Origin of the sequence: Marinobacter sp. RI1 (assembly GCF_041155085.1) — a bacterium.
Lineage (GTDB): Bacteria > Pseudomonadota > Gammaproteobacteria > Pseudomonadales > Oleiphilaceae > Marinobacter > Marinobacter nauticus.
Genome location: NZ_AP031605.1, coordinates 1,262,886 through 1,493,571, shown reverse-complemented (window position 1 = coordinate 1,493,571; position 230,686 = coordinate 1,262,886). Strand labels below are relative to the sequence as shown.

The window sequence follows — 230,686 nt, the reverse complement described above, 5'->3', positions numbered from 1 at the left end:
CCGGCTGTATGCCCTGGCAGGGCCATTGAAAACCAGCCTGACCGTAAACCAGGGCCGGCGGCATCAACCCCTCTTTGAGCAACGCCTGATCGCCATACAGATCGCCCAGAACGCTGTCCAGCAGTTCAGCTCGCTGGGCGACCGCTTTCGAAAGCCATTGCCACTCATCCGCGCCCAGAACCAGCGGCAGCAGATCGACCTCCCAGGGCCGGGTATCGCCACGGGGATCTTCGTAGACGTTGTAGGTTACCCCGTCTTCGGCAATCGCGCTGGAAACCGCCTGAGCCCTGAGATTGAGACCGGCGACCGACTCAAGGTTCAACTGTTGCAACAACGGCCGCCAATGGGGCTTTGGCCCGGAACCCAGGGAACCAAGCTCATCAAACCGATCCGGCACCGGATGGTACTGGCGGAGGATGTCCGTTACTGCGCGCTGCTTCGCCACCGTGAATTCGGGCTCCGTTAGTCAATGAGCTGGAAGCATAGCCGCTTTCCAGCCCCCTGAGCCAGTATCAAACGGTAAGTTCACACATGTTATTTGTGATACCGCAAATCCAGGGTGAACGGGAACTCCCGGTGCTCCGGCACCGGCCGCAGGGGTTGCTGGCCTGAGCTGTGTCCCATCCGGAAGAAACGCGCCATACGGCGGCCTTCAGCCTCGAACGAATTCACCGGCAGCGTCTCGAAATTCCGGCCACCGGGATGGGTCACGTGATACTCACACCCGCCCAGACTGCGTTCGTTCCAGGTGTCCACGATATCAAACACCAGCGGCCCATCCACCCCGATGGTCGGGTGCATGCACTGCGACGGCTGCCAGGCCCGGTAACGGACCCCGGCGACCGACTCGCCCACCATGCCGGTAGGCTGAAGTGGCAGAGGCACCTGATTACAGGTGATCTGGTAACGATCCGGCGCAGCACCGCGCACCCTCACCTGCAGACGCTCCAGGGAGGAATCCACATAACGGGCAGTGCCACCAATTGCACCGTGCTCACCGGTGACGTGCCAGGGCTCCAGGGCGGATCGCAGTTCAAGGGTGATGCCCTTGACCTTGTAGTCGCCGATCCGGGGGAACCGGAACTCGAAATGGGGCGCGAACCACTCGCTCTCCAGCGGGTAACCACGGGCCTTCATATCGTCGATCACATCTTCGAAATCCTGCCAGACATAGTGAGGCAGCAGGAACCGGTCGTGCAGTTCGGTGCCCCAGCGCACCAGCCCTGGCGGCTTGTAGGGTTGCTCCCAGAAGCGTGCCACCAGCGCGCGCAACAGCAGCTGCTGGGTCAGGCTCATGCGGGCATGGGGCGGCATCTCGAAGGCACGCAGCTCCAGCAAACCGTGACGCCCGCCCGGACCGTCCGGGGAATAGAGCTTGTCGATACAGAACTCGGCCCGGTGGGTGTTGCCGGTGACATCGGTGAGCAGGTCCCGGAGCAAGCGGTCCACCATCCAGGGCGCGATTTTCTTGCCCACCGGGCATAACCGCTCCATCTCCTTGAAGGCCAGCTCCATTTCGAACACGTGGTCATTGCGGGCCTCGTCAATCCTGGGGGCCTGGGAACTGGGGCCAATGAACAGGCCGGAGAACAGGTAGGACAGACTGGGATGGTTGTGCCAGTAGCTGATCAGGCTGCGCAACAGATCCGGGCGCCGCAGGAACGGAGAATCTTCGGCCGTTTGCGAACCCAGCACAAAATGGTTGCCGCCACCGGTACCGGTATGACGGCCGTCCATCATGAACTTCTCAGACGTAAGCCGGCATTCGTAGGCGTCTGCATAGAGCGTCTCGGTCTGCTCTACCAATTCGTCCCAGGTCTTGACCGGCTGCACATTCACTTCGATCACCCCCGGATCCGGGGTAATCCGGAAATGACTCAACCGTGGGTCGGAAGGTGGCTCATAGCCTTCCAGCAAGACCGGTTGTTTGAGCTCTGCGGCGGTTTTCTCGATGGCCGAGACCAGCACAAGATAGGGTTCCAGCTCCGCCAGCGGCGGCATGAAAACGCGAAGGATGCCCTCCCGGGGCTCAACACACAGGGCCGTGCGGACAATCTCGGGGGCCGACTTGCCTTTTGCCGGCGGCTTCCGCTCCGAAGACGGCTGGCCAGACTGGCTTCGGCTGTTCCATTGACGGATCTGCTCACTGGCGGGCAACGGACCACGGGGGGCAAACGGGTCCTGCTCGTGTATCCAGGGGTAATCCGCTTCTTCCACCCAGGGCTGGCTGTCCAGCGGCAGTCGGTGGCCCATGGGTGAGCCGCCCGGAATCAGATAGCAGCGCTCACTGCGCAGGAACCAGGGTCCGGTCTCCCAGGCCTTCTCCTTTTCGGAAACACGCAGTGGCAGCACGTAGCCGACGGGCTTATCCAGCCCCCGGCTGAAAATTTGCTGAAGCTGCTTCCGTTCCAGGGCATTGTCGAGCCTGGCATCGAAGGGATCGACGTTGACCGGCAGCCGTCGTTCCCGCCACAGGTAATAAAAGACATCCTCGAACCCAGGGAACAGGTGCTTTTCATCGACACCCAGTTCCCTCGCCAGGGCCCCCAAAAACCGGTGAGCATCTTCCGGGCTTGCCTTGCCTTCAGTACGCTCGTCCGCCAGCCACCGTTCATCCTGCCAGATTGGTTCACCATCCTTGCGCCAGAAACAGTTCAGGGACCACCGTGGCAGCGGCTCGCCCGGGTACCACTTGCCCTGGCCAAAGTGCACCAGCCCACCGGCTCCATACCGGTCCCGCATCCGATGGTAGAGCTCGATGGCCTTTTTCCGCTTGGTGGGGCCCATCGCCTCGGTGTTCCACTCCGGCTCATCACGGTCGTGATTGGCCACGAAGGTGGGTTCACCGCCCTGGGTCAAGCGCACATCCAGCTCGGTCAGGCGTTCGTCCACCTCATGCCCCAGATCCACAATGCGTTGCCACTGCTCCTCGGTGTAGGGTTTAGTCACCCGCGGCGCTTCCCAGATGCGCTGGACGCTCATCTGATGCTCAAATTCGACCTCGCAGTCTTCCACCATGCCGGAAATGGGCGCCGCCGAGGACGGATCCGGGCTGCAGGCCAGCGGAATATGCCCTTCACCGGCAAACAGGCCAGACGTCGGATCCAGTCCCACCCAACCGGCGCCGGGCAGGAAGACCTCGCACCAGGCGTGCAGGTCAGTGAAGTCTTCCTCCGCGCCCGAGGGACCATCCAGGGCTTTCAGGTCTGCCTTGAGCTGAATCAGGTAGCCAGAGACGAACCGCGCCGCCAGGCCCAGGTGCCGGAGAGTCTGGACCAGCAACCAGGTGGAATCCCGACAGGATCCGGACCCTTTTTTCAGGGTCTCTTCCGGCGTCTGTACGCCCGGCTCCATCCGGATCAGATAATCGATCCGGTTGGCAAGCCGCTGGTTTACGCCCACCAGGAAATCGACGCTGGGCGTTTCCTTGCGGTCTATGGTGGCCATCCACTTCCGGAATTCCGGTGTTTCCGGCAGTTTCTGCAAGTAAGGCGCCAGCTCCGCCGTCTGCCATTCCTCATAGTCGAAGGGAATGGTCTCCGCCCGGGGTTCCAGAAAGAAATCGAAAGGGTTGATCACGGCCATCTCGGCAACCAGGTCCACCGTGATTTTCAGCTCGTCGGTCTTTTCCGGAAACACCAGCCGGGCCAGATAGTTGGCCTGCGGGTCCTGTTGCCAGTTCAGGAAGTGACCTTCGGGCTCAACCTTCAGCGAGTAACTGAGAATCCGGGTGCGCGCATGTGGACAGGGTCGCAAACGAACAATCTGAGGGCCCAGGGTAATCGGGCGCTCGTAGCGATAATGGGTGGTATGACTCAGGGCAACGTGAATCGACATGGAACCTATCTCGCAGGCGAATAGTGTTGGGAGTTTCAGGCTGTCTCGTAGACAGGAAACCAGGTCTCTGCAATGTCGTCGTGAAGTTCACCGATCTCCAGCTGCAGGTTCTCCAGGAACAGGATCACGTCCTCCTTGCGGATCAACGCATCCACGTCGCCTTCACGGGTGTGACGGACCGCCTGCAGCGCCGTGCGTAGCGGAATCTCGTTCCTGGGCAGGCGACCGAGGGCACCGGCCACTTCGCTGAGACTGTGTAGCACCGAGCGCGGGAAGGGTTCGTTCTGCAACAGGAAGCGAATCACCAGAGGCCCGCTGACCTTGCGCCGCACGTTGTGGCGGTACATCTGGAAGGCACTCTGGTAGCGCAGAACGCTCGTCCACAATAGCCCGCCGTAGGTTTCCGTGCCGTCCCAGCCATCGAGGAACTGCAGAGCTCCCACTTCAATCTGACGGGTGGCCATGTCGGCCCGCTCAAGGTTGCGACCCACCCGGATGAAGTCGTAGCCCTCGTCGTGACTCATACACCCGGCCAGCAAACCATTGAGCATCTGGCAGCGGCCGACGATCTCGTTCAGGAAATCGTATCGCGCGCGTTTCCCCACCCCCTGGTCGATGTACTCCTGGATGTAACGATATAGTTCATTGATGACTTCCCAGGCGTCGGTCGGTACCTGGTCCCGGGTGGTGCGAACATTCTCCCGGGCAGCCTTGATGCAGGAGGCGATGGAGCTCGGGTTGTAACTGTCGGCCATCAGAAACTTCACACAGTTGCGCTCATCGGCCTTCTGGTGGTGCTGGTCAAACAGCGCACCCATGCCCGTCACCGCCACCAGTCCCTTCCAGGACAGCTGGGTCTCCCGGGGCATATCCAGTGCCAGGGAATTGAAAGCCATGATCATCCGGGCATTGTTCTCGGCCCGCTCAAGGTATCGGGCCATCCAGTACAGTCTTTCCGCTACACGTGACAGCACATCAATTCTCCTCGTCCACGATCCAGGTATCCTTGCTTCCACCGCCCTGGGAAGAATTCACCACCAGGGAGCCCTTGCGCATCGCCACCCGCGTGAGCCCGCCGGCGGTAACGTAGGTTCGCACGCCCTGCAGCACGAAGGGCCGCAGATCCAGGTGCCTCGGCGCCAAACCCTCGTCGCACAGCGTGGGAGCGACAGACAGACTCAACGTGGGCTGGGCGATGTAGTTGCGTGGGTTCTTCTTGATCAGACGGGCAAATTCGGTGCGCTGCTTCTTGGTGGAATGCGGCCCCACCAGCATGCCGTAACCACCGGACTCATTCGCCGGTTTGACCACCAGCTCGTCCAGGTGCTCGAGCACATACTCCTGGTCCTGCTTGTTCACACACATATAGGTGGGCACGTTCGGGATGATCGGCTCCTCATCGAGGTAATAGCGGATCATGTCCGGCACGAAGGCGTAGATCACCTTGTCATCGGCCACTCCGGCACCGGGCGCATTGGCCAGGCCAACCTTGCCATTGCGCCAGGCTCGCATCAGGCCCGGCACGCCCAGGGTAGAGTCTGCCCGAAAGACTTCCGGGTCCAGAAAGTCGTCATCAATGCGCCGGTAGATCACGTCCACGCGCTCCAGGCCTTCTACTGTGCGCATGTACACGCAATCGTCTTCACCAACGACGAGATCAGCCCCCTCCACCAGCTCGGCACCCATGCGTTGCGCCAGGAACGAGTGCTCGAAATAGGCCGAATTGAAAATCCCCGGAGTGAGTACCGCAATTCTTGGATGATCCTGGGGCCTTGGAGAAATCGACGCCAGCATGTCGAACAGCTGGTTGGTGTAGTCATCCACCGGCAGGATACTGTTGTTGTCGAACAGTTCCGGGAACACCCGCTTGGTCAGTTGGCGATTCTCCAGCATGTAGGAAACACCGGAAGGAACCCGCAGGTTGTCCTCAAGAACATATACCTTTCCGTCCTTGTCCCTCACCAGATCCGATCCGCAAATGTGGGCCCAGACCCCCAGTGGCGGCGTAAAACCACGGCACTGCTCGCGGAAGTTTTTGGAGTTGGCGAACACGTACTTGGGAATGACCTTGTCTTTGACGATATTCTGGTCGTTGTAGATATCGTTAATGAACATGTTGAGGGCCGTCAGGCGCTGGGCCAGCCCTTGTTCAATGTTTTCCCACTCCCGGAGCGAGATCACCCGGGGAATGATATCGAAAGGCCAGGCCCGGTCGATATTCTCGCCCTCGCTGTAGATGGTGAAACTGATCCCCATCTCCAGTATCGCCAGTTCGGCAGCCTGCTGGCGCGCCTGGATCTCCTCGGACCCGAGATTGCCCAGGTAGTCGGTAATCGCCGTCGCGGCTCGTCTGGGCTTCCCTTTGGCAGCGATCAGCTCATCGTAGAAGTCGTTGGGATCGTAGTTTTTCCAGTCAATCGCTTTGTTCTTTTTCATTCGGGATCCTTTCATTAACGTCCGTGAGCGATCTGGTGCACCAGACGGAGCTTCTCCACCACCGCAGGCGCCAGCACAAAGGGGTAGGCGTCGTCGTGCCCCATGCTTCGGTTCAGGCTGTTGAGCGCAAGCGTCAAAGGCAACCAATGCCTGATCAGCGCATCGAAATCACCGGTCTGGCAGGGGTCGAAGGCAGGGCCTGTTTCGCCGCTTGTTTCCTCGGGCTGCAAGGTATTCACACGCAGACCGAGCTGCCAGGCGGTTTCCAATGTATCCACCATATGCAGATAATGTGCCCAGGTCTCTGCCCAGTCCTCCCAGGCATGGCTGCTGGCATAGGCGCTGATGTATCGGCTTTGCCAGTCAGAGGACGGGCCGTATTGGTAATGCTGGTCCAGCGCTTGCCTGTAGTCCCTGGTCTCATCACCAAAAAGGTCCCGGAATTTGCCAAGCCACGGGCTACTCCGGACAAGCAGATCCCAGTAATAGTGTCCGGACTCATGGCGAAAATGCCCTAAAACAGTGCGATACGGCTCGGCCATCTGGTTGCGCATCCGCTCGCGTTCCACCGGGTCTGCTTCGGCAATGTTGATGGTAATGACGCCATTGGCATGGCCTGTCGTTACTTTTTCACGCTCGTCAAACATAGCCGGCTGATCGGCCAGAAAATCGAATGCCAGCCCAAGCTGATCTTCGTTCCGGGGTTCGCACGGGAGTCCCAGGCGCAATACGGAATACACAAGCCGCCGTTTCTCTTTTTCGAGACGACGCCAGAGGTCATTGTTCTTCTCGATGCTGAGATCCGGGATTGTGCGATTCAGGCGACAGGCAACACAGAAGGTATGCGGATCGGTTTTGGGGATCAGCCAGTTACAGGCTCGCTGATTCTGATAGTTGTCACACAACCGGTAGAGATCACCACGTGCGACCGTCGCCCAGGTGTTATCGCCTTCCGGCTCGATCGCCAGCAAATCCATGACATCCGGGGCAAAGCCCAGGTCAGCTCCGCAATGGGTACAGCGACTGTTTTCAAAATAAAGCAGGTTGGCACATCGACCGCAGTGGAACAGCTTCATTGGAAGGCATCCTTGGCCATTACCGGCACGAGCATGCCTTCAAGTATTGGCCATCCAGGCCAAAACGCAAAAATCTGCCGTTAAGCAATACCAATCTTCGAAGCGACAACCCTTGCCGTTGGCATCCTGTTCTTTGTTGCAGCGATAAGTGCGGGGATCAACACGGGCGATGGGCTTTCAGCTCACCCATCAGAAAAAGCCCCCGGAGGTCGGGGGCTTCAAGACGGGTCTTACTTGACCTTCGGGTCCAGCTCGCCAGCCGCATAACGTTCGAACATCTGTTCGAGGTTCAGCGGCTTGATCTTGCTGGCCTGGCCGGCACAGCCGAAGGCTTCGTAGCGGGCGACACAGATATCGGTCATGGCAACCATGGTGGCCTTGAGGAATTTGCGCGGGTCAAATTCCGCCGGGTTCTGAGCCATGAAGCGACGAACAGCACCGGTAGAGGCCAGGCGCAGGTCGGTGTCGATGTTGACCTTGCGCACGCCGTGCTTGATACCTTCGACGATTTCTTCCACCGGTACACCGTAGGTTTCCGGGATCTCGCCACCGAATTCGTTGATCACTTTCAGCCACTCCTGAGGTACGGAGCTGGAGCCGTGCATAACCAGGTGGGTGTCCGGGATGCGGGCGTGGATGGCTTTGATCTGGTCGATGGCCAGGATGTCACCTGTAGGCGGACGGGTGAACTTGTAGGCGCCGTGGCTGGTGCCGATGGCGATAGCCAGAGCGTCGACCTGGGTTTTCTGCACGAAGTCAGCGGCTTCTTCCGGATCGGTCAGCATCTGGCTGTGATCCAGGGTGCCTTCGGCGCCAATGCCGTCTTCTTCACCGGCCTGGCCTGTTTCGAGGGAGCCCAGGCAGCCCAGCTCACCTTCTACGGAGACACCACAGGCGTGGGCCATTTCAACGGTACGACGGGTCACGTCGACGTTGTATTCGTAGCTGGTCGGCGTTTTGCCGTCTTCACCCAGGGAGCCGTCCATCATCACGGAGCTGAAGCCAAGCTGGATGGAGCGCTGGCATACGGCCGGGCTGGTGCCGTGGTCCTGGTGCATAACCACGGGGATGTGCGGCCATTCTTCGATGGCGGCCAGGATCAGGTGGCGCAGGAAAGGCGCACCGGCGTATTTGCGGGCACCGGCGGAGGCCTGGACAATGACCGGGGAGTCGGTTTTGTCGGCCGCTTCCATGATGGCGCGCATTTGTTCGAGATTGTTTACGTTAAAGGCTGGCACACCGTAACCATGCTCGGCGGCGTGGTCCAGAAGTTGCCGCAGCGAAATCAGGGCCATGGGTTGTCTCCTTCGTTGACGTTTTGAGGTTTGAATTCTGTTCGTTTTGGATTTTGGAGTGGCGTCTTAATTACCACGCTCTTCCAGCACGGCTACTGCCGGCAGGGTTTTGCCTTCCACGAATTCGAGGAACGCGCCGCCGCCGGTGGAGATGTAGGAAATCTTGTCAGCTACGCCGTATTTGTCAACGGCAGCGACGGTGTCGCCGCCACCGGCCAGGGAGAAGGCGTCGCTTTCGGCGATGGCCTGGGCGAGTGCCTTGGTGCCGTTACCGAACTGGTCGAATTCGAACACGCCAACCGGGCCGTTCCACAGGATGGTTTTGGCGTTTTTCAGCAGTTCAGCGAACTGGCCGGCGGTTTCCGGGCCTACGTCGAGGATCATGTCTTCGTCGCTGACGTCGGAGATGTTTTTGGTCGTCGCCGTGGCGGTTTCAGCGAATTCGCTGGCGACCACCACGTCAACCGGCAGCGGGATTTCCACGCGGCTGGCGATGTCTTTGGCAGTGTCGATCAGGTCGTGTTCGCACAGGGACTTGCCTACCGGGTGGCCGGCTGCGGCCAGGAAGGTGTTGGCGATGCCGCCACCAACGATGATCTGGTCACACACTTTTTCCAGAGCGTTGAGCACGTCCAGCTTGGTGGAGACTTTCGAGCCACCAACGATGGCAACGACCGGCTTGGCTGGGTTATCCAGGGCTTTGCCGAGTGCTTCCAGCTCCGCTGCCAGCAGCGGGCCGGCGCAGGCTTCAGGGGCAAATCGGGCCACACCGTGGGTGGAGGCCTGGGCGCGGTGAGCGGTGCCGAAGGCGTCCATCACATAGATGTCGCACAGGGCGGCGTATTGCCTGGCCAGGTCCTCGTTGTCTTTCTTCTCGCCTTTGTTGAAGCGAACGTTTTCGAACAGCACTACTTCGCCGTCGGCCACTTCAACGCCGTCCAGATAATCCTTGATCAGGCGGACTTCCTGGCCCAGCAGGGTGCCCAGGTGTTCGGCAACCGGTTTCATGGAGGAGGCTTCGTCGTACACGCCTTCTTCCGGGCGGCCCAGGTGGGACATCAACATGACTTTGGCACCGGCGTCTTTGGCGGCCTTGATGGTGGGCAGCGAGGCGCGGATGCGGGCGTCACTGGATACTTTGCCGTCTTTGACCGGGACGTTCAGGTCTTCACGAATCAGAACCCGCTTGCCGGCGAGGTTCAGGTCAGTCATTTTCTTGATGGCCATAATCAGGTTCCGTAGTTATGGGTTCAAAGGTGCAAATTCTAAGCCTAAGGCTGGAGCCTGACTCCCTTCGGGATCAGCCCCCACAATATTCTTCAGGTTTTGCTCAACCAGGTTCTGCTGACATCCAGCATGCGATTGGCAAAGCCCCACTCGTTGTCAAACCAGCACAACACTTTCACCATGGTGCCACCGGTGACTCGGGTCTGCCCGCCATCGACCACGCCGGAATGGGAATCATGGTTGAAGTCAGAACTGGCCAGCAGTTCATCGGTATAGCCGAGGATACCCTTCAATGAGCCAGCGGATGCACCGCACAGCAACTGATTCACTGTGGCTATGTCGGTCGGCTCACGCACGTTAACCACCATGTCTATGGCAGAGACATTCAGCGTTGGCACGCGCATGGCGACCGAGCTGAAACGGCCTTCCATATGAGGCAACAAGCGCTCGATACCGCGGGCCAGGCCAGTGTCTACGGGCACAATATTGTGCAGGGCACTTCGGGTACGGCGCAGGTCCTGATGGTGGTAGGCATCGATGACCGGCTGGTCGTTCATGGCGGCGTGAATCGTGGTGGTACTGCCCTGCTCTACGCCAAAGGCATCGTCCAGGACCTTGATGACCGGTACCAGGCAGTTGGTGGTGCAGGAGCCCGCAGCTACGATCACGTCCTGACCGTTCAGGTCCCCGTCGTTAATGCCGAAGACCACCGTGCGGTCGACATCCGGATCGCCCGGCTGGGAAAACAGCAGGCGCTGGGCACCGGCTTCAATATGCTTTTCCGCCGTGGCCCGGTCAGAATAGGCGCCGGAGCATTCCAGCACCAGATCCACATCCAGCAGTCGCCAGGGCAGTTCCTCGGGTTCAGGGTGACGCAATACGCGGATGTGGTCGCCGTTCACAACCAGGTTATCGCCATCCACGGCCACCTCACCGTGAAACCGCCCGTGGGTGGAGTCGTATTTGGTGAGGTGGGCAATGGTGTCGATATCCGACAACTCGTTGATCGCGACCACCTGCAGATGGTCGCGATAGCCGTGTTCATAAAGGGCCCGCAACACGCACTGGCCGATGCGGCCGTACCCGTTGATGGCAATTCGAAACGGCGTTGCGTTGGTCATCAGGCGTCCAGCAGTTCGTCAGCCACTTCCAGGATGTTGTCGACAGTAAAGCCGAACTCCTTGAACAACTCACCGGCCGGCGCAGATTCACCAAAGGTGGTCATGCCAACGATGCGACCGTCCAGGCCCACGTACTTGTACCAGTAGTCCGCAATGCTCGCTTCAATGGCGATGCGGTTGGTGACTTCCAGCGGCAACACCTGCTGTTTGTACTCGGCACTCTGGGCATCGAATACGTCAGTGGACGGCATGGATACAACACGCACCGCTTTGCCCTGCTCACGCAGCTTGGCAGCAGCGTCCTGGGCCAGGCCCACTTCGCCGCCGGTGGCGATGAGAATCAGCTCCGGAGTGCCTTCGCTGTCAGACAGGATGTAACCACCTTTGGCCACATTCGCCAGCTGCTCGGCATCACGCTGCTGGTGCGGCAGTCCCTGGCGGGAGAAAACCATGGCAGTCGGGCCATCCTTACGCTCCAGGGCCGCTTTCCAGGCCACCGCAGACTCCACGGTGTCGGCCGGGCGCCAGGTGCTCATGTTCGGGGTGGTGCGCAGGCTGGCCAGCTGTTCGATAGGCTGGTGGGTCGGGCCATCTTCACCCAGACCGATGGAATCGTGGGTAAAGACAAAGATCGAGCGCTGCTTCATCAGTGCGGCCATGCGCACGGCATTACGGCAGTATTCCATGAAGATCAGGAAGGTAGCGCCGTAGGGCACGAAGCCGCCGTGCAGAGCGATACCGTTCATGATGGCCGCCATGCCGAATTCGCGCACACCGTAATATATGTAGTTACCGGAGGCGTCTTCCTTGGTCACGCCTTTACAGCCCGACCAGATAGTCAGGTTGGAACCGGCCAGGTCGGCAGAGCCACCCATCAGCTCCGGCAGCAGCGGGCCGTAGGCGTTCAGGGAATTCTGGGACGCCTTACGGGAGGCAACGGTCTCGCCCTTGTCCTGGCATTCCTGGATATAGGCCTGGGCTTTTTCGGCGAAGTCTGCCGGCAGATCACCCGCCATGCGGCGTTTGAACTCGGCGGCCAGTTCCGGCTCGGCCTTCTCATAGGCCGCAAATTTCTCTTCCCAGGCACTCTGTGCAGCCTGGCCTTTTTCTTTGGCATCCCACGCGGCGTAGATCTCGGACGGCACCTCGAACGGGCCGTGCTGCCAGCCCAGGGCTTCGCGGGTCAGAGCGATTTCATCGTCACCCAGCGGGGCACCGTGACACTCTTCCTTGCCCTGCTTGTTGGGGGAACCGAAGCCGATAATGGTCTTGCAGCAAATAATGGTGGGCTGTGCGGTGTTAGCACGGGCAGCTTCAATGGCCGCACGGATGGCATCGGAATCGTGACCATCAACATTGGGGATAACCTGCCAGCCGTAGGACTCGAAACGCTTGGGCGTGTCGTCGGTGAACCAGCCTTCTACTTCACCATCAATGGAGATGCCGTTGTCATCATAGAAGAACACCAGTTTACCCAGGCCCAGGGTGCCGGCCAGAGAGGCGACTTCGTGGGAGATACCTTCCATCAGGCAGCCGTCGCCCAGGAACGCATAGGTGTAGTGGTCAACAATGTCGTGGCCCGGACGGTTGAACTGAGCAGCCAGTGCCTTCTCTGCGAGCGCGAAGCCAACAGCATTGGCGATGCCCTGCCCCAGCGGGCCGGTGGTGGTCTCGATGCCCGGGGTATAACCGTATTCCGGATGGCCCGGTGTTTTGGAGTGCAGCTGACGGAAGTTCTTCAGGTCATCAATGCTGACGTCGTACCCGCTCAGGTGCAGCAGGGAATACTGCAGCATGGAGCCATGGCCGTTAGACAGCACGAAGCGGTCACGGTTGGCCCAATGCGGGTTGGCCGGGTTGTGGCTGAGGTAATCGTTCCACAGCACCTCGGCGATATCCGCCATACCCATGGGCGCACCCGGGTGGCCGGATTTGGCTTTCTGAACCGCATCCATGCTCAGCGCGCGAATGGCGTTGGCGAGATCTTTACGGGACGGCATTGACAATTCTCCAGTGTTTTTCAGGAAAAGACTTCAAGCTGCAAATACTGCTCAAAAAGAAGGCGCGTATTTTCGCCGATTAGGGTATGCCGGGGCAAATCCATATGTAGTGGTTTTCCGATGAAGCCGGCACAAAATCACCAAACCGACTGATTTCACAGAACTCATAAATCTATATCAAAAAATTTTGATATGGCTATTGATCGACCAACCGAACGCCCCTACACTTGCCAACCATGACCTCACTCAATGCACATGCGAACGAATTGTCCTCTGTGGACGTACTGGCCCCGATCTTCAAGGCGAGCGGCGACCCCCTGCGCCTGGAAATCCTGCGGGTGCTGCGGCGGGACACCTTCGGTGTGCTGGAGCTGAGCCAGATGTTCGACATGCGCCAGTCCGGCATGAGCCATCACCTGAAAGTGATGCACAAGGCCGGCTTGCTGGAGCCCCAGCGGGAAGGCAATGCCATTTTCTATCGTCGCCCGCTGAATCTGGACAGTGACAAACTGGCCGACCAGGCGATCCGCCAGATTTTCGAAACCGTCGACAGGGTTGCCCTGCCCCGGCACCTGAATGAAAAGATTGAAGCCATACGAGAGCAGCGGGCGGGACAGTCCCAGGCCTTTTTCTCCCGGCACTCCGAACAATTCCGGGAACAGCAGGAACTGATTGCAGCCTTTGACCTGTACGCCGAGCCTACCGCGGAACTGATTCGCAAGCGTGCGGCGAGGCAGTCATGGCGGAGCGTTCTGGAAATCGGACCGGGTGAAGGCGGGTTCCTGCCGGTACTGTCGGAGCTGTTCCAGCATGTGGTTGGCCTGGACAACAGCAAGGACATGCTGGCCAAGGCGACGCGCACCTGCATAGAGGAACACCTGAACAACGTCGACCTGATCGAAGGCGTGACCGACACCCTGCTGGCGCGGGGCGACGCCTTTGACCTGATCGTAGCCAACATGGTGCTGCACCATGTGCCCAGCCCGGCGGACATTTTTCTGGACGCCGCAGCCCTGATGAACAGTGGCGGTTGTCTGGTCGTCAGTGATCTGTGCAGTCACGACCAGGACTGGGCCAAAGAAAACTGCGGCGACCTGTGGCTGGGCTTCGAGCCGGAAGAGCTGACTTCCTGGGCGGCCGACGCCGGGCTGACCGCCGGCGAACAGCTGTTTATAGGCCTGCGCAACGGGTTCCAGGTACAGGTAAGAGAATTCTGGAAGAGTACAGAAGCGGCGTAACCAATCGCCGTCACAGGAATATCAAAAACTTTTGATATGGGTGTAGGTAGTTTTACGTATGCCCTAACAACAACCAAGGCAGCCGGTAGGTCAAACAGGACGGAGCCGGTACGAATTTGCAATCGCTCAAGAGGAGCACACCTATGTCTGACTACAACATCTTCACCTCCGAATCGGTCTCCGAAGGCCATCCGGACAAACTGGCCGACCAGATTTCCGATGCGGTACTGGACGCCATCCTGACCGACGATCCGCACGCGCGCGTGGCCTGCGAAACCATGGTCAAGACCGGCGTGGCCATCGTCGGCGGTGAAATCACCACCAGCGCCTGGGTCGATCTGGAAGACCTGGTACGCGGTGTGATCAAAGACATCGGCTACACCTCCTCTGAAGTAGGCTACGACGGCGACACCTGTGGTGTGATCAACATCATCGGCAAACAGTCCGTCGACATCGCCCAGGGCGTTGACCGCCAGAAGCCGGAAGACCAGGGCGCAGGCGACCAGGGACTGATGTTCGGCTACGCCAGCAACGAAACCGACGTGCTGATGCCGGCGCCGATCACCTTCTCCCACCGCCTGGTTCAGCGCCAGGCCGAAGCCCGCAAGAGCGGCCTGCTGCCGTGGCTGCGTCCGGACGCCAAGAGCCAGGTCACCTGCCGCTACGAGAACGGCAAGGTTGTGGGTATCGATGCTGTGGTTCTGTCTACCCAGCACGACCCCGACGTCACCCAGGCCGACCTGAAAGAAGCGGTGATGGAGCTGATCGTCAAGCACACCCTGCCGGCTGACCTGCTGCACAAAGACACCCAGTTCCACATCAACCCGACCGGCAAGTTCGTGATCGGTGGCCCGGTGGGCGACTGTGGCCTGACTGGCCGCAAAATCATCGTAGACACCTACGGCGGCATGGCCCGTCACGGTGGTGGCGCCTTTTCCGGCAAAGACCCCTCGAAGGTTGACCGTTCTGCTGCCTACGCCGGACGTTACGTCGCCAAGAACATCGTCGCCGCCGGGCTGGCCGAGAAGTGCGAGATTCAGGTGTCCTACGCCATCGGTGTAGCTCAGCCGACCTCCATTTCCCTGAACACCTTTGGCACCGGCAAGATCAGCGACGACAAGATCATCGACCTGGTTCGCGCGCACTTCGACCTGCGTCCGTACGCGATCACCAACATGCTCGACCTGCTGCACCCGATGTACCGGGCCACCGCAGCTTACGGCCACTTCGGCCGTGATCCGTACGAGATGACCGTCGGTGGCAAGACCTTCACCGCGTTCCCGTGGGAGAAAACTGACCGTGCGGCAGCCCTGAAAGACGCTGCGGGCATCTGAACAGACCATTCCGGATAACTGGGCGTATTCCATTTCACCGAATACGCCCAAACCAAACTGACAGGAGAACACCATGAGCACTCCGGCCGAAAAACTGAACGACTTCCAGGACTACAAAGTCCGCGACATCACCCTCGCCGACTGGGGCCGCAAGGAAATCAAGATCGCCGAAGGCGAAATGCCCGCCCTGATGAAACTGCGCGAGAAGTACAAAGCGGAACAGCCGCTGAAAGGCGCCAACATCATGGGCTGCATCCACATGACCATCCAGACCGCCGTGCTGATCGAAACCCTGGTCGAACTGGGCGCCAACGTACGCTGGTCCTCGTGCAACATCTTCTCCACTCAGGATCAGGCCGCAGCCGCCATCGCTGCGCAAGGGATCCCGGTGTTTGCCTGGAAAGGTGAAACTGACGAAGAATACGAGTGGTGCCTGCACAAGACCGTCGGTGCGGACGTAGACGACTGGGAGCCGAACATGATCCTGGACGACGGCGGCGACCTGACCGAGCTGCTGCACAAGGAATACCCGCAGGTGATCGCCAAGTGCCACGGCGTAACCGAAGAAACCACTACCGGCGTGCACCGCCTGCAGGAAATGCTGCGTGACGGTACCCTGAAGATCCCGGCGATTAACGTCAACGACTCGGTGACCAAATCCAAGAACGACAACAAGTACGGTTGTCGTCACAGCCTGAATGATGCCATCAAGCGTGCCACCGACCACCTGCTGTCTGGCAAGAAAGCGCTGGTCATCGGCTACGGCGACGTAGGTAAGGGTTCCGCCCTGTCCCTGCGTCAGGAAGGCATGATCGTCAAAGTCACCGAAGCAGATCCGATCTGTGCCATGCAGGCCTGCATGGACGGTTTTGAAGTTGTGTCCCCATATATTGACGGCGTGAACACCGGCACCGAGCAGGGCATCAACAAGGATCTGCTGGCCAACACCGACCTGCTGGTAACCACCACCGGTAACGTCAACGTGTGCGATGCCAACATGCTGAAAGCGCTGAAGAGCGGCGCCGTGGTATGCAACATCGGGCACTTCGATAACGAAATCGATACCGCCTACATGCGCAAGAACTGGGAGTGGGACGAGGTCAAGCCGCAGGTGCACGTGATCTACCGCGACAAGGCCAGCAACGACCACCTGATCCTGCTGTCGGAAGGCCGCCTGGTGAACCTGGGCAACGCCACCGGTCACCCGTCCCGTATCATGGACGGCTCCTTTGCCAACCAGGTGCTGGCACAGATGTATCTGTTCGAGCGCAAGTTTGCCGACCTGCCGGAAGATTCCAAGGCCAAGGGCGTTTACGTACAGGTTCTGCCCAAGCAGCTGGACGAGGAAGTGGCCCGCGCCATGGTGGAAGGCTTTGGTGGCGTGATCACCAAGATGACTCCAGACCAGGCGAAATACATCGGTGTACCGGTCGAAGGCCCGTACAAGCCGGAAAGCTACAGGTACTAATCGGACACAAACATGGAATCCCAGAAGCAATTCAAACGCCGCTTCAGTTTCGAGTTTTTCCCGCCCAAGACCGATCAGGGCAAGGAGAAGCTGCAAGCGGTGCGTAACCAGCTGGCCGAGGTGAACCCGGATTTCTTCTCGGTCACCTTCGGGGCGGGCGGTTCCACCCGGGACCGCACCATCGAGACTGTGCTGAACCTGCACCAGCAGGGCATCTCCACGGCACCGCACCTCTCCTGCGTGGGCGGTACCCGGGAAGAAATCGGCGAGCTGCTGGATGTGTATAAAGAGAACGGCATCAACCGGATCGTTGCCCTGCGCGGCGATATGCCATCGGGTATGGGCGCTTCCGGTGAACTGCGCTACGCCAACGAACTGGTGGAATTTATCCGGCAGCACAGCGGCGATCACTTCAATCTGGAAGTGGCTGCTTACCCGGAGTTTCACCCTCAGGCCCGCAACGCCGAAGAAGACCTGAAGAACTTCGCACGGAAAGTACAGGCCGGTGCCAACAGCGCCATCACCCAGTACTTCTTTAATGCTGACAGCTACTTCTACTTCATCGACCGTCTGGAGCAGATGGGCGTCACCATTCCGGTGGTACCGGGCATCATGCCCATCGTCAACTTCTCCAGCCTGGTGCGGTTCTCGGACATGTGCGGCGCGGAGATCCCGCGCTGGATCCGCAAGCAGCTGGAAGCCTACGGTGACGACACGGACAGCATCCGCAAGTTCGGTGAGGAAGTGGTCACTGAAATGTGCCAAAAACTGCTCAAGGCCGGGGCTCCAGGGTTGCACTTCTATACTCTGAACCAGGCTGAACCCAGCCTTTCCATCTGGAAGAATCTGGGCATCAGCGACCGGGAGAAAATCGCGTTCTGACACGCCTTCCCGGCCGCTGCAGAGAGGGGCTCCGGCCCCTCTTTCCTTTCATAACCGCCTGATTTCCTGCAAATCCTGTCTCCATAGTCTAAACTGTATCTGATGCATCCCCATCAACGCTCCCTGTGATGCACGGCCACAAAGAGTGCTTTCACAGACTGCCTTACCGGGCAGACGGGGCATAAAAAACAGAAAGGAGAAAGCATGAGCACGAAATGGCTGAAAACACTGGGTGCTGGCCTGGCACTGTCTGTAGCCGCAACCTCAGTCAGCGCAGAGACCCTGCGCGTGGTCACCGACCCAAGCTTCGTCCCGTTTGAAATGATGGACCAGGAAACCGGAGAAATGATCGGTTTCGATATGGAGATCATTGCCGAAGTCGCCGAACGTGCAGGCTTTGATTACGACCTCAACACCATGGACTTCAACGGCATTATCCCGGCCTTGCAAACCGGCAACGTGGATATTGCCATCGCCGGCATCACCATTACCGATGAACGCGAGGAAATCGTCGATTTCTCCGATCCTTACTACGATTCCGGTCTGCGTATCCTGGTGAGCCAGAACAACGGCGACGTTGATGAAATGTCGGACCTGGAAGGCATGAAAGTCGGCACCAAGATTGGCAGCACCAGCTATGACTTCCTGATGAAAAGCCTGGACGACAACGACGGTGTAACGCCGTACCCCGGCAGCTCGGACATGTACATGGCGCTGATGTCCGGTGCCGTTGATGCGGTTTTCTACGATGCCCCAAATGTTGGCTACTTCGCCAGCACCCGCGGCAAAGGCAAGGTCAAGACCGTCGGCCCCCTGTATGAAGGCCAGCAGTACGGTATTGCCCTGAAAAACGGCAGTAAATGGGTCGGCCCGGTTAACGAGGCCCTGGCAGAAATCAAGGAAGACGGCACCTACAAGACCATTTATGAAAAATGGTTCGGCCCCATGCCTGAAGACAAGTAACCCGCCACTCGAACCGGCCGGGGCACACAATGCCCTGGCCGATTCCTCCCAACCCAACGGAGAAACACACTGTGGAATTCCAGTTTCAGTTTGACTGGCAGGCGGCCATCAATTCCATTCCCTACCTGGCCAAGGGTATTCCCTACACCCTGATGATTTCCTTCGGTGGCCTGGCCATCGGTTTTGTTCTGGGCATCGTGTTCGGCCTGCTCAGCATCAACAAGAATTGGTTCTTGCGCTGGCCCGCCACTGCCTACATCGAGATTTTCCGCGGCACCCCCATCCTGGTACAGGTGCTGTTTATCTTCTACGGCCTGCCCGACCTGGTTGGCGGCCCGATCGACCCGCTGACAGCCGGTATTGCCGCGATCGCCCTAAACTCCGGTGCCTATATCTCCGAAGTCGTCCGTGGTGGCGTGCAGTCCATTGACAAAGGCCAGACCGAAGCCGGTCTGTCTCTGGGCCTGTCACGCTCCCAGACTTTCTGGAACATTGTCTGGCCCCAGGCCTTCCGACGCATGATTCCGCCTTTGGGCAACCAGGCCATCGTCAGCATCAAGGACACCTCACTGTTCTCGGTCATCGGCGTGGGCGAACTGGTACGCCAGGGCCAGGTGTACATTGCCAATACCTTCACCGCATTCGAGGTGTATTTTGTGGTGGCCATCATGTACCTGGCCATTACGCTGTCCCTGTCACTGATCCTGCGGCTGCTTGAGCGCCGTGGTGTCGCGTCTGCCTGAAGGAGCCCGAGCAATGACACAGATTGTAAAAATGAAGGGCATGAACAAATACTTCGGCAAATTGCATGTCCTCAAGGATATCGACCTGACCGTGGAACAGGGTGAAGTGGTGGTGATCATAGGCGCCAGTGGCTCCGGCAAATCCACCCTGATTCGCTGCGTGAATGGCCTGGAAGAATACGAATCCGGTTCGCTTGAGGTGGATAACCACCCTCTGGCCCCGAAAGGGGGGAATCAGAACAGCCTGGCGGAAATCCGCAAGGAAGTGGGCATGGTGTTCCAGCAGTTCAACCTGTTCCCGCACCTGACGGTGAAAAAGAACATCATGCTGGCGCCCATGAAGGTGAAAAGAACGGCCGAAGTGGTTGCCAACGCCACCGCCGAACGCCTGCTGGAACGTGTAGGCATCGGCAACCAGGCCGATAAATACCCCAGCCAGCTATCCGGCGGCCAGCAACAGCGGGTGGCCATCGCCCGGGCTCTGGCCATGGAACCCAGGCTGATGCTGTTCGACGAACCCACGTCAGCGCTGGACCCGGAAATGATCGGGGAAGTACTGGATGTCATGAGGGAGCTGGCCAGAGAAGGTATGACCATGATGGTCGTCACCCATGAAATGGGCTTCGCCCGCGAGGTGGCCGACCGGGTGATTTACATTCACGAAGGCCAGATTGTCGAGGAAGGCAAACCCGACGAGGTGTTCGATAACCCTCAGAATGAGCGCACCCAGGCATTCCTGTCCCGGGTACTGGCTCACTGACCCTCGCGTTTAAAGCAACTGGCGGATGACGTCATACTCACGTTCAATCTTGGCGTGGGAGTCATCCGCCAGAAACTTCGCAATCTTCCGGCCCAGAAACGGCACCTCGCACAGCACCGACAGGCTCACGTAGTTGATACAACGGTCGCCGTTGCCCAACAGCCGCATCGCGCCCTTGATCTTCGCCGGCACGCCGTCAATGCGCACCCGAAACTCGCAGTGCCACTCGTCATCGTCTTTGCGGAACCAGTGCTCTTCCTGCCGCACCCGGTTCCATTCCCGGTGAAAACCGGAAAGCACACCCGGCACCGGTGCCGAGGCGGTCATTTCCCGCTCGATCACCAGTTTGGCCGACATTTCGTCCTTTTTCAGCTCGGTCACCTTGAGATTGCGGGCACCCAGTTGCTCGTTTTTGTTGCGAATATGCGCCTCATCGAAGAAACGCTCGATCACCTGATCAAGCCCCCGCTCGTAGGGGTGCTCCAGATTGAGTTCCATGATTACCTCCGAACCTGTCTTACCCCTATTGTTGCGGTCGCCCGGCGTGGCAACATTGGCCGGGCGGGCAAGCAAACCGGGCAAGCAAGCCAGACCGATTGGTTCACATTCTGGCGCTGTTAAGCGATGGCCCGGGCAAGTATCATGTGAGGATTTTAACAAACCGAACAAACGGCCCGGGAGCTGACAGGAGACTACAATGCGCAATGCCGATCTGGTCGCACGGGATCTTAAATCCGTGTGGCACCCGTGCACCCAGATGAAAGACCACGAAACCCTGCCCCTGATCCCCATCAAACGGGGCGAAGGTGTCTGGCTGGAGGACTTTGAGGGCAACCGCTACATCGACGCCGTCAGCTCCTGGTGGGTTAACCTGTTCGGCCACGCCAATCCGCGCATCAACTCCGCCATTCAGGAACAGATCGGTCAGCTCGAACATGTGATTCTGGCCGGTTTCAGTCATGAGCCAGTGGTTAATCTGTCGGAGCGGCTGATCGAGGTAACGCCGGAAGGCCTGAACAAGTGTTTCTATGCCGACAATGGTTCCTCGGCCATCGAAGCCGCTCTGAAGATGAGTTACCACTACTGGAAAAACCACGGCAAACCGGGCAAAAAGAACTTCGTTAACCTCAGCAACAGCTACCATGGCGAAACCCTGGGCGCGCTGGCCCTGGGCGACGTGGCCCTGTACAAGGACACCTACCAGCCGCTGCTGATGGAAGTGCTGACCGCCCCCTCACCGGACGCCTACAACAAAGAGCCGGGCGAAACCGATGAAGAGTACGCCCTGCGCCAGTTCGAGGCCATGGACAAACTGCTGGCCGAGAAACACGACGAAATCTGCGCTGTGGTGGTGGAGCCGTTGATCCAGTGCGCCGGTGGCATGCGCATGCACCACCCGGTTTACCACACCAAACTGCGGGAAGCCTGCGACCGTTACGGGGTGCACCTGATCGCGGATGAAATTGCCGTCGGCTTTGGCCGCACCGGTACGCTGTTCGCCTGTGAACAGTCTGGTATCACCCCCGATTTCATGTGCCTGTCCAAAGGCCTGACCGCCGGCTACCTGCCGTTGTCCGTGGTGCTCACCACCGACAACGTCTACAACGCCTTTTACGACGACTACGAAACCATGCGCGCCTTCCTGCACAGCCACAGCTACACCGGCAACCCCATCGGCTGCGCCGTCGCCCTGGCCACGCTCGACATTTTCCGGGATGAGAACGTCATCGAAAACAACCGCCAGCTGTCCCGCTGTATGGCCGAGTCCGTTGCCCATCTGGCCGACCACCCGAACGTGGGCGACATCCGCCAGCACGGCATGACCATGGCCATTGAAATGGTTAAAGACAAAGCCAGCAAAACCCCGTTCCCCTGGCAGGAGCGCCGTGGCATCAGAGTGTATAAGCATTCACTCACCCGCCAGGCCTTGCTGCGCCCCCTGGGTAACGTGCTGTACTTCATGCCGCCCTACGTGATCACCGAAGAACAGATTCGCCATCTGGCTCAGGTGGCCACCGAAGGCATCGAAATCGCGGTCAAGGACTGAGAACCGCCGCCATGAGAATCCCACGCATCTTCACCGACAGCCCCCTGGCTGTCGGCGGCCAGTGCCAGCTGGACGACAACGCCGCCAACCATGTGGGCCGGGTCCTGCGCATGCAGGCAGGCCAGGCACTTCTGCTTTTCAACGGTGACGGTCAGGACTATCACGCCACCATTACCGAAGCCGGAAAGAAACACGTGCAGGTGGCAGTCACGGAAGCCGCTGAAAACGAAACAGAATCTTCCCTCAGAGTAGTACTGGCACAGACCCTGTCCAAGGGCGACCGCATGGACTACGCCGTACAAAAAGCGGTGGAAATGGGCGTGAGCGAAATCGTGCCACTGACTACCGAACGCTGCGACGTCAAACTCAAAGGCGACCGGGAAGACAAGCGTCTTCGCCACTGGCAACAGGTTGCCATCAGCGCCGCCGAACAGTGCGGCCGTGCCAGGGTTCCGGAAATACAGCCGGTTATGACCGTGCAACAGTGGCTGGAACACGCCCGGGCCTGTGACTTGCGCCTGGTGCTACACCATCGCACCGAACGGTCCCTGAACACCCTCGAAAAGCCCTCCAGCATCGCCCTGATGATCGGCCCCGAAGGCGGCCTGACCGCTGAAGAAATTGCCCTGGCCGAGGACAACGGTTTTCTGCCCGTTGCCCTGGGCCCCCGGGTACTGCGCACCGAAACTGCACCCGTTGCCGCCATCGCCCTGTGTCAGTGGCTCTGGGGGGATATCGGCTCCTGAGACAGGCGGGTGACTATTCATGGCGTCACGTCCTGGCATCCCAGTCATTGACAGAGCTGTCGGTGCACAACATTATCTTGTCTGACAAAAAGTGGGCGGGAATGCCACCTTGTATGGGCGCCTGCACCCAAGAAAACAATTAAGAGCCCAGGATGATAAACCTACTTACCAATCCGGAATTTTGGCAATACCTCAGCATTCCCGTGATCGCCGCCCTCATCGGCTGGAGCACCAACTGGCTCGCCATCAAAATGACCTTCTACCCTCTGGAGTTCATCGGCAAGCCACCGCTTCTGGGCTGGCAGGGCATTATTCCCTCCAAAGCCCGCAAAATGGCCGCCAAAAGCGTGGATGCCACCATTTCCAAAATCGGTACCGTCCAGGAGATCTTCGAACAGATCGACCCAAAAGTCCTGGCCGCCCACATCATCTATACCGTCGACCCCCGCATCGAGGAATATGTCGACGAACTCATGCTGCGGGAATACCCCACCTTCTGGGAAAACCTGCCCGCCTCGGCCCGCAAAATGGTCTATGACCGGGTACGCAAATCCACCCCGCAACTGGTCGACAACCTGGTTGAAGACATCTCCGACAACATTGAAGACCTGCTCGACATCAAAGGCATGGTCATCGAGCGCCTGGCCCGGGATAAAAAGCTGCTCAACCGGATATTTCTGGAGTGCGGTGACGTGGAGTTCCGCTTCATCATCAATTCCGGCCTCTACTTCGGCTTTCTGTTCGGCATTATCCAGATGGGCGTGTGGTACCTGTACCCGGCCATCTGGGTACTACCCCTGTTTGGCCTCTTGGTGGGCTGGGCCACCAACTGGATTGCGCTGAATGTGATCTTCCGGCCCCTGCATGAACACAAGGTCGGCCCTCTGCGCATCCAGGGCCTGTTCCTCAAGCGCCAGCCAGAAGTGGCGGAATCCTTCTGTCACATCGTGACCCACGAGATACTGACCGTGGGCAACATCATCAACGCCATCCTCGAAGGACCCAAAGGTGACCGCGCCCGCAACATGGTGAAAAAACACATCAAACCACTGGTGGATGAAACCGCAGGCATGGGCAAGGCCCTGACCCAGATGGCGTTCGGTCCAACGGGTTTTGCCACCCTGAAAAACCAGGTGGGCGAAAAAGCCATCGCGATATCCCAGAGTTCCTTCAACAACCCCGTGTTCGAGCGAGACCGTGCCCGGGCGGTGGAGTCCATCATGGTGGAGCGGATGAATGCCCTGTCCTCGGAAGAATTCCAGGATCTGCTGCGCCCGTGCTTCCAGGAAGACGAGATCAAACTGATCCTGGTGGGCGCCTTCCTGGGTCTGGTGGCCGGTGTGTGCCAACTGGTCTTTGTCTTTGGCGAGTCCTTTTTCTGATCGTTGTCAGGGCTGTGCAGGGTTGCATTACGCTACTATACTGGCCAGATAACCAGTCCATTCTTTATACACGCTATGCGGAGGCAAGGGATGCCGGGCTTTTTTTCCTGGATATCAGGCCTGTTCAACAGCACTCAATCCGTCCCACAGGCTGCCTCCGAAACCCGGCTTTTTAATCCTTCCAGCACCAGCCAGCCCGGCAATAGCAACGATGAAGGCGACATTGTTGGCCAACTGGAAGACCACCTGTTCACCTGGCTGCTTGATGTGGAACCCGCGCGCCTTCGTGCCGGCACAGATAGTGGCGAAAAGGAACTGGCCGAGCTCGAGCGGCGCCTGCAAATGAACGAAATGGAAGAACTACCCAGGAAGCCTGGCAGTTTACCCATGCTGATGCGAGCACTGTCCAATGAAGCCACCGAACGCAAAGAGCTAACCCGCATCATTCTGAGTGACCCGTCACTGACCGACCAGTTGCTCCAGGTGGCCAACAGCCCCTACTTCCGCCCGAGTGAACACGTCATAGAATCCGTTGACCAGGCGGTGTTCGTGCTGGGTGTGGACGGCATCCGGAACGTGATTGCTGCAGCGGTTATGCGGCCTATGATGGCGGCCCGAAACAGCCGCGAGGCACTTTTCGCCCAACGATCCTGGCGCTGGGGCCTGACCTGCGCCCGAGCGGCGGAAATGATTGCCAAGATTCACCGGGACGACACCAGCGCCCACTTCATGGTTGGCCTGCTGCCAGCATTGGCGTACATCACCATTCGCAGGGAACTGGGGCGTATCTACCGCACCAGGGGCTCCGGCAGTGAACCGGAGCCGGCGTTGCTGAGATTGGCCCTGGCCCGCTATCAGTGGGCCACTTGTCAGCTACTGGCGAATGTCTGGACTCTGCCGCCCAAATACCATGCCTGGCTGTTATCGGCAGAACGACCGGCGCCGCGGCAGGCGCACTCGGCACTGACCGACGGCCTGCTTCTGGGCACCCGGGAGGTGCTGCGCCATGCCCGCCAGAGAAACCTGTCAGAAGAGAATCTGATTCGCATTGTGCACCTGTCCCCGGAGCAACTGGGTAGGGTACGTACCGTATTGCTCAGAATGCTCCAGGAAGGCAAAAGTTCACAGGTTCGGACCTGACGCCGGTGCTTTGACAGTGTCCGCCCCGGGCGGTATATCGGCATTCAGCAGGCTGGCAAAACTGACGTCATCGCTGGTGGGCGCCAGATCGATCAACTCCCGCGGCATGGCACCGGCTGGAAGACGATCCACCACCCGGTCTTCGTCCTTGCGCACAGCCCGCAGCACACTGCCGACCGTAATCAGATCCAGTGTTCGCCCTGGAACCAGCTGATCGCCATCTCGCCCCGCCAGATTCAGCAATCCGGCGCGGATCAGCTTGTCGCTGATCTTGCGGGTGACTTCGCCGGGAATCCGCAACTGCTGCTCCAGAGACTCCTGCTGAGGCGCCGGTTCACCGCGGCTGAACGGCTTGGCCACCATCCACATCAGGGCAAGCCCTACCCGCTCCTGCAATTCCGGCGCCAGCTGGACATTCCGGCGCTTGGCTACGGCCCCCGGGTTTTGCAGATAGAAAGCCAGACTGGCGCCAAGCAGCAGGATCATCCAGTTCAGATACGTCCAGATCAGCAGAATGATACCGACCGCAAAACCGGAGTAGATGGCCGCATACTTGGCCGAGCCGGCCACGAACGAGGCAAACAGCATGCCGCCAGCCTGCCAGGAAACGCCGGCCACCAGCCCGGCGATAAACGCGTAGCGCAGCTTCACCCGGGTGTTAGGGATAAAGATGTAAACAAAGGTGAACGCGCCCACCACCAGGAAAAATGGTGTAAATCGACTGGCAAGGACAATCAACGAACCAAACGGCTCGATGGCCATAAGATTCTGAGCGATTTCTGAAGAGAATATGGTGGCGGTTACCCCGATAGCCGAAACCATCAACAAGGGGCCGACCATGATGACGCTCAGATAGTTACTGAAACGCTGCGCCATGGAGCGCATTTCCGGCACCCGCCAGATCATGTTGAACGAGCGCTCGATTTTCTGAACCAGGGAAATGACGGTGTACACCAACAAGGCCAGACCCACCGAGCCCAACACACCGACTTTCATATTATCGACAAAGCCCAGGATTCGCTCAGCCACCTCCACACCCTGTGGGCCCATCGGCTGGAAGAACTGGTACAGGAATGGCTCCATGCGCTGGTGCACACCCAGCGCTTTCAGCACGGAAAAGCTCAGGGCGAGCAACGGCACAATGCTGAGCAACGTGGTGTAAACCAGGCTCATGGCGTGCAGTGTCAGCTGACCACTGATCACATCGCGGATCAGGGCATAAGCCGAGCGCCCGGATTTATACAGCCAGGTCCAGGGCCAGGTCTGCGGTGGGTTGGAATTGGACAGTATCCAGTCTTCAGCAGCCTGCAGCCGCTCTTTCATCTGGGTGGAAGCCACGTAACATCCTGCTTGTCAGTGTTTCTTCAAGCTTATCAGGCAGCTGTCAGTAAACAACCCGGAAACCGGGTATTTGTTGTACACCCGGACAAATCCTCCTGACGGCGGGCTTCCTTCACCCGACTTCAGGTAACTGACGCCAGATTACGCGCCGTAATCTCCACAATTCGCTGCCGCGCCTCCTGGCTCGCCCAGGCCGAGTGTGGGGTCAGAATCAGATTGGGAACATTGTCTGCCAGCAGCGGGTTACCATTGCGGGGAGGTTCTTCGGTCAACACATCAAAGCCTGCACCGGCAATGTCGCCATTCCGCAAGGCGTCAGCCAAAGCCGATTCATCAACCAAGCCGCCTCTACTGGTGTTGATCAGCAGTGCCGACGACTTCATTAAACCCAGTTCCCGGGCGCCAATCATGTTGCGGGTTTCTTCTGTCAGCAGGCAGTGCAGTGATAGCACGTCAGCCTGCACCAACAGTCCATCCAGCGGAATTCGAGGGTAGCCATCCACCTCGCCAGGCTCTTGGCCGGGCCGGCAGCCGAGGACGATGTTCATGCCAAACGCCTTTGCCCGTTCCGCCACACCCTGGCCAAGATTGCCGTAGCCGACAATGCCCAGAGTTTTGCCTTCCAGCTCCATAATCGGGTAGTCCATCAGGCAGAACATATCGCTTTTGGCCCACTGGCCGTTGCGGGCACCCCGGTTGTAATCCAGCAGCCGGGTGGCCAGTGCCAGGATGAGGGCCATGGTGTGCTGGGCCACGGTGGAACGGCCATAATTGGTAACGTTCGTTACCTTGATGTCGTGGGCCCTGGCCGCCTCCAGATCGATGTTATTGAGACCGGTTGCCACCACCGCGATGGTTTTCAGTTCCGGGCAGGCTTCAAAATGTTCACGGCCCAGCACAACCTTGTTCACCAGCACCGTATCAAAGCCCTGAATCCTTTGAATCACCTGCTCGGGGTTGGTGCGCGGGTGGCAGGTCAGTCCACCGGTCATGTTTTCAATGGGGCTCAGATCCACATCCTCGCCCAGTGTTGCGGCATCCAGAAAAACGGCTTTCATACTTTTCTCCTGACTCATCGACCCCACAGATTAAGGTAGACTGAGGAAAACGATCAATCTCCGGGAGGCTACCCATGGAACACGAATTCTGGCACGAACGCTGGGCAAAAGACCAAATCGGCTTCCACGAAGGCACGGTTAATCAGTACCTGCATGACAACTGGCCCGAACTGGCAGGCAACGGCACCGACGCCGTGTTCGTTCCCCTGTGCGGCAAAGCCCATGACATGTGGTGGCTGCACGATCGCGGGCATCCGATTATCGGCGTGGAGTTAAGCGAGGTTGCCTGCAAGGACTTTTTCGAAGAAGCGCAGGAGAAAGCCAGCGTTCACCCGGGCGAACCCTTTACCACCTTCCGCCATGACGACCTGCAGATCTGGTGTGGGGATTATTTCCAGCTGGTGCCGGACGACCTCAAACACATTCGCCTGGTGTACGACCGGGCTGCCCTGATCGCCCTGCCCCCGGAGATGCGCAAGAGCTATGTCAATCATCTCACCGCTATTATTCCGGACGACACCAGAATCCTGCTGATCACGCTGGATTACGACAGTTCGGAAATGCAGGGCCCTCCGTTCAACGTTACCGACGACGAAGTGTTCAGGCTCTACGGTGAGGATTATGAGATCAACCAGGTGCTGAAACGGGACATGGCCCGTGACAACCCGTTTGCCAAACGCCGGGGCCTGAGAAACGGCGCCACAGAGAGCGTATTTACCCTCGTCAAGAAATAACCTTCGCTCATGGGCGGTAAGTCCCTCGCTTACCGCCCGAAACATAATTTAATGAACCTAATTTGACTGCTCACTGTCCAACCCCCGAACTCTGAACTAAGCTCAGATTAAGCAGGCCGGAAACCTCCGGATAACGTATACCTGCTTAACACCATCCCATTCATTCCTTAACCAGACACACCGCCGGGACAGGCGGCGAAACAGCAACGGGGACATTGCGTGAATTTATAACAGGCAAGAGTAAGCGAGGGGCCATCTATGAGCATTCTGCAGCACTTCAAAGACCGGTATGAACAGACTCAGGAGGAGGAATACTCCCTTGAGGAATACCTGGAGATCTGCAAAAAGGACCCAACGGCATACGCCACCGCCGCGGAGCGGATGTTGATTGCCATCGGCGAACCAGAACTGATCGATACCTCCCGTGACCCCCGCCTGTCACGCATCTTCTCGAACAAAGTCATCAAGCGTTACCCCGAATTTGACGAGTTTTACGGCATGGAAGATGCCGTCGAAAACATCGTTTCGTTCTTCCGCCACGCAGCCCAGGGTCTGGAGGAGAAGAAGCAGATTCTCTACCTGCTCGGCCCCGTTGGCGGCGGTAAGTCTTCCCTGGCCGAGAAACTCAAGGCCTTGATGCAGAAGGTCCCCTTCTACGCCATCAAAGGTTCTCCGGTAAACGAAAGCCCGCTAGGCCTGTTCGACCCGGCCGAGGATGGCCCGATTCTGGAAGAGGAATACGGCATTCCCGGCCGCTACCTGAAAAACATCATGTCACCCTGGGCAGTCAAACGCCTGCATGAGTTTGGCGGCGACATCAGCCAGTTCCGGGTGGTTAAACGTTACCCCTCCGTGCTGGACCAGATCGGTGTATCCAAGACCGAGCCGGGCGACGACAACAACCAGGACATCTCGGCCCTGGTGGGCAAGGTCAACATCCGCATGCTGGAAGACTATTCCCAGGATGATCCGGATGCCTACAGCTTCAGCGGCGGCCTGTGCAAAGCCAACCAGGGGCTGATGGAGTTTGTGGAAATGTTCAAGGCACCGATCAAGGTGCTGCATCCGCTACTGACGGCCACCCAGGAAGGCAACTACAACACCACCGAGGGCATGGGCTCGGTGCCCTTCGACGGCGTGATCCTGGCCCACTCCAATGAATCCGAGTGGCAGACGTTCCGCAACAACAAGCACAACGAAGCCTTCCTGGACCGGGTGTACATCGTCAAGGTGCCCTACTGTGTGCGGGTCACTGAAGAGATTGAAATCTATCGCAAGCTGCTGAAGCACAGCTCACTGTCCGGAGCGCCCTGCGCACCCGACACTCTTGATATGCTGGCCCAGTTCTCGGTGTTGTCCCGGATCAAGGAGCCGGAAAACTCCAGCATCTTCTCCAAAATGAAGGTATACGACGGCCAGAGCATCAAGGACACCGACCCCAAGGCCAAGTCCATCCAGGAGTACCGGGATGCTGCCGGGGTGATGGAAGGCATGGACGGCCTGTCTACCCGCTTTGCCTTCAAGATCCTGTCAAAAGTATTCAATTTCGACACCACCGAGATTGCCGCCAACCCAGTTCACCTGCTCTATGTGCTGGAAAAGCAGATCGAACAGGAACAGTTCCAGCCGGAGTTGCAGGAAAAATACCTGCGCTTCATCAAGGAATACCTGGCGCCCCACTACGTCCAGTTCATCGGCAAGGAAATCCAGACGGCGTATCTGGAAAGCTACAGCGAGTACGGCCAGAACCTGTTCGACCGCTATGTCACCTATGCCGACTTCTGGATTCAGGATCAGGAGTTCCGGGACCCGGAAACCGGCGAGATTCTGGACCGTTCCTCCATCAACGACGAGCTGGAGAAAATCGAGAAACCAGCGGGCATTTCCAACCCCAAAGACTTCCGCAACGAAGTGGTTAACTTTGTGCTGCGGGCCCGGGCCAACAACGGTGGCAAGAACCCGTCCTGGCTCAGCTATGAGAAGCTGCGCAGCGTGATCGAGAAGAAGATGTTCTCGAACACCGAAGACCTGTTGCCGGTGATTTCCTTCAATCCGAAGGCCAGCCAGGAAGACCAGAAGAAGCACAAACAGTTTGTGGAACGCATGGTTGACCGTGGATACACGGAGAAACAGGTTCGCTTGCTTGCCGAGTGGTACCTGCGCGTCCGGAAATCCCATTAACGGCCAGCGGGAGCAGTACCATGGGTATGACCCACATTGTTGACCGGCGCCTGAACGGCAAGAACAAGAGCGCAGTGAACCGGGAACGGTTCCTGCGCCGTTACCGCCACCACATCAAGAAGGCGGTGTCGGATGCCGTGCAAAAGCGCTCCATCACCGATATCGAACGGGGCGAGAAAGTAAGCATTCCCGCCCGGGATATTGACGAACCTATCTTCCACCATGGCCACGGTGGCCGGCGAGAGGTGGTGCACCCCGGCAATCAGGAATGGGTGGCCGGGGACACCATCCCCAAACCCGAGAGCGGCGGTGGCCAGGGCCAGGGGCAAGGCCAGGCCAGCCCGGACGGAGAAGGCATGGATGAGTTCGCCTTTCAGATTACCCAGGAAGAGTTTCTCGACTTCCTGTTCGACGATCTGGAACTGCCCAATCTGGCCCGGAAAAAACTCAAGGACACCGAAGCCTTCAGTTATGTACGCTCGGGCTTCACCACCCAGGGAGTGCCCGCCAAGCTGGATGTGGTGCGTTCCCTTCGGGGCGCCCACGCCCGGCGTCTGGGCCTGGGCGGTGCGCGCAAGAAAAAGATCCGGGACCTGGAAAAACAGCTCGAGGCGTTGAAAAGTGCACCGAACGATCTCGATCCGGCCTTCAGCCATGAAGACCAGATCAAGGTGCTGGAAGAGGAAATCGCGCGGCTGAAAGCCAACGTCAAACGCATTCCCTTCATTGACGAGATCGACCTGCGCTACAGGCAACACCTGAAGCAGCCCAAACCCGCCACCAGTGCGGTCATGTTCTGTCTGATGGATGTATCCGGTTCCATGACCCAGATGCACAAGGACATCGCCAAACGCTTCTTTATCCTGCTGTATCTGTTCCTGAAGAAGAACTACAAGAAAATCGAAGTGGTGTTTATCCGCCACCACACCAGCGCCAAGGAAGTGGACGAAGAAGAGTTCTTCTACAGCCGGGAAACCGGGGGCACCATTGTCTCCAGCGCCCTTAAACTGATGCACCGGATTGTCGAAGCCCGATACTCGCCAGCGGAATGGAACATTTATGCCGCCCAGGCGTCCGACGGCGACAACTGGAACGACGACTCACCCATCTGCGGCAAACTGCTGTCTGAGCGAATCCTGCCGCTGGTTCAGTACTACTCCTACATCGAAATCACGCCCCAGGATCACCAGATGCTCTGGTACGAATACGAGAAAATCATGGAGCAGTTTCCCCAGAGCTTCGCCATGCAGCAGATTGCCGATCCTGGCGACATTTACCCGGTCTTCCGACAGTTGTTCGAGAGGAAAGCGGCATGAGCAGCCTGATTGATCGCCCGAACGCACCGGAGAGCGAACAACCCAAGGCAGGTAAGCCCATTTCCACCAGTTCGGAATGGACCTTCGAACTGATCCAGAAATACGACGAGGAAATTGCCAAATGCGCCGCCGAGTTCGGACTGGACACTTACCCGAACCAGGTTGAAGTGATTACCGCCGAGCAGATGATGGATGCCTACAGCTCCGTCGGCATGCCAGTGGGCTATCATCACTGGTCCTTCGGCAAGCAGTTTCTGCAAACCTCCAAGGGCTATCAGCGGGGCCAGATGGGGCTGGCCTATGAGATTGTGATCAATTCCAATCCCTGTATCGCCTACCTGATGGAAGAGAACACCCTGCCCATGCAGGCCCTGGTGATTGCCCACGCCAGCTATGGCCACAACTCGTTCTTCAAGGGCAATTATCTGTTCCGCACCTGGACAGACGCCAGTGCCATCATCGATTACCTGGTGTTTGCCCGGCATTATGTGTCGGAGTGCGAGGAGCGACACGGCGTGGATGCCGTGGAAGAGATTCTCGACTCCTGCCACGCACTGATGAACTACGGCGTTGACCGCTACAAGCGCCCTGCCCCGATTTCAGCCGCCGAGGAGGCCCGCCGGCAGAAGGAGCGGGAAGAATACGAACAACGCCGCATCAACGATCTGTGGCGAACCATCCCCAAAGCAGAGGACGACGGGGACCCGATTCGCCGCAGGCCCCGATATCCGGAGGAGCCTCAGGAAAACCTGTTGTACTTCATCGAGAAAAACGCGCCGTTGCTGGAAACCTGGCAGCGGGAACTGGTGCGCATCGTGCGCAAGCTGGCCCAGTATTTCTATCCACAACGCCAGACCCAGGTAATGAACGAAGGCTGGGCCACGTTCTGGCACTACACGCTGTTGCACCGGTTGTACGACAAGGGGCTGGTGAACGATGGCTTCATGCTGGAATTTCTGCAAAGCCACTCCGCCGTGGTATACCAGCCACCCTTCAACAGCCCATGGTATTCCGGCCTGAACCCCTACACCCTGGGTTTCTCCATCTTCACCGACCTTAGACGTATCTGTGAAAACCCTACCGATGAGGACCGGGAATGGTTCCCGGACATCGCCGGTACAGACTGGCTGGAAACCCTGCATTTCGCCATGCACAACTTCAAGGACGAGAGCTTTATCCAGCAGTTTCTCTCACCGAAGGTGATGCGTGATCTGAAGCTGTTCGCCATCGAAAGCGACGATCGGGAAGATCACTACACCGTCACCGCCATTCACGATGAGCCCGGTTATCGCGCGCTGCGGGAAAAGCTGGCCCGCCAATACAACCTCAGTTACCGGGAGCCGAACATTCAGGTATGGAGTGTGGATATTCGCGGTGATCGTTCGCTAACCCTGCGACACATCCCGGTAGACCGGGTGCCGCTGGGCAACGAAACGGATGAAGTGCTGCGGCACGTGCACCGGCTATGGGGCTTTGATGTGCACCTGGAAAGCGTGGATGAAGGTACGCTGGTGGAGGAGTATCACTGCCCGCCGCGGGCCTTGGACGATGAGTGAGATGGAAAGCGCACGCTGGCCTGTAACCCTCCGAGGGGAGATCGGGCCAGGGTCAGCGTGCCGCCATACAGTTCAGCCAGCTCTTTGACGATCGCCAGACCCAGACCGGAACCGGACCGGGTTTCATCCAGCCGGGTGCCCCGTGTCAGAGCCTGCTCGATATCGGCGTCAGACAGGCCAGGGCCGTCATCCTCCACCATCAGCGCCAGACCATCCGGCAAGCCTTCTACCCGAAATTTTACCTGACTTTCCGCCCAGTTGATGGCATTTTCCAGCAGATTGCCCGCAATTTCCTGTAAATCCTGTTGTTCAAGCCGAACCGCGCCCGTATCGCCCAGGTCGCTTTCGAGGGTAACGCCACGGCGTTGCGCGAGAGTATTGAGTGCCGACAGCACCGGCTCCAGGGTTTCACCAAGATCCACACGCCCCAGGGCGGCCGGTCCGGCCGCTGAAGCCCTGGCCAGATGATGACGCACGGCGTCATCGATGCGGTTCAGTTCGGTACGGAAAGGGGTTTTCTGTGCCGGCGGCAAACGATCACTCAGGGTGGTAAGCACAGACACCGGCGTTTTGAGGGCATGGGCCAGATTGCCCGCAGCCGTGCGCCCACGCTCAATCAGTATCTGATCCCGTTCAAGCACCTGATTCATGGCTTCGGAGAGCCGCGCAAGTTCTTCGGGCAGATCACTGGTCAGTGAACGGGTCTGGCCGGACTCCATGGCCCGGAGATCCCGCTCCAGGCGCCGAAGCGGTGCCAGGCCCCAGCGGATCTGCAACCCGATCATCACCAGCAACAGCGTACCGAGCGTGGTCAGCGAAACCACCAGCAATCGGTTGAAGCGCGCAACCTGGGCATCCAGCTCCCCCTGGTCAGCCGCCACAGACACCGACAACCAGCCCTCGAACGCCGGCAACTGAACATCCCGTTCCACTATCCGAAGAAGCTGGCCACGTGGCCCCGGGGCCTGGGCCCAGTCCGGCCCCCGGCCACTGATCTGCGGCAGTCGCTGATCCCACAATGACCGGGAGGTGATCACCCGCCCGCTGTTGTCGTTCACCTGCCAGTACCAGCCGGAATACACCCGCTCGAAGCGCGGATCGCCCAGTTGCGGGCCGGGGGTCAATTCACCGGTCTGAGGGTCAGACTCAATGCCGGCAATTACCACATTCAGGAACGATAACAGGCGCTCATCAAAGGACTGGCTCAGCGTCTGGCGAAAGTTCCAGGCCAATACGGTACCGGCCAGCGGCAACACCACCAGGACCAATACCAGAGCAGACACCAGCATCCGCAGCGCCACCGGCCAGCGGCGCAGACGTGTCAGCATCAGGATGGTTCTCCGTGGCCGTTCATACGGTAGCCCTGGCCACGGATGGTCTCGATAGCCTGGGCGCCGAGTTTGCGCCGCAACCGGCTGACCTGGACATCGATAACATTGGAATCCGGCTCCTGGTCGCCGTCATAGACATGTTCGGACAACTCGGTGCGGGACACGATTCTGGGCGCGGCGTGAATCAGATGCGATAACAGCCTGAACTCCTGGGCCGTGAGTGAAACCGGCATACCAGAGCGGGTGACCTGCCCGGCGTGGGTATCCAGAGCAATGTCACCCACGGTAATCACCGGGTGGGCGTGGCCGTGGGACCGGCGCACCAGGGCCCGCAGGCGGAACAGGATTTCCGCGGTTTCAAAGGGCTTGGTGACATAGTCATCGGCACCGGCCGAAAACCCCGCGGCTTTGTCGGACCAGCGCTCCCGGGCGGTCAGAATCAGCACTGGCAGATCAATGCCCCGTTCCCGCCAACCTGCCAACCATTGGGTACCATTACCATCCGGCAGCCCCAGATCCAGCACCACCGCATCATAACGTTCGGTACTCACCAGAAAGTCAGCCGTGCGGCCGTCATCGGCCACCTCCACCAGCAGCCCGGCATCCTGCAAGGCACTGGCCAGCCCTTGTGCCAGCGCAGCATCGTCCTCCACCAGAAGAATTTTCATCAGCGTTTCATGCCCTGAATGTTCCTGCCCTCGATCTCCAGAACCTCTCCGGTCCGGGCATTGATCTCAAACTCCACTACCTGCCCTTCCGGGCCCAACAGCTCGATCTCATAGAGGATCTCACCATCATCTTTCTCGATGTCCACATCGATCACGTCTCCGCGCCAGTCACGGGCCAGGCTGTCGAGGATTTCGCTCAGGGGCTTGATACGGCCGGCTTTCACCTCGTGGTGCAGGCGCCGCCACTCATCGTCATCATCGGCACAGGCCACCTGGGCAAACGGCAACGCGCCCACCGCAAACAGAGTCAACAACAATACCCGGAACACCCGGCGGGAAAACCGGTCGGCAGGTAACAACGATGAATTTAAACGAGGTCTGGTCATGGTGTTTATGGTGACAAAAGCCAGATGAACGAATCATGAATGAGCCTATCACGATGCTGAAAGCCCTGCCCCGTTAATCTAGGCTAAAGCTGGTAGCCGAAAGGGCAGAACCGGCAGTTTTCCATACACAGAGAAGCAAGGAGAACACCATGAAAAAGACTCTGACCATCGCACTGATCAGCGGCCTTGTCGCAGCTCCCGCAGCCTTCGCCAAAGGCAGCTTTGACGATGCCGAACGCATGCTGCAGGTTGGCAGCGACTACGGGATCAGCCATTTCCAAAGCATCGAGTTTGACGACGACCATGATAATGAAATCGAGCTCGAAGGCTGGATGGGCCGGGACTGGTTCGTGGAACTGGACCTGAACGGCAACGGCGAGATCGACCGGGAGCAGCGCCGCAAGCCCAAAGGCGAAGTGTACGGTCTGGACGCTGACGACGTGCGTACTTATATGAAGGCCGCACAGCAGCAAGGCATGCACATGCTGGAAGAATTCAAGGTTGACCGTAACGGCTATATTGAAGTGGAAGGCGAAGACGACAATGGCCGGGAACTGGAAATCGACTTCCGCTCGGGCAACCCGGAACCGGTAAAGGTTGAGAGGGACGACTGAGGTTGAGCAAACCAGACAGCTCTGAAAACACAACCGGCCCGGCAAGCACCCTCCCCCCGGTGCTTGCCGGGCCCCTCCTGCGCCATACGGCGCAGGATGCCCTTACCCTCTGGCTGATCACATCCCGGCCAACAGAACTTTTCCTGCGCCTCTCCCACGACGACGCGCACCTGATCAACCGGAACCTGGCGGAGAACGAGCTTAGCCAACTGCAGGTCGGCACCCGGGCCTGGCTCAACCTGATCAGTATCACGCCGGAGAAACCACTGCCAACCGATGTCCGCCTTGAGTACGACCTGGGGCTCCAAACAGACCGTGATGCCGATACCCTGTGGATTCGGGACTGGGCGCCACACCTGTGCCCCGACGACCAGGCCCGCCCGGGCTTTATGATCAAATCCCGGCTGGACAGAATTCTGCACGGCTCCTGCCGGCGCCCTCACCACCCTTCGGCAGACGGCCTGGCTCGTGTTGACCGGGAGATACAAACGGCAACCACGCTTGAGGACACCCCGGCGCTGCTGTTATTGACCGGGGACCAGATCTACGCCGATGACGTTGCCGGCCCGATGCTGCATGCCATCCATTGCGTTATCCACCAACTGGGCCTGTTTCAGGAGCCGCTTGAGGGCGCCTCGTTGTCCCACAGCCGTGAGCTTACTTCCAAAGATCAGGCATACTACCATCGCGACAAACTGCTGCCAGAGTCGGAATTCAACGAGGATCTGACCGAGCGCTTCTTTGGTGGCGTGCGCAAACCGGTGTTCACCACGGCCAATGCGGGCAACCACCTGATCTCCTTTGCCGAAGTGGTGGCCATGTACCTGCTGGTGTGGTCACCAACGCCCTGGCAGTTTGTCACCGGTGCGGAACCGGTCACTAACTCCGATGATGTAGAACGCTATCGCAAGGAGCGGAAAACCATTGAGCGTTTCCGGGAAACACTGCCAAGCGCCGCCCGGGCACTGGCCAACCTGCCGGTTTACATGATCTTCGATGATCACGACGTTACCGACGACTGGAACCTCTCGGCGCTTTGGGAAACCACCGCCTATAAACATCCGTTTTCACGGCGAATCATTGGCAATGCCCTGCTTGGCTACCTGCTGTGTCAGGGATGGGGAAACCAGCCTCAACACTTTGCTGGCCTGTTACAGGAGTGTCGCAGTCTGTTCCAGTCAACCGACAACCAGCATGAACTCGACAAGGCCAGACAGGATGCGCTGATTGATCAGCTGCTCCACTTCGATCACTGGCATTATACGCTCGATACGCGCCCCAGACTGGTGGTGCTGGACACCCGGACACACCGCTGGCGCAACGAGATGCGCCGCAGCCACCCATCGGGCCTGATGGACTGGGAAACCCTGACCGATTTCCAACAGGCGATCATTGGTGAAGACGCTGTCGTGGTGGTGTCTCCCGCCCCCATCTTCGGGGTCAAGCTGATTGAGATCATCCAACGGATTTTTACCTGGTTCGGCAAGCCGCTTCTGGTGGATGCAGAAAACTGGATGGCCCACCGGGGAGCCGCCAGTGTGCTGCTGAACATTTTTGCGCATCCGAAAACGCCCAGGCACTTTGTCATCCTCTCAGGGGACGTGCATTACTCCTTCGCCTACGACGTCGCCCTGCGCCACAAGCGAAACAGCCCCCGTATCTGGCAAATCACCAGCAGCGGCATCAAGAACGAGTTTCCGAACGGGCTGCTGGAGTGGCTGGATCGACTGAACCGCTGGCTGTTTGCGCCCTGGTCGCCTCTGAACTGGTTCACCAAACGGCGGCGGATGAAGATCACCCCGCAACTACCAAAAGGAAGAGATGCGGGGGAACGGTTGTGGAACGCTTCGGGGATTGGCGATGTTCATCTGGATGAGCACGGAGTACCCACCATCATCCGGCAACTCAACGCGGATGGTGGTGGTACCGTTTTCCGGCCTGGCAGCGGGGAGTAATCACACGCCGACGGATGGCAAACCTGACAATGCCATGGCCAGCTCCTGCTCGTTGTACTCGTGATCGCTCAGCTCACCGGCAAAATACGAGGTATAGGCCGCCATATCGAAATGCCCGTGACCACAGAGGTTGAACAGGATCACTTCCTCCTTGCCCTCGCGCTTGCACCGCAACGCCTCGTCAATCGCGCCCTTCACGGCATGATTGGCTTCAGGGGCCGGCACGATACCTTCGTTGCGGGCAAACAGGATACCCGCCTCGAAACACTCACGCTGGGTGTAGGAAACAGCATCGAACAGTCCCAGCTCCTTGGCGTGCGACACCATGGGAGCCATTCCATGATAGCGAAGGCCGCCGGCATGGAACCCCGGCGGTGTAAAACCTGAACCCAGGGTATGCATCTTGGTCAGTGGTGTCATCTGTGCCGTGTCGCCGTAGTCATAGGCGTATTTCCCCCGGGTCAGCGTCGGGCAAGCAGAGGGTTCAACCGCGACAATCCGGGGCTTTTCTCCCCCTCTCAGCGCATGCCCCATGAACGGGAAAGCAATACCCGCGAAGTTGGAGCCTCCACCAGTGCACCCGACGATTACGTCTGGCCAACAATCGGCCATCTCCATCTGTTTCATGGACTCAAGGCCTATCACCGTTTGATGCAACAAGACATGGTTGAGCACGGAGCCCAGCGCATACTTGGTGTGCGGATCCTGAACAGCCAGTTCCACCGCCTCGGAAATCGCAATACCGAGACTGCCGGTGTGGTCGGGATTTTCCGCCAGCACTTTACGACCAAATTCCGTCATTTCTGATGGAGAAGCAACACAGTTGGCGCCATAGGTTTCCATCACCGCGCGGCGATAGGGCTTCTGGTTATAGGACACCCGGACCTGAAACACGGTCACATCAATATCGAACAGAGAGCCAGCAAAAGAGAGCGAGGTTCCCCACTGGCCAGCGCCGGTTTCGGTAGTCAGCCGCCGAATACCGGCCTCCCGGTTGAAAAAAGCCTGAGGGATCGCCGAGTTGGGCTTATGGCTACCAGCAGGACTGCCACCCTCGTACTTGTAGAAAATCTTAGCCGGGGTGCCGAGGGCTTTCTCAAGCCGGTGCGCCCGGAACATGGGCGCAGGCCGCCACATCCGATAAACATCGCGAACGGGTTCCGGAATTTCCACTTCCCGTTCCGTGGTCATTTCCTGCTCGATCAAAGACTGCGGAAACAATGGCTCCAAATCCGCAGGGCCCACCGGTTTCTTCGTGCCCGGATGCAGAACCGCCGGCAGCGGTTCCGGAAAATCCGCCTGCAGGTTATACCAGTACTTCGGCATCTGATCTTCGTCGAGCAAAAACTTGGTTTTCATGGTCGAGCGGTCCTGATGTTGTTCAAAATTTTACTCAGAATACCCATTCCAGCCCGGCATAAACAGTTCTTCCTGGACCGGGTTCAAAATAGCCGCGTTCAGCCACTGGCCGGTTGGCATTGGCGTTAATCCGAACGTTGGCGTAGTAATCCTCATCCAGCAGATTGCGTATACCGGCATACAGATTGAGCGCCTGTTCTCCGAACCGCAGAGTGTCGCCAACGCGGGCACTTATCAGCCAGTAATCACTTACTTCGGTCTGGTTGCTGTTCTCGGCGTACACCTCACCCACATACTGCCATTCAACCGCGGCAAAGCGGCCTGCCCGGCCCCGCCATTCCAGCTCCGACACCCAGAGCGTTGAGGGCAGGCCCGGGATGTCATTGCCGTCTGCCTTATTGCCTTGCTCATCGGTGAAATCGCGCAGCTCATAGTCGGCCAGGGTCAGGGCGCTGGTTAGCCGCCGGGCATAGGACAGGTCCCAGGCAAGCCCCAACTCCAGACCGTCACGGCGGGTTTTGCCGGCATTTTCGTAGTAGGTTCGGCCATCAATCTCGTAAGGCAGAATTTCATCCACTACCCGAATCGAGAACAAGGCCAGGTCATAACTGACACCGTCTCCAATAACCCCACGGATGCCCACTTCACGGTTGAGGGCCTGTTGGGGGTCAATATCGGGATTGAATCCGCCGGCACCAGATGGATTGGCAAACTCGGTAAAGGTGGGAGACTCAAAGGCCGTGCCAAGGGTAGCGTACACCTGATGCCGAGGCGCCATGCGATAACTGACTCCGGCCACACCGCTGTATTCCCGGAAAGTTCGGCTACCGGAGTTGTCGCCATCCTGTAGCCACTGATCGTCAATGGAAAGCCGTAACCTATCCCAGCGCCCACCCAGCGACAGATTCAGGCGCTCGGTCACGGCCAGGTCGCTCTGGGCGAATACGGCGGCGTTAGTGGCGTTCTGGGTCTCCTGCTGGGTCTGCGCTTCGATGACACCGGCTTCGGCCCGGTAGCGCCGCCGGTCATCTGACTGCCGATGCACGTCCACGCCCGTCACCCAGGTGAGTGGCAGCCCCGCCAGCGTCGACACCTGCTGGTACTGGGAACTTACCCCATAGAACTGGCGATCAAAGGCAACGCGATTGCTGCCGGGGAATGGCAGTTGCTGGGCGAAATCCCGCCGGCTGAAGAAGGTGTTGACCAGGAGCTCGCCGGGCAAAGCGACAGCATCACGGTACTGCAGCCCGAGGGTCTGCTGATCCACGAACTGTTGGCTGTCGAACCGTTCGGCATTGGCCGTGGCCTGCTCCGGATCCCGTTCTGCCTGGGTTTCCGACAGCCCGCCCGGGTCTTCGGCCTTGGGATTATGCAGAGCATTGAACGTGGCGATCAGCCTGCGCCCGGCCTCGATGTCGTGGGACAGCCGGGCATTGAGCAGCCCCTTCTCTGCCTCACTCTGGTCACGGTGACCCTCCACGTTCATCCAGGACAGCGTGGCAATAGCACTGGTATCGCCACGAACTCCGTTGCCCTGAATAGTGGCCTTGCGATAATCGTGACTGCCACCGTCCAGCCTGAATCTCGCCCCCTCGGGCAACTCATCTCCCTGTGCGGTGGTGATATCGATAACCCCGCCGGCGGCATTACCATATTGAACAGAGGATGGCCCGCGAATAACTTCAATGCGTTGGGCGGAATCCAGATCGATCGCATCTACCTGGGACTGGCCATCCGGAAGGGTGTAGGGAATGCCATCCACCTGAATGCGGATGCCCCGGATACCAAAGGGCGAGCGGCCACCAAACCCCCGGGTAGACAGGCGCAGGTTCTGGGCGAAGTTGTAACGGTTCTGGAAAAACAGCCCCGGTACAGTATTCAGGGATTCGTCCAGCTGTAGGCGTTGCTGGCCCTGGCGGATATCCGGCGCCTGAACCACAGAAACCGCCGCAGGCGTTTCGTACAGGTCGCGAACCAGTCTGGAAGAGGTGACTTCCAGCACCAGGCCTTCCTCAGGTTCCGATGCTTGCCCAAAAGCCAGGCTGCCAACGCTGGTCAGCGCAGGTGCCAGAAGCAGAAGCAAAATCGGTTTGTTCAAGGAGCCTCCCTACGCCAGTTACACGGGCAGCAAATCCACCAGCCAGGGCACCAGAAGCGCGGTAGCAAAGGCTGACAACGCCATCGCCAGGCCTGAAAACGCGCCCATCTGGGAGCTGACCTGAAATGCCCGGGCAGTACCAATACCATGGGCCGCCACGCCCATGGCAATGCCTTTGGCGGTGTCGTCTTTCACGCGCAACCATTGAAACAGCTTGGTGCCCAGCACTGCACCGGTAATACCGGTCAACACCACCAGCACCGCCGTCAGTGATGGCAAACCACCAATCTTCTCGGAAATACCCATGGCCACCGGTGCCGTTGCCGATTTAGGTGCCAGCGACATCTGGATTTCCAGAGAGCCCCCCAGCATTCTCGCCAGCCCAACCGAACTGCCAGCTGCAATAACCACCCCACTGATCAGCGATATGGCGACCGGCAACCAGAGTTGACGGAGCCGGCGAAACTGCTGATACAGAGGAACTGCCAGCGCCACCGTTGCCGGCCCCAGCAAAAAATGCACAAACTGGCCGCCTTCAAAGTAATCGCTGTATGAGGTGCCCGTTGCCAACAACAGGGCAATCAGCATTGCCACCGAGGTAACGACTGGATTGGCCAGCGGGTTGGAATGCGTTTTCAGATAGAGCCGGTAGGCCAGCCCGTAGGCCACCAGAGTAATGGTCAGCCCTAGCAGTGGCGACGCCGACAGGTAGACCCAGATGTCGCGCAAACCCGGTTCATTCATGCTGCCCACCTTGTTCTGAAACGGAACGGACAAACCAGCGCGTCGTCAGTTGCATAATCAACGCCGTGGCAACCATGGTGATCACCGTGCTCAGAAACAGAGCCAGGGTGATCGGCAGCCACTCATCCACTATACGCCCGAAATGCGTCATCATCCCCACGCCCGCAGGCACGAATAGCAGAGACAGATGGCTCAGTAACGCGCTGGAGGCTTCGCTCAGGGAATCCGGGGCACTACCTCGGATCATCAAGGTAACGAACAGCATGACCATGCCAAGCACCGGCCCCGGGATCGGCAGCCCGAGAAGTCGTACCAGAATCTCGCCTGTCAGTTGATAAACCAGCAGTAACGTCACACCGTTCAGAAACTTCATCAATCAGGCTTCCCCAGCTGCATGTGCCACGTTGCTTTTGGGAATCACCTTCCGGCCATACATTGCCAGCAGGAAGCCAATGGGGAACATAAGCACACCGTAAACGGCAGCGGGAATCGACATGGTGCTGGACTCCAGCAACGTGAGGGTGACCATCAAACCAATGGTGCCGTTCTTCACACCGAGCTCCACTGCCACCGCCAGGGATTCCCGTTGGGTCAGTCCGGCCACCCTGCCCGCCAGCAAGCCCAGGACAATACCGGCGACATTGAGGGCAATAGTGGAGGGGCCTGCCTGTTTGAGCAGATCCCACATCTGGTCCCGAACGCCATAGAGCAACGCCACAATCAGCACTGCCAGCACGATGCCACCAAAGATGCTGACCAGGCTCTCGGCCTTGCGCGCAAGCTCCGGTCTGCGGGTTCGCACCAGCATGCCGATGGCCACTGGCAGCAAAACAATGACCACCAGCATGACAATGGTCTTGCCCACCGGCAGCGAAATGTCCTCTTCCGTGCCCATGAAATGCTGCAGCGCCATGTTGGTAAACAGTGGCAGGGTAAGAATGGTGATCAGGCTGGCCGATACCGTCAGCACGATGGAGAGCGCAATATTGCCCCGGGCCAGAAGCACAAACAGATTGGACGTGGTGCCTCCGGGGCAGGCCGCAATGATCACCAGACCAACGGCTATGGCCGGCGACACGCCGAACAGATAGGCCAGCCCGAATGCCACCACCGGCATCAGGAGAATCTGGGCGAAAGTGCCCACAATCATGCCCTTCGGATACACCGCCACCTGGCGAAAATCCCTCAGGGTAAGCGTCATACCGATACCGATCATGATAATGAACAATGCGATCGGCAAACCTGCCGAGATCAGCGGGCTGGATTCCACAAAGCCTCCGAATATTTTTGTTATCAGTGTCTATGGCCGTAGAAATTAGCACACGAACCACGTCACCGGGAGCATGGGTTCGCGACATTATGTAACCGTGAAACCCTGCAAAAAGATTGGAGCCCAATCCCGGTTTTGATCGTGTGAACCTACCGATATCAGTATACTTGCAGGAAACAACCAAAACACAAATGACTGGCGGAGAATGACAAGGAATGAAACGTCTCGGAACCCTGGATGCCTCCTGGCTGGCGGTTGAATCTGAAGACACCCCGATGCATGTGGGTACACTTCAGATTTTCTCACTGCCTGAAGGCGCACCAGAAACCTTCCTGCGTGACATGGTCACTCGAATGAAAGAAGCCGGCGATGTGGCACCACCCTGGGGATACAAACTGGCCTGGTCCGGTTTCCTCGGGCGCGTGATCGCCCCGGCCTGGAAAGTCGATAAGGATATCGATCTGGATTATCACGTCCGGCATTCAGCCCTGCCCCGCCCCGGCGGTGAGCGCGAACTGGGTATTCTGGTATCCCGGCTGCACTCTAATCCCCTGGATTTTTCCCGGCCGCTGTGGGAATGCCACGTTATTGAAGGCCTGGAAAACAACCGGTTCGCCCTTTACACCAAAATGCACCACTCGATGATTGACGGCATCAGTGGCGTACGGCTGATGCAAAGGGTACTCACCACCGATCCGGAACGCTGCAATATGCCACCGCCCTGGACGGTACGCCCGCATCAACGCCGTGGCGCAAAAACCGACAAAGAGGCCAGCGTGCCCGCTGCGGTTTCCCAGGCCATGGACGCCCTGAAACTCCAGGCAGACATGGCCCCCAGGCTATGGCAGGCCGGCAATCGCCTGGTGCATTCGGTTCGACACCCGGAAGACGGACTGACCGCGCCCTTCACAGGCCCGGTTTCGGTGCTCAATCACCGGGTTACCGCGCAGCGACGTTTCGCCACCCAGCATTATCAACTGGACCGGCTGAAAAACCTGGCCCATGCTTCCGGCGGCTCCTTGAACGACATCGTGCTTTACCTGTGTGGCACAGCATTGCGTCGCTTTCTGGCCGAGCAGAACAATCTGCCCGACAACCCGCTGACGGCTGGTATACCGGTGAATATCCGGCCGGCAGACGACGAGGGTACGGGCACCCAGATCAGTTTCATGATTGCCTCGCTGGCCACCGACGAAGCTGACCCGTTGAACCGCCTGCAACAGATCAAAACCTCGACCCGACGGGCCAAGGAGCACCTGCAGAAACTTCCCAAAAGTGCCCTGACCCAGTACACCATGCTGCTGATGTCACCCTACATTCTGCAGTTGATGTCGGGTCTCGGGGGGCGGATGCGACCAGTCTTCAACGTGACTATCTCCAACGTGCCCGGCCCGGAAGACACGCTGTATTATGAAGGTGCCCGGCTTGAGGCCATGTATCCGGTATCGCTGATTGCTCACGGCGGCGCACTGAACATCACCTGCCTGAGCTATGCCGGATCGCTGAATTTCGGTTTTACCGGCTGCCGGGATACGCTGCCGAGCATGCAGAAACTGGCGGTTTATACCGGTGAGGCTCTGGATGAGCTGGAATCGCTGATACTGCCGCCGAAGAAGAAGCGCGCCCGAACCCGCAAGTAACCCAGGACGGGGTCAGTCGCTTTGCCAGTGACCAGCCCCGACAAAAATCATCTGCAGGAATCGGGTGGTGCGTTTTCGCACCTGGCCGATCTGATAATCGTCGTCTTCGGAAATGCTGAGCAGATCGGTCAGACTGAAGGCGACGGTGCGCACCACCAGATCACAGGTCATATCCAGATCGGCATCGCTCAGGTGCTCCATGAGCCGGAGCCGGCGTAAGTCATTGGCCAGTTCGCTGGCAAAAAACCGCATCTCGCTGCGAATCCCTTCCTGAACGGCCCGGCTCTCGCCTGCCAGCCCCTGCGCCATAAACAGAAAAAAACTGCGGTTGGCCTGGGCATGGGCCACAAAGATACCCACCGATTCCTCAATCAGCTTGTCGGCCTGCAACACGTTGGCCCTGGCCTCCCTCATCATCCGCCTGAGGACCAGCCCGAGCTCGTCCACCAGCTGCAAACCCAGGTCGTCCATGCTGCGAAAGTGACGGTAGAACGACGTTGGCACCACGCCGGCCTGCCGGGTCACTTCCCGAATACCCAGGCTGGCAAAGTGTCGCCCCTTGCCCACCAGAGTCAGCGCTGCGTTCATCAGCTTCTCTCGGGTTTCGCCGGGCCTGCGTTTCGGTCTGTCTGCCATAGTCTTCCTATCACGATAGTTGCGGTAACAAGTGTACACATCTGACGGCAGAAAAGTCCGCAAAACTTGTCATTTCGAGCCAACGAAGCGCCCCCCTGATTGTTACGGCAACCCTCACTGTGTACAGTCGTACACATAAGTGAACAAGTGTACACATCGTTACCAACGATCAGGTACAAACCTTGGAGAAAACCTATGTTGGCAAAAATGAACCAGACCCGCGCCATGCACTGGCTTGCCCGACAGCTACTGAATCGAAGCAACCCTGCCAGTTATTTTGATCCACTGGCGGAGGCCATCAATCCCATGTGGATACAAGCGTACACACCTGCACGGGTGGAGCGCATTCTGGTCGAAACTCACGACACCAAGACTTTTGTGCTCCGGCCTGCCAGCCGATGGAGTGGCTTTCATGCCGGCCAGCACGTGAACATCTGTGTAGATATTGATGGTGTGCGACGCCAACGCACCTTCAGTCTGTCCAGCTCCCCCCTGCTCTGGCAGAACGACGGCGTGGTCACACTGACCATCAAGCGCCTGCCCGGAGGGCTGGTGACCAACTGGCTGCATGATCAGTTGGAAGAAGGTGCGGTACTGGGCCTGACCGAAGCCTTTGGCGACTTTCTGATGCCAGCCATGCCCAAACCGGTGCTGTTTATTGCCGGGGGCAGCGGCATTACGCCGATTCTAAGCCTGCTGGAGACCATGGCGGCAGAGCCCTTCCGGGCACCGGTCACACTGCTCTACTTTGTTCGCACTCAGGAGGACGTGATCGCCAGTGAAAAACTGGAAGCACTGGCGGCAAGATACTCGGCACTCTCGGTCCGTATTATATGCACCCACGAAACCGACGAGCCGCGCTACCTCAACGACGCCGACCTGGATTCCGTGCCCGGTCTGAAGGCCCGCGAGGTCTATCTGTGCGGACCGGGCGGGCTGATGGATCTCGCCAATGACCTGCTTTACCAGCGCGGTCTCGGCGAAGAACAGATTCACTGTACGTTTTTCGCCCCTCCGATTTCCTCCCCTCTGGGGGATGAAACACTCGGCGGCGAGGTGAGTTTTGCCCGCGCGGACCTCAATGTGGACTCTTCCGGCGATGCCACACTGCTGGAGATCGCAGAAGCCGCGGGCCTCAAACCTCAATACGGCTGCCGTATGGGCATCTGCCACCAATGCAGTTGCCGAAAAACCAGCGGCACCGTGATCAATCGGCTGACGGGTAAAGCCTCCGGCCCCGGAGAGGAAAGCGTTCAACTCTGCATTTCCGTACCCCGTGGCCCGGTGACTCTGGAAGCCTGACACACAGAATTCGAGCGCGGCCTCATACAGCCGCAAGGAGACCTTATGATCAAACTTGACGAACAACAGCTCAACGAACTTCAGAAAGATCTGGATACCGTACGCGATGAAGTATTGGCCGATCTTGGCGAGCGGGATGCCCGCTACATTCGCAAGATCGTTCGCCTGCACCGCGCCCTTGAAGTCGGCGGCCGGGTGATGATGCCCTTCGGCTTTATTCCGCCGGTGTTTGTGGCGGCAACGGCCACCCTCGGCGTGGCCAAGATTCTGGAGAATATGGAAATTGGCCATAACGTGATGCATGGCCAGTACGACTGGATGAACGATCCCACCCTCAACTCGCAGACCTACGAGTGGGATACGGTGTGCACCAGTGAGTCCTGGCGCCGGACTCACAATTACGAGCACCACACCTACACCAACATCATCGGCAAAGACCGGGACTACGGTTATGCGGTGCTTCGCCTGAGCGACGAAGAGCCCTGGAAACCCTGGCACACGTTGCAGTTCATCAACTACATCTTGCTGAGCGTGTTCTTTCAGTGGGGTGTAGGTTTGCATGAACTGGAAACCGAGAAGCTACGTCGCCGGGAGATTTCCTGGCGCGAGAAACTGCCGTTCCTGAAAGACTTTTTTCGTAAAGGCGGCCGCCAGGCATTCAAGGATTATGTCTTCTTTCCATTGCTGACTCTGCCAGTGGCCCCGATCGTGCTGGCCGGCAACGTCGGGGCTAACCTGATCCGGAACCTCTGGGCCTCAACGGTGATTTTCTGCGGTCACTTCACTCAGGATGCAGAAACCTTTACAGAGCGGGAATGCGAAGGTGAGAGCAAGGGCCACTGGTATCTGCGCCAGCTTACCGGCTCTTCCAACTTCACGGGTGGCCGCTGGCTGCACATTCTGAGTGGACACCTGAGCTACCAGATCGAGCATCACGTGTTTCCAGATCTGCCAGCACACCGGTATCCTGAGGTTTCCGAGCGGGTGCAGGAAATCTGTCGCAAACACGGCATTCACTACAACACCGGCTCATTTATGAGCCAGTATAAAACTGTGCTGCAGAGAGTCCTGCGATATTCACTGCCGGAACGGAGGTCCGCGAACCCCGTAAACGTATAACTCTGGATACTCGATGAAGCCTGGGAGGTCTGACGCACTGCAAATACAGCAGTGCGTCAGTTCAGCAATCAAGCAATCTGGAGCAGTCGCAACAGCTGTGGTCGGTGGTGGTCCTGAATCACGTCGGCGAGCGTGTATCGATCAAGCACCTCAAGGAAGGCTTTCAGGGCTTCACCAAACATGGATTTAAGTCCGCATACCGGAGTGATCTTGCAGGCATTTTTGGAGGAAAAACATTCCACGATGCTGAGGTCCTGCTCGGTTTCGCGCACCAGGATTCCGATATTGATATCCTGCGGCGCCATATGCAGCCTCATCCCGCCCTTCTTGCCACGGATAGTCTCGATGTACCCTTTCTTGTTCAGTTGGTGAACCACTTTCATCAGATGATTCTTGGAGATGTCGTAGCTGTCGGCAATTTCCTGAATGGTCGCCAGACGATCACCCTCTGCAGCCAGATAGATCAGCACTCTGAGTGAGTAATCGGTATAACGGGTGATGTGCATTCATGACTCCAAAATGACAGAAAAACATCAGTAGGATGGCCGGCTCAGCATATAGCCGGCAACACCCAGTAAAAACAGCCCCGAGACAGCCAGTACCAGAACCGGCGATCCAAGCCAGACCAGCATGCTCCAACTCAGCCCCATCATGGCAAAGGCCAGCAACTTGGCTTTGCGTGGAATGGCACGCCGGGCGCGCCATTCTTCAATCGCCGGGCCGAACGTCGGATGGTCTTCCAACCACCGGGCAAAGGCCGGGGAGCTCTTGCTGGCGAAAAAGGCCGCGAGAATAACAAAAGGGGTTGTTGGCAAAAGCGGCAAAACCACACCCGCTGCCGCCAACCCCACACTCATATACGCAAGAATCCGGAAACCGGTTTTACCTGGCTGTGCGCCCATGGCGTGGGCCTCTTGACCGTTCATAACTGCATCTATTCTACCGTGATTCAGTGCACAGGTCTTCCCAGTTTACTGAGGAACGCCAAGCGGGCGACATACGCGATTTTCACCCCGACTGCGAAGATTAACGTTCCCATGTGGGCGAGTATCTGAACCGCGATTGGCAATCTGGCCGCTAGAGGATATGCCAAAGCAACGGTTAACAGTAATCCGAGCACACTGACCAGAACACCCGCATTAGCACGAGCGAGCCATTTCTCGTAGAGCCACATAGCGATCTCCCAGGCTTTCGATGGGTTTTAAACTGGCAACACCATTGCGATTAGTGTCGCTCCACTTTTTAACATATATTTTATTTAAATGTTATAGAGGAAGACCGATGGCTTTGCAAGGTCGCGGGAGATACTCCCCGAGGGGTATCGGAATCCGCCGCGCGCTTTGCCATACTTGCCCTAAACTCATGGTGATATTGCAACAGGACCTGGCTTCAATGCCCCAGACCCGACTGACAGACCGCTTTGGCCGCACAGTAAACTATGTTCGCCTGTCGGTGACCGACCGCTGTGACTTCCGCTGCGTGTATTGCATGGCGGAAGACATGACCTTTCTCCCGCGCCAACAGGTATTGACGCTTGAAGAGATCGCCCGGCTGGCACGGAACTTTGTTGCTCTGGGGACGGAGAAGATCCGGCTGACCGGCGGAGAGCCTCTGGTGCGCCGCGATATCCTCGAGCTGGTACGCGAAGTCGGCACTTATGGCCTCCGTGACTTCGCCATGACCACCAACGGCAGTCAGTTGCCCACCATGGCGGAATCATTGCGCAAGGCCGGTTTGCAGCGTCTCAATATCAGTCTGGATTCTCTGGACGCTGACAAATTCCGCGCCATTACCCGCACCGGTAATATCAGCCAGGTTCTGGATGGCATTGATGCTGCCCGGGACGCCGGTTTCCGTGGTATCAAGTTGAATACGGTGGTGATGAAAGGCCGCAACGACGAGGAGATTCCGGAGCTGATTGAGTTTGCCCGTCAAAAGCAGGTGGACATCAGCTTTATCGAGGAGATGCCGCTCGGGGAGATTTCAGAGCATGACCGTGGTTTGGCGCTGTGCACCAGTGAGGAGGTGCGCGACATTATCCGCAGGCACCATGAGCTGATTCCGGCAACTGAGGACTCCGGCGGTCCAGCGCGTTATTTCCGGATGCCGGACAGCGAGGTTCGCGTCGGGTTCATTTCGCCGCATTCCCACAATTTCTGTTCGACCTGCAATCGGGTTCGGGTGACGGTGGAGGGGCGGTTGCTGCTGTGCCTGGGCAATGAGCATTCGGTGGATCTTCGCCGGGTGTTGCGGGGGCATCCGGTGACGGATGACAAACTGCAGGAAGCGATCATCAAGGCCATGGATCTGAAGCCGGAGCGGCATCATTTTTCCAGCAATGGGGATGTGCAGATTCTTCGGTTTATGAATATGACTGGCGGCTGACCTTTTCTGCAAACTGATAAACGTAGCCTGCTGACTCTGGCGTTTGATCAGGTGCGGGTAGCCTTTCCAAAAAACGCTCCTTACGGCACCCCTTCGGGGTCCGGCCCACAATCACAGATTGTGGTCGCTCAGCTTTCGCATGAAGCTTCGCTTCATAAGCGCTCGGCTGAGCCCCTGTGTCGCTTCTGCTCCGCCATCCCTGGCTCCGCAAATTTTTGGAAAGCTTGCCCGCACCCACTATCTCGAACTTTGGAGACATAGTCTCCCAAGACCAGTAAACCCAGGTTAAGACCTTTCGACCTTATTTTTGTGAAACTGCCACTTTAATGCTCTGTACTGTGGCTACTGTGATCATCAGCCATTCCAGCTTCATCTGCATCGTGCATCCCAGCCATATCATCCATCCCGCTCATATCGTGCATCGTCATACCATTATTCAGATGCTCCAGCGTGACGTCGGCAAACGCCAGCACGTTGCCGCCATGCTCTGCCGCGAAGTCTGTAGCGTCGGCTTCGCTGGCGAACGAGGCCAGGGTTGGGCCCATGGCGCCGTTGAGGTTTGAGCCGACCACGTAGAAGGCCTCGCGGGCGTCGATCAGGTGGGTGTCATCCGGGCTGTCCCAGTGGCTTTCGGCCATGTTGTGGACGTAGAGGGTGTGATCCCGGTTTTCGTTTTCAGGCTGCAGGAACCAGGCGAACATGTCTTTGGTGGAGCAGAATTTCCGGATGTTCTGTTCTCGCTCGGTAAAGGCCTGGCCTTTTGGGCCCGGGAAGTTAGTGATGACCATGCCGCAGACATGGCATTCGTCGCCGGATTCAAAGTGGACCGGGTCGGGTTTTTCAACGATCTCGGGTTCATCTCCGGAGCAGCCGGCCAGGAGAGTGGCTGTGAAAGCGGCGATGAGCCATTTGGTTGCTGGGTTTGCCATGTTTGTGTGTCTCCGGTCAGGATCAGATTCGTCGGTTTTTGAACAGTAACAGTGCGCCGGCCAGGGGTATGGCGCACCAGAGGATAAGGCCCAGCCAGAGGCCCGCCGCACCGATGGGCAGGTCTGTACCCAGGCTGAGTACACCGCTGAGTTGACCGCTGTCGCCGAAGGCAACGATGTTGAGCAAGCGGTAGATGTCAGTGGGGTTGAGCATCAGCAGCCAGGGCAGCAGTTCGGGATTCAGTTTGCCTTCACTGGCCACCAGGGTACCCAGCAGCATCAGGTCGAAGATCAGTACGAAGAAAAACCAGATCGCCAGGGCCAGCCCGGCAGCAACCGGTTTCTCGCTCACCCGCACGCTCACCAGGTAGGCCAGTGCGATAAAGCCCCAGCCCAGCAAAACGGTAGAGCCCACAAAACGCCCCATGGCCACCGCCAGGGCGGCAATGGCGACATCTTCCACCAACACGGCGATGGCAATACCAGCCACACCGAAGCCTATGATGGTGGCCAGCGCCAGGGTCAGGCCGTGGCCGAGGAATTTGCCCAACAGTAACTGGCTTTTACTGAGGGGGTAGGTCATCAGCAGTAACAGGGTGCCGCCCTCCTCTTCCCCCACGATGGCGTCGTAGGCCAACAACAGTGCAATCAGCGGGATCAGGAAGATCCCCAGGCTGGCCAGGCTGGCAATGGTCGCAGGTGTGGAGGCGTAGCCCACCTGCCCGGAGGCGGCGGCACCGAACCAGGCGATGCCCAGTGCCAGGGTGGCGAACACCAGGGAGATGGCAACCAGCCAGCGATTGCGGAAGCTGTCGCTCAGTTCCTTACGGGCGATGGTCCAGATGGCGTTCATTGGCCTCCTCCCCGGTGAGCCAGGCCACCCGAGCCGATAAAGTGCACGTAGATGTCTTCGAGGCTGGGCTGATGGATGCCCAGGTCTGCCACTTCGCCGGAGGCCATCAGGGTCTTGATCAGTTCCATTTTTTCCTGGGGTCTCACGTCTACCTGCAATCGTCCGTTTTCACTTTTCATCATCAATCCGGCGCGCTGCTCGGCCTGGTCAATGGCTTTTTCCAACGCCGACAGGCTCGTGGCAGGCTGCAGAGTCAGGGTGACCGGCATGTTCGCCTGTCGCCGCAGCGACGGCAGGTCTCCAGATGCTTTCAGGGCGCCTTCGGTCAGAATCGCGGCCCGATCAATGTATGGCTCGACACCTGGCAGTACATGGGAACAGAGCACAATGCCCGCCCCCTCATCCCGAAGCTGGCGCAACAGGCGGTATAGGTCCGCCGTTGCAACCGGGTCCAGGCCGACGGTGGGTTCATCCAGCATCAACAGCCTGGGCTTTCCGAGCAGGGCCTGAGCCAGGCCAAGACGCTGGCGCATGCCTTTGGAATAGGTTTTGGTGCGGGCGTCCATGGCGTCTCCCAGGCCCACTCGCTCCAACAGTTCAGGCACCTGCTTCAGCGGTGCGCCTTTGAGGCGGGCAAAGTGGCTGAGAATCTCCCGGCCGGTCAGCTGCGGGTAGAACATCACGTTCTCCGGCAGGTAGCCGATGTGCTGGGTTACCTGGGGATCGCCAGCCGAGCCTTCCAGCACGGAAACCTTGCCCTCGGTGGGCTGCATCAGGCCCAGGATAAGCTTGATCGAGGTGGTTTTACCCGCGCCGTTGTGGCCGAACAGGCCCAGAATTTCCCCCGGCTCCAGCCGAAGATCTACCCCGTGCAGCACCGTGGCCTTGTCGTAACGGTGACTGACGTTCTCCAGTCGAAAACAGTTCATCGGATCTCCGATTGCAGGTGGTCGGGAATTCGCATCAAAGGATGGGGGTCACTCACCCCGGCAGACTTCACTACTGGGAAGGCATCCTGGACCCAACGCAGGGTATCCACCGCCGGGCTGAACATCAGTACTTTGGCCTCCGGATACTTCCACAGCAGCCGATCCACGTTGTCGTTCGGTTCATAAGGCACATCGCCGAGGCCGTCCTGATCTCGATCCCAGCCCAGGTAGTCACTCCAGTAGTTGCCTTTGCCATCCTCGGCCCAGAACTGGGTGCGAGTGGCCACGTACTTCACCTGGCGCTGGTTTTCCACAAAGGCGTTGTTGAACACCTGGTTTTCCTCGGAACCCGCAGTGAGATGAATACCGATATTGCTGTGGCCGAAATAATTGCCTTCGAAGGTGTTGTACAGCGAGTTGTAGATAAACACCGCTTTACCCTCGGCACCGGAAATGACCACTCCGGCACTCTGACCCTGGGACACTCCGGTGACCACGTTATTGCGCAACTCGGAGTTGGTGATGAAGTTCATCAGAATGCCGTAGTTCTCGTCATTCTCGGAACGATTATTGAATACCTTCAGGTACTTGCTCTGCATCAACGCATACCCGGTACGCGTACCCCGCGTGACGTTGTTTTCCAACAGGTTATGCATCGAATACATGTAATGAATGCCGTACCGGAGGTCACTCATCACATTGCCGCGAATGGTATTTCGGTTCGCGGTCTCGATATAAATGGCATCCCGGGTCTCACTGATATCGTTACCTTCAATCAGCGCACCCGTGGTGTTGAACAGGTGAATGCCATTGCCACGATCCTGGGACCGCAAGCTGGTATCACCGCGAATGTGATTCTCCCGCACGGTCACATCCGGTGTTGCATCCAGCCACACGCCGAATGCCGGGCCCTGAAGACGGTTGTTTTCCACCACCGAACCCTGCGCTTCGCGGGCCACGAAAATTCCCGCATCCAGTTCGTTCAGGTCTTTGCCCCAATTGCGAACCTGGCAACCGGAAAAGGTGATCGCCTCTGCCAGAATCTCAACCGCATTGCCCTGCCCGCCACCGTCAATCACCGTTTCCGGAGCGCAGGACACAGATACCCCGGGCACCCTGATAGCCAGTGGAGACAGAGTTTCCGGAGGAAGTTGAAACGACGAGCCCGGGGCCAGGTTATCCAGCTCTTGCTGCAGGTCCGCGTTGGCGGAGAGCGCAAACAGAGCGACTGACAGGGCCACTCCATAACGCAATAGTTGATACATCAATAGATCTCGGGATAGTGATAAGCAACCAGGGGCCCCGAAAACGGGACCCCAAGTCAGGCAACTCTCTATCAGGCCTTTTCGACGAGCATCCGCCCGCCCATCTCCATGTGGAGAGCATGACAGAACCAGTTGCAGTAGTACCAGTAAACCCCTGGCTTACCTGCCGTAAAGGTCACGGAAGCGGTCTGCTGCGGGCTGATCTCCATACTCACACCATGGTTCACCATACAGAAGCCGTGGGTCACGTCCTCAACCATATCGAGGTTGGTGATATACACAGTGACTTCATCACCCTCCTTCACCTTGAACTCGGTCATACCGTACTGAGGCGCAACGGAGGTCATGTAAACACGTACCTTGTTGCCATCACGGATGACCTTGTTGTCGGATTCCAGAGTCACACCGTCCTTCTCCGCCTGGGCACGACAGCTGGCGAAGTAGGGGTCGTTGCGCTCGTAGATCTTCTTGGTCTTGATCTGATCACGACGTACCAGGATACAGTCATGCGGCTCGGCATAGGTCGGGCCATCGTGGACCAGTTTCATTTCCTCACCGGAAATATCGATCAGCTGATCGTTCTCAGGATGGAGCGGGCCAACCGGCAGGAAACGGTCTTTCGAGAACTTGGACAGAACAACCAGCCATTTGCCATCAGCATCGCGGGATTCAGTCAGCGATGCGTGGTTGTGGCCCGGCTGATACTGCACGTCCAGCTTCTGACGGATGTAATTTACCTTGTCACCGTTGTAGTGCTTGATGGCATCGGCAATATTCCACTTGCACACCTGGCTGTCGATAAACAGCGTGGTGTAGGCATTGCCACGGCCGTCGAAGGTAGTGTGCAGGGGTCCGAGACCCAGCTCCGGCTCGGCCACGATGGTGTCGCGCAGTTCGATCTTGTCTTCGAACAGATCGTCCAGTTTATCAATGGCAATCACGGATACCGTTGGTGACAGCTTGCCGTTGGCAATGAAGTACTTGCCATCGGGAGAGGTGTTCAGACCGTGCGGGTTCTTCGGCACAGGAATATAGCGGGTGAATTCGGATTCGCCTCGGCCGTCGACAACCGGCACCTTGGAATCGCCAATGGTCTTGAAGTTGCCGGCTTTTACCGCTGCAGCAATGCGCTCCACATTGAACACAACCACCCAGTCGCGGTCGTTACGCATGGTGCCCGCAAGATCAACGGCACGCTCTGAGTTGTAACAGGTAGAAGCAGCGTACTTGCCGGTGTAGTCGGCATCGGTGTTATCCAGGTTACCGTCAACGATGACCTGCCAGGCCACATCCATGGTTTCTGCGTCGATGGCGGTGAACATGGTGTAGCTGTTGTCCAGGCTGAAATCCGTACCGTCGTTGGGCTGCGGGATGACGAACTCGGCGTTACAGAACACGTAGTTGGTCTTGGGTACTTTCTGCAGGCGCAGACCATGGATGGCCTGAACGTTCGGGATGTGGGTAATCTTGTCCGTCTTCATGATATCCAGACGGATACGGGCAACCCGGGTGTTGGCCTTGTCGTTGATAAACAGGTACTTACCATCGTAACGACCGTCAGTCATGGAAATGTGCGGGTGGTGGCAGTCGCCGTTCAGGTACTGCTGATCACCGCCCAGGATTTCCTTACTTTCATTGGTAATACCCCAACCCGTTGCGGAATCCACGTTAAATACCGGAATACGCATCAGTTCACGCATGGAGGGCACGCCAAGCACGCGCACTTCGCCCTGGTGGCCACCACTCCAGAAACCGTAGTACTCATCCAGCTCGCCCGGGGCGACGTGAGCCTTGTTGCGGGCTTCTTCAGCAGCTGCAGCCCAGGTCTCACGGGACATGACCGAGGTGCCCAGACCGGTTGCACCAGCGACACCGGCCAGCGCAGCCGCACCCATAAAGCGACGACGGCTCAGACCACCTTCGGAAACCTCCGGCGTGTCCTTGGTCAGATCATCTCTTTTTTTCATAGCATCCAACTCCGTTATTGGTTATGGCGGTTATTGCTTCTCATGACGTTACCGGGGCCTTATGGCTGGCTCCTCGGGACTACTCAGTTCACCTGCACCACCGGAATTTCCTCTGGGTGGCCGGGTGCGTTGTGACCACGGCGCTTGCCACGGCGCTTCACAATCAGCGGCGGGCACTTGTGGTCGTCGAAATAGGTCATCTGACAATCCAGGCAGTAGTGGCACTCCATGTAATTGATGTGTCCATCCGGATGGATCGCCTGGACTTCGCATTCCTTGTCGCAGAGACGGCAGGGGTTACCGCATTCCTTGCGACGTTTGAGCCAGTCAAACACCCGCAGTTTGGTGGGCAACGCCAAGGCGGCACCCAGCGGGCACAGGTAGCGGCAGTACACCTTGCGGGTGAAGATATTGACCACCAGCAACAGCACGGCGTAGGTCACAAACGGCCAGGTGCGGTCAAAATGCAGGGTAATAGCGGTCTTGAACGGCTCCACTTCAGCCATGCGCTCGGCAGTGGCCATGGACTCCAGAGAAATACCAAACAGCACCAGCAGGATGATGTACTTGATGGCCCACAGGCGCTCGTGCCAGGCAAAAGGCACGGTGTACTGCGGTACCTTGAGCTTGCGGGCGATTTCATTGATCAACTCCTGCAGGGCGCCGAACGGGCATAGCCAGCCACAGTAGACCGCCCGACCCCATAGCAGGACGATGCCAGCCACCACGGCCCAGAGCACGAACATGATCGGATCGATCAGGAAGGTTTCCCATTTGAAGCCGCTGATCAGGCTGTTCACAAACGTCAGCACATTGACGATGGAAAGCTGACCCAGGGCATACCAGCCAATGAAGAACAGGGTGTAAACCAGGAAGCCGTGGCGAATCCAGCGCATCATCTTCGGCTTCTGTACCAGCCAGTCCTGGAAGAACAGGATGAACAGCAGCACGGCGATACCCAGCCCCAACACGGTGATCTGGAACTGCTTCTGGTACCACACCTGAATCCACAGCGGCTGGTTTTCAAGCCACTCTTCGTCGGTCAGAACCGGTTCCGGGCGGGTGTAGTACTGGTCTGGCAACTGGTACTCCAGAGGGAACACCTGGAATTCACTGTCCAGCGGGCCGGTCTGGCGCTTGACAGTCAGCTCCAGCGTCCAGGGCGTGCCAGGATCGAAGTTGTACTGCTGGCGCACGATAAAGATCGCCATTTCCGAAAACTCGGGCATCCCCTCACCGTAAACGTCGCTGAGCCGATGGAAATCGAGATCCCGGAAGTTGAAGGTGTCGCCAAACTGGCGGATCTGCACCCGGTCAAAAATGCCGCCCCGTACGTAGCCAGAACCTTTAAAGGAGTATTCACCGTTGGCCATCACCGCGATGGCATGTTCCCCCTCCTGGAGCTCCGACATCAGCCACTGGTATTGGTTTTCACCCAGAAGGTTGCGGCCAATGGTCGGCGCATCCAGATAAGCAGCGTAGAGCTCGATCAGGATGTCATCGCGTTCGCCCGCGTCTGCAGTTTCGATGCCCTCGGCAGGGGTCCCCACAAAAGAGTCGTCGACCTGCCCTTTGGTCAACACCAGGCGGCGAATGGAACCGTCACCGGTCAACTCCTGCCAGGACTTCTCCTGAAACTGTTCCGAGTTCACATTGGCCATGGGCGGACGGTTGCTTTTGCCACCTTCAATCAACCCAATCTCGACCCCCACCCGGTGGGCAGTGCGCATGATGACTTCGTTAATAACCATCACGGTGACCGTAGCGCCGGACAAGCCATCCACCGCCACCTTGCGTTCGGTAGACGTGCCACCAACGGTCACCCGCTGGTCAGCTTTCAGACCGGTGTACTGGTCAGTGAACTCATGCATCTTGCTTTCGGGGATACCCACCAGCAGGATGGGTTCATCGTGATGTATGACTTTAGCGGCACGAATTTCTCCGGCGGTATCGAGTACCACCATGGCATTCAGGGGTTTGCCGGAATAGGCGGGGGTCTGGACAAAGTCCAGGGACTGGTAGGCGTAGCCTATAAGCTCCTCACCGGAATACACCTGCTGGATGGCACGGTTGCCCTCCATCGGCTGGAGTTCTGTCGCTTCCGGAAAGGCTTTTTCGATGAGCTGGCGTCCGGCCGGAGGGCTGTATTCCGATAACGGCTGGGCCCAGCTCAGCGGAGCCGCAAGTATCATCAAGATGGATAGGACACAACGGAGGACGTTTCTCACTACAACTCCCAATACCCCATGGATTACATCAAGGGTCGTTCAATTTTGAGGAAAATCAAATACCTCTTTGAGGATAGTCCTCGGCCCACCAGAGGCGCCTTGAGTTCAGTCAAGGCTAATGGCGTGGCCGGCTTTATTGAGGGGAAGGTAGTTACCCAGATGCCCCATGCGGATGCTTTCCACCATCATCGTCAGGGGTTGCTGAGCTTCATCACTGGAAGGAGCATGGCCGCCACGGCCCGACATGGCCGCGACAAAGACCATGTCCCAGTCCTGGCCTGTCGCGCGGGATTCCTCCGCCAACACATCGAAATAAGGAACCTCATCGGGGGTTTTGTCGACACAGATGACCGGCGTCAGTACGCCACCCTCGCCGCGCTCAAAAGCAGCCCGTTCTGCCGCACTGGCGTCGTCTGGTAATTCGGCTTTGCAAAAAACGAACAGAAAGCGCTGGGGCTCCGGTTCTTTCCGGCTGGCCTGAACAAGATCCTGGTAACTGCTGATCATCACTATCCCCTGGTGTTCAAGGCGGTCAAAAAAGCCGGGCCCGGAGGCCCGGAGAGGCTATTGGCTGATAGCGATCAGCCGCTGAGGGTCGGAAATAAAGAGCTTGCTGCGATTCACTCTGATCAAACCATTTGACTTGAGATCTGCCAGTATTCTGGAGAAAGTCTCGGGCTGCATGGCCAGGCGTGAAGCCACCAGGCATTTGGGCAACGGCAACTCGACTTCGCCACCTTCTTCCGCGCCGTTCGGCAGCAAGTCAATGAGGTAACGAATCAAACGGTCCCGGGCATTCTGGACGGTCATGATCTCAAGATCGTGGAATCTGGACACCGCACGCATGGCGTAGTGGCTCAGGGCCGCCTGGGCATACTCGGGATTCCGATCCAGCAATTCCCGATAAGCTTTAACCGGGATCATGAGCACTTCGCTGGACTTCAGGGCCTCCGCGTAGCAGGCATACCTGGGCGGATTGGCGTAGATCATGACTTCAGCAAAACAGTCTCCGGGTGCAATACTGTCCAGGGTTCGGTCTACGCCGGAGGAATCGAGGCGATACAGACGCAAGCGACCAGAAATCACAAAGAAGAAGTGATGAGCCGGCATATCCTGACGGTACAGCAGCTGGTGGTGACCGAGTCTGAGCCGGCGTGATTGCTGGATCAGACTATCGAGGTCTTTCGGGCGCAGATTGCAGAACAGGGCATGGCTGCGAAGCGCTTCCAGGCTGTCTTCTTCATCAAGTGGTTTGTTGATGGCGACAAGCACCGGCTTGGTATATCGCTGTTCCGCAGTTTGTGTCATGGCCATGGTTGTACCCTCTCTGCATATTCATGCATTCAAAATCTTATTTTAAATACTAGAAGGATACTGATGAAAAATCGCTCCCCCGATGGGGGTATCCTTGCGGTTATTCCTGGGTAATTGACTTAGCTCAATTATTCGCTTTGCTAACCAAGCAGTCATTGCATCAAGGGTGAATCCGGCAGCTCCAGATCAACGCCCTCCACACCGGTTTCCGCAGCCAATACCTGGAGATATTGCCGGAATGCCCGGCGGGTCACGCTTTCGCTCAGGTACTGGCGAATCTGAGGTTTTACATGTTCATAAGGCAGCAGTTCGCCGTTGATTCGCTGGTCTACTCGAACGATGTGCCAGCCATAGCGGCTTTCGATCAGCTCGGGGTGGAGGCCTTCGTTCAGGCTCAGGACCGGGCGTTCGAATTCTTCGACGGTCTGGCCTTTGCTGATCTGGCCGAGGCTGCCGCCCTGGTGGCGGGATTCGCAGGCGGAATACTGTTTAGCCAATTCGTTGAACTGCGAGCGGCCGTCCAGGAGGGCAGACAGCAGCTGTCGGCCAGCTTCTTCCTGACGCATGCGCTCTTCAATATCATCCGGAGCGGCAGCCAGCAGTATGTGGCTGACGGCCATGATGGTAGGGCTGCAGAAGCGGATGGGATTGGCGGCGTAGAAGCGTTCGCAGTCCTGTTCGCTCGGGTCTGGCACTTTGAGCTCGAGTTCCAGCACCCGGGCTATCCGGTCTTCTTCGTCTTCGATGCTGTCCAGGTTCAGGCGGCTGGCCTGTTGCAGTAACAATTCACGGATGGCAAGGCTTCTGGCTGCTTCGTGCCAGGCTTCCGCCAGCTCTTCCGCGGGGTGGTGCTGCATTTCCCGGGCGATGTCGTCTACGTGGATGAGAATCTCACCCACGTAGACCGGCGGGAACTGGTTTCTGGGTTTGCCGGCTTCGCCGGTGGGGATCAGTTGCATGGTGCGACTCTCCGTCAATCAGTTTGCCAGCCTCCCTCCCGGAAAGAGAGGGTGGCTGTATCCGTTCAGGCGCGCTTGCGAACCACCTGGTACTTCCGCCCGAAATACTCCACTGGCACGCTAAGCATGTGCACCAGTCGGGTGAACGGGAAGAGTACGAAGATGGTCAGGCCCAGGAAGATGTGGGTCTTGTAGATCCAGTGCACGTCGGCAATGTAGGCGGCGATGCCAGATCCTTCCAGGGTGAACACGCCCTGGGCCCAGGCGGAGAACTTGAGCATGGTGCTGCCGTCGAGGTGGCCCATGGTGGGCAGGATGGTGAGCATACCGAGGACCAACTGAACCACCAGAATGATGATGATCATGTTGTCAGCGAAGGTGCTGCTGGCCTGAACCCGCGGGTCGGTCATACGACGCCAGGCGAGCATGCCGCCACCGATGATGGCCATGACGCCGGCGATACCGCCCACCAGGATCGCCATCACCTGTTTCTGGCCCGGAGTGATGATCCACTCGTAGGCCCAGTGCGGAGTAAGCAGGCCCACCAGGTGGCCGAAGAAGATCACCAGTACGCCGACGTGGAACAGCACGCTGGCCATCACCATGTTTTTCTTGCGCAGCATCTGGCTGGAATGGGCTTTCCAGGTGAACTGGCCATGGTCATAACGCGCCCAGGTACCGACAAACAGTACCAGCAGGGCGATGTAGGGATAGATTCCGAACAAGAGTGTGTTGATATAGGACATTGTCTTTTCCTCCTGCGCCTCAGGCGCGCCCTGCCGGACGGGGCGTTGCGTCCGTCATCAGCTGATCACTCAGGTGAATGGTCTGGGTCTGTTCCAGTTCGCGGCGGCGCTGTCCAACCACGCCACCGGTGCCACAGGAGCTGCCCTGGTCATCCACAAATTTCACCATTTCCTCTTCCCAGACCTTGTCCAGTGCTTCGGGGGTGTCGTCGCGCTCTTCCGAGGCAACGAGCTGCGCCAGTTCCTGGCGGTCGGCCTTGCGGCCGGACAGCACCAGCAGGGAATCCATCGCAACGTGGTAGAGGCTTTCACGCTGGTACAGGCGCTCTCCAAGCAACCCCAGAATGTGGTGAATATCCTCCAGCCAGTTCAGGATTTCCTCCCAGGGGCGGGTGGAGAGGTATTCCAGGAACAGCGGCAGGTAATCCGGCAGTTCTTTGGCATCAATTTCCAGGCCGTTGGCCCGGTATTGCTCCATCAGGTCGACCATGGCCTGGCCGCGGTCGCGGGATTCGCCATGCACGTGCTCGAACAGCAGCAGGGAGGTGGCCCTGCCCCGGTCGAAGGTGCCCACGTAGGCTTCCTGAAGATCCATCAGGTCACCATCGCAAAGGCGATCAATACAGGTCAGCAGTTGTTCCTTGTTTTGCCGCGGCAGCCGGCTGTCCTCCAGGACAGCGGCGACCAGGGCGTCTTTGGATTGCTGCAGTTCTTCGGTGGGGTACTCCAGTACCCGCGCCAGTACTTTCAAAAGTTGCATCGCGGCCTCCTCAGTCCTGCAGCTGCTTCGGGTCAACCTGCTTCACGGTCGCCAGCTTGCTGACCATGCTGGTGGTCTGCTTTTTGCCGCCGAACAGGCTGAAATCGCTGTCACCACCGTTGCAGCCATCACCGAAGCTGAAGCCACAACCGCCGCGCTCGCCGTAAGCGGTCGCATCCGGGAAGGCTTCCTTGGCCAGCTCACGATGACTGGTGGGAATCACAAAACGATCTTCGTAGTTGGCGATGGCCAGGTAGCGGTACATCTCATCGGCCTGGGCCTTGGTCAGACCACACGCTTCCAGGGCTCGCAGGTCTTCCTTGCCTTCCACGGTTTCGGCGCGCTTGTATAAACGCATGGCCATGATCCGCTTCAGGGCCAGTACGATGGGCTTCTCATCACCGGCGGTCAGCAGGTTCGCCAGGTACTTGACCGGGATCCGCAGGCTCTCGATCTTCGGCAGTACGCCGTCAAACTCAACCTTGCCGGCTTCCGCCGCAGACTGGATCGGGCTCAGGGGCGGCACATACCAGACCATGGGCAGGGTGCGGTATTCCGGGTGCAGCGGCAGGGCCAGCTTCCAGTCCACCGCCATCTTGTACACTGGGCTCTGCTGGGCAGCTTCGATCACATTCATCGGGATGCCGTCTTTCTTCGCCTGCTCGATCACTTTCGGGTCGAACGGGTCGAGGAAGATTTCCAACTGCTTCTCGTACAGCTCGTGCTCGCCCGGGGCGCTGGCCACTTCTTCAATGCGGTCGGCGTCGTAAAGCAGCACGCCCAGGTAGCGAATCCGGCCAACGCAGGTCTCGGAGCACACGGTGGGCATGCCGGCTTCGATACGCGGATAGCAGAAGATGCACTTCTCGGACTTGCCGGTTTTCCAGTTGAAGTAGATCTTCTTGTACGGGCAGCCAGAGACACACATCCGCCAGCCGCGGCACTTGTCCTGGTCGATCAGCACAATGCCGTCTTCTTCCCGCTTGTAGATGGCACCGCTCGGGCAGCTGGCAACACAGGCCGGGTTCAGGCAGTGCTCGCACAGACGCGGCAGGTACATCATGAAGGTGTTTTCGAACTGGCCGTAGATGTCGGCCTGCACCTGGTCAAAGTTCTTGTCCTTGCGGCGCTTGGCAAACTCCGTCCCGAGGATTTCCTCCCAGTTCGGGCCCCATTCGATTTTCTTCATGCGCTCGCCGGAGATCAGCGAGCGTGGCCGTGCGACCGGCTGGTGCTTGGTATCACCGGCGGTGTGCAGGTGCTGATAATCGAAGTCGAACGGCTCGTAGTAGTCGTCGATTTCCGGCAGGTCGGGGTTGGCGAAAATGTTCGCCAGTACCCGGAACTTGCCACCAATGCGGGGGCGGATCTTGCCAGAGCTGTCGCGCATCCAGCCGCCCTTCCACTTATCCTGGTTCTCCCACTCTTTCGGGTAGCCGATACCAGGCTTGGTTTCAACGTTGTTGAACCAGGCGTATTCCATGCCTTCACGGCTTGTCCATACGTTTTTGCAGGTGACGGAACAGGTGTGGCAACCAATGCACTTGTCCAGGTTCAGCACCATGCCGACTTGGGAACGGATTTTCATTTTACAGCCTCCTGAGCATAGTCATTGCCTTCACCGTCGAGCCAGTCCACGTTCTTCATCTTGCGGACCACCACGAACTCGTCCCGGTTGGAACCTACGGTGCCGTAGTAGTTGAAGCCGTAGGAATACTGGGCATAGCCACCAATCATGTGAGTCGGCTTCGGACACACCCGGGTAACCGAGTTGTGAATACCGCCACGGGTCCCGGTGATTTCGGAGCCGGGTATGTTCACAATCCGCTCCTGGGCGTGGTACATCATCACCATGCCGGGCATCACTCGCTGACTCACCACCGCACGGGCCGCAATGGCGCCGTTGGCGTTAAACAGTTCGATCCAGTCGTTGTCTTCCACGCCGATCTCTTTGGCGTCGTCTTCACTCAGCCAGACAATCGGGCCGCCACGGGACAGGGTCAGCATCAACAGGTTGTCACTGTAGGTGCTGTGGATACCCCACTTCTGGTGCGGGGTGATCCAGTTCAGCGCTTTCTCGGGGTTGCCGTTACTGCGCTGGTTGATCATGCTGCCCACGGCCTTGGTGTTGATGGGCGGACGGTACACCAGCAGGCTCTCGCCGAAGGCGCGCATCCACTCATGGTCCTGATAGAACTGCTGACGACCGGTCAGGGTGCGCCAGGGAATCAGCTCGTGCACGTTGGTATAGCCGGCGTTGTAGGACACGTGTTCGTCTTCCAGGCCAGACCAGGTGGGACTGGAAATGATCTTGCGCGGCTGCGCCACGATGTCCCGGAAGCGGATTTTTTCCTCTTCCTTGTTGGTAGCCAGATGAGTGTGATCCAGGCCGGTGAACTCGGACAGCGCCGCCCAGGCTTTGACCGCCACCTGACCGTTGGTTTCCGGCGCCAGGGTCAGGATGACCTCAGCGGCATCAATGGCACTCTCGATCTTCGGGCGACCTGCGTTGGCACCCTCAAGGTGGGTGTAGTTCAGGTCCTTCAGGAAGTTGACTTCCTTCTCGGTGTTCCAGTTGATGCCCTTGCCACCGTTACCCAGCTTGTCCATCAGCGGACCAAGGGAAGTAAAGCGGGCGTAGGTGTTCGGGTAATCCCGCTCCACCGTAATGAAGTTGGGCGCGGTCTTGCCCGGAATCAGGTCGCACTCGCCTTTTTTCCAGTCTTTCACATCGAACGGCTGGCCCAGCTCCGCCGGCGCGTCGTGCAGCAGCGGCAGGGTAACCACGTCTTTCTCGACACCCAGATGCCCCTCGGCAGCCTTGGAGAAGGACTTGGCAATGCCCTTGTAGATTTCCCAGTCACTGCGCGCTTCCCAGGCCGGATCGGTGGCAGCGGTCAGCGGGTGGATGAACGGGTGCATGTCGGAGGTGTTCAGGTCGTTCTTTTCATACCAGGTTGCGGTCGGCAGAACGATGTCGGAATACAGACAGGTGGTGGACATACGGAAGTCCAGGGTCACCAGCAGGTCGAGCTTGCCTTCCGGCGCCTGGTCGCGCCATTTCACTTCTTCCGGTTTGGCGCCACCCTCGACACCCAGATCCTTGCCCTGCAATCCGTTCTTGGTACCCAGCAGGTACTTGAGCATGTACTCGTGACCTTTACCTGAGGAGCCCAGCAGGTTGGAGCGCCAGATGAACAGGTTACGCGGGCAGTTTTCCGGCGCTTCCGGATCTTCACTGGCGAAGGCCAGAGATCCGTCCTTCATGGACTTGGCCACGTAGTCCGCCACCTCCATACCGGCCTTCTCGGCTTCCGCGGCAATGGTCAGCGGGTTTCGGTTCAGCTGCGGCGCAGACGGCAGCCAGCCCATGCGCTCGGCGCGTACGTTGTAGTCGATCAGACTGCCACCGAATTTGGACTTGTCTGCCAGCGGCGACAGGATTTCATCCACGCCCAGTTTCTCGTAGCGCCACTGACCGGAGTGAGCATAGAAGAAGGAGGTGGAGTTCATGTGGCGTGGCGGGCGCTGCCAGTCCAGACCAAAGGCCAGCGGCTGCCAGCCGGTCTGCGGGCGCAACTTCTCCTGACCCACATAGTGGGCCCAGCCACCGCCGCTCTGGCCGATACAGCCACACATAATCAGCATGTTGATCAGGCCGCGGTAGTTCATGTCCATGTGGTACCAGTGGTTCATACCGGCACCAACGATAACCATGGAGCGGCCCTTGGTCTTGTCAGCGTTGTCGGCGAACTCACGGGCGATGCGGATCACTTTCTCGGCCGGTACGCCGGTGATCTGCTCTTGCCAGGCCGGCGTGTACGGCTTCACTTCGTCATAGGAAGTGGCGCCATCGTCGTCACCCAGGCCGCGGCTGATGCCGTAGTTGGCGACCATCAGGTCGTACACAGTCACCACGCGACCTTCGGAACCATCGGCCAGCTGAACCTTGCGGGTACCCAGCTTGTGCTTGAGGATGTCCTTGAATTCCACGTGGTTGTAATGGTCGTGTTCGATACCACCGAAATACGGGAAGGCGACATCGACGACTTCGTCGTGCTTTTCAACCATCGACAGCTGAAGGTTTACATCGGCGCCTTTGGCGGTCTGCTTCAGGTTCCACTTGCCCTTCTCGCCCCAGCGATATCCGATGGAGCCGTTGGGCGCCGTCAGTTCACCGGAAGCCTCGTCGATGGCGATGGTCTTCCACTCGGGGTTGTTCTCTTCACCCAGGCCGTCGACCAGGTCACTGGCGCGCAGGAAGCGGCCCGGCACGAAACTACCGTCGTCTTTCTGTTCCAGCATGACCAGGTAGGGCATGTCGGTGTAGCGGCGAACGTAGTCAGTGAAGTACTCGCTGGGCTTGTCGACATGGAACTCTTTGAGGATCACATGGCCCATGGCCATGCCCAGAGCGGCGTCTGTACCCTGCTTCGGGTTCAGCCACTCGTCAGACAGCTTGGAAACTTCCGCATAGTCCGGGGTAATGGCAACGGTCTTGGTGCCCTTGTAGCGCACTTCAGTGAAGAAGTGGGCGTCCGGGGTACGGGTCTGGGGTACGTTGGAGCCCCAGGCAATGATGTAGCCGGAGTTGTACCAGTCGGCAGATTCCGGCACGTCGGTCTGCTCACCCCAGGTTTGCGGGGAGGCGGGCGGCAGGTCGCAATACCAGTCGTAGAAGCTCATGCAGACGCCACCGATCATGGACAGGTAACGGCTGCCCGCGGCGTATGAGACCATGGACATGGCAGGAATCGGAGAGAAACCGATGATACGGTCCGGGCCGAACTTCTTGGCGGTGTAGACGTTAGAGGCGGCAATCAGCTCGTTGACTTCGTCCCAGCTGGAACGGACAAAACCGCCCATACCACGGCGAGGCTTGTACTCGACGGTCTTGGCGGGATCTTCAACAATAGAGGCCCAGGCTTCCACCGGGTCATTGAACTGGATACGGGCAGCACGCCAGAGCTTCATCAGGCTCTTGCGCATCAGCGGGTATTTCAGCCGGTTGGCACTGTACATATACCAGGAGTAGCTGGCTCCACGAGGGCAACCACGGGGCTCGTGGTTGGGCAGATCCGGGCGGGTGCGGGGGTAATCGGTTTGCTGGGTTTCCCAGGTGACCAGCCCGTTCTTGACGTAGATTTTCCAGCTGCAGGAGCCGGTGCAGTTCACGCCATGGGTGGAGCGCACGATCTTGTCATGCTGCCAGCGCTGGCGGTAGCTGTTCTCCCAGTCGCGGTTCACTTCGTGGGTTTCACCGTGACCGTTGGAGAACGATTCGCGGTTCTTCCTGAAGTAATTCAACTTGTCGATCAAATGACTCATGGTCTCTCTCTCCATCAACCCGTTTGCCGGATCGTTGTTCCGAATGGAGACCATTGTGTGGGATCAAACCCCTGAAATCTGCGTGGTTACTACCACATAACCCGGGTGTACCACCCTGTGGGTAGGCGACCTATAACCCGGGTTGGAGAAGCATCTTTCGCTCCTCTCTGCGGGCATGTCGGGAGAAAAGCAGTAGGCTGACACTCAGCAACAGGAAGAGAATCATGAATACCGCTGTACGCACGCCCAGCCACAGGTTCAAGCCACCAAACGCAACTGGCAGGACAAATGCAACGGCACAGGCGCTGACCAGCAATACACCGGCAAACAGGGACGCTTCCTGTCGATTGGCCAGAATCACCATACGCTGAAGGGACCCCATAGCAGTGCCCATGGCCACCCCCAGAATCACGACCAACGCGCTTTCAAGCACAACTGGCAAAGCAAACTCCACAACCAGCTCCTCTTCCACGCCTGTAATGAACAAAGTCATGGGGGGATAGGACAACACCACGAGTGCCATCAGACAACCCGCCAGTGCCCGCGTCGCAACCCGGGCGGAACCAAAATGATCTGACAAGCCTCCACCGGCCACCTGAGCCACGGCACCGGGAATGACAAACCATTGCGCAAGGCGGGCCCCGGAATCCAGCGTAAGACCATACTGGCCTGAGAGGAAATCAGGAAGCCACAACGCCAGCGCAAAGAAACTGCCGGCAACCACACCGAAATACAAACACAGGGGTAGATTCCGACCCTGCCGGATCACCCCGAGAATTTCCCTGGCTGATCGTTCACGGCTTTCATCTTCCTCACCCGTGGCGTCGGTCAGCATAATCAATAGCGCGATCACCAGAAGCAGGGTAATGAGGTAGGCCAGAGGTACACCCTGCCAGGAGAACGCCTCATGGAACAGCGGCACCAGATAATAGTTGAAACCTGCTCCGGTTACCCCGGAGCCAAAAACGCCGAGTACGAGACCCAGCCGCCTGGGCTGGCAATGACTGACCACGAACTGCAGGCCGGCGCCGTAGAAGCCGCCAGCCAGCCCCAGCCCGGCGGCGGCAATAAGGTAGCCAATGTAGGTGTTCGTCAGCAGCAGTATCCCCATGCACACAGCAAGACCGCACAGACACAAAAGCATGACTTCACGGGCACCATATCGCTGCGCCGCAAGCCCGGCCGGAATCGCCAGGATAGCGCTGACCGCCATGGGCATGGCCAGCAGAACGCCAAACTGTAAACTACTCAGCCCCAGATCGGCTCGGAGATGCACACCGGCAACCGCAAACAGTGTCCAGCAACCGGCAGCCACCACAAAGCCAGTCAGCGCCAACGGCAACACTACTGCCAGAGATGCTAACCTCTCCTCATCCCGTTCCGATTGCATTACACGCTCCCTGAATCCCATTCTTTAGTCTCAACTTTTGCCTGAGCAAGGGTCAAAGGCTATGATGGGTTATAAACCATTGGGGTAATTGACTATCCTCAAGGAGGTATCACGACGGCGCGTTTTCCACGATAATTTTGCTGCCTGTCACTATCCACATCCCTTGAGCCTTGAAGCTATCCATGACCTCCAGAAGCCCGCTAGTAAATCGACTGGCAGTTGTTATCGGCGCCATCGTGCTGACGGCCATTGTCAGCATGGCCACCACTCTGGCTGTGTCCAACAGCATTGAGGGCAATGCCACTGCTATCAACCTTGCCGGTTCACTGCGTATGGGAGCATTCCAACTGGCGGCAAGATCGGCCTCTGAAGATCCCGTAGAAAACACTGACACCCTTGATCAACGCATTGAGGAGTACGAGGACAGGCTCAGGGATCCCGCCATCATCCGTTCCATTCCCCGCACCGATGATCATCCCCTCGTCGAACAATATAAAACCGTGGAATACGGCTGGGCCAATCAGCTCAGGCCGTCACTGGAGAGCCACCAGACTGGCGCCCCTCTATCCGCCGAAATGATCACGACAGTGGAGAGCTACACGGTAGAAGTGGATCGCTTGGTCTCCATGCTGGAACAACGCACCGAGGCCCGAATCGACCTGCTGCACCTTATCCAGATCATCAGCATGGTGTTCTCGGTATTGATTGTGCTCGCCCTGTTTCTGGACCTCAAAAACCGGATTCTCAGGCCCCTGCGAAAACTGGTGAGCATTGCCACCGCCGTGGGCGAACAGGATTTCAGCCACAAAGCCGATCTCAAAGGTTCCGATGAGCTGGCACAACTGGGCCAGGCCTTTGACCAGATGACCAGTGAACTGGCGCTGACCTACTACGAGCTTGAAAGCCGCGCCCGGCAAAAAACCGAAGAACTTGAAATCAGCCACGCGGCTCTGCAGGTAATGCACTCCGCCAGCCGGGGGCTATTCGCCAATCATGATCTGTGCAGTGGCGCCATTCCGATGCTGCAGGACCTGGAGCAGTTGCTGGGCATCGGTCCCATCCGCCTGTTCCTGCATGACAAGGAATCGGCAGAACCGGTGGAGGCCATTACCACCGCCACACCCAAACGCCCCTTCTATTGCCGGGATCACCATTGCAATGCCTGTCTGGTAACCCCGGAGGTCTATGATGAGATGCCGCTGGAAAACAATGACGGCCGGCGGCTGTTGCTGCCCATCCGCACTCCCGGGCAGTTGCTGGGCACCCTGGAGGTCTGGTATCCGGCTGAGAAAGGATTACCGGAGACCTCTCGCCGCCTGCTGGAAACCCTGACCGACCAGCTGGCAACTGCCATTTTCCTGGAAAAACAGATCACCGAAGAACAACAGCTGACGCTGGCGGAAGAGCGCACGGTGATTGCCCGGGAGCTACACGATTCCCTGGCACAATCGCTCTCGTATCTGAAAATGCAGGTGACCCGTATGCGCCGGCTGAACATTGATGGCGAGCAGAAGCCCATCCACGACGACATCCTGGATGAACTGAGTACCGGCCTGAACAGCGCCTACCGCCAGCTGAGGGAACTGCTGGCCACCTTCCGGCTGAAACTGGATACGCCGGATCTGGCGACTGCGCTGCGCAAAACCATCGACGAATTCTCAGAGCGCCTCGGTAAACCGGTAGCGTTTGAATACAACCTGCCGCCCCAGACGCTGTCGCCTAATGAGGAAATCCACACCCTGCAGATCATTCGTGAAGGGCTGGCCAATGCCGTCAAACACGCCGATGCCACTGACATAGCGGTCAAAGTAGTGTTCGATTCACCACAAGTGCGGGCCAGCATACAGGACAATGGCAAGGGATTACCGGGTGGCGACCAGCCCGTGAACCACTATGGCCTGATTATTATGCAGGACCGTGCCCGCACACTCGGCGGCAAGGTTAATGTGCGAAACAGGGATGAAGGCGGCGTGGAAGTCGCGCTAACATTCGTACCCAAGAGCCGCAACCTGATTCCAACGGAAACTACGCCGGCCTGAGCCGAGCGCAGGACAAAAGAGAGAAACAATGTCTGAGACACCCGCAAGCATTCTGTTGATCGACGACCACCCGCTGCTGCGCCAGGGCATCAAGCAGCTGATCGGCATGGAAGACGACATGGAAGTGATTGGCGAAGCCAGCAATGCCGCCGATGGCATCCGTCTGGCCACCGAGCTGGAGCCGGACCTGATCCTGATGGACCTGAACATGCCGGAAATGGACGGTATCGAAGCCCTGCGAAAGCTCAGGGAACAGAATGTCAGTTCCCGCATTGTGATGTTCACCGTCTCCGATCAGGAAGACGATGTAGTTGCGGCACTGCGCGCGGGGGCTGACGGTTACCTGCTCAAGGACATGGAGCCGGAGGACATGATTGCCCAGCTGCATCAGGCGGCCGTAGGCAAAATGGTGATCAGTGATCGCCTCACGACCCTGCTGGCCGAAGCCCTGCGTTCCAACAAACCGCAGCAGACCAGCCGCCCCGACTTCGACAGCCTGACGCCGAGGGAGAAAGACATTCTCCGGCTGATTGCCGAAGGCCTGTCCAACAAGATGATCGGGCGTAAACTCGACATCAGTGACGGCACTGTCAAGGTCCACGTCAAGCACCTCCTGAAAAAGCTGAACCTGCGTTCCCGGGTGGAAGTGGCCGTCTGGGCAGTCGAGGAAGGTCTGCACAAGGGCTGACTGTACATTCCCCTGAGTTATATCAAATCCGTTTATTGCGGTTTGAGGTAGGCTCTCCCTGTCTGTTTCATGATTTCAGGAGAGCCTGCCATGCTGCCTACCCTGCCCAGTTTCGGCAAATTGCCCACACCACCCGGGTTCGCGCAACTGCAACGCCTGAGCAGCCAACTCCAGCACAATCCCCTTGCGGGCCAGACCATAGCCGTCATCCAGGAGTATGCCCCTTCACCGGTGCCACTCCTGAACGGCATTGATCAGCGAATCCCCCTCCCCCTGAAACAACTGGCAGCGGAAGCACCCCTCAACCGGCTTTTCTCGGACGCCATTGCAGAAGGTGAATTCAACGATTTCGAGGGACGTCGAATCCGCCTCGAAATCAATGGCGGCCAGCCAGGCATTACCCTCGGTTATTGGGCCGGGCGCCTGCGGGTGCTGAACGGGCCTGGTGAAGCCACTATTCGGGGGTCCGTTGGTGCATTCCGTACATTGGCGGAGCGAAGGCAAGACCCCGATCAGTTGTTCTTCCAGCGCCGGCTGGTTATCGAGGGGGATACTGAACTGGGGCTGGCCCTGAAAAACCTGCTCGACAGCCTGGACTGGCATCTGCGGCTCAGGGATTTTCTGAAACCCTGGTAAGCGCCCATTCCCGGAACGTTCTCCAACGGTTAATCCAGGCAGGGATCAGGGTCGCTTCAATGGGCGGAGATATAGCAAATCCCTGAGCGCATTCGCACCCGAGGCTCAACAGAATCTCACCTTGCCTGACACTTTCCACGCCCTCTGCAACCACCTGCTTCCCGAAAACCCGCGACAGACCGATCACCCCCTGAAGAATCGACAGGTTTTCACCGTTATCCTCAATGCCGGATACAAACTCCCGATCGATTTTCAGAGTATCGACAGGAAGGCGCTTGAGATAAGACAACGATGAGTAACCCGTACCAAAGTCATCCAGGGAGAAGGTCACCCCAAGCTCACGGCAATCCGCAATGGTCTGTACGGCTTTATCCAAATCCCCAAGTGCAGCGGTTTCCAGGATTTCCAGATCTAGCCTGACAGGGTCAACCCCCGGAAACGCCGACAGGATTTTGTTCAGGTGCCCGGCAAAGTTATCAGACTGAAGATGGTTGGCGGCGATGTTAACACTGACATTGACCCTGACACCCTCTTGCTCCCAGCGTTGTATCTGCAGCAGAGAGTTTCTCAACACCCATTCACCAACCTGAATATTCAGCGTGTGATGCTCAATGGCGGGCAGGAAGTGGCTCGGAGGGAGCAGCCCTTCCCGGGGATGTTGCCACCGGATCAGCGCTTCAACGCCCAAAACCTCTCCAGTCCGGAGATTAACCTTGGGTTGGAAATAAAGCCGGAACTCATCCTCGTTGAGCCCCCTGCGGATGTCCTCCAGTAACAACTGACGGGCTCGATACTGGCTCCGCTCGCCGGCATCAAGATAAAGCCAGCCACTGCGCATCTCGTGTTTTGCCCGATACAGGGTATTATCCGCCTGCCTCAGCAAGCTGTCTGCGTCCTCAACCGCGCCATCCGGAAACAGGACAACACCAGCCGTAAACCCCGCGGAAACCTCAACACCGTCGAGTTCAAATGGCTGACTGGCCGTCAAACGCAGGGCTTCCAGCCGCGACTCGGCTTGGCTGGCATCCGGCAGCAACAATGCAAACTCATCACCACCTGTTCGCGCCAGGCAGGCATCCGCCGGGATCGCATCCAGCCACCGCCGGGACAGCAAGCCGAGCAATCGGTCTGCCGCATCTTCTCCGAGACAGTCGTTGAGATCCTTGAAATTATCAAGATCAATAGACACCAGGGCTGCCGAGTTCTCAGCTCTCACGTCATCGGCAAGGTATTCACGAATCCGGCGGACGATGCCGTTTCGGTTCCAGAGGCCGGTCAAGGCATCGGTATAAGCGAGCGTTTCCAGATGGTGCTGATATTCTCGGGCTTGTTCTTCCAGGGCCTGATTCAACCTTTCATGCTGTATTCGGGACAGCTCGTCTTCGGCCCTCAAGCGGGCCATTTTCTCCCGCATTAACTGAATCGTGCTTGATGAAAGCTTTCCGTAAATTTCCAGCAGCGCGTTGACCAGCACCGAGGCGGAACCGCTCAGCTCTGCATCGACCCGGTTTTTTGCCTCACTGACTTCCAGGCCTTGCTGAACCAACTCAACCGTCAGAGCCATTCGGCGATCTGATTCGAGGATATGGAAGGCTAACCAGCGTGTGAGGAAGTCAAACAGTCTGGTTAACACCTCTTCCTGAGGTTCGCGGCTGTTGCGCAGCTCCTCAACCTGCGCAAAAAACATCTGGTGTGACTCGCAGTGGCTTTTCGCCATCGCTGCTTCACTGAGGGTTTTGTTCCAGATCGCTTCCTCGTATTCAAAATGAAACGCGGCGTAGGAAAGCAACTCATCAAGAATCTGATCGGGCGTTAACTCGGAGGTGTCCGATGCAAAGTGCCACGCCAGTCGATTCAGGATATTGACCAGCACCTTGTGCTGTTGATCAATATCATCAATGCCGGTCTCGAAATTCCGGTTCCAGGGGAAGATTTCGAAGGCATTCGGCACATTATTGGTCACAGAAGGACTCCCAAAACGGCAACCACCGTCTTGAGCATAGTTCAACTGCCAATAAATGTAGTGGTTTTAAATCAGTGAGCGGGGCTGTCTCAGAGCTGGTCGCTCAACGCAAAATCCCGCAACGCCACCGCATTATTATGGTCGGTATCTTTGGCGGCAAATACCAGCGTGACGCGTTTGTGCTCCTTGAGGATCTGCCGGAACAAATCCAGGTCCTCTGCGGCCCCATCAGACTTGAGCTCTTTGAAGTAGCGGTCTCGAAACCCGGGCCATCTGTCCGGGTCATGGCCGAACCACTTCCGCAATTCTGAAGATGGCGCAAGCCCTTTCAGCCAATGGGCAATGTCTGCGTCTTCTTTGGCAACGCCCCTGGGCCAGATGCGATCCACCAGAATACGCGGGCCATCTGAGCGGGCAGCGTGGTCGTAGGCTCGTTTCAGGCGGATGTCCATAGAAACCTCCCAACCGGCTAATGGTGTCCTTGAGCCTAGCCTTCACCCCTTATGAATTCAAAACCCGCCATGACATAACGCATTTACCGCATCTCAAAAAACTCCCGATGCATCCGCCGGGCAGGCAGGCCCCATCTGCGGAATTCGTTGAACAGGGTCCGGGCCATGCCCACCGGGCCGCAGAACCACAGGCTGGCGCCTTGCCAATCCGGCACCGCATCGCGAATTTCCTCCGGTGTCAGTCGGCCTTCGGTACGACTGCATCGAATAACCAGGTTAACGCCCGCGGCTTCGGCATCCGCCCGCAGCTTTGTCAGAGCCTCCTCGCTGACATCGGCAGTGGGGTGGAACAGGTAGATAGTACGATTATCCGGTTTGCTAGCCAGGCGCCCCATCCGGGCAATAAACGGAGTAATGCCGATGCCCGCGCCTACCCAGATCTGAGTGCGGCAATCATCTTCAAAATCAAAACCGCCATAGGGCCCCTCCAGTGTAACCGGCATGCCCTCGCAGATCCGGTGGCTGGCCCGGCGGGTATGGTCCCCCAGTTCCTTGACCACGAATTTCAGACATCGGGTTTCCGGGTTCCAGTCTGAAGCAATGGTATAAGGGTGAGGGCCCTCCGCAGCATCCGACGTAATAAAGGCGAACTGCCCGGGGTTATGGACGGACCAGCCCTGCTCGACCCTTACCAGAAACTCGAAAACTCTCAGCTCCGGATATCGGGTTACCGAAACCACCTCCCCCGGCACCTTTCGGACCTTGCCCGGCCAGCCAAGCAGCAGTAAAACCGCTGCGATACTGCCGGCGACAACAGCGAACTGGGTCAGCCAGCCAATCGGCGCTGCCCAATAATCAAACTTCATCAGGATAAAGCTGTGCCAGGCCAGGGGCAGAAAGACCACCGCCAGCAGTTTGTGTGTTTTACGAAACAGGTGATAAGGAAAGGCTTTTACCAATGCCAGCACAATCAATACGGCCGCGGCGTAGAAAGCCCATTCTCCCAGGGTTTCTGCCAGCCCCCGCTGCCCCCTGAACCAGGCTTCCAGGCCGGCGAGTTGCTGTCCGGCCCCTTTGCCGGCCGGCTTCTCCAGCCAGCCCCAGCCCACCATCCACTTGGTGCCCTTGGCCCACCACCAATGCAACGTAGCCAGCACCAGTGAACCAATGCCCAGCCATTTGTGCAGCCGGTACACCTTGTCCAGGCCACCAACCCAACGCTCCAGAGACCGGAGACGCAGTGCCAGCACCAACGCAACTGCCATCATCACTACGGCCAGAATGCCGGAAAACTGCACAAACACAGAGCGGAACGGAAAGTAAGCGAAGGGGGAAACCCACAGGCTGTCGGAAACAAACCACAGGACGCTGACCAAAGCAGTCAGGCCCCAGAAAAATAGCGGGACGCGAGCCATAACAATAAACCCCAATGCAGTTTGAGTACCCTAGCAAGCTACTCCTGGTACATCGGCTATCTATTGACCTCAATCAACGCTCAACGGGCTTTACACAGACTTTACGATCAGATCCATTCCCGGCTTGCCATGCCAGTACCCGTTACATGGCGGGGCCTCCACCAGCTTCAGCGGGTCGGCGACCGGCACTTCCCCCCGGCGTACCTGATCAAAGCGTTTGACCACTTGGTCCATACCTTGATGCTCCGGGCTCAGTCTCACGGTACTGACACCCATACGCTCCATCTCCGGTAGTTCCCTCATCAGGTCGTAGCGCGAGCCGGAGAGCGTGGAAATGCCATTAATCCGGAACAGCTCCTGGCTTTCCCGGGAACGTAGCTCCATGCCATCAGGATGCTCCAGACAACGGAAGTCGCAGTTGTCTTTAGGCAGGTTGTAATGACGGGCAGTGAAACAGCGGGACGACCAGGCCAATGGCAGGAAGCCCCAGGAAAATACCTCGGCGGGCAGATCCAGACCTTCGCCCTTCAGCTCACTGATTAGCTGCTCCAGGGTTTCCTTGCCCAGTTCCACTGGCAGGTTCCAGCCCTGCAGACCCTGTCTGGCGAGGATCTTCAGGGTGGCCGTGTTGTAGATGTTCATGGACGGGCCGGTAACAAACGGAATCTTGTTGCGGATCGCCACCTGCAGGGCACTCTGGTCGTTGGCCTCCACCAAAAACTCATCCTGTTCGCAAAACCGACGAAGTCGCCGCAGATCCGCTTCGGATTCGATCAGCGTCAATGTGGAAAGCACCACGTTCTTGCCACAAGCCTTCAGATCCCGGGCCAGGTCGAGCCAGTCATCGGGCTTCAGTTCCCGGCGGCGGGAGCACACCACTTCGCCAAGATAGATGGTATCTACTGGCCACTCCGCAGCGTTAGCGTAGAAATCGAATACGGACTGCTTGGTCCAGAACCACAGAATCGGGCCAAGAGAGAGTTTCATCATAGCGGGCAAAACCTTATTTCCACTTGCGATGGTAGGCCCCGATGGTGGTCAGGCCACCCTCGGAAAGACCGGCGAGAGTGCGGTTCCAGGCACTGTCTACAGCAAAGCTGTCAGGGGTGGCCTGAACCCGGTCCAGGGCCTGGCGCCAGGTTCGGGCAACATCTGCAATGTAGGCCGGGCTGCGCTGGCGGCCCTCGATTTTTACTGCGCTGATACCCAGCCCCTTCAATTCCGGCAGAAGATCCAAGGTATTCAGGCTTACCGGCTCTTCGATGGCATGGTACACGCTGCCCTCCACTTCAAACCGGCCCTTGCACAGGGTTGGGTAACCGGCGGATTCACCGGGGCCATAGCGATCAATGAGCACTTCATTCAGGCGGGATTCCAGCCCCTGAGAGGTTTCCTGCCAACGCACCGCCTTGGCCGGTGAACAGGCACCCCGGGTGTTGGGGGATTCATCCGTGAGGTAAGAAGACAGGTAGCAGCGACCCTCCGCCATAATGCACAGACTGCCGAAGGCAAAAACTTCCAGCTCCACTGGGCTATGCTTGGCCACACCCCGAACCTGATCCAGAGACAGCACGCGCGGCAACACTGCCCGGCGGATATCGAAGTTGTCCTTGTAGAACGACAGGGCCTCATGGCTGGTGGCAGAACCCTGAACCGACAAATGCCGGGGGATATCCGGGTGCCTGTTTGCAGCGTAATCCAGCAGTCCCATATCGGCCAGGATAATGGCATCCACTCCAAGGCCGGCGGCACGATCCACCGCGGCTTTCCAGTGTTCCCAGCCATCCGGTTGCGGATAGGTATTGATGGCACAGAACACACGACTGCCTTTTGAATGAGCGTACTCAATGCCCTCGGCTGCACGTTTGTCGTTAAAATTCAGGCCAGCAAACTGGCGGGCGTTGGTACTGTCCCGGAAGCCGAAATAGACCGCATCGGCTCCATTGTCCACGGCGGTTTTAAGGGCGGGAAGGCTACCAGCCGGGCATACAAGTTCCATGGTTTTCTCCGCTGAGCACGTTGCCGTGCACCTTACCGGTCAGCGACTTAGCCCACCTTGACCTTTGTCAGCGGATTGACAGAAACCTGTCAAATACCCCTTTGGTAATACTCTACGCATTAACCCCTACCTGAACCAAAACTGCATAAAACTCATTGCTTTAACTTTTTATTACAAGCACTTACATGTGGAAATCTACCCCCTCAGGTACCCCAAGGCGTCAATGGTCTGAACTGCTACACTTATCCACAATGGACGCCATTCTCAATGATGAGGCCCTCCCATGACTTTTATCAACAACCTCTCCATGCGAGGCAAGCTGATTACTTTGGTGCTGCCTGCGCTGCTGGTCATTGTATTTTTCGCGGTCCAGAGCATCTCCCGTAATATGGATGACCTGGACAACATGCAACAGCTCAATACCTTGGTTCAGTTGGCTGAGCTTGGGGATCCGCTGGTTGAGGAATTGCAGAAAGAACGGGGCCGTTCGGCCGTGTTTATTTCCAGCGCCCCGGATTCTGACGGCGAGCGCGAGGCAGCCCGCAACCTTCAATCCCAGAGACAAAATACTGACAGGAACCTGAGCGCCTACCAGAACGGAATCAAGGCACTGGCTGAAGAAGCCCGTTTTGACGGCAGCATTCAGGCAAGCGTCGACAAATTCCAGCGGGACATTGGCAATCTAATCAGTCTGCGCAGGGATATTGATAACCGGGTGTTGGCTGGTGCCGAATCCGGCGCCCGCTACACCAGCCTGATCATGGAAATCCTTAACCGTATTCCGTTGCTGGTGCGCCGGGCATCTGAGCCCGAGCTGGCCCGGCAGATCAATGCCTACCTTGCCCTTGCCGAAGCTGCCGAAATGGCAGGCCGTGAACGGGCTGCAGGGGCGTCACTGGTGCGCAGCGGCAACTTCGACCTGCCTGCAGTTGGGCAAATAGCGGCCCTGTCAGGGCGTCAGCAAGCGTATTTCCAGACCGCAATCACCATGCTGAGTGCAAATTCGGATATCCGTGGTCGGATTGAGTCATTTCCCGAAACCGCCGAGCACCGAAAAATGCTGGATCAGCGAGATATGCTTCTGAGCAGCCCTTCCGGTATGTACGGCCTGGAAGCCAGTGACTGGTTTTCAGCCTCTACCAACCGCATACAGGCCATTAACGGCATCCGCACTGATATGCTGTCACAGGTTGAAGCACTGGGCACCGCTGGCGTGAATGCCGCCAGAAGCAATCTGATCTGGGCATCGGCCATTGCCGCGACGTCAATCGTTCTGGTGGTTCTGTTAATGACCGTGATTATTCGCGCCATTCATCAGCAGGTGAATCAGCTGCTGGAAGGTGTTCGAAACGCCATGGACAACAAGGACCTGTCGCAGGCGATTCCGGTCTCCAGCAAGGACGAGACTGGCACCATAGCCGAGGCAATCAATGAACTGTTTGGCCGTTTTAGCGAGGCCTTGCTGCAAATCGACAAGGCAAGCGTACAGCTGGCCACAGCCACCGAGGAAACCAGCTCAACCGCGGGCCAGAATTCCTCACAGATCAAGAACCAGCAACAACAGATTGAGCAGGTGGCCGCTGCCACCGAAGAAATGTCGGCAACCTCAGAGGAGATTTCTCACAACACCCAGCAGGTGGCGGACGCCTCCAGTCGGGCTATGGAGAAAAGCCAGACCGGCGAGAAGGTGCTGCACACCAGTGTCTCCCAGATCCGGGAACTGGCGAAGTCAGTACAGGACGTCAACCAGGTTATCGAAGAACTGGAACAACGCAGCACGACCATCAGCGATGTGGTTGATGTTATCCGGAAAGTTGCCGACCAGACCAATCTGCTGGCGTTGAATGCAGCGATCGAAGCCGCCCGGGCGGGCGAGCACGGACGAGGCTTTGCGGTAGTGGCGGATGAGGTTCGCACACTGGCGCAGCAAACCCATGAATCCACTACCCAGATCGAAGATATCATCAACGGCTTCAAGACCATCACCGACAACGCCAGCCGTTCAATTATCACCAGCCACAAACTGGCCGACCAAACCAGCGCGCAAGCCTCGGAGATGGAACAGACCTTTGCTGACATTCTGATGGACGTGAACAGCATTTCCGATATGGCGACCCAGATTGCCACTGCGTCGGAACAGCAGGTTGCGGTCACGCGCGAACTGGCGGGTAATATGGAATCTGTAAGCGAAGCTGCCCTCCTGACCCTGACCGGCTCCCAGGAAATCACCGAGGTCACCCAGGAACAGGCGCGGCTGGCCCGCCAGTTACAGGATCTGGCCAATGAGTTCAAAGTGGCCTGATCAGAAAACCCTCCACGACAACGCAAGAGGGCTGCCATGTGGCAGCCCTCTTGCGTTTGTGCTCATTGTTCTCCAGTCAGATAATTCTGGAGAACCGCTGGCTCGCCCCTTCCTTGCGGTACAGATCGAAGATCTGGCAAATGGCCCGGATCAGTAGGCGACCGGCTGGCTGAACCTGCAGCAAAGAACCGCAATCCGCAATCAACTCGTCCTGAATCATCGGCTTCAGGCGGTTCATTTCATCCGCGAAATAGCGGTCAAAATCTTCATTCCACTGTTCGGCAAACTGCTTGCGGTCCAGTCGGAACTGGCAGATCAGCTGGCCGATCACCCAGCGTCGGATGCGGTCGTCGCGGGTCAGGCCCACGCCACGAATAATCGCCAATTGGCCAGCATCGATGGACGCCTCCCAGGACGGCAGGTCGTGGTTGTTCTGGAAGTAGGCATCGTCGGTCTGGCCAATGGCTGATACACCCAGGGACACCAGGTCACAATCCGAGTGAGTGGTGTACCCCTGGAAGTTCCGATGCAGGCGGCCTTCGCGCTGGGCTACCGCCAGGCTGTCGTCCGGCTTGGCGAAGTGGTCCATGCCGATGTATTCGTAACCAGCTTCCAGCAAACGGTTGATGGTGTTGTGCAGAATCGTCAGTTTCTGCTGCGGACTGGGCAGTGTATCGGCCTGAATCCGTGTTTGCGGATAGAAACGGTCCGGCAGATGCGCGTAACTGAACACCGAAAGCCGGTCCGGCGACATCTCGATCACCGATTCCAGGGTTTCGGCAAAGCTTTCCGGAGTCTGGTACGGCAGGCCGTAGATCAGATCCAGGTTGATGGAGCGGAAGCCGATGCGGCGCGCTTCGTTCAATACCGACTCAGTCATGTCCCGGGGCTGGATACGGTTCACCGCCTTCTGCACTTCCGGATTCACATCCTGTACACCCAGGCTGATACGGTTGAAACCCAGCTCCCAGAGGGTGGACAGAGTATCTTCGTCCACTTCCCGGGGATCGATTTCGACACTGTAGTCCCGATCGTCGCCGGACTGCAGGTTAAACAACTCACCGTAACCGGCCATCAGGTGTTGCATCACATCTCTGGGCAGGAAGGTAGGTGTACCACCACCCCAGTGCAGTTGCTTGACCGGGCGGTCGGCACCGAACAGTTTCGACTGGATGGCCGCTTCTTTCAGTACCCGCTCCACATAGGGCATGGCCTTGTCGCGCTTCTTGGTGATCACCTTGTTGCAGGCGCAGTAGTAGCAAAGGTGCGCACAGAACGGCAGGTGAGTATACAGCGAGATGGGCCCGCCAGCGGCCTTGCTGCGGCCAGCCGCCTTGACCATGTCTTCAATGGAATAGTTCGGGGTGAACTCCACCGCTGTTGGATAGGATGTGTAGCGAGGTCCGCTCAGATCATAACGGCGGATGAGCGCCTCATCCCAGATGAAAGCGGGCAGATTGTTTGCTGCAGCGGTATCAGAAGCCATAGTAAAACTCTAACGTCGAATAGGATCGGCATGCCGGAAAGCGGGCATTATGCCTGACCGGCGGCCGGCACGATTTGATGCGAATCAGCTGAGTGTACCAGCATACCCAATGAACCACCCTTGCGCCCATGGCGTATTCTGCCTACCTCTAAAGGATAAACTCAGCCGGAGCCCGTCATGGCCAATCTCATCCTGATCCTGGGTGATCAGCTCAGCCACCGTCTCTCTGCCCTTGAGGGCGCAGACAAGGACAACGACCTGGTCGTGATGGCCGAGGTCCACAGTGAAGCCAGCTACACCAACCATCACAAGAAGAAGCTGGTGTTCATTTTCAGTGCCATGCGGCACTTTGCCGATGCACTGGCGGAGGATGGCTGGCGGGTTCACTATCAGCGCTATCACCCGGACAATCCGGCACAGTCTATTGAACAGGTAATAGCGGAGCTGGTGCGGGAATGCCAACCGGAGCGAGTCATTACGACAGAATGTGGTGAGTGGCGTTTACACGAACAGATCAGCCGCTGGCACAAAACACTGGGCATCCCAGTGGAAATCCGGCCAGATACCCGCTTCGTCTGCAATATTGACGAGTTCGCCCGCTGGGCCGAGGGCCGAAAGCAGCTGCGCATGGAATTCTTCTATCGGGAAATGCGCAAAAAAACCGGTTTGCTGATGACCTCCGAAGGCCAGCCCGAAGGTGGCCAGTGGAACTTCGACACCGACAACCGAAAGAAATGGGCCGGCAAGCCTCCCGCCCCGGCCCCGTTCCGTGAGGAACCGGATGCCATCACCACCGAAGTGATCGAGCTGGTAAACGAATACTTTTCAGAGCATTTCGGCACCACGGAAAATTTCCACTACGCCGTTACCGCCGAACAGGCGCAGGAAGCGCTTGCCCACTTTGTCGACTTCGCCCTGCCCTGCTTCGGCGACTACCAGGATGCCATATCAGACAATGAAGACTGGCTGTTCCATTCCATCCTGTCCCCCTATCTCAACACCGGCCTGCTGGATCCCATGGAGGTGTGTGAAGAAGCGGTACGGGCCTGGCACGCCGGCCGGGCGCCGCTGAATGCCGTGGAAGGCTTTGTCCGCCAGATCATCGGCTGGCGGGAATTCGTGCGCGGCATCTACTGGCTGCTGATGCCCGGTTACGCCCGGGAAAACCGTTTGGGCAACAGCCGTGAGCTGCCCTGGTTCTACTGGACCGGCGATACAAAGATGCGCTGCATGCACAAGGCCATCAACGCCACGGCCCGCAACGCCTATGCCCACCACATCCAGCGACTGATGATCACCGGTAACTTTGCCCTCCTGGCCGGGGTGAAACCGGAAGCCATCTGTGACTGGTACCTGGCGGTGTATATCGACGCCTTCGACTGGGTGGAGCTGCCCAACACCCTGGGCATGGTAATGCACGCCGATGGTGGCTACCTGGGCTCCAAGCCTTACGCCGCCAGCGGCAAATACATCCAGCGCATGTCTGACCACTGCCAGAACTGCCACTACCGGGTGCAGGACGCTACCGGAGACCGCGCCTGCCCGTTCAACAGCCTGTACTGGCACTTCATTGACCGGCACCGCGAGGATTTTGCCAACAATCCACGAATGACCATGATGTACCGGAACTGGGACAAGCAGAAGCCAGAGCGGCGGGAAGCCTTGCGGGCAAGGGCAGACTGGGTTCTGGCCAATATCGAAACACTGTGATCCGACTACGCCAAATGAGGTACGGAAAAGCGGGATTATGACTGCTATGCTCATACCATTGTCAGCAATCTGGACGCTTGAGTGCGCACATGGATGCCCGCAGCCTGATTATCGGATTGAGCCTTGTTATGGCCTCATTGAGCGTGAGGGCAGACCACCATGGCTTCAGCCTGTATACCTTTCTGGCACCGCCTTACCAGTATGCGGAACCCCAGATTCCGGTGGTTACCGGTGAAACCACGGAAACCATCCGCTGCGCCCTGAACAAGTCCGGATTTCAGGCCAGGATCAGTCTGATGCCGCAAAGCCGGGCCCGTTACTCGCTGGAACGCAACCTGGTGGACGGCTACTATGCCGTCGGGTCATCCGAGGAACTGGACCAATCCGCCGTTCGCTCGCACCCGGTCGCCCTGGAAAAATGGCACTGGTTCTTTACCGCCGAAGCCAAACCGGACCCCGGCACTGCAAGAATTGGCGTGGTCGGTGGCAGCAATGAAGCCATCTGGCTGGAAGACAATGATCTGAAACCGTTTATCACGGTTACAGGGGCTGAGCAGCTTCCAGCGCTTCTGGTACGAAAGCGGATTGATCTCGCTCTGATGGATCAGCGTGCCATGAACTACCTGCAAGACCAGAAATCCGGGGTAGATTGGTCACTGAATTCTGATTTTGTTCGGTATGCGCCTTTGCACCTGTATGTGAGCTCTCGCTTTTCTGCGAACCACCCTCGCTTCCTGTCCGGATTTAACGCACACCTTGCCGGCTGTGCAATGCCCAGTATGCAATTGTCCGAACAGGAAGCGTCCGAGGTTCAGAGGCTGGCGCAAGCACTGATGGCTGATCTCTCTGGCAACATCAATCTGACCAATGCCATCTACCAGGGGCCGACCTATGACAACCTGACCGATATCCTGACCAAGGACACGCTCTGGCAAGCGCTGGCACCCCACCATCCGACACCGCTGGCTGGCGAAATACTTGAGCTGCCGGCTTCCCGGGCAATGACAGCCTGGCAGGCCAGCCACTCGCCACTCGTTACCGAGGTACTGCTGACTGACAAAGCCGGGGCGCTGGTCGCCATGAGCCGCCTGTCCTCAGACTACTGGCAGGGCGACGAGCCCAAGGTTCAGGAAATCGCCCTTGAAACCGACCGAGGCGTTGAGAGAAAGCGCGACATGTGGATTTCGCCGATTCGCTACGATGCCTCCACCGCCCGTTTCCAGGTGATGGTCAGCTTTCCGGTGCCGCTGAATAAACTCAACAACGGACTCGAAGGCGTGCTGGTACTCGGGCTCGACATCGAACACGCTCTTCACAATCCCCCCGCCCCCGGCTCGGTAGAATAACCAACATCTTCCAGAGTCAGGGAGGCCCGACTTCGCAGGCCAGCACCAGAGCCCAGAACTCGGAGAAATCGTTAACCACTACATCCGGTTTGTCCGGGTGTTTGTGAGTACCGGGAAAAATCCGGTTCAGCCACGGCAAATCCCACTGGGCGCCGTTGAAGAACACCGCGGTCATACCGGCCCGTTTGGCCGCAATGATGTCAGTGGTAGAGTCGCCCACGTACCACACACTGGGGTCCGGTGGGTAATCCAGCTTCTGCACTGCCAGCAGCAATTGATCCGGGTGGGGTTTGCGCAGCGGGGTATCATCACCACACACGTTAACGTCAAACAGGTGTGTCCAGCCGGTATCTTCCACCGCCGCCAGTTCGTGCTCGAAAAACTCCCGGTCGCGGTTGGTGATCACGCCCACCAGGATACCCAGCTTGCGCAGCCCTTCCAGCATTTCCCGCACCCTGGGCTCGAAGGCTTTCACGGTGCCGTAGTGATTCCGGTAGTGATGATTAAAGGCTTTGTGGGCAATCTGCTTGGCGTCCTGATCCTCACCGAACAGCACTTCAAAAATATCGGTGCGGGAGATTTTACGGTCTGCCTTCACCTTCGGGTGCAGTTTGGCAAACTCCCGGACATAGGCCACCAGTCGGGCGTCTTCCGGCGTTTTGCTGTCTTCCGGCGCCACCATCCGGTCCATCAATCCCAGCTTGTGGAAATCCGGCAGCATGTCATCCACCGCGTGGTACATGGCATCGAGGGTGTCCACCAGGGTGGCGTGCCAGTCGAACAGGATCACCGCCGGGCGAATCAGCTTGACCACGGCCGGGTGCCAGTCCGGCTCGATGCGGGGTTCCGGCCGCTCCGGAGCCGGGAAAGCTTTCGGGCGCACCTCCGCAGGGCTAGCGGCAAACGCTTCCGGATGCTCACGCTCCAGCAGGGCGAGCAGATCCATCAGGTCTTCAAAGTGGTCCAGAACGGCCGTCGGGGCATCCCGTTTGGTGAACCAGGTGCTGATCCGGTCCTGCTCCCAGCAGGCACCGTTGTAGAACACTCCAGCCACACCGGCATGGTGGGCGGTAAGCATGTCCACATAACTGTCCCCGATATACCAGGCGTGTTCATCCGTTTGGATCGACAGCTTTTCAAGCGCTTTGAGGATAACCTCCGGATCCGGCTTGTATTCAGTGACGTCATCAGCACACACGGTGGCATCGAACAAATGCAGCCAGCGGCCTTCGTCGACAATCTGCAACTCCCTGTCCAGGAACTCCCGGTTGCGGTTGGTGCACACCGCCAGCTTGATGCCCAGGGCTTTCAGGGCCGACAGATACTCATAAGCGCCCGGCTGAAACGGTTTCACCTGGCCGAAGTACTTCCGGTAGGCCTGGTTGTAGGCTTTATGGGCGATCAGCTTGGCAGCCTTGTTCTCACCAAAGATGGCGTTGAAAATATCCGTTCGGGAGACCCGGCGCTCAGCCAGAATCCGCGGGTGCAATCGGCGATAGATGCGAATGTAACGCACCAACCGGGCATCGTCTTCGGTGCGGCACTGGTCTTCAGGCAGCAACTGCTCCACGAGGCCCAGCTCTTCCAGTTGCGGTAACATCTCCTCCATGGCGCTGAACATGGCATCATGGGTGTCCACCAGGGTACCGTGCCAGTCGAAGATCAGGACCGAGGGTGGCAGGATGTTGTCGTCGAATCGGGACATGGCAAAACCTCTGGAAGCTCAGTCACGTATATCCACACACCTCTTTCAGTTAAACCCATAAACCGCCCATGCACAAAAAACCGCACTTACCTGAGAAAATCTGCCCGGCCTGCCACCGCCCTTTCACCTGGCGCAAGAAGTGGGCAAAGGACTGGGACCAGGTGAAATACTGCAGTGAGCGTTGCCGGCGCAATCGGGGGCCGCACTGATGGCAGTCGTGGTCTGGTTCAAACGGGATTTACGGGTGGAGGATCACGGCCCACTTTACGCCGCTGTGCAATCGGGGCAGCCGGTGGTGCCCTTGTACGTGGTGGAGCCGGAATACTGGCAGCAACCGGACACCTCCCGCCGGCAGTGGCAGTTCGTTGCGGAGTCTCTCGAATCCTTGCGCAAGCAGTTAAAACGCCTGGGCAGTGATCTGCTGATTGCTCACGGGGAGGTCATCAGAACCCTGGATGACCTGAAACAGCAGTACGGCATCACACAGGTGTTCTGCCATCAGGAAACCGGCGGGGACTGGACCTTTCAACGGGATAAAGCGGTGATTGCCTGGTGCCAGAGCCAGCAGATTGAGTTCCGCGAATGGCAGGGCTTTGGTGTCGTTCGGCGACTGGTCAACCGAGACGACTGGGACCAGCACTGGAACCGGATCATCAAAAGCACACGCCTGCCTGCACCCGAAGGGATTCGTTCGCCGGATACCTCCGGCTGGCCGCAGAGCTTACCCGCACCCGCCCAGCTTAACGGTGGCCCGTGCCCGGATCGTCAGGCCGGCGGCAGCGAACGGGCCATTGCCCTGCTGGATTCGTTTCTGGAACGGCGGTGCGTGGGTTATCAGTACAACATGTCCTCACCGCTTACCGCACCTCGCGCCTGCTCACGGCTCAGCCCTCACCTGGCCTGGGGCACCATCAGCCTGCGCGATGTCTATCAGCAGTCAAAAGAGACCGGAGACCACCGCAACACGCTGCCCCGCAAGAAGAAAAGCCTCACCAGCTTTCGCTCAAGGCTGCACTGGCATTGCCACTTTATCCAGAAGCTGGAGGATGAACCGGAACTGGAATTCCGTGCCATGCATCGGGAACTGGAGCACCTGAAAACCGGACCAAACAACAGCGAGCGACTGCATCGCTGGCAGGAGGGCCAGACCGGCTGGCCGCTGGTGGATGCCTGCATGCGCAGCCTGGAGCACACCGGTTGGATCAACTTCCGCATGCGGGCCATGCTGATGGCGGTGGCCAGTTATCAGCTATGGCTTCACTGGCGGGACCCGGCACTGCACCTGGCTCGACTGTTTACCGATTTCGAGCCCGGCATTCACTATCCCCAGGCCCAGATGCAATCAGGGCTCACCGGCATCAACGCCCTGCGCATATACAACCCGGTGTTGCAAAGCCAGAAACTGGATCCGGAAGGTGAGTTCATCCGCCGCTGGATACCGGAGCTGGCCGGCGTCCCGGCGGAGATGATCCACACCCCATGGCTGATGACGCCGGCCCAGAAGCAGCGCTTTGGCGGCAATACCTATATTTCACCAGTCTGTGATCATGAGCAGGCAGCACGGGTGGCTCGCAAGGCGGTCGGGGAGTTCAGGAAGCGGCAAGTGAGCCAGACAGAGACGGACCGGGTTCTTAACCGTCATGGCAGTCGGAAGGGGCCGACACAGAACCGGCCCAGGACTGGCAGCCATGACTCTGAACCGGCATCACAGCTCCCTCTTTTTTGATCCCAATGGACAAGGACCTTACTCGCTCTCTACAGGTCCGTCGCTCTCGTTTTTCTCCATACTGGGAAGCACCAGCACCGAACAAGGGGCATTGACCGACACATACTCCACCGTTGCCTTGCGTAACGGCCAGTGGCTGCCGCCGCCACGGGAGACCAGAATCATCAGGTCTGCACACAGCTGGCCGGCCAGTGCCACCAGTTTCTCACCGGCCGAACCGGCCACCACGTGCAGGATCGCCTCCCGGTTCAGGGGCAGGTATTTCCGGGCCAGCAGATCCAGGTGGTGCCGCACCTGTTCTTCTTTGTCTTCCGGTGCTTCTTCGGTGACGTGAGGAAAGAAACCGCTGCCACCCGGGTTGAAGACACTGGCCAGGTGCAACTCGCCACCCTCCTCCAGAAGCTTCAGGGCCGCTTCCAGTGCACGCTTGCCCTCCCCGTCGTCTTTCGGATCAATCGCGATCAGCAGCTTCCGGTACATAACCTTTCTCCTGTTTGGGTTCAGAATCGGCTTCCACTTCCGGGAAGGCGCGGCCTCGCACCAGCTCATCCACACTGTAGCCGCGATAATCGGCGTGCAGGGCGCGATAGAGGGACACCGCCATAAAAACCAGCAGAATACAGAACGGTAAACCAAGTGAAGTGATCACGTTCTGCAGAGCATCCAGCCCGCCGGCAAGCAACAGAGTGGCCGCAATTACCCCTTGGGCCGCCGCCCAGAAAATCCGTTGGCGAATCAGCGAAGGCTGGTCGTCCCTGCGTGTCAGCATATCAATCACCAGGGAGGCGGAGTCCGATGACGTGGTAAAGAAAATGACAATAATGACCACACTCAGAGCAGAAGCCGCCTCCGCCAGCGGAAAAACATCAAGAAATGCAAAGATGGCCACCGACGGATCCCTCTGCACCTGATCCGCCAGTGCCACCAGGCCATTCATCTCAACGTTGATGGCAGAGAGACCAAAGATGCCGAACCACACCAGCGTAAACGCGGTTGGCGCAAACAGTACGCCGGCTACGAACTCCCGAATGGTTCGCCCTCGGGAAATCCGGGCAATGAAAATACCCACATAGGGCGCCCAGGAAATCGTCCAGGCCCAGTAGAACAACGTCCAGTTGCGTTGCCAGTCCGACTCGCGAAAGGTTTCTGTCCAGAACGCCAGCCAGGGCAAGGCATCAAAATAATCACCCACGCTCTGAACCATACCTTCGGCAATAAACACGGTAGGGCCCAGAGCAAATACAAACAGCAGCAACACAATCGCCAGCAGAATATTCACCTGGGACAGCCGCCGCACCCCTTTGTCCAGACCTAGCGCTACCGAGGTCGCTGCAATGCTGGCAATAACCGTAATCAGCAGAACCTGAACCCAGCCCGCGGAAGGAACACCGAACAGGTAATTCAGTCCACTGTTCAGCTGCAACGTGCCCAGCCCGAGCGACGTCGCCACCCCGAACAGCGTGCCCAACACCGCGATAACGTCCACCGCCCAGCCCCATGGACCAAAGGTGCGCTCACCAAGAATCGGGTAGAACAGGCTGCTGATACGCATGGGAAGGCTGTGGCGATAGGAGAAATAGCCAATGGCCAGGCCCGGCATGGCAAAGATGGTCCAGGTGTGAAGGCCGAAATGATAGAGGGCAATGGTCATGGCGTCGGTAGCGGCCTGCTCGGTGCCGCCCTGCACACCATCGAATGGCGGATTGGCAAAGTGGGACACCGGCTCAGCCACCCCCCAGAACATGAGGATAGTGCCAATGCCAGCAGCAAACAGCATGGTGAACCAGGTGAGATTCGAGTAGTCCGGCCGACTGTCATCCGCCCCAAGGCGAATGCTGCCGTAGCGACTGAGCGCCAGACCAAGAAGAAAAATCAGAAGCGAAGACACCGCCAGGATATAGAACCAGCCCAGGTTACGGGCCACCCATCCGGTCAACTGCCCGAAACTGCTGGCCACAGCCTGGTCAAAAGGAATCGCCAAAGCCACAAACAGCGCGGCAATAGCAGCTGAGCTAAAGAACACTCCGGGTATTGTCTGCAAGCCCAGTCGGTGTTGCAGGCGCTCCAGCACAGTCGCCTCCTCATTCCATGAAACCACCGCGCCACTGTACCATAGTGACAGTATCGTCTTCGGGCTGAGACTTGACCGATGTCAGGCATTCAAGGGAATACATCATGAAAATTGGAGAGTTGTCCCGGCAGGCCGGTGTTCCGGTAGAAACTATCCGTTATTTTGAAAAAATCGGGCTGATGGCCAAGCCAGAGCGCGGCGAAAACGGATATCGCTATTATCGTCAGGAACACCTCGACCGCCTCCTGTTTATCCGGCGCTGCCGCAATCTGGACATGGCTCAGGACGAGATTCGTGAACTCATCCGGCTGGCTGAAAAACCCACTGCCGATTGCTCAGACGTCAATGCTCTGCTGGCTCGACACCTGTCACATGTGCGGGCCAGGCTCAACGAACTGAAAAGCCTGGAACAGATGCTGGTCAACCTACAGAACGCCTGTTCAGACCCGCGGACCATCCGGGAATGTGGGATTCTGGGCGGGCTCAGCGACGAATTAGCCACCATCCCGGAACCCACCGCATCGGATAACCATGTACCAGGCACTCATGGATCAGGCCATCACGATTAGCAGGTGTTGACCCTGTAGCAACTACAGGGTTTTTAATGGAGACACTTAAACATTGGAGGTCTCTATGGCGTGTTCCTGTTCTGCACCTGAACCCAAAACTCCCGCCCCGGGGTTCCGAAAAGCGCTTTGGCTGGCGCTGTGGGTGAATCTGGTGATGTTTCTGGTGGAAGGCTTCGCCAGCCTGCAATCCGGGTCCGTTTCCCTGATGGCCGATGCCATCGATTTCTTTGGCGACAGCGCCAACTATCTGCTTTCTCTGAGCGTTCTGGGAATGGGGATGCTCTGGCGCGGGCGGGCGGCGATGGTAAAAGGTCTGACCATGGCCGTGTTCGGACTGGTGGTCTGGGGCCGGGCCGTCTGGGTACTGCAAAGCGGCATCACGCCCGAGCCACTGACCATGGGCATGGTGGGGCTGCTGGCGCTTGCCGCCAATGTCTTTGTTGCCGTGATGCTGTTCCGGTTCCGGGACGGTGACTCAGACATGCGCTCGGTCTGGCTTTGCAGCCGCAACGACGCTATCGGCAATATGGCCGTTATGGCCGCCGCACTTGGCGTGTTCGGCACCGGCAGTGCCTGGCCAGATCTGATCGTCGCAGCCATCATGGGTACGCTGGCCGTCACCGCCGGAGTTAGCGTGGTTCGCCATGCCCGCGCCGATATCAACGACGCGAAGCGTGACGCACAATTGCAGGCGAGCGAGACCTGAGTCCCTCAGAAAGGCTGGAAATCCGATAGACGGTAGGAGAATTCATCGTCTGCGATCAATGGGCTACCGTCCACTTCCAGCCGTACCGGGAACCCATAGCGTTGATCGTACTCAGCGACCAGGGTTTCTGCACTGTGCCGGGCTTTATCAATAACACCCAACAAACCATCAATGGTCAGGCGCCTGGGGTCCAGAATATCCGGATGGTTGATCGGCTGTTCCAAACCTTCAACATCGATCACCGTTCCCTCGCGCACAGTAACTCGCATGGGCTGGAGCAGGTCGGGAGGACAGAAACAGGTTTGCCACACCGTAACCTCGTAACTGTCGATACCATGGGCTTGCCAAACGGCCTGAGCCTGTTGAAAATCCAGCACCGGGGTATTGTCTTTGCCGGCGCCGGCGCAACCCGCCGCCAGCAATGACACCACCAGCACCAGGCCTGTGCAGGTTATCTGACGTTCCACCACCGCCTCCTTCTGACGATCACGGCCGTCAGAGCAACCAGCAACCACCCCGCGCCCAGGCCGCCACCGCCACCGGATGAATCGCCACCCTGGTCTTCGTCGGTCGAGGTTTCCTCGAGCTCCGGCATGATTGCCGGAACCGTCTCACTGCTGGCAAACTGACCACCGTTGATAGCAACCAGTCGGTATTCGTAGGTATAACCCGCCACCGGTGTCTCATCGACATAGCTCTCGGTACCGTAAGGAACCGTTGCCAGCAACTGCCACGGGGTATATTCAGTTCCTGTACGGCGGCGTTCAATCCGATATCCGGTCTGAGGACCAGCATTCTCGGTCCAGGCCAGCAGTACACGGCCCGCCTCGGCCACAGCGGTCAGCCCCTCGGGAGCAACAGGGGCGTTGTTCCAGCTTATGCTCGCTGAATTGCCGGGCAATGAACGCACGCCCTCCAGCACGGCCACCACGCGATAGGCATACTCACCAGTCGCGATCAAAGACGCATCTCGGTACTGATTCGTGCCCGCAGACAAGGTCACAGACAGGTCGGAATAGGCGGTCTCGCCAGGGGCCATACGTTGCACAACATAGCCAGCTTCTGTGGTCTCGCTTGGTTGCCATTGCAGAAACGCACTCCGGGCCTCCGGTGTCACCACCAGGTCACCAGGTGCCGCAACCGCGGTGGGCGTCACCTCAAAACGGCTTTCCAGCGTATTGTTGGCCGGCTGCAAATCCAGTACTTCACCACTCAAGCTGATCAGGGAGACCCGTTGATTCAGGGTCAGATTGGCTTCGGTGCCTGAATATGCCTGAATCGCGAGCTGGTGTCCCTGAGCATCGGGGATAAGATCGGAACAGCTATAGGACCGGGATGAGATCTCGCAAGGCACACTGTCAACGGTGACCATCTCCAGCCGGGTGTCTTTGCCCGACAGTTCGCCCGTCACTTCCAGCCGGTCTGCATTTTCAGAAGCGCTCTGATAGCCAATATCAAAAAAGGCCTGGAACTGGCTCTGTCCCGGTACCCTCTCAGGATTTGTTGTTACTGCCGTGAGCATGGTATCGGCCGGAAAATTGAAGCACTGTTCCAGCGCCGGTTGCTGGTTAATGGTATTAATCAGGTTGGTTTCAGAACACGACGAAAACCGGGTCGCATCCGGGTTTGCCCAGGGGCTCATGATGAATCCGGTCGAACAGCTGTTCTGCTGCTCATCATGATTGGCACCGAAATTATGACCGAGCTCATGGGCAACGACGACGGCGGTCAGCACGTTGGAGTCAAACGCATTGGTGACGCCGGTACCGTAACCGTTGCCATCACACAGAGTGCCCACCCAGGCCAGCCCGGCCGTGCTTCCATCAAAATCCCTTCCGCTCACCAGATGCAACAGGGCGCGCCGATTCTGCTGAAACGGAAGATTACCGCCGGCCACCTGCGTCTGCACATCATCCAGCAGATCATTCGCTGAAGTGGATGTAGTGAAGGTATTCGTCTTCAGGAAAGTAAGACTCAGGGTGTCCAGGCCAATACCAAACTGCTCGAAATAGAACCCTTCCACCAGATTCAGAATACTGACGGCCCGGTCCTGGAAATCATCGGGGAAACGTTGCTGGAATTCGAGATCGAACACCACCTCCAGCTCCAGCAGCAGGCAGGCTCCTTCTACCCGGCTGTCGCAGAGGCTGTCGTAGCTCGCAGACACCGCCTGCGCCATCATTGGCGTAAGAACACGATCAGGAGCAATAACGGCACTGCTGTGTACATGGTCAACACCGCAGCTGGGAGCGACATCAAACCCAAAGCTCTTAGTGACCAACTGCTGACTGTCCTGCCGGCCACCAATCACATGCATACGCCCAAACAGGTAGGCCATACCTTCCCAGCCATTCTGCAGGCGAGACACCCTTACCCAGCTGTCCGGGTCGACCGCCACCTTACCCTGGAAGTGGCGGCCCGAGGCGAGTGCCTGGTGCGCCCCCAGGGCTGAGACCAGCCGATTGTTGGCTTGCAGCTCAACTTCGTAATCCTGGCCATCTATCCACAACTCCAGTGACTCCGAAGCACTGGCATGAATTGAAAACAACAACAGCCAGACATGAACCAGTATCGGGAAAAGGTACAGCAAACGTCTCACGGGCGAATCCTTTTCTGTTAAGGCAATTGGAATTCGCGCAAACTAATAGGCTTGGCAGGGCGAGACCAGCCCGAACCAGTAACAATCTGCATTTATGAGAGACATGTCCCGCATGAGGGTTCGAGTGGTTAACAGGTCGGCACTCTTGTTATGCATGGTGCTTGTATTTTCATTTTTTCTTCCACCGCAATTGTTGCAGTGGCAACCGGACACAATCACATCCGGACAGTGGTGGCGCTTGTTTACGGGTCACCTGGTTCACCTGAACGTGAACCATCTCCTGTTGAATCTGGCAGGCGTGCTCATTCTCGCTCTTCTGTTCCCACGCTTCCTGCCTGCCGACAGGTTACTCTGGATCACACTGCTGATGGCCGCAGCGATCTCCCTGGGGCTATTGTCGCTCCGGCCAGACCTGGCCAGCTATCGAGGATTCTCCGGCTGTATCCACGGCCTGGCCGCAATTCTGGCAATGAGAGGGCTGAAAACGGATCGCTGGTTTTCCATCACACTGCTTGCAGCACTGTCCGTGAAACTTGTATTGGAAGGCGTTGGACTGGACCGTTCCGAGACCACGGCCCTGATTGGAGGGCCGGTAATCTGGGAGGCCCATGCACTGGGTTTCGCTTCCGGACTGCTGATTGCCGGAGCCGGCTTTATCCGGCGCCGAACGCCAAAGCAATCATCACTGGAATAAAACCGAGGGCAAACAAGGTACTAAGCAACGTAGTACCCGCTGCCTGCCTGGGTGAGGCCTCCAGCAAAGTCGCAATCACCACGGTATTGGCGGCAATCGGTGTGATGGAAATCAGGAAAATGGCCTGATGCACCGCCGGCTCGTAGATTCCCAGAAGCGCTGAATCCACCCACCAGAACACAATAGCCACCAATGGCCAGATCACAAACTTGCCGAAAAATGCCAGCGCCGTGAACCGAGGGTTGCCGGCCAGCCCCCGGAAGCTTGTAATGCCCATGCCGATAATCATCATACCTAGAATGCTGTAGGCACCTCGCAGGTTATCAAACAGCGGCACGAAAATATCCGGAATGCCTATCCCGGCCAGATTCAGGACCACCGCTGCCAGAAAGGCATACACCGAAGGCAGCTTAAGCACCCGCCACAGTGCATCCTTGATGCTGTACCGGCCCCTTGCGGCAAGATAGAAGCCAACGGAATTCTCAAAAAGCGTCGTACCCAGCATACAGACAATATAAAGCCCCAGCCCCTCTTCCCCGAACAAAAGCAATGCGACTGGCACCCCGAAGTAACCGGTGTTACCCGAGCCTACGCACAGGGGAATTATGTTTGCACTGCCATCGGACAGCGCCTTTTTGGCCAGTTTCAACTGAACCAGCCCCAGTACCGATGACGTTCCGAAAACAAGGAAGGGGAGCAGAATCACCTCAGGGCTCAGCGGCGCCGCCATTACGCCGGAAAACACCACTGACGGTGTGACGATGTAGAGCATGATGCCGGCTATATGTCGGCCACTGGCTTCCAGGAACCGACCCGCTATCCAACCCAGTGCAACGGTGACATAAAGCGGAAGAAGTTTAAGCAGCAGGGCCAGGGCGGCAGACATGATCTCTCCGGGCGTAAAACCTTGAAAATACAACCAGCGGGGCAGTCTACCACCTACCCATCAAGAGGTAACTCCCCAGCGCAATAGAGAAACCCGGGATCATCTTTGATAATCATCAATAGCATTAGGGATGCATCTTTATATCCTAGTGGGGCAGTCAGGTATTCGTAACAACCAAGGAGAGAGACCAATGGCCGAGCGCTTTACCAAAAGCATGGCCAGGAACATATATCTGGGGGGAAGTGCCTTCTTCGTCCTGCTGTTCCTGGCCCTGACTTTTGACACTCAGCTGCGTGCTATGCCCGAGCGGGATAACCGCGACGAGCTCACCGAACAGGTGGTGCGCGGCAAACATCTGTGGGAAGAGAACAACTGTGTCGGTTGTCATTCCATCATGGGCGAAGGCGCTTACTTCGCTCCCGAACTGGCCAACGTGTTTGACCGCCGTGGCGGCGGTGATACTGAGGTCTTCAAGGCATACATGAAAGCCTGGATGAACGCCATGCCCACGAATATTCCGGGCCGGCGCCAGATGCCGGATTTCAATCTGAGTGATTCCGAGATCGAAGACCTGGCCGCTTTCCTGGAGTGGACATCCAAGATCGACGACAACGGTTGGCCACCCAACATCGAGGGGTAAGGGAGCAGATATGAAATACGAATCTCAAAGGGTCGCCATGCCCTACTTCATCTTTGCCCTGATTCTGTTTGCCGGCCAGATTGTGTTCGGCCTGATTCTGGGTCTCCAGTACGTTGTCGGTGATTTCCTGTTTCCGGAAATTCCTTTCAACGTTGCGCGGATGGTGCATACCAACCTGCTGATTGTCTGGCTGCTCTTCGGCTTCATGGGCGCCACCTACTACATGGTTCCGGAAGAAGCCCAGACCGAACTGCACAGCCCCCTGCTGGCGTGGATTCTGTTCTGGGTGTTCGCGGCAGCCGGCACGCTGACCATCCTGGGGTACCTGTTTGTGGACTACGCGACCTTGGCAGAAGTCACCATGAACAAGTTGCTACCCACCATGGGCCGGGAGTTCCTGGAGCAACCCACGATAACCAAGATCGGTATCGCCGTGGTCGTGGTGGCGTTCCTCTATAACATCGCCATGACCGCGCTGAAAGGCCGCAAGACCGTGGTCAACATCGTGCTGATCACCGGCCTGGTAGGCCTGGCCGTATTGTGGCTGTTCTCCTTCTACAACCCCGGTAACCTGGCCACCGACAAGTACTTCTGGTGGTTTGTGGTCCACCTGTGGGTAGAAGGCGTGTGGGAACTGATCATGGGTGCCATCCTGGCCTATGTGTTAATCAAGCTCACCGGTGTAGACCGCGAAGTGATCGAGAAGTGGCTGTACGTGATCATCGCCATGGCGCTGATTACCGGCATCATCGGTACCGGGCACCACTTCTTCTGGATCGGGCCGCCCGAATACTGGCTCTGGTTGGGTTCTGTGTTCTCTGCACTGGAACCGCTTCCGTTCTTCATGATGGTGGTCTTCGCCTTCAACATGATCAACCGTCGCCGCCGCAACCACCCGAACAAGGCCGCGATGCTGTGGGCCATGGGTACAACTGTCATGGCATTCCTGGGCGCCGGCGTGTGGGGCTTCCTGCACACCCTGGCTCCGGTGAACTGGTACACCCATGGTAGCCAGATTACCGCAGCCCACGGCCACATGGCCTTTTATGGCGCCTACGTAATGATTGTACTGACCATCATTTCCTACGCCATGCCAATCATGCGCGGTCGCCCCTACGGCAACAGCAATACCGCCCAGATTGTGGAAATGTGGGGCTTCTGGCTGATGACCATCTCCATGGTGTTCATCACCCTGTTCCTGACCGCTGCCGGCGTCCTGCAGGTTTGGCTGCAGCGTATTCCGGAAAGCGGTGAAGCGCTGTCCTTCATGGCAGGCCAGGATCAGATCGCCCTGTTCTACTGGATGCGATTTGTCGCCGGTGCCTTCTTCATGGCCGGCCTGGTGGTGTACTTCGGTAGCTTCTTTATCAAGGGCGAAGCGAGCCCGGCTGAGGAAGTCCGGGGGCCTGCCACGGCAGACGCATGATAAAGCCTGATCGCCGGGGCCTTCGGGCCCCGGCAGATTCCCGAGATCCTGGACAACCTCTGTGCATGCGCAAACCGTCAACCCGAAAAACACCCTTCAGCAGAAGCGCCTGATTACCCGCAGCGCTTTCTTCCTGCTGTTTTTGTTTGCGCCCGTACTCAATATTTTTCGTTATGACCTGACCGAAACCCGATTCATTCTGTTGGGTTTTCCCCTGTCGTTTAACCTTAATCTGGACTGGGTCGCCCAGAGCACCCCGGCCGAGGTGGCTGGCCAGATTCTGTTCTGGTTTGTATTGCCCATCCTCGTGCTGGTACCACTGGTGCTCTGGATTGCCTTCAAGTGGGGCCGCCTGTATTGCGGCTGGCTGTGCCCGCATTTCTCCGTGGTGGAAGCCATCAACGACGTGATGACCCGCATAACCGGCCGCCCAACCCTCTGGGAAGCCCTGAAAAAAGGCAGCACGGGCAAAGCCATTCACTGGGCCGGCCTGACCCTGGCGTGCGCGCTCATTGGTTTTTCCTGGGCCCTGGCACTACTTTCATACCTGCTGCCACCCATGCCCCTGTATACCGACCTGGTGACCGGCCAACTTGGCCTGTACCCGGGCATTTTCCTCGCGGTAGCCACCGCGGTGTTCACCTTTGATTTCCTGTTTGCCCGGCACCTCTTCTGCAAATACGGCTGCGCAGTGGGACTGGTACAAAGCATTGCCTGGATGACCAACGGCAAGGGTCGGGTAGTGACTTTCGACACCAAGCGCGCTGCCGCCTGCCGCGATTGCACCAAGGCCTGCGACGAGGCCTGCCCCATGCGACTGCCCACCCGCAGCCATAAGCGGGCGAAATTCAGCTGTACCCAGTGCCTGCAGTGCGTGAGCGCCTGCCGGGAAGTACAGAAAGACAACCCCGAAGGCTCCCTGCTGACCTGGGAGCCCGGCGAACCTGGCAAACAGACCGTACTGATTCCTGTGCGCCAGGTGGAATCCACCCCGCGACAATCACGGGCCTGAACGACGAGGACACGAGATGGAAGAGTGGGTCGGACTGAAATGGCACGACTACGTAACCCGCCAGGCCATGGGCGAATTCCCCGAGTATGCCGTGCATCTGAAAGACGAAGCCCGCACACTCGGTGTCATGTTCCGGGCCATGGGCGGAGACCCTGCGCTGAGTCTGGTGACTGCTGAGCCCCGGCATTTCCAGATTCGCCGGCGATTCCTGCAAAAGCTGGCTGGCACCCACCGCAAATTTGAACTGGCCTGGCGCGATGAAGAAAGCCTGCGCCTGCCAGACAGACTGGCCCTGTTCCCATCCCGCAAAGTGAACCGGGAGCTGTACCTGTGGCTGGCGGCTCTGGCTTCACTCGGCGAAATCCACCATCACAGCTGGCTGCACGGCAATCAGGCCATGGTGCAGGAACTGCTGAGCCGCTGGCCGGGCCTGGAGCCCATGTACCAGCGGCTGGTAAAACACACGCTGCAGTGGCGCCCAGAACCAGACAGCCTGCGTGGCAACGAAGCCAGGCGCGAGGCGGCCATTCGTCAGGCCCTGATTCACCCGGGCAGCGTAGACGACCTGCCAGAAGCCCTGACCGACCCCTGGCCGGTGGTACTCTGGCTCTACCCGGTGCTGGGCCGGGGCAAACTCAAAGGCCAGATCATTGGCGACGACAACACCATGTCCAAATCCGGTGGCCTGGCTAAAAAACGGAAACGCAGACGTGCCGAACGCGTGGACGCGTTCGACAAGGATCAGGGGCTGATGCTGTTTCGACTGGAAAGCCTGTTTTCCTGGTCTGAATTCATTCCCATCGACCGCGCCGGCGATGACAGCGAAGAAGAAGACGCCGACGCCGTGGCCGACGACATGGACATGATTTCCGTCTCCCAGGACCGTCGCGAAGCCTCTTCCGCCATTAAGTTCGACCTGGACCTGCCCTCGGAAGAAAACGACGACCTGCGCCTGGGCCCGGGCATTCATCTGCCGGAATGGGACTGGCGCCGCCAGGATTACCGGGCAAAATTCTGCTGCCTGCAGCCACTGCTCAGCAAAGACGCCACGCCCTCGCCGCTGCCAGCGCACCTGAATCGCTCCGCCCGGACCCTGCGCCGCCAGTTCAGCGCGCTGAAACCTCTGCGCCAGTGGGAACGCCGGCAGCTGGAAGGGGAAGAGCTGGACCTGGACGCATGCCTGGAACGCATGGTGCAGCACAAACGCGGCATTGGGGAAGTGGATCAGAAGCTGTTCCGCCAGTGCAAGCAGAACCAGCGGGACCTGGCCTGCCTGGTGCTTACGGATATTTCCCTGTCGACCGATACCTACATCAATAACCACCAGCGGGTGATCGACATTGCCCGGGATGGCCTGCAACTGCTGAGCGAGGCGCTCACCGCCAGCCGTGACCCGTTTGCCCTGTTTGCCTTCTCCTCAAGGCGGCGGGACCACATTCGCTTCCACCACATCAAGAGTTTCGACGAGCCTTACAACGACACCACAAGAGGCCGTATCCAGGCCCTGGAACCGGGCTACTACACCCGTATGGGCGCCGCCATCCGTCAGTCCATAAAACTGCTACAGACCCGGCCAGAGCACCAGAAAATCCTGCTTCTGCTGACCGACGGCAAACCCAACGACCTGGACCTGTACGAAGGTCGCTACGGCGTGGAAGACACCCGCATGGCCGTACAGGAGGCCCACAAGGCAGGGCTGACACCGTTCTGCGTGACCATCGACGAAGAAGCCAACGAATACCTGCCCTACGTGTTCGGCAGCAGCAACTTCGTGGTGATCAAAGACCCGACCCAACTGCCCGGTCAACTACCCAAGCTATACATGAACCTGACCCGTTAACGGAGAACGCAATGGCTGATGCTCACGCCGCCCACAGGCGGCATCTGCCCGGTGACATCGCGGTATGGTTTTTCATCTTCGCGGAGCTGGCCGTGTTCGGCATCCTGTTCATCGGCTACGGCGTGGCCCGAAGCCTGGACCCGGCCACCTTCTCCGCCGGCAAGGAGGCCCTACATCCCTGGACCGGACTGATCAACACCATTGGCCTGATCACCGCCAGCTACCTGGTCGCCCTGTCCGTTCATCGCCTGCGGGACCGAAAAGCCGGCACAACTGCCCTGCTCTGGGCCGCCATCGCGGCCTCGTCTGTTTACACCTTCGGCAAGCTCTACGAATACGCCGATCTCTACGCCAACGGCTACAACCTGGGCACCGACACCTTTTTCATGTTTTATTTCTTCCTGACGTTCTTCCACTTCATGCACGTGGTGCTGGGCCAGATCATCCTCGTCGTGCTGGCGGTAAAGGTGAAAAAAGGCGACTACAACGGCGACGACATGAACGGCATGGAGTCCGGCGCCTCCTACTGGCACATGGTCGACCTGGTGTGGCTGGTGCTGTTCCCGATGCTCTATGTCCTGGCCTGAGGAGACTTTCTGATGCTAGTGGTCTATATCGCGCTGATGATCTGTACGATGACGCCAGTTTTGGCCTTGCAGGCCGGTGCGGACATGTCGGTTTTGGTCTGGCTGGTGTTTGGGCTGGTGATCGTAAAAGCGGTTTTACTCGTTGATCACTTTATGGAAATGAAACATGCCCCCTGGGGCTGGCGTATGGCAGCTCAGGGCTGGGCGGTTGTCGTTGTCTCGGTTCTGGCAGGAATTCACCTGGCAGGCTAATAGCACACGCCGCGGAATCCCGTGAGAAGGATCGAACGGCGGGGTCGGGTAGGTCCTGCCTTGCACCAAACCTCAAGTTACAACAATCGCCGCGGAAACATAGGCGGCTTGTTGCCGATTGCCTGAGCCAGGGAAATCATTCCCCAGAGTACGAACGACGTGTGCAGCACCACTGCCCAGACGATTGCGTAAGTCCAGAACAAACCGGTGTTGCCGTAAATAAACCAGCAAACAGCAACCCCCGAACTGATCAGCATAGCTCCCAGTATCGACATATAAACCGCCGCCTTGCTATGAGCCCGCCGCAACGCATGCGCATCACCGGACTTCATGGCAATCGTCATCAAGACAACGAAGCCGATAATCGGCAACGCCAGCAGGTTCAGCAAATACCAGATAACCGGAGCAATCGCCCCGGGCGGTTCAGTCTTCGGACTGCCCGAATACGGCATACACCACCTCCATCAGTGCATTCACAGTCACCGCATCATCCGACAGCGGCTCAATCATCCCGGCCCGGCAGGCCTCGATGTGGGGCATACCGGATGCGATCAGGTATGCGGTGTGAATCAGCAGGCGAGTAGACGCTGCTTCTTCCAGATCGTGGTCTTTCAGCTTACGCAACGAGGTTGCCAGCCCCACCAATTGCTTCGCCAGGTCGGCATCGCAACCGGACTCCTCCTGCACGATGGTCTGCTCCACATCCGGCGTCGGGTAATCGAAGCTCATGGAGACGAACCGCTGCCGGGTGCTGGGCTTCATGCCCTTCAGCAGGCTCTGGTAACCAGGATTGTAGGACACCACCAGCATGAATCCAGGGGCGGCTTTCAGCAGCTCTCCGGTGCGCTCGATGGGTAACTCCCGGCGGTCGTCCGCCAGCGGGTGCAGTACCACCGTGGTATCCTTTCGTGCTTCCACCACCTCATCAAGGTAGCAGATTCCGCCTTCCCGCACCGCCCGGGTCAGCGGGCCATCCTGCCAATAGGTGCCGTCCGGACCGATCAGGTGCCGGCCAACCAGATCAGAGGCGGTAAGGTCATCGTGGCAGGCAACGGTATAGACCGGTCGACCAAGCTTCTCCGCCATGTAACGGACGAAGCGGGTTTTACCACAACCGGTGGGGCCTTTGATCAGTACCGGCAGACCGTTTTCGGCGGCGGCGGTGAACAGTTCGACTTCATTGCCGGCGGGTTGGTAGAAGGTCATAAACAGCTTCCTTTTATGGCTGGGAATCGGGCGTGGCAAAGCCGTGCACCCATTCCGGAAAAAGATTGAATATCTGGCGATCGTCGCTGCGCTTCAGCTGCAGCAATGCCTTCAGACACGGCTGCAATTCAGGATTCGCGCTGTCTGTTTTAGCGTTGGCATACCAGCCAGCACCACGGACCGGCTCGCCCTGCCAGGTGATGGCCAGGCCCTGGGATTCCAGAAACGGCGTAACCAGCCCAAGTTCAGAGACCGATGCATGGGTGTTGTTATGCAGCAACAAACCCAGGGCCGAGTTGAAATCCCCCGCTTCGTATCGCTGGCCCGGTTTCGGGGTTACACCCACCGAGGCCAAAGCTCGCAAAGCCAGACGACCGGATACCGGATCGCTTCCAGCGACCAAAGACACATCCCGGTCGTCCAGTTCTTCCAGCGACCGCACCCCAGCAGTTCTACGGGTTACCCAGACCGGAACGGGGTAGTTGCCAAAGGCATTGACGGCGTCCAGCACACGCCGGTTATCAGAACCATCGGGCCGGTAAACCAGGTCACTGTCGCCGGCCCGATTGAACAGCAGCTCGGCCTCACAGTCCCGGGCCTCGAGATAGCGCTGCAACCGATAACTGGCGACCGTGGTTGAGCGCGCCTCCGTCATCACCTCAACCCGCACGGAACCATACTCCTGAGCCGCGCCTGCGTTACTGGCCAGCATCAGAAACAGCCAGGTGCCGATCGCTGGTTTCATCTCAAAGACCCAGCTGATGCGCCCGGTTGGTAAAGAAGATTCCGGATGGCTTCCGCGCCGGCAGGGTAGCCACCTCTTCAAGAGTACGGGTGTTATAGACAGTCACCCGATCACTGTCCCGGGAAGAGACCCATACTTCCTCACCACGCGGGGTGAATTCCATGTGCAGTACGGACTTGCCCGGCTCCAGGGTGCGAATGATTTCCCGGGTGCGGGAATCAATCACCTGCACCACATCGTTCTTCGGGTGGGCAAAGCTGACCCAGATCTGGCGGTTGTCCGGACTGGCCATCACAAACACCGGCTGGCCCTGCACCGGAATGCGCTGCACCATGCTCCAGTCTTCCATCTCCGCCACCAGTACTTCGTGGCGACCGACGGCCGGCACAAAGGCATAACCGTCGGCGATGGCCCAGCCCTCCAGATGCGGCATCTTGTACACAGGCAGGCGCTGCTCACCCTTGCCGTAACCCGGCAGAATGGTCTGTGCGCCCTGTGCCGGCTCCCACAGATCCACCATCGACAAGCCGTCTTCCCCGAACAGGCCGGCAATGTAGAAGCGGCCATCGGGAGTGATAAGGGCGTCGTAGGGTTCTTTGCCGGCGTCATGGCGCGATACGCCGGGCGGATTACTGTGCATATCCACGGTCCAGATTTCACCGGCCTCGAACAGGCTGAACACAAACTGGTTGCCCGGGGCATCCACCAGGCCCACCGTCTTGGACTGATCCTGCTCGCCCTGGGCGTTGGTGTAAAACGCCGGAATTTCCGCCACGGTATCCAGGGTCTCACTGTCGAAAATGTTCACGCCACCGGGCTCGTAATTGGATACCGCCACGTAACGGCCGTCCTGCGAAATAGCCCCGCCGATGCTGTTACCGGACTGGATCACCCGGTCAGTCACCGTGCGGGTTAGCAGGTCGACTTTGGTGAGCCCGCCATCACGACCAAAGACATAACCGTATCGGGCATCCCGCGAGTACACCACTGAGGCGTGAGACAAATCGCCCAGCCCTTCTACCCGGCCCAGGATTTCGTGTTCGGAGTGGTCAACCACCAATACCGAGCCTGTGGCCCGTTCGATGATCAAACCCAGGTCACCTGTGCCGCGAAGCTCAACAGGCGGAGATGCCGACAGGGATTGGCAGCCGGTGGTCACGGTGGCGGCGATGATCAGTGCAATCGGTGCAAACAGACGTTTCATCGTGGGTCCTTCGGTTATCGGCTTCGGGAAGAATCGACTTCGGGAGCAATCAAGGCGCCGGATTTCAGCTGCCTGCTGATCCAGGCAATTTCCTGGTCGCTCAGCAGAGCTTTCCAGGGTGGCATGGCCGTACCGGGAACGCCCTCCCGAATGATGGCGGCAACGGCTGTCTCTGGCAGGGCTTCGATATCCTCAGGCCGTAAGGGCGGGCCAAGGCCACCTTTCAGTTTCAGACCATGGCAGGAGCCACAATCCTGAATGACAAAATTGGCCAACTCATCCTCGGTTTCCGGTGCCCCGGCAACGGCGCCTGCCGACAGCATCAGTGCGGTAGCCAATACACCCACTTGCCAGCATACGCCCAGTGCGGACCGTTTCATCAGCGCTCTCCTGAAGGATCACAGTCATGCTGCAATCCCAACAATTTCATGGCCTTGATATTGATTAAATTTTTGGCAGGTATCCAGTGATCTTTAGGCATACGCCATCTACCACCTGCGAGGTACTCTCTTGAAAACCAGCATCTTTCTGACATTAATCAAGGTTCATAAGCCATAACAAGAGAAACCTAGGAGTACTCTTGAACCCCAAGGAGAGAACCTGATGAGAGTAACCAAACTGATGATCAAGCCGCTGGCACTGGCAGTGGCCATTACGTCGTTGGGCGTAATGAACGCACAGGCCGCCCCGAAAGACCCTGACAAGTCCACCATGGCCTATGAAGGCACCCCCAGTGCGGTAGAAGCGGAATCTGCCAAGATTGTTCGCTCCCCCGGTGCGCCGGATCTGACCGATGCGGAATTCGAGAAAGCGAAGCAGATCTACTTCCAGCGCTGCGCCGGCTGTCACGGCGTACTGCGTAAAGGCGCCACCGGTAAACCGCTGACTCCGGACATCACCCAGGAGCGCGGTATCGACTACCTCAAGGCGTTTATCAGTTACGGCTCCCCGGCCGGTATGCCGAACTGGCTGACCTCCGGTGACTTCGATGAAGAAACCGTGGAACTGATGGCCAAGTACATCATGCACGAGCCTCCCATGCCTCCCGAATTCAGCCTGGCTGACATGAAGGAAACCTGGGAAGTGATCGTTCCGCCGGAAGACCGGCCGACCAAGCAAATGAACGACCTGGACCTGGAAAACCTGTTCAGCGTCACCCTGCGTGATGCCGGCCAGATCGCCCTGATCGACGGTGATTCCAAGGAGGTCGTGAAGATCATCGATACCGGCTACGCGGTACACATCTCCCGGATGTCTGCCTCCGGCCGCTACGTGATGGTTATCGGTCGTGACGCCCTGATCAACATGATCGACCTGTGGATGGAAGAGCCTAAAACCGTCGCCAAGATCAAGGTCGGTATGGAAGCACGCTCTGTCGAAACCTCCAAGTACAAGGGCTGGGAAGACAAGCTCGCCATTGCCGGCACCTACTGGCCACCGCAGTTCGTGATCATGGACGGCGACACCCTGGAGCCCAAGAAGATTGTGAGCACCCGGGGCATGACCGTAGGCGACCAGGAATACCATCCTGAGCCTCGGGTAGCTGCCATTGTCGCGTCCCACGCCCATCCGGAATTCATCGTCAACGTGAAGGAAACCGGCAAGATCATGCTGGTGAACTACGAAGACATGGAGAACATGAACATCACCTCCATTGATGCAGCAAAATTCCTGCACGATGGCGGCTGGGATGCCAGCATGCGTTACTTCCTGACAGCGGCCAACAACTCCAACAAGATTGCGGTTGTGGATGCTCAGGATCGTAACCTGGAGGCGATTGTTGATGTTGGCAAGATTCCGCACCCCGGTCGTGGCGCCAACTTCGTTGACCCCGAGCATGGTCCTGTCTGGGCGACTTCTCACCTGGGTGATCAGACCATCCAGATGATCGGTACCGACCCGGAAGGCCACCCGGACAAAGCCTGGAAGGTGGTCCGCACCGTGGACGGCCAGGGTGGTGGCTCACTGTTCGTGAAGACCCATCCGGAGTCTACCAACCTTTACGTTGACACGGCCCTCAACCCAGCGGAAGCCGTCAGCCAGAGCGTCGCCGTCTTCGACATCAACAACTTTGATGCCGGCTATGAGGTGCTGCCGATTGCCGACTGGGCTGATCTGGGCGAAGGTCCCAAGCGCGTGGTTCAACCGGAATACAACAAGGCGGGCGATGAAGTGTGGTTCTCTGTCTGGAATGCACAGGACAAGAAATCCGCCATCGTTGTGGTTGACGACAAGACACGCAAGCTGAAGAAGGTGATCAAGGGTGACTATCTGGTTACCCCGACCGGTAAGTTCAACACTTACAACACCCAGCACGACGTGTACTGATCCCGGCCCCGGCCCGGAGGAGCAATCTGATGAGACTGGATGCGGCAGACAGACAAATGATCGACAGTTACCAGCGTAATCTGCCGGTCTGCGAACGCCCCTACGAGGAAATGGCCCGGGCACTGGGCCTGACCGAGGAGGAGGTTATCCAGAGACTGTCTGCCCTGCAGGAACAGCAGGTGCTCAGCCGGGTCGGACCGGTTTTCGAACACAGCCAGGCAGGCGCCAGCCTGCTGGCTGCCGTGGCCGCGCCAGAAGAACAGATGGATCTGGTGGCGGCCCGGATCAACCGTGCCCCGGGGGTGAATCATAACTACGCCCGGGAGCACACCTACAACCTCTGGTTCGTGATGACCGCTCCGGATGAAGACACCCTGGAGGAACGGCTGGACGAACTGGAACACCAGTTGAAGCTGCCAATGCTGAGACTGCCAATGGTCGAGGGTTATCATATCGACCTGGGCTTTGACATCGACTGGGAGGCATTACCATGAACCTGCCAGCCACCGGCCCGAACTACAGCTACCTGTTTGATACCGAATCCATGAGTGCCTGGGGCCTGCTGAGGTTACGCGAGCAGCTGGAAAACGGCCTCCCCCTGACACCTCGCCCCTATCAGACCCTGGCCGAGCGCACCGGGCTGTCCGAACAACAGGTTATGAACGCTGTCAGCCAGTGGCAGCAGCAGGGCCTGATCAAACGCCTGGGGCTGGTGGTCAAGCATCGCACCCTGGGCTATCGGGCTAACGCCATGGTGGTCTGGAACGTACCGGACGATCGGGTTTCGACGCTCGGCAATGCCATGGCAGCCGACGCTTGTGTCACCCTCTGTTACCAGCGCCCAAGACGCCTGCCAGACTGGCCCTACAACCTGTTCTGCATGATTCACGGCGTCAGTCGCGAACGGGTTCTGAATCAGCTCGCTGGTCTGATTGAGCAACACGAGTTGAGCAATGTGGATCACGCCATCCTGTTCAGCAACAAAGCCTACCTGCAGCGCGGAGGCCGTTATGTCAGCAATTGCTGAGCGTTCAAAGCCATCAGACCACATGCCTGTACTACCCGAATTCACGCCCCTGGAGCGTGCCATCATCAACCGCCTGCAATACGGCCTGCCACTTACGCGAACCCCCTACAAAGACGTGGCCGATGAATTGGGTGTATCAGAAGTAACTCTGCTGAAGCACCTCCAGGCATTGCTGGACAACGGGACCCTGACTCGTTTTGGCCCCATGTTTCATGCAGGCGAAATGGGCGGCGGCCTGACGCTCGCGGCCATGCGCATTCCGGAAGAAGATTTCGCCAATGTGACCGAGCAGGTGAACAGCTTCCCCGAGGTAGCCCACAACTACCGCCGCGAGCATGAGTTGAACATGTGGTTTGTTCTGGCCACGGAAACACCGGAAGGCATTGACGAAACCATCAAGCGGATTGAGTTACTTACGGGCTACCCGGTCTACAACATGCCCAAGGAGCAGGAGTTCCATGTCCACCTTCACTTTGAAGTCTGACCCGGTGCTGAGTAACCGGGATCGTGAACTCATCGTTGCCACCCAATCCGGATTACCGCTGGTTTCCGACCCTTGGGCCGAACTGGGAAAACAGCTCGACATGCCCGCAGACGAGGTGCTGTCACGTTTTCAACGAATGCAGGAAGCCGGGGTCATCCGGAGAGTCGCGGCGGTACCGGATCACTACAAACTCGGGTACCGGTTCAATGGCATGACCGTGTGGGATGTCCGGGATGATGCAATCGCCGAACTCGGCGAGAAAGTCGGCTGCCTGCCCTTTGTCAGCCACTGCTACCGCCGACCAAGACACCTCCCCTACTGGAGCTTCAACCTCTTTGCCATGGTGCATGGGATCAGCCGCGAGGAAGTCGAGCACAAGGCAGCCCAAATCCGCGAGGTACTCGGCGACGCCTGCACCGGACACACCATCCTGTACAGTTCCGCCATCCTGAAAAAAACAGGATTACGACTGAAAAAACAAACAGATAAGCAGTAGCACGTACCTCCTGAAGTACTCCATCAAAGGTATGGATACCCAGCGCCCGCAGGGGGATAGTTAGAAGGGCAGAGAGCCGGTAAAGGCCCGCCCGGAGAGGCAAGAAAGCCACTCCCGATGAGAGAGAAAAACTATGTTTCGCATGACCCGCTACATCAAGAGCCTGATGAACCCGGTACCGGTGCGCCCGGTCCCCAAGCCCAGCGGCCCGGTGGTAATCTGGAACCTGATCCGCCGTTGCAACCTCACCTGCAAGCACTGCTATTCGATTTCAGCGGACATCGACTTCAAGGGCGAACTCACCACCCAGGAAGTCTACAAGGTGATGGACGACCTGAAAGCCTTCGGCGTACCGGTACTCATCCTCTCCGGCGGCGAACCCCTGATGCGACCCGACATCTTTGATATTTCCCACCGGGCTAAAGCTATGGGCTTCTACGTGGGCCTGTCCACCAATGGCACCCTGATTACCGAAGACAACATCAGCAAAATCGCCGAGGTGGGCTACGACTACGTAGGCATCAGTATCGACGGCCTGGAAACCACCCACGATGAATTCCGCCAGAAAAAAGGCGCCTTCAAAGAGTCCATGCACGCCGTAGCCCTGTGCAAGCAAGCCGGCATCAAAGTGGGCCTGCGCTTCACCCTGACCCAGGATAACTACCCGGAACTGCCGGCCATGCTGGAGATGCTGGACGAGCACCAGATCGACAAGTTCTACCTGTCGCACCTGAACTACTCCGGCCGGGGCGGCCGCAACAAGAAGCGGGATGCCTGGTACGACATGACCCGCGATGCCATGAACCTGCTGTTCAACCACTGCCACGACGAACTCAAGCGCGGTATCGAGCGGGAGTACGTCACCGGCAACAACGATGCTGACGGTCCCTTTCTGATTGAGTGGGCCAAAGAGCATTACCCGGACCAGGTCGACGCCCTCACCCAGCGGCTGACCAACTGGGGCGGCAACTCCTCCGGCGTGAATATCTCCAATATCGACAACCTCGGCGTGGTGCATCCGGACACCTTCTGGTGGGATCACAACCTGGGCAACGTGCGGGAAACCCCGTTTTCGAAGATCTGGTCGGAAACCACCGATCCGCTGATGCAGGGCTTCCGCCAGCATCCGCGCCCGGTAAAAGGGCGCTGCGCAGACTGCAAATACCTGAATATCTGCAACGGCAATACCCGGGTACGGGCTTACAACGTGTCTGGCGACTTCTGGGAGGAAGATCCGGGCTGCTATCTCACCAACGAGGAAATCGGGGTAGTTGATAACACCCCGCGACGGGTCGCCGCTCCGGTGATCGAAATCCCGGTTCACAATCTTTAAGGAACGCGCCATGACCACAAACCCGCGAAAAAAATGCCTGGTGGAGTTCCAGCTTGCGGAACAACCTCTGCGGCCGGGAGAAGTTGCTATTGTCGGTGCCGGGCCGGGTGACCCAGGGTTACTCACGCTGCGCGCGCTGATGCTGATTCAGCAGGCCGATGCCGTTGTTTATGATCGCCTGGTTTCCCCGCAGATCATGGAACTGGTGAACCCCCGTGCTGAACGCATTCATGTGGGCAAGGCCAGCGGGTGCCACTACGTACCCCAGGAAGAAACCAACGAACTGCTGGTGCAACTGGCCATGAAACAGCGGCGGGTAGTGCGCCTGAAAGGCGGCGATCCATATATTTTTGGCCGCGGCGGAGAAGAAGCTGAGTTCCTGGTGGACAATGACATCGATTTCCAGGTGGTGCCCGGCATTACCTCTGCGGCGGGGTGCGCCTCTTACTGCGGCATTCCTCTGACCCACCGGGATTATTCCCAGAGCGTGACCTTCGTCACCGGTCACCGTAAGGCTGACCAGACTCTGGAACTCAACTGGCCGGTACTGGCCGCACCAGGGCAGACCCGGGTGTTCTACATGGGCCTGCACAATGCACCGACCATTGTTCGCGAACTGACGGCCCACGGCCTTTCAGAAAACTGCCCGGTGGCTCTGGTGGAGCGCGGCACCACACCACTGCAACACATGACGGTCACCACCCTGAAAGACCTGGTAGACACCATTGACCGGGAAGACTTCCAGCCACCCACCTTGATTATTGTGGGCGAGGTGGTGCAACTGGCGGACAAGCTGGCCCGCCCGGCCCAGGCAGGATGGAACAGCGCCCTGACCGAGCCTGCCGTCACCGCCGGCCAACGGCCCGCCTGAACGCAAAACGTTATCTGACCAACCGGGAGCTGTAGCTGGTGAACCTGAACCAAGCCCGAGCAAGCCTGAACACCATCCTGCTGATCGCTGGCGCCCTGATCACAGGCCCGGCCCTGGCCGAACAGGCCAAAAGCCAGAACACAGAGACCCTCTACCTGCAGCAATGCGCGGCCTGCCACGGCCCGGACAGACTCGGTGGTATGGGCCCTGCGCTGCTGCCGGAGAACCTGGGCCGGCTGAAAAAAGCCGAGGCCGAGCAGGTCATCCGGGAGGGACGACCGGCCACTCAGATGGCTAGCTATAAAACCATCCTCAACGACCAGCAGATCGCGGCGCTGACCGACTTCATCTATCAGCCCCCGAGCCATGAGCTGAAATGGGGCGAGGCGGAAATCCGCAGCAGCCGGGAGGTCAGCCACCCCCAGGGCTCACTGCCGGATGAGCCAGTGTTTGAGGCGGACCTGATGAACCTGTTCCTGGTGGTGGAAATCGGCGACCACCATGTCACACTGCTCGATGGCGACAAAATGGAGCCCATCCACCGCTTCCCAAGCCGCTTCGCCCTGCACGGCGGCCCCAAATACAGCCCTGACGGCCGTTATGTGTACTTTGGCTCCCGAGATGGCTGGATCACCAAGTACGACATCTACAATCTGAAAGTCGTGGCGGAGGTTCGCGCCGGCATCAATATGCGCAACATCGCGGTTTCCGCTGACGGCAACTATGTGCTGGCAGCCAATTACCTGCCCCACTCCATGGTGCTGTTCGATGCCGCCGACCTGGAAATGCTGGATATCATCCCGGTCGAAAACGATGCTGGTGAAAGCTCCCGGGTAAGTGCCGTCTACGCCGCACCGCCCAGAGACAGCTTTATCGCAGCCCTTAAAGACATCCCCGAAGCCTGGGAGGTCACCGTCGAAAACCGTGAAGCGAAGGTGCGCCGGATGACCACCGACACCCTGCTGGACGACTTCTTTTTCGACCCCGGATACCAGCACCTGATCGGTGCTGCCCGGGATGGCAAACACGGCGTGGTGATCGACCTGGATACCGGCAAAACCACGGCTGAACTGCCGCTGCCCGGCATGCCCCACCTCGGTTCCGGCATTACCTGGGAGCATGAGGGCCGCCGGGTAATGGCCACCCCCCACTTCCGGGCCGGCGCCATCTCCATTATCGACATGGACACCTGGGAAGTGATCAAGACTCTGAAAACCGAAGGTCCCGGGTTCTTCATGCGCAGTCACGAAAATTCCCGTTACGCCTGGGCAGATGTATTCTTCGGCCCCAATGCTGACAAGGTACATATCATCGACAAGCAGACCCTGGAGATCGTCAAGACGCTTCAGCCGGAGCCAGGCAAGGTAGCCGCTCACGTGGAATTCGACCGCCATGGCGAGAAGCTGCTGCTGAGCATCTGGGACAATGATGGCGCCATCATTGTCTATGACGCAGACACCCTGGAAGAGGAAAAACGCATTCCGATGAACAAGCCGTCCGGCAAGTACAACGTCTGGAACAAGATCAACTACGAGGAAGGCACCAGCCACTGACCCTTATCGACTGAGTAACACAGGCTTAATGGTTTAAGTCATTTCGAATGTAGCTTTCATGGTAGGATAATTGACCTAAGCTAATGCAGCCGGGGTCAAGATATGAACAGCAGTTTCAGGCCGCCCGTGGCCTCCGCACCATGCCTGCTGGGTAGCGACAGTGATGATCTGATTCATTACAGTGTCGCACCTGCCGAAGTGGCACTACTGAATGGCCTGAGCCACGCCTTTGGTATCTGCCTGAACGAAAATCGGGATAACCCGGAGGCCCGGTTTCTCAATCATCTTGCCAGCCTGTTTCAGCAACAACGGGTAGACCCGGAAACCCCGCTGGAAAAGCACGACCGCCCCTGGGCCAATGTCTATCTGGTTCAGTACGGCATCCTCCGGTTATTCCGGGAATCCCCGGCCGGCAAGGTCGCCGTCCACCATTTCTTTTCCGAAGGTGACCTGATCTGGCCAGTCTTTGGTCGCAGCCGTACCGTTCGAAACACCTTATGCCTGACCAGCGTTCTGCCTGCCACCCTGTGGGTGGCCGATTTTGCGGCTTTTCGCTCGGCCATCCAAAGCTACGGCGATGGCCAATGGCACAAGTTTGCCCTGGTACTGACAGAGGAAATCGCAGAGCTGACCAGCATGCGGGAGTACCGCAAACACACCATGTCGGCCCGGGAACGCTATCAGTTGCTGCTGGATGAGTATCCGGAGCTGATCAAGCGGGTGCCAGACAACCAGCTTGCCTCCTGGCTGGGTGTAGTGCCAGCCACTTTCTCCCGCCTGAAAACCGCCTTTGCCAATCAGAATAAAACCCCATAAAAAAGCGGCGGAACTTCGTCCGCCGCCAAAACCTGAGTTAGCTCCCTAGTGCAATTATCCGTGCAGCTTGATCGCCAGTTCCGCCACGTGCTTGCCCTGGAAACGGGCAATGGCTAACTCTTTCTCACTGGGCTGGCGGCTACCATCACCGCCGGCAATGGTCGAGGCGCCATAGGGCGTACCGCCATTCACTTCTGAAATATCGAAAAACTCCGGTATGCCGTAACCCAGCGGCACCAACACCATGCCGTGATGAGCAAGAGTGGTCCAGAACGAGGTAATCGTCTGTTCCTGACCACCGCCGGTGCCGGTAGAAGTGAAGACACTGCCGACCTTGCCATGCAGCTTGCCCTCAGCCCAGAGGCCGCCGGTCTGATCCAGGAATGTACGCATCTGGCCCGCCATGTTGCCGAAGCGGGTCGGGGTACCAAAGATAATAGCGTCGTAGTCCGCCAGTTCCTTCGGGTCTGCCACCGGGGCGCCCTGATCGGCCTTGCCACCGGCATTCAGAAAGGCTTCATCGGCCATGGTCTCCGGAACACGCTTAACAACAACATCGGCCCCATCAACACCGCGAGCGCCTTCTGCCACGGTATTGGCCATGGTCTCAATGTGACCGTACATGGAGTAATAAAGAACAAGAACTTTCGCCATCGCAACAATCTCCTGTGTGTGCGTTCAATGATTCAAAGCCTAACGGCTCTGACCGCAAGACAAAAACGGAAGATTTCCGGCAGGTCCTTCAGTTTTTCTGAATGAAGTCACAAAATGTTCATGCGCCAAAATTTGCGTACACTTGTACGCTGAAATACCCTATACTTTCGTTGAATCGCAATTTCCAAAAGGCACTCACCAGAACCATGACGCACAGCCTCAGTCAGCCAGATTCCGTTCATCACAGGATAGAAGAGTGGATTAACAGCGCCACCCACGGTATTGGAGCCCTGCTGAGTGTGGTAGGGACGGTCGCCCTGATCGCAGGCGCCAGCCAACTGGGGGATGTCTGGAAGATTGTCAGTTTCAGCGTATTCGGTACCTCACTGATTCTTTTATACATGGCATCTGCGCTCTACCACGGCGCCCGCCATCCACGCCTGAAAACGGCCTTCAAGACCCTGGATCACTGCGCCATTTTCCTGCTGATTGCCGGTACCTACACACCCTTTCTGCTGATCAACATGCGTGGCACCACCGGCTGGACACTGTTTGCCGTCATCTGGTCCCTGGCGCTGACTGGCGTGGTACTGAAGGTGATCTTCAAAAACCGCTTCAAGCTGGCACGGGTAGGCATCTACATCGCGATGGGCTGGCTGATCACCTTCGCGTCATCCGACCTGGTGGCCAACCTCAGTGAGACGGCTCTGCAACTGACCATCGCTGGCGGCATTGTCTATACCGCCGGTGTAGCCTTTTACCTGGCCGATCGCATCCCTTACATGCACGCGGTGTGGCACCTGTTCGTCATTGGCGGTAGTGCCTGCCATTTCAGCGCTATCTATTACGGGGTTCTTCCTCATTCCGTCTGAATGCGTGGCCGTCACGCACCGTTAGCAAAGCATTGACCACAACCCATCCAACGTTGACACTCCGACTCAGTCGACTCATTACTCCGGATGACATTGTGGCACGCTCAACACAACCCAATATGCACAGCTTTTGGCTGTTTTTCCCGGCGGCCTCGCTCTGGGCCGCTACGGTGGTTCCATTGTCCATCTACGCAGCGCTATCCGGCTATGGGTGGCCCCCGGGGCTGATTGGTGCTGGCCATGGCCATGAGCTGATTTTTGGTTTCGCACTGGCATTGATCGCCGGTTACACACTCGGGCCGCAACCCCGGCGGGCCCTCGTTCTGCTCTTTGGGCTCTGGTTAGCGGCCCGGCTTGCCTGGCTGCTGGCACCCGAAACACTCTTCGCACAGTTACTCAGCCCGGCTTTTGCATTGCTGCTGGCATGGCACGTAGTGCCGCGGTTTCAGGCGGCCAAGAAATGGCGCAACAAAATTGCCGGACCGCTGATTCTCGTGCTCTGCCTGATGGCTTTGGTCTACTTTCTGACACAAGCCGGCCTGCCTTTGCCAGACACCCGTCGCCTGCTGCAAACAACCATCCTGGGCCTGCTATTACTGATGACGTTTATGGGCGGAAGGATTATTGCGCCGGCCGTGGCCGGGTCTCTGGAAAAACGGGGGATCCCCCTGGAAGCTCGGGTGCAACCAAACATAGAAGGAGCGCTGCTGGTCGTCCTGCCAATCGCCATGACGTTGATGCTGTTCAGTGCCACCGAACAACTGGCCGGACTTCTTCTCATCTCAGCCAGTGCGCTGGTGGTTATCCGGATCGCCCGATGGAAGCTCTGGCACTGCAGCAACCGGCCAGACCTGCTGGTGCTGGCCCTTGGCTATCTGTGGCTGGCCATCGGCTCGGCGTTCGCAGGCACGCACCTGCTGGCCGGACGGCCGGTTCTTCCCGCGCTGCACCTGATTGTTGTCGGAGCGCTGGGGACACTCTCGGGGAGCGTGATGCTTCGACTGGCCTGGCAGCGGGCGCGCCGGACATTTCCGCCAGCATGGCAGGTTATCGCCATCGCGATACTGGTGGCAGCCGCCACCATAAGCCGCTACCTGGCGGGGGCCACGCCCTACTCCCAACCTGAACTTCTATGGTTCTCCTCCAGCTGCTGGGCTCTGACCTTTGCAGGCGTCGCCGGTCAGGTAATGGCCCTATATCCGCTTACGCAAAAACCCGGCACGGTCCGCCATAGCCACCGGAAATGATTGGCTACCTCTACTGCGCCAACTCGAAAAGCAACTACTACCTACGGCATACCACCAACATAACTTTATGTTTTAAAAGGCTTTTAAAAGCGACCAAGCCTTTCAGAAAAAGAGCCGAATTGCGAGATCATCTTACCGACAACCTTCCTTGATATTTATCAGGATTGAAATACCCGCCTCGTTTGCAAAATGACTCCAACGCCGTGAAAGCCACTGATTCCGGTGGCTCCGGGTCAAAGAAACGAGGAGCTTAACCATGGCAAAAACCAACGCCGACATTGAACACTGGGATGTCGAAAGTGAGGAGTTCTGGGAGCGGGAGGGCAAGAAAGTCGCCTCCCGCAACCTGTGGATTTCCATCCCCAGCCTGCTGATGGGATTCGCCATCTGGCTGATGTGGGGAATGATCACCACCCAGATGAAAAACCTGGGTTTTTCTTTCACCGTTGAACAGCTGTTCACGCTGACTGCCATTGCCGGTTTGTCTGGCGCCACCCTGCGAATTCCGGCCTCGTTCATGATCAAGATTGCCGGCGGTCGCAATACCGTTTTTCTGACCACGGCCTTGCTGATGATCCCGGCCTTAGGCACCGGTGTCGCCCTGATGAACCCGGATACACCGTTCATCGTGTTCCAGGCGCTGGCACTGCTGTCCGGTATTGGCGGCGGTAACTTTGCCTGCTCCATGAGCAACATCAGTGCATTCTATCCGAAGAGCAAACAGGGTTACGGTCTGGGCATGAACGCCGGCCTGGGTAACTTCGGCGTGACCACCATGCAAATTCTGATTCCACTGGTAATGACCGTCGGCGTGTTCGGCGCTCTTGCCGGTGACCCCATGCAACTGCAAAGCCCCAGCGGCACCCTGATCGGCCGTATTGAGGCCGGCACCGACACCTGGATCCAGAACGCCGGCTTCATCTGGCTGGTCTTTCTGATTCCGCTGGCCTTCGCGGGCTGGTTCGGCATGAACAACCTCAAGGTGGTGACTCCAAATCCCGGCAGCCCGATATCTGCCTTCGGCAAGATTCTTGGTCTCTATGGCGTTGGCCTGCTGACCTCTATCGCCGGCGTCTGGGCTCTGTCAGTCATGAATATGTGGCTGGCCCTGCCCATCACCATCGTGCTGACCGTGGCGCTGCTCAGACTGATCCCAGGTGACATCAAGCCCAACATCAAGAACCAGTTTGCCATCTTCAGCAACAAGCACACCTGGTCCATGACCGTGCTTTACATTCTGACTTTCGGTTCTTTCATCGGCTTTTCTGCCGCCCTGCCGCTGTCCATCAGCGTCATCTTCGGCAACATGATGGAAGTGGGAGCGGATGGCGCCATGACCCGTGTGGTCAACCCGGATGCACCCAGCGCTCTGACCTGGGCCTGGATGGGGCCATTCGTCGGCGCCCTGATTCGTCCGGTCGGCGGCTGGATTTCCGACAAGATGGGCGGTTCCATCGTTACCCAGATCATCTCGGTGGTGATGGTTGTCGCTTCGGTCGCCACCGGCTACGTGATGATGCTGGCCTACAACTCAACTGATCCGAACAGCTATTTTGCGCTGTTCCTGATCCTGTTCATTGTGATGTTCGCCGCCAGCGGTATTGGCAATGGCTCCACCTTCCGCAGCATTGGTTTTATCTTCAACCAGCAGCAGAAGGGCCCGGTACTGGGCTGGACCTCAGCAATCGCCGCTTACGGCGCCTTCATCGCCCCTCGGGTGATGGGCCAGGAGATCCAGGCCGGCACGCCAGAAGTGGCCATGTACGGGTTCGCAGTGTTCTATGCGGTGTGCCTGGTGGTTAACTGGTGGTTCTACCTGCGCAAGAACGCCTACATCAAGAATCCGTAACAGCAAGAATCCAAGCGTTAGACCTCTGCTCGCCGGCCCCACAAGGGCCGGCTTTTTTATGGCGGCATGGAACTGCCAACGATCAGCGCTTCTCCACAGCTGCGGGCTCACAGCCCAGGGCATTGATTACCTGCTGCATGGGCTCCCCCTCCCCGGCACTTGCGACCAGCGCCAGATCTCTGGCGCTCTTTCCCGATTTATTAACCAGCTCCGGGTCTGCCCCGGCAGAGAGCAGCAATCGAACCAGTTCCGGATTGCGGTTGCGCACCGCCATCATCAGCGCGGTCTGTCCGTTCTCGTATTCCTGGATGTCGGGATCGACACCTCTGGTCAGTAGCAGGCGTAAAGCCTACGGCTCGTTGGCGCTTGCCGCCCCCAGCAGCCCGGGCCAGCGTTCCCAGAACCCCATGATCCCTCTCCTGCTGCAACCACTTGCCCCCGAGCATACAAAAAACCCGCCGGGATTGCTCCGCGGCGGGTTGTCACAGCTCCCGTTGTAAAGGGAACGTTTTTACCGTGCTGTCTGGCCCGCCAACCGTTGGCGCTCCTCTTCTTCGATCTGCAGATCGACAGAAGACACGTGGTATTCCTCAGAGAAGCCGCTCTCGGGTTCCTTCAGCCACATAATGCACAGTATCCAGCTAACAAAGGCTCCAGCGGCGATGATGAAGAAGAACTGGGTCGGGGTAACGAAGGTGAAGATGGTCAGGTAGACCACCGCACCGACGTTGCCATAAGCCCCTGCCATACCGGAGATCTGGCCGGTTAACCGGCGCTTGATGGAGGGGATAATGCCAAAGGTGGCGCCTTCTGCCCCCTGTACGAAGAAGGACGTGAACACAGTAATTGCCACAGCCACAATCAGCGGCCAGTTGGAATCCAGCAGCCCCATCAGGCCGAAGCCTACCGCAATGCCGAACATGTAGCTGAGCATCACGAAGCGGCGGTTCCCCATGCGGTCAGATACCAGGCCGCCCATCGGACGCGCCATCAAGTTCACGAAGGCGAAAGAGGCCGCAATCAGCCCCGCTGCCGTTGCGCTCAGGCTCCAGGTCTCTTCGAAAAACATCGGCAGCATGGAGACCACGGCGAGTTCCGCGCCAAAGTTAGCGAAGTAGGTGCTGTTCAGGGCAGCCACACTGTTGAACGGGTATTTGTCGTCCTCAGGCACGCCTTTCTTCAGGATGGGTACGTTTACCCGCAGTATCTGAACAATCTGATAGCAGACAATGGCGAAGATCACCGCGTAACAGATAGCAGCCCCGGTGGCAGACAGGTACCCCATGTTCTGGATACGCCACACCAGAATAGCCAATACCCCGACCAAAGGAATGGTCCACAGGATCAGCTTGACCATATCACCCCAGGTGCTGACTTCCAGTGCCACGGCCTTACGGGGTTTACGATGCACGGTACCAGCAGGGCCGTCGGTAATCGCGAACCAGTAGTAGACGCCGTATGCCGCCATCACGATGGCGCTCTGGGCGATGGCCCAACGCCAGCCGTCTTCACCGCCGTACATGGTAATGGCAATGGTTGGCAGTGACATGGCCGCCGCCGCAGAACCAAAGTTGCCCCAGCCCGCATAAAAGCCCTCTGCAAAGCCTATGTCCTTCGGCTTGAACCACATGGCCGTCATATGGATACCCACCACAAAGCTGGCACCGATGGAGCTCAGCACCAGGCGACTGACCAGCAACTGAGACATGGTGTTACCGAAAGCAAACACCAGTGCCGGTATGGCCATCACCACCATCAGCACCGAAAATACCCGCCGCGGTCCGAAGCGGTCCAGCGCCATACCCACGATGATGCGAGCAGGAATCGTCAGCGCCACGTTACAGATGGCAAACAGGCGCAGGTCGTCCTTGGTCAACCAGTCCACGCTTTTGAGCATGCTGGACGCCAGTGGCGCCATGTTGAACCAGACATAGAATGTAATAAAGAAGGCAATCCAGGTCAGGTGTAGTGCCCTGATTTCAGGATTGCGGACGCGGAATACGTCAGCGACTTTCATTTCAGCCTCCCGGGGCTAAGACAATGGAAACAGGTAATCCCGGCCATCAACGGCTGGGCAGAATCAGAAGTGGGCACTGGATCCGGCGCGCCAGGAAGGAGCTGACGCTGCCGAAGGTCATGTAATCCAGTTCGTCCACGAAATAGGTCAGTGATCGGGCAATGAAGCCGCCATCGGGCTCATGACTGTGGCGTGCGATGACCAGCATGTCTGGCCGTACCTTTTTCTCGGCCGCAAACAACAGGCTCTTGCGGGCGTCGCCTTCAAGCATCAGGCTTTCAGCACTCACCTGCTCGCTTTCGCACACTTCCAGCGCATCTTTCAGATGCTGTTTCAGCTCGCTCACTTCTTCCTGAAACAGGTCTTCATTGCCGGAGGTGATGTCGCGTGGGTTTTCTGCCACCGCAACCAGCGTGATTTTTGGCTCCAGCCGCCGAAACATGGTGATGGTCTGGGCCAGCGCCAGTTTCGCGTTTCGGGAACCGTCGTAGGCAATCATGATGTTCATGGGGTTCTCCCGGTATCACACCCCCCAAAACGGAGGCATTCGAGTTGATATCAGTCAGCATTACCCCATAGCACCCAGCTGCCATAATTGATCTTGATCAAGCCTGAACTCGCGTACCCCACCAGAGAAAGCCCCGGAATATCACCTTTCCCGGGATAGTGACCATTGACCTACCCCCTTTGCACCCAGCAGGAGGTACCTCTAATGCGTCGGCCCAGAAATCCGGCTTTTTGGTATGGTTTCAGAGGAGAGTTATCTGGCCAGGAGAGACCATGACGAGCACGCCCGCAAAAGCTCAGCAATATCGGGCATTGGGCCTTTCTACCTTTGCCTTCACCCTTTGTTTCGCCGTCTGGACCATCTTTTCCATCATCGGCATTCGCATCAGTGAAGAGCTGGCGCTGTCCGACACCCAGCTGGGATTGCTGATGGCCACGCCGATTCTTACCGGCTCCATCAGTCGTTTATTCCTGGGCATCTGGACCGACCGTTACGGCGGGCGCTGGGTGTTCGGTATTCTGATGCTGACCACGGCGGCCTGCGTGTATCTGCTGACCTTTGCCACCACCTACGCCATGATGCTGGTCGGGGCCCTCGGGGTGGGCCTGGCCGGCGGCGCTTTCATTGTCGGGGTGGCCTATACTGCGGCCTGGTTTGAACCGGCTAAACAGGGTACAGCACTGGGCATTTTCGGCGCCGGCAACGTCGGTTCTGCCGTGACCAACTTCGGTGCCCCGTTTCTGCTGGTAGCCTTCGGCTGGGAGAAAACCGCGCAGATATACGCAACGGTGCTGGCCATCATGGGTATCGCCTTCCTGCTACTGGCAAAAACCGACCCGCTGGCCGAACAACGCCGAAACGCCGAACAGAAATCGTTTGCCGAACAGATGGCGCCGCTCCGGGAGCTTCGGGTGTGGCGCTTTGCCCTGTACTATTTTTTTGTGTTCGGCGCCTTTGTCGCCCTGGCCCTCTGGCTTCCCCATTACCTGATCGGCGTTTATGGTCTGGACATCAAGGCCGCCGGCATGATCGCCGCGCTCTATACCATCCCCGCTTCCCTGTTCCGCATCCTCGGGGGCTGGCTGTCGGACCGCTACGGCGCCAGACGCGTGATGTACTGGACGTTTATTGCCTCAGCAGTCTGTACCTTCCTGCTGAGCTATCCACCAACCCGCTATGTGGTGCATGGCATCGAGGGAGATATCCATTTCACTCTGGCCATGAGCCTGCCCATGTTCGTGGTGCTCACCTTTATCCTCGGTTTTTTCATGTCACTGGGTAAAGCGGCGGTCTACAAACACATTCCGGTGTATTACCCGATGCATGTCGGTGCCGTGGGTGGTGTGGTGGGCATGATCGGCGGTATCGGCGGTTTCATCCTGCCACTCACCTTTGGTGTGCTGAACGACATAACCGGCATCTGGCAAAGCTGCTTCATGCTGATGTTCGCCATTGTGGCGGCAGCCCTGGCCTGGATGCACTACGCCATCCGCAAGGCGGAACGGGTGGAATGGGCGGCCCAGACCGAGCAGACCGATCTGCCGGAACTGGCCTCCCCGCAGTTGTTCTATCCCATGAACCGTCATCCGGCAGCAGATGCCGCCATGCGGAACTCCAACCAACACGGGTAAATACCCCGGCCACCGTTTCGTGCTTTATGCCCCGCCTTCGGGGCTTTTTTGTATACTGGCCCGACAATGATCGAGTGGAGTCCCGCTGGTGGCAAAATGGCTGGTTAAAACCGAACCCTCTGAATGCGGCATTGATGATTTTGCCCGTCAGCCTGAGGGTGTTATTCCCTGGGATGGTGTGCGCAATTACCAGGCCCGCAACTTCCTGGCGAAGATGCGGGAGGGAGATCTGGTCTTTATCTATCACTCCAGCTGCAAGCGCATAGGCATTGCCGGTATTGTTCGCGTAGTGAAATCCGCCTACCCGGACCCAAGCCAGTTCAACCCGGAGTCTCCCTACTACGACCTGAAAAGCACCGCAGAAAATCCTCGCTGGCAAGCGGTCGACCTGCAGTTTGAACGGAAACTGCCGGCGCTGATCTCCCTGGACACACTCAAAGCCATACCGGAGCTCAGTGAACTGCCTCTGGTACGCAAAGGCAGCCGGCTCTCGGTCATGCCGGTCAGTGATGCCGAGTGGCAACAAATCCTCCACCAGGTCGATTAAACTCACACCACAGACCTACCACCGCCGGCTCCGGAGCTTTAGAATTGCCGCGTTTCAATTCTCCCGGAGCCGTCGAGATGTCCATGGACATGAATCCCGCCAGCAGTTTCGCCCAGCTCAAGCGCATTGAATCGAGCAAGGTGTTCCAGACTGTGGTTATCGCCATCATCATTCTGTCTGCCCTGACCATCGGCGCCAAAACCTATGATCTGCCACCTCTGGTGGAACAGAGTCTGTCGGTGATGGACAACGCCATCACGCTGTTCTTTCTGATCGAAATCCTGTTCCGGTTCGCCGCCTGCCCGCTCAAACGGCGCTTTCTCATGGATGGCTGGAACCTGTTCGACACCATTGTGGTGATCGGCAGCCTGATCCCTCTGGACAATTCCGAGGCGGTGCTGCTGGGCCGTTTACTGCGGGTATTCCGGGTGCTTCGACTGGTATCAGTGGTGCCCGAGCTGCGCTTTCTGATCAACTCGTTACTGAAAGCCATTCCACGCATGGGCTACATTGCCCTACTGATGTTCATCATCTTCTACATCTACGCCGCGATGGGTTCCATGTTCTTTGCCAGCGTCGACGAAACGCTTTGGGGTGATGTCGCCATAGCCATGCTCACGCTTTTCCGGGTTGCCACCTTTGAGGACTGGACCGACGTGATGTACGCCACCATGGAAGACTATCCCATGAGCTGGCTGTACTACCTGACCTTTATCTTCCTGACGGCCTTTGTGTTCCTGAACATGATGATCGGGGCGATACTGGAGGTAATGAGCGAGGAGCAGAACGCCAAACAGGCCCAGAAGGCCCACGATGAGAGGGATGAGATTGCCCGTCAGCTCCGGGCTGTACAGGAACAGCTGCAGGAACTGACGAAGCAGGTCAGCGAGAAACGCTGATTCAGAATGGCTTGGCCATGGCCAGATGGAAAATAGCCGTCACCTGCACCAGTGCAAGTACCGCCGCCACAATGCGGGTGGGCTTGCCTACAGTGGTTTTCAGCGCAAATACCCCGGCAATGATGTAACCGAATAACAACACGATCTTGGTGATCAGCCAACCCGGCATGGCAGAGGAATAACCCGCCACAAACACCAGTGCAATGGCAGCGACCAGCAAGATGGTGTCGTTAATATGGGGAATGAACCGCAGCGGCGTCTGGCGCCAGCCTGGTCGCCCGACCGCATCAAGCAGTAGCCGCAGGGCAAACAGCGTGATGGTTAGGTAGGCGGTGGTCATGTGCAGGTGCTTCAGGATCATGTACGACGTCATGGAAGTTCCTTTGTTAACAAACGGGTTGCGGCCATTGTACGCAAACTACCCCCAAGCAGGTATGGTTAATACAGGCGAGAAGGTTTAACATATACCCAGAATACATGTATATGGGAGACATCTATGCAGGCCATACCGACTTCCCCTGAACGGGCGTCTGCCAGCCTCAGCCAACTCTTTTCCTATCCTTTCCGGATTTTTTTCCTTTCCATGACGGTACTGGCCATTGTTGCCATCCCGGTATGGGTCCTGGAAGTCACCGGCGTGGTTCAACTGCCACTGGCCCTGCCCGCCCTGTTCTGGCACCAGCATGAAATGCTGTTCGGATTTTTGTCTGCCGCCATCGCAGGCTTTCTGCTCACCGCCGTGTGCGTCTGGACCCAGACCAACCGAACCCACGGTGCACTGCTTGCAGGTCTCTGGAGCGTTTGGCTGGCCGGTCGCCTGTTGCTGGCCTTTGGCGGCAACCTGCCGGACTGGCTGGTACAGGGCGTAAATCTGGCGTTCCTGCCCCTGGTGATGATCGATGCCGGCTGGCGAGTGTGGAAGGCCCGCCAGAAGCGGCAGCTGATGATTCTGCTGGTCCTCGGGCTGCTCTGGCTGATGCAGATCGGCTTTGTTACCCGCCTGAATATGGCGTTCAGCTACGGAGCACTGATCATGGCCATGGCGCTGATCAGCATCATCGGAGGCCGGATTACCCCTGCGTTCTCAGCCGGATGGCTTCGCCAACGTGGCGGCAATGCCGAGGCAGTCAGGATGATTCCGGCACTGGATATGGCGGCACTGTTCTCCATGATCCTGCTAATGACATCCCTGGTGACGGGCTGGCAAACCGTCACTGCCGTCATTGCTGTGGTTGCTGCATCGTTGATGCTGGTGCGCCTGTATAACTGGAAAGGCTGGCTGGTGCGCAAAGATCCCTTGCTCTGGATTCTGCACCTGTCCATTCTCTGGGTGCCGGTTGCACTGATTCTGCTGGCAGGCTCTTTGGTGGCCGGATGGCCAACCAATGCCTGGAGCCATGCCGCCGGTACCGGCGCCATCGGCTGCCTGATTCTGGGCGTGATTGCTCGCGTGTCACTGGGCCACACCGGCCGCCCGCTGGTGCTGCCAAAGGGCATGGTCCTGGCGTTCGTGGCCATCCAGCTCGCTGCGGTTATTCGGGTATTGACCGCCTTCAACCTGATTCCCTGGCACCCCGGCATTGGCACCAGCACCCTGCTGTGGATGCTGGCCTATGGCCTGTTCCTGGTGCGTTACACCGGCATTCTGGCCACCCCCCGGCCAGACGGGCGCGAAGGCTGATCCAGTGCCAGATACGAAAAGGCCGGCTCGGGGCGTAACCGAGCCGGCCTTTCTGTTTTCGGCGGCAGGACTTCAGGCCGCCATTTTCTCTTTCAGCAGCTTTTCAAAATGGGATCGGGCCGCACGGAACCGGGCTGCCGGAAAGTGAATGCTGATGCCCTCCAGTGCTGCCATCAGCATTTCCAGATGGGCATCCCAACCGGCGCAGGCAATAGGCACCACCTCATCGTCCGGCAACGACAGCGTCAGGCAAAGCCGGGTACAGACTCCTTCCCGCAGTAATTCCCAGGTCAGCGGCCGCTCGGGGGCATCGCCAGAACTCCAGGAATAAGACAGCAGCCGATGAGGCCGGCAGGCGGTAATGGTACAGTCGATTGGCATGCCACTGTTGCCAAAATCCAGCTGAACCCGGCCACCTTCACGAGCCTCCAGAGACCCGGCAGCCAACCAGTTGGCCAAATGCACCGAATCGGTCAGCATATTCCAGACAGCCTCCGAAGGATGATCCAGCAACCGTTCCAGGTGTACCAATACCCGGCCCGCCTCGAACCGGATTTGTCCATCGATGAATTCCTCATCTGCAGACATAGGCCCTCCCAAATATGGCGAACTTCACAGATTCGACGAAAGTATCAAACCGGACAAAAATTAGCCTTGATGACCATCAACCGGCTCTGGCTGCGGGTCCGGGGAACTTCTGGGCGGCAATCATCCACTAAAGGTCAATAGCCGTTCCCAGAACAGGCGCTAAAGTAGAAGAAATCATTTTGCAACAGAGACACAGGCAACATGTATCCTGATCACTTTGACAAAGAAGACCTGATCCGCTGCGGCCACGGCCAGCTGTTCCCGGGCGCCATGCGCCTGCCCATCGACGAAATGCTGATGGTCGACCGTATTACCCACATCGGAGCCGATGACGGCGAATATGGCAAAGGCAGCCTGGTGGCGGAACTGGATATCAACCCGGATCTCTGGTTTTTCAAAGTGCATTTTGAGGGCGACCCGGTAATGCCCGGCTGCCTCGGCCTGGATGCCATGTGGCAGCTGGTTGGCTTCTTCCTGGCCTGGAGTGGCGGTGAAGGCAAGGGGCGTGCCCTGGGGGCCGGAGAGGTGAAGTTTTTCGGACAGGTTTTGCCGGAAAACAAAAAGGTCACCTACTATCTGGATATCAAGCGGTTGATTCGCCGCAAACTGACCATGGCCATCGCAGATGCCCGTATGGAAGTGGACGGGCGGGAAATCTACACCGCCAAAGACCTTCGGGTCGGCCTGTTCACATCGACTGATGACTTTTAGGAGTTAGCACAATGCGTCGCGTTGTAGTTACCGGCATGGGGATCGTCTCCAGCCTTGGAACCAACCAGAAAGAAGTGGCCCAGTCACTTCGCGAATCCCGCTCTGGCATTGCCTTCAGCGAAGAAGCCCGGGACAACGGCCTGCGCAGCCACGTCGCCGGCAAGATCGACCTGAATTTGTCAGAACTGATCGACCGCAAGATCTGGCGCTTTATGAGCCCCGCCGCAGGCTACTGCTACCTGGCCGCCAAAGAGGCCATTGAGCAGGCTGGCCTGACCGACGAACAGCTGCGTGCAAACACCACCGGCGCCGTATTTGGTACTGGTGGTGCTTCCACCGTCGAACTGCTGGACGCCATCGACACTCACCGCGACAAAGGCCTTCGCCGGGTGGGCCCGTACCGGGTACCCCGCACCATGGGTAGCGCCATCAACGCATCCATCACCACCGCCTTTGGCATTACTGGCATCAACTACGGCATCACTTCTGCCTGCGCCACCAGCGCCCACTGCATCGGCCACGCTGCCGATCAGATCGCCCTCGGCCGCCAGGACGTCATGCTGGCCGGCGGCGGGGAAGACATCCACTGGACCCTGAGCCTGATGTTCGACGCTATGGGCGCATTGTCCACCAAGTACAACGACACGCCGGAACAGGCCTCGCGCACCTATGACGCCGACCGTGACGGTTTCGTGATTTCCGGTGGCGGCGGTACGCTGATACTGGAATCCCTGGAACACGCGGAAGCCCGCGGTGCCACCATCCTCGCGGAACTGGTCGGATTTGGCGCTACCTCCGACGGCGCTGACATGGTTGCACCCAGCGGTGAAGGCGCCATTCGATGCATGAAGCAGGCTATGGCCAACATCGACGGCGAGATCAACTACATCAACACCCACGGCACCAGCACGCCGGCAGGTGATGTAACCGAACTGAAAGCGCTCAAGGAAACCTTTGGCGACAAGATCCCGCCACTGAGCTCCACCAAACCCCTGTGTGGCCACGCACTGGGTGCCGCGGGCGTACATGAGGCCATTTACAGCCTGATCATGCAGCGGGAGAGCTTTATTGCCCCGTCCGCCAACATCCAGACCCTGGACGAAGGCGCCGAAGGCTACCCGATCGTGCGTGAACGCATGGACAACCAGAATCTGAACCTGGTAATGAGCAACAGCTTCGGCTTTGGCGGCACCAACGCCACCCTGATCTTCAAGAAAGTCTGATCAGGACAAGCGAAGCGAGCGGTATTCAGCCGGCGGCGTTCCCATCCAGCGCTTGAACGCCCGGCTGAAGGCGCTCAATTCCGAAAATCCGAGCTGCTCGGCAATTTCCACCAGCGGCTTGGATTTATCTTTCATATAGGTGATCGCCTGCTCCCGGCGAACCTGCTCCAGCAGAGCCGCAAACGTCAGCCCCTCCTGGCGCAACTTCTTGTGCAACGTATACCGGCTCATATTCAACTGCCCGGCCACCGTCTCAACACCTACTTTCCCTCGCTCCAACTGAATCCGGATCAGCTTGCTGACCCTCATACTCAGCGAACGCTTTGAATTTTCAGGCCTTAATGGCTCTAATGCCATGCTGGTTCCTCCTGCCTATCGTCCTGGCCCAAACTGCCAACTCCATCAGCGTACACATGTTAGCCGAAATCAATCAATACGACCTTTGAGCAAGATCAATGGCGCAGTGGATTATTTGCGGCACAATGCCCGCTTTCAGAATGCCCTACCTGCATCCATCCGCTTTTCAGTTAATACCCGGAGATACCATGACCACCCCGGAACTGCTTGCTCCCGCCGGCACCCCCGAACATCTAGAAACCGCCTTCGCCTATGGCGCAGATGCCGTCTATGCCGGCCAGCCGAGATATTCGCTGAGAGTAAGGAACAACAGTTTCAAAGACGTTGCAGCCCTGGGCGCAGGCATTGAACGAGCGCACGAACTGGGCAAACAGTTCTACCTGGTCTCCAACATTGCACCCCATAACAACAAGGTGCGCAGCTACCTGAGAGACCTGGAGCCGGTCATTGAACAGAAACCCGACGCCCTGATCATGTCTGACCCCGGCCTCATCATGCTGGTACGGGAGAAATGGCCGGATCAGCCGATCCACCTGTCGGTGCAGGCCAACGCTGTCAACTGGGCCACCGTGGAATTCTGGCGCCGCCAGGGCATCAGCCGCGTGATCCTGTCCCGGGAACTGGGCCTGGAGGAAATCCGCGAAATCCGCGAAAAAGTCCCAGCGATGGAACTGGAAGTGTTTGTACACGGCGCCCTGTGCATGGCCTACTCCGGCCGCTGCTTGCTGTCTGGCTACATGAACCATCGAGACGCCAACCAGGGGGCCTGCACCAACGCCTGCCGCTGGAACTATAAAGAAGTCCAGCACAGCCATGACCAGACTGGCGATCTGATCGCCACCTCTGCAGATGCGGTGGAAACCTGCGAGCCCAAAGAAATCCTGCTGGAAGAACCCAATCGCCCCGGCGGCTTCATCCCGGCCTACGAAGACGAACACGGCACCTACATCATGAACTCCAAAGACCTGCGCGCCGTCCAGCACGTGGCGGAACTGGTCAAGATGGGCGTTCATTCCCTGAAAATCGAAGGCCGCACCAAAAGCACCTACTACGTAGCCCGCACCACCCAGGTGTACCGAAAAGCCATCGACGACGCTCTCGCCGGCAAACCCTTCGACATGCACATGATGGACGAACTCGAAGCCCTATCGAACCGCGGCTACACCGAAGGCTTCCTGCGCCGGCACGTACCCCAGGAATACCAGACCTACGAACAGGGCTCCTCGTATCTCGGCACCCAGCAGGTGGTAGGCACCATTGCCGACGCGGATGAGCGGTGGCTCACCATCGACGTAAAAAATAAATTCGCCCCCGGCGACCAGCTGGAGCTCATCACCCCGGCCGGCAACCTGCGATTCTCTGCCAACACCATGGAAAACCGCCACGGCGAGGCCATGGAGTGCGCACCAGGCAGCGGCCACATCGTCAAAATTCCTAAACCCGCGAACGTGCCGGAAAAACTGGACTTCACCTATCTGACCAAGATTTTTCCCGAAAACGCCGGCCGTTAAACTCGAGGGGGCGATCTGTACGCCCCCTTAGTGCCCCAAAGGCCGATTAAGGTATAATCCCTACACAACCGATTTAATACCTGACTATTTTACTCTGGTATTGTATAATCGCTCGCCAGAAGCAACGGGAAACCGGCCAGCAGCCCTTCCCGTCATCCAAAAACCGATTGCAGGGCGTACTCACGGAGAGAGCGACCACTGCGACATCAGCAAACCGAATACACCCATCCGCCAGCCCAAGGGCTGCCGATGACACAAAGGGCGCAAGCCCTGGATGAGAGAATTACGGAGCGACGATCATGGCGACCACCGACAACGAGGTGAAAGAGCTGATCAAACGGGAATACGAACACGGTTTTGTGACAGAAATCGAAGCCGACACGTTCGAACCCGGCCTGAACGAAGACGTCATTGCCCGCCTTTCCGCGATCAAGAAGGAGCCGGAATGGATGCTGGAGTGGCGCCTCAAAGCCTATCGTCGCTGGCTGGAAATGGAAGAGCCAGACTGGGCTCATGTCGGCTATCCGAAAGTCGACTACAACGCGATTTCCTATTATTCCGCGCCCAAGCGCAAAGAGGATATGCCACAAAGTCTGGATGAAGTGGATCCGGAGCTGCTGAAAACCTACGAAAAATTAGGCATTCCCCTGCACGAGCGCGAAAAACTGGCCGGCGTTGCCGTGGATGCAGTCTTTGATTCCGTCTCCGTGGCGACCACCTTCAAAGAGCCTCTGGCCAAAGCCGGCGTGATCTTCTGTTCGATTTCCGAAGCCGTTCGTGATTACCCCGAACTGGTCCAGAAATACCTGGGCACCGTGGTTCCCCACGGCGACAACTTCTTTGCGGGCCTGAATTCGGCGGTGTTTTCTGACGGCACCTTTGTGTACGTACCCAAGGGTGTGCGCTGCCCTATGGAGCTGTCCACCTACTTCCGCATCAACGCCGCCAACACCGGCCAGTTCGAACGCACCCTGATTATCGCCGACGAAGGCAGTTACGTAAGCTACCTGGAAGGCTGTACCGCACCCATGCGCGACGAGAACCAGCTGCACGCGGCCGTGGTTGAGCTTGTGGCTCTGGACGATGCCCAGATCAAATACTCCACCGTACAAAACTGGTACCCGGGCGATGAAAACGGCAAGGGTGGTATCTATAACTTCGTGACCAAGCGTGGCGCCTGCATCGGCAAGAACTCCAAGATTTCCTGGACCCAGGTTGAAACCGGCTCCGCCGTCACCTGGAAGTACCCGAGTTGTGTGCTGCGCGGTGAGAACAGTGTTGGCGAATTCTACTCTGTCGCGCTGACGCATAATTACCAGCAGGCCGATACCGGCACCAAGATGATCCACCTGGGCAAGAATACCCGCAGCACCATCATCTCCAAGGGTATTTCCGCCGGCAAGAGCTCCAACGCCTACCGCGGCCTGGTGAAATTCGGCCCGGGCGCAGAGGGCGCGCGTAACTTTACCCAGTGTGATTCGCTGCTGATCGGCGACCGCTGCGGCGCGCACACCTTCCCGTATATCGAGAGCAAGAACAAGTCGGCGATCGTGGAACACGAGGCGACCACTTCCAAGGTCAGCGACGAGCAAATGTTCCTGTGCCGCCAGCGCGGTATCGACCCGGAGCAGGCAGTGTCCATGATTGTGAACGGCTTCTGTAAAGAGGTGTTCAAGGAGCTGCCGATGGAGTTTGCGGTTGAAGCTGGCAAGCTGCTGGAAGTCAGCCTTGAAGGGTCCGTTGGTTAAACGCTATGCCCCGCTGGCCTCGGAGGAGGCCAGCGAGCGGTGGAGCTTTCCGGGATACGCTGTGAATACATCCCTGTACGCTCGACAAAATCATCCCTGATTTTGACGATCCCGGAAAACTCAACCGCTCACTGTCCCGAACGTTTTCAGGGGCATCAAAGGGTACGAATTTATAGATCGAAATTCAGGATATAGAGAGACATCTACAAATGCTGAGTATCAAAAACCTGCACGCCTCCGTTGAGGGCAAAGAAATCCTCAAGGGCATTAACCTGGAGATCAAGGCCGGGGAAGTTCACGCCATCATGGGCCCGAACGGTTCCGGTAAGAGTACCCTGTCACAGGTTCTGGCAGGCAACGACGCATTTGAAGTCACCGAGGGCGAAGTCACCCTGAACGGAGACAACCTCCTGGATCTGGAAACCGAAGAACGCGCCCGCGAAGGCATCTTCCTGGCCTTCCAGTACCCGGTGGAAATCCCGGGCGTGAGCAACCTGCAGTTCCTGCGCACCGCCGTCAACGCCATGCGCAAGCACAAGGGCCAGGATGAGATGAACGCGGCTGAGTTCATGAAGCTGGCCAAGGAAGTTTCCAAACAGGTAGACCTGGACCCGGCCTTCCTGAAACGCGGTGTGAACGAAGGCTTCTCCGGTGGCGAGAAGAAACGTAACGAGATCATGCAGGCCCTGCTGCTGCAGCCGAAACTGGCCATTCTGGATGAAACCGATTCCGGCCTGGACATCGACGCCCTGAAAGTGGTTTCCGATGGCGTGAATGCTCTGCGCTCGGAAGACCGCGCCATTCTGATGGTCACTCACTACCAGCGCCTGCTGAACCACATTGTTCCGGATTATGTGCACGTACTGGCTGGTGGCAAGATCATCAAGTCGGGCGGTCGTGAACTGGCCCTGGAACTGGAAGAGAAAGGTTACGGCTGGCTGGGCATTAAAGACGACGACACCAGCAACTGATCAGGAGGCCGTGGAATGAAATCTGTACCCATGCTTTCCAGCGCCTTCCTGCACCCGGCCGGGGAATCCCTGCCGGAGCCGTTGCTGGCGCTGCGCAAGGAGCGGGCCAGCGCGCTGGTAGATATGCCGCTGCCTACTCGCAAGACCGAGAACTGGAAGTACTCCAGCAAGTACCTGAAGCTGGCCGACGATATGGCCATTTCCCTGCCGGCCGAAGGCAAGACCGGCAATAGTCTCGCTGTGCCCGGCTACAAAGTGGTTTTCATCAACGGCGTGATGATTCCTGAAGCCAGCGAGTATCCGGATCTCGACGGTATCGAGATCCTGAGCTTCAACGATCTGGCTAACGACGAAGCTGAAGCCCTGTCTGCAAAGCTGGGCAGCACCCTGAATCACGATCAGGTCCAATTCGCCCGCCTGAACGGGGCGCGCTTCGAGGATGGCCTGTTCATTCGCCTGAAACCCGGCGCAGTGCTGGATCAGCCGTTGTTCATCATCCATGAAACCAGCGCTGACGCCAGCGGCTCCGCCTATCCACGTATCTACGTGGAAGCCGGCGCCAACAGCCAGCTGACTCTGGTGGAGGAATACACCTCCAGTGGTGAAGCATCCGCCTTGGTCAGCACGGTAACTGAATTCAATCTGACCGATGGCGCCAACGTCACCAGCATCCGCCTGAACATGGAAGGCGAGAATGTTCAGCACATTGGTGCTACCGGTGTACTGCAACAACGCAGCTCGCGCTTCGAGAGCCATTGCGTTGGTTTTGGCGGCCCCCTGCGCCGGCACGATCTGCAGGTGCGGCTTGAAGGCGAAGGCGCGGAAACCAAGCTCAATGGCGTGGTGGTTACCCAGGGCAAACAGCACTACGACAACCACACGTCTATTGACCATGTCGCGGCCCACTGCAACAGCGAAGAGACCTATCGCAATATTGCAGCCGACCAGTCCCATGCCGTGTTCAACGGCCGGATTCATATCCACCAGGACGCCCAGAAGTCCAATGCGGATATGAACAACAAGAACCTGCTGCTGTCCAACGGGGCAGAGATTGACACCAAACCGGAACTGGAAATCTACGCCGACGATGTGAAGTGTGCGCACGGCGCCACCATCGGTCAGCTGGACGAGACCTCCGTGTTCTACCTGGTATCGCGCGGGATCGGCCGCCGGCAGGCCAATGTTCTGCTCACCATGGCGTTCATTAACGAACTGGTGCAACAGATTCCGGTGGAAGCCGTGCGTGAAACCGCCCAGGCGCGGTTAAGTGATTTCTTTGAGCAAACCTTTCAGGAGGCCTGAGGGGCATGACTGATCTGTCCATGGCAAACAACACCCAGTCAATGGTGTTTGATGTGCAAGCCATTCGCCGTGACTTCCCGATTCTCAATCAGGAGATCAACGGGAAGCCGCTGGTGTATCTGGACAACGGCGCGTCGGCGCAAAAGCCACAGTCCGTGCTGGATGCCATGGATCGCTATTACCGCGAGATGCACTCTAACGTGCACCGTGGCGCCCATACCCTGGGTGATCGAGCGACGGCTGCGTTTGAAGGCGCCCGGGAAACCGTGCGCCAGTTTCTGAACGCGTCCAGCACCCGAGAAATCATCTGGACCCGAGGCACCACCGAAGCCATCAACCTGGTGGCCAATGGCCTGGCCCCGCGCCTGAAAGCCGGCGATGAGATTCTGGTCAGCCACATGGAACACCACGCCAACATTGTGCCCTGGCAGATGGTGGCCGAGCGCACCGGCGCCAGGGTTGTGCCCATCCAGGTGACACCGCAAGGCGAGCTGGACCTGGATTCGTTCAACAGCCTGCTGAACGAGCGCACCCGGGTGCTGGCGATCACCCACGTGTCCAACGCGCTGGGCACCGTCAACCCAATAGCGCCCCTGATCGAACAGGCGAAAAAACAGGGGGTACTGACCCTGGTGGATGGCGCCCAGGCGGTGCCCCACTTCCAGCCGGACGTTCAGGCTCTGGGCTGTGATTTCTATGCATTCTCTTCCCACAAGCTGTTCGGGCCCACGGGCATTGGCGTGCTTTATGGCCGCGCCGAACTGCTGGAAGAAATGCCGCCTTACCAGGGCGGTGGCGAAATGATTGAGCGGGTCTCCTTCGAGCGAACCACCTGGAATGTGTTGCCCTACAAATTCGAGGCCGGCACCCCGGCTATTGCCGAAGCAGTGGGCCTGGGCGCCGCCATCGATTATCTGAACTCGCTGAACCGAAAGGCCATGGAAGCAGCAGAGGATGCCTTGCTACGCCGGGCCAATGAACTGGTCGAGACCGTGCCAGGCATGGAGATTATCGGCACCGCGAAGCAGAAAGTACCGGTGATGTCGTTCAAGATTGCCGGCCTGCACCCCAGCGACATCGGCACCCTGCTGGACCAGCAGGGCATCGCCATCCGCACCGGCCACCATTGCGCCATGCCATTGATGGATTTCTACGGAGTACCCGGTACAGCCCGGGCTTCGTTTGCGTTCTACAATACGCAGGAAGAGGTCGAGAAACTGTTTACCGGCCTGCAGAAAATTCAGCGCCTGTTTGCCTGAGGAGGTGGAAACATGACAGCCGAAGTCTTCACCCCAAGCGATGTGAACGTGACCATGACCCCGACGGCGGTCAAACACGTTCGCAAACAACTGGACAAGAAACCGGAAGCCAAAGGCATTCGCCTGGCCATCAAAAAAAGTGGCTGTTCCGGTTTCAAGTACGAAACCCAGTGGGTAGAAACACCGGAATCCGATGACCGTATTTTTACCATCGACGGCGTGGATGTGTTCGTAAAGCAGGAACACCTGCCACTGGTGAACGGCATCGAAATCGACTTTGTCACCGAGGGTGTGAACTCCCTGTTCCGCTTCCGCAACCCCAACGCCACCGCTGAGTGCGGCTGTGGTGAAAGCTTCACGGTGGCGTAAAGCACAAAGATAGGACTGATCAAACATGCAAGAACGCGAAGTCGTCCTGACCAAACGCGAAGTGGAAGCCCGCCTGGTACCTGCCGGAACGGAAATCATGATTCCGTCAGACACCTTTGTGACCATTACCCAATCCCTCGGCGGTAGTTTCACCGTGGCGGTCAACGGCAATCTTGCCCGCATTGAAGGCCACGACGCCGATGCCCTGGGCAAGCAGCCGCTGGAAAGCAGCTTCGAGACCCCGAAAGACGGCACCATCAACGAAAACCAGGTATGGGAAGCGCTGCGTAACTGCTACGACCCGGAAATCCCGGTGGACGTAGTCAACCTGGGCCTGATTTACGAATGCCGGATTGAGAACGGCACAGAAGACGGCAATCACGTTTACATCAAAATGACCCTGACCGCGGCTGGCTGCGGCATGGGGCCGGTAATCACCGACGATGTGAAGCGCAAGGTGGAGCATGTACCTAATGTGGACAAGGTTACCGTTGAGCTGACCTTTGATCCGCCCTGGAACAACGATATGCTCACCGACGAAGCCAAACTTGAACTGGGAATGCTATGACCGCCAGCAAGGAACAATTTCTGAACAACCCCCTGGGCAAAGACACCACCCTTGAAGACGTTCTGGATGCATTTGAGTTTCTGGACGACTGGGAAGAACGCTACGCCTACATCATCGACCTGGGCAAACAGCTGCCCGGTTTTCCCGATGATGAGCGGGTTGAAGAAAATTACGTACATGGCTGCCAGAGTCAGGTATGGCTGATTCACCTGTACGATGAGGACAGCGGCAAACTGTTCCTGCTGATCGACTCCGATGCCATGATTGTACGCGGCCTGGCCGCCATCATTCTGGTGGCCCTGAATGGCAAGACGCCGCGAGAGCTGCTGGCCACCGATATCGATGAGTTGTTCGAGCAGCTGGATCTGTTCCGCCATATTTCCCCGACCCGGGGCAACGGCCTGCGAGCCATGGTCGGCAAGATCCGGGATATTGCGGCGGCCGAGGCCGCCTGAGACTTACCAGATAATGGCCAGGTCATCGCGCTGAACGTTGATCAGGCCACCTTCCGTGGGGATTCGCCCGTTACTGAAATCCGGATGCACGTTGTCCAGTGTCAGCGTCACCCCGGTATCGGACAGCTCAGGCGTACCATCCAGTGAATCGAAGTATCGCTGGCTGCGGTACAGATCGAGTTCATCCCCCGGTCGCAGCCCCGCCGTTGCGCCGGAGGCGAGGGTCACCCGGTTGCCATCCACACGGGTTATCCGGGCCATGAATGGCTGACAGGCCAGAGCATTGTTGACGGCGGCGGTCATCTCGGCAATGACACCTTCAACCGCCTGCCCCCACTCGGAACCTTCAAAGCCCGCCGAGGCAAAACCTCCGGTACCACTGCCATCCGGCTGCCACCGTGCCGAGGTTTCAAACCGCTGCCGGAAGACCGGGGAACCGCTGAAGCCATCAAACACCATCACTTCGGCCTCAAACCGGCGCGAGGTGTCGGCCATCCCGATACCTCGCTGCATACGATCCAGAATTGAGCTGCCCCAGGCGCCGGGGTCGGCCAGGCCAATATCCCGAATCACACCTGCCACCACAAACTGAGCCCCCAGTTCCCGGGCCAGCTGAACCACATTCGTCAGCTGATTGCTGGCCGGGTTTTTCTGAGACGTGGGCGCATCCGGCAGGTTGCTGAACAGCTGTAACGATGTCGCCCCCAGCACCTGCAATTGCCCCTGTTGTTGCAAGCGAGCCACCAGTTCCCGCGGCAACTGTTCGCCGGCGTCATCCAGGGCCGCACCGCCACCCTGCTCCGGACGGGTGATCGGGAACGCGGTTACCGCCACCCGTTTACGCAAACCGGATGCCTGCCCGGCCTTGCAGCTGCCAGCCTTGCCTTTGGCATCCGACATCTCTGCCCGGACAATCACCCGCAGCAGATTGCCACTTCGGTACTCATCCACAATCGTGGCATTGCGAACCTGGGCCATGGCCGACAGCTCGGTATGAGAGCCCACAAGCTGACCGTTCTCCATGGTATCCCGGGTGCTGACCCTGGCCTGATATTGCAGCGCCAGGTCTCGCATGGCCGCCTGGCGCGCCTCAGTGCGGGCCTGATCGAGATTATTCTCCCGGATATTGGCATGCCCCACGCCTTCAAGGACCACGCCTTGGGCAAGGCCGGTACACAAGCTCAGCACCCAGAACAGAAGCATTGATCTCATCATGGCAATTCAACCCACCGGAACGATACCGGTTCAATCACGGCGTTCATCAACAGACCTAATCCAGGTAGTACAGTGAATCTGTGCGACGGGCCTCAACATCCCCTACACGATCATTCCGCCTGGGCATGGGAATGGCACAGACATCCTGCACCTGATCGTCCGCCACCTTCGCCACACATTCCCGAAACCTTGGCTCCAGGCGCAGCTCCATCACCGTTTCCACCACGCCATCGCTATGCTCATTCACCGCCACCATCCGGGCGCCGCGAATGTAGCTGTCCACATAGGTGCGGAAACTGTCGTTCTGCAGAACGAAGTCATTCACCGTGGAACTGCCGTAGATCACGGTACCGTAGACCCGCTCTGCCAGATTCCGGTAGGCATCCAGCTGTGAAGCCCTTCGAGCAAGTAACCGCTTGCGGGTATTGACCCGGTCGGCCTGAACATTCTCATAAGTACCAAAACCACTGACCCGAACCGTAATGGGCTCAAAGGTTTCGGTCCTGGCCTGATCGTTCCGGTAGCTGCCTACCGGCGCACAGGCGGCCACGGCAAATGCCAGAACAGGAACAAGGATCCAGCGCAACGTCATTATCTTGTCTCCGGAAAACACTTTCACCAGAACCATGAAAAAATCACGCCACATTCGACAAGCCAATGATCTTTGGACGGTTTCGATTATTCAGCGCAACTCTTTGCCCATGCAGGCGGCAAAAAGCTGCCTTTGTTTACACATACAGAACAAACCGTTACCGGTTGTGCGCTGCGTCACGAAATAAACTGGTCTAACCTTTCAGACACTTAATGATTTGTTCATGCAATAAAACCAACTCAGGACCGCCCATGAAAGCAAACCGCCTCAGCAAACTGTCCCTGGCCATCGGCCTGTCTGTTGCCACCACGTCTGCACTGGCAAGCCCGCAAGCCTTTATGTCTGCCCGCTCCTTCGCCATGGGCGGAACCGGCGTCGCCGTTGCCCATCCCTCTGCTGCACCGAGTGCCAACCCTGCCATGATGGCTGCTGAACAGCACGGCTGGGCAGACGATTTCGGCCTGATGCTGCCGTCTGTGAATGCGCGTGCGGCCGATGAGGAAGAGGTGATTGATCAGGTTGATGATATCCAGGACCAGATCGAGCAGTTTGAGGACCTGAAGTTTTCCAATCAAGCCGATGCCCAAGCCAAAGCACGGCAACTCGTAGACAACCTGGAAGCCTTTGACCGCGACACCATGCGTGCCAATGCAGGCTTGGGACTTGGCCTTGCTATCCCCTCAAATTCCTTGTCCTTTGGCTTCTTCGCCAACGCCAGTCTGACAGCGACTGTGCGCGGTGAACTGGACGAAAACGATCTTGACCTTCTAAATGACATCGCTAATGGCGTTCGCCCGCCCGCCACTACAGATCTTGATACAGAGCTGAACTCACGCGGCAGAATCCTGGCCTCTGCAGTAGCAGAAGCCGGCATCAGCATCGCTCACTCGTTTATGCTTTCTAATGGCAACGCATTGCAGCTTGGCGTCTCCCCCAAATACGTGCAACTACAAACCTTCCAGTACACCGAAGAAATCTCAGACTTCGAGGATGATGATTTCGACAGTGACGAATACGAAACTGACAAAAGCGGCTTCAACCTGGACATCGGTGCTGCTTATGCCTTCGGTGCTGAAAACCAGTGGAACGCCGGCGTCGTCGTCAAAAACCTGATCCCGATGGAACTGGATTCGGCCCAGAATCATCCGAGCGAAGAAAAATACACCCTCGAACTCAACCCGATGGTCACCGCAGGTATCGCCCACAAGAGCGACTACCACGTAATCACGGCAGAAGTGGACCTGACCAAGAAAGAAGCCTTCGGGTATGAAGACGATACCCAGTGGCTGGCCCTGGGCGCGGAATTCGACGCCTGGCGTTACGCCCAGCTGCGTGCCGGTGTTCGCCACAACCTGGCCAGTAACGACGACAACGACGGCATCGAGGAAGATACTCAGTTCACCGCGGGTCTCGGCCTGAATATCATTGGTGTTCGCGTGGATATCGGCGCCCTGTACAGCAGCGCCGATGTCGGCGCAGCCCTGGAACTCGGCACCTCCTTCTAAGCCGACGCCCCCGGCCGCAAAAGCCCGGTCTGCCCTGCGCAGCCCGGGCTTTCTTATTTCACTCCGCCTGTTTGCCTCTGGACGGTCGCGGCCGGATAATCGCGGTTACCGATGAATTGGCAATCAGGAACAAACTGCATTATGCAAACCTATCTGGTGGGCGGCGCTGTCCGCGACAAGCTGCTCGGCCTGGGCGTTAAAGACCGGGACTGGGTAGTGGTTGGTGCCACCCCGGAAGACATGCTCCAGCGAGGCTTCAAACAGGTAGGGGCGGATTTTCCGGTTTTCCTGCATCCGGACACCGGCGAGGAATACGCCCTGGCCCGGACCGAGCGCAAGCAGGGGCGCGGGTACCACGGTTTCAGCGTTTACAGTGCACCGGATGTCTCCCTGGAAGACGATCTTCGCCGCCGTGATCTGACCATCAACGCCATGGCAGAAACCGAGAACGGCGACCTGGTGGACCCGTTCAACGGCCATGTGGACCTGGAACAGAAAAAGCTTCGCCATGTTTCTGAAGCCTTCGCCGAAGATCCCCTGCGCATCCTTCGCACCGCCCGCTTCGCCGCGCGCCTGCAGCCACTCGGGTTCAGCATCTGCCGGGAGACCATGGCGCTGATGCGGCAGATGGTCACCAGTGGCGAACTCGGAGACCTGGTACCGGAGCGGGTGTGGCAGGAAGTTCAGAGGGCATTGCATGAACAGGCTCCAGGCGTGTTCTTCGATGTGCTCCGGGAGCTCGGCGCCCTGCAGGTGCTGATCCCTGAATTGACCGATGAACAGACTTTCAGCCAGGGTCTCAGCGCCCTGCAGTGCATCCACCGCAAACAGGGGTCTACCGCCCAGCATTACGCGGCGCTGCTCAGTGGCGTGCCCGAGCCAGACGCCGTTGCCAGGGCTAAAGCCATGAAAAGCCCCAACGACTGTCGGGAACTGACCCACCTGGCCTGCCTGTTCATGGCTCAGTTGAACGGCGCATCGCCTGAAACCGGGCTGACACCGGAACTCGCAATGGAGCTTCTGGACACAGCCGATTTCTGGCGCCGGCCCGATCGTTTCGGCGTTTTGCTGGGTACCCTCGCCTGCACCCTTCAGAGCGAACCCGCCCATTTAGTTCAGCAACTGGAACTGGCCGCACATCGGGCCCAGAGCGTAACCCCTCACCCGTTCCTGCAAAAAGGCATTCAGGGTAAAGCTCTGGGCGAAGCAATCCGGAAAGAGCGCGTAGCCCGTATTACTGAGGCACTGCACTTACCGGAATAAGGAAAAATATCCCATGCCCCACCCCGTCGCCCTGATCACCGGTGCAGCCCATCGCCTGGGCGCCCACACAGCAGAAACCCTGCATGCTCGCGGCTGGAATGTTGTGATTCATTACCGTGGCCGTCAACAACAGGCCCGCGCACTGGCCGACAAGCTGAACCAGCAGCGCCCGGAATCCGCCGTGTGTTACCACGCCGATCTCACCGACATGAACCAGCTCCGGCAACTGGCGGAACAGGCCTGCGCGCAGTGGGGGCAGTTGAATGCGCTGGTCAATAACGCTTCCGTGTTTTACCCCAACCCCACCGAAGATGCCTCCGAACAGGACTGGGACACGATACTGGGCGCCAACCTGAAAGCCCCCTTCTTCCTGCTTCAGCAATGTTTACCTGCGCTAAAAGCGGCCTCCGGCAGTGTGGTCAACATGATCGACATCTACAGTGAGAAACCACTGAAGGAGCACCCCCTTTACTGCGCCAGCAAGGCGGGGCTGGCAGCACTAACCCGCTCCTGGGCCAAAGATCTGGCGCCGGATGTTCGGGTAAATGGCGTGTCGCCAGGCGCCATCCTCTGGCCGGAAGGCGAATCAGCCGTGGACGCAGCCCACCAGCAGGCCATTCTCGATAAAACGCCCCTGGCCCGCACCGGCAACCCCGCCGACATTGCCGGTGCCATTGCCTACCTGGTATGCGACGCGCCGTTTATCACCGGCCAGATACTGTCGGTGGATGGCGGCCGCAGCCTGAATATGTGATCACCCGCACCAGAACAACCCCGACCTTCGTTGTTTTGGCCGGCAAGCGCTTTGCCGCTACAATGCCTGCCATTCTTATAAACGGGCGCCACCCAACCAGGTGCCCAGATTAACGGAGAGTTCTCATGCGTGATGTTGTTATTGTTGCCGCCAAACGCACCGCCATCGGCAGCTTCGGTGGTGGTCTGTCCAGCCTGCGTGCAGACCAGCTGGGTACGGCCGTGATCAAGGCCGTGATGGAAGAAACCGGTGTCGCCGGCGACCAGATCAATGAGGTTATCCTCGGCCAGGTACTCACCGCCGGCTGCGGCCAGAACCCGGCCCGACAGTCTGCCATCAATGCTGGCCTGCCAGCTTCCGTGCCAGCCATCACCATCAACAAGGTCTGTGGCTCCGGCCTGAAAGCCGTGCACATGGCGGTTCAGGCCATCCAGTGCGGCGATGCAGAGATGATCCTGGCCGGCGGTCAGGAAAGCATGAGCCAGGCGCCCCACGTACTGCCCAACAGCCGCAACGGTCAACGCATGGGCAACTGGAGCATGATCGACACCATGATCACCGACGGCCTGTGGGATGCCTTCAACGATTATCACATGGGTATCACCGCTGAGAACATCGTCGAGAAATACGGCATCACCCGGGACGAGCAGGATGCCTTTGCCGCCGCATCCCAGCAGAAAGCCGTCGCTGCGCAAAAGGCCGGCTACTTTGACGGCCAGATTGTTCCTGTCACCATTCCCCAGCGCAAAGGCGATCCACTGGTGGTGGACAAGGATGAGTGCCCCCGCGACGGCGTCACTGGCGACAGCCTGGGCAAACTGCGCCCGGCCTTCAAGAAAGACGGCTCTGTAACCGCCGGCAACGCTTCCTCCCTGAACGACGGCGCTGCCGTGGTGATGGTGTGCAGCGCAGACAAGGCGAAAGAGCTGGGCCTGACCCCGCTGGCAACCATCAAAGCCCACGCCAATGCCGGCGTGGACCCTGCCATCATGGGCACCGGCCCGATTCCGGCCAGCCAGCGCTGCCTGGAGCGGGCGGGCTGGACTGTTGACGACCTGGACCTGATCGAAGCCAACGAGGCCTTCGCCGCCCAGGCAATTTCCGTTAATCGGGACCTGGGCTGGGACACCGCCAAGGTAAACGTGAACGGCGGTGCCATTGCCCTGGGTCACCCGATTGGCGCTTCCGGTTGCCGTATTCTGGTCAGCCTGCTGCACGAAATGACCCGCCGCGATGCCAAGAAAGGTCTGGCCACGCTGTGTATTGGCGGTGGTATGGGTGTGGCCCTGGCCGTTGAGCGCTGATGCTGCACGTGGTCCTGTACGAGCCGGAGATACCGCCGAACACCGGCAATATCATCCGGCTCTGCGCCAACACCGGCTGCCAGCTGCACCTGATTGAACCCCTGGGATTCTCCCTTGAGGACAAGCAGATGCGGCGTGCCGGACTGGATTACAGCGAATACGCTACGGTAAAGATCCATCCGGATTACGACAGCTTTCTGGCCACCGAGCAGCCTTCGCGGCTGTTCGGTCTCACCACCAAGGGAAGTCGCCATTACCACGAGGTAGTGTTCCGGGACGGTGACTACCTGATGTTTGGGCCGGAAACCCGGGGCCTGCCGGAAGACGTGCGCAACGGGCTACCCGCCGAACACCGTCTTCGGGTACCCATGCGTCCGGAAAGTCGCAGCCTCAACCTTTCCAATACCGCCGCCCTGGTGGTTTATGAGGCCTGGCGGCAACTTGGGTTTGAGGGCTCGCTCTGACCTATCCCGGGTAATCACCCACAAAAAAACCGGCCGAAGCCGGTTTTTTTCGTTGAGCAGCAGCGCTTAGTGAGTCTGCTCTTCCTTGGCTTCACCCGCCGCTTCTTCCTGCTTGCGCTTGAGCGCCTGGGCATAGATCGCGTCGAAGTTAACCGGAGCCAGCATCAGGGCCGGGAAGCTGCCCTTGTTCACAATGCCGTCAATCGCTTCGCGGGCATAGGGGAACAGAATCGTCGGGCAGTAGGCGCCGAGCATCTGGCCAAGCTGCGGGCCTTCAATGCCAGAGATCATGAATACGCCGCCCTGCTGGATTTCGACGATGTACGCCACCTTCTCACCGACCTTGGCCGTTACGGTCAGGGACAGAACCACTTCATACTGGTTGTCGCTGATCTTGTTATGGGAGGTGTTCAGATCCAGGTTTACCTGGGGCTTCCACTGCTCCTGAAAAACCAGCGGAGAGTTGGGCGATTCAAAAGACAGGTCCTTCACATAGATGCGCTGAAGGGCAAACTGTGGTTGGTTCTGGTTGTCGTTGCCTGCGGCTTGCTGATTCTCAGCCATGATCAGTCCTTTCGTTCTCGTATTATGGGGCCAGGCCCGTTGTTATGTCGTCGTCTGCCGGAACAGTCTACTGCCAGGTTCCGAATGGTAATGTGAAACAGTGCGTCAGATCGGCACTCAGATCAAGCCCTGTTACTTTTTCACAAGTGGCAGGTTGCTGGCCTTCCAGTCGGTAATGCCACCATTCAGACGCACCACATTGCTGAATCCCTCGGCATTGAGCTGCTTGACCGCCATGGCGGCATGCTGGCCCATCTTGTCGACAACGATAATCTGCTTGTCTTTGTGCTTGCTCAGCTCATTAACGCGGCTTTTTAGACTATTAAGCGGAATGTTCACCGAGCCGGTAATGCGGCCTTCGTTGAAGTCTTTGCGATCGCGGATGTCCAACACCACCGCTTCATCCTTGTTGATCAGCGTAACCGCGCCCTGGGCCGAGATCTTGGCACCACCCCGGCGCGATTCCAGCACGATGATGGCCAGCAGGAACGCCACAAACAGCGACACCAGAATGTAGTGATTAACAACAAATTCAAACAAGCGGTCCATGAAACTACCCTGACAATTGGTTTGGCCGGATTATACACACCCACACCGGCTCACAGAAGGCAGTCGCCCCGCCATGATAGCGCCAGCACATCGTGATCATGAGCAATGCTTCAGCGAACGCGCGTGGTCTGAGTAAATGAAAACGGTTACAATCTGCCCCACTCAAATTCTGTTCTTTTTGCAACCAAGCGGACGACACGATGACCGAGACGCGCAAGCCCACTGCACTGATAATTCTCGACGGCTGGGGCCACCGTGACCCGGCGGAAGACAATGCCATCTCCAACGCCAACACCCCGTTCTGGGACAGGATCTGGCAGAACCAGCCGAAAACCCTTATCAACACCTCAGGGATGTTTGTTGGCCTGCCCCAGGGCCAGATGGGCAACTCCGAAGTGGGCCATATGAATCTCGGCGCCGGCCGCGTGGTGTATCAGAGCCTGACGCGCATCGACAAAGATCTCGAAGACGGCGATTTCCAGAAGAATGAGGCCCTTTGCAACGCCATCGACAAGGCTGTTGCCAATGGCAAGGCCGTACACCTGATGGGCCTGCTGTCTCCGGGCGGCGTCCACAGCCATGAAGATCATATTCTGGCGGCCGCTGAGCTGGCTGCAGCCCGTGGCGCCAAAGAAGTTTACATCCATGCCTTCCTGGATGGCCGTGACATGCCACCACGCAGTGCCCGCCCTTCTCTGGAAAAAGCCGCCGCGAAAATGAAAAGCCTGGGCGTTGGCCGGGTAGCCACTATCGTTGGCCGGTATTTTGCCATGGACCGGGACAACCGCTGGGATCGCGTGGAAGCGGCCTATAACGCCATGACCCTGGGCGAAGCCGAGTTCATCAGCGACGACCCGGTGGCCGCACTGGAGCAGGCCTATGAGCGCGGCGAGAACGACGAGTTCGTGAAGCCCACCCACATCCGGGCCGATGGCGAGCCCGAGGGCATCATCAATGACGGCGACGCCGTGCTGTTCATGAACTTCCGTGCCGACCGCGCCCGGGAAATGACCCGCACTTTCGTAGAGCAAGACTTCGACGGTTTCGACCGCCGCAAGCACCCGGAACTGGCAGATTTCGTGATGCTCACCGAATACGCCGCTGACATCAAAACCTCCTGCGCCTACCCGCCCGAGCAACTGGCCAACGGCCTGGGCGAGTACATGGCGAAGCAAGGTAAAACTCAGCTGCGCATTGCCGAGACCGAGAAATACGCCCACGTGACCTTCTTCTTCAATGGCGGCCTGGAAACTCCCTTTGAAGGTGAAGATCGCATTCTGGTGCCGTCTCCCAAGGTGGCCACCTACGACCTGCAGCCGGAAATGAGCGCACCGGAGGTTACCGACAAACTGGTTGAAGCTATCAAGAGCGGCAAATACGACCTGATCGTCTGCAACTACGCCAACGGCGATATGGTTGGCCACACAGGCAAGCTGGACGCCGCCATCAAGGCCGCCGAGTGCCTGGACCAGTGTGTACAGCGTGTGGTTGAGACCCTGGATGAAGTGGGTGGCGAAGCCTTGATTACCGCCGACCACGGCAACTGCGAGCAGATGACCGACCCCAACTCCGGCCAGGTACACACCTCCCACACCATTGGCCCTGTGCCTCTGGTTTACACCGGCCACCGCAAGGTGAAGCTCCGGGATGACGGCAGCCTGTGCGATATCGCACCGACACTGCTGGCCCTGATGGGTACCGAAAAGCCTTCGGAAATGACCGGGCACAGCCTGGTCGAGTTCGACTGATCGCTCCGCCGGTAAAGGTGTTGCGTAAACTGACCGTCATGGTGCTGGCCCTCACATTGGGGGCTGCACCTTTGGGCGCCCAGCAGGATGTGACCCCCGAACAGGTCGAGGCGCTGAAAGAGCGTATCGCCGACATCGACCGCTGGCTGGCCGATGCCGAAGAAGACCGGTCAACCCTTGAACAGCAACTGGCGGCCACCGAGCGCAAAATCAGCACCCTGACCAGGGAACGCCGTACCCTTCGGCAGCAGGTCCGGGAACAGCAGGAGCGCCTGGCCGAGCTTCGCGCCCAGGAAAGCGAGCTGGCCAATACCCTCGAACAGCAACGGGAAAACCTGAAACTACAGATCCGGGCAGCCTGGATGGAAGGCGACGCGCCGGCTCTGAAAGTGCTGTTGAACGAGATTGAGCCCAGCGAAGTTGCCCGCACCCTGACCTACTACGAATACCTGAGCAAGAATACCGTCTCCCGCCTGGAAGCGTTCCAGCGCAGCCTTCAGGAACTGAAAGCCGCCCGCGCCGCCGTTCAGGCCACCCGCACCGAACTGGCCAAGACCGAAGCCGATCTGGAACAGCGCCAGCAGCAACTGACCCAGAGCCGGCAGGACCGGGCCAGAACACTGGCCGCCCTGAATGACGACATCCAGAACCGCCGTAGCGAGCGCCAGTCCCTGGAAGCCGATCGCCAGCGCCTGGAGCAATTGCTGAAAGAGGTGCAGCAGGCCATTGCCAGCATTCCGGCCCCGAACGAATCCAGCCCGTTCAAATCCCGCCGTGACAAACTGCCCTGGCCCGCGAAAGGGCGGGTAGTCAGCAATTACGGCGCCGTGTACGCCGATGGCAAACTGCGCCGTAACGGCATCCTGATGAACACCGCCGAAGAAGCCGAAATCAAGGCCGTGCACTATGGCCGGGTGGTATTTGCCAACTGGCTGCGCGGGTTCGGGCTGATCACCATCATTGATCACGGCGATGGCTACATGACCCTCTACGGCCACAGCAGCAGCTTGTTCACAACCCCCGGTGACTGGGTGCGCCCGGGCGAGACCATTGCCCTGGCCGGACGCACCGGCGGCACCGAGGACCCGGCCGTGTATTTCGAGGTACGTAGCAACGGCAAACCCGTGAATCCCAGGAGCTGGCTGGGCAAGCCATAACAGGGCTGACAAACGGCGTTGCGGGCGCCATACTGTCCGGGTCAGGAACCAGTCCAACTATTGGAAACCAAACAGGATATGTGAATGAAACGGGCCAGAAGTACACTCAAGACCTCGCCATTGCGCACCATGATTCTTGCCACCTGTTGTTTCACAGCCCCCGGACTGGCCCTGGCGCAGGATCAGGACGCTCAGACCCAGCAGATTCTGGACTCCATTCAGAGTGGCGAGCGGGTTGAACTGAAACTTCCAGACCCGGAAGAACAACTGCCGCTGGAAGACCTGCGCAAGTTCACCGAAGTGTTCAGCCGCATCAAAGACGCCTACGTGGAAGATGTCTCCGACACCCAACTGCTCGAGAGCGCCATCAAAGGCATGCTGTCCGACCTGGACCCGCACTCTACCTACCTGGCCCCCAAGGATTACGAGGAACTGGAGGAAAGTACCTCCGGGGAATTTGGCGGGCTTGGCATTGAAGTGGGCATGGAGAACGGCTTTGTCAAAGTCATCTCCCCCATCGACGACACCCCGGCCCAGAAAGCGGGCGTTCAAGCCGGCGACCTGATCATCAAGCTGGACGAAAAGCCGGTGAAAGGAATGTCGCTGGAAGAAGCCGTTAACCTGATGCGCGGCAAACCCGGCACGGTGCTTACTCTGACCATCATGCGCGAGGGCGAAAGTGCGCCTATCGAGATTGATGTCACCCGGGATGTGATCAAAGTCACCAGCGTTAAATCCCGGATGATCGATAACGGCTACGGCTATGTCCGTGTCACGCAATTCCAGGCCGAGACTGGCCGGCAGTTCCTGAAAGCCCTCAGCGATCTGGAAGACGAACACGGCAACGATCTGGACGGCCTGATCATTGACCTTCGCAACAACCCCGGCGGTGTGTTGCAAGCTGCCGTAGAGACCGCGGATGCCCTGCTGGACGAAGGCCTGATTGTTTACACCGAAGGCCGTATCCAGAGTTCACGCCTGCGCTTCAGTGCCAAACCCGGCGACGTCATGGCTGGCACACCTATTGTCGTGCTAATCAACGGTGGCTCTGCTTCCGCGTCGGAAATCCTTGCCGGCGCGCTCCAGGACCATGAACGTGCGGTGGTGATGGGTACCCAGTCCTTCGGCAAGGGCAGTGTTCAGACGGTTATACCGCTGGACGAGACCCACGCCATCAAAATGACCACAGCCCGTTATTTCACGCCGGATGGTCGCTCCATCCAGGCCACCGGCATCAAGCCGGACATCGAGGTGCGCCCGGCGGAATTGAAAGAACTCGACAGCAGACCATTCTTCACCGAAGCCGACCTGAGCGGTCATCTTGAAGGGGAGAATGAGGAGGAGGCCCGCAAGGCCAGAGAACAGGCTGCGGAAGCACAGGCTTCTGCGGCCGACCGGGACTATCAGCTGCGGTCGGCCCTGAACCTGCTGAAGGGCTTGCACATCCTTAACCGGAAGAACGACAGCAAGCCGCAGGAAAACGCCCAGTGACTTTACGTTCTACCCTCGCGCTGCTGGCGCTTCTGGCCATCAGCCCTGTCGCTGCGTTTGCGTCAGGGCCGGGTGAACCCCAGCAGCCCACCATTGCCATCATTATTGATGACATGGGCCACAATCGGTACGAGGGCGAGCGACTGGCAAAGCTTGACCAGCCCCTGACACTGGCCTTCCTGCCTTACCGGCGCCACACAGTTCCCTTGGCGAAGCTGGCCCACGCCCAATCCAAGGAAATCATGTTGCACGCCCCGATGGCCAACACCCGCAACTTCGGTCTCGGCCCGGGCGGACTGACACCGGATATGGACGAGACGACCATCACCACCACCCTGCGCCGGGCACTGCAGTCCATTCCCTTTGTCAGCGGTGTGAACAATCACATGGGCAGCCTGCTTACCCAGCAACTGGAACCCATGGACTGGGTCATGAAAGAGCTGGACCGCTACCCGGTGTATTTCGTCGACAGCCGCACCATTGCCAATTCCATCGCCGGCAGTGTGGCCGATGCCTACAACATCCCGAGCCTGACGCGCGATGTGTTTCTCGATCACGAACAGACGGAAGAGTTTGTCGACAAACAGTTCAAACTGCTGATTCAGACCGCCAGGGAAAAAGGCACGGCCATCGGTATCGGACACCCGCACAAGGTCACCGTGGATTATCTGGAGAAGCACCTGCCGATGCTGGATGAACAGGGCATTGCCATCGCCACGGTCAGTGGTCTCTGGGCCATGCGTAACGGTAATCGGGAGATGTTTGCGGAAGGTGAGAAGCAGGCCATTCGGCCTGCCTATGCACGCAGCAATTAATCGCGGACTTCGATGCCCTGAGCCTTCATAAAGGCTTTGGCTTCAGGGATGGTGTGCTGACCGAAGTGGAAGATGGATGCCGCCAGCACCGCGTCTGCGCCACCCTGGGTAACGCCATCCGCCAGATGCTGTAGCTCACCGACACCACCTGAAGCAATCACCGGTACGACTACCGCATCGCTGATGGCACGGGTCAGGCCAAGATCAAAGCCGATCTTGGTGCCATCACGATCCATACTGGTCAGCAGCAACTCCCCTGCCCCCAGCTCAACCATTTTCTTCGCCCACTCTACGGCATCCAGCCCGGTTGGCTTGCGACCGCCGTGGGTAAAGATTTCCCATCGCGGCTCCTCGCCTTCTGCGCTCACACGCTTGGCATCAATGGCGACGACAATGCATTGCCGGCCAAAACGCTCCGCTGCCTCCCGCACAAACTCGGGATTGAAGACTGCGGCCGTATTGATGGAGACCTTGTCGGCTCCGGCATTGAGCAGTTTGCGGATATCATCGACGGTGCGCACGCCACCGCCCACGGTCAGCGGGATGAACACTTCCGCCGCCATGCGCTCTACCGTTTCGTAGGTGGTATCGCGGCTTTCGCTGCTGGCCGTGATGTCCAGGAAAGTGATCTCGTCCGCGCCCTGCTCATTGTAGCGACGGGCCACTTCCACCGGGTCGCCGGCGTCGCGGATATCGACAAAATTCACGCCTTTAACCACACGGCCTTTGTCGACGTCCAGACAGGGGATGATGCGTTTTGCCAATGCCATTGTCAGTCCTCAGTTTTTCAGGCTGTCGCAATAGGCTTGCGCTTCCGCCACATCCAGAGTGCCTTCGTAGATGGCGCGGCCGGTGATAGCACCGATGACACCTGTGTCGGCAACGTTGGCCAGGCGCTTGAGGTCGTCCATGTTGGTAACGCCGCCAGACGCAATCACCGGGATGCCACCTTCCTCTGCCAGCTTGGCGGTGGCTTCGACGTTCACGCCCTGCATCATGCCGTCACGGGCGATGTCGGTGTAAACGATTGAGGATACGCCGTCGTTGGCGAAGCGCTTGGCAAGATCTACCGCCATGACTTCAGAGACTTCGGCCCAGCCGTCGGTGGCGACGCGACCGTCTTTCGCGTCCAGACCCACAATAATGTGGCCGGGGAATTCCTTGCACATTTCGGTGACGAACTCAGGCTCTTTAACCGCCTTGGTGCCGATGATGACCCACTGCACACCAGCCTTCAGATAGGCCTCAATAGTTTCCGCCGAGCGGATGCCACCACCAATCTGAATAGGCAGATTCGGGTACTTCACGGCAATTGCCTTTACGATCTCACCGTTTACCGGCTCGCCGGCGAAAGCGCCGTTAAGATCAACCAGGTGCAGGCGGCGAGCGCCAGCATCTACCCACTTGGTAGCCATGTCGACGGGGTCGTCACCGAATACAGTAGAGTCTTCCATGCGGCCCTGGCGCAGTCTTACGCATTTGCCGTCTTTCAGATCGATAGCGGGGATAATCAGCATTTTCCGGTCCAGTTCGTAAAGTTTTCCAGCAACTGCAGCCCCGCCCGGGCACTTTTCTCAGGGTGGAACTGCACTGCAAAGATGTTGTCTCTCGCCACCGCTGCCGCCAGGTCGACACCATAATGAGTGCGGCCGGCCATGTCGGCATTGCCTTTGGCTTCGGCATAGTAGCTGTGCACAAAGTAGAAGCGGTCGCCGTCCGGTATGTTGTGCCATAGCGGGTGGTCCTGAGTGTGGTACACCTGGTTCCAGCCCATGTGAGGCACTTTCAGGCGTTCGCCGTTTTCAGTGAGGTTGTCGCCGAAGTAGCGGACTTCAGACGGGAACAGGCCGATACCTTCCACACCGCCGTTTTCTTCGCTGCGGGCCATCAGGGCCTGCATGCCAACACAGATGCCGAGGAACGGGCGGTCCTGGGAGACTTCTTTGACGAGTTCAACCACGCCCAAACGGTGCATTTCGGCCATGCAGTCACGGATGGCGCCCACACCGGGCAGAATCACCCGGTCAGCTTCACGGATTTTGGCGGCATCGTCTGTAACCAGTACGGTGCAGTCCGGGGCCACGTGCTCCACGGCTTTGCGGGCGGAATGCAGGTTGCCCATGCCGTAGTCGATGATGGCGACGGTCTTCATGGTGGTTCTGTTCCTATTGGTGACCGGTTACAGGGCGCCTTTGGTGGACGGGGTGATGCCCGCCATGCGCTCGTCCATTTCAATCGCCATGCGCAGTGCGCGGCCGAAGGCTTTGAACACGGTTTCGATCTGGTGATGGGTGTTCTTGCCCTTCAGGTTGTCGATGTGCAGGGTCACCATGGAGTGATTCACAAAGCCCTGGAAGAACTCTGCGAACAGATCGACGTCAAACCCGCCCACGCTGGCGCGGGTGTAGGGTACGTCCATGAGCAAACCGGGGCGGCCGGACAGGTCGATGACCACGCGTGACAAAGCTTCATCCAGGGGCACATAAGCGTGGCCATAGCGGCGAATGCCTTTTTTGTCGCCCACAGCCTGCTTGAAGGCCTGGCCCAGAGTGATGCCGATGTCCTCCACGGTGTGGTGGTCATCGATGTGCAGGTCGCCCTTGCAGGTAATATCCAGATCCACCAGGCCGTGGCGGGCAATCTGGTCCATCATGTGTTCAAGGAAAGGCACACCGGTGTCGAAATTGGCTTTGCCGGTGCCATCGAGGTTGATCTCGACGGTAATCTGGGTTTCGAGGGTATTGCGTTCTACCCGAGCCTTGCGTTCGGCCATGGAGACTCCGTTGAAAACTGGCTTGCTACCGTAAACTTTGTTTGCGGATTATACCTGTTAACTCAACCGGAGTCCCGCAACCGGATCAATCACCCTGATAGCTCAGAACGCTTTTTTCAGGTTGGCCATGTAGGTGTCCACAAGGCTGTTGAACTCGTGTTTGATCACCGGGCTGATGGCCAGCTTGAGCAGGCTCGGCAAGGGAACGGTCAGCTCTGCGCTGGTCTGGAATTTCACTGCGGTGGCGTTGTCGCCTTTGGCACTCAGGGTCCAGGAACCACTGACAACCCCGTTGCCCTCGCCCTTGATGGGCGACCAGGTGATCTTGCCGGCCTCTTTGTCAGCGTGGTAGGTGCAGGCGTAAACCGATTGGATAGCGTGTTTGTCGACGCCCACTTTTTCCATTTCCCAGCGGTAGGCATTGTTGCCCAGATCCACCAGCTTATCGACTTTCGGGAAGTGGCTGGCAGATTTTGGAACGTCTGCCAACAGATCGAAGACTTCATCATAGCTCGCCGGAATTTCCAGATCCCGGTTCAGCTCAATCGATACGGTAATGGCCACAGCCGACTCCTTCTTATGTTTATTTGTGCCTCGGGGCTGGCTGCCCCGGCGGATAAGTTGGGGGTGTATTTTGAACCAAGACTACCGCATTGTCATATTCCTGCACTGTTAATTTGCTAACCCTGCGTTATCCTTTGCTTTATTCACGCAATAAAACGCCGGCTACCAGCCTGCCGACAGGAAAAGGAACCCAGCCATGAAAGTTATCCGCTATGCGATCTACGCCGTTATTGCGCTGCTGTTACTGGCAGTGGCCGCCGTCGCCATTGCGGTTGCGGTGATCAACCCCAACGATTACAAACCCCAGATTGAAGCGGCTGTTGAGAAGCAGACCAATCTGGACCTGATGCTGGAGGGCGACATCGGCTGGTCTTTCATTCCTCTGGGCCTGGAGCTGAATGAGGTAGAGGCCAACCTTGACGGAGAGAGGTTTGTCGCACTGGAGCAACTGATTGCCCAGATTGATTTCTGGTCTCTGATTGCCATGTCTCCGCAGGTAAACACCTTCCTGCTGAATGGCCTGGATGCCCACCTGGAACTTAACGAGCAGGGCGAAGGCAACTGGACCCGGATAATGCGGGAGCAAACCGCCACCGCAGAGGCCGGCACCGATGCTGCCGAACAACAACCCGCCCAGGAAACCGCCGAGCCAGAGTCACAATCCGCCAGCGGCGAGGCTCTAAACTTTAATGTTGAGAACGTTGAAATCAGTAACGCCAGCGTTCACTACAACGATCTGAGCACCGGCCAGTCCGTTACGCTGGAAGACTTCACGGTAACCGCCAGTGATATCACCCTCGGCTCCGAATTCCCGCTGGATATCCGCTTCCGCGTTGAAACCAGCCAGCCGCAGTTTGCGGTAGACGGCAGCATCAAGGCCCGCATCCAGGCAAACCAGGCGCTCACCGAATTTGCGGTATCTGGCCTGAACGCGGTATTTGATATGTCGGGCGAGCCGTTTGGTGGCGAATCGGTGACCGCAGAACTGGCCGGTTCCCTGGCCGCCAACCTGGAAAACGAAACCGCGGCCCTGAGCGACTTCTCCGCCAGCCTGGCCAATCTTAGCCTCAATACCAACCTGAATGTAAAAGGCTTTGGCGACAAACCGGCTCTGGACGGTCGCATTGAGATTTCCGAGTTTTCCCTGAAGGAGCTTCTCAACAATCTGGGACAACCCGCTATTGAAACCACGGACCCTGAGGTACTGAAAGCGATCGCGCTATCGACCAACCTGGGTGGCGAGCCCGGCGTTGTCGCGCTGTCTGACCTTGTCATTACCCTGGATGATACCCGCTTCAACGGTGGCGGCAGCTACAACCTCGCCACAGGTGGGCTGGTGTTCGACCTTGAGGGTGACAAGCTGAATGCTGATCGTTACCTGCCGCCCTCGGCCGAAGGCGATTCGCAAGGAGCAGGCAACGGCGAAACACAGACCGACAGCAACACTCAAACAACTGGGGCATCCCAGCCTGAAACCGACCTGCTGCCACTGGACACTCTGCGCACCCTGCTGCTGGACATTGATTTCGGCCTGGGCGAGCTGATTGTCAGCAACCTCACCATCAACGACATCGCCGCCAGCACCACCGCCAAAGATGGACTGCTGCAAGTGGACGAATTCAGCGGCAAGCTCTATTACGGCAGCTTTGGCGCCAACGCCACCATCGACGCCCGTACCGACAACCCGAAATGGCGCATCCGCTCGGACGTTACCAACGTACGGACGTTGCCGTTGTTAACCGATCTGGCCGAGGTAGACATGCTCTCTGGCGGTGCCAATATGAAAGTGGCTGTCGATACCACTGGCAACCGGATTTCTGCCCTGCGTGAAAACGCCAACGGCGAGATCAGCTTTAACCTGGCCGAAGGCGAGTTCCGCCAGATGAACCTGACCCGTATGGCCTGCCAGGGTATCGCCCTCGCCAACCAGGAATCCCTGACGACCACTGACTGGGGCACGACTACCCCGTTCAACGACATGCGCGGTACTCTTAAAATCGACGGTAACACCCTTAACAATACCGACCTGGTCGCGGCGCTTGCGGGCATGCGCCTGGAGGGCAACGGCACCGTTGATCTTGAGCAAACTGACCTGGACTACGAACTCGGCCTGCGCATTGTTGGTGAAATTCACCGGGACGAAGCCTGTCGCGTGACCGAGTATGTGGAAAACGTGGTCATTCCGGTGGAATGCCGGGGCAACTTCGCCGAAGACCCGGCCGGCTTGTGTTCATTTGATGGCTCCCGCTTCCGGGACACCCTGAAAGACATTGCGGCCAACGCTGCCAAGGCAAAAGCCCGTGAAGAAGTGGACCGCGCCAAAGAAAAAGCAGAAGAGAAGGTGCAGGAAAAACTGAAAGAAAAGCTGGGCGAGGATGCCGGCGGGAAGGTGAAGGACGCCCTGAAGGGACTGTTCAACTGATGCCGGACCGTTTCGCCGACAAACTGTTTCGCTGGTACGACCAACACGGCAGGCACGACCTGCCGTGGCATCACAACCGCAACGCTTACCGGGTCTGGGTGTCGGAGATCATGCTCCAACAGACCCAGGTAACTACCGTGATTCCTTACTTTGAAGCCTTCATGGCCCGTTTTCCCGATGTCCACGCCCTCGCCTCGGCGCCGGTCGATGATGTGCTCGGCCATTGGTCCGGCCTGGGCTATTACGCTCGGGCACGCAACCTGCACAAGGCCGCAAAACAGGTAGTGGATGAGTTCTGCGGCGAATTCCCGGCCGACCAGGAGCAACTCGAAAGCCTCACAGGAATTGGCCGCTCTACCGCCGCTGCCATTGTCGCTCAGGCCTTTGAAAAACGCGCAACCATTCTGGATGGCAACGTGAAACGCGTGCTGGCGCGCTACCATGCCGTTCCCGGATGGCCGGGACAGACTGCCGTGCTGAACCAGCTCTGGGAGCACGCGGAGAGCCACACGCCGGAAGCCCGGATCAAAGACTACACTCAGGCGATCATGGACCTGGGCGCCATGGTGTGTACCCGCAGCAAGCCCGGATGTGAGGCCTGCCCCGTGAAGGATGGCTGCCTGGCCTACGCCCGTGACGAGATTCGCCTGTACCCGGGTTCAAAGCCCAAGAAGGAAAAACCGGAAAAAACCACCTGGATGCTGATCCTGGAAGACGCAGAGGGCCGAATTTTACTGGAACGCCGGCCACCCAGTGGCATCTGGGGCGGCCTGTGGAGCCTGCCCGAACTTGACCCGGCCTATGGCGCAGATGAACTGCAGGACGCCTGTGCCAGGGAGCTCGGGCTGAACTGCCACAGCCCGGAACCCATCAGCGGTTTTCGCCACACCTTCAGTCATTATCATCTGCACATACAACCGGTACGCCTGCCCTTGGCCGGCAACACCCAGGTTGGCGATTCCGACCGCTTGCGCTGGCTGCACCGGGATGAAGCCCTCAACCTGGGACTGCCCGCCCCGATCCGCACCCTGCTGACGGAACCCGAGCAAGCCACCCTGCTGTAATCAAGCCAAGGTGCCGGATGGTCTGTTATCATGCCGGCATACTGACCTCAGCACAGGAGCCGACATGAGCCGCACTGTATTCTGCCGCAAGTACCAGAAAGAACTGGAAGGCTTGGCCATGCCCCCGATGCCCGGCCCCAAAGGCCAGGATATCTACGAGAACGTATCCAAGCTGGCCTGGGAAGAATGGCAGAACCAGCAGACCATGCTGATCAACGAAAAACACCTGAACCTGATGGACGTGAACAACCGGAAATACCTGCAGGCGCAGATGGACCGGTTCTTCAACAACGAGCCGTTCGACCAGGCCGAAGGCTACGTACCACCTGAAAAATAGGACGATTGATCAAGGCCTGAACAACCGGCAAAAACTTCCGAAAATTTTTGCCGGCCGGCCTTGACTCCCAAACCCTAAACCGGTTTAATAGCGCCCCGTTGCAGCACACAGCTCAACACGCCCGGATAGCTCAGTTGGTAGAGCAGGGGATTGAAAATCCCCGTGTCGGTGGTTCGATTCCGCCTCCGGGCACCATGAATTCAATGACTTAGCCCGCCTTGTGCGGGCTTTGTTGTTTCTGGACCTCTCGCCACTCTCATACAGCATTGACCGTCTCTTGCACCGCACGTAGGAACTCCGCGCTGCACGTGTACAGTCCTTTAGCTAAAGGGCGCCTCGCAACAACACTGGAAACGGAATTCTTCATGCCATACTGGAAAATACTCGGCTTACTTTCCCTTCTGACCGCTCTCACCGCCTGTGATAACAATGCCCGAAGCGAACTTCTGTGCACGGCAGAGTATCAATACAACACGTCGGGCGCCGATGCTGCGATCGCCGTCGTGCGTCAGATCGGTGACGAGCACGACTACGTAGTAGGCAACAATGTGGCGCGGTTTCTAATTCTACGGGGTGCTGATACCGGCAACGTTGACGACTTTGACGAAGCCAATGCCGTGTTGAGTGCGATGAAACCAGCGTCAGCCGACGATCCAGAACTTATTATCGCCCGATATATTAGCGTCCTGCGATTTCTAGCAATTGCTAATGGTAGCGACCGCAACGGCGCCCGCCAGGAGTTGACTCAATACTGTCGCGAGTCGACCCAGCCAGAAGCTGAGTGCCTCAGAAATACCATGACCGAAATATTCGAGCACATCGCCCTTTCTGACGGAACGAATAATAATTCGTACAAAGATCTCTCGAACCTTTTCAACGAAACCTACCGGTCTGAGTTCAATGACCCTAGTTTGGATGTGCTACGCGACTACTCTCGCTCTGTGGTCACCAGTTGCGGAACGAATGAATAGCCTGCTCTTAGAAAATTTCTGAACCAATTCGCAAAATGTTCGGGACCGCTCCTGAAATAACTACAGGTCATCCAGCAGACGTTTGGTACCAGAGCCAACATACTGTTGAGCCATCAGATAATCCGCCACAGCCCGGTAAGCCGGCAAGGAAGTCGGATCATTCGCCGCATTGCCGGCAACCGGGTTGGAGGCAAAGCGGACGATGACCATATCGGCAGAAGGATCTATCCAGATCGTTTGGCCATGCACACCGCGCGCCGCGAACGCCCCGTGGTCGTCGTGGCTGACCCACCACATGCCACGATAGCTCCAGCCATCGAGAAGTTCATATCCGGCTTTGGCAAACACCGCCCGGTCGCCACCATTGCGAATACTGGCAATCGCCTGGGCCGGGATAATCTGCTCGCCGGCCCACTTACCCTCGTTCAGCACGAGTAAACCGATTCGCGCCATATCACGCAACGTGGCGTTGAATCCGCCACCCGCAAATGGAGTACCTATGGAATCGACCGTATAGAAAGCTTCACGCTCTGCCCCGATCTTTGACCAGATACGCTCGGAAAAGTAGTCGGCAACCGAAACCCCGGTCGTTCTTGCGATCAGCCAGCCCACCACATCTGAATTAATGGTTTTGTAGCCGAACGCTTCACCATGCTCTCCGTCTTTTCTGACCGTTTTCAGGTAATCGAAGTAGCTTCGAGGCCCTTCACGTTGTTCGCTCACCAGATACGGGCTCCCGGCCCTGGCATAGGTCCAGACTTCGGCATCAGGATCAGAGTAGTCTTCCGAGTAGTCCAGCGCGGTGGTCATATCCAGAACCTGGCGAACCGTTGCATCACCGAATGCACTGCGCGCCAGTTCGGGAATGATGTCTCCCAGCACAGCGGTTTCATCCAGCTTGCCTTCCGCCACCAGAACTTCGCCGAGAAGCCCCGTCAGGCTCTTGGTGACGGACATTGCGCCGTGCAGAGTGTGCTCATCAAGGCAGCCATCGTAACGCTCATAAACCACCCTGCCCTGGTGCAGAACCAGGATGCCATCGGTGTAATTGGCGTCGAAGGCGTCGTGCCAGGTCATCGGCTTATCACCCCCCAGTGGCAAGAACTCGACTCCGTCTATGCCGGCATCGATGTCTACAGGAAGCTCACTGGCAACCTCGCTGCCATTACGAACCGCGGTCGTCGGCATCAGCTCCCGGAAATGACAAACCGTCCAGCGCAGCTTGGGAAAGGCAAAATAGTCCGGGTCCGTGAAACGAATCGTTTTGTCGGCCGCCGGAGGAAAGCCCTGCATCAGACCAAGGGCATCTGGAGTGGAGTCCGGCGCAGACAGCGGTGTCGCTTCCTGGGCCACAGCAGTCCCGCCAAGCAACAGAGACAGCGTAAAGCCGAGATGTACAGCTGAGTTCATTGTCTTTTCCTTATTCAAAGCAGCCACTCAATTGGCAGTATCGACAACAGGAAAATCCCCGTGCGTTGCAAAAACCCTGTATTGGGTTCCTGCTCATGGCGAATGACATCGCCATCAACGTGCTCTATCCAATAAAGCTCACCGTTCTCGGTTAGTCGAACTTCGTAAGCCCGCAACGGGATGCTTTCTTCAAAGGCCTCGTGGATCTTTTCTGAAAGCGCCGGGCTCTCAATCACAAAGCCCAGCTCGGTGTTCAGGTTGATCGAGCGGGGATCGAAATTGAAGGAGCCAACAAACAGTCTCTCGCCGTCAACGGCAAAGGTCTTGGCATGCAGGCTGGAGCCCGAACTACCGAAGGGCCCGGCACTCTGGTTCCGCTCAACATCAGGCGAGAGCCGCCGCATCTCATACAGATGGATACCGGCCTTAAGCAGAGCCTTGCGACGTTTGGCATAACCCGCATGAACAGCGGCTACGTCGGTGGCATCAAGCGAATTGGTCAGTATGCTTACCTCAATACCTTTGTTCGCCAAAGCCGCAAACGCATCAACACCCGCCCGGGTTGGCACGAAGTACGGGGAAATCAATGCGACCCGGGATTCGGGTTCTCCAAGAATCTCGCCAAGCTTATACGCCAGCAGATCTTCCCTTTCAGATCTCCCAAGCCCTTTGGCGGGGCTATCACTGACCATTCGGGTTCTGGTCCAGTCGAACTCCAGTGCCCCAGACAGCAGCTGACGCACAAAATCGGATTCGGAAACCGCCTTCACATAGTCTGTCGCCGCCTGGTCGTTCTCAAGCTTCAGCGCACAACGCTCCAGCTCGCGCAAATCCGCATCGGAAGCCGCGGACAACAGCTGTTCAACGGGATACGCAGAGGCACTGGCCCAATATCGATCAAAATCACTCGATACCTCAGGCACCACCGGGCCGATGGCCAGCACGTCCAGATCCGCAAAAAGAACGCCGGCGGTGGCACCAAAATACTCATCGCCGATATTCCGGCCACCGACAATGGTTGCCTGGTTATCCGCCGTGAATGACTTGTTGTGCATGCGCCGGTTAGCCCGCGAGAAGTCCGTCAGGTACCCCAACCATTTGGGATTACGGATCACAAACGGGTTAAAGAGTCGTACTTCAATGGAAGGATGACTTGCCAAAGCAGCGAGTTCGGCGTCTAACCCGGAGGTGCCGTTATCATCCAGCAACAGTCGAACTCGCACTCCCCTCTCAGCCGCCGTATGCAGTTCTTCCAACAGCAGTGTTCCGGTTATATCGCCATGCCAGATGTAATACTGAACGTCCAGAGTTCGATCGGCGGCGCGCGCCAGCAGCACGCGGGCGGCAAAGGCATCCCGAGGGTTTGCCAAGGTATGGATGCCACTATTACCAGGATAGCTCTCCAACTGCGGCGCAATGGCCTGCCCTAGCCGGGTATCGGCGGCATCATCCAGGTTCAGGGCGCTGGACTCCGATCGGTCAGCAATTGGCGATGCACAGGCCGACAACAAGACCGTTGAAATGAAGACAATCAGCAACCTTAACGTCAGTTGCTTTTGCCGCGCGGCATCTGAACCCGGAATAAGTTGTCTCAACGTATCTGCTCCAATGCCGTCCCGATTCGCATCAAAATAGAACTGCCCAGGCGATAACCCCAAGAGTTGATACCCAATAGCCAGACTACCATGTCGCCGGTATCCGCCCCCTACAGTATTAACAATTGAGCTATCATTGAGTAGGTTCTGACACAACGAGAAACAACCGGACGCTCACCTTTCACCGGTGAACGCCCGGATTCCATCAGCCCAGATCAGTTACCGCGATAGGTAGAGTATCCGTAAGGGCTGAGGAGCAACGGAACATGATAGTGTTCCAGTGCCCCGTCCATCGTGAATACCACCGGGATTTCCGGGAAGAAGGACGCGGTATCCTGAGACTCAAACCACTCGCCTGTCTCGAATACCACTCGGTACGTGCCGTTAACCAGGCTTTCTCCTTCCGGATAGAGGGCGCTGATTCGCCCCTGCTCATTGGTCACCGCCTCACTGAGCTCTACCCACTTGCCGTCTTCCTGGCGCTCCAGAGTCACAGTCACATCCGGAGATGGTAGACCATTCTCAATGTTGAGCACGTGCACACTCAACGGATTTCCGGCAGCCAGCGCGGAGCCGGATGCGCCTGCCAGGAACAGGCCAGTTACAATCGCTTTCTTGAAATTCATCATGTCTCTTCCTCGGCTATTTAGTTGTTCAGGGTTTCCAGGGCTGCCAATGCACAGCCTTCGTCTATGGCGGAGCCACCTGCGCCGGCCACACCGATTGCGCCGATTACCTCGCCATCAATGTTGACCGGCACTCCACCGCCCAATAGCAGCAGATCATCTACCGTATTGAGGTTCTCGGACTCGGGGTTGTTTCTGGCGATCGCGGAGAGCTCTCGGCTCGATGTTTTAGTCGATATAGACGTAAACGCTTTTTTCTGAGCGGCAGCGGTGTTGTGTGGGCCAATATTGTCATCCCGCTGGAGTGCAACCAGCCTTCCCCCACGATCTACCACCGCAACGACTGCGCTTCGGCCGTCAGCATGGCAGGCCTGCAACGTTGCACTCACCAGTTGATTGGCCAGTGCCAACGACATGTTCTTTTGCTGCAGCGGTTCTGCGCTCGCTGAAGCGCCACCTGAGAGAAACATCGCGCCAGCGGCGGCACTTGCTAACCAGATTCTTTTTCGCATCACACACTCCGTCATCTCGTTAATGTGGTCGCAGAATGACAGCCGCTCGGGAACAGAACGTTTGCGCATTTGTTACTAATTTGTCACTGAAAACTGGTCAGAATTTCCGCAACCTTGCGCCTCTTTCAACGTCCGTTTTTCAGCCTTGAGATGGAGTCGGGATGCGCATTCTTGTTGTCGAAGATGAGATAAAAGCGGCGGAATACCTGCGGAAAGGGCTGACCGAGTCCGGCTTTCTGGTTGATGTTGTCCATGACGGTCTGGATGCGCAGCACCTCATCAATGAAGAGATCTATGACCTGGTGATCCTTGACATCATGTTGCCCCACATCAATGGCTGGCAGTTGCTGAAGCTGTTGCGGGAACGAGCGGACACCCCCGTGCTTTTTCTCACCGCTAGAGACTCGATTGAAGACCGCGTAAAGGGCCTTGAATCCGGTGGCGATGATTATCTGGTAAAGCCATTCTCCTATGCAGAACTGCTGGCCAGAGTTCGCTCTCTTCTCAGGCGAGGGGCCTCAACCAGGGAGCTCGACCAATTCTCCGTAGAGGACCTGACCTTCGATCTGAAAAGCCGGAAGGTCACCCGGAATGGGCAAAACACTATGCTGACCAGCCGGGAATTTGCGCTTATGCATTTGCTGCTTAACCACCAGGGGGAAGTTCTGTCCCGAGGAGATATCGCCGCTCAGATCTGGGACATGAATTTCGACAGTGATACGAAAGTGGTGGATGTGGCGATTCGCAGACTACGCGCGAAGGTTGACGACGGCTTTCCAGTCAAACTCATCAAAACAGTCCGGGGTATGGGGTATGTTTTAGAGCCGGAGCCGGCGGAGTGATCCCGATGTCGATCAGCCAGCGCCTGGCGCTGATGTTTGCACTGGTGAGCCTGATCATTCTTGGCGGCATCGGGCTCTTCCTGTATTCATCGCTGGAGCGAGAGCTGGTCTGGCGCGATGATCAAACGCTGAAGGGACGGCTTGAGCGCATGGAGAGCCTGCTCGCCACTGCGGGTACCGTCTCTGAATTGCAGAGCCAGCCCCAGCTCTATGCAAATATGCTGGGCAACACCGACAACGTTCTTTGGGTGCTAAACGATGAGGGCGAAGTTCTTATTGAGATCAACCCTCCGGGCCTGCCCGTCCCGGGCAAGGCACAGAGTTCATCCGTCGTTTTTTCCAGCGGAGAAACACCGGTGGACTACCGCCTGGCCAGCTATTCGACCCGCATCGGCGACCGGCCTTTAACGCTGGTTGCAGGGCGAACCCTCACCGAGCGGAATGGCATGTTGGCATATTATCAGGCAACCCTGGGCTGGGCGCTGATCATTGGAGCCTTATCAAGCGGCCTTATTGGCTGGCATATCAGCCAACGGGGGCTGCGACCGGTTCGGGAGCTCTCAGATGACGTTAACCGGATCCGTATCAGCAACCTCGACACCCGTCTCCGACCCCGGAATCGGTACCCGGAACTCAGCCAGTTAACCGGCAGACTCAACGAAATGATCGCCCGCCTTGAAACCGGGTTCACCAAGCTCACTCAGTTCTCCGAGGACCTTGCCCACGAAATGCGTACGCCCCTGAACAACCTGATGGGGCAAACTCAGCATTGCCTGTCCAAACCACGCGAAAGCACCGAGTACGAAGAGCTTCTGCTGTCGAACCTGGAGGAGTACGAGCGCCTGTCGCGCATGATCAATAGCCTGCTGTTTCTGGCCCGCGCAGAGCAGACAAGCGAAGACATTCAGCGCGAACCGGTCTTGGTTAACTCAATGGTGGCCCAGGTTTTCGACTATTTCTCCGACCTTGCAGAAGAGAAGGCCGTAACATTGAACAACGAAGCAAACGGGCAGCTGCATGCGGCCCCGGACCTCGTTCAACGAGCACTGGTTAATCTGATTGATAATGCCCTCAATCACACTCGGGCACATGGCAGCATAACGGTTAGAACACACCATGCAGACACCGAAAGTGTATTGACTGTTTTCAATACCGGAGAGCCCATCGAGACCCACCACCTGGACCGGATTTTTGATCGTTTTTACCGGTGTGATCCAGCAAGACAGAACGCCTCACAAACCGGTGGCCTGGGGCTCTCGATCGTGGCTTCGATCATGAAAAGCCACGGAGGTGCCGCAGAGATTGGTAACGTTAGCGGGGGTGTGGAGGTTAGGCTTGTGATTCCTGATGTCTCACCAGACGCCACTGCAACTTAGCCCACCTGAAGCGGGCCGGGTTGTTTTGGATTTCGATAACGCTGAGCCCCTTATGCACCCGCCAACGGAGCCATTCGCCGCTCCACCGCTCCACGCTCTTCCTGAGCTCTTTTAAGCCGGGAATAGTTGGTCGGCGTTGGGTCCCGGTCGTAGCGTGTCTGCGCCTGATGTGCCTGGTCGCACTTCTCCAGCCACTGCTCAATCAGCTCTACTGTGCTCATGGTTCACCTCCGTTGTCATTAGGTATGCGTTCACCATAAACGACCGACGGAGGTAGAATCCCGAAAGCTTTATGCTCGAATTGTGGCAAATAATGATCGGGAATCAGAGCGTCAGTAACTTAACGCATGGCCTTCATTCCCTCGGCCCACTTGGCCAGCTCTGTCAGCATGGTCGAGGCAGATCCGGTATGATGCTCCGTCGCCTGGAACTTGCGATTCTCGTCCAGAAGTTCCCAGGGCATCTGCACCATTACGCCTTCCACCATGGGCATCATTTTAACGGTGGTCACCAGTTGTTTTGCCATCTGGGCAGACCTAAGCCCGCCAGAGACGCCGCCATAGCTGACAAAGGCACACGGCTTGTAATTCCATTCGTTGTAGACGTAATTGATCGCGTTCATGAATGAAGGCGGCGGGAAGAAATTGTACTCCGGAAGTACGAATACATAGGCATCCGCGCCGGACACACTCTCCGACCAGTTTTTCGTGTGCTCGTGCTGATACTGCTGCTGACGCGGGTGATTGGGCTCGTCATAAACCGGCAGGTTGAAATCCGCCAGATCCACCAGCTCACTGGTAAAGCCGCCCTGTTCGTTGGCAAAACCGTTGAACCACTCAGCGATGGCTGGGCCGACACGGCCGGGGCGAGTACTGCAGATGATTGTCTGTAACTTGAGGGACATGGCACGCTTCCTTTTGCTGAATAGACCGATCTACCGCGCAAACCGTCCTGCAAAACCGGTTCACGCCGTTATATACCATTGCTCAGTCTAGCCTCAGCGCCAGGCGATAGATAACACAAGCTTCTGCAGTAATTGTTCAGTTTTACTGACGATCCCGGAGCACCTTCCAGTCCAGAACATTTCCCTCGGAATCAAACTGAACATAGCCAGAATAGCCGTCGGATTCATGCCAGGTCTTAACGTAACCGACCACCTGGCCATCTTCGGCAATCATTTCAAAGGAGGTGCTCTTCTCGTGGGTAATGCGGTGATCATCACTGTCAGGAGCGACTTCTTGAAGTTTCAGGTTCGGGTTTCCGGGAAGTGCGATATCGAGCATGTGTGGGTTCATGGCAAAACCTCTTCGGGTACTCAGGCAAGGGACCGGTTTCGATACGTCACGGTCAGTGTATGCAGGATTTGTGTCGCTGCGTTGACACACCTCAAGACCTTTTTCGTGTTCAGCAGACTGTCACAATCCATTTCTTTGAACCCTAGACCGGCTGGCTGCTAAGTTAGTTCCGAAAAAGGAACCGGAGGCCACCCCAATGGACTACATCAGCCCAATCAGCAGCGCCGTAATGGCGGTTGTCTGGATCGTCTACTTTCAGCTCTTTTTCCTGCAATACAAACGAAATAACCGCCCCTATCTGGTCATCCACCATGCCCAGAACGAGAACCCGGATGCACTGTGTTTGCTGGTGAATATGGGGCAGGAAACGGTTCACGTGCAGTGTGTACAGGTAGTGCTACATACCCGGGCCGGAGACAAGAAAACCCTGACCGTTACCGAATACGAGCGCGTCGCACCGGATGACTCCAACGTACAGGATGCTCTCAGGCAAGGCCCGGTGCCGTCAGGTGGCTATCTTGTGCTGGGCTCGTTCCGGAATGTCATTCTCGGCAAGAAGAGCGAGGACGATGACAGCGACTATCTTTTCGAGGACATTACCGGGGTGGAAATCCGAGCAGCCGTGATCCATGGCCCCAGCCCCTACCCCGTAGGTGTGCGCCGGAGCTTCACTTTGCGCCACGACGGCAGACCAAAAATATTCCCGCACAACATTCACAGCGAGCAGCTAAACCGGCGCAGAGACCGCAACGAGGTACGCCGCTGGCTTGAGGAAGAGCTTCAGCCCAAATGCAAAGGTCGTTCGGAATCGGACAGCTCCGACCAGTCCACCAGCGAATAGAACGGGGAAGATGAGTCCCCGTCCGAGTTAGCGGTCTCCCGAGGTCAACCGAGACAGGAAAGCGTCCAGGTCTCTCACCTCTTCAAGGCACAGGCTATGTTCCATTCCATAGCTTTGATACTCCGGCTCGTACCCGAGGTCCTGAAGTTTCCGAAGTGCCGCCTGGCCAAGTGTTTCGGCCACGATAGGGTCGAAGCGACCATGGCCGATAAATACCGGCAACTTGCGGTTGGCTTCGCTCAGCTCAATGGTATCAGCCGTAGCGAAGTAAGTAGACAACGCAAACAGGCCGCCAAGACGCTCCGGATAGCTGAGGGCCAGCTCATAAGCCACCGCACCGCCCTGGGAGAAACCACCCAGAATGATGTTTTCACTGGCAACACCGCGCTCCCGCTCGGCCCGGATCAGCTCTGCAACCATGGCTGCGGACGCGCGAAGCTGTTCGGCATCAACCTTACGATCGACGTCCATGGCAAGAATGTCGTACCAGGCCGGCATCACCATTCCGCCATTGATGGTAACTGGCAGCTCCGGTGCATGGGGAAAAATGAAACGGACGGGCTGCTCCCGCGAGAACCGGAACTCCGGAACCACCGGCTCGAAGTCGTGACCGCTGGCGCCAAGACCGTGCAACCATATAATGCTGATTTGCGGGTTGTCGCCGGTGTCGATTTGCAGTGTTTCAAGGGGTGTCATCAAGGCTCCACTCGTGTCGAATAAGTGCCGAGACTCTACCACTTTTCAGGCTATCGAGACCAAAGATCCGTTTTGATACCCGACCACAGTTTACGGAATTCTCCTGCCGCCAGTGAGCCTGGGGCCAGCACTTCAAGTGGTTGCCCTTCTTCCCCCATACGCTCAACCGCACTCGCATAGGGGACGGCAGCAAGCGCAGGCAAGCCAAGCTTCTCTGCGTCCCGCGCCAACACATCCCGATGCAGATTCTTACGCCTATCCACCATTGAAAAGAATGGACGCAGCTTCTTAACACCGAGTTTTTTATCCTTCACAAACTCTTTCAACTGATCCCAGCTATTCAGGGACAACCAGGTGGGTACCACCGGTACATACACCTTGTCAGCCACATCCAGCACCTGCTCGGTAAGTCGGGATAACGTGGGCGGGCAATCCAGAATTACCAGGCTGGTGTCTTCCGACAAAGGCGCCAGCAGGTCTTTCAGCGCACTGCCACCGTGCTCCTGTTCAAGCTTGATGTCGAAATTTCGAAAGCTGGAATGGGCGGGGATAAAATCCAGGTTGGGATAAACGTCTTCGTGAATAAAGCGGGCAATGGGCGATTTCCCCTCCAGCAGTTTGGAGAGTTTCCGGCCCTTCACGGGCTCTGCTCCGGCAAGGTAGAAACTGGATGCCCCCTGTGGGTCCAGATCCCAGAGCAAGGTCCTCAGATTGTCCCGGCTGGCCAGATAAGCGGTGTTGACCGCAGCGGCGGTCTTTCCAACCCCGCCCTTGGGGCTGTAAAAGGCGATGATTCTCATCCTGTGCGGCTCCTGCCGTGTTCCATGTCAGTAAACACTACAGGATAACAGCGACCCAGCGGCCATTCATGAAGCTTTTATGACAACCGGCAAGCGGCGATTGGCAAGAACTGTCCGGGATAGGAGGGCACGAAAGGCTTTCGTAAAACCACTTTCACGCGGCTTTGCGAAAGCCCTCCGACCGAACCGTCTTGTCCCGGCTGCGCTTGTATTTGGTTTTGTCCTCAACCACACGCATCTGGTATTTTGGTGTTCTCAATTCCCGTTGCACAGCACTATGCTGCGTGGCTTTCGCCCGTTTTCTGGCCATCTCACAGTCTCCTCTTCTGGCCGGTGTTTTGTGGCGGTTAGTATAACATCTTCGGATTCAGCAAGAGCGTAAGCAATGACACTCACTGTCTGGCTGACCTTTCTGGTCGCAGCTGTTTTTATCAGTATTTCGCCTGGTGCCGGCGCGGTGAATTCCATGAGCAGCGGGCTTCGCTACGGGGTGCGTAAATCTCTGCCCACCATTGCCGGTCAGCAATTCGGTTACGGCGCACAGATCGTGCTGGTAGGCGCCGGGCTGGGCGCAATCGTCGCCTCCTCCAATACTGCTTTGGCAGTGATCAAATGGATTGGCGTGGTTTACCTTATCTGGCTCGGCATCCAGAAATGGAGGGAGCCACCTATTGAAGCATCCCGGGCGGACCTCTCCGGATTCAGTCCAAGACAGCAGTTCTGGAACGGAGCTCTGGTAAACCTCACCAACCCGAAGGCCACCATCTTCCTGATTGCCCTGTTCCCCCAGTTTCTGGTGGCGGGCGCGCCCCATGGTCCTCAGTTGGCAACCATGGGGGCTACGCTGATCTTTGTCGATATCCTGGTGATGGTAGGCTATGCCATTCTCGCCAGCCAGCTGTTCCGGTTCATGACCACCCCTGCGCGCCAGCGGCAAATGAACCGGGTTTTTGGTGGCCTGTTCGTGACCGCAGCGGTGGCCCTGGCCAGTTTCAAGAGAGCCTGAATTGCCACTGGCTGATAGGTAGTTCTGTGTAATTGTGCGGCCATTGCGATTGCCGTCAAATACTCCGACATCAACCTGGGAGCCAACAACGTGCTGATTGCATCTCTCGCCATTCTTGCCGGCCTTGCCCTTCTGGTCTGGAGTGCCGACCGGTTTGTTGAAGGATCGGCCGCTACGGCTGGCCATTTCGGAATGCCACCTTTACTGATTGGCATGGTGGTGGTTGGCTTTGGTACCTCGGCACCGGAGATGGTGGTTTCCGCGCTGGCGGCCTCTCAGGGCAACCCCGGCCTGGCGCTGGGTAATGCCTATGGTTCCAACATCACCAACATCGCCCTGATTCTCGGTATCACCGCCGTGATTGCCCCCATTGCCGTACACTCTCAGGTGATGCGCAAGGAATTGCCGATTCTGGCCTTGGTTACCCTGGCGGCGGCCTGGCTGCTGTTTGACGGCGAACTCAGCCGGCTGGATGCGGCCGGCCTGCTGGTGCTGTTTGCGCTGGTGCTGGGCTGGAGTATCTGGTCTGGCATGAGAAAAACCGATGATGTCTTCGCCTCCGAAATGGATGCCGAGCTTGCCACTCATCCCATGCCCATTCGCAACGCGATGCTCTGGCTGGTCGTGGGGCTGGTTCTGCTGATTATCAGCTCCCGTATTCTGGTCTGGGGCGCAGTCGATCTTGCCACTCGCTTTGGCGTCAGTGACCTCGTGATCGGCCTGACCATTGTGGCTATTGGCACATCTCTGCCGGAACTGGCCTCTTCTATCATTGCGGCCCGCAAGGGCGAGCATGATCTGGCTTTGGGTAATATTCTGGGCTCCAACCTGTTCAACACCCTGGCCGTGGTCGGTATTGCCGGCTCCATTGCCCCCATGGCGGTGGCCAATGAAGTCTTGATCAGGGATATTCCAGTGATGGTGGGCCTGACCCTCGCCCTGTTTGTGCTGGGCTATGGAGTTCGCGGGCCCGGGCGTATCAATCGTGTGGAAGGTGCCGGGCTGCTGGCTATCTTCGTGGGCTATACGGCCTACCTGCTAAGTACCACCTTTTAAGAGAGCAGTCCCGGGGTCAGCAACCATTCACTGACTCCCGGATACTGCTCCAGATCCAGGACAAACTCCTGACCACGTGCCGCGCACTTTAAGCGGCAGTATTCCCAGGAATCCTCCAGGCGCCAGCGTTCCGGATTGTGATGATAACTGAGGGGTGACTTACCAGGTTGGGGCATGAAGCCAGCCGGTAAGCGCCAGTCCGTGACCTTTGCGGCTCCGGGTGCGGTCAGCCGGTGCTGATCTGACAAAGCCTCCACGGCTCCGGCGGCTGGCAAATCCTCATGCAAGCCTGGAATCTGAAGCCTGTCGCCGCTGACATAGAGACTGTTCTGTGCTGATCGCTCGCCATGCAGGTGCGGATGATAGCGAGCCCAATCCGGTACCGGCGACGCGTCGCCCAGAGGCCAGACGTCGGCCACCTGCAACCAGCCCCAGACAGCGTGAAACGGTCGGCTACCGGGCACAAAGCGCCATCGTCTCCGATAACGTTCCACCGGCCGGAACAGCGCAAAAAACAGAAAAAGATCACTAGGCCCAATGTCATGATTGGCCAGGTGCGCCTGGGCCGAACTGTGCTGGCCAAGCACCGGGCGCCAGCCTGGCAGCCGGGGATAGGCGCTTTCGATGACATCCGGATCCAGATGCGCACCACGTCTGGAAAACGCCTGCTGCCCGGTTAGCTGCGACACCAGCGAACCAATGCTTTCGCCGTGGCGCCGGACCTGGCTATAGCGAATGGGCGACTGCTCGTCCGGAATGGGCAGTGCCAGGCAACTGCCATCCGGGAAGACCGGATTGGGACAGCCACCTGCGGAACTGTCGAAGCCTTTTCTGCTGAGGATCAGTTTCATAGCCGAGCATTATTGACCAAAGCGGCGCAAACAAAAAAGGCCCGTCGGCGTTTGCCGGCAGGCCTTAAGGTTCTGCTGCGCGGAAGTTACCGCACCGCGTTCGCCACTTCGTCCACTTGCAGCCGTACGCTCTGCAAGCCGCCACCGGACAGGTACCAGAGGCCTGGGTTAAGCACCACGACTTCGGTAGACACTCCAGCCTCTGCCAGCGAAGCTTTCAACGTCTCCGGCGCCAGCGGTTCATCCCCGATCGCGGCACTGCGATCAACCACCAGCAGGGTATCCGGCGCCATTTGCGCCAGAACATCGGCTGTTACCGGATAGAAGGTACGCTCGCCACGCACCACGGGCTGCACACTGTCTGGCACAGCCGCAGGTGTCAACGCCAGTAGCTCGTAGACCAATGCTTCCTGCCGGAGTGAAAAGTTCCCGTTATTATGGGTCACCACGGTAACGGTACCTGCGTCGGCCAAGGTCGCCTTTTGCGCCTCAACGTGCTGCCAGAGCGCGTCCAGCTCTATGCCAGCCGCCTCTTCAAGGCCGTAGTAGCCAGCCAGGCTGAGCACCCGGTCATTCACCGCGGCCTGAAGATTATTCCCCTCCAGCGTGACATCACGCACTGGAGCAGCCTTCGCAAAGGACGCAAGGGCTTCCGCGCCCTGGCGCCCGGTTATCAGTACCAATCCTGGTTTCAGGTCAGTGGCCAATGCCAGGTCGGGGGTCTTCAGACCGCCTGCGTCCGGCAGCCTTGCACCCAGGTCCGCCAGATAATCCGGCAGGCTCTGGTGTGGAATGGCCACAACCTTTTCTTCCAGACCCAGCTCCAGCAAGGTGTCCAGTGCACCGTGATCGTAGCTGATCACCGTGGGGCCGGTTACTTCCGTCGTGGTCGCGCACCCGGTCAGGGTTATGCCGGCCAGAGCAAAAGCCATAATCCGTTTCATTGAAGTCATGGTTACTATCCTCAGAAGTCGACCGCCAGGCCAAGGTTCAGGCGACGGCCATCCAGCACCACGCCATAGTCATCATTGGTGATTTCTTTATCAGCCAGGTTGTACAGACCCGCGGTCACCCGGGCAGAATCGGTCAGTTGGTAAAGCAGGCCGGCATCCATCAGCGTGTAACCCGGCGTGCCATCTGACATGCTACGGCGGCCAAGGTAATCGCTGGTTTCGCCACGGTAGTTGGCCTGGAACCAAAGATTCAGGCGGTTATTCGCTTGCCAGTCCAGGTTGGCGTTAGCCATGTGCTCAGGAATTTTGTTCAGCGGTTCGCCTTTGTACTCGCCGGTCTTCTGTTCAGAATCGGTGTAGGTGTAGCTGGAATTCAGAGTGACCGAGTCGGTCAGCCGGTAATCCAGCGTCAGTTCGACGCCTCGCATTTCGGCTTCGTCGATGTTGGCCCGGGTACTCAGGAACAGGTAGTCGTTGCCCTGAAAGCTGCAGGTCCAGGTGGCCGGGTCATCGCGATCCCCACTGGGAGACTCACAAAGCCGGTCTTCGGCAATCTTGTCTTTGAAATCGGTCTGGAACAGCATCACGCTGGCGTTCAGCCCCATGGCCCGGCTATCAAACACCATGCCCGCCTCGTAGCTGATACTGGATTCCGGATCCAGTTCCGGGTTGCCGATGATCAATGCCCGTGGATGCGGCGCAGGTGAGCCACCGCCGCCAGTGCCACGGCCGAAGCCTTCGGTCACATCGGCCAGACCCGGCTGACGATATCCCGTAGACACCCCACCCTTGAGGGTCAGCTCTGGCGTCAGATCGTAAAGTGCGTAAACCCTTGGTGAAAACTCACCGCCAAACAGCTCGTCATCGTTGTAACGCAGCCCTGTGGTCACCGACAACTGCTCGGTCAGCCCCCACTCCACTTCCGAGTACACCGCAGCGATCCACCGATCAACACTGCGGACGGCGCCTGGGATATTGGATGTCAGCAAACCGTTGGTTTCGTCGGTCAGCTTTTCCTTCTTGTACTGGCCACCCACCGTCAGCACATGGTCGCCCCAGAACCGTGTAGCCTGGGTATCCAGCATCGATACTTTCTCTTTCTTGGTCTGATCCTGTACCCGCTCGGACAGGTCATGCTGGATAAAGCTGCGGGTCAACCAGTCGCCATAGTTGCCGGCATGAGACAGCACGTATACATCTTTGTCATAGATGTAGTTTGAGCCGGTTTCATCCTCTGCCACACTCTTGCCGGGTGTGCTGGTCTCTTCCAGACGGGAGCTGTCGTAACTCAGGGCAAATTCGTTGCGACTATCCGGAGTCAGAATCAGCTTGGCACCACCCTGCTTGCGCTTGCTTTCCGGGGTGCTGCGTGCGGAGTCATCGGCACCGGCAAAATCACTCTCATCGTCCCCTCCCCAGGCGGCATTCACTTCCGCACTGAGCAGATCCTCCACCAGTGCGCCGCCGGCAAACAGGCTGGTCTGCCGGCTGTCGTTGCTGACATCGTTCAGAGATTTGGTGTACTCGGATGAGATAGTGCCCGCCCACTCACCACGGTTTTTGCGGGTGATGATGTTGATAACGCCGCCCATGGCTTCAGAACCGTACAGCGAGGACATCGGGCCACGGATGACTTCAACCCGCTCGATCATGGAGATGGGCGGCAGAGCAATCTGCTTGCCACCGTCCTGGCCGTTGGTGTTTACCGAACGCCCCGCTGAGACCGGCCGACCGTCGACCAGATAAAGCGTGTAACTGTCGTCCATCCCCCGAATGCTGATGTCCTGCGCACCACCGCCACCGGTTACGTACACTCCCGGGATGTTATTCACCGCATCGACAATACTCTTGTAGGACTTCTTCGCCAGCTCCTCGCCAGAGATCACCGAAATACTGGCCGGCGCATCCGAGATGTTCTGCTCAAAGCCAGCGGCAGTCACCACAATTTCACCCAGCTCAACGGGCTCGGCCTGGGCCAGACTTGCGGTGCTGGCACTGGCCAGGGCAACCGCTGACGCCAGCAAAGGAAAACGACGGCGCATGAATAACTCCTTGTGTTGTGCAACGTTCACGATGTATCAGTTTTCGCATTTGCGAATCATTATCAGTGGCGTGAACATTAACACAGCGCAAGGGTTCAGGTGTTGGAATGATGCGTTCCGCTTTTCGGAACAGCCTGTGTGGCAGTACCAACGCCCCCAGTCCATTCCTCCGGGATACAGCTTCGTAGATGAGCAATAAAGGCCCGCACCCGACGGGGAAGAACACCATGAGGATAAAGCAAGGTCACTGGCAGGTCGGGTCCATACCACTCCGGTAGACAGGACTGAAAACTGCCGGGATGAGCCGTCAGCCGACGTTCCACCAGCCAGACCGGCATCAAGCCCAGGCCGCGGCCCGCGGCAATGGCGTCACCCTGCACATTGAACTGGTCCACGGTAAACCGACGGTCCGGTAGCGATAGCGGAAAATTGCCCTGGCGGGAGTGGTGCAATATTACCCCGGTGTCTGCCATACCCAGCAGATCCACCCAGGGATGATGGGCAAGCTCTCCCGGTGCAGCCGGCTTGCCGTGCTGCCGGAAATAGGCCGGGCTACCGAAAATACCCTGCTTGAGTACACCGAGCACCTCCTGGCGCAGCACTGTCTCACCGGTCTCGCCCAGCCAGATACACACACCGTCCTCGACCGCTTCCGGCAGGTTCCTCTGGGTGTGAATCGCAACACGAAGGTCGTCATGGTCAGCCATAAAGGACTCAACCACTCCGGAAAACCAGCCACGCACAAAAGATTCGTGACAACGCAATTCCAGCTTGCCGGTTACCTCGGCTTTGAGTTCGTCCAGTGCCTCCCGCCCCTGCACCACCAACTCGAGAATGTCGTTGCAATAGCGGTAGAACACACGCCCGGCATCGTTCGGCACGATCTTCCGGGATTGTCTCAGCAACAGTGGCTGCCCCACATTCTCCTCCAGTTGTCGAATCCGGCGGCTGAGAGTGGACTTGGGTAGTCCCAGATCCCGGGTACTGGCGGTCAGGCTGCCGGTGCGCACTACCGACACGAAAGCTTCCAGCTCCTGCAAGTCATACATGATTTGGTTCCATTATTTGCAACTGACCGTTCCAACTTATCACTTTAAAACCTTAACGAGAACCATTATCATTATTTTCCATTAAAATTTGCAAGCTATCTAACACCCCGCTGCCGGAGCGCACTGACCATGACATGCCGCACTCTCACCCCCAGACAGACGCTTCTCCGATCCATTGCCGTACTGGCACTCTCCGCCATGGGCGCGGGTACCAGTCTCGCGGATACCCGGTCTGTGGAAACGGCCTATGGCCCGGTAACGGTCAACGGCCAGCCAGAGCGAGTAGTCACACTGTACGAGGGGGCCCTGGACACGACACTGGCTGTCGATGCCAACCCAGTGGGTGCTGTAATTACCCGTGGCGGCAGCGACGTTGCCGATTACATCAAGTCCCGGGCAGGCAATATCGCTATTGTGGGCGCACCGGCCGAAACCAATATTGAAGCGGTTATCTCCGTCCGGCCCGATCTGATTCTGGCAGCACCGCGCACCAATAAGCAGCAATACCAGTTGCTGTCGCGGATCGCGCCGGTGATCGTGTCAGATGTTCCCATGTTCCAGCCGGACAGCTGGGAACGGGAAACCCGCCTGTTCGCCAAAGCCCTGGGGAAGGAAGAGGCCGCTGAGCAGGTGATTGCTAAAGTCGAATCCCGCATTGGCGAAGTGGCCGCCCTTGTGGCGGCTCGCATCCCGGAAGCACAGCGAGATGCCACCCTGGTTCGCTGGATGCCCCAGGGGCCACTGGTGATGGCGGAAGGCCTGTTCTCGGCCTCGATTCTTCAGGCAGTAGGCTTCCGGATAGATGACAATGATCTGGTTAAAGAAGGTCGCCCCCATAGCGAACCACTGAGCCTGGAGAACCTGTCCAGCATGGATCAAAGCTGGGTATTCCTGGCGACACTGAATGAAGATGGCGATAAAGCACTGGAGGCAGCCCGCCAATCCCCGGCCTTTGCCCGCCTGGATGCGGTTGAACACGACCGGGTGATCACCGTCAGCGGGCAACTCTGGACCAGCGCTACCGGACCTCTGGCGGTACTGGCCATTCTTGATGACATCGAAGCCGCGGTCACTGCCATTCAGCCCTGAAGCGCCCAATGTTGAACGCTCTATCCCCGACTAGCGTGGTTGCGTCTCGCGCTTTTTTCCCGCCGCTTCTGGCTGCGGGATTTTTATTATTACTGGTGGTACTGGCCAGCCTGCTCTATGGCGCCGGCCCGGTGTCTGCCAGCGATGCCATGGCGGCGCTGATGGCCAATGGCACGGAGGAAGCCTGGTTCGTGGTCACCGAACTTCGGCTGCCCCGCACCATCATTGCCCTGGTCACCGGCCTCGCACTGGGCCTGGCTGGTGCCCTGCTCCAGTCCATGACCCGCAACCCCCTGGCCGAACCGGGGTTGCTGGGCGTGAGTGCTGGCAGTGGTTTTGCCGTAGCCCTTGCCATCCTGCTGGGAGCCACCACCGCCACACTCACCACTCTGGTCGCCCAGCTCGGGGCGCTGGCCGGCTGCGCCCTGGTGATCGCCGCCACCCGGGTGCAGGGACTGGGCAATGATCCTGTGCGCCTGGTATTGGCCGGGGCCACCATGACCGGTCTGCTGCTGGCATTGACCTCCATGTTGATGCTGATGGACCAGCGAGCCGCCGATGAGATTCGCTTCTGGATTACCGGCAGCGTGGCCGGCAAACCCTTGTCCATGCTTTGGGCAACGCTTCCCTCCATCACTCTCGCCCTGGTCCTGATTGCTATCGTGGCACGACCACTGGCAGCCATGGCCCTGGGCGAAAAAGCGGCCGTCGGGCTGGGACATCACCCGGGGCGAATCCGCTTCCTGATCACTTTCACGGTTGCTCTGCTGGTGGGCTCGGCAACGGCCCTCGCCGGGCCCCTGATCTTTGTCGGACTGGTGGTGCCGTTTATTGCCCGGGCCTTTTCCGGCCCCGATATCCGCAAGACCCTCTGGCTGTGTGTGCCTGTTGGCCCTGCCGTGGTACTGGGTGCCGACGTGCTTTCCCGGTTGATTGCCGCGCCCGCCGAAATGCCTCTGGGGGTGGTTACCGCGCTGATTGGCGCTCCGGTGCTGCTGGCCATTGTCCGGGCCGGCCGGATGCCTTCGCTATGACCGCAGGATTCGCCATGCCGGATAAACGCAACACGCTGGTTAATACCGCCCTGCTCGGGCTGTTAGTCCTGGCAACCATCATCTCGCTGGCCACCGGTACCGTGCAGGTTTCCCTGTTCGATACCCTCAGGGCATTAGCCGGCCACGCAGACCCGATGACCGATTTCGTGATCAACGAGCTTCGTCTGAGCCGGGTAATCGCGGGACTACTAAGTGGGGCAGCGCTGGCCATGGCCGGGTGCCTGATGCAGACCCTGGCCCGTAACCGTCTGGCGACACCGGGCATAATCGGCATCGATAACGCAGCTACCGCCTTTGCGGTCGCGTCGGTGGTGGGCGTGGGTTTATCGCTGGCACCATCAGCCATGGCATTGGCTGGAGCGGCAGCCGCCACGGCGATTGCCTTTGGTCTGGCGGGTGCCAATGGCACCCGGGGCTATCGCTTTATCGTCGCCGGCATCGGTATTGGCGCCATCGCGGGCGCAGTCACCCAGGTAATGCTCAGTCGGGTGGCGATTGATGCCGCCAATGCGGCCTATCCCTGGACGGTGGGCAGCCTGAATGCCCGTTCCGGCCAGAGTGTGCTGGTGCTCGGAGTGGGCCTTGCGGCCGGCTACCTGATTCTGATGAGCCTCAGCCGGGCCCTCAATACCTTGCAGTTCACGGATGCGGTGGCCATTGCCCTGGGCACACGACTGAAAGCCACCCGCATAATCGGCCTGGGTTTGTCGGTGATGCTCACGGGCCTGGCAGTATCGGTCTGCGGGCCGGTTGGCCTGATTGCCCTGCTGGCGCCGGAGCTTGCCCGGGCCCTGTGCCGCCCGGGCAAGGTTCCGCTCACGGCTGCGGCCCTGGCGGGCGCCAGCTTCATGCTGATTGCCGACCTGTTAGGCCGCACGCTGTTTGCGCCGCTGGAAATTCCGGTAGGCATCATTACCGCCATCGTCGGCAGCCCTTACCTGCTCTGGATACTGCTGAGACCTTCGCCACGGAGCCTGACATGAGCCACCCCCAAACCGCGACCCTTGCCGCCGACGACATCACTCTGGCGCACCGTCAGTTTGTGGTAGCGGAGAATCTGAGCCTTCATCTGCCAACGGCCCAGGTCACCGCCATCGTGGGCCCCAACGGCTGCGGAAAATCCACCTTGCTGAATGGCCTGGCCCGGATTCATACGCCCAAGGGCGGCTCGGTGCTTCTGGACGGCAAGGATATCCATCGCCTGCCGTCCAAAGAGGTCGCCCGGAAACTGGCCCTGCTACCCCAGGACAACACCGCCCCGGAAGGCCTCACCGTTGCCGACCTGGTGCGCTTCGGCCGTCAGCCTCATCAGGGCTGGATGGCACAGTGGTCGAAAGAAGACCAACGGGCCTTCGATCAGGCGATACAGGCCGCCGATGTTGCCGGACTGGCTGACCGTGCACTGGACACTCTCTCTGGCGGGCAACGACAGCGGGCCTGGATTGCCATGGCGGTGGCCCAGCAAACGCCGCTGTTACTGCTGGACGAACCTACATCGGCCCTGGATCTGGGCCACCAGATTGAAGTGTTTGAGTTGATCCGGGCACTGAGCGGACAAGGCAAGACCATCGCCATGGTGGTGCACGACCTGGCCAGTGCCTGTCGCTATGCGGACCATATGGTCGCCATGAAAAACGGAACCATTATTGAGGAGGGCGCTCCGGCGGAGATTGTCTCACCGGAGCTGGTGCAGGAACTCTACGGCGTCAGCTGCGATCTGATTCACGACCCGGCCACCGGTAGCCCGTTACTGGTCAATGTGCGCCGCAATCCCTGAGCGAGCTCAGGCCAGGGTTTCGGCCCTGGCCTTTTCCCGGGCAATCGCGGCTGGAGCTCCGGCCGCCAGCACCACCGCGCCAGCCGAGCAGACCAGCATGCTCAGCACAATAGGCAGCAGTGCATCACCTCCTAAAGCCGATGACAGCGCACTGATCCCTCCAGCCAGGGTGAATTGAGAGGCGCCCAGCATAGCGGCGGCGGTTCCGCCCAGATGCGGGAAGAACTCCAGCGCATTGGCCATGTTGTTAGGCACGATCCCGCCCTGACAGCCAATGGCGCCAATGATGAACAACGCCACCGCCCAGAACGGCCCGTCCAGAATGACCACGGTAACCAACCCGACCAGCATCAGGAACTGCAGCATAACCTGTACCCGCAACAGGATGACTGATGGGACGCGCCGCAACAGCGGCCGGTTGACCAGATTCAGCACCGCCATCAATCCGATATTGGCCGCGAACAGCATGGAGAAACTGGCGTTGGACAGGCCGAACCACTCCTGGTAGATAAACGACGAATGGGTAATGAACAGCAGCATGGTGCTGAAGCACATCACCTGAATCCCGATAAAGCGCATGGTTGTGCCGTGGCGAAGCACCAGCATGTAGTTGGTTACCAGAGTTTTCACCGGCGTCGAGGCCTGGGGCCTGGGTTTCAACCTGGGAAACAGGGCGATTTGCAGCACGACCGCCAGCAAGAGCGCGTAGCCGGCCAGAAATACGAAAATCCAGTGCCAATCGCCGAGCGCAAGCATCAACGCACCCAGTGAAGGTGCCGCGGCCGGGGCAATAAACATGATCAGGCCAATCAGGCCGAACAGGCGCGCCGCTTCCTGCCCACCCACCTGGTCGCGGACAATCGCAGGCACCGAGACCGCACAGAAGGCACCGCCGATGCCCTGTACAATTCGCCAGCCCACCAACTCCGCCAGGGTATCGGCTCCGGCAATCATCATCGCGGCAATGGCGAAAATGGTCAGCCCGACAAACAGTATCAGCTTGCGGCCATAGCGATCCGACAAAGGCCCGCCCACCAGTTGTGCGAGACCAAGGGTGGCGACATAGGCACTCAGAGTCAGGCCCACATCCGCATGGGGAATACCAAAACCCTCAGCAATATCGGGGAACGCGGGCAAATACGCATCCAGAGCCAGAGGCCCCAGGGCGACGGTCATACCAAGTAATAACGCGAGCTGAAAATGAGACAAGTGCTACCTCCGCTGACTAGATAGATAGCTAATAATATTCAGGAAAGGACCGCAATGCGCGGTTTCCGAAGCCAGCGCGGAAATCAGGTCTGGTCGAGCATGCACTCCCGGCTATAGAGTTGACTGAGTTTGCGTCGTTTCTGGCGCAGGCCATTGCCTCGATCATTGCTGTAACCGGCTCGCAACTGACCCTGAATCCGGTCCAACTGCTTCCGATATTTCTCGCACTGTTGCGCCTGCTTTTTTGCCTCTCTGGCCTGGGCATAGCGATCCTTGCTGCCGGGAGCCAGCAAGCGCTCCACTTCAGCCCGGCTTTGCCGCACCCGGTCGGCCTGGCGGATATTATCGCCCATGGGGACGGTCACCGGTGGTTTCACCGAAACACTGGAATGTCGCACCTGCCTGGGTGGCGTATCGGAAAAGTGTATGGACCCGTTGGCATCGGTCCAGCGGTAGATTTCAGCAGTGGCGGGCGCTGCCGCGGTAACGAAAAGCAGGCTCAGGGCCAGTTTCCTTGGCATGGGTTCACATCCTGTGAATAGTCTGAGGGAGAGCCCCGCCACCATCACAGCAGCGGGACAGGCGCTGGTAACTATACCGAAAGCCAGCGCCACTTTCAGGAACGGATCAGCGGTCCAGCAATTCGATCCAGTGGTTCACCGGTACGTCTGCTTTGCTCTCCAGGTGCAACTGGCAGCCAATGTTGGCCGTCACAATTCGTACCGGGTTATCCACCGTCAGCGCCTTGAGCTTGTTATCCAGCAGCTTCTGGCTCATCTCCGGTTGGGTAATGGAATAGGTACCCGCCGAGCCACAGCACAGGTGCTTGTCTTTGGTGGCCGCCAGGTCGATGCCCGCTTTGGTGAGCACCTGCTCCACTACTCCATTCTGTTTCATGGCGTGCTGCAGGGTACACGGACAGTGGAACGCCACCTTGCCGGCCTGGGCACTGGCCTTCAGGGGCTCCAGGTCTTCCTTCAGCAGGAACGCCCCAAGATCAGTGCACAGCTCGCTGACCTTCCTTGCCTTGTTGGCGTAGACCGGGTCATCTTTCAGCAGATGGCCGTAATCCTGGACCATGGCACCACAACCTGACGCGGTCATGATGATGGCCTCGGCTCCGGCTTCAATGGCGGGCCACCAGGCATCGATGTTGCGGCGCATCTGTTCCAGACCACGCTCATGTTCGGAAAGATGGTAGTTCACCGCGCCACAACATCCGGCCTCGGGGGCTTCCACCATGGTCACACCGAGCTTGTCCAGCACCCGGGCCGCAGCCGCGTTGGTATTCGGCGCAGCTGACGGCTGAACACAGCCGGCCAGAGCCAGAACCACGCGGCTGTGGCTCGACGAGGGCCAGGGGCTTGCGTGTCGGCGAGGAGGCACCTTGGTGCGCAGCCGCTCCGGCAGTACCGGACGGAAGGCCTGACCCAGTCGAAGCATCAACCCGAACAGCCGGCGGTCCGGCAGGAAACGGGTCAGCGCCCAGCGCAACCATTTTTCCTGCGGCTTGCGCGGCAGCTCTTTTTCCATCAAACCACGGCTGATATCCACCAGGCGGCCATATTTCACGCCGGAGGGACAGGTGGTTTCACAGCTTCGACACGTCAGGCAGCGGTCGAGATGTTCACGGGTCTTCTCGGTGACTTCGCCGCCTTCCAGGAACATCTTCATCAGATAGATGCGGCCACGGGGGCCATCCCGCTCGTCGTTCAGTTCCTGGTAGGTTGGGCAGGTTGCGGTGCAGAAACCGCAATGCACACAGGCCCTGAGTATCTCCTCCGCTTCCTGACCTTCGGGATCATTGGCAAATTGTTGAACCAGATTCGTTTGCATAATTACAACCAGCTATAGAGACGGCCGGGATTGAAAATGCCGTCGGGATCGAACGAGTGTTTCACGCGGCGCTGGATGGTTTTCAACGCCTCGGGTTGGCTTTGCATCACTTCGGCAGTGCGATCACCACCCCGGAACAGGCTGACCTGACCACCGGCAGCACGAGCCAGTGGCTCCAGATCGCTGAGTGAGGCCTGGCCGCGATACCATCGCTGGGAGCCAACCCAGTCGATCATCCAGGGGCCGTCCAGCTTCGGCGTTCTGGCGGTGGAATCCAGGGAGAACCGCCAGAGAGGAGTTTCCGGATCGTCAAAGAAGCCGTGCTGCATGTCCTGAACCTCTCGCCAGAACTGGTCACCCTCAGCCATAACCTCGCCACCCCACTTCTCGGCGGTCGCCTCAACCGCTGATTTTGCACCGGCCAGGCGCAGGTACACCTTGCCATCGACCCAGCAGGCACCGGTGATGGGTTTGGGCTCACCGGCACGGCGGTTCATGTACTCCACCACCTCGTCCATGGCCATCTCCCGCACCAGGGTAACGGTGGCCGCCGGCTTAGGCATGACTTTCAGACTGATTTCGGTGATCACCCCGAGCGTTCCCATGGCGCCGGCCTGCAAACGGGAAACGTCATATCCCGCCACGTTTTTCATCACCTGGCCACCAAAACGCAGGTGTTCGCCCTTGCCGTTCAGCAGGCGAATACCCAGCACCTGATCCCTCACCGAGCCCGTCCAGGGCCTGGCGGGGCCGGACAGGTTACAGGCCAGGGTGCCACCGATGGTGGATGCGTCGCCAAAATGCGGCGGCTCAAAGTGCAGACACTGGCCCTGCTCCGCCAGCACCGCTTCAATTTCTTTCAGGGTGGTACCGGCACGTACCGTCAGCACCAGCTCTACCGGATGGTATTCCACCACGCCAGTGTGCTCGGCCAGGCTCAGAGTGCTGGCATCAGCATCGCTCTGACGCCCCATAAAGGACTTGCTGCCGCCGCCGACAATGTTGAGTTTCTGCCCGTTACTGCGGGCCTGGAGCACCTGCTCCTGTATCGTTTGGATCTGATCAGCCATGGGCAGTGTCCGCCTTTTCGTGCTTGTGTTGCTTGTGCTCGATGGAGCGGTATTCCTGACAGAATTTCAGGGTGGGCACCCCTTTGCCCGGGTTCAGAATTCCGGTGGGGTCGAAGGCCGCCTTCACATCGTGGAACTGCTGCAGCTCGTCATCATTGAACTGCACCGCCATCTGGCGGATTTTCTCTACGCCCACGCCGTGCTCACCGGTGATACAGCCACCCACCTCAACACAGAGTTCCAGGATCTTGCTGCCGAACGCCTCGGTGCGCTCAAACTCGCCCGGCACGTTGGCATCAAACAGGATCAGCGGGTGCAGGTTGCCGTCGCCTGCATGAAACACGTTCGCCACCCGCAGGCCGAACTCTTCTGACATCTTCTCCATTTCCAGCAATACCTTGGCCAGATAGCGACGCGGAATGGTGCCATCCATGCAGTAATAATCCGGCGAGATACGCCCCACCGCCGGGAAGGCCGACTTGCGCCCTTTCCACAGCAGCGCGCGCTCTTCCTCACTCTGTGAGGTGCGAATGGAGGTCGCGCCCAGCTTACGGAACAGCGCTTCGGCCTCTGCGATGTGTTCGTGCACTTCCTCTTCGGTGCCGTCCACTTCACACAGCAGCAGGGCCTTGGCATCCCGTGGATACCCGGCTCCGCAGAAGTCATCGGCCGCGACAATGGCATGACCATCCATCATTTCCAGGCCACCGGGGATGATGCCGTGGGAGATCACGCCTCCCACCGCGTCGCCCGCTTTCTCGATGCTGTCGAAGCCCGCCATGATCACCTGTGCCACTTCCGGCTTGGGCAACAGTTTCACCTTCACCTCGGTGACCACGCCCAGCAGTCCTTCAGAGCCGGTGAGCAGCGCCAGCAGATCCATGCCGCAACTGTCCAGGCCATCGCTGCCGACCGTCACCCGGTCCCCCTCGGCGGTAATCATTTCCACGCTGAGGATGTTATGCACCGTCAGGCCGTACTTCAGGCAGTGCACGCCACCGGAGTTTTCGGCCACGTTGCCGCCAATGGTGCAGGCGATCTGAGAGGAAGGATCCGGACCGTAATAGAGGCCATACTGTGCGGCTTCTTCACTGATCGCCAGGTTACGGACACCCGGCTGCAGGCGTGCGGTGCGACCAATCGGATCAATGTTCAGAATTTGGTTAAACTTGGCCAGCGAGAGCACTACCCCTTCCTTATGCGGCATGGCACCGGCACACAAACCGGTACCGGCACCACGGGCCACCACCGGCACACCGTTTTCGTGGCAAATGCGCATGACACGCTGCACCTGTTCCACGGTTTCCGGGAGCACCACCAGCATGGGCATTTCCCGGTACATGGCCAGGCCATCGCACTCATAGGGTTTCAGGGTTTCGTCATCGGTGATGACGAAGTCCGGGTCAATAAAGGCCCGGAACTGCTCCGCCAGCTGGGATTTGCTGATACGGGATTGAGTATTCATAAGAGACACCGGTTACTGGCGTTTGCTTTCAAAATGGTCGATGCCAGCCTGGGCACAGTCCATGTCCTGTTGTGGCGTGCCCGAGCTGAGACCGATACCGCCGACCACTTCACCGTCTACCATCACCGGCAGGCCACCGCCTACCGTGCTCAGGCGACCGCCCACTTCAGTATGTATACCGAAGGCGAGGTTGCCCGGCACGTTGGCGGCATTGTAGTCGTGGGTCGCTTTGCGCGCGGCCGCAGCGGTAAATGCCTTGTCCTGTGCGATGGTAACACTGGTCACTTTGCCCCCGTCCATACGCTCAAAGGCGATCAGCGTGCCGGACTCGTCCACCACTGCGATGCACATGGGCACGCCGATTTCACGGGCCTTGGCCGCCGCACCCTCAATCAGGATGCGTGCATCAGACAGGTCGAGACGATGAATGGTCAACATAACGATTTACTCCTCTTGGTTAGCCATAAGCGAGATTGGGCAGCCAGGTAGTGATGGCCGGGAACACAATGCACAGGAATACGCCCAGGGCCTGGATGGCCAGGAACACCAGGGATGACTTGAAGATGGTGCCCATGGAAATTTCCGGCGGGCACACGCCGCGGATATAGAACAGCGCATAGCCGAAGGGCGGGCTCAGGAACGACATCTGCATATTCACCAGATACAACACCCCGAACCACAGCACCACGTCGTCACCAGACACGCCCGGCAGGCCAAACAGACCCGGGAACTCCAGGGCTTCCACAATGGGGATAAAGATAGGCACCGCCAGCAGCAGGATGCCGACCCAGTCCAGGAACATGCCCAGGACCACCAACAACACCATCAGCAGGAACAGGATGCCGTAGGCCGGTAGGCCTGTGCCCAGAATGGATTCGGTAATAAAGTCCTGACCACCCTGGAGAATGTAGAAACCTACAAACACCGAGGCACCAAACATGATCCATAGCACCATGGCGGAAGCCTTCGCGGTGGTCACCGAGGCATCCCGCAGAGTCGCGATGGTGAACACCTTGTGTTTCATGGCCACGAGAATGGCGCCAAATGAGCCGATGCCGGCCGCCTCAACCGGTGTGGCAATGCCGCCAAAGAGCAGGCCAAGCACCAGGAACACCAGAATGAGAGGCGCAATCAGGTCTTTCAGAAGCAGCAGCTTGTCTTTCAGGCCGATGCGTTCCTCCTTGGGAATGGGAGGCCCGAGTTCGGGGTTCAGCTTCGCCCGGATCCAGACATAGAACACATACAGGCTGGACAGCAGAACGCCAGGAATCACCGACCCCAGATACAGTTCACCCACCGATTGCTGGGCAACCACGGCATAGAGGATCGCCAGAATCGAGGGCGGAATAAGAATACCGAGGGTACCGCCCGCCATGATGGAGCCGAGGGCGATTTTGTGGTCGTAACCCCGTTTGAGCATGGCCGGCAGGGCAATGATCCCCATGGTCACGACCGCCGCACCGATAACCCCGACCATCGCTGCAAGAATAGTAGAGGCCACAATAGTGGCAATGGCCAGGCCGCCGCCAACACCACCCATCCACTTGTAGACGACGTTGAACATCTCCTCGATCAGCCCGGCCCGTTCGAGCATCGCCGCCATGAAGATGAACAGCGGAATAGCGGCCAGATCGGAGTTGGTCATCATCGGGAAGATGCGGCTGGGGATGATGTTCAGCATCAGCGAGTCGCCCACCAGATAAATGAAGGCAACCCCAAGACCACCGGTAACAAACGCCAGTGGCAGACCCATCATCAAAGCCACCAACAGGGAGCCGAACATCAGGTAGGTGAGCGGTCCGATGTTCACATCGGCCAGGCTTCCGGCCAGCTTGAACAGGAATTTCTCATCGCTGAACGGGTCGTAGAACAGAATGTTGACGAACTCGACAAACATCACAAAGGCCAGCGCAGCGGTGGCCAGAATCATCAGCCAGGTGCCAAGCTTGCCTTTGAGGTTGCCCTGGCCCGGATTGTTCACTGTAGTGGTAGTCATGCGTGTTGCTCCCGGCCAAGCTTGACGAACAGGGCAATGTCCTTGATCAGTTTGGACAGGCCCGCCAAGGTAAGTAGAACAGCCCCCAGCAGCATCATGGCCTTGACCGGCCAGTACTGGATGCCCCAGGTCTCGACGGTACGTTCATCCATCGAGTAGGAGTTCTGGAAAAAGGTCCAGGAGGTAATCACCAGCGCCAACGCAAACATGAAGAAGAACATGGAGGTGAAGATATCCATGCCAATCCGGCCCCGCACAGGCAACAGGTTATAGATCACATCGACCCTCACGTGGGCGCCATGCAGCAGGGCAAACGCGCCCGCCAGCAGGTACTGCATACCGAACAGCAGAAAGCTGGCCTCATGCACCCAGATGGTCGGCATATTGAAGATGTAGCGCATAACCACTTCAAAAAAGTAGAAAACAACGGCGTTTACGGTCCAGAAGGAAATAAACACGCCAGATTTTTCGCTGATCCAGTCGATAATCCGGGTAAACCAGTTCGCGTAATCCGACTCGATGGTTTTCGACATTTCGGCTTCGATCTGCTGAAGCTTCTCGTTTGCCAGGGCATTCTTGTCAATCGCCTGCACGCCACGGCTACTGGACCAACGGTCCCACGCCATCATCAGCAGCGGCATTACCGCCAGCCAACCCCAGTAGAACCAGTGCGGCAGCACAAAGCCAAAGTTGCTCAGATCAGACATACTGTCCTCACGTCAGTGACAACGCGGGGAAGGGAGAGAGCGCCCTGAACCAAGGCTTCCCTGCCCTTCCCCGCTTTTTTGATTGTTGTTGGTAGTGCCGGTTTACTTGCCAGCCGCCTTGAGGTCTTCCTCGGTGACGTAGCCCACGGTGTCGTTCATCATGTACTCGAGCTGCATATCGAAGATGGCCTTGGCATCCTCGTTCTTGTTCGCCCAGTTGTACCAGATGGGAATTGCCGCGCGACGGAACTCCTGCAGATCCTGCTGGCTCAGACGCGTGACGGTGTCTCCATCCGCCTTGAACTTCTCCATGGCTTCGATGTTGCGCTTCTGGATGGTCAGGTAGTGCTTCTGGGAGTAATTGCGCACCTCTTCCTCAACCAGCTGCTGCAGCTTGGGATCCAGGGCGTTCCAGGCACGCAGGTTCACCGTCAGGTCCATCAGATCCACCGGCTGGTAAATAGACATCACCCCTGGAGGCCCGAACAGGATGTAATCGGTCACCTGCGAGAAGCCCAGCTCATAGTTCACCGCCGGGCCCACGTAGTCCGCCGCATCGATGGTGCCCTTTTCCAGAGCCGGGAAGATGTCGGAACCCGGCAGGCTGACAGTGGATACCCCGAACTGCTGGAATACTTCAGCCACCATGCCGCCAGGCACCCGGATCTTCATGCCCTTGAGATCCGCCAGGCTGTTCACCGGCTTCTTGGAATGAATGATGTTGGCGTCGTGCTGAATCGGGCCCACGTAGAACAGCCCGTACTTTTTGTAGATCTCCCGGGTTTTCTCCAGCATGCCCAGGGAATAGAACATGGTGTCCCACTGGTGAGGCTGATCCGGGCCGGCCGGGTAAGAGGACAGGAACACCGAGGCCGGGATCTTGCCTGACCAATACAGGGTAAACGGGTTCATACCCTGCAGTACGCCATTACGTACCGCATCAAACAGCGCGTTGTTGTCGGCCGCGACCGCCTTTGCGGGGTACGGCCTGAAAATAAGTTTTCCGCCGGATTTTTCCTTGATGCTGTTGCACCATTCCTCGAACAGGTCATAGCCAACCGTGCCCGCATCCCACACCGACTGAATTTTCCAGGTAGTCGCGGCCTGGGCCTGACCGGCGCCCAGTGTCAGCGCGCCTGCCAGGGCTGCACCAACCGCCATTTTTTTGAGAAAACTCCGGCGTGGTGGGTTTGCGTCTGAATCACAATGCTTGTCGTTGTTATCATTGATGTTCATCGAAACATCTCCGTTCACTTTGTTGTTATGCAGAGGTAATCCAACACCAGCAAATGCCAGCATTAAAAAGATATTCGTAGGCAGGTGCGGTTTAGTCCAGAGAATTGCCAACTGGTCAGACCAGTTTTTAATTGCGGAAAAATGGACGAATTCGGTGCTATAGGCCATAGTTAGCGGTCTGGAGGACAACACCCGAGAAGGACTTCCTGAGCACTTGAACAACAGCAACTGGTCTGACCAGCAAGACCCGTCAGGTAGAAAACATGGGGATATCGCAGGAAATTTCCTTCAGGCTAGAGCGGCTGATTCTCGACGGCGGCCTGGCACCGGGGCAGAAGATACCCTCGGAGCGCCAGCTTTCGACCAGACTGGGGGTTTCCCGGGCCATCATTCGTGAAGCATTGCATGAACTCCAGGGGCGGGGCGTCATCGAAACCCAGCATGGCCGGGGATCTTTTGTTGCCAGCATTGTCCCGAACACAGACGATCTGGAAGACAACAACCCGTTGATGCACCTGTTTGCTGGCCACCCCCGCACCCTTTATGACCTGCTGGAAGTGCGCGAACAGTTGGAAGGCCAGGCGGCCGAACTTGCAGCCCAGCGCGCCACCCGAGGTGATCTACACCGGATTACCAAAGCCTACCGGGCCCTGGAAGACACCGACCCGCTCAGCAACGCCAAACCCGACCACGGTTTTCACCAGGCTATAATTGAAGCATCTCATAACCCGGTACTGGTACATGTGCTCAATGGTCTGAAAAACATGATGCTGCTGACCGTGCATGCCTCCGTTGCCAACCTGAATCCAAGGGCGGAGATGCGCCAGTTAATCATGAAGCAGCACAAGCAGATCTATCAGGCCATTATGGCGGGCAAGGCCAGAACCGCCCGCAAGGTGGCCATGGCCCACGTACGTTTTGTTCAGGATTCATTGAGAAGCCTGGAAAACCAGGGGGCAGAGGTCATTCGAGTCTCACTCGAGTCCAATAACTTTCACGAAAACCCAACAAAGCGGTATTGATTTCCACGGCAACAGTCCGTAAAACATGCGCCTTTGTATGACAGTCTCAGGAGCCAGCCATGGCGGAACCAGCGCCTCTTATTTGCAGGGACATCCACAAGACCTTTGACAAGCTGGAAGTTCTCAAGGGCATCTCTCTGGAAACCCGTAAGGGTGATGTGGTTTCCCTGATTGGCAGTTCCGGTTCCGGCAAGAGTACCTTTCTGCGCTGCATCAATCTGCTGGAAACCCCCACCTCCGGCGACATTATTGTGCACGGCGACCCAATCCGGTTCACCGAAAACCGAAAAGGTGAACGGGTACCCGCCGATAACCGCCAGGTGGAACTGATCCGGGCTCGCCTCTCCATGGTCTTCCAGGGCTTCAATCTCTGGTCCCATATGACGGTGCTGGAGAACATTATCGAAGCGCCGGTTCACGTTCTGAAGATTCCGAAAAAAGAAGCGATTGAGCGCGCAGAGGCCTACCTGAACAAGGTCGGCATCTACGAACGCAAGGACTATTACCCGGCCCAGATGTCCGGCGGACAGCAGCAGCGGGCGGCCATTGCCCGGGCGCTGGCCATGGAACCCGAAGTGATGCTGTTTGATGAGCCAACCTCGGCCCTGGACCCGGAGCTGGTGGGCGAGGTCCTGAAAGTTATGCAGAGTCTGGCCGAGGAAGGCCGAACCATGATCGTGGTCACCCACGAGATGGCGTTTGCAAGGGATGTGTCGAGCCAGGTCCTGTTTTTGCATCAGGGCGTGATTGAGGAGCAGGGAACCCCGGACAAGGTTTTTGACAACCCGGATTCCGAGCGTATGAAGCAATTTCTTGCTCCCAAGTTCTGAACACCAGTGCTATCTTGAATCGGTGTTGGACGAGGAGTTGAAGAAAAGCTCCCGAAACTTCCATAAAAAATAAAGCCTTTGTGGCGAATTACTGGAGAAGTGACACATGAAAAAACTGATTGTTGCAGCAAGTTGCGCCCTGGCCCTGGTTGCCGGTACGGCCCAGGCTCAGGAAAGAAACCTGCGCATTGCTTTTGATGTACCCTACGAGCCATTCGAGTACAAAGACGAAAACGGTGAGCTGACCGGTTTTGAAGTAGAGCTGGCGGACGCCATGTGTGAAGAGATGAACGCCAACTGCGAATTCGTCATTCAGGCATGGGACGGTATGATTCCGGGCCTGCTGGCTCGTAAATTTGATCTGATCATGTCTTCCATGTCGATCACACCGGAGCGTGCCGAGCGCGTGCTCTTCTCCGAACCGTACTACAACACCCCGGGCGGCTGGTTCGGCCCCAACGATTTCAGCACCGACGTCACCGATATGGATGCCATGAAAGGCAAGACTGTCGGCGTGCAGCGCGGTACTACCATGGACACCTACGTGACAGAGAACATGGGTGGCATTGTTGAAATCAAGCGCTACACCACCGCTGACGACATGGTACTGGACCTCGAAGGCCAGCGTCTGGATGTGGTCTTTGTTGACTATCCGGTCGGTGAGCAGACCGTTCTGACCAAAGACGGCTTCAAGGAAGTGGGCGAGCCCGTGAAACTGGGTGAAGGTGTAGGCGTTGCCATGCGCAAGCGTGATGCCGACCTGGCCGACGAAGTAAACGCCGCCCTGCGCACGTTGAAGGAAGATGGCACCTACGACACCATCATGAAGAAGTACTTCAACTACGATATCAAGATGTAATGACCACGGGGGCGGCGCCACGTCGCCCCCGCTGACCGGATACTCCCATGTTTGATCTGAAAGGCTATGGCCCGGCCCTCGCAGAAGGAGCGGTCATCACCATTGAGTTGGCCTTCCTGTCTCTGGCCCTGGCCCTGGCGCTTGGCCTGGTTGGTGCCAGTGCAAAACTCTCCGGCAGTCGTGTTGCCGCCGGCATCGCAACCGCCTATACCACACTGATTCGCGGGGTTCCGGATCTGGTGATGATGCTGCTGTTCTATTACGGCGGCCAGGTAGCGGTGAACATGCTTTCGGATTATCTGTGGGAAACCCGCGGTATCGACTTTTTCTTCCAGTTTGATCCTTTCATTTCCGGCGTGGTGACCATCGGCCTGATTTTCGGTGCCTATATGACCGAAACCTTTCGCGGCGCCTTTCTGGCCGTGGATGTCGGTCAGATTGAGGCGGCCAAGGCCTATGGTTTTTCCCGCTGGCATACCTTCCGGCGGGTGATGATCCCGCAGATGTTACGCCATGCCCTGCCGGGCATCGGCAATAACTGGCAGGTGTTGCTCAAGACCACGGCACTGGTGTCCATCATTGGCCTGACCGATATGGTGCGGGTGGCGGAGGAAGCCGCCAAGGCGGAGCGCATGCCTTTCCACTTCTTCGTACCGGTGGCTGCCGTGTATCTGGCACTGACAGCGGGGTCGGAGCTGTTTATCAAGTGGCTTGATCGTCGAGCCAATGTCGGCGTGGTTCAGGGGAATTAAACGATGCCTGATTTCATTGCCGAGTGGTTGAACAAGAACGAAATTTTCACGGCCATGACGCTGATGGAGTACTGGGACGGTCTGGTTACGACCGTACACCTGGTGTTTCTGTCGCTGGTCATCGGCCTGGTGGTGGCGGTGCCGCTGGCGATTCTGCGTACGGTGCGGAATCCGCTGGTGTCCGGGCCAATCTGGATCTACACCTATCTGTTCCGGGGCACGCCGCTGCTGATCCAGCTGTACATTATCTATTATGGAGTAGCGCAGATTCCGGGGATTCAGGAGACTTTCTGGTGGGAGATCTTCCGGGAACCTCTGTATCCTGCCCTGTTGGCCTTCACGCTGAATACGGCAGCCTACACCACGGAGATTATCCGGGGGGCGATTATGTCTACGCCCCATGGTGAAATCGAGGCGGCGAAAGCCTATGGCATGAACTCGTTTCTGCGGATGCGCCGGATCATTCTGCCAAGCGCGGCGCGTCGGGCGGTTCAGGCCTATTCCAATGAGGTGATTTTCATGCTGCACGCCAGTGCGATTGCCAGTGTGGTCACCATTGTTGACCTGACAGGGGCGGCACGGAATATTTATTCGCGGTTTTATGCGCCGTTCGATGCGTTTATTTTCGTGGCGCTTTGTTATATGGCGCTGACGTTTATTCTGGTGTTTGCTTTCCGCAAGCTGGAAAACCATCTTTTGCGGCATCAGCGGCCGGTGAATGGCTAACTTTTGCTCCCATCGCCGGGAGCATGGCCATCTGGCTGGATAGGCTTTCCGGGAACCGCTACAAGCACATCCCTGTGCGCTTCTCTCCGGCCATCCATGGCCTCCGAAATTCCCGGAAAGCCTATCCAGCCAGATGCCCCCAAACGCTGCAGGGGAGTCTATGAAGGCTACGAATCAACTCTTTGACTTTCACCCGGACTGGCTTAGCCATACCCTCGCCAACGCTTCCACTGATCTGCCCGAAACCAAAACCGCCCTGCCCGATGGCGCTCAGGTCTCCCGCAAGGCCAACGGGGTTCTGTGGCTGACGCCACCGGCTGACAGGGCTAACCCGAACCAAGAAGCCCTGATCATTTCTGCCGGTGTGCATGGCAATGAAACGGCGCCGATTGAAGTGCTCAACACGCTGGTGTCGGAGTTGTTTTCCGGGGATTGGTCGCTGGCGTGCCCGCTGCTGATGATCCTGGGCAACCCTCCTGCCATGGTGGCGGGTAAGCGGTTTCTGGATGTGAACATGAACCGGTTGTTCAATGGTGCCCATGGCAAACCGGAATATTCCAGGCTTGCGGAGGGCCGGCGGGCTCGATTTCTGGAGGAGATGTGTCGGCAGTTTGCGATGGCGCATCAGGGCCTGGCGTTAAGCCATTATGATCTGCATACCGCTATTCGCCCGTCGAAACGGGAGCGCTTTGCGCTGTACCCGTTCGTGGACGGTCGGTCGGTTCCGGCCGGCCAGTGTGCGTTCCTGCTGGAGGCCGAGGTGGAGACCCTGTTGCTCCAGCATAAGGAATCGACAGTGTTTTCATCGTTCACTGCCAGCACACTGAAGGCGGAGAGTTTTACCATTGAACTGGGCAAGGTGGAGCCGTTTGGCCGGAATGATCTGCGACGGTTCCTAGGCATTGAGCGAGCCTTGCGCCGGCGTTTCCGGGGCGAGGCAGCGCCCGCAGTGCAGCCACCATTTGATCATCTGACGGTGTTTGAGGTGGTGCATGAGGTGCTCAATACCGGGCCGTCTTTCCGGTTTCATGTTCCGGACGATGTGGCGAACTTCACGGAGTATCAGCCTGGCACGGTGATCTGGGAGGATGATCAGGATGACTACCGGGTCGGAACCGCGCCGGAGGCGGTGGTGTTTCCAAACCGGGCGGTGCCTGTGGGCCAGCGGGTGGGTTTGATGATCCGAGCCAGGGAGGTGTACAGGGCCGGCTCTGTCTGAGCTGCCCTGCACATGACACCAGGTTCAGGCCGGCGCGTTTTCGGGTTCGCCCACCGGCAGTTTAATCAGTTTGGTGCAGACTGACGGTATCACCAGCAGGGTCAGGACCGTCGAAGCCAGCAGACCGCTGATGATGGCCCAGGCCATGGGTGGCCACAGGGTGGAACTTGAGAACGCCAGCGGCAGCAGGCCGGCCACGGTGGTTGCGGTGGTCAGCAGGATGGGCCGGGTACGGCGTTCCACAGCGGTGCGCACCGCATCGGCAATGGCTCGGCCCCGTTCCAGCTCCCGATCCATTACGTCCAGCAGGACGATGGCGTTGTTCACCACGATACCAACCAGAGCAATCACCCCCAGCAGCGACTGAAAACCGAAGGGCGAACCGGACAGAACCAGCCCCGGGAAAATGCCAACAGTTGCCAGCGGTACGGTCAGCAGGATAATGCCCACCCGCCGGAAGGAGTTGAACTGCAACAGCAGGAAGAACAGCAACAGCAGCATGCCGATCGGTGCCGCGGTCAGCAGTGCGGAGTTGGCACGGTCAGAACCTTCGGCATCTCCTCCCATGTCCACTCGCGTGCCCGCCGGCAACGGGTTCTGTTCCAGGCCCGCATACAGGCCGTCCAGCGCCTGGCTGAAGCTGTAGTCTTCCTCCAGATTGGCACTGACCGTATTCACCCGTACCCCGTTGCGCAGGTAAACCGCCGCCGGTTCCCAGGTGGTTTCCACCGTGGCCACGGCCGATAGCGGAATGGCATCGCCCTGGTCGTTGTAGGTATTCACAGACAGCAGGCGCGACAGTGACAGCGACGTGCCTTCGCGGGAGCGCAACACGATGGGTATCGGGTCGTCCTCCTGTCGATAACGCTCAGCCACGGCGCCATAGCTCTGGCCATACAGGCTCTGGGCAACATCGGCTCGGGTGAGGCCATAGCGAGCGGCGGTGGCGTCGTCCACATTGATGGCGATGCTGGGCACACCAATGTCGAGATCATGGCGAACATCCACCGTGCCCTCAACACCCCTGAGAATGGAATAGACCTGCTCGGTGGCTCGGGCGCGGGCGTTGTCGTCCGGATGGAAGATACGGACTTCTACCGGCGCAGGCCGCGGTGGTCCCTGCCCCAGAATCCCGGCGGTGATATCCAGCTCCGGTAGCGACCGGGCGGCCTCGTGGCGGATCCATTTCACCAGGTCGGTGGTATCGGCCAGCGTCGGCGTGCGAACCACCAGCCTTGCCCGGTTAGGCGCCTGTGGCGAGCGCTGCAGATTGTAATAGAACGACGGCCCGGTAAAGCCGACAAAGCGGTGCACTTCCAGTGTCTCGGGCCGGGTCCGAATGGCCTGTTCAAGAACGGCGGCCACTTCAGCGGTTCGGGCCTGATCGGTGCCTTCGGGCATGTACATCTCGACGATGACACGAGGGCGGTCGGCGTTGGGAAAAAATTGCTGGGCCATGAACGGGGTCATGCCAAGGCTGATCACCACCAGCAGGGCGCCGGCGGTAATCAACCGGCCCGGGTGCCGATACACCAGGCCACCGAGGTAGCTGGCCAGGCCGATAAGCCGGTCTTTGTGAATATTTTTCCGGGGCTTCAGAAAACGCGCCGCCAGCAGGGGCACGGCAGAAATTGCCAGCAGATAGCTCACAGAAAGGGTGAGCATGATCATCACCGGTACGCCCCGGGTGAAATCCGCGGCGCCGCCCTTGGCCATCAACAGCGGCGCAAAGGCGGCAAGTGTGGTGCCGGTAGACGCACCCAACGGCCCGGCCAGCTCACCGACCGCCTTGCGCAGGGCATCCAGCCGGCGCATGCCCTCATCCAGATGGCCCTGTATGTTTTCCACAATCACAATGGCGTTGTCGATCAGGATACCCAGGGAAATGACCATCCCGATAACGGCAATCTGATGCAACACCCCACCCCCGAGGTCATAGAGCCCCACGCTGATCAGGGCCACCATGGGCAGGATGGACGCCACCAGCAGGCCCATGCGGATACCCATGCCGGTAAATACCACCGCCACGATGATCAGTACCGACAGCACCAGGCTCCAGGCCAGGTCATCCAGCCGGTCAGAGACCTTGTCGGGCTGAAAAAACATCTCGCGGAGCTGGTACGGCTCGAAGTCTGGACGCACCTGGTCCAGCCGTTCCCGGATCCGCTCGCCAAAGCGGATGGCGTCGGTGGAACCTTCTTCCATGATAATTGACAGCAACACCACCCGCTCGCCGTCGAACCAGGTCTCTGGCTGCCGGGGCTCGGCCGGCCCACGCCAGACTTCTGCGGCCGCTGCCAGGGGCACCTGGGAGCCATCTGGCAGCTCAATGGGCGTCGCGCGAATCGCGTCTATGTCCGTGAACTCAGTGTTCGGCAATACTGATAGGCGCTTGCCTTCCACCACCACGAAGCCACCGGGGATGGTCTGGTTGCGCCGGGCCAGGGTGTCGAGTATCCGCTTGGGCGGAACTCCCAGGCGATACAGCGCGGCGTCGTCAAGTGCCAGGGTAATCTGTTCGTCGGCATCCCCTTCAAGTTCAATGCGGGAGATGCCAGGGATATCCAGAAGGTTCTGTTTCAGGCGTTCGGCCACCTCCGAAAGCTCAGTCACTGAGGGTGAACCGCCCACGGCCAGCACCACGGCCGGGATGTCGATCAGACGGTCATCCAGCTCCATCAGGCCCACATCATCGGGGAAATCCTGGCGCGCCCGCTCCATGGCCTGACGAACCCGATCCCACGCCGAATCGGTGTCGTAGATGCGGTCCCGGAGTTTCAGCCGGGCCAGTGCCACGCCGGTTCTGGCGGTGCCCTGGCTCCAGTCCAGCTCTTCGACCTGACGCAACTCATCGGTCAGCGGCTGAAGCACCAGGCGCTCAACCGCCTCGGCACTGGCACCGGGATAACTCACCGTGATCATACCGGCCCGGTATGGGAAACTCGGATCTTCCTGACGGGGCATGGTGCTGTAGGCGGCAATACCGAGCAGGCAGAGCATGGTCACCACCATGCCCAGCAAGCGTTGACAGTTAAGCAGTCGGCGGGTCATCAGCGCACCTCCACGGTGTCACCATCCACCAGCCGGGTCATACCGGCATACACCACCTGATCTCCCGGGCTCAATGCACCCGGGTGCACCATGACGCGCTCACCGATGACCCGGTCGACCTGCACCGGAACCCGCTGAGCTACCTGGTCTTGCACCCGGAACACACTGGTTCCGGTACTGTCGCGAACGACCGCCAGCAGGGGCACGGTAATGGCAGATTCCCGCACCGGGGCAATGCCCACTTCCACCGGCTCACCGGAGGACAGGGAATTTGGTGGCAGGCTGACCAGTACCGGATGCAGTTCCCCGCGGATGGAACTGCCCTGGGCAATCTCCACCACAGTGCCGGTGGCAGGTTCACGGTTGCGGTCCTGCACCAGCCAAACCGGTAGCTCCTGACCAATCCGGACATGACCGAGCAAGTGCGCGGGCACCCGCACCTCCACTTCCCGCCCCAGCGGCGAGGACAACCGCATGACCGGCTGCCCGGCTCCCACGAACTCATCCCGCTCCACCAGCAATGCTTCCACCTGCCCGGCAAAGGGCGCCTTCAGAACGCTTTCCTCAAGCAGCCTTGTGGCTTCGGCCAGTGAGGCTTCGGCGGTCGCCATGCTTGCCCTGAGGGAATCCCGGCGGGCGGCAATCTGTTCCAGTGTCTGCTCCGAGACCACGCCTCGCTGATGCAACCGGCTGGAGCGTTCCCACTCCCGCTGAGCCTGTTCAAACTGGGTTCTCAGTTCCTCCAGGCGGGCAGCCGCAGAATCCCGCGCCGGTTCCAGCGCCGGATTGTAGAGACGCGCCAGCACATCACCGGGCTTTACCGTCTGCCCCAGCTCAACCGGGCGTTCCTTCAGCGTCCCGCTGACCTGAAATGTCAGGGTTGCCCGCTGGGCCGCACGGACAATGCCAGAAAACCGCAGAGGGATTTCTTCCATCTGGCCACCGGTGACAGCGGATACCCGCACGGCGACCGGCGTATTTTCAGCGTTTTCGCCGGATTCGGCGCCGCCACCGCGGCAGCCGGAGACAGACAGCACGGCCAGCAGCGCACTGGCCAGAACAAACGGAGAGTGACGTAGTGTGAGAGACATAGTGTTCCAGCCCCTTTCCCTGAACAGGTTGATTGTGACCTCCGGTCCATCGGAGGTTGCCCATTGTTTCCGACATCATGTCACTCTTTGACAAATTGTCAATAATCGGCTTTCATCGGTTTTCAGTTATCATGCAGCCAAAGCCGGAAAGCTCGGGATCACAATGAATGAACCGCTGAAGTCACGACGGGAACGGGAAAAACAGGCCAGGTACGACGCCATTCTGGACGCCGCCGAACTGGTATTCTCAGAAAAGGGCTACGACCGCACCTCCATGGACGACATTGCGCGCACAGCCAGTCTGAGCCGGGCTCTGCTCTATGTCTATTTCAAGGATAAGGCCGCCATCCAGCGAGGCATCATGCTGCGGGCCGGGCAGGATCTGGTGACCCGGTTTGAGCGGGCGATGCAGGCAACCGATACCGGGCTCGGGAAGATCCGGGCCATGGGAGAGGCTTATTACCGTTTCTTTGTGGAAGCTCCGGACTACTTCACCGCTCTGACCAAGGCTTCCACCGCCATCGCCGATGCGGAAGAAGACCAGGCCAGGGAGATGCTGTGTTCAAAGAACGAACTGATGGTGCTGATGGAAGCGGCGATTCATCTTGGCCTGGAAGACGGCACCATCAGCCGCGACCGTATCCAGTCGCCAGCGCAAACCGCGCTTTACCTGCGCGGCGCCCTGCATGGCGTGATCATGCTGTGCCAGGCGGAATCCACCGAGGCCGGGGAGTTTCCTTCCGAAGCACTCATTCGTCACACCATGGATATGCTCACCCGGTCTATCTCCAGCGAGCCGGTACGCTGAGCTGACCAGCCTTACAACTGAAAATCGTAGATGCTGCCGAGGCCAAGAATACCGGTCAGTTCATCCAGCGCCTTGCGCACTTCCTCCAGTAACATCGGGTCGGCCAGGTCCTGCTGGCTGAGCTGGTCGCGGTAGTGGGCTTCAACCCAGGAGGTCAGTCGCTCATAGAGCGCATCGGTCAGGATCACACCCCGGTTGATAGCGTGCAGCTCGTCGTCGTTGAGCACCACCCGCAAGCGCAGACACGCAGGCCCGCCACCATTGCGCATGGACTGTTTGACATCAAACACTTCCACCGCGGTGATCGGCGTGTCGGCTTTCACCAGTTCATCCAGATACCGGCTGACCGAGGCCACTTCGCGGCACTCACCCGGTACAGCCAGCAGCATACCATCGGCAGTGTTCAACAACTGGCTGTTGAACAGATAGGAGGCCACCGCATCTTCGATGGGCACCTGCGCTAATGAAACACGCACGGCTTCCAGCTCGGCACCGGTCAGGCGTTCCTGGATGTCTGCCAGCACCCGGGCTTCCTCAAGAAAAGCCTGCTCGTGATAGAACAGGCAATTGCCATTACCGACCGCAATCACATCGTTGTGGAACACGCCGGCATCGATAGCCGCCGGATTCTGCTGGGCAAACACGGCATGGCGATCGGTCAGGCCATGCAGGCGGGCAATGGCGCGTGACGCTTCCAGGGTCTGGCGAGCCGGGTACTTGCTTGGCGCCGGAGCGGATTCATTGAACGCGATCTGACCATACACAAACAGCTCAACGCCCGGCTCCCCGTAGCGACTGCACAGGCGGGTGTGGTTGGCCGCCCCCTCATCGCCAAAATGACTGACTGACGGCAGCGCCGGATGATGGGCAAAGTAACTTTCGTCACCAAAGATCGCTTTCAGCGAACGACCCGTGACCTGGTGTTCAATGGAGCGGTGGAACTTGGCACTGAGATTGGCCGGGGTGAAGTGCACCCGGTGATCGGCTGTGTCGGCACTGGGAGAGACGGTAGCCGCGTTCGCGGTCCACATGCAGGACGCCGACGACACCGCCGCCAGAATGGAGGGATCTGCCTTGGCTACGGCTTCCAGAATCTGGCGCTCGTTGCCTTCAAAGCCCAGCGCACGGAGGGTGGGAATGTGCGGGCGCTCGTGTGGTGGCAGAATGCCCTGCACATAGCCCCGGTCCGCCAGCCGCTTCATCTTCGCCAATCCCTGGAGTGCCGCCTCCCTGGGGTTGGCCACCGCATTGACGTTGGATTTTGAGGCCACATTGCCCCAGGACAGCCCGGCGTAGTTATGGGTCGGACCCACCAGGCCATCGAAGTTTGCTTCTACCGCATGTTTAACCATGGCAGCTGTTCCTGTCAGTCAAAATTCAGGCCCGGGGCCAGGCTATCCGGCAGCTCACTCTTGCCGGCTTCCAGAGAGGCCATCGGCCAGGCGCAGTAATCGGCCGCGTAATAGGCACTGGCACGATGGTTACCGCTGGCGCCGACACCACCGAACGGTGCAGCACTGCTGGCCCCGGTAAGTGGCCGATTCCAGTTCACAATACCGGCGCGCACTTCCTCCACCAGACGGTTATAGAGTTTGCGATCATCGCTCAGGATGCCGGCAGACAGGCCGTAGCGAGTGTTGTTGGCAAGCTCCAGGGCCTCATCAAAGCCTTTGTAGCGGTACACCGTCAGCAGAGGGCCGAAAAACTCCTGGTCTTCCAGCTCTATCCCGGTCGCATCCACAATTCCCGGCGACAACAGACCTGTATCGGGCTTGAGCTGTTTCATTTCCAGCAGCGAGGTCGCACCCTTCTCCAGCATCGCAGCCTGAGCCTTGAGTAGCTGGTCTGCCGCATCGGCAGAAATCACCGAGCCCATAAACGGCTGCGGGTCAGCATCGAATTCCGCCACGGTGATGCGGGCCGCCACTTCCACCAGCCGTGCCAGAAATTCATCGCCTTTCTTGCCTTTGGGCACCAGTAGCCGGCGAGCACAGGTACAGCGCTGTCCGGCCGAAAGGAACGCGGACTGCAGTGCGTGGTGCACGGCGCCATCCAGGTCTGACACATTTTGAACGATCAGAGGGTTATTACCCCCCATCTCCAGCGCCAGGATTTTTTCCGGCTGGCCGCCGAACTGTTCGTGCAGCAGGTGCCCGACGGTAGAACTGCCGGTAAAGAACAAACCGTCAATCAGCGGGTGCCGGGCCAGGCACTTGCCGGTATCGGAACCGCCCTGAACCAGATTGATCACCCCATCCGGCAGACCGGCTTTTTCCCAGAGCCTGACGGTGAGTTCCGCCACCCCCGGGGTCAGTTCACTGGGTTTGAACACCACGGTATTGCCGGCCAGCAAGGCCGGCACAATGTGCCCGTTGGGCAGATGGCCCGGGAAATTATAGGGGCCAAACACGGCGACCACGCCATGGGGGCGATGGCGCAACACCGCATGCCCGGCAGCCACGTCAGATTCAGTGTGACCCGTACGCTCGTTGTAGGCTTTCACGGAGATCGGAATTTTACCCATCATGGCCGCCACTTCGGTGCGGGACTCCCAGAGAGGCTTTCCCGTTTCCAGGCCGATCTGATGGGCCATTTCTTCCTTGTTGGCCTCAAGCAGTTCCCCGAAAGCTTCAACCACCGCCTGGCGTTCTGCGAGACTTTTCCGGCGCCAGGCCAGAAACGCCTTGCGAGCTTCCCGAACCGCTGCGTCCACATCTTCGAGACTGGCGGCACTGCCATCCCAGACCGTTTCACCTGTTACCGGCTGCACCGATTCAAAGGGCGCTCCGTGGCCTTGCAGCCAGAGCCCGTCGATGTAAACATTGCCTGTCAGGTTTGCCATTATTTACCACCTCCCGGTTCGGAATTGTTTGGCCGGATCGGCGACAAAGCACCCTCCTTCAAGGGGGCTATACGCACCGGATCACCCGACTCAACTAAAAGAGCCTCGGCCAGCACTCTAGGAATTTTGACAGTGTCGGGCCCGATGCAGTTCATGGGTATGGTGGTTACCCGAAAGTCCCGGAACGACCGGTTCGAGATCATCACCCGTTGCTCTGCCGGCACATCCAGATCCATGCTCTGATTAACTACCATGGCATGCCGGTTGACCGCTTCCCGCACCGTACGAATGTTATGGACAAAGGCTTCAACCACAGGCCCGCCATCGAAAATATCCACCATGCCGTTGAAGTTGAAACCTTCGGCCTGCAGCATCTTCAGCGCCGGCCGGGTATTGTCGTGCACCATGCCAACGACCGCCCGCGCAGCGTCTGGCAACATCGGCAGGTAGATGGGGTATTTCGGCATCAGTTCCGCAATGAAGGATTTATTGCCAAGCCCGGAGAGCATATCGGCCTGGCTGAACTCCATGTCAAAAAACTTGCTGCCCAGGGCATCCCACAGGGGGCTTTTACCGTCTTTGTCCGAGACTCCACGCATTTCCGCGAACACTTTGTCGGAAAAGCGTTTGCGAAAATCGTCCAGGAACATAAAACGACAGCGGGATAACAACAGGCCATTGCCGCCGCCCTGATACTCGTCGGAAAGCAGCAGCGAGCAGATTTCGGTGGTGTCGGTCATGTCGTTGGACAGGTTCAGCGTGGGCGTGCGCACATGCACACCCAGCTCTTTCGATGCATTGACCGTGACACTCAGCCGGTAATTGTAGAACACTTCTTCGAGGCCAACCCGGGCCTCGATGCCACTGATGCCAACGGTCTTCCTGGCCTGAATATCTTCCAGCGCAAACAGGTACAGGGCCGCTTCCGGCGCACAGCGTTGATTGAAGGATTCACGGGCGCGATCAATCTTGCGCTGAAGCAGTTCCCGGTCGGCGGGCAGTGTGGTCAGGCCTTTGCCGGCCTTCTGGGCCATTGCATAGAGGTCTTCCAGATCGTCAGACTGAAGCGGGCGGATCACCAGCATGTTACGCCCTCCCCTGTATTTGCATGCTCATAACGGTGAAATCCTTACCGGGTCGCCGGCGCTGCTTTCCAGGCCATGCCAGGTACTCACCGGCACTTTCACATCATCCGCCAACGTTTCTGCCACCGGGGTCAACAGGCAACGGAAGTGCTCACCTTCGCCGGCGCTGATCAGGCAGGTTTCACCATCGTTCTGGTGGCTGCCGTGCAGTGTTTTGGGCTGACTGGTCACCAGGGTTCTCAGGCTATCGGTGCGCACTTCCATCACCGGTCCGCCGTCAAAGATATCGACGTAGCATCCGGGCAGAAAACCTTCGCGCTGGAGTAGCTGATAGTTGGGTTCGGTCAGCGGGTGTGGTTGGCCGAGGGCTTCCTGAGCCTCGGTACTGAGCAGGGTGACGTACACCGGGTTTGGCGGCATGAGTTCGGCAATAAAGGTTTTGCTGAGCTGGCCGGAATATTGATCGGCGGTTTCAAAGTCCATATTGAAGAAATGTCGCCCCAGGCTGTCCCAGAAGGGCACGCTGCCGTTTTCGTGCTGTATGCCCTGGATTTCAACCACCGTTCGGTTGGTGAACCATTCCCGGTGGCTGGCAATGAACATCATTCGGGCCCGGGATAGCAGCTCGAATACCGGGGTGTTGCGGTGTTGTTCTTTCAGGGTGAAGGAGCACAGCAGTGTCAGGTCGGTCAGGGCGTGGCTCGGGTACAGGACTTCGACGCGGCGCGAGACGTTGAGTTCGTGGGAGGCGTGGATGAGGTAGTCACGCCGGTAATTGTAAAACGGGTGGCCGTTGCCGGCGCGGCTGTCGATACCTGCGGTGCCTGCGATTTCGCCGGTGTCGGTGTTTTCGAGCACGAACAGAAAGCGGCGCGGAGTGCCTTCGGGGGCGTTGTCGGCCAGGGAGGCTTGGGCGTGTTTGATTTTCCGGGCCAGGGTTTCTTCGGTTTTGGGCAGGGTGGACGAGAGCCTGGCGGTTTGGGCGCCGGCTATGTCCAGGATTTGTTGCAGGTCATCCAGTTTGGCTGGTCTGACTCGCCACATGGTGCGCTCCTCTATCGAACCATCAGGATTTTTGGAGCAGGCTCGCCCGCCCCTGGAACTGGGTTCCCCTTCCGGAAACCGCTACAAGCACATCCCTGTGCGCTTCTCTCCGGCCATCCATGGCCTCCGAAATTTCCGGAAGGGGAACCCAGCCCCAGGGGCTACATTTTACTTAGCCGTGATCTTCTTCACTGCAGCTTCGAAACGCTCTAATGCTTCCTCAATATCCGTTTCCGGAATGATCAGCGAAGGCGCCAGCCGCACCACATTGGCTCCGGCCACCAGGACCATCACGCCCTCATCCAGGCCGGCGTTCAGGAAGTCTTTGGCCTTGCCCTGCCATTGTTCGGTCAGCACACAACCCAAGAGTAGACCAGCACCGCGAACTTCGGAGAACACGCCGTAGCGTTCACCGATGTCCATCATGCCTTTACGCAGTTTTTCGGAGCGGGCTTTGACGCCCTTGAGGATTTCCGGCTGGCTGACGGTGTCGATGACTTTCTGGGCCACGGCGCAGGCCAGCGCGTTACCGCCGTAGGTGCTGCCGTGGGTGCCTACGCCCAGGCTGGCCGCGACTTTGGCGGTAGTGAGCATGGCGGCAACGGGGAAGCCGCCGCCCAGGCCTTTGGCGCTGGAGAGGATGTCTGGCGTTACGTCGTACATTTCGTAGGCGTACAGGTAGCCGGTGCGGCCTACGCCACTTTGGACTTCGTCGAAGACCAGCAGGGCGTTGTGTTCGTCGCAGAGCTCTCGCAGCCCTTGCAGGAATTCGGGATCTGCCGGCATAACGCCGCCTTCACCCTGGACGGGCTCGACCACGACAGCGCAGGTCTTCTCTTTGGAGATCAGCGCTTTCACTGAGTCCAGGTTATTGAATTCGGCGTGATGGATGCCGCCGGGGGCCGGTTCAAAGCCTTCCAGGTATTTGGGCTGGCCACCCACACTGACGGTGAACAGGGTGCGGCCGTGGAAGGAATTCTTGAACGAAATGATCTCGTGTTTTTCCGGACCGTAGTGTTCCCAGGCGTAGCGACGGGCCAGTTTGAAGGCAGCTTCGTTGGCTTCAGCGCCGGAGTTTGCAAAGAACACCCGTTCAGCGAAGGTGAGGTCGCACAGGGTTTTGGCCAGCCGCAGGGCGGGCTCGTTGGTCATGACGTTCGACAGGTGCCAGATTTTTTCTGACTGTTCCTGTAACGCACCCAATAGTCCCGGATGGGCGTGGCCCAGGCTGGTGACGGCAATACCGCCCTGCAGATCCACGAACTCTCGGCCTTCCTGATCCCACACGCGGGAGCCTTCGCCTCGCACCGGGATAATGGTTCCGGGGGCGTAGTTGGGCACCATGACTTCATCAAAAAGTTCGCGGGAGACAGGTTCTCTGTTCATGGATCTCTCTCTGAGTGGATGAATTCCTCCCCATAATACGCCACTCAGGGCATAAGAACAGCCGGTTGTGTTATAGCATGTAACTCGATGATGCGATGGTGGTTTCGATCTTTCCCCAGGAGCGCTTTAATGAGCAGCTTGTAGGAATCCAGATCAAAGGTGACCGGGTCTTCCCCGGGCTGATAGTCGTGCAGATCGGCCTCGGTGTGCTGGTCGCTGCGCAGCGTTTCTAAATGGATCCAGTTCCAGATGATCAGCCAGTCCGTGCGTCCGTTATCCGGATTTTCTTCGGCCAGGGCGACTGGGCCAGGCCAGGGCCAGGTTTTCAGACGCAGGTTATGAAAGGCGATCTGCATGCGCAGATTGAAACGGGTGACGTCTTCCGCGCCTTCACAGGCACCTTTGCACCGCCCCAGGGATCGTTGAAAGCATGGTCCCGGGGTTGCCGGCTCCAGTCCCAGGAGTTTTCCGCACAGGTCGTTTTCGCTGGCGATGCCCCGCAACGCACTTAACGCGTCCCGCTTGCTGCGAAACAGGCCGAAGTAATCTCCCAGCCGGTCCGGCGTGATGGTTCTGGCCAACTCGGCATTCAGGTAGCCGGAGTTGTCCGGGTGCAGGGCGATGCTGACCAGACTTTTCGCCGCCCGTGAGCGACGGTTGTACAGCGGGCTCAGGGTCTTTATCTGTTTGAGCTCCAGCAACAGGGCACCTAGCTCTCCGGCAGTTTCGGTGTACTCCACCCGGCGCAGGCTTTCGGACAGCCGGATTCCACGGCTGCTCTGATGATCACCAGAAAAATGCGAGGCCACCCGCTGGCGAATATTGGTGCTTTTGCCCACATACAGCAGCACATCGTTATCACCGTAAAACCGGTACACACCGGGCCCCGCAGGCAAGTCAGCGAGCATTTCCGCGGGTACGTTGGAGGGTGTACTGGGGCGCTGGAGCAGGCGGTTGATGGTGGCACCAACGGTGTCTTCGCCCTGCTCAAGCAAGGTGTGTTCAAAGAACGCCAGCATGGCAGTGACATCGCCCATGGCCCGGTGGCGCTCAACAGCGGGTAATCCGTGCCGGGCGATCAGCGCATCCATGTTATGGCGTTCGGCCTCCGGATAGAGCGCCCGGGAAAGTCGAACAGTGCAAAGCACCCGGGCACTGAACAGTCGCCCCAATCTGCGGAATTCACTCTTGATAAAACCGTAATCAAAGCGTGCGTTGTGGGCGACAAAAATACACCCGTCCAGGTGCCGCTCCAGCTCGTCGGCAATGGTCTCAAAACGAGGGGCACTCGCCACCATGGCATTGGAGATACCCGTCAGTCGTTCGATGAACCCGGAGATCCGGGCTTCCGGGTTCAGGAGCGTTTGCCATTCCCCCACAACAGCCCCGTTACGCCAGAAGCGGATACCAATTTCGGTAATCCGATCCCGCTGGGCATTGCCACCGGTGGTTTCAATATCGACGAAGGCAAACGTAGGTTCAGATAGCATCTCGTGTTTGAAAGTCATCTTGCCCATTACGACCAAAGTACTCCTCCGGATGCCACCATGACTGAATCGAAGGCCTATAGACATTCGTCTAAATAATCACCGATTCTGTTTGAATTGTCATAGATTCGTAACTACTTTGTCTGTGGGTCCAACAACAATAAACGTGTGGAGACAACAACAATGCAAAGCAACAAATTAAGAATGGCAATTCGTGCGACGGCGGCCGCAACGGTTCTTGGCATGGCGAGCCAGGCTGGCGCTGTCAGCTTCAGTGCGGGAGATTACGATGTCAATGTTTACGGCTACGCTCGTCTGAACGCCTCCTACGACGTGGACAGCGACCAGTCGCTGAGTACACGTTCTGGTTCGTACGACGGCTTGGCTGGCAATGACGACGCCGCTGATGGCCACTTCGGAGCTGATGCCGTCCAGAGTCGTCTCGGCTTTAAAACCACTTCTCCCGAGGGTCTCAACGTTACCGTTGAAGGCGACTTCCGTCCGGGCAACCTGCGCCTTCGTCACGCGTTCGGCGAGTATAATGGTGTTTTGATGGGCCAGACCTGGTCGAACTTCACCAGCTTCGTTGGCAACACCTCTACTCTGGACTTCGATTCATTGCCGGGCCTTGCCGGCCTTCAAGGCCGAGTTGCGCAGGCTCGCTACACCACTGGTCCTCTGTCTTTCTCACTGGAGGAATACAGTGCTAATATCGTCGCGAACGGCGTCGATGACGACGGAGACCCAATCCTAGACTCCGATGGCACCAAAAAGGGCATGCCGGCGCTCACGGCACGAATTGAGGATTCTGCTGGCGGACTTTCCTACTCAGCCGCAGTCCTGGCCCAACAGGTAGGTTATGATGACGGAGATGATGACGAGAACGCTTTTGGGTTTGCGACCTTCGTTGCTGCCAAAATGGCTCTCACTGACATGATCACCGTTCAAGGCACAATGTCTTACACCAATGGTGCAAACTCCTATCTGTACCGCTCTGGCGACAATTTTGGGGCGGCAAGTGCCTACGTTGACGGGAGCGGTGACGTTGAAACCCTCGCCGGTTACGGTGGCTCCATTGGAGCGGGCATTAACTTGGGCGGTGGTCGCTCAGTAAACATTGGCTACGGCCTAGTTACTGTAGACTGGGATGACGCGGAAGATGACGGCCTACTTGTCGATGGAGAGAGCGAAACCAACCAAGCGATCATGGCCAACTACAAGTGGACTCCACTCAAGAACGTCATGATGGGCGTCGAGTATCAGTTCCTGAAGCGTGAAAACGTCGACGGCACCGATGGTGATGCAAGTCGCCTGCTCTTCGCAGCACAGTACAACTTCTGATCCTTCCTATCAGAAGTTAACTCAGAATTACCCCGGCTTCGGCCGGGGTTTTTCGTTCCAGGATGGTGCGCCGGCACCATTCCTGCTCAGCTCTCACCTTCCAGCTTCAAAGCCAATTATTCCTTACTTAACATTTTCATAGACTTACCTTCAGTCAAAAGATTTGGCATGACCAATGCAAAAGCCTTGATACGCTGGCGACAGCGAACTCGCATTCCTATCGCAACGACGTGAGGTAACGCCATGAAACTCGCCAAAGACCAAAACCTGTTGTTTGAACTGACCCAACCTGCGGAAGCCTGGGCCATGCAGGATCTGCACGATTATTTCGACTGGATGTTCTTTGCCAACTGATCAGAAAGGCGGCCGGTTGGCCCCCGGGGACAGCCGGCTCTCCGATTAGCTGCCCGCCCGTAACCGTGTTCGAACGCCTCGGGTAGCCATAACCGCCAGCACCTCCATCAGGGATAACAGGCCCCGGTCGTGCTGTTTTGGAGTCCTGCCACGGGCAATTCTTCCGATCTGACGGGTGTACCAACTGACCTCCATCAGAGCCATATCGTCGATCATTCGAAGGCCGGTTTTAATAGGCTTGACCGCACTGGTAACCGGATCGCCCGCCATAATACGAGTCGGCAGATCAGGTTCCACAACCAAGGGCCTTGCCAGCCCCACCAGGTCCGTGGCACCAGAATCGATGGCCTGTGCCATCCCCCGCTCTGTGCGGAACCCGCCCGTGACCATCAAGGGTACGTCCGTCAATTCACGGACTTTTTCAGCAAACTTCAGGAAGTAGGCCTCCCGTGCCAGGGTACTGGCTTTCACCTCCTCGCTTCCCGCACCTTTCGCCATGGCGGGGTTTTCATAATTTCCTCCTGAGATTTCCACCAGATCAATGCCCTCTGCCACCAGCGCCTTGATCACAGCCAGAGACTCATCCTCAGTGAAGCCCCCGCGCTGAAAATCTGCCGAATTCAGTTTGATGCCAACATTAAATCCCCGACCACAAGCCTTGCGGATTTCTCGATACACAGACAGTACAAAGCGCCGCCGATTCGCCGCAGAACCACCCCACTCGTCAGTGCGTTGATTGTGATGGGGAGACAAAAACTGGCTAACCAGATACCCATGGGCTCCGTGAATCTGTACACCATCAAATCCCGCCTTTTTGGCGACGGCTGCGGCCTGCGCAAAGCGACGAATAATGTCATCAATCTCCGGCCCCGTGAGCGCACGCGGGGTTGCGAACATCCCCCGCAGGTCCTTCTTGAAGGGAACCGCGCTTGGAGACACCGGGTCTCTATTAAGCATCTTGGGGCTTTGCTTGCCTGGATGATTGAGCTGCATCCAGATCTGTTTCCCGCCACCCTGCCCGGCCCTGGCCCAGGATTTGAGAAGATCCAGATCGGCCTCATCCTCAACCACGACGTTTTGCGGCTCCCCGATGTGCCTCCGGTCAATCATTACGTTGCCAGTGATCGACAGCCCGGCACCCCCGTCTGCCCAGGCTCTGTACAGGGTGATCAATTCTTTAGTCGGATGATTATCAATGCTTCCCAGCGTTTCGCTCATTGCGGACTTGGCAAAGCGATTGGGGATAACCGATCCATTCGGCAGCGTGAATGGCCTGGAAAGCAGTTCTGAGGGAGTCATGGGAGCCTCGTATCACAGTCGTTTGTTGTGACACTGATGGTGGGTGGCTCATAACGTGCAGACATTGGCCAAGCTGACCAGGCCCGAGCGGAAGACTGGTCGCACTGCAACGACACCGTCGCAGTGCGACCAACAAGGCTACATCACAGCAGCAGGGTCCGAATATCCCCGAGCAGCTGCGTCAGCAGGTTGGTAAACCGGGCAGCATCCGCTCCGTTCACCGCGCGGTGGTCGTAAGACAGCGACAGCGGCAGCATCAACCGCGGCTGGAACTCCTTGCCGTCCCACACCGGTTTCATGGAGGCTTTGGACACACCCAGGATCGCCACTTCCGGCGTATTCACGATCGGCGTGAACGCTGTGCCGCCAATGCCGCCCAGGCTGGTGATGGTAAAGCAGGCACCCTGCATTTCTGCCGGCTTCAGCTGCTTGTCCCTCGCCTTCTGGGCCAACTCGGCGCTTTCGGCCGCCAGTTCCCACAGGCCCTTCTGGTCTACATCCCGGATCACCGGCACCATAAGGCCGTGTGGTGTATCCACCGCAATGCCGATGTGGATGTACTTCTTGCGCACCACCTCTTTGCGTTCCATGTCCAGAGACACGTTGAACTGAGGCAGTTCCGCCAGCGCGGCAGCGCAGGCCTTGAGCAGGAACGGCAGCGGGGTCATCTTCACGCCACGCTTTTCGCCGGCTGCTTTCTGGGCCTTGCGGAAGTCTTCCATTTCGGTGATATCGGCATCGTCGAACTGGGTCACGTGAGGCACGTTCAGCCAGCTGCGCTGCATGTTGGTGGCGGTGGCCGCCATCATGCGAGACATACCTTCACGCTCGATCTCACCGAACTGGCTGAAGTCCGGCAGCTTCACGCCCGGAATGCCAGAGCCAGTGGCTACGCCACTGCCCTGCTGGGCCTGCTGCAACTGGCTCTTCACGTAGGCGTGCACATCGTCTTTCACGATCCGGCCTTTTGGGCCTGAACCTTTCACGCGCGTGAGGTCTGCCCCCAGTTCCCGGGCCAGTTTACGCACGGCCGGACCGGCGTGCACCTTGGTGCCAGGTGACGGTGGCTCGTAGGTAGAGCCCTGCGGCTGAGGCTCGGATTCCTGTTTGCCCTGGGGTTTCTCCGGTTTGCTTTCCTGGCTGTCTGCCTGTGCGCTGTCACCGGAATCTGCCGATTCGTCCTCGTCGTCACCATCGTCTTCGATGGTCATTTCCAGGAGGTCTGAACCTTCGGAGAGCTTGTCGCCTTCCTTCACCAGAATCTTGCCGATCTTGCCCGCGTAGGGCGATGGAATTTCCATGGTGGCCTTGTCGGACTCCACTGTTACCAGCGGGTCTTCCTCACCAACCGTATCGCCTTCAGCCACGTTGATTTCAATCACCGGCACATCTTCAAAGCCATCCAGCGACGGCACTTTCACCACTTCGGTGCGAGAGCCACCAGACTTCTTCTTTTTCGGAGCCGGCTTGGCGTCTTCCGATCTGGCCTCAGATGGCGCCTCGGATTTTTCCTCGGTCTGTTCCGACTTATCATCCGCGGCATCGTCCGAGCCCCCAGCATCACCGCTGGCGGCCAGCATGCCGATCACGTCGCCCTCTTTCACCTTGTCACCCACCTTGACGGTGATTTTGGTGATCTTGCCGGCGGCGGGGGCCGGCAGTTCTACCGAGGCTTTGTCGGATTCCACGGTCAGAATCGGATCTTCTTCCTCTACCGAATCCCCTTCACTGACGATGATTTCGATGATCTCGACTTCATCAGCACCGCCGAGATCGGGAACCTTGATTTCCTGTTCACTCATGGCGGTCTCCTTAGCTCAGCACCGGGTTCGGTTTGTTGCGATCGATTCCGTACTTGCGCATGGCTTCGAGAACCTGCTCCTGTTTGATCTCACCATCTTTAGCCAGGGCGGCCAGTGCAGTCACCGCCACATAGTAACGATCCACCTCGAAGAAGTTACGGAGCTTCTCGCGGGTATCGCTGCGGCCGAAACCGTCGGTGCCCAGGGTCATGTAGGTTTTCGGGATGAATGCCCGCAACTGCTCGGAGTGCAGTTTGATGTAGTCGGTAGACGACACCACAGGGCCCTGAGCCTTTTCCAGGCACTGCGTGACGTAGGCCTTGCGCGGCTTGTCATCCGGGTGCAGGTGGTTCCAGCGCTCCACATGCTGGCCATCACGGGCCAGTTCGTTGAAGCTGGTGACACTCCAGACATCCGAGGCCACACCCCAGTCGTCCTTCAGCATCTGCGCCGCGGCACGGACCTCGTTCATGATCGCGCCGGAGCCCAGCAGCTGAACCCGCGGGCTCTTCTTGCGGCCCTTGGTTTCCACCGACTCGAACTTGTACATGCCCTTAATGATGCCGTCTTCAGAGTCTTTCGGCATCGCCGGCTGTTCGTAGTTCTCGTTTTCGATAGTCAGGTAGTAGAAGACGTTCTGGTTATCTTCAAACATCTCCTTCATACCATGACGGATCACCACGGCCATCTCGTAGCCGTAAGCCGGGTCATAAGCCTTACAGTTGGGAATGGTGTTGGCCAGAATATGGCTGTGGCCGTCCTGGTGCTGCAAGCCCTCACCGTTCAGAGTAGTCCGGCCGGCAGTGCCGCCGATCAGGAAGCCGCGGGCCTGCATGTCGCCCGAGGCCCAGGCCAGGTCTCCTACCCGCTGGAAGCCGAACATGGAGTAGAACACGTAGAACGGAATCAGCGGGAAACTGTTGGTACTGTATGACGTAGCCGCCGCCATCCAGGTGGACATGGCACCGTCTTCATTGATGCCTTCCTGCAGGATCTGCCCCTTCTTGTCTTCCCGGTAGTACATGATCTGGTCACGATCCTGAGGCACGTACTTCTGGCCTTCCGCCGTGTAGATACCCAACTGACGGAACATGCCTTCCATACCGAAAGTACGGGCTTCGTCCGGCACGATAGGCACGACGCGCTTGCCGATGCGCTTGTCTTTGACCAGGGCACTCAGAATGCGGACAAAGGCCATGGTAGTAGAGATCTCACGGCCGTCAGACCCTTCCAGCACCTGCTTGAAGATATCCAGTTCGGGAATCTGCAGCGGCTGGCAATCCTTGTTGCGCTTGGGATAGAAACCACCCAGCTCCTGCCGGCGCTTCTTCATATAGACCAGCTCCGGGCTGTCCGGCGCCGGACGGTAATAAGGTACGTCTTCCAGTTCTTCGTCTTTCAGCGGCACACCGAAACGATCCCGGAACGCTTTCAGGGTATCGATGTCCAGCTTCTTCAAAGAGTGCGCGGTGTTCTGGGCTTCACCCGCCGCACCAAAACCATAACCCTTGATGGTGTGAGCCAGAATGACCGTCGGCTTGCCGTTGGCCTGGTTCACGGCCTTGTGATAAGCCGCGTAGACCTTGTAAGGGTCGTGGCCGCCGCGGTTCAGTTTGCTGATATCCTCGTCCGACAGATTTTCCGCCAGCTTGGCCAGCTCCGGATGCTTGCCGAAGAATTCCTTGCGGGTATAGGCCGGGCCCTTGAACGTCAGGTTCTGAAGTTCGCCATCGCACAGCTCGTCCATCGCCCGCTGCATCACGCCGTCTTCGTCTTTCTCGAACAGCGGATCCCACATGCGGCCCCAGACCACCTTGATGACGTTCCAGCCAGCGCCACGGAATACACCTTCCAGCTCCTGTACGATCTTGCCGTTACCCCGCACCGGGCCATCCAGGCGCTGCAGGTTGCAGTTGACCACCCAGATCAGGTTATCCAGTTTCTCGCGGCCCGCCTTGGAGATGGAGCCCAGGGTTTCCGGCTCGTCGCACTCGCCGTCACCGACAAACGCCCACACTTTGCGGCCGTCCATGTCGATCAGCTCGCGACTGTGCAGGTACTTCATGACGTGGGCCTGGTAGATGGACTGAATTGGACCAAGCCCCATGGATACCGTCGGGAACTGCCAGTAATCCGGCATCAGCCAGGGGTGTGGATAAGAAGACAGACCTTCGCCATCGACTTCTTCGCGATACTTGTCCAGCTGCTCTTCGCTGAAGCGACCTTCCAGGAAGGAACGGGCATAGATGCCCGGCGACGCGTGGCCCTGGAAATACACCAGGTCTGAAGCACGGTCCTCACCACCGCCATGAAAGAAATAGTTGAAGCCCACATCGTACAGAGTGGCTGCTGAGGAGAAAGTGGAAATGTGGCCACCAAGGTCACCCGGGCGCTTGTTGGCGCGCACCACCATGGCCATGGCGTTCCATCGAATCAGCGAGCGAATGCGACGTTCCATGAACAGATCGCCCGGCATGCGAGATTCCTGGGTCACAGGTATGCTGTTACGGAATGGCGTGGTTATGGAATAAGGCAGTTCGGTGCCATCGCGGCTGGCTCGCTCGGAAAGCCGTTCAAGAATGTATTTGGCCCGGTCTACGCCTTCGTTCTCGATCAGAGATTCCAGCGCATCCAGCCATTCACTGGTTTCAATGGGATCATCATCCTGGTACATCAAACCCTCCCCTTGGCATCAAAAGGTGCAACGCCGGCCACGATCAGCGGCCAAAGACGGTGCGAAGTCGATAAGCTGCGATGGTATGCAGTATTTTTTGTGGAAACGTCAGCTTGAAAGAAAGGCTGAGCTGCGTGATTGACCTCTCTCAAGCATAGAACAGCTTTCTCATTTTTCCTGCCGCGCGAACGGTTATCGGTATGGCTTTTGGCACGGACCGATTGCGCGGAAAACGGTTCTGCCAGCCCTGACTATCCAGCAGAAGCAAAACTTTCGTTCTTTTACTACAAAATGGCACTAAGAAACAAACAAACACCTGTTTGAATGACAGATACCCGCCATTTATTTAGATTACTTACGCAATAATGGCGATATTCCGATCACGAAACAACCGATCTCCGACCAAGGTCGAACCCCCTCCCAGCGCCCATTTACATCAACACACTAAGCATAATCTGAAACTGTCGTTCACGACTTTTCGCATCCTTTAGCGACAAATAGGCGCTGATACCGACTGAACGACCGAAAACCCTCGCCCGGACCTCCGTTTTATTAATTAGACCTGAAAATAAATTATGATTTATGTATACTTGCCTGCCCGTTTTTTAACCAGTGAAGGAGGCACACCTCCTTTTGTCTTTGGCTCACAACAGAGGGCGATCCATGAACTCCATCGTCACCTTTCCGAACCGAATACCGGTTCAGGAATTCGAGGAGCGCCGGTTCAAGGTTTTTACCGACCGCCAGCTCGACAAGATTGAGGCGATCCAGAATCTCCCCGAGGAAACCCTGTTTGAAATGAAAGTGGTGGCCAGCGTGCTGCCCTTCCGGGTTAACGAATATGTGATCAACGAACTGATCAACTGGGACAAGGTGCCCAACGACCCGATCTATCAACTGGTCTTTCCACAGAAAGGCATGCTCAAGGACGAACACTACGAGCGCATGGCGCAACTGCACCGGGAAGGCGCCGACAAGAAAGACATCCAGGCCGCTGCCAAGGAAATCCGCGACGCACTGAACCCGCACCCGGCCGGGCAGATGGAAATGAACATGCCGGAACTGGACGGAGAGGTGCTGGACGGCGTGCAGCACAAGTACCGCGAAACCGTGCTGTTCTTCCCGTCCCAGGGCCAGACCTGCCACAGCTACTGCACCTTCTGTTTCCGCTGGGCGCAGTTTGTTGGCGATAAAGACCTGAAAATGGCCAGTACCGATGCCGAAAAGCTGCACGGCTACCTGCAGGAGCACACCGAAGTGACCGACCTGCTTGTCACCGGTGGCGACCCGATGGTGATGAAAACCAAGAACCTGGTGCAGTACCTGGAACCCCTGTTGCAACCGGAGTTCGACCACATCCAGACCATCCGCATCGGCACCAAGGCCCTGACCTTCTGGCCCTATCGCTTCGTGACCGACAAGGACGCCGACGAACTGATCGAGCTGTTCGCCAAGCTGGTTGATGGTGGCAAACACGTGGCCATCATGGCCCATTACAACCACTGGCAGGAGATCACCACCGACATCGCGGAAGAGGCCATCCGCCGCATTCGCGCCACTGGTGCCGAGATCCGCGCCCAGGGCCCGCTGATCAAGCATGTGAACGACGATGCCGATGCCTGGGCCAAGCTGTGGAAGAAAGAAGTGAAGCTGGGCATCATCCCCTACTACATGTTCGTAGAGCGGGACACCGGTGCCAAGAACTACTTCGAGGTGCCCCTGGCCGAGGCTTACCACATCTATCGTGAGGCCATGAAGCAAGTCAGCGGCCTGGCCCGGACCGCCCGCGGCCCCAGCATGAGCGCCGGCCCCGGCAAAGTGGAGATCCAGGGCATCACCGAAATCAACGGCGAGAAGGTCTTCGTACTGCGCTTCCTGCAAGGCCGAAACCCGGATTGGGTGCAGCGACCGTTCTTCGCCAAATACAGCGAAACGGCCACCTGGCTGCATGAGCTCGAGCCCGCCTTCGGAGAAGAGAAGTTCTTCTTTGAGGATGAGTTTGAAGAAATGAAGAACGGCAACGCCTGAGGCGTTGACTTAAGATCAGGCCCGTCCCCGTGACGGGCCTCCTTACCGTCCCTTCTTAGGCACAAACCCCGCCGGCTTTTCCCGAATCCATCCAACAAACACCCTCACCTCCTCGAGCTCCAGCAGCTTTTCCCTCGAGTTGTAATTCAGCCCCAGCTCATACTCTGAACACGCCCTGTGAATCGCGTTATGGCACGGGCGACAGACCCAAAGCGTACGGGTGATCAACTCTTCCCTGGAAAACAGTTTCTGAAAGCGCTTCTTGCGATGCAGATGCCTGGGTATCAGGTGATGCCTTGTGAGCTTTGCCACCGGGCGTTCGCAAAGCTCACAATGGTCGGGCTGGGGAGGGAGTTTCAGCATCGTGGAGAGATAATTGAGCCAGTCAGCGATGCTACCGACCGGCTCACCGTCCAACCGGCTCAGTGCATCAGGGTATACAGCTTCCTACGATACGTGCGCACATCCGGATTGTTGTTGCCCAGTTTCTCAAACAGCTCCACCAATGTGGTTTTGGCTACGCCGTCCTTGTAGGTGCTATCGGCCTGCATCAGCCGGATCAGCAAATCCATGGCTTCCGCGTTTTTATCCTGCAAAACCATGTGCAGGGACAACTGATGCAGGGCCTCAGGATCTTTCGGGTTGGCCTCAAGTTTTGCCTCCAACTCCGCCTGCGCGGGCAGTTCACCCGACTGCTTGAGGAACTTCACCCTCGCCGCCAGCTGTTTGGCTTTATGCTGCATTTTTTCTTCCGGCGGCAGGCTGTTGAGCACCTGCTCCGCGGTATCCAGATCGCCCTGCTCGGCCTTCAACTGGGCCAGATCAATCAGCACATCCAGGTTTTCCGGGTCTTTCTGGTTCAGCTCCGTGAGGATGGCCAGGGCTCCGTCCACATCACCGGCTTCCCAAAGAGCGTGGGCTTTCTCGTAAGGATCTTCCGCCGGGGCTTCGATGTGCTTTTCCAGAATCTTGCGGATTTCGCTCTCGGGCAAGGCGCCATTAAAACCATCCACAGCCTGACCATTCTTCACCAGAATGATGGTCGGCAGACTGCGCACCCCCAGGGAGGCCGTCAGTTCCTGCTGTTCGTCGGCATTCACCTTGGCCAGCTGAAAGTTACCCTGATATTCCTCCGCCAGCTTTTGCAGAGTCGGCATCAGCTGTTTGCAGGGCGCGCACCACTCCGCCCATACATCCACCAGAATCGGCGTGGTAGCAGAGGCTTCCATCACTTTCTGCTGAAAGTTGTCGGCGGTGGCATCAAAGATATGCGGCGAATTGCTCATATGTCGGGAACCTGAACCAGAATGAATGAAATTGTCTGAAGATATGGAGCCAACGGCGGAAAAATCAAGCCAGCTTGAAAACCCGGCTTTTGTCGTTACATAGGTCTTTAACCACTCACGCCTTGAGAGCAATCCGGTATGAATGACGAGAACCGCAAAGACTCCCTGGAAGAATTTGAAGAAGACGTGACCGAATACATCGGCAAAGACGAAAACAGCAAGAGCCTGGCGCTGCCACAGCAGGTTATGCCGCAGCGCATGTATATTCTGCCGGTCTCCAACCGGCCGTTCTTTCCTGCTCAGGTGCAGCCGGTCATGGTCAACCAGGACCCCTGGCAGGAAACCCTGAAGCGGGTTGGTGAAACCGATCACCGGGTTCTGGGCATCTGTTTTGTCGAGAATCCAGAGGCCGAAAACGGCATTCCCGAGAGTGAAGACCTTGAGACCATGGGCTGCGCCGTACGCGTGCATCAAGCCCAGAACGAGAGCGGCAAGGTTCAGTTCATCGCCCAGGGTCTGCAACGGTTCAGAATTGTCCAGTGGCTTCGCCGTCGCCCACCCTATCTGGTGGAAGTCGAATACCCACAGGAGCCCGAAGAACCGGCCGACGAACTCAAGGCTTACACCCTGGCCATCATCAGCGCCATCAAGGAACTGCTGCGCACCAACCCGCTTTATGGCGAAGAAGTGAAGCAATACCTGTCACGCTTCGGGCCCGATGACAGCTCTCCCCTTGCGGACTTCGGTGCATCCATGACCAGCGCTCCGGGTCGCGAACTTCAGGATGTTCTCGATACCGTACCCCTGCTCCGGCGCATGGAAAAAGTACTGCTGCTGATGCGCAAGGAGCAGGAGGTCGCCCGCCTGCAATCCGAGATCAACGAAGAAGTAAACGAGAAGGTGCAGAAGCACCAGCGGGAGTTTTTCCTGCGAGAGCAGTTGAAAGTGATCCAGCGGGAGCTGGGCATTGCGAAGGATGACAAAACCGCGGACGTGGAACGCTTCGAAGAGCGAATGGCCAAACTGAATCCGCCGGAAGCCGTGCAGGAGCGATTCAAGGATGAAATCCAGAAACTGCAGGTGCTGGAACAGGGCTCACCGGAATACGGGGTAACCCGCAACTATCTGGACTGGATTACCCAGGTGCCCTGGGGCGTGCATTCACAGGATCATTTTGATCTGGCCGAGGCCCGCAAGATTCTGGACCGGGACCATGACGGCCTGGACGATGTAAAGGACCGCATCATTGAATTTCTGGCTGAAGGCACGTTCAAGGGCGAAGTGAGCGGCTCCATACTGCTGCTGGTCGGCCCGCCCGGGGTCGGTAAAACCTCTATCGGCCATTCGGTGGCGGATGCCCTGGGCCGGGAGTTCTACCGTTTCAGCGTGGGCGGCATGCGGGATGAAGCCGAAATCAAGGGACACCGTCGCACCTACATCGGCGCCATGCCCGGAAAGTTCGTACAGGCCCTGAAAGACAGCAAAGTAGCCAACCCGGTGATCATGCTGGACGAGATCGACAAGATCGGCAGCTCTTACCAGGGTGACCCGGCCTCAGCCTTGCTGGAAACCCTGGACCCGGAACAGAACAGGGAGTTCCTGGATCACTACCTGGATGTGCGCATGGACCTCTCGAAAGTGCTCTTCATCTGCACCGCCAACCAGTTGGACACGATCCCCCGGCCGCTGCTGGACCGGATGGACGTGATCCGCCTGTCCGGCTACATCGGCGAAGAAAAACTGGCCATTGCCAAACATTACCTGGTACCTCGCCTGCTCAAGCGGGCGGGCCTGCTGAAGAAGCAGCTGAACATCAGCGACGCTGCCATTCGCCAGGTGATTGAGGGCTACGCCCGGGAAGCCGGCGTGCGGAATCTGGAGAAGCTGCTGCACAAGATTGTCCGCAAGGGCATCGTGCGCCTGCTGGAAAACCCGGATGACCCGGTTCGAGTGGGTGTTGGCGATCTGACCGACTATCTCGGCCAGCCGGCATTCAAGAAAGAGAAATCCCTGAAAGGCACCGGCGTGGTGACGGGCCTGGCCTGGACCGCCATGGGCGGCGCCACTCTCAGCATTGAGGCCTCACGCATTCACAGCAGCCAGCGGGGCTTCAAGCTCACCGGACAACTGGGAGATGTGATGAAGGAATCGGCCGAGATCGCCTACAGCTTCGTGTCCTCGAACCTCAAGCGGTTCAAGGGTGACCCGACTTTCTTCGACAAATCCTTTGTCCACCTGCACGTGCCCGAGGGCGCAACGCCAAAAGACGGGCCGAGCGCCGGCATCACCATGGCCACCGCCCTGTTGTCCATTGCCCGCAAGGAAGCACCGCAACAGAACCTGGCCATGACCGGGGAACTGACGTTAACCGGGCAGGTCTTGCCGGTGGGAGGCATTCGGGAAAAGGTGATTGCCGCACGCCGACAGAAAATCAACAACCTGATCCTGCCGGAAGCGAACCGCGGGGATTACGAGGAACTTCCCGATTACCTGAAAGAAGGTATCTCGGTGAACTTTGCCAAACACTACAACGATGTGTTTCAGGTGTGTTTTGGCAACAAGCCGAAGCAAGGCTCCAGCGTTCATTAAGGGAAGTTCGGGCCAGCCTCGCTCGGGGCTGGCCTCAAAGCCAAGTCAGGCTTTTTCTTTCCAGCCGTCGTCTTTCAGTACCGAGCCAACGGTCAGAACCGGTGACGCATCGATATCATCGGCATCCATCATATTCGCCACGCGCTGCAACGACGCCAGAATCATGGTTTGTTCCCACTCGGCAAGGCTCTGGAACTTCTGGATGAAGTCCTCCTGCAGGGGGTTGGGCGCGCGAGCCAGAATCTCAGCACCTTCCTCCGTGAGATGGGCGTGAACCTTGCGCTTGTCTCTCGTGCTGCGAACCCGGTACACCAGTTTGCGATGCTCCAGTCTGTCGAGAATGGTCGTCACCGTGGCCTGGCTGAGACTCACGTTCTCGGCAATCGTGCCGATCGTAACCTCACCCATATCCCGGATAGTGCGCATGATCAGCAACTGGGGGCCGGTAAGCCCGGCGTGCTTGCTGAGTCGCTTGGAATGAAGATCCGTGGCCCGGATTACCCGGCGCAATGCCACCAAAACCTGCTCATAGCTGTTCACATCCGTCCCCCGGAAGAGATTTCTGACCATTATTTATACCACTAATTATTAGAGGTCTTCGCACCAAGGATTGCAAGTGTGCAGTTTTACTAGCTTGCTTTCTTGTTGGCATTCCCCCTTTCGGTGGGCAATGCAGCATTATTTCTGCCAGCCACTATGCTAAGGTCAGCAATCGCTTCAATTCACTGACTGATGGATCTGGTTAATGATCAGGTATTACCTCATGTTCGCCCTCGTGCTCACTTTTGCCGGCCAGGCGTTTGCCCAGCAACAACAGCTCGGCCCGGAAGAGGAACTGACCGCGGAAGACCTGGAGGAAAGCACACGCACCCTGGAAAAACCCATGTACACGCCGTTCGTGGAACTCTATCTGCTGGAGGAAACCAAGGCGTTGCGCCAGGAGATGCAAAACACCCGGGCCGAACTGATCGAGAAAGTGGTAGACAAGGAACTGTCTGTGGCCGACAAAACCATGTCCTACGCCACCGACACGGTGACTTACTTTTTCTACCTGATCGCCGGCGCCACTTCCATTCTGGTTGTCATTGGCTGGAACTCCATCCGCGACATGCGCAACCAGCTGACCAGCCTGGCCGAGAAACGTGTGAACGAACTGGTGGTGGAATACGAACAGCGCCTGAAGGCCATTGAAGAACAACTGCAGCAGAAGTCCGAGATCATCCATCAGAACCAGGCCGAGATTGAGCGCACCAACGAAGTGCACGCGCTCTGGTTGAAGGCAAGCCAGGAAACCTCGCAGCAGAACAAGATCGCCGCCTACGACCAGATTCTGGACCTGCGCCCGGACGATGTTGAGGCATTGAGCTATAAAGCCGACGCCGTACTCGAAATGCAAGAGCCCCTCTGGGCCATCAGCTTGTGCCAGCGCGCACTGAAACTGGCACCAGACAATGGCCACGCACACTACCAGTTGGCGTGCGCCTATGCCGAGATTGGCCGCTGGGAAGATGCCGTCAGCAATCTGGAAAAAGCCATTGAGATCTCGGAAGCCTATCGGGACGACGCATCGGTTGACCCGAGCTTCGAACACCTGCACGATCACGAAAGTTTCAGGAATCTTGTCTTTCAAAATAAGGACGACAGCACGGACGCGTGACACTGCTCAGGACGGCATGGCGCTTGCTAATTCTTTCCCGATAGCTGCGCCGTGTTCCAGAGCAGACACCCTGGCCTGATTTGCTTGACAAGCAACAGACTGTGGTGTTTGTTTAAGTCTCTGAGAACATAAGAATAACCCTGACACAAACAGGAAAAACACGATGAAAACCTCCGTAAAGAAACTCGCTACCGCTGTAGGCGCGTCCGTTGCTCTGATGGCTGCCGGCCAGGCCGCCGCTGAAATCAAAGTTGGTATCGCCGGCCCGATGACCGGCCCCGTTGCCCAGTACGGTGACATGCAGTTCTCTGGTGCCCGCATGGCCATCGAGCAGATTAACGCTGCCGGTGGTGTTATGGGCGAAGACCTGGTGGCCGTTGAAGTGGACGACGTGTGCGACCCGAAGCAGGCGGTTACCGTTGCCAACCGCCTGGTCAATGAAGGTGTTCGCTACGTGGTGGGCCACCTGTGTTCGAGCTCTACCCAGCCGGCGTCTGACATCTATGAAGACGAAGGCATTCTGATGATCACTCCGGCCTCCACCAGCCCGGAAATCACCGAGCGCGGCTACGAACTGGTGTTCCGCACCATCGGCCTGGACAGCATGCAGGGGCCGGTTGCCGGCAACTACATTGCCAGCCAGAGTCCTGAGCGCGTGGCCATCGTTCATGACAAACAGCAGTATGGTGAAGGTATTGCCACTGCAGTACGCGACACCCTGCAGGATGCCGGCATCGAAATTGCCATGTTTGAAGGCATTACCGCCGGTGACAAGGACTTCTCCTCCCTTGTCACCAAAATCAAGCAAGCTGACGTCGATTACGTGTACTACGGTGGCTACCACCCTGAGCTGGGCCTGATCCTCCGCCAGGCGCGCCAGTCTGACGTGGATGCCAAGTTCATGGGCCCGGAAGGCGTGGGTAACAAAGACATCAACACCATCGCGGGTGAAGCCGCCGAAGGCCTGCTGGTTACCCTGCCCCCCAGCTTCGACCAGAAAGAGGAAAACCAGGAACTGATCGCAGCCTTTGACGCCAAAGGTGAAGATCCCTCCGGCCCCTTCGTACTCACCTCCTATGCCGCCGTACAGCTGATTGCGGAAGGCATTGAAGCGGCCGACTCGAAAGATCCGTTCGATGTGGCCCAGGCCCTTCGTACCGGAAGCTTCGAGACCCCCATCGGCACCGTTCAGTACGACAAAGCCGGCGACATGAAGTCGTTCGAGTTTGTGGTGTACGAATGGCATTCAGATGGCAGTAAAACTCCGGTAAACTGAGCCAAAATCGTTAACTAACGGTAATAATGAGAGCACCTTCCCACCGCGATCCGGGGGAAGGTGTTTTTCTGGGCTCCTGCAGACCCTCACTGCATCCGCACCGGCGACACCGGTGATCGGTCGCAGCCAGGCGAGGGAGCGGGCTTTCGGAGTTCCACAAACATGCAAGACCTCCTGTATTTTTTTCAACAGCTCATTAACGGGCTGACGATCGGGAGCACCTACGCCCTGATCGCCATCGGCTACACGATGGTTTACGGCATCATCGGCATGATCAACTTTGCCCATGGTGAGGTTTACATGATCGGCGCCTACACCGCGCTGATCGCCATAACGGGCCTGGCCACCCTCGGTATCGCCTGGTTACCACTGGTACTGATCGTTGCACTCATATGTGCGGTGATTGTCTCCAGCTCCATGGGATGGGCCGTGGAACGGGTAGCCTATCGGCCGGTACGCGGGCGGCACCGTCTGATTCCGCTGATCTCCGCCATCGGCATGTCCATCTTTCTGCAGAACTATGTCCACCTCGCCCAGGGCTCCCGCAACATCGGCTTCCCGGCATTGATTGAAGGTGGTTTCCAGTTCGGCTCCGAAGATACCTTCCCGATGTCCATCTCCTACATTCAGATCACCATCTTTATCACCACCCTGATCTGTATGACCGCACTTTCCCTGTTCATCTCCCGCTCCCGTATCGGCAGAGCCTGTCGCGCGGTCTCGCAGGATCTGGGCATGGCGAATCTGCTGGGCATCGACACCAACCGCATTATTTCAGCCACCTTCGTGATTGGTGCCGCGCTCGCTGCCGTCGCCGGTCTGCTGCTGGGTATGTATTACGGTTCAGTGGATCCGCTCTTCGGCTTTATTGCCGGCCTGAAAGCCTTCACCGCAGCCGTTCTTGGCGGTATTGGCAGCATTCCCGGCGCCATGCTGGGCGGCCTCATCCTCGGCGTTGCCGAGAGCATGACCTCGGGCTACCTGAGTGGTGAATACAAAGATGTGGTGTCGTTCAGCCTGCTCATTCTGATTCTGCTGTTCAAACCCACCGGACTGCTGGGCAAACCGGAGGTTGAGAAGATCTGATGGCTGCCAACAATTTTCGACACGCGCTTTTCTGCGCGATCATCACACTGATCATTTCCTACCCGATCATCGGCTTTAACCTGGAAGCCCAGGGCATCAGCGTGACCCTGACCGGCGCCGACACCAGCACAGTAGTCCTCGTGTTGCTGGCCGCGGTGGTCGTGTTCCTGTTCCAGTTGTTCCGGGACCAGATCATGGGTGGGCTCAAGAGCATCCCCAGCCCAATGCCCAAAACCCAGAAGGAGCCGATGGCCGAGAACAAGCGGGCTAAAATCGAATCCTGGGTGCTTACCGGCATTGTCGTGCTGGCCCTGTTCTGGCCCTTCTTCGTTTCCCGAGGTGCTGTGGATCTGGCCACTCTGGTTCTGATCTACGTTATGCTAGCACTGGGACTGAACGTCGTCGTGGGTCTTGCGGGCCTGCTGGACCTTGGCTACGTGGCGTTCTACGCGGTTGGCGCCTACACCTTTGCCCTACTGTCCCAATACGCCGGCATTTCCTTCTGGATGGCGCTGCCTATCGGAGCTTGCCTGGCAGCCTTGTTTGGCCTGGTTCTCGGCTTCCCCGTGCTGCGATTACGAGGTGACTATCTCGCCATCGTTACGCTCGGCTTTGGTGAAATCATCCGGATTCTGCTCAACAACTGGACTGCCGTCACCGGCGGCCCCAACGGCATTGGGGGCATTCCCGATCCCACCCTGTTCAGCATGGAGTTTGGCCGTCGGGTGCGCGAGGAAGGCAACACCTCCTTTCATGAGACCTTCGGCATAGCCTACAGCGGTGAGCACAAGGTGATTTTCCTTTACCTGATCGCTCTGGTTCTGGCCGTTATTACAGCCCTGATCATCCGCCGGTTCATGCGCATGCCCGTTGGTCGTGCCTGGGAAGCCCTGCGGGAAGACGAGATTGCAGCCCGCTCCCTGGGCCTGAGCCGCACGGCGGTGAAACTCTCCGCCTTTACCATTGGTGCTTTCTTTGCCGGCTTTGCCGGCACGGTGTTTGCCTCCAAACAGGGCTTCATCAGCCCGGAGTCGTTTGTGTTCCTTGAGTCTGCCATCATCCTGGCGATCGTGGTGCTCGGCGGCATGGGCTCGCAGCTGGGCGTCGTGCTTGCCGCCGTTGCCGTGACCATCCTGCCGGAACTGGCCCGGGAGTTTTCCGACTACCGGATGCTGGTTTTCGGCGCCGCCATGGTACTGATGATGGTCTGGCGGCCACAGGGGCTGATGCCCATGCGCCGCATTCACATTGAACTCAGACGCCAGGAGTGACAGGCATGCTAGAAGTACAGAATCTGTCCATGCGCTTCGGCGGCCTGCTGGCAGTCGACCAGGTAAGCCTGGACGTGCAGGAACACGAAATAGTCTCCATCATCGGCCCCAACGGGGCCGGCAAAACCACGGTCTTCAACTGCATCAGTGGTTTTTACAAGCCCACGGGCGGGAAAATCCTGTTTGAGGGAAATGAAGTCCAGGGTAAACCGGACTACAAGATTTCCCGACTGGGCATGGTGCGCACCTTCCAGCACGTGCGCCTGTTCGGCCAGATGACCGTGGTGGAAAACCTGCTGGTGGCCCAGCATCGTCACCTGAACACCAACCTGATATCCGGCCTGATCAAGACACCCGACTACCGGGAGCGGGAACGCAAGTCCCTTGACCGGGCTGCCTACTGGCTGGATCGGGTTGGCCTGCTGGAACTGGCCAACCGGGAGGCCGGCAACCTGGCCTATGGCCAGCAGCGCCGGCTGGAAATTGCGCGCTGCATGGTGACCGAACCGAAACTGCTGATGCTGGACGAACCAGCCGCAGGCCTGAACCCGGCGGAAACCAAAGACCTCAACCAGCTGATTGTCAGCCTGAAAGAGGACTACAACGTTTCCGTATTGCTGATTGAGCACGATATGAGCCTGGTTATGGACATCTCAGACCGGATTACCGTCATCAACCAGGGACGCCCCCTGGCTGCCGGCACACCGGACGAAGTTCGCCAGAACGACGATGTGATCAAAGCCTATCTGGGCGAGGCCTGAGGAGACACCATGCTGGTACTGGAAGACGTACATACCCACTATGGCAAAATCGAGGCCCTGCACGGCGTGTCCGTGGAAGTGAAGAAGGGCGAGATTGTGTCACTGATCGGCGCCAACGGCGCCGGCAAAACCACGCTGCTGATGACCGTCTGCGGCAGCCCGCAGGCCAGCTCAGGGCGGGTGATTCTGGAAGGCCGCGACATTACCAATGAAGCCACCTCCAACATCATGCGCTCCGGCATTGCCATTGTGCCCGAAGGCCGCCGGGTGTTTCCCGGGCTGACGGTGGAAGAGAACCTGCACATGGGCGGTTTCTTCAACACCAAATCGGAAATCCGCAAAAGCCAGGATCACGTTTATGAGCTGTTCCCGAGGCTGAAAGAGCGTGAACATCAGCGGGCCGGCACCATGTCCGGCGGTGAACAGCAAATGCTGGCCATCGGCCGGGCGCTGATGAGCAAACCCAGAATGATCATTCTGGACGAACCGTCACTGGGGCTGGCGCCGATCATCATTCAGCAGATCTTCGAGATCATCGGCCAGTTGAGAGAGGAAGGGATTACGGTGTTCCTGGTGGAGCAGAACGCTCACCAGGCCCTGAGCCTGGCAGACCGGGGCTATGTGCTGGAAACCGGTCGTATCCGCCTGCACGACACCGGCAAGAACCTGCTGGCCAACCCGGAAGTGAGGGATGCCTACCTGGGTGGTTAACCCATCCAGAAACCAAAAAAGCCGGAGGCCATCAGCGCTCCGGCTTTTTTTTGGGACTCACAAAAGCAGCTTACTTGATGCTCTTGATGGTGCCCTTGTAGCCTTCAACGGTTACGTTGATGGTACCGAAAACAACGAAGTCTTCAGTTTCAACGGTGTAACGCGGAGCTACGATGATGTCTGCGCCAGAAGACTCAATGGCCTTGTAAGCTGCTGCAGACTTGGCCTTGGCAACCGGATCGCCGAAGGGCAGGCCACCGCCGGTGGATCCACCGTAGGAAACGCCGTCAGAGAACTGCTTGTCGCTACCGATAGTGAAGAACAGAACCTTGGTAACGGAAGCCTTGCCAGAAATCTTCTCGCCTACTTCAACGTCTGCTTTCACGTCTGTCTGCAGAGGAGCAGTAACAGGCATGGAGCTGGAACTTACGTTGAGGGAGGAACAACCGGACATAGCGCCGGCCAGAACGAGTGTTGATGCAATAAGCGCTTTTTTCAAAACAAACTCTCCATAGGTTGTTACATGGCCTTCATGGCCGCGCGCACTATACTGAAATGCGCCATATATAACAATAGCGGCTAAAAACTGATCTATTGTTCCATTTAGAAATATGAACACGTGTTCGCTTTGATTGGCATCAACAGGCAACAAACCATAACAATGACGTCACTTGCGCTTTCCTGTTTTGATCTATACTCAGACTGACGGTCTCTAACCCTAACCAGATACTGGCCGTTGTCTTGCAGCCAGGGAATCAGACAGCTGCAGGGTATGCGACAAAGCAAAACCACAGAAAGGAGTGGATAATGAAAAAACTGATCGCAGGTGCAATTCTTCTTGGTGCTTCCTCCATGGCTTTCGCCCAGCCCGGCTGTGGCGTGGGAGCCATGATCTGGAAGGGGCAGTCCGGCATTGCGCCACATGTACTGGCCGCGACCACCAACGGAACCTTCGGTAACCAGACCTTTGGTATGACCACCGGCACTCTGGGCTGTCAGACCAACCAGTCTGTTCAATCCATGGCCATGTACATGGACAGCAACATCGACAAGGTTGCCCGCGACATGTCCCGCGGTTCCGGTGAAAACCTGGACACTCTGGCAGTCCTGCTGGGTGTAGAAGAAACTGACCGTGATACCTTCCGCAAAGTACTGCAAGACAACTTTGCTTCCATTTTCCCCAACGCTGATACCACCTCAGGTGAAGCCGTAGACGCCATCGTGGCCCTGCTGGAGCAGAACGACGCTCTGAGCAAATACGTAGCCGCCTGATCACTGGCGACAATGGAACAGAATGGCGCCATGGACGGCGCACAAACCCCAGAGCCACTAATCCGGAAACACCAACTCCATGGGCTTTACCCTCCGTATCGGGCAGGCCGTCTTATGGCTTGCATGCAGTACTGCCTGGGCACAGGCAGAATCCGTTAAACTGCCGGACGACCTTCATCACAACCCAACCTGGCTGACCCTCGGCCATTATCATCAGGACAGGTTCGGTTCCGATTACACCAGCCAGGCCGATGACCCGGCGTTCTTTCTGAGTGACAACGGCAAAACATCGCCCAGAGCCGAGCTGGAAGCCACCCTGGAGTCCATACAACAACCCGGAGGTGGTGATAGCCACGCCCGCTGTCGATTCCCGGCCCGGGATGCCTGGCTGAGAGAGCAACTGGATTTGCCGGACACACCCGTTAACTGCCCCGCTTTCGAGGAATGGGCAGGCACACTGAATACCGAGAAAGTCACCCTGGTATTTGCTGCGTCCTATCTGAACAGTCCCTCATCCATGTTCGGCCACACCTTCTTGCGGCTCGATCCCCCCCAGGATGACGAAGAAACCGATCTGCTGCTTGCTAACACTATTTCCTACGCAGCCGATGCCGCTGAACATGACAGCGAGTTGTTGTTTGCCTATCGCGGTATTTTTGGTGGCTATCCGGGCATTACCTCCATCAAGCCCTATTACGAAATGATCCGGCTGTACAACGACATCGAACACCGGGATCTCTGGGAGTACACCCTGAATCTCGACCAACACGAGGTTGACACCCTGCTGGCCCATACCTGGGAAATTCAGGACAAGAACTTTGATTACTATTTCTTCGATGAGAACTGCGCCTACCGCCTGTTAGCCCTGATCGACGCCGCCCGCCCGGGAACAGACCTGCTCGACGAAGTAAGCACTCACGCTATCCCGTCTGACACCGTGCGCTGGGTGAGAGATGCCGGCCTGCTTGAAAGCATCCATTACCGCCCGTCTGCCGCCACCTCGGTAGCCCATAGCCTGGACAGCCTGCCCGCAGACCACCAGACCATCGCCGCAGCCTTGGCCAATGGCTATGTGGCAGTGAACGACCCCGAAGTGCGTAAGCTTGGAAAAGACGACCGCGCCCAACTCCTGGATGCCACGTACGATTACGTACGCTACCAGAGCGAAGCCGAAGGCTGGCCCCGGGAACACGCGGCGCCGCTGTCTCATCAGCTACTGGTCGCCCGCAGCCAGATTGAGGATGCGGCAGAACTTCCAGACGTGCATGAGCCAGAGATCCGCGACGATCAGGGGCATGAC

General features: G+C 58.1%; 212 protein-coding genes and 1 tRNA gene (2 of these 213 only partly in view). 105 read left to right on the top strand and 108 right to left on the bottom strand.

The genetic code is table 11. The features are described from left to right. The 9 genes from ACAM27_RS06625 to tkt all read right to left on the bottom strand — a co-directional run. Window positions 1-445: the 5' portion of a circularly permuted type 2 ATP-grasp protein gene (locus tag ACAM27_RS06625; protein WP_369612722.1), read on the bottom strand. The gene continues 2,060 nt to the left of window position 1, outside the view; only the first 445 of its 2,505 coding nucleotides appear in the window; it begins with the start codon at window positions 443-445; the stop codon falls past the left edge of the window. A gap of 89 nt (window positions 446-534) precedes the next feature. Next, window positions 535-3,837, bottom strand: a complete 3,303-nt coding sequence (locus ACAM27_RS06620) for a DUF2126 domain-containing protein (protein WP_222196789.1) — start codon at window positions 3,835-3,837, stop codon at window positions 535-537. Between the two features lie 35 nt (window positions 3,838-3,872). After that, a complete protein-coding gene (locus tag ACAM27_RS06615; RefSeq protein ID WP_011786476.1) occupies window positions 3,873-4,811 on the bottom strand; it encodes an alpha-E domain-containing protein in 939 nt (312 codons plus the stop codon). Window position 4,812: 1 nt separating this feature from the next. Continuing rightward, the gene (locus tag ACAM27_RS06610; protein WP_011786477.1) at window positions 4,813-6,273 is read right to left on the bottom strand and encodes a circularly permuted type 2 ATP-grasp protein; all 1,461 of its coding nucleotides are present in this window, start codon (window positions 6,271-6,273) and stop codon (window positions 4,813-4,815) included. Between the two features lie 14 nt (window positions 6,274-6,287). Then, window positions 6,288-7,349, bottom strand: a complete 1,062-nt coding sequence (locus tag ACAM27_RS06605) for a putative zinc-binding metallopeptidase (RefSeq protein ID WP_023012217.1) — start codon at window positions 7,347-7,349, stop codon at window positions 6,288-6,290. A 230-nt stretch (window positions 7,350-7,579) separates the two neighbouring features. After that, entirely contained in the window at window positions 7,580-8,644 is a 1,065-nt protein-coding gene (gene fba / locus ACAM27_RS06600) for a class II fructose-bisphosphate aldolase (RefSeq protein ID WP_011786479.1), read from the bottom strand. A gap of 66 nt (window positions 8,645-8,710) precedes the next feature. Then, on the bottom strand, window positions 8,711-9,871 hold the full coding sequence (locus tag ACAM27_RS06595; protein WP_222196788.1) for a phosphoglycerate kinase: 1,161 nt from the start codon (window positions 9,869-9,871) through the stop codon (window positions 8,711-8,713). Window positions 9,872-9,963: 92 nt separating this feature from the next. Continuing rightward, on the bottom strand, window positions 9,964-10,992 hold the full coding sequence (locus tag ACAM27_RS06590) for a type I glyceraldehyde-3-phosphate dehydrogenase (protein WP_222196786.1): 1,029 nt from the start codon (window positions 10,990-10,992) through the stop codon (window positions 9,964-9,966). After that, the gene (tkt, locus tag ACAM27_RS06585; RefSeq protein ID WP_141067049.1) at window positions 10,992-12,992 is read right to left on the bottom strand and encodes a transketolase; all 2,001 of its coding nucleotides are present in this window, start codon (window positions 12,990-12,992) and stop codon (window positions 10,992-10,994) included. Before tkt ends, ACAM27_RS06590 begins: the two co-directional genes overlap by 1 nt. A 236-nt stretch (window positions 12,993-13,228) precedes the next feature. On the opposite strand from tkt, the gene ACAM27_RS06580 reads away from it, so the two are divergent. The 7 genes from ACAM27_RS06580 to ACAM27_RS06550 all read left to right on the top strand — a co-directional run bounded on the left by ACAM27_RS06580 (window position 13,229) and on the right by ACAM27_RS06550 (window position 20,380). Beyond that, entirely contained in the window at window positions 13,229-14,230 is a 1,002-nt protein-coding gene (locus ACAM27_RS06580; RefSeq protein WP_222197207.1) for a metalloregulator ArsR/SmtB family transcription factor, read from the top strand. A gap of 143 nt (window positions 14,231-14,373) precedes the next feature. After that, complete coding sequence (metK, locus tag ACAM27_RS06575; RefSeq protein ID WP_222196784.1) at window positions 14,374-15,564, top strand: methionine adenosyltransferase; 1,191 nt, start codon at window positions 14,374-14,376, stop codon at window positions 15,562-15,564. Between the two features lie 73 nt (window positions 15,565-15,637). After that, window positions 15,638-17,032, top strand: a complete 1,395-nt coding sequence (ahcY, locus tag ACAM27_RS06570; RefSeq protein ID WP_222196783.1) for an adenosylhomocysteinase — start codon at window positions 15,638-15,640, stop codon at window positions 17,030-17,032. 12 nt (window positions 17,033-17,044) lie between these two features. Beyond that, complete coding sequence (gene metF / locus ACAM27_RS06565; RefSeq protein WP_011786486.1) at window positions 17,045-17,914, top strand: methylenetetrahydrofolate reductase [NAD(P)H]; 870 nt, start codon at window positions 17,045-17,047, stop codon at window positions 17,912-17,914. Window positions 17,915-18,118: 204 nt separating this feature from the next. Next, window positions 18,119-18,877, top strand: coding sequence for a transporter substrate-binding domain-containing protein (locus ACAM27_RS06560; protein ID WP_023008554.1), 759 nt, complete (start codon window positions 18,119-18,121; stop codon window positions 18,875-18,877). Window positions 18,878-18,948: 71 nt separating this feature from the next. Next, window positions 18,949-19,620, top strand: coding sequence for an amino acid ABC transporter permease (locus ACAM27_RS06555; protein ID WP_031210002.1), 672 nt, complete (start codon window positions 18,949-18,951; stop codon window positions 19,618-19,620). Window positions 19,621-19,633: 13 nt separating this feature from the next. Next, complete coding sequence (locus ACAM27_RS06550; RefSeq protein WP_011786489.1) at window positions 19,634-20,380, top strand: amino acid ABC transporter ATP-binding protein; 747 nt, start codon at window positions 19,634-19,636, stop codon at window positions 20,378-20,380. 9 nt (window positions 20,381-20,389) lie between these two features. On the opposite strand, the gene ACAM27_RS06545 is transcribed toward ACAM27_RS06550, so the two are convergent. Beyond that, the gene (locus ACAM27_RS06545) at window positions 20,390-20,878 is read right to left on the bottom strand and encodes a DUF2505 domain-containing protein (protein ID WP_023012220.1); all 489 of its coding nucleotides are present in this window, start codon (window positions 20,876-20,878) and stop codon (window positions 20,390-20,392) included. 199 nt (window positions 20,879-21,077) lie between these two features. Between ACAM27_RS06545 and ACAM27_RS06540 the strand changes: the two genes are divergently transcribed. The 4 genes from ACAM27_RS06540 (at window position 21,078) to ACAM27_RS06525 (ending at window position 25,695) form a co-directional block, all read left to right on the top strand. Beyond that, window positions 21,078-22,427, top strand: coding sequence for an adenosylmethionine--8-amino-7-oxononanoate transaminase (locus ACAM27_RS06540; RefSeq protein WP_011786491.1), 1,350 nt, complete (start codon window positions 21,078-21,080; stop codon window positions 22,425-22,427). Between the two features lie 11 nt (window positions 22,428-22,438). Further along, window positions 22,439-23,173: a 16S rRNA (uracil(1498)-N(3))-methyltransferase gene (locus ACAM27_RS06535; RefSeq protein WP_011786492.1), complete on the top strand. Its 735-nt coding sequence runs from the start codon at window positions 22,439-22,441 to the stop codon at window positions 23,171-23,173. 152 nt (window positions 23,174-23,325) lie between these two features. Further along, a complete protein-coding gene (locus ACAM27_RS06530; protein WP_011786493.1) occupies window positions 23,326-24,555 on the top strand; it encodes a DUF445 domain-containing protein in 1,230 nt (409 codons plus the stop codon). Window positions 24,556-24,645: 90 nt separating this feature from the next. Then, window positions 24,646-25,695: an HDOD domain-containing protein gene (locus ACAM27_RS06525; RefSeq protein ID WP_222448819.1), complete on the top strand. Its 1,050-nt coding sequence runs from the start codon at window positions 24,646-24,648 to the stop codon at window positions 25,693-25,695. Here the strand turns inward: ACAM27_RS06525 and ACAM27_RS06520 are convergent. Further along, a complete protein-coding gene (locus tag ACAM27_RS06520; RefSeq protein WP_022990882.1) occupies window positions 25,678-27,033 on the bottom strand; it encodes a YihY/virulence factor BrkB family protein in 1,356 nt (451 codons plus the stop codon). The two genes, ACAM27_RS06525 and ACAM27_RS06520, sit on opposite strands and share 18 nt — an antisense overlap. A gap of 125 nt (window positions 27,034-27,158) precedes the next feature. Continuing rightward, a complete protein-coding gene (locus ACAM27_RS06515; RefSeq protein ID WP_222448818.1) occupies window positions 27,159-28,094 on the bottom strand; it encodes a D-2-hydroxyacid dehydrogenase in 936 nt (311 codons plus the stop codon). 74 nt (window positions 28,095-28,168) lie between these two features. On the opposite strand from ACAM27_RS06515, the gene tmpT reads away from it, so the two are divergent. The 4 genes from tmpT to ACAM27_RS06495 all read left to right on the top strand — a co-directional run bounded on the left by tmpT (window position 28,169) and on the right by ACAM27_RS06495 (window position 33,881). Then, window positions 28,169-28,828 carry a thiopurine S-methyltransferase gene (gene tmpT, locus ACAM27_RS06510; RefSeq protein ID WP_222448817.1) on the top strand — a complete coding sequence of 220 codons (660 nt, stop codon included), beginning with the start codon at window positions 28,169-28,171 and terminating at the stop codon, window positions 28,826-28,828. A 258-nt stretch (window positions 28,829-29,086) separates the two neighbouring features. Continuing rightward, on the top strand, window positions 29,087-31,009 hold the full coding sequence (locus tag ACAM27_RS06505) for a PrkA family serine protein kinase (protein ID WP_011786498.1): 1,923 nt from the start codon (window positions 29,087-29,089) through the stop codon (window positions 31,007-31,009). A gap of 20 nt (window positions 31,010-31,029) precedes the next feature. After that, entirely contained in the window at window positions 31,030-32,325 is a 1,296-nt protein-coding gene (locus tag ACAM27_RS06500; protein ID WP_023008560.1) for a YeaH/YhbH family protein, read from the top strand. Next, window positions 32,322-33,881 (top strand): SpoVR family protein, encoded by a 1,560-nt coding sequence (locus ACAM27_RS06495; RefSeq protein ID WP_222448816.1) that lies wholly within the window; start codon window positions 32,322-32,324, stop codon window positions 33,879-33,881. The genes ACAM27_RS06500 and ACAM27_RS06495 overlap by 4 nt, the downstream gene beginning before the upstream one ends. Here ACAM27_RS06495 and ACAM27_RS06490 read toward each other — a convergent pair. The 3 genes from ACAM27_RS06490 to ACAM27_RS06480 are packed head-to-tail and all read right to left on the bottom strand — an operon-like array spanning window position 33,848 to window position 36,266. After that, window positions 33,848-35,209: a sensor histidine kinase gene (locus tag ACAM27_RS06490; protein ID WP_222448815.1), complete on the bottom strand. Its 1,362-nt coding sequence runs from the start codon at window positions 35,207-35,209 to the stop codon at window positions 33,848-33,850. The two genes, ACAM27_RS06495 and ACAM27_RS06490, sit on opposite strands and share 34 nt — an antisense overlap. Further along, window positions 35,209-35,880 (bottom strand): response regulator transcription factor, encoded by a 672-nt coding sequence (locus ACAM27_RS06485; protein ID WP_222448814.1) that lies wholly within the window; start codon window positions 35,878-35,880, stop codon window positions 35,209-35,211. Before ACAM27_RS06485 ends, ACAM27_RS06490 begins: the two co-directional genes overlap by 1 nt. Then, a complete protein-coding gene (locus tag ACAM27_RS06480; RefSeq protein WP_222448813.1) occupies window positions 35,880-36,266 on the bottom strand; it encodes a PepSY domain-containing protein in 387 nt (128 codons plus the stop codon). The genes ACAM27_RS06485 and ACAM27_RS06480 overlap by 1 nt, the downstream gene beginning before the upstream one ends. 149 nt (window positions 36,267-36,415) lie before the next feature. Between ACAM27_RS06480 and ACAM27_RS06475 the strand changes: the two genes are divergently transcribed. Both ACAM27_RS06475 and ACAM27_RS06470 read left to right on the top strand, forming a co-directional pair. Further along, on the top strand, window positions 36,416-36,880 hold the full coding sequence (locus ACAM27_RS06475) for a hypothetical protein (RefSeq protein ID WP_369612721.1): 465 nt from the start codon (window positions 36,416-36,418) through the stop codon (window positions 36,878-36,880). Between the two features lie 2 nt (window positions 36,881-36,882). Beyond that, entirely contained in the window at window positions 36,883-38,835 is a 1,953-nt protein-coding gene (locus tag ACAM27_RS06470) for an alkaline phosphatase D family protein (protein ID WP_222448811.1), read from the top strand. On the opposite strand, the gene ACAM27_RS06465 is transcribed toward ACAM27_RS06470, so the two are convergent. The 5 genes from ACAM27_RS06465 to ACAM27_RS06445 are packed head-to-tail and all read right to left on the bottom strand — an operon-like array spanning window position 38,836 to window position 44,306. Next, window positions 38,836-40,194: a TrpB-like pyridoxal phosphate-dependent enzyme gene (locus ACAM27_RS06465; RefSeq protein WP_222448810.1), complete on the bottom strand. Its 1,359-nt coding sequence runs from the start codon at window positions 40,192-40,194 to the stop codon at window positions 38,836-38,838. 34 nt (window positions 40,195-40,228) lie between these two features. Beyond that, window positions 40,229-42,292 (bottom strand): TonB-dependent receptor, encoded by a 2,064-nt coding sequence (locus ACAM27_RS06460; RefSeq protein WP_236040822.1) that lies wholly within the window; start codon window positions 42,290-42,292, stop codon window positions 40,229-40,231. 18 nt (window positions 42,293-42,310) lie between these two features. Further along, window positions 42,311-43,036, bottom strand: coding sequence for an LrgB family protein (locus tag ACAM27_RS06455; protein WP_222448809.1), 726 nt, complete (start codon window positions 43,034-43,036; stop codon window positions 42,311-42,313). Then, window positions 43,029-43,409: a CidA/LrgA family protein gene (locus ACAM27_RS06450; protein WP_222448808.1), complete on the bottom strand. Its 381-nt coding sequence runs from the start codon at window positions 43,407-43,409 to the stop codon at window positions 43,029-43,031. Before ACAM27_RS06450 ends, ACAM27_RS06455 begins: the two co-directional genes overlap by 8 nt. A 3-nt stretch (window positions 43,410-43,412) precedes the next feature. Then, complete coding sequence (locus ACAM27_RS06445) at window positions 43,413-44,306, bottom strand: bile acid:sodium symporter family protein (RefSeq protein WP_222448807.1); 894 nt, start codon at window positions 44,304-44,306, stop codon at window positions 43,413-43,415. Window positions 44,307-44,521: 215 nt separating this feature from the next. Here ACAM27_RS06445 and ACAM27_RS06440 point away from each other — a divergent pair, with 215 nt between their 5' ends. After that, window positions 44,522-45,946: a wax ester/triacylglycerol synthase family O-acyltransferase gene (locus ACAM27_RS06440; protein WP_022990869.1), complete on the top strand. Its 1,425-nt coding sequence runs from the start codon at window positions 44,522-44,524 to the stop codon at window positions 45,944-45,946. A 12-nt stretch (window positions 45,947-45,958) separates the two neighbouring features. On the opposite strand, the gene ACAM27_RS06435 is transcribed toward ACAM27_RS06440, so the two are convergent. Then, window positions 45,959-46,582 (bottom strand): TetR family transcriptional regulator, encoded by a 624-nt coding sequence (locus ACAM27_RS06435; RefSeq protein WP_014422436.1) that lies wholly within the window; start codon window positions 46,580-46,582, stop codon window positions 45,959-45,961. Between the two features lie 195 nt (window positions 46,583-46,777). Between ACAM27_RS06435 and ACAM27_RS06430 the strand changes: the two genes are divergently transcribed. Both ACAM27_RS06430 and ACAM27_RS06425 read left to right on the top strand, forming a co-directional pair. Further along, on the top strand, window positions 46,778-47,884 hold the full coding sequence (locus tag ACAM27_RS06430; protein ID WP_222448806.1) for a ferredoxin reductase: 1,107 nt from the start codon (window positions 46,778-46,780) through the stop codon (window positions 47,882-47,884). Between the two features lie 45 nt (window positions 47,885-47,929). Continuing rightward, complete coding sequence (locus tag ACAM27_RS06425) at window positions 47,930-49,003, top strand: acyl-CoA desaturase (protein ID WP_222448805.1); 1,074 nt, start codon at window positions 47,930-47,932, stop codon at window positions 49,001-49,003. Between the two features lie 68 nt (window positions 49,004-49,071). Here the strand turns inward: ACAM27_RS06425 and ACAM27_RS06420 are convergent, their stop codons facing one another. Then, entirely contained in the window at window positions 49,072-49,509 is a 438-nt protein-coding gene (locus tag ACAM27_RS06420; RefSeq protein ID WP_011786513.1) for an Rrf2 family transcriptional regulator, read from the bottom strand. A 27-nt stretch (window positions 49,510-49,536) separates the two neighbouring features. After that, on the bottom strand, window positions 49,537-49,929 hold the full coding sequence (locus ACAM27_RS06415) for a YbaN family protein (RefSeq protein WP_236040821.1): 393 nt from the start codon (window positions 49,927-49,929) through the stop codon (window positions 49,537-49,539). Between the two features lie 466 nt (window positions 49,930-50,395). On the opposite strand from ACAM27_RS06415, the gene moaA reads away from it, so the two are divergent. Continuing rightward, complete coding sequence (gene moaA / locus ACAM27_RS06410; RefSeq protein ID WP_369612720.1) at window positions 50,396-51,388, top strand: GTP 3',8-cyclase MoaA; 993 nt, start codon at window positions 50,396-50,398, stop codon at window positions 51,386-51,388. A gap of 323 nt (window positions 51,389-51,711) precedes the next feature. Here the strand turns inward: moaA and ACAM27_RS06405 are convergent, their stop codons facing one another. The 14 genes from ACAM27_RS06405 to ACAM27_RS06340 form a co-directional block, all read right to left on the bottom strand. Continuing rightward, window positions 51,712-52,317 carry a nitrous oxide reductase accessory protein NosL gene (locus ACAM27_RS06405; protein ID WP_369612719.1) on the bottom strand — a complete coding sequence of 202 codons (606 nt, stop codon included), beginning with the start codon at window positions 52,315-52,317 and terminating at the stop codon, window positions 51,712-51,714. Between the two features lie 22 nt (window positions 52,318-52,339). After that, entirely contained in the window at window positions 52,340-53,170 is an 831-nt protein-coding gene (locus ACAM27_RS06400; protein WP_011786517.1) for an ABC transporter permease, read from the bottom strand. Beyond that, window positions 53,167-54,099, bottom strand: a complete 933-nt coding sequence (locus ACAM27_RS06395; RefSeq protein ID WP_369612718.1) for an ABC transporter ATP-binding protein — start codon at window positions 54,097-54,099, stop codon at window positions 53,167-53,169. Before ACAM27_RS06395 ends, ACAM27_RS06400 begins: the two co-directional genes overlap by 4 nt. Next, window positions 54,096-55,364, bottom strand: coding sequence for a nitrous oxide reductase family maturation protein NosD (locus tag ACAM27_RS06390; protein WP_369612717.1), 1,269 nt, complete (start codon window positions 55,362-55,364; stop codon window positions 54,096-54,098). The genes ACAM27_RS06395 and ACAM27_RS06390 overlap by 4 nt, the downstream gene beginning before the upstream one ends. A 71-nt stretch (window positions 55,365-55,435) precedes the next feature. Then, window positions 55,436-57,331 carry a TAT-dependent nitrous-oxide reductase gene (nosZ, locus tag ACAM27_RS06385; RefSeq protein ID WP_022990859.1) on the bottom strand — a complete coding sequence of 632 codons (1,896 nt, stop codon included), beginning with the start codon at window positions 57,329-57,331 and terminating at the stop codon, window positions 55,436-55,438. A gap of 83 nt (window positions 57,332-57,414) precedes the next feature. After that, entirely contained in the window at window positions 57,415-59,523 is a 2,109-nt protein-coding gene (gene nosR / locus ACAM27_RS06380) for a transcriptional regulator NosR (protein ID WP_023008576.1), read from the bottom strand. Window positions 59,524-59,664: 141 nt separating this feature from the next. Continuing rightward, window positions 59,665-60,066, bottom strand: coding sequence for a ribonucleotide reductase subunit alpha (locus ACAM27_RS06375; RefSeq protein WP_369612716.1), 402 nt, complete (start codon window positions 60,064-60,066; stop codon window positions 59,665-59,667). Between the two features lie 57 nt (window positions 60,067-60,123). Continuing rightward, on the bottom strand, window positions 60,124-60,873 hold the full coding sequence (locus ACAM27_RS06370) for a Crp/Fnr family transcriptional regulator (RefSeq protein WP_014422450.1): 750 nt from the start codon (window positions 60,871-60,873) through the stop codon (window positions 60,124-60,126). A 152-nt stretch (window positions 60,874-61,025) separates the two neighbouring features. Next, complete coding sequence (locus tag ACAM27_RS06365) at window positions 61,026-61,832, bottom strand: peptidylprolyl isomerase (RefSeq protein WP_369612715.1); 807 nt, start codon at window positions 61,830-61,832, stop codon at window positions 61,026-61,028. A gap of 65 nt (window positions 61,833-61,897) precedes the next feature. After that, a complete protein-coding gene (gene narI / locus ACAM27_RS06360) occupies window positions 61,898-62,578 on the bottom strand; it encodes a respiratory nitrate reductase subunit gamma (protein ID WP_014422452.1) in 681 nt (226 codons plus the stop codon). A gap of 19 nt (window positions 62,579-62,597) precedes the next feature. Beyond that, window positions 62,598-63,338, bottom strand: a complete 741-nt coding sequence (gene narJ / locus ACAM27_RS06355) for a nitrate reductase molybdenum cofactor assembly chaperone (protein WP_183576818.1) — start codon at window positions 63,336-63,338, stop codon at window positions 62,598-62,600. Between the two features lie 10 nt (window positions 63,339-63,348). Then, the gene (narH, locus tag ACAM27_RS06350; RefSeq protein WP_023008579.1) at window positions 63,349-64,926 is read right to left on the bottom strand and encodes a nitrate reductase subunit beta; all 1,578 of its coding nucleotides are present in this window, start codon (window positions 64,924-64,926) and stop codon (window positions 63,349-63,351) included. After that, window positions 64,923-68,666 (bottom strand): nitrate reductase subunit alpha, encoded by a 3,744-nt coding sequence (locus tag ACAM27_RS06345; RefSeq protein WP_369612714.1) that lies wholly within the window; start codon window positions 68,664-68,666, stop codon window positions 64,923-64,925. The genes narH and ACAM27_RS06345 overlap by 4 nt, the downstream gene beginning before the upstream one ends. Window positions 68,667-68,796: 130 nt before the next feature. Then, window positions 68,797-70,056: a nitrate/nitrite transporter gene (locus ACAM27_RS06340; RefSeq protein ID WP_369612713.1), complete on the bottom strand. Its 1,260-nt coding sequence runs from the start codon at window positions 70,054-70,056 to the stop codon at window positions 68,797-68,799. 182 nt (window positions 70,057-70,238) lie between these two features. Here ACAM27_RS06340 and ACAM27_RS06335 point away from each other — a divergent pair, with 182 nt between their 5' ends. The 3 genes from ACAM27_RS06335 (at window position 70,239) to ACAM27_RS06325 (ending at window position 73,419) form a co-directional block, all read left to right on the top strand. Further along, window positions 70,239-72,095, top strand: coding sequence for a histidine kinase (locus ACAM27_RS06335; RefSeq protein WP_369612712.1), 1,857 nt, complete (start codon window positions 70,239-70,241; stop codon window positions 72,093-72,095). A gap of 28 nt (window positions 72,096-72,123) precedes the next feature. After that, entirely contained in the window at window positions 72,124-72,783 is a 660-nt protein-coding gene (gene narL, locus ACAM27_RS06330) for a two-component system response regulator NarL (protein WP_011786531.1), read from the top strand. A gap of 90 nt (window positions 72,784-72,873) precedes the next feature. Next, window positions 72,874-73,419, top strand: coding sequence for an SCP2 domain-containing protein (locus tag ACAM27_RS06325; protein ID WP_226538132.1), 546 nt, complete (start codon window positions 72,874-72,876; stop codon window positions 73,417-73,419). Here the strand turns inward: ACAM27_RS06325 and ACAM27_RS06320 are convergent. The 5 genes from ACAM27_RS06320 to ACAM27_RS06300 all read right to left on the bottom strand — a co-directional run bounded on the left by ACAM27_RS06320 (window position 73,394) and on the right by ACAM27_RS06300 (window position 79,248). Next, window positions 73,394-75,382 (bottom strand): putative bifunctional diguanylate cyclase/phosphodiesterase, encoded by a 1,989-nt coding sequence (locus ACAM27_RS06320; protein ID WP_369612711.1) that lies wholly within the window; start codon window positions 75,380-75,382, stop codon window positions 73,394-73,396. The genes ACAM27_RS06325 and ACAM27_RS06320 overlap by 26 nt on opposite strands. Window positions 75,383-75,471: 89 nt before the next feature. Continuing rightward, on the bottom strand, window positions 75,472-75,834 hold the full coding sequence (locus ACAM27_RS06315; RefSeq protein WP_011786534.1) for a DUF488 domain-containing protein: 363 nt from the start codon (window positions 75,832-75,834) through the stop codon (window positions 75,472-75,474). 83 nt (window positions 75,835-75,917) lie between these two features. Then, on the bottom strand, window positions 75,918-77,249 hold the full coding sequence (locus ACAM27_RS06310) for a ferric reductase-like transmembrane domain-containing protein (protein WP_041655604.1): 1,332 nt from the start codon (window positions 77,247-77,249) through the stop codon (window positions 75,918-75,920). Between the two features lie 90 nt (window positions 77,250-77,339). After that, window positions 77,340-78,239 carry a U32 family peptidase gene (locus ACAM27_RS06305; RefSeq protein WP_369612710.1) on the bottom strand — a complete coding sequence of 300 codons (900 nt, stop codon included), beginning with the start codon at window positions 78,237-78,239 and terminating at the stop codon, window positions 77,340-77,342. Window positions 78,240-78,252: 13 nt separating this feature from the next. Beyond that, window positions 78,253-79,248: a peptidase U32 family protein gene (locus ACAM27_RS06300; RefSeq protein ID WP_222196745.1), complete on the bottom strand. Its 996-nt coding sequence runs from the start codon at window positions 79,246-79,248 to the stop codon at window positions 78,253-78,255. Between the two features lie 283 nt (window positions 79,249-79,531). Here ACAM27_RS06300 and ACAM27_RS06295 point away from each other — a divergent pair, with 283 nt between their 5' ends. Then, a complete protein-coding gene (locus ACAM27_RS06295; RefSeq protein WP_022990846.1) occupies window positions 79,532-81,550 on the top strand; it encodes a methyl-accepting chemotaxis protein in 2,019 nt (672 codons plus the stop codon). 76 nt (window positions 81,551-81,626) lie between these two features. Here the strand turns inward: ACAM27_RS06295 and hemN are convergent, their stop codons facing one another. Continuing rightward, window positions 81,627-83,036, bottom strand: a complete 1,410-nt coding sequence (gene hemN, locus ACAM27_RS06290) for an oxygen-independent coproporphyrinogen III oxidase (protein WP_014422464.1) — start codon at window positions 83,034-83,036, stop codon at window positions 81,627-81,629. A gap of 177 nt (window positions 83,037-83,213) precedes the next feature. Here hemN and ACAM27_RS06285 point away from each other — a divergent pair, with 177 nt between their 5' ends. Next, on the top strand, window positions 83,214-84,746 hold the full coding sequence (locus ACAM27_RS06285) for a cryptochrome/photolyase family protein (RefSeq protein WP_369612709.1): 1,533 nt from the start codon (window positions 83,214-83,216) through the stop codon (window positions 84,744-84,746). 89 nt (window positions 84,747-84,835) lie between these two features. Further along, window positions 84,836-86,092: a hypothetical protein gene (locus tag ACAM27_RS06280; protein ID WP_022990843.1), complete on the top strand. Its 1,257-nt coding sequence runs from the start codon at window positions 84,836-84,838 to the stop codon at window positions 86,090-86,092. A gap of 16 nt (window positions 86,093-86,108) precedes the next feature. Here ACAM27_RS06280 and ACAM27_RS06275 read toward each other — a convergent pair whose 3' ends face one another. Further along, window positions 86,109-87,797 (bottom strand): HAD family hydrolase, encoded by a 1,689-nt coding sequence (locus tag ACAM27_RS06275; protein WP_369612708.1) that lies wholly within the window; start codon window positions 87,795-87,797, stop codon window positions 86,109-86,111. A 68-nt stretch (window positions 87,798-87,865) separates the two neighbouring features. Between ACAM27_RS06275 and ACAM27_RS06270 the strand changes: the two genes are divergently transcribed. After that, window positions 87,866-88,006: a DUF2256 domain-containing protein gene (locus ACAM27_RS06270; RefSeq protein ID WP_011786546.1), complete on the top strand. Its 141-nt coding sequence runs from the start codon at window positions 87,866-87,868 to the stop codon at window positions 88,004-88,006. Then, a complete protein-coding gene (locus tag ACAM27_RS06265; RefSeq protein ID WP_011786547.1) occupies window positions 88,006-89,523 on the top strand; it encodes a deoxyribodipyrimidine photo-lyase in 1,518 nt (505 codons plus the stop codon). Before ACAM27_RS06270 ends, ACAM27_RS06265 begins: the two co-directional genes overlap by 1 nt. 18 nt (window positions 89,524-89,541) lie before the next feature. Here ACAM27_RS06265 and ACAM27_RS06260 read toward each other — a convergent pair whose 3' ends face one another. Next, a complete protein-coding gene (locus ACAM27_RS06260) occupies window positions 89,542-90,003 on the bottom strand; it encodes a universal stress protein (RefSeq protein WP_011786548.1) in 462 nt (153 codons plus the stop codon). Then, window positions 89,975-91,594 (bottom strand): BCCT family transporter, encoded by a 1,620-nt coding sequence (locus tag ACAM27_RS06255; protein ID WP_022990840.1) that lies wholly within the window; start codon window positions 91,592-91,594, stop codon window positions 89,975-89,977. Before ACAM27_RS06255 ends, ACAM27_RS06260 begins: the two co-directional genes overlap by 29 nt. Before the next feature lie 104 nt (window positions 91,595-91,698). On the opposite strand from ACAM27_RS06255, the gene cadR reads away from it, so the two are divergent. Beyond that, entirely contained in the window at window positions 91,699-92,163 is a 465-nt protein-coding gene (gene cadR, locus ACAM27_RS06250) for a Cd(II)/Pb(II)-responsive transcriptional regulator (RefSeq protein WP_011786550.1), read from the top strand. A gap of 64 nt (window positions 92,164-92,227) precedes the next feature. Further along, complete coding sequence (locus tag ACAM27_RS06245) at window positions 92,228-92,869, top strand: cation transporter (RefSeq protein ID WP_022990837.1); 642 nt, start codon at window positions 92,228-92,230, stop codon at window positions 92,867-92,869. A 5-nt stretch (window positions 92,870-92,874) separates the two neighbouring features. On the opposite strand, the gene ACAM27_RS06240 is transcribed toward ACAM27_RS06245, so the two are convergent. Together ACAM27_RS06240 and ACAM27_RS06235 are read right to left on the bottom strand one after the other, a co-directional pair. Further along, window positions 92,875-93,336 carry a DUF6174 domain-containing protein gene (locus tag ACAM27_RS06240; RefSeq protein WP_369612707.1) on the bottom strand — a complete coding sequence of 154 codons (462 nt, stop codon included), beginning with the start codon at window positions 93,334-93,336 and terminating at the stop codon, window positions 92,875-92,877. After that, complete coding sequence (locus ACAM27_RS06235; RefSeq protein WP_369612706.1) at window positions 93,321-95,468, bottom strand: M12 family metallo-peptidase; 2,148 nt, start codon at window positions 95,466-95,468, stop codon at window positions 93,321-93,323. Before ACAM27_RS06235 ends, ACAM27_RS06240 begins: the two co-directional genes overlap by 16 nt. 94 nt (window positions 95,469-95,562) lie before the next feature. Between ACAM27_RS06235 and rrtA the strand changes: the two genes are divergently transcribed. Beyond that, window positions 95,563-96,162: a rhombosortase gene (gene rrtA, locus ACAM27_RS06230; protein WP_011786554.1), complete on the top strand. Its 600-nt coding sequence runs from the start codon at window positions 95,563-95,565 to the stop codon at window positions 96,160-96,162. On the opposite strand, the gene ACAM27_RS06225 is transcribed toward rrtA, so the two are convergent. Further along, window positions 96,122-97,048, bottom strand: a complete 927-nt coding sequence (locus ACAM27_RS06225) for an AEC family transporter (RefSeq protein ID WP_011786555.1) — start codon at window positions 97,046-97,048, stop codon at window positions 96,122-96,124. The genes rrtA and ACAM27_RS06225 overlap by 41 nt on opposite strands. 190 nt (window positions 97,049-97,238) lie before the next feature. Between ACAM27_RS06225 and ACAM27_RS06220 the strand changes: the two genes are divergently transcribed. From ACAM27_RS06220 to ACAM27_RS06195, 6 genes are all read left to right on the top strand, one after another. Next, a complete protein-coding gene (locus tag ACAM27_RS06220; protein ID WP_022990832.1) occupies window positions 97,239-97,688 on the top strand; it encodes a cytochrome c in 450 nt (149 codons plus the stop codon). Window positions 97,689-97,698: 10 nt separating this feature from the next. Next, window positions 97,699-99,114, top strand: coding sequence for a cbb3-type cytochrome c oxidase subunit I (locus ACAM27_RS06215; protein WP_011786557.1), 1,416 nt, complete (start codon window positions 97,699-97,701; stop codon window positions 99,112-99,114). Between the two features lie 61 nt (window positions 99,115-99,175). Further along, the gene (locus tag ACAM27_RS06210; RefSeq protein WP_014422478.1) at window positions 99,176-100,126 is read left to right on the top strand and encodes a 4Fe-4S binding protein; all 951 of its coding nucleotides are present in this window, start codon (window positions 99,176-99,178) and stop codon (window positions 100,124-100,126) included. Between the two features lie 16 nt (window positions 100,127-100,142). After that, on the top strand, window positions 100,143-101,966 hold the full coding sequence (locus tag ACAM27_RS06205; RefSeq protein ID WP_369612705.1) for a nitric oxide reductase activation protein NorD: 1,824 nt from the start codon (window positions 100,143-100,145) through the stop codon (window positions 101,964-101,966). A gap of 11 nt (window positions 101,967-101,977) precedes the next feature. Continuing rightward, window positions 101,978-102,553, top strand: a complete 576-nt coding sequence (locus ACAM27_RS06200) for a cytochrome c oxidase subunit 3 (RefSeq protein ID WP_014422480.1) — start codon at window positions 101,978-101,980, stop codon at window positions 102,551-102,553. Between the two features lie 12 nt (window positions 102,554-102,565). Further along, complete coding sequence (locus ACAM27_RS06195; RefSeq protein WP_011786561.1) at window positions 102,566-102,805, top strand: cytochrome C oxidase subunit IV family protein; 240 nt, start codon at window positions 102,566-102,568, stop codon at window positions 102,803-102,805. Window positions 102,806-102,882: 77 nt separating this feature from the next. Here ACAM27_RS06195 and ACAM27_RS06190 read toward each other — a convergent pair whose 3' ends face one another. From ACAM27_RS06190 to ACAM27_RS06170, 5 genes are read right to left on the bottom strand one after another with little or no spacing between them, the layout of a single operon-like run. Further along, window positions 102,883-103,257, bottom strand: a complete 375-nt coding sequence (locus ACAM27_RS06190; protein ID WP_041655032.1) for a hypothetical protein — start codon at window positions 103,255-103,257, stop codon at window positions 102,883-102,885. After that, window positions 103,229-104,011: a CbbQ/NirQ/NorQ/GpvN family protein gene (locus ACAM27_RS06185; protein WP_022990826.1), complete on the bottom strand. Its 783-nt coding sequence runs from the start codon at window positions 104,009-104,011 to the stop codon at window positions 103,229-103,231. Before ACAM27_RS06185 ends, ACAM27_RS06190 begins: the two co-directional genes overlap by 29 nt. A 13-nt stretch (window positions 104,012-104,024) precedes the next feature. Further along, complete coding sequence (locus ACAM27_RS06180) at window positions 104,025-104,756, bottom strand: hypothetical protein (RefSeq protein ID WP_369612704.1); 732 nt, start codon at window positions 104,754-104,756, stop codon at window positions 104,025-104,027. Between the two features lies 1 nt (window position 104,757). After that, a complete protein-coding gene (locus tag ACAM27_RS06175; protein ID WP_369612703.1) occupies window positions 104,758-105,960 on the bottom strand; it encodes a cytochrome D1 domain-containing protein in 1,203 nt (400 codons plus the stop codon). A gap of 14 nt (window positions 105,961-105,974) precedes the next feature. Then, a complete protein-coding gene (locus ACAM27_RS06170; RefSeq protein WP_023008601.1) occupies window positions 105,975-106,340 on the bottom strand; it encodes a cytochrome c in 366 nt (121 codons plus the stop codon). A 223-nt stretch (window positions 106,341-106,563) separates the two neighbouring features. Here ACAM27_RS06170 and ACAM27_RS06165 point away from each other — a divergent pair, with 223 nt between their 5' ends. From ACAM27_RS06165 to ACAM27_RS06125, 9 genes are all read left to right on the top strand, one after another. Further along, window positions 106,564-108,288 carry a nitrite reductase gene (locus tag ACAM27_RS06165; protein WP_014422487.1) on the top strand — a complete coding sequence of 575 codons (1,725 nt, stop codon included), beginning with the start codon at window positions 106,564-106,566 and terminating at the stop codon, window positions 108,286-108,288. A gap of 29 nt (window positions 108,289-108,317) precedes the next feature. After that, window positions 108,318-108,782, top strand: coding sequence for an AsnC family transcriptional regulator (locus ACAM27_RS06160; protein WP_014422488.1), 465 nt, complete (start codon window positions 108,318-108,320; stop codon window positions 108,780-108,782). Beyond that, a complete protein-coding gene (locus ACAM27_RS06155) occupies window positions 108,779-109,315 on the top strand; it encodes an Lrp/AsnC family transcriptional regulator (protein ID WP_222533915.1) in 537 nt (178 codons plus the stop codon). Before ACAM27_RS06160 ends, ACAM27_RS06155 begins: the two co-directional genes overlap by 4 nt. A gap of 22 nt (window positions 109,316-109,337) precedes the next feature. Continuing rightward, window positions 109,338-109,799: an Lrp/AsnC family transcriptional regulator gene (locus ACAM27_RS06150; RefSeq protein ID WP_278800791.1), complete on the top strand. Its 462-nt coding sequence runs from the start codon at window positions 109,338-109,340 to the stop codon at window positions 109,797-109,799. Further along, window positions 109,774-110,295: an Lrp/AsnC family transcriptional regulator gene (locus ACAM27_RS06145; RefSeq protein ID WP_050999026.1), complete on the top strand. Its 522-nt coding sequence runs from the start codon at window positions 109,774-109,776 to the stop codon at window positions 110,293-110,295. The genes ACAM27_RS06150 and ACAM27_RS06145 overlap by 26 nt, the downstream gene beginning before the upstream one ends. A gap of 133 nt (window positions 110,296-110,428) precedes the next feature. Continuing rightward, window positions 110,429-111,628: a heme d1 biosynthesis radical SAM protein NirJ gene (gene nirJ / locus ACAM27_RS06140; RefSeq protein ID WP_278350466.1), complete on the top strand. Its 1,200-nt coding sequence runs from the start codon at window positions 110,429-110,431 to the stop codon at window positions 111,626-111,628. 10 nt (window positions 111,629-111,638) lie between these two features. After that, window positions 111,639-112,499: a uroporphyrinogen-III C-methyltransferase gene (cobA, locus tag ACAM27_RS06135; protein ID WP_022990816.1), complete on the top strand. Its 861-nt coding sequence runs from the start codon at window positions 111,639-111,641 to the stop codon at window positions 112,497-112,499. 38 nt (window positions 112,500-112,537) lie between these two features. After that, window positions 112,538-114,052, top strand: a complete 1,515-nt coding sequence (locus ACAM27_RS06130; RefSeq protein ID WP_369612702.1) for a cytochrome D1 domain-containing protein — start codon at window positions 112,538-112,540, stop codon at window positions 114,050-114,052. A 102-nt stretch (window positions 114,053-114,154) separates the two neighbouring features. Next, the gene (locus ACAM27_RS06125; protein ID WP_369612701.1) at window positions 114,155-114,868 is read left to right on the top strand and encodes a Crp/Fnr family transcriptional regulator; all 714 of its coding nucleotides are present in this window, start codon (window positions 114,155-114,157) and stop codon (window positions 114,866-114,868) included. Between the two features lie 54 nt (window positions 114,869-114,922). Here ACAM27_RS06125 and wrbA read toward each other — a convergent pair whose 3' ends face one another. Continuing rightward, window positions 114,923-115,522: an NAD(P)H:quinone oxidoreductase gene (gene wrbA, locus ACAM27_RS06120; RefSeq protein ID WP_011786576.1), complete on the bottom strand. Its 600-nt coding sequence runs from the start codon at window positions 115,520-115,522 to the stop codon at window positions 114,923-114,925. 206 nt (window positions 115,523-115,728) lie between these two features. On the opposite strand from wrbA, the gene ACAM27_RS06115 reads away from it, so the two are divergent. The 3 genes from ACAM27_RS06115 to ACAM27_RS06105 all read left to right on the top strand — a co-directional run bounded on the left by ACAM27_RS06115 (window position 115,729) and on the right by ACAM27_RS06105 (window position 119,490). After that, complete coding sequence (locus tag ACAM27_RS06115; RefSeq protein ID WP_369612700.1) at window positions 115,729-116,394, top strand: hemolysin III family protein; 666 nt, start codon at window positions 115,729-115,731, stop codon at window positions 116,392-116,394. Window positions 116,395-116,489: 95 nt separating this feature from the next. Beyond that, window positions 116,490-117,641 (top strand): NnrS family protein, encoded by a 1,152-nt coding sequence (locus ACAM27_RS06110; RefSeq protein ID WP_369612699.1) that lies wholly within the window; start codon window positions 116,490-116,492, stop codon window positions 117,639-117,641. Between the two features lie 256 nt (window positions 117,642-117,897). Continuing rightward, complete coding sequence (locus tag ACAM27_RS06105) at window positions 117,898-119,490, top strand: antiporter (protein WP_141067014.1); 1,593 nt, start codon at window positions 117,898-117,900, stop codon at window positions 119,488-119,490. Window positions 119,491-119,572: 82 nt separating this feature from the next. Here ACAM27_RS06105 and ACAM27_RS06100 read toward each other — a convergent pair whose 3' ends face one another. From ACAM27_RS06100 to ACAM27_RS06090, 3 genes are all read right to left on the bottom strand, one after another. Then, window positions 119,573-119,830, bottom strand: a complete 258-nt coding sequence (locus tag ACAM27_RS06100; RefSeq protein WP_374730304.1) for an ankyrin repeat domain-containing protein — start codon at window positions 119,828-119,830, stop codon at window positions 119,573-119,575. Between the two features lie 171 nt (window positions 119,831-120,001). Next, on the bottom strand, window positions 120,002-121,507 hold the full coding sequence (locus ACAM27_RS06095; protein ID WP_011786581.1) for an MFS transporter: 1,506 nt from the start codon (window positions 121,505-121,507) through the stop codon (window positions 120,002-120,004). A gap of 46 nt (window positions 121,508-121,553) precedes the next feature. Further along, a complete protein-coding gene (locus tag ACAM27_RS06090; protein ID WP_023008615.1) occupies window positions 121,554-122,015 on the bottom strand; it encodes a universal stress protein in 462 nt (153 codons plus the stop codon). A gap of 272 nt (window positions 122,016-122,287) precedes the next feature. Here ACAM27_RS06090 and ACAM27_RS06085 point away from each other — a divergent pair, with 272 nt between their 5' ends. The 3 genes from ACAM27_RS06085 (at window position 122,288) to ACAM27_RS06075 (ending at window position 125,092) form a co-directional block, all read left to right on the top strand. Next, window positions 122,288-123,646 (top strand): nitrate/nitrite transporter, encoded by a 1,359-nt coding sequence (locus ACAM27_RS06085; RefSeq protein WP_114434489.1) that lies wholly within the window; start codon window positions 122,288-122,290, stop codon window positions 123,644-123,646. 88 nt (window positions 123,647-123,734) lie between these two features. After that, window positions 123,735-124,193 carry an EVE domain-containing protein gene (locus ACAM27_RS06080; protein ID WP_369612698.1) on the top strand — a complete coding sequence of 153 codons (459 nt, stop codon included), beginning with the start codon at window positions 123,735-123,737 and terminating at the stop codon, window positions 124,191-124,193. Between the two features lie 77 nt (window positions 124,194-124,270). Further along, window positions 124,271-125,092, top strand: coding sequence for an ion transporter (locus tag ACAM27_RS06075; protein ID WP_141067011.1), 822 nt, complete (start codon window positions 124,271-124,273; stop codon window positions 125,090-125,092). 1 nt (window position 125,093) lies between these two features. On the opposite strand, the gene ACAM27_RS06070 is transcribed toward ACAM27_RS06075, so the two are convergent. Further along, on the bottom strand, window positions 125,094-125,465 hold the full coding sequence (locus ACAM27_RS06070) for a SirB2 family protein (protein WP_222533916.1): 372 nt from the start codon (window positions 125,463-125,465) through the stop codon (window positions 125,094-125,096). A 123-nt stretch (window positions 125,466-125,588) separates the two neighbouring features. On the opposite strand from ACAM27_RS06070, the gene ACAM27_RS06065 reads away from it, so the two are divergent. Further along, window positions 125,589-126,773, top strand: a complete 1,185-nt coding sequence (locus ACAM27_RS06065) for an NnrS family protein (protein WP_369612697.1) — start codon at window positions 125,589-125,591, stop codon at window positions 126,771-126,773. 72 nt (window positions 126,774-126,845) lie between these two features. Here ACAM27_RS06065 and ACAM27_RS06060 read toward each other — a convergent pair whose 3' ends face one another. Next, complete coding sequence (locus ACAM27_RS06060; protein ID WP_141067008.1) at window positions 126,846-127,361, bottom strand: SRPBCC family protein; 516 nt, start codon at window positions 127,359-127,361, stop codon at window positions 126,846-126,848. A gap of 201 nt (window positions 127,362-127,562) precedes the next feature. Between ACAM27_RS06060 and fabA the strand changes: the two genes are divergently transcribed. Further along, window positions 127,563-128,072, top strand: a complete 510-nt coding sequence (fabA, locus tag ACAM27_RS06055) for a bifunctional 3-hydroxydecanoyl-ACP dehydratase/trans-2-decenoyl-ACP isomerase (RefSeq protein ID WP_011786589.1) — start codon at window positions 127,563-127,565, stop codon at window positions 128,070-128,072. Between the two features lie 11 nt (window positions 128,073-128,083). After that, on the top strand, window positions 128,084-129,295 hold the full coding sequence (gene fabB, locus ACAM27_RS06050; protein ID WP_014422508.1) for a beta-ketoacyl-ACP synthase I: 1,212 nt from the start codon (window positions 128,084-128,086) through the stop codon (window positions 129,293-129,295). Here the strand turns inward: fabB and ACAM27_RS06045 are convergent, their stop codons facing one another. Next, a complete protein-coding gene (locus ACAM27_RS06045) occupies window positions 129,296-129,652 on the bottom strand; it encodes a helix-turn-helix transcriptional regulator (protein ID WP_121207520.1) in 357 nt (118 codons plus the stop codon). A gap of 188 nt (window positions 129,653-129,840) precedes the next feature. Between ACAM27_RS06045 and yegQ the strand changes: the two genes are divergently transcribed. The 8 genes from yegQ to ACAM27_RS06005 all read left to right on the top strand — a co-directional run bounded on the left by yegQ (window position 129,841) and on the right by ACAM27_RS06005 (window position 137,835). Next, on the top strand, window positions 129,841-131,163 hold the full coding sequence (yegQ, locus tag ACAM27_RS06040) for a tRNA 5-hydroxyuridine modification protein YegQ (RefSeq protein WP_023008622.1): 1,323 nt from the start codon (window positions 129,841-129,843) through the stop codon (window positions 131,161-131,163). A gap of 299 nt (window positions 131,164-131,462) precedes the next feature. After that, a complete protein-coding gene (gene sufB / locus ACAM27_RS06035; protein ID WP_369612696.1) occupies window positions 131,463-132,911 on the top strand; it encodes a Fe-S cluster assembly protein SufB in 1,449 nt (482 codons plus the stop codon). A gap of 209 nt (window positions 132,912-133,120) precedes the next feature. Then, window positions 133,121-133,882: a Fe-S cluster assembly ATPase SufC gene (sufC, locus tag ACAM27_RS06030; protein ID WP_011786594.1), complete on the top strand. Its 762-nt coding sequence runs from the start codon at window positions 133,121-133,123 to the stop codon at window positions 133,880-133,882. A gap of 15 nt (window positions 133,883-133,897) precedes the next feature. Further along, window positions 133,898-135,184 carry a Fe-S cluster assembly protein SufD gene (sufD, locus tag ACAM27_RS06025; protein ID WP_369612695.1) on the top strand — a complete coding sequence of 429 codons (1,287 nt, stop codon included), beginning with the start codon at window positions 133,898-133,900 and terminating at the stop codon, window positions 135,182-135,184. A 5-nt stretch (window positions 135,185-135,189) separates the two neighbouring features. After that, window positions 135,190-136,443 (top strand): aminotransferase class V-fold PLP-dependent enzyme, encoded by a 1,254-nt coding sequence (locus ACAM27_RS06020; protein ID WP_369612694.1) that lies wholly within the window; start codon window positions 135,190-135,192, stop codon window positions 136,441-136,443. Window positions 136,444-136,455: 12 nt separating this feature from the next. Beyond that, complete coding sequence (locus ACAM27_RS06015) at window positions 136,456-136,812, top strand: iron-sulfur cluster assembly accessory protein (protein ID WP_011786597.1); 357 nt, start codon at window positions 136,456-136,458, stop codon at window positions 136,810-136,812. Window positions 136,813-136,837: 25 nt separating this feature from the next. Continuing rightward, window positions 136,838-137,380, top strand: coding sequence for a putative Fe-S cluster assembly protein SufT (gene sufT / locus ACAM27_RS06010; RefSeq protein WP_369612693.1), 543 nt, complete (start codon window positions 136,838-136,840; stop codon window positions 137,378-137,380). Next, window positions 137,377-137,835 carry a SufE family protein gene (locus ACAM27_RS06005; protein ID WP_011786599.1) on the top strand — a complete coding sequence of 153 codons (459 nt, stop codon included), beginning with the start codon at window positions 137,377-137,379 and terminating at the stop codon, window positions 137,833-137,835. The genes sufT and ACAM27_RS06005 overlap by 4 nt, the downstream gene beginning before the upstream one ends. A gap of 3 nt (window positions 137,836-137,838) precedes the next feature. Here the strand turns inward: ACAM27_RS06005 and ACAM27_RS06000 are convergent, their stop codons facing one another. Continuing rightward, window positions 137,839-139,050: a flagellar assembly protein T N-terminal domain-containing protein gene (locus ACAM27_RS06000; RefSeq protein WP_288036106.1), complete on the bottom strand. Its 1,212-nt coding sequence runs from the start codon at window positions 139,048-139,050 to the stop codon at window positions 137,839-137,841. A gap of 55 nt (window positions 139,051-139,105) precedes the next feature. Next, window positions 139,106-139,642, bottom strand: coding sequence for an LPP20 family lipoprotein (locus ACAM27_RS05995; RefSeq protein WP_031210035.1), 537 nt, complete (start codon window positions 139,640-139,642; stop codon window positions 139,106-139,108). A 251-nt stretch (window positions 139,643-139,893) separates the two neighbouring features. On the opposite strand from ACAM27_RS05995, the gene traF reads away from it, so the two are divergent. The 5 genes from traF to trmL all read left to right on the top strand — a co-directional run bounded on the left by traF (window position 139,894) and on the right by trmL (window position 144,932). Continuing rightward, the gene (gene traF, locus ACAM27_RS05990) at window positions 139,894-141,147 is read left to right on the top strand and encodes a conjugal transfer protein TraF (protein ID WP_226609549.1); all 1,254 of its coding nucleotides are present in this window, start codon (window positions 139,894-139,896) and stop codon (window positions 141,145-141,147) included. 141 nt (window positions 141,148-141,288) lie between these two features. Further along, the gene (locus tag ACAM27_RS05985; RefSeq protein ID WP_226609551.1) at window positions 141,289-142,410 is read left to right on the top strand and encodes a multifunctional CCA tRNA nucleotidyl transferase/2'3'-cyclic phosphodiesterase/2'nucleotidase/phosphatase; all 1,122 of its coding nucleotides are present in this window, start codon (window positions 141,289-141,291) and stop codon (window positions 142,408-142,410) included. A gap of 13 nt (window positions 142,411-142,423) precedes the next feature. Next, the gene (locus ACAM27_RS05980; protein WP_022990803.1) at window positions 142,424-143,164 is read left to right on the top strand and encodes a pteridine reductase; all 741 of its coding nucleotides are present in this window, start codon (window positions 142,424-142,426) and stop codon (window positions 143,162-143,164) included. A gap of 125 nt (window positions 143,165-143,289) precedes the next feature. Further along, a complete protein-coding gene (locus tag ACAM27_RS05975; protein ID WP_141067001.1) occupies window positions 143,290-144,468 on the top strand; it encodes an acetyl-CoA C-acetyltransferase in 1,179 nt (392 codons plus the stop codon). Next, complete coding sequence (gene trmL, locus ACAM27_RS05970; protein WP_222196686.1) at window positions 144,468-144,932, top strand: tRNA (uridine(34)/cytosine(34)/5-carboxymethylaminomethyluridine(34)-2'-O)-methyltransferase TrmL; 465 nt, start codon at window positions 144,468-144,470, stop codon at window positions 144,930-144,932. The genes ACAM27_RS05975 and trmL overlap by 1 nt, the downstream gene beginning before the upstream one ends. A 66-nt stretch (window positions 144,933-144,998) precedes the next feature. Here trmL and secB read toward each other — a convergent pair whose 3' ends face one another. Next, window positions 144,999-145,496 carry a protein-export chaperone SecB gene (secB, locus tag ACAM27_RS05965; protein ID WP_014422523.1) on the bottom strand — a complete coding sequence of 166 codons (498 nt, stop codon included), beginning with the start codon at window positions 145,494-145,496 and terminating at the stop codon, window positions 144,999-145,001. A 132-nt stretch (window positions 145,497-145,628) separates the two neighbouring features. Then, window positions 145,629-146,045, bottom strand: coding sequence for a rhodanese-like domain-containing protein (locus ACAM27_RS05960; protein ID WP_014422524.1), 417 nt, complete (start codon window positions 146,043-146,045; stop codon window positions 145,629-145,631). Between the two features lie 200 nt (window positions 146,046-146,245). Here ACAM27_RS05960 and gpmM point away from each other — a divergent pair, with 200 nt between their 5' ends. The 4 genes from gpmM (at window position 146,246) to ACAM27_RS05940 (ending at window position 151,256) form a co-directional block, all read left to right on the top strand. After that, window positions 146,246-147,793: a 2,3-bisphosphoglycerate-independent phosphoglycerate mutase gene (gene gpmM / locus ACAM27_RS05955; protein WP_369612692.1), complete on the top strand. Its 1,548-nt coding sequence runs from the start codon at window positions 146,246-146,248 to the stop codon at window positions 147,791-147,793. Between the two features lie 56 nt (window positions 147,794-147,849). Next, window positions 147,850-148,950, top strand: coding sequence for a murein hydrolase activator EnvC (locus tag ACAM27_RS05950; protein ID WP_369612866.1), 1,101 nt, complete (start codon window positions 147,850-147,852; stop codon window positions 148,948-148,950). Window positions 148,951-149,034: 84 nt separating this feature from the next. Further along, on the top strand, window positions 149,035-150,441 hold the full coding sequence (locus tag ACAM27_RS05945) for a S41 family peptidase (RefSeq protein ID WP_014422527.1): 1,407 nt from the start codon (window positions 149,035-149,037) through the stop codon (window positions 150,439-150,441). Continuing rightward, on the top strand, window positions 150,438-151,256 hold the full coding sequence (locus ACAM27_RS05940; RefSeq protein ID WP_014422528.1) for a divergent polysaccharide deacetylase family protein: 819 nt from the start codon (window positions 150,438-150,440) through the stop codon (window positions 151,254-151,256). The genes ACAM27_RS05945 and ACAM27_RS05940 overlap by 4 nt, the downstream gene beginning before the upstream one ends. Here the strand turns inward: ACAM27_RS05940 and hisF are convergent. The 5 genes from hisF to ACAM27_RS05915 all read right to left on the bottom strand — a co-directional run bounded on the left by hisF (window position 151,253) and on the right by ACAM27_RS05915 (window position 154,593). Next, window positions 151,253-152,026 (bottom strand): imidazole glycerol phosphate synthase subunit HisF, encoded by a 774-nt coding sequence (gene hisF, locus ACAM27_RS05935; protein WP_023008634.1) that lies wholly within the window; start codon window positions 152,024-152,026, stop codon window positions 151,253-151,255. The genes ACAM27_RS05940 and hisF overlap by 4 nt on opposite strands. A gap of 9 nt (window positions 152,027-152,035) precedes the next feature. Further along, complete coding sequence (gene hisA, locus ACAM27_RS05930; protein WP_369612691.1) at window positions 152,036-152,773, bottom strand: 1-(5-phosphoribosyl)-5-[(5-phosphoribosylamino)methylideneamino]imidazole-4-carboxamide isomerase; 738 nt, start codon at window positions 152,771-152,773, stop codon at window positions 152,036-152,038. Continuing rightward, complete coding sequence (gene hisH, locus ACAM27_RS05925; RefSeq protein ID WP_113880272.1) at window positions 152,767-153,408, bottom strand: imidazole glycerol phosphate synthase subunit HisH; 642 nt, start codon at window positions 153,406-153,408, stop codon at window positions 152,767-152,769. Before hisH ends, hisA begins: the two co-directional genes overlap by 7 nt. Window positions 153,409-153,435: 27 nt before the next feature. Then, window positions 153,436-154,029: an imidazoleglycerol-phosphate dehydratase HisB gene (gene hisB, locus ACAM27_RS05920; protein WP_011786615.1), complete on the bottom strand. Its 594-nt coding sequence runs from the start codon at window positions 154,027-154,029 to the stop codon at window positions 153,436-153,438. Between the two features lie 102 nt (window positions 154,030-154,131). Next, on the bottom strand, window positions 154,132-154,593 hold the full coding sequence (locus ACAM27_RS05915) for an SRPBCC family protein (RefSeq protein WP_011786616.1): 462 nt from the start codon (window positions 154,591-154,593) through the stop codon (window positions 154,132-154,134). Between the two features lie 196 nt (window positions 154,594-154,789). Here ACAM27_RS05915 and ACAM27_RS05910 point away from each other — a divergent pair, with 196 nt between their 5' ends. From ACAM27_RS05910 to ACAM27_RS05890, 5 genes are all read left to right on the top strand, one after another. Continuing rightward, complete coding sequence (locus ACAM27_RS05910) at window positions 154,790-157,015, top strand: AsmA family protein (RefSeq protein WP_369612690.1); 2,226 nt, start codon at window positions 154,790-154,792, stop codon at window positions 157,013-157,015. Then, on the top strand, window positions 157,015-158,079 hold the full coding sequence (gene mutY / locus ACAM27_RS05905) for an A/G-specific adenine glycosylase (RefSeq protein ID WP_369612689.1): 1,065 nt from the start codon (window positions 157,015-157,017) through the stop codon (window positions 158,077-158,079). Before ACAM27_RS05910 ends, mutY begins: the two co-directional genes overlap by 1 nt. Window positions 158,080-158,143: 64 nt before the next feature. Next, a complete protein-coding gene (locus ACAM27_RS05900) occupies window positions 158,144-158,416 on the top strand; it encodes an oxidative damage protection protein (protein WP_014422534.1) in 273 nt (90 codons plus the stop codon). A 119-nt stretch (window positions 158,417-158,535) separates the two neighbouring features. Next, window positions 158,536-158,611 (top strand) — tRNA-Phe (locus ACAM27_RS05895). Window positions 158,612-158,781: 170 nt separating this feature from the next. Continuing rightward, window positions 158,782-159,387, top strand: coding sequence for a hypothetical protein (locus ACAM27_RS05890; protein ID WP_141067938.1), 606 nt, complete (start codon window positions 158,782-158,784; stop codon window positions 159,385-159,387). Window positions 159,388-159,447: 60 nt separating this feature from the next. Here the strand turns inward: ACAM27_RS05890 and ACAM27_RS05885 are convergent, their stop codons facing one another. The 4 genes from ACAM27_RS05885 to ACAM27_RS05870 all read right to left on the bottom strand — a co-directional run bounded on the left by ACAM27_RS05885 (window position 159,448) and on the right by ACAM27_RS05870 (window position 163,488). Continuing rightward, a complete protein-coding gene (locus ACAM27_RS05885; RefSeq protein ID WP_222196679.1) occupies window positions 159,448-160,797 on the bottom strand; it encodes a serine hydrolase in 1,350 nt (449 codons plus the stop codon). 14 nt (window positions 160,798-160,811) lie between these two features. Beyond that, window positions 160,812-162,392, bottom strand: a complete 1,581-nt coding sequence (locus tag ACAM27_RS05880; RefSeq protein WP_374730299.1) for a phospholipase D family protein — start codon at window positions 162,390-162,392, stop codon at window positions 160,812-160,814. Between the two features lie 215 nt (window positions 162,393-162,607). Further along, window positions 162,608-163,018: a hydroxyisourate hydrolase gene (uraH, locus tag ACAM27_RS05875; RefSeq protein ID WP_236072770.1), complete on the bottom strand. Its 411-nt coding sequence runs from the start codon at window positions 163,016-163,018 to the stop codon at window positions 162,608-162,610. Window positions 163,019-163,038: 20 nt separating this feature from the next. Continuing rightward, a complete protein-coding gene (locus ACAM27_RS05870; RefSeq protein WP_374730303.1) occupies window positions 163,039-163,488 on the bottom strand; it encodes a heme-binding protein in 450 nt (149 codons plus the stop codon). A gap of 203 nt (window positions 163,489-163,691) precedes the next feature. Between ACAM27_RS05870 and ACAM27_RS05865 the strand changes: the two genes are divergently transcribed. Both ACAM27_RS05865 and ACAM27_RS05860 read left to right on the top strand, forming a co-directional pair. Beyond that, window positions 163,692-164,372, top strand: coding sequence for a heavy metal response regulator transcription factor (locus ACAM27_RS05865; RefSeq protein WP_369612688.1), 681 nt, complete (start codon window positions 163,692-163,694; stop codon window positions 164,370-164,372). Window positions 164,373-164,377: 5 nt separating this feature from the next. Next, on the top strand, window positions 164,378-165,748 hold the full coding sequence (locus tag ACAM27_RS05860) for a heavy metal sensor histidine kinase (protein ID WP_369612687.1): 1,371 nt from the start codon (window positions 164,378-164,380) through the stop codon (window positions 165,746-165,748). Window positions 165,749-165,798: 50 nt separating this feature from the next. Here the strand turns inward: ACAM27_RS05860 and ACAM27_RS05855 are convergent, their stop codons facing one another. The 3 genes from ACAM27_RS05855 to ACAM27_RS05845 all read right to left on the bottom strand — a co-directional run bounded on the left by ACAM27_RS05855 (window position 165,799) and on the right by ACAM27_RS05845 (window position 167,043). After that, window positions 165,799-165,969: a hypothetical protein gene (locus tag ACAM27_RS05855; RefSeq protein WP_222196670.1), complete on the bottom strand. Its 171-nt coding sequence runs from the start codon at window positions 165,967-165,969 to the stop codon at window positions 165,799-165,801. Between the two features lie 119 nt (window positions 165,970-166,088). After that, window positions 166,089-166,652 (bottom strand): NADPH-dependent FMN reductase, encoded by a 564-nt coding sequence (locus ACAM27_RS05850; protein ID WP_222196668.1) that lies wholly within the window; start codon window positions 166,650-166,652, stop codon window positions 166,089-166,091. A gap of 142 nt (window positions 166,653-166,794) precedes the next feature. Then, the gene (locus ACAM27_RS05845; RefSeq protein WP_222196661.1) at window positions 166,795-167,043 is read right to left on the bottom strand and encodes a hypothetical protein; all 249 of its coding nucleotides are present in this window, start codon (window positions 167,041-167,043) and stop codon (window positions 166,795-166,797) included. 196 nt (window positions 167,044-167,239) lie between these two features. On the opposite strand from ACAM27_RS05845, the gene ACAM27_RS05840 reads away from it, so the two are divergent. Beyond that, window positions 167,240-167,884: a hypothetical protein gene (locus tag ACAM27_RS05840; RefSeq protein ID WP_222196659.1), complete on the top strand. Its 645-nt coding sequence runs from the start codon at window positions 167,240-167,242 to the stop codon at window positions 167,882-167,884. A 27-nt stretch (window positions 167,885-167,911) separates the two neighbouring features. Here ACAM27_RS05840 and ACAM27_RS05835 read toward each other — a convergent pair whose 3' ends face one another. The 3 genes from ACAM27_RS05835 to ACAM27_RS05825 form a co-directional block, all read right to left on the bottom strand. Beyond that, entirely contained in the window at window positions 167,912-168,580 is a 669-nt protein-coding gene (locus ACAM27_RS05835) for an alpha/beta hydrolase (RefSeq protein WP_222196658.1), read from the bottom strand. Window positions 168,581-168,630: 50 nt separating this feature from the next. After that, the gene (locus tag ACAM27_RS05830; RefSeq protein ID WP_222196656.1) at window positions 168,631-169,380 is read right to left on the bottom strand and encodes a ParA family protein; all 750 of its coding nucleotides are present in this window, start codon (window positions 169,378-169,380) and stop codon (window positions 168,631-168,633) included. A gap of 154 nt (window positions 169,381-169,534) precedes the next feature. Beyond that, window positions 169,535-169,690, bottom strand: coding sequence for a hypothetical protein (locus tag ACAM27_RS05825; RefSeq protein ID WP_022990772.1), 156 nt, complete (start codon window positions 169,688-169,690; stop codon window positions 169,535-169,537). A 75-nt stretch (window positions 169,691-169,765) separates the two neighbouring features. Between ACAM27_RS05825 and rhtB the strand changes: the two genes are divergently transcribed. Together rhtB and ACAM27_RS05815 are read left to right on the top strand one after the other, a co-directional pair. Then, window positions 169,766-170,386 (top strand): homoserine/homoserine lactone efflux protein, encoded by a 621-nt coding sequence (gene rhtB / locus ACAM27_RS05820; RefSeq protein WP_011786702.1) that lies wholly within the window; start codon window positions 169,766-169,768, stop codon window positions 170,384-170,386. 90 nt (window positions 170,387-170,476) lie between these two features. Then, window positions 170,477-171,442, top strand: coding sequence for a calcium/sodium antiporter (locus tag ACAM27_RS05815; protein WP_222196654.1), 966 nt, complete (start codon window positions 170,477-170,479; stop codon window positions 171,440-171,442). On the opposite strand, the gene ACAM27_RS05810 is transcribed toward ACAM27_RS05815, so the two are convergent. From ACAM27_RS05810 to ACAM27_RS05795, 4 genes are all read right to left on the bottom strand, one after another. Then, entirely contained in the window at window positions 171,439-172,293 is an 855-nt protein-coding gene (locus ACAM27_RS05810) for a hypothetical protein (RefSeq protein WP_222196652.1), read from the bottom strand. The genes ACAM27_RS05815 and ACAM27_RS05810 overlap by 4 nt on opposite strands. An 86-nt stretch (window positions 172,294-172,379) precedes the next feature. Next, window positions 172,380-173,246: an ABC transporter substrate-binding protein gene (locus ACAM27_RS05805; protein ID WP_222196650.1), complete on the bottom strand. Its 867-nt coding sequence runs from the start codon at window positions 173,244-173,246 to the stop codon at window positions 172,380-172,382. An 11-nt stretch (window positions 173,247-173,257) separates the two neighbouring features. After that, complete coding sequence (locus tag ACAM27_RS05800) at window positions 173,258-175,288, bottom strand: TonB-dependent receptor domain-containing protein (RefSeq protein ID WP_222196649.1); 2,031 nt, start codon at window positions 175,286-175,288, stop codon at window positions 173,258-173,260. Window positions 175,289-175,383: 95 nt separating this feature from the next. Continuing rightward, window positions 175,384-176,337, bottom strand: a complete 954-nt coding sequence (locus ACAM27_RS05795; RefSeq protein WP_222196647.1) for a LysR family transcriptional regulator — start codon at window positions 176,335-176,337, stop codon at window positions 175,384-175,386. Window positions 176,338-176,466: 129 nt separating this feature from the next. Here ACAM27_RS05795 and ACAM27_RS05790 point away from each other — a divergent pair, with 129 nt between their 5' ends. From ACAM27_RS05790 to ACAM27_RS05775, 4 genes are read left to right on the top strand one after another with little or no spacing between them, the layout of a single operon-like run. Continuing rightward, window positions 176,467-177,426 (top strand): iron-siderophore ABC transporter substrate-binding protein, encoded by a 960-nt coding sequence (locus ACAM27_RS05790; protein WP_222196646.1) that lies wholly within the window; start codon window positions 176,467-176,469, stop codon window positions 177,424-177,426. 8 nt (window positions 177,427-177,434) lie between these two features. After that, the gene (locus tag ACAM27_RS05785; RefSeq protein WP_222448729.1) at window positions 177,435-178,460 is read left to right on the top strand and encodes an iron ABC transporter permease; all 1,026 of its coding nucleotides are present in this window, start codon (window positions 177,435-177,437) and stop codon (window positions 178,458-178,460) included. A gap of 14 nt (window positions 178,461-178,474) precedes the next feature. Next, entirely contained in the window at window positions 178,475-179,464 is a 990-nt protein-coding gene (locus tag ACAM27_RS05780) for an iron chelate uptake ABC transporter family permease subunit (protein ID WP_222449067.1), read from the top strand. After that, window positions 179,461-180,258, top strand: coding sequence for an ABC transporter ATP-binding protein (locus ACAM27_RS05775; protein WP_222448728.1), 798 nt, complete (start codon window positions 179,461-179,463; stop codon window positions 180,256-180,258). The genes ACAM27_RS05780 and ACAM27_RS05775 overlap by 4 nt, the downstream gene beginning before the upstream one ends. A gap of 6 nt (window positions 180,259-180,264) precedes the next feature. On the opposite strand, the gene ACAM27_RS05770 is transcribed toward ACAM27_RS05775, so the two are convergent. The 9 genes from ACAM27_RS05770 to dctP form a co-directional block, all read right to left on the bottom strand. Continuing rightward, complete coding sequence (locus tag ACAM27_RS05770; protein WP_011786712.1) at window positions 180,265-181,467, bottom strand: multidrug effflux MFS transporter; 1,203 nt, start codon at window positions 181,465-181,467, stop codon at window positions 180,265-180,267. Window positions 181,468-181,550: 83 nt separating this feature from the next. Then, window positions 181,551-181,988 carry a DUF4124 domain-containing protein gene (locus tag ACAM27_RS05765; protein WP_222448727.1) on the bottom strand — a complete coding sequence of 146 codons (438 nt, stop codon included), beginning with the start codon at window positions 181,986-181,988 and terminating at the stop codon, window positions 181,551-181,553. A gap of 106 nt (window positions 181,989-182,094) precedes the next feature. Continuing rightward, window positions 182,095-183,303, bottom strand: coding sequence for a glycolate oxidase subunit GlcF (gene glcF / locus ACAM27_RS05760; RefSeq protein ID WP_141067954.1), 1,209 nt, complete (start codon window positions 183,301-183,303; stop codon window positions 182,095-182,097). Window positions 183,304-183,305: 2 nt separating this feature from the next. Beyond that, on the bottom strand, window positions 183,306-184,373 hold the full coding sequence (gene glcE / locus ACAM27_RS05755) for a glycolate oxidase subunit GlcE (RefSeq protein ID WP_222448726.1): 1,068 nt from the start codon (window positions 184,371-184,373) through the stop codon (window positions 183,306-183,308). Then, the gene (locus tag ACAM27_RS05750; protein ID WP_369612686.1) at window positions 184,366-185,838 is read right to left on the bottom strand and encodes an FAD-linked oxidase C-terminal domain-containing protein; all 1,473 of its coding nucleotides are present in this window, start codon (window positions 185,836-185,838) and stop codon (window positions 184,366-184,368) included. Before ACAM27_RS05750 ends, glcE begins: the two co-directional genes overlap by 8 nt. A 12-nt stretch (window positions 185,839-185,850) precedes the next feature. Then, a complete protein-coding gene (locus ACAM27_RS05745) occupies window positions 185,851-186,276 on the bottom strand; it encodes a heme-binding protein (protein ID WP_014422553.1) in 426 nt (141 codons plus the stop codon). 19 nt (window positions 186,277-186,295) lie between these two features. Continuing rightward, window positions 186,296-187,834 (bottom strand): TRAP transporter large permease subunit, encoded by a 1,539-nt coding sequence (locus ACAM27_RS05740; RefSeq protein WP_014422554.1) that lies wholly within the window; start codon window positions 187,832-187,834, stop codon window positions 186,296-186,298. Continuing rightward, window positions 187,831-188,541 carry a TRAP transporter small permease subunit gene (locus tag ACAM27_RS05735; RefSeq protein WP_014422555.1) on the bottom strand — a complete coding sequence of 237 codons (711 nt, stop codon included), beginning with the start codon at window positions 188,539-188,541 and terminating at the stop codon, window positions 187,831-187,833. The genes ACAM27_RS05740 and ACAM27_RS05735 overlap by 4 nt, the downstream gene beginning before the upstream one ends. A gap of 102 nt (window positions 188,542-188,643) precedes the next feature. Continuing rightward, a complete protein-coding gene (dctP, locus tag ACAM27_RS05730; RefSeq protein WP_369612865.1) occupies window positions 188,644-189,702 on the bottom strand; it encodes a TRAP transporter substrate-binding protein DctP in 1,059 nt (352 codons plus the stop codon). Between the two features lie 338 nt (window positions 189,703-190,040). Here dctP and ACAM27_RS05725 point away from each other — a divergent pair, with 338 nt between their 5' ends. From ACAM27_RS05725 to ACAM27_RS05700, 6 genes are all read left to right on the top strand, one after another. After that, window positions 190,041-190,799, top strand: coding sequence for an FCD domain-containing protein (locus ACAM27_RS05725; protein WP_369612685.1), 759 nt, complete (start codon window positions 190,041-190,043; stop codon window positions 190,797-190,799). 59 nt (window positions 190,800-190,858) lie between these two features. Continuing rightward, window positions 190,859-191,629: an ABC transporter ATP-binding protein gene (locus tag ACAM27_RS05720; RefSeq protein WP_022990754.1), complete on the top strand. Its 771-nt coding sequence runs from the start codon at window positions 190,859-190,861 to the stop codon at window positions 191,627-191,629. 106 nt (window positions 191,630-191,735) lie between these two features. Continuing rightward, window positions 191,736-192,488 carry a transporter substrate-binding domain-containing protein gene (locus ACAM27_RS05715; RefSeq protein ID WP_014422559.1) on the top strand — a complete coding sequence of 251 codons (753 nt, stop codon included), beginning with the start codon at window positions 191,736-191,738 and terminating at the stop codon, window positions 192,486-192,488. 47 nt (window positions 192,489-192,535) lie between these two features. Next, window positions 192,536-193,240: an ABC transporter permease gene (locus ACAM27_RS05710; RefSeq protein WP_014422560.1), complete on the top strand. Its 705-nt coding sequence runs from the start codon at window positions 192,536-192,538 to the stop codon at window positions 193,238-193,240. Window positions 193,241-193,243: 3 nt separating this feature from the next. Continuing rightward, a complete protein-coding gene (locus tag ACAM27_RS05705; RefSeq protein WP_369612684.1) occupies window positions 193,244-193,966 on the top strand; it encodes an ABC transporter permease in 723 nt (240 codons plus the stop codon). 160 nt (window positions 193,967-194,126) lie between these two features. Further along, window positions 194,127-195,185, top strand: coding sequence for a succinylglutamate desuccinylase (locus ACAM27_RS05700; protein WP_222533953.1), 1,059 nt, complete (start codon window positions 194,127-194,129; stop codon window positions 195,183-195,185). A gap of 24 nt (window positions 195,186-195,209) precedes the next feature. Here ACAM27_RS05700 and ACAM27_RS05695 read toward each other — a convergent pair whose 3' ends face one another. Together ACAM27_RS05695 and ACAM27_RS05690 are read right to left on the bottom strand one after the other, a co-directional pair. Then, window positions 195,210-198,236 carry an efflux RND transporter permease subunit gene (locus ACAM27_RS05695; RefSeq protein WP_141067959.1) on the bottom strand — a complete coding sequence of 1,009 codons (3,027 nt, stop codon included), beginning with the start codon at window positions 198,234-198,236 and terminating at the stop codon, window positions 195,210-195,212. After that, window positions 198,236-199,327, bottom strand: a complete 1,092-nt coding sequence (locus ACAM27_RS05690; RefSeq protein WP_141067960.1) for an efflux RND transporter periplasmic adaptor subunit — start codon at window positions 199,325-199,327, stop codon at window positions 198,236-198,238. Before ACAM27_RS05690 ends, ACAM27_RS05695 begins: the two co-directional genes overlap by 1 nt. 163 nt (window positions 199,328-199,490) lie before the next feature. Between ACAM27_RS05690 and ACAM27_RS05685 the strand changes: the two genes are divergently transcribed. Beyond that, window positions 199,491-200,135, top strand: coding sequence for a TetR/AcrR family transcriptional regulator (locus tag ACAM27_RS05685; RefSeq protein ID WP_014422565.1), 645 nt, complete (start codon window positions 199,491-199,493; stop codon window positions 200,133-200,135). Between the two features lie 11 nt (window positions 200,136-200,146). Here ACAM27_RS05685 and astB read toward each other — a convergent pair whose 3' ends face one another. The 6 genes from astB to ACAM27_RS05655 all read right to left on the bottom strand — a co-directional run bounded on the left by astB (window position 200,147) and on the right by ACAM27_RS05655 (window position 208,000). Then, the gene (gene astB / locus ACAM27_RS05680; RefSeq protein WP_369612683.1) at window positions 200,147-201,487 is read right to left on the bottom strand and encodes an N-succinylarginine dihydrolase; all 1,341 of its coding nucleotides are present in this window, start codon (window positions 201,485-201,487) and stop codon (window positions 200,147-200,149) included. 14 nt (window positions 201,488-201,501) lie between these two features. Further along, window positions 201,502-202,977 carry a succinylglutamate-semialdehyde dehydrogenase gene (gene astD, locus ACAM27_RS05675; RefSeq protein ID WP_369612682.1) on the bottom strand — a complete coding sequence of 492 codons (1,476 nt, stop codon included), beginning with the start codon at window positions 202,975-202,977 and terminating at the stop codon, window positions 201,502-201,504. Beyond that, the gene (gene astA / locus ACAM27_RS05670) at window positions 202,977-204,062 is read right to left on the bottom strand and encodes an arginine N-succinyltransferase (RefSeq protein WP_369612681.1); all 1,086 of its coding nucleotides are present in this window, start codon (window positions 204,060-204,062) and stop codon (window positions 202,977-202,979) included. Before astA ends, astD begins: the two co-directional genes overlap by 1 nt. A 27-nt stretch (window positions 204,063-204,089) precedes the next feature. Continuing rightward, complete coding sequence (locus ACAM27_RS05665) at window positions 204,090-205,106, bottom strand: arginine N-succinyltransferase (RefSeq protein WP_369612680.1); 1,017 nt, start codon at window positions 205,104-205,106, stop codon at window positions 204,090-204,092. A 168-nt stretch (window positions 205,107-205,274) separates the two neighbouring features. After that, window positions 205,275-206,492, bottom strand: coding sequence for an aspartate aminotransferase family protein (locus ACAM27_RS05660; protein ID WP_014422570.1), 1,218 nt, complete (start codon window positions 206,490-206,492; stop codon window positions 205,275-205,277). A 44-nt stretch (window positions 206,493-206,536) separates the two neighbouring features. Beyond that, the gene (locus ACAM27_RS05655) at window positions 206,537-208,000 is read right to left on the bottom strand and encodes an exonuclease domain-containing protein (RefSeq protein ID WP_374730302.1); all 1,464 of its coding nucleotides are present in this window, start codon (window positions 207,998-208,000) and stop codon (window positions 206,537-206,539) included. 162 nt (window positions 208,001-208,162) lie between these two features. Between ACAM27_RS05655 and ACAM27_RS05650 the strand changes: the two genes are divergently transcribed. Then, window positions 208,163-209,320 (top strand): DcaP family trimeric outer membrane transporter, encoded by a 1,158-nt coding sequence (locus tag ACAM27_RS05650; RefSeq protein WP_369612678.1) that lies wholly within the window; start codon window positions 208,163-208,165, stop codon window positions 209,318-209,320. A gap of 399 nt (window positions 209,321-209,719) precedes the next feature. Here the strand turns inward: ACAM27_RS05650 and ACAM27_RS05645 are convergent, their stop codons facing one another. The 3 genes from ACAM27_RS05645 to aceE all read right to left on the bottom strand — a co-directional run bounded on the left by ACAM27_RS05645 (window position 209,720) and on the right by aceE (window position 215,449). After that, window positions 209,720-210,973 (bottom strand): NADH:flavin oxidoreductase/NADH oxidase family protein, encoded by a 1,254-nt coding sequence (locus ACAM27_RS05645; RefSeq protein WP_369612677.1) that lies wholly within the window; start codon window positions 210,971-210,973, stop codon window positions 209,720-209,722. A 143-nt stretch (window positions 210,974-211,116) separates the two neighbouring features. After that, window positions 211,117-212,775: a dihydrolipoyllysine-residue acetyltransferase gene (gene aceF / locus ACAM27_RS05640; protein ID WP_141067969.1), complete on the bottom strand. Its 1,659-nt coding sequence runs from the start codon at window positions 212,773-212,775 to the stop codon at window positions 211,117-211,119. A 10-nt stretch (window positions 212,776-212,785) separates the two neighbouring features. After that, entirely contained in the window at window positions 212,786-215,449 is a 2,664-nt protein-coding gene (aceE, locus tag ACAM27_RS05635) for a pyruvate dehydrogenase (acetyl-transferring), homodimeric type (protein WP_141067970.1), read from the bottom strand. 663 nt (window positions 215,450-216,112) lie between these two features. Here aceE and ACAM27_RS05630 point away from each other — a divergent pair. Next, entirely contained in the window at window positions 216,113-217,477 is a 1,365-nt protein-coding gene (locus ACAM27_RS05630) for a KamA family radical SAM protein (protein WP_041655078.1), read from the top strand. Window positions 217,478-217,519: 42 nt separating this feature from the next. Here the strand turns inward: ACAM27_RS05630 and ACAM27_RS05625 are convergent, their stop codons facing one another. Next, on the bottom strand, window positions 217,520-217,840 hold the full coding sequence (locus ACAM27_RS05625; protein ID WP_369612864.1) for a hypothetical protein: 321 nt from the start codon (window positions 217,838-217,840) through the stop codon (window positions 217,520-217,522). A gap of 59 nt (window positions 217,841-217,899) precedes the next feature. Next, window positions 217,900-218,763 carry a thioredoxin gene (gene trxA / locus ACAM27_RS05620; RefSeq protein WP_369612676.1) on the bottom strand — a complete coding sequence of 288 codons (864 nt, stop codon included), beginning with the start codon at window positions 218,761-218,763 and terminating at the stop codon, window positions 217,900-217,902. A 138-nt stretch (window positions 218,764-218,901) separates the two neighbouring features. Between trxA and lon the strand changes: the two genes are divergently transcribed. Further along, window positions 218,902-221,352 (top strand): endopeptidase La, encoded by a 2,451-nt coding sequence (gene lon, locus ACAM27_RS05615; protein WP_121207592.1) that lies wholly within the window; start codon window positions 218,902-218,904, stop codon window positions 221,350-221,352. Window positions 221,353-221,397: 45 nt separating this feature from the next. Here the strand turns inward: lon and ACAM27_RS05610 are convergent, their stop codons facing one another. Then, window positions 221,398-221,922: a MarR family winged helix-turn-helix transcriptional regulator gene (locus ACAM27_RS05610; RefSeq protein ID WP_370258240.1), complete on the bottom strand. Its 525-nt coding sequence runs from the start codon at window positions 221,920-221,922 to the stop codon at window positions 221,398-221,400. A 175-nt stretch (window positions 221,923-222,097) separates the two neighbouring features. Here ACAM27_RS05610 and ACAM27_RS05605 point away from each other — a divergent pair, with 175 nt between their 5' ends. From ACAM27_RS05605 to ACAM27_RS05580, 6 genes are all read left to right on the top strand, one after another. Then, window positions 222,098-223,009, top strand: coding sequence for a tetratricopeptide repeat protein (locus tag ACAM27_RS05605; protein WP_014422581.1), 912 nt, complete (start codon window positions 222,098-222,100; stop codon window positions 223,007-223,009). A gap of 163 nt (window positions 223,010-223,172) precedes the next feature. Then, complete coding sequence (locus tag ACAM27_RS05600; protein WP_023009683.1) at window positions 223,173-224,285, top strand: branched-chain amino acid ABC transporter substrate-binding protein; 1,113 nt, start codon at window positions 223,173-223,175, stop codon at window positions 224,283-224,285. Window positions 224,286-224,447: 162 nt separating this feature from the next. Beyond that, window positions 224,448-225,371, top strand: a complete 924-nt coding sequence (gene livH / locus ACAM27_RS05595; protein ID WP_014422583.1) for a high-affinity branched-chain amino acid ABC transporter permease LivH — start codon at window positions 224,448-224,450, stop codon at window positions 225,369-225,371. Further along, on the top strand, window positions 225,371-226,642 hold the full coding sequence (locus ACAM27_RS05590) for a high-affinity branched-chain amino acid ABC transporter permease LivM (RefSeq protein WP_369612675.1): 1,272 nt from the start codon (window positions 225,371-225,373) through the stop codon (window positions 226,640-226,642). The genes livH and ACAM27_RS05590 overlap by 1 nt, the downstream gene beginning before the upstream one ends. A 5-nt stretch (window positions 226,643-226,647) precedes the next feature. Beyond that, window positions 226,648-227,403 (top strand): high-affinity branched-chain amino acid ABC transporter ATP-binding protein LivG, encoded by a 756-nt coding sequence (livG, locus tag ACAM27_RS05585; RefSeq protein WP_011786750.1) that lies wholly within the window; start codon window positions 226,648-226,650, stop codon window positions 227,401-227,403. Between the two features lie 9 nt (window positions 227,404-227,412). Then, the gene (locus ACAM27_RS05580) at window positions 227,413-228,114 is read left to right on the top strand and encodes an ABC transporter ATP-binding protein (RefSeq protein ID WP_011786751.1); all 702 of its coding nucleotides are present in this window, start codon (window positions 227,413-227,415) and stop codon (window positions 228,112-228,114) included. Window positions 228,115-228,184: 70 nt separating this feature from the next. Here ACAM27_RS05580 and ACAM27_RS05575 read toward each other — a convergent pair whose 3' ends face one another. Continuing rightward, window positions 228,185-228,568: a hypothetical protein gene (locus ACAM27_RS05575; RefSeq protein ID WP_011786752.1), complete on the bottom strand. Its 384-nt coding sequence runs from the start codon at window positions 228,566-228,568 to the stop codon at window positions 228,185-228,187. A gap of 353 nt (window positions 228,569-228,921) precedes the next feature. On the opposite strand from ACAM27_RS05575, the gene ACAM27_RS05570 reads away from it, so the two are divergent. Together ACAM27_RS05570 and ACAM27_RS05565 are read left to right on the top strand one after the other, a co-directional pair. Continuing rightward, on the top strand, window positions 228,922-229,386 hold the full coding sequence (locus tag ACAM27_RS05570) for a DUF3015 domain-containing protein (protein WP_011786753.1): 465 nt from the start codon (window positions 228,922-228,924) through the stop codon (window positions 229,384-229,386). A gap of 79 nt (window positions 229,387-229,465) precedes the next feature. Next, window positions 229,466-230,686, top strand: partial view of a DUF4105 domain-containing protein gene (locus tag ACAM27_RS05565; RefSeq protein ID WP_369612674.1) — the 5' portion only. It continues 648 nt past the right edge of the window; only the first 1,221 of its 1,869 coding nucleotides appear in the window; its start codon is at window positions 229,466-229,468; its stop codon lies beyond the right edge, outside the window.

Coding starts and splice junctions, on each gene's coding strand:
- ACAM27_RS06620 (WP_222196789.1), bottom strand. CDS start 3,837: ATGTCGATTCACGTTGCCCTGAGTCATACCACCCATTATCGCTACGAG.
- ACAM27_RS06610 (WP_011786477.1), bottom strand. CDS start 6,273: ATGAAAAAGAACAAAGCGATTGACTGGAAAAACTACGATCCCAACGAC.
- ACAM27_RS06605 (WP_023012217.1), bottom strand. CDS start 7,349: ATGAAGCTGTTCCACTGCGGTCGATGTGCCAACCTGCTTTATTTTGAA.
- fba (WP_011786479.1), bottom strand. CDS start 8,644: ATGGCCCTGATTTCGCTGCGGCAACTTCTGGACCACGCCGCCGAGCAT.
- ACAM27_RS06595 (WP_222196788.1), bottom strand. CDS start 9,871: ATGGCCATCAAGAAAATGACTGACCTGAACCTCGCCGGCAAGCGGGTT.
- ACAM27_RS06590 (WP_222196786.1), bottom strand. CDS start 10,992: ATGACCAACGCAACGCCGTTTCGAATTGCCATCAACGGGTACGGCCGC.
- tkt (WP_141067049.1), bottom strand. CDS start 12,992: ATGCCGTCCCGTAAAGATCTCGCCAACGCCATTCGCGCGCTGAGCATG.
- ACAM27_RS06580 (WP_222197207.1), top strand. CDS start 13,229: ATGACCTCACTCAATGCACATGCGAACGAATTGTCCTCTGTGGACGTA.
- metK (WP_222196784.1), top strand. CDS start 14,374: ATGTCTGACTACAACATCTTCACCTCCGAATCGGTCTCCGAAGGCCAT.
- ahcY (WP_222196783.1), top strand. CDS start 15,638: ATGAGCACTCCGGCCGAAAAACTGAACGACTTCCAGGACTACAAAGTC.
- metF (WP_011786486.1), top strand. CDS start 17,045: ATGGAATCCCAGAAGCAATTCAAACGCCGCTTCAGTTTCGAGTTTTTC.
- ACAM27_RS06560 (WP_023008554.1), top strand. CDS start 18,119: ATGAGCACGAAATGGCTGAAAACACTGGGTGCTGGCCTGGCACTGTCT.
- ACAM27_RS06550 (WP_011786489.1), top strand. CDS start 19,634: ATGACACAGATTGTAAAAATGAAGGGCATGAACAAATACTTCGGCAAA.
- ACAM27_RS06545 (WP_023012220.1), bottom strand. CDS start 20,878: ATGGAACTCAATCTGGAGCACCCCTACGAGCGGGGGCTTGATCAGGTG.
- ACAM27_RS06540 (WP_011786491.1), top strand. CDS start 21,078: ATGCGCAATGCCGATCTGGTCGCACGGGATCTTAAATCCGTGTGGCAC.
- ACAM27_RS06535 (WP_011786492.1), top strand. CDS start 22,439: ATGAGAATCCCACGCATCTTCACCGACAGCCCCCTGGCTGTCGGCGGC.
- ACAM27_RS06530 (WP_011786493.1), top strand. CDS start 23,326: ATGATAAACCTACTTACCAATCCGGAATTTTGGCAATACCTCAGCATT.
- ACAM27_RS06525 (WP_222448819.1), top strand. CDS start 24,646: ATGCCGGGCTTTTTTTCCTGGATATCAGGCCTGTTCAACAGCACTCAA.
- ACAM27_RS06515 (WP_222448818.1), bottom strand. CDS start 28,094: ATGAAAGCCGTTTTTCTGGATGCCGCAACACTGGGCGAGGATGTGGAT.
- tmpT (WP_222448817.1), top strand. CDS start 28,169: ATGGAACACGAATTCTGGCACGAACGCTGGGCAAAAGACCAAATCGGC.
- ACAM27_RS06505 (WP_011786498.1), top strand. CDS start 29,087: ATGAGCATTCTGCAGCACTTCAAAGACCGGTATGAACAGACTCAGGAG.
- ACAM27_RS06500 (WP_023008560.1), top strand. CDS start 31,030: ATGGGTATGACCCACATTGTTGACCGGCGCCTGAACGGCAAGAACAAG.
- ACAM27_RS06495 (WP_222448816.1), top strand. CDS start 32,322: ATGAGCAGCCTGATTGATCGCCCGAACGCACCGGAGAGCGAACAACCC.
- ACAM27_RS06490 (WP_222448815.1), bottom strand. CDS start 35,209: ATGCTGACACGTCTGCGCCGCTGGCCGGTGGCGCTGCGGATGCTGGTG.
- ACAM27_RS06485 (WP_222448814.1), bottom strand. CDS start 35,880: ATGAAAATTCTTCTGGTGGAGGACGATGCTGCGCTGGCACAAGGGCTG.
- ACAM27_RS06480 (WP_222448813.1), bottom strand. CDS start 36,266: ATGACCAGACCTCGTTTAAATTCATCGTTGTTACCTGCCGACCGGTTT.
- ACAM27_RS06475 (WP_369612721.1), top strand. CDS start 36,416: ATGAAAAAGACTCTGACCATCGCACTGATCAGCGGCCTTGTCGCAGCT.
- ACAM27_RS06465 (WP_222448810.1), bottom strand. CDS start 40,194: ATGAAAACCAAGTTTTTGCTCGACGAAGATCAGATGCCGAAGTACTGG.
- ACAM27_RS06455 (WP_222448809.1), bottom strand. CDS start 43,036: ATGAATGAACCGGGTTTGCGCGACATCTGGGTCTACCTGTCGGCGTCG.
- ACAM27_RS06450 (WP_222448808.1), bottom strand. CDS start 43,409: ATGAAGTTTCTGAACGGTGTGACGTTACTGCTGGTTTATCAACTGACA.
- ACAM27_RS06440 (WP_022990869.1), top strand. CDS start 44,522: ATGAAACGTCTCGGAACCCTGGATGCCTCCTGGCTGGCGGTTGAATCT.
- ACAM27_RS06435 (WP_014422436.1), bottom strand. CDS start 46,582: ATGGCAGACAGACCGAAACGCAGGCCCGGCGAAACCCGAGAGAAGCTG.
- ACAM27_RS06430 (WP_222448806.1), top strand. CDS start 46,778: ATGTTGGCAAAAATGAACCAGACCCGCGCCATGCACTGGCTTGCCCGA.
- ACAM27_RS06425 (WP_222448805.1), top strand. CDS start 47,930: ATGATCAAACTTGACGAACAACAGCTCAACGAACTTCAGAAAGATCTG.
- ACAM27_RS06420 (WP_011786513.1), bottom strand. CDS start 49,509: ATGCACATCACCCGTTATACCGATTACTCACTCAGAGTGCTGATCTAT.
- ACAM27_RS06415 (WP_236040821.1), bottom strand. CDS start 49,929: ATGAACGGTCAAGAGGCCCACGCCATGGGCGCACAGCCAGGTAAAACC.
- moaA (WP_369612720.1), top strand. CDS start 50,396: ATGCCCCAGACCCGACTGACAGACCGCTTTGGCCGCACAGTAAACTAT.
- ACAM27_RS06405 (WP_369612719.1), bottom strand. CDS start 52,317: ATGGCAAACCCAGCAACCAAATGGCTCATCGCCGCTTTCACAGCCACT.
- ACAM27_RS06400 (WP_011786517.1), bottom strand. CDS start 53,170: ATGAACGCCATCTGGACCATCGCCCGTAAGGAACTGAGCGACAGCTTC.
- ACAM27_RS06395 (WP_369612718.1), bottom strand. CDS start 54,099: ATGAACTGTTTTCGACTGGAGAACGTCAGTCACCGTTACGACAAGGCC.
- ACAM27_RS06390 (WP_369612717.1), bottom strand. CDS start 55,364: ATGTATCAACTATTGCGTTATGGAGTGGCCCTGTCAGTCGCTCTGTTT.
- nosZ (WP_022990859.1), bottom strand. CDS start 57,331: ATGAAAAAAAGAGATGATCTGACCAAGGACACGCCGGAGGTTTCCGAA.
- nosR (WP_023008576.1), bottom strand. CDS start 59,523: ATGATACTTGCGGCTCCGCTGAGCTGGGCCCAGCCGTTATCGGAATAC.
- ACAM27_RS06375 (WP_369612716.1), bottom strand. CDS start 60,066: ATGATCAGCAGTTACCAGGATCTTGTTCAGGCCAGCCGGAAAGAACCG.
- ACAM27_RS06370 (WP_014422450.1), bottom strand. CDS start 60,873: ATGGCCATGACACAAACTGCGGAACAGCGATATACCAAGCCGGTGCTT.
- ACAM27_RS06365 (WP_369612715.1), bottom strand. CDS start 61,832: ATGCAACTGATCCCCACCGGCGAAGCCGGCAAACCCAGAAACCAGTTC.
- narI (WP_014422452.1), bottom strand. CDS start 62,578: ATGTCCTATATCAACACACTCTTGTTCGGAATCTATCCCTACATCGCC.
- narJ (WP_183576818.1), bottom strand. CDS start 63,338: ATGCAACTTTTGAAAGTACTGGCGCGGGTACTGGAGTACCCCACCGAA.
- narH (WP_023008579.1), bottom strand. CDS start 64,926: ATGAAAATCCGTTCCCAAGTCGGCATGGTGCTGAACCTGGACAAGTGC.
- ACAM27_RS06345 (WP_369612714.1), bottom strand. CDS start 68,666: ATGAGTCATTTGATCGACAAGTTGAATTACTTCAGGAAGAACCGCGAA.
- ACAM27_RS06340 (WP_369612713.1), bottom strand. CDS start 70,056: ATGCAATCGGAACGGGATGAGGAGAGGTTAGCATCTCTGGCAGTAGTG.
- ACAM27_RS06335 (WP_369612712.1), top strand. CDS start 70,239: ATGACCTCCAGAAGCCCGCTAGTAAATCGACTGGCAGTTGTTATCGGC.
- narL (WP_011786531.1), top strand. CDS start 72,124: ATGTCTGAGACACCCGCAAGCATTCTGTTGATCGACGACCACCCGCTG.
- ACAM27_RS06325 (WP_226538132.1), top strand. CDS start 72,874: ATGCTGCCTACCCTGCCCAGTTTCGGCAAATTGCCCACACCACCCGGG.
- ACAM27_RS06315 (WP_011786534.1), bottom strand. CDS start 75,834: ATGGACATCCGCCTGAAACGAGCCTACGACCACGCTGCCCGCTCAGAT.
- ACAM27_RS06310 (WP_041655604.1), bottom strand. CDS start 77,249: ATGGCTCGCGTCCCGCTATTTTTCTGGGGCCTGACTGCTTTGGTCAGC.
- ACAM27_RS06305 (WP_369612710.1), bottom strand. CDS start 78,239: ATGATGAAACTCTCTCTTGGCCCGATTCTGTGGTTCTGGACCAAGCAG.
- ACAM27_RS06300 (WP_222196745.1), bottom strand. CDS start 79,248: ATGGAACTTGTATGCCCGGCTGGTAGCCTTCCCGCCCTTAAAACCGCC.
- ACAM27_RS06295 (WP_022990846.1), top strand. CDS start 79,532: ATGACTTTTATCAACAACCTCTCCATGCGAGGCAAGCTGATTACTTTG.
- hemN (WP_014422464.1), bottom strand. CDS start 83,036: ATGGCTTCTGATACCGCTGCAGCAAACAATCTGCCCGCTTTCATCTGG.
- ACAM27_RS06285 (WP_369612709.1), top strand. CDS start 83,214: ATGGCCAATCTCATCCTGATCCTGGGTGATCAGCTCAGCCACCGTCTC.
- ACAM27_RS06280 (WP_022990843.1), top strand. CDS start 84,836: ATGGATGCCCGCAGCCTGATTATCGGATTGAGCCTTGTTATGGCCTCA.
- ACAM27_RS06275 (WP_369612708.1), bottom strand. CDS start 87,797: ATGTCCCGATTCGACGACAACATCCTGCCACCCTCGGTCCTGATCTTC.
- ACAM27_RS06270 (WP_011786546.1), top strand. CDS start 87,866: ATGCACAAAAAACCGCACTTACCTGAGAAAATCTGCCCGGCCTGCCAC.
- ACAM27_RS06265 (WP_011786547.1), top strand. CDS start 88,006: ATGGCAGTCGTGGTCTGGTTCAAACGGGATTTACGGGTGGAGGATCAC.
- ACAM27_RS06260 (WP_011786548.1), bottom strand. CDS start 90,003: ATGTACCGGAAGCTGCTGATCGCGATTGATCCGAAAGACGACGGGGAG.
- cadR (WP_011786550.1), top strand. CDS start 91,699: ATGAAAATTGGAGAGTTGTCCCGGCAGGCCGGTGTTCCGGTAGAAACT.
- ACAM27_RS06245 (WP_022990837.1), top strand. CDS start 92,228: ATGGCGTGTTCCTGTTCTGCACCTGAACCCAAAACTCCCGCCCCGGGG.
- rrtA (WP_011786554.1), top strand. CDS start 95,563: ATGAGAGACATGTCCCGCATGAGGGTTCGAGTGGTTAACAGGTCGGCA.
- ACAM27_RS06225 (WP_011786555.1), bottom strand. CDS start 97,048: ATGTCTGCCGCCCTGGCCCTGCTGCTTAAACTTCTTCCGCTTTATGTC.
- ACAM27_RS06220 (WP_022990832.1), top strand. CDS start 97,239: ATGGCCGAGCGCTTTACCAAAAGCATGGCCAGGAACATATATCTGGGG.
- ACAM27_RS06215 (WP_011786557.1), top strand. CDS start 97,699: ATGAAATACGAATCTCAAAGGGTCGCCATGCCCTACTTCATCTTTGCC.
- ACAM27_RS06205 (WP_369612705.1), top strand. CDS start 100,143: ATGGAAGAGTGGGTCGGACTGAAATGGCACGACTACGTAACCCGCCAG.
- ACAM27_RS06200 (WP_014422480.1), top strand. CDS start 101,978: ATGGCTGATGCTCACGCCGCCCACAGGCGGCATCTGCCCGGTGACATC.
- ACAM27_RS06195 (WP_011786561.1), top strand. CDS start 102,566: ATGCTAGTGGTCTATATCGCGCTGATGATCTGTACGATGACGCCAGTT.
- ACAM27_RS06190 (WP_041655032.1), bottom strand. CDS start 103,257: ATGCCGTATTCGGGCAGTCCGAAGACTGAACCGCCCGGGGCGATTGCT.
- ACAM27_RS06185 (WP_022990826.1), bottom strand. CDS start 104,011: ATGACCTTCTACCAACCCGCCGGCAATGAAGTCGAACTGTTCACCGCC.
- ACAM27_RS06180 (WP_369612704.1), bottom strand. CDS start 104,756: ATGAAACCAGCGATCGGCACCTGGCTGTTTCTGATGCTGGCCAGTAAC.
- ACAM27_RS06175 (WP_369612703.1), bottom strand. CDS start 105,960: ATGAAACGTCTGTTTGCACCGATTGCACTGATCATCGCCGCCACCGTG.
- ACAM27_RS06170 (WP_023008601.1), bottom strand. CDS start 106,340: ATGAAACGGTCCGCACTGGGCGTATGCTGGCAAGTGGGTGTATTGGCT.
- ACAM27_RS06165 (WP_014422487.1), top strand. CDS start 106,564: ATGAGAGTAACCAAACTGATGATCAAGCCGCTGGCACTGGCAGTGGCC.
- ACAM27_RS06160 (WP_014422488.1), top strand. CDS start 108,318: ATGAGACTGGATGCGGCAGACAGACAAATGATCGACAGTTACCAGCGT.
- ACAM27_RS06155 (WP_222533915.1), top strand. CDS start 108,779: ATGAACCTGCCAGCCACCGGCCCGAACTACAGCTACCTGTTTGATACC.
- ACAM27_RS06150 (WP_278800791.1), top strand. CDS start 109,338: ATGCCTGTACTACCCGAATTCACGCCCCTGGAGCGTGCCATCATCAAC.
- ACAM27_RS06145 (WP_050999026.1), top strand. CDS start 109,774: ATGTCCACCTTCACTTTGAAGTCTGACCCGGTGCTGAGTAACCGGGAT.
- nirJ (WP_278350466.1), top strand. CDS start 110,429: ATGTTTCGCATGACCCGCTACATCAAGAGCCTGATGAACCCGGTACCG.
- cobA (WP_022990816.1), top strand. CDS start 111,639: ATGACCACAAACCCGCGAAAAAAATGCCTGGTGGAGTTCCAGCTTGCG.
- ACAM27_RS06125 (WP_369612701.1), top strand. CDS start 114,155: ATGAACAGCAGTTTCAGGCCGCCCGTGGCCTCCGCACCATGCCTGCTG.
- wrbA (WP_011786576.1), bottom strand. CDS start 115,522: ATGGCGAAAGTTCTTGTTCTTTATTACTCCATGTACGGTCACATTGAG.
- ACAM27_RS06115 (WP_369612700.1), top strand. CDS start 115,729: ATGACGCACAGCCTCAGTCAGCCAGATTCCGTTCATCACAGGATAGAA.
- ACAM27_RS06105 (WP_141067014.1), top strand. CDS start 117,898: ATGGCAAAAACCAACGCCGACATTGAACACTGGGATGTCGAAAGTGAG.
- ACAM27_RS06095 (WP_011786581.1), bottom strand. CDS start 121,507: ATGAAAGTCGCTGACGTATTCCGCGTCCGCAATCCTGAAATCAGGGCA.
- ACAM27_RS06090 (WP_023008615.1), bottom strand. CDS start 122,015: ATGAACATCATGATTGCCTACGACGGTTCCCGAAACGCGAAACTGGCG.
- ACAM27_RS06085 (WP_114434489.1), top strand. CDS start 122,288: ATGACGAGCACGCCCGCAAAAGCTCAGCAATATCGGGCATTGGGCCTT.
- ACAM27_RS06075 (WP_141067011.1), top strand. CDS start 124,271: ATGTCCATGGACATGAATCCCGCCAGCAGTTTCGCCCAGCTCAAGCGC.
- ACAM27_RS06070 (WP_222533916.1), bottom strand. CDS start 125,465: ATGACGTCGTACATGATCCTGAAGCACCTGCACATGACCACCGCCTAC.
- ACAM27_RS06065 (WP_369612697.1), top strand. CDS start 125,589: ATGCAGGCCATACCGACTTCCCCTGAACGGGCGTCTGCCAGCCTCAGC.
- ACAM27_RS06060 (WP_141067008.1), bottom strand. CDS start 127,361: ATGTCTGCAGATGAGGAATTCATCGATGGACAAATCCGGTTCGAGGCG.
- fabA (WP_011786589.1), top strand. CDS start 127,563: ATGTATCCTGATCACTTTGACAAAGAAGACCTGATCCGCTGCGGCCAC.
- fabB (WP_014422508.1), top strand. CDS start 128,084: ATGCGTCGCGTTGTAGTTACCGGCATGGGGATCGTCTCCAGCCTTGGA.
- ACAM27_RS06045 (WP_121207520.1), bottom strand. CDS start 129,652: ATGGCATTAGAGCCATTAAGGCCTGAAAATTCAAAGCGTTCGCTGAGT.
- yegQ (WP_023008622.1), top strand. CDS start 129,841: ATGACCACCCCGGAACTGCTTGCTCCCGCCGGCACCCCCGAACATCTA.
- sufB (WP_369612696.1), top strand. CDS start 131,463: ATGGCGACCACCGACAACGAGGTGAAAGAGCTGATCAAACGGGAATAC.
- sufC (WP_011786594.1), top strand. CDS start 133,121: ATGCTGAGTATCAAAAACCTGCACGCCTCCGTTGAGGGCAAAGAAATC.
- sufD (WP_369612695.1), top strand. CDS start 133,898: ATGAAATCTGTACCCATGCTTTCCAGCGCCTTCCTGCACCCGGCCGGG.
- ACAM27_RS06020 (WP_369612694.1), top strand. CDS start 135,190: ATGACTGATCTGTCCATGGCAAACAACACCCAGTCAATGGTGTTTGAT.
- ACAM27_RS06015 (WP_011786597.1), top strand. CDS start 136,456: ATGACAGCCGAAGTCTTCACCCCAAGCGATGTGAACGTGACCATGACC.
- sufT (WP_369612693.1), top strand. CDS start 136,838: ATGCAAGAACGCGAAGTCGTCCTGACCAAACGCGAAGTGGAAGCCCGC.
- ACAM27_RS06005 (WP_011786599.1), top strand. CDS start 137,377: ATGACCGCCAGCAAGGAACAATTTCTGAACAACCCCCTGGGCAAAGAC.
- ACAM27_RS06000 (WP_288036106.1), bottom strand. CDS start 139,050: ATGATGAGATCAATGCTTCTGTTCTGGGTGCTGAGCTTGTGTACCGGC.
- ACAM27_RS05995 (WP_031210035.1), bottom strand. CDS start 139,642: ATGACGTTGCGCTGGATCCTTGTTCCTGTTCTGGCATTTGCCGTGGCC.
- traF (WP_226609549.1), top strand. CDS start 139,894: ATGAAAGCAAACCGCCTCAGCAAACTGTCCCTGGCCATCGGCCTGTCT.
- ACAM27_RS05985 (WP_226609551.1), top strand. CDS start 141,289: ATGCAAACCTATCTGGTGGGCGGCGCTGTCCGCGACAAGCTGCTCGGC.
- ACAM27_RS05980 (WP_022990803.1), top strand. CDS start 142,424: ATGCCCCACCCCGTCGCCCTGATCACCGGTGCAGCCCATCGCCTGGGC.
- ACAM27_RS05975 (WP_141067001.1), top strand. CDS start 143,290: ATGCGTGATGTTGTTATTGTTGCCGCCAAACGCACCGCCATCGGCAGC.
- trmL (WP_222196686.1), top strand. CDS start 144,468: ATGCTGCACGTGGTCCTGTACGAGCCGGAGATACCGCCGAACACCGGC.
- secB (WP_014422523.1), bottom strand. CDS start 145,496: ATGGCTGAGAATCAGCAAGCCGCAGGCAACGACAACCAGAACCAACCA.
- ACAM27_RS05960 (WP_014422524.1), bottom strand. CDS start 146,045: ATGGACCGCTTGTTTGAATTTGTTGTTAATCACTACATTCTGGTGTCG.
- gpmM (WP_369612692.1), top strand. CDS start 146,246: ATGACCGAGACGCGCAAGCCCACTGCACTGATAATTCTCGACGGCTGG.
- ACAM27_RS05945 (WP_014422527.1), top strand. CDS start 149,035: ATGAAACGGGCCAGAAGTACACTCAAGACCTCGCCATTGCGCACCATG.
- hisF (WP_023008634.1), bottom strand. CDS start 152,026: ATGGCATTGGCAAAACGCATCATCCCCTGTCTGGACGTCGACAAAGGC.
- hisA (WP_369612691.1), bottom strand. CDS start 152,773: ATGCTGATTATCCCCGCTATCGATCTGAAAGACGGCAAATGCGTAAGA.
- hisH (WP_113880272.1), bottom strand. CDS start 153,408: ATGAAGACCGTCGCCATCATCGACTACGGCATGGGCAACCTGCATTCC.
- hisB (WP_011786615.1), bottom strand. CDS start 154,029: ATGGCCGAACGCAAGGCTCGGGTAGAACGCAATACCCTCGAAACCCAG.
- ACAM27_RS05910 (WP_369612690.1), top strand. CDS start 154,790: ATGAAAGTTATCCGCTATGCGATCTACGCCGTTATTGCGCTGCTGTTA.
- mutY (WP_369612689.1), top strand. CDS start 157,015: ATGCCGGACCGTTTCGCCGACAAACTGTTTCGCTGGTACGACCAACAC.
- ACAM27_RS05900 (WP_014422534.1), top strand. CDS start 158,144: ATGAGCCGCACTGTATTCTGCCGCAAGTACCAGAAAGAACTGGAAGGC.
- ACAM27_RS05890 (WP_141067938.1), top strand. CDS start 158,782: ATGCCATACTGGAAAATACTCGGCTTACTTTCCCTTCTGACCGCTCTC.
- ACAM27_RS05885 (WP_222196679.1), bottom strand. CDS start 160,797: ATGAACTCAGCTGTACATCTCGGCTTTACGCTGTCTCTGTTGCTTGGC.
- uraH (WP_236072770.1), bottom strand. CDS start 163,018: ATGAATTTCAAGAAAGCGATTGTAACTGGCCTGTTCCTGGCAGGCGCA.
- ACAM27_RS05870 (WP_374730303.1), bottom strand. CDS start 163,488: ATGTTTCTCTCAGGTGGCGCTTCAGCGAGCGCAGAACCGCTGCAGCAA.
- ACAM27_RS05865 (WP_369612688.1), top strand. CDS start 163,692: ATGCGCATTCTTGTTGTCGAAGATGAGATAAAAGCGGCGGAATACCTG.
- ACAM27_RS05860 (WP_369612687.1), top strand. CDS start 164,378: ATGTCGATCAGCCAGCGCCTGGCGCTGATGTTTGCACTGGTGAGCCTG.
- ACAM27_RS05855 (WP_222196670.1), bottom strand. CDS start 165,969: ATGAGCACAGTAGAGCTGATTGAGCAGTGGCTGGAGAAGTGCGACCAG.
- ACAM27_RS05850 (WP_222196668.1), bottom strand. CDS start 166,652: ATGTCCCTCAAGTTACAGACAATCATCTGCAGTACTCGCCCCGGCCGT.
- ACAM27_RS05845 (WP_222196661.1), bottom strand. CDS start 167,043: ATGAACCCACACATGCTCGATATCGCACTTCCCGGAAACCCGAACCTG.
- ACAM27_RS05840 (WP_222196659.1), top strand. CDS start 167,240: ATGGACTACATCAGCCCAATCAGCAGCGCCGTAATGGCGGTTGTCTGG.
- ACAM27_RS05835 (WP_222196658.1), bottom strand. CDS start 168,580: ATGACACCCCTTGAAACACTGCAAATCGACACCGGCGACAACCCGCAA.
- ACAM27_RS05830 (WP_222196656.1), bottom strand. CDS start 169,380: ATGAGAATCATCGCCTTTTACAGCCCCAAGGGCGGGGTTGGAAAGACC.
- ACAM27_RS05825 (WP_022990772.1), bottom strand. CDS start 169,690: ATGGCCAGAAAACGGGCGAAAGCCACGCAGCATAGTGCTGTGCAACGG.
- rhtB (WP_011786702.1), top strand. CDS start 169,766: ATGACACTCACTGTCTGGCTGACCTTTCTGGTCGCAGCTGTTTTTATC.
- ACAM27_RS05810 (WP_222196652.1), bottom strand. CDS start 172,293: ATGAAACTGATCCTCAGCAGAAAAGGCTTCGACAGTTCCGCAGGTGGC.
- ACAM27_RS05805 (WP_222196650.1), bottom strand. CDS start 173,246: ATGACTTCAATGAAACGGATTATGGCTTTTGCTCTGGCCGGCATAACC.
- ACAM27_RS05800 (WP_222196649.1), bottom strand. CDS start 175,288: ATGCGCCGTCGTTTTCCTTTGCTGGCGTCAGCGGTTGCCCTGGCCAGT.
- ACAM27_RS05795 (WP_222196647.1), bottom strand. CDS start 176,337: ATGTATGACTTGCAGGAGCTGGAAGCTTTCGTGTCGGTAGTGCGCACC.
- ACAM27_RS05790 (WP_222196646.1), top strand. CDS start 176,467: ATGACATGCCGCACTCTCACCCCCAGACAGACGCTTCTCCGATCCATT.
- ACAM27_RS05785 (WP_222448729.1), top strand. CDS start 177,435: ATGTTGAACGCTCTATCCCCGACTAGCGTGGTTGCGTCTCGCGCTTTT.
- ACAM27_RS05780 (WP_222449067.1), top strand. CDS start 178,475: ATGCCGGATAAACGCAACACGCTGGTTAATACCGCCCTGCTCGGGCTG.
- ACAM27_RS05775 (WP_222448728.1), top strand. CDS start 179,461: ATGAGCCACCCCCAAACCGCGACCCTTGCCGCCGACGACATCACTCTG.
- ACAM27_RS05765 (WP_222448727.1), bottom strand. CDS start 181,988: ATGCCAAGGAAACTGGCCCTGAGCCTGCTTTTCGTTACCGCGGCAGCG.
- glcF (WP_141067954.1), bottom strand. CDS start 183,303: ATGCAAACGAATCTGGTTCAACAATTTGCCAATGATCCCGAAGGTCAG.
- glcE (WP_222448726.1), bottom strand. CDS start 184,373: ATGGCTGATCAGATCCAAACGATACAGGAGCAGGTGCTCCAGGCCCGC.
- ACAM27_RS05750 (WP_369612686.1), bottom strand. CDS start 185,838: ATGAATACTCAATCCCGTATCAGCAAATCCCAGCTGGCGGAGCAGTTC.
- ACAM27_RS05745 (WP_014422553.1), bottom strand. CDS start 186,276: ATGTTGACCATTCATCGTCTCGACCTGTCTGATGCACGCATCCTGATT.
- ACAM27_RS05740 (WP_014422554.1), bottom strand. CDS start 187,834: ATGACTACCACTACAGTGAACAATCCGGGCCAGGGCAACCTCAAAGGC.
- ACAM27_RS05735 (WP_014422555.1), bottom strand. CDS start 188,541: ATGTCTGATCTGAGCAACTTTGGCTTTGTGCTGCCGCACTGGTTCTAC.
- dctP (WP_369612865.1), bottom strand. CDS start 189,702: ATGGCGGTTGGTGCAGCCCTGGCAGGCGCGCTGACACTGGGCGCCGGT.
- ACAM27_RS05725 (WP_369612685.1), top strand. CDS start 190,041: ATGGGGATATCGCAGGAAATTTCCTTCAGGCTAGAGCGGCTGATTCTC.
- ACAM27_RS05720 (WP_022990754.1), top strand. CDS start 190,859: ATGGCGGAACCAGCGCCTCTTATTTGCAGGGACATCCACAAGACCTTT.
- ACAM27_RS05715 (WP_014422559.1), top strand. CDS start 191,736: ATGAAAAAACTGATTGTTGCAGCAAGTTGCGCCCTGGCCCTGGTTGCC.
- ACAM27_RS05710 (WP_014422560.1), top strand. CDS start 192,536: ATGTTTGATCTGAAAGGCTATGGCCCGGCCCTCGCAGAAGGAGCGGTC.
- ACAM27_RS05705 (WP_369612684.1), top strand. CDS start 193,244: ATGCCTGATTTCATTGCCGAGTGGTTGAACAAGAACGAAATTTTCACG.
- ACAM27_RS05700 (WP_222533953.1), top strand. CDS start 194,127: ATGAAGGCTACGAATCAACTCTTTGACTTTCACCCGGACTGGCTTAGC.
- ACAM27_RS05695 (WP_141067959.1), bottom strand. CDS start 198,236: ATGACCCGCCGACTGCTTAACTGTCAACGCTTGCTGGGCATGGTGGTG.
- ACAM27_RS05690 (WP_141067960.1), bottom strand. CDS start 199,327: ATGTCTCTCACACTACGTCACTCTCCGTTTGTTCTGGCCAGTGCGCTG.
- ACAM27_RS05685 (WP_014422565.1), top strand. CDS start 199,491: ATGAATGAACCGCTGAAGTCACGACGGGAACGGGAAAAACAGGCCAGG.
- astB (WP_369612683.1), bottom strand. CDS start 201,487: ATGGTTAAACATGCGGTAGAAGCAAACTTCGATGGCCTGGTGGGTCCG.
- astD (WP_369612682.1), bottom strand. CDS start 202,977: ATGGCAAACCTGACAGGCAATGTTTACATCGACGGGCTCTGGCTGCAA.
- astA (WP_369612681.1), bottom strand. CDS start 204,062: ATGCTGGTGATCCGCCCGCTTCAGTCTGACGATCTGGAAGACCTCTAT.
- ACAM27_RS05665 (WP_369612680.1), bottom strand. CDS start 205,106: ATGTGGCGAGTCAGACCAGCCAAACTGGATGACCTGCAACAAATCCTG.
- ACAM27_RS05660 (WP_014422570.1), bottom strand. CDS start 206,492: ATGAACAGAGAACCTGTCTCCCGCGAACTTTTTGATGAAGTCATGGTG.
- ACAM27_RS05655 (WP_374730302.1), bottom strand. CDS start 208,000: ATGACTTTCAAACACGAGATGCTATCTGAACCTACGTTTGCCTTCGTC.
- ACAM27_RS05650 (WP_369612678.1), top strand. CDS start 208,163: ATGCAAAGCAACAAATTAAGAATGGCAATTCGTGCGACGGCGGCCGCA.
- ACAM27_RS05645 (WP_369612677.1), bottom strand. CDS start 210,973: ATGACTCCCTCAGAACTGCTTTCCAGGCCATTCACGCTGCCGAATGGA.
- aceF (WP_141067969.1), bottom strand. CDS start 212,775: ATGAGTGAACAGGAAATCAAGGTTCCCGATCTCGGCGGTGCTGATGAA.
- aceE (WP_141067970.1), bottom strand. CDS start 215,449: ATGTACCAGGATGATGATCCCATTGAAACCAGTGAATGGCTGGATGCG.
- ACAM27_RS05630 (WP_041655078.1), top strand. CDS start 216,113: ATGAACTCCATCGTCACCTTTCCGAACCGAATACCGGTTCAGGAATTC.
- ACAM27_RS05625 (WP_369612864.1), bottom strand. CDS start 217,840: ATGCTGAAACTCCCTCCCCAGCCCGACCATTGTGAGCTTTGCGAACGC.
- trxA (WP_369612676.1), bottom strand. CDS start 218,763: ATGAGCAATTCGCCGCATATCTTTGATGCCACCGCCGACAACTTTCAG.
- lon (WP_121207592.1), top strand. CDS start 218,902: ATGAATGACGAGAACCGCAAAGACTCCCTGGAAGAATTTGAAGAAGAC.
- ACAM27_RS05610 (WP_370258240.1), bottom strand. CDS start 221,922: ATGGTCAGAAATCTCTTCCGGGGGACGGATGTGAACAGCTATGAGCAG.
- ACAM27_RS05605 (WP_014422581.1), top strand. CDS start 222,098: ATGATCAGGTATTACCTCATGTTCGCCCTCGTGCTCACTTTTGCCGGC.
- ACAM27_RS05600 (WP_023009683.1), top strand. CDS start 223,173: ATGAAAACCTCCGTAAAGAAACTCGCTACCGCTGTAGGCGCGTCCGTT.
- livH (WP_014422583.1), top strand. CDS start 224,448: ATGCAAGACCTCCTGTATTTTTTTCAACAGCTCATTAACGGGCTGACG.
- ACAM27_RS05590 (WP_369612675.1), top strand. CDS start 225,371: ATGGCTGCCAACAATTTTCGACACGCGCTTTTCTGCGCGATCATCACA.
- livG (WP_011786750.1), top strand. CDS start 226,648: ATGCTAGAAGTACAGAATCTGTCCATGCGCTTCGGCGGCCTGCTGGCA.
- ACAM27_RS05580 (WP_011786751.1), top strand. CDS start 227,413: ATGCTGGTACTGGAAGACGTACATACCCACTATGGCAAAATCGAGGCC.
- ACAM27_RS05575 (WP_011786752.1), bottom strand. CDS start 228,568: ATGTCCGGTTGTTCCTCCCTCAACGTAAGTTCCAGCTCCATGCCTGTT.
- ACAM27_RS05570 (WP_011786753.1), top strand. CDS start 228,922: ATGAAAAAACTGATCGCAGGTGCAATTCTTCTTGGTGCTTCCTCCATG.